Annotated in this window: 170 protein-coding genes and 3 pseudogenes; 73 read left to right on the top strand and 100 right to left on the bottom strand. The window is 56.7% G+C overall.

The annotated features are described in order from the left end of the window. Positions 1 to 163 precede the first annotated feature (163 nt). From QQJ86_RS17150 to QQJ86_RS17065, 18 genes are all read right to left on the bottom strand, one after another. A complete protein-coding gene (locus tag QQJ86_RS17150) occupies positions 164 to 880 on the bottom strand; it encodes a class I SAM-dependent methyltransferase (RefSeq protein ID WP_284322189.1) in 717 nt (238 codons plus the stop codon). After that, positions 877 to 1,296, bottom strand: coding sequence for an acyl-CoA thioesterase (locus tag QQJ86_RS17145; RefSeq protein WP_425604597.1), 420 nt, complete (start codon positions 1,294 to 1,296; stop codon positions 877 to 879). Before QQJ86_RS17145 ends, QQJ86_RS17150 begins: the two co-directional genes overlap by 4 nt. A 25-nt stretch (positions 1,297 to 1,321) precedes the next feature. Continuing rightward, on the bottom strand, positions 1,322 to 2,302 hold the full coding sequence (locus tag QQJ86_RS17140) for a lysophospholipid acyltransferase family protein (RefSeq protein ID WP_284322188.1): 981 nt from the start codon (positions 2,300 to 2,302) through the stop codon (positions 1,322 to 1,324). Further along, positions 2,299 to 2,661: an ApeI family dehydratase gene (locus QQJ86_RS17135; protein WP_284322187.1), complete on the bottom strand. Its 363-nt coding sequence runs from the start codon at positions 2,659 to 2,661 to the stop codon at positions 2,299 to 2,301. Before QQJ86_RS17135 ends, QQJ86_RS17140 begins: the two co-directional genes overlap by 4 nt. Further along, complete coding sequence (locus tag QQJ86_RS17130; protein ID WP_284322186.1) at positions 2,658 to 3,203, bottom strand: COG4648 family protein; 546 nt, start codon at positions 3,201 to 3,203, stop codon at positions 2,658 to 2,660. The genes QQJ86_RS17135 and QQJ86_RS17130 overlap by 4 nt, the downstream gene beginning before the upstream one ends. Continuing rightward, positions 3,191 to 3,460, bottom strand: a complete 270-nt coding sequence (locus QQJ86_RS17125; protein WP_284322185.1) for a phosphopantetheine-binding protein — start codon at positions 3,458 to 3,460, stop codon at positions 3,191 to 3,193. The genes QQJ86_RS17130 and QQJ86_RS17125 overlap by 13 nt, the downstream gene beginning before the upstream one ends. After that, positions 3,457 to 4,248 (bottom strand): lysophospholipid acyltransferase family protein, encoded by a 792-nt coding sequence (locus tag QQJ86_RS17120; protein WP_284322184.1) that lies wholly within the window; start codon positions 4,246 to 4,248, stop codon positions 3,457 to 3,459. The genes QQJ86_RS17125 and QQJ86_RS17120 overlap by 4 nt, the downstream gene beginning before the upstream one ends. Next, complete coding sequence (locus QQJ86_RS17115; protein ID WP_284322183.1) at positions 4,224 to 4,970, bottom strand: beta-ketoacyl synthase chain length factor; 747 nt, start codon at positions 4,968 to 4,970, stop codon at positions 4,224 to 4,226. Before QQJ86_RS17115 ends, QQJ86_RS17120 begins: the two co-directional genes overlap by 25 nt. A gap of 154 nt (positions 4,971 to 5,124) precedes the next feature. Next, positions 5,125 to 6,348: a beta-ketoacyl-ACP synthase gene (locus tag QQJ86_RS17110; RefSeq protein WP_284322182.1), complete on the bottom strand. Its 1,224-nt coding sequence runs from the start codon at positions 6,346 to 6,348 to the stop codon at positions 5,125 to 5,127. Between the two features lie 28 nt (positions 6,349 to 6,376). Continuing rightward, positions 6,377 to 8,740 carry an MMPL family transporter gene (locus tag QQJ86_RS17105; RefSeq protein ID WP_284322181.1) on the bottom strand — a complete coding sequence of 788 codons (2,364 nt, stop codon included), beginning with the start codon at positions 8,738 to 8,740 and terminating at the stop codon, positions 6,377 to 6,379. Then, positions 8,737 to 9,348 (bottom strand): LolA family protein, encoded by a 612-nt coding sequence (locus QQJ86_RS17100; protein ID WP_284322180.1) that lies wholly within the window; start codon positions 9,346 to 9,348, stop codon positions 8,737 to 8,739. The genes QQJ86_RS17105 and QQJ86_RS17100 overlap by 4 nt, the downstream gene beginning before the upstream one ends. A gap of 161 nt (positions 9,349 to 9,509) precedes the next feature. Next, positions 9,510 to 10,292, bottom strand: a complete 783-nt coding sequence (locus QQJ86_RS17095; RefSeq protein ID WP_284322179.1) for a glycosyltransferase family 2 protein — start codon at positions 10,290 to 10,292, stop codon at positions 9,510 to 9,512. Between the two features lie 19 nt (positions 10,293 to 10,311). Continuing rightward, a complete protein-coding gene (locus QQJ86_RS17090; protein ID WP_284322178.1) occupies positions 10,312 to 10,569 on the bottom strand; it encodes an acyl carrier protein in 258 nt (85 codons plus the stop codon). Between the two features lie 285 nt (positions 10,570 to 10,854). After that, entirely contained in the window at positions 10,855 to 12,273 is a 1,419-nt protein-coding gene (locus QQJ86_RS17085; protein ID WP_284322177.1) for a carbohydrate porin, read from the bottom strand. Positions 12,274 to 12,464: 191 nt separating this feature from the next. Then, positions 12,465 to 14,108 carry an NRAMP family divalent metal transporter gene (locus QQJ86_RS17080; protein WP_284322176.1) on the bottom strand — a complete coding sequence of 548 codons (1,644 nt, stop codon included), beginning with the start codon at positions 14,106 to 14,108 and terminating at the stop codon, positions 12,465 to 12,467. A gap of 69 nt (positions 14,109 to 14,177) precedes the next feature. Beyond that, a complete protein-coding gene (locus QQJ86_RS17075) occupies positions 14,178 to 14,612 on the bottom strand; it encodes an S-adenosylmethionine decarboxylase (RefSeq protein WP_284322175.1) in 435 nt (144 codons plus the stop codon). 94 nt (positions 14,613 to 14,706) lie between these two features. Continuing rightward, entirely contained in the window at positions 14,707 to 14,877 is a 171-nt protein-coding gene (locus QQJ86_RS17070) for a hypothetical protein (RefSeq protein ID WP_284322174.1), read from the bottom strand. A gap of 146 nt (positions 14,878 to 15,023) precedes the next feature. Next, positions 15,024 to 15,338, bottom strand: a complete 315-nt coding sequence (locus QQJ86_RS17065; protein ID WP_284322173.1) for a hypothetical protein — start codon at positions 15,336 to 15,338, stop codon at positions 15,024 to 15,026. A 347-nt stretch (positions 15,339 to 15,685) separates the two neighbouring features. On the opposite strand from QQJ86_RS17065, the gene QQJ86_RS17060 reads away from it, so the two are divergent. Beyond that, a complete protein-coding gene (locus QQJ86_RS17060; RefSeq protein ID WP_284322172.1) occupies positions 15,686 to 15,979 on the top strand; it encodes a metal/formaldehyde-sensitive transcriptional repressor in 294 nt (97 codons plus the stop codon). A 157-nt stretch (positions 15,980 to 16,136) separates the two neighbouring features. On the opposite strand, the gene QQJ86_RS17055 is transcribed toward QQJ86_RS17060, so the two are convergent. From QQJ86_RS17055 to QQJ86_RS17045, 3 genes are all read right to left on the bottom strand, one after another. After that, positions 16,137 to 17,240 carry a Glu/Leu/Phe/Val dehydrogenase dimerization domain-containing protein gene (locus QQJ86_RS17055; protein ID WP_284322171.1) on the bottom strand — a complete coding sequence of 368 codons (1,104 nt, stop codon included), beginning with the start codon at positions 17,238 to 17,240 and terminating at the stop codon, positions 16,137 to 16,139. Positions 17,241 to 17,474: 234 nt separating this feature from the next. Beyond that, a complete protein-coding gene (locus QQJ86_RS17050; protein ID WP_284322170.1) occupies positions 17,475 to 17,849 on the bottom strand; it encodes a YXWGXW repeat-containing protein in 375 nt (124 codons plus the stop codon). A gap of 136 nt (positions 17,850 to 17,985) precedes the next feature. Continuing rightward, entirely contained in the window at positions 17,986 to 18,315 is a 330-nt protein-coding gene (locus QQJ86_RS17045) for a hypothetical protein (RefSeq protein WP_284322169.1), read from the bottom strand. Positions 18,316 to 18,562: 247 nt separating this feature from the next. Between QQJ86_RS17045 and QQJ86_RS17040 the strand changes: the two genes are divergently transcribed. Further along, positions 18,563 to 19,168: a TetR/AcrR family transcriptional regulator gene (locus QQJ86_RS17040; RefSeq protein WP_284322168.1), complete on the top strand. Its 606-nt coding sequence runs from the start codon at positions 18,563 to 18,565 to the stop codon at positions 19,166 to 19,168. 16 nt (positions 19,169 to 19,184) lie between these two features. Next, positions 19,185 to 20,108 carry an alpha/beta hydrolase gene (locus tag QQJ86_RS17035; protein ID WP_284322167.1) on the top strand — a complete coding sequence of 308 codons (924 nt, stop codon included), beginning with the start codon at positions 19,185 to 19,187 and terminating at the stop codon, positions 20,106 to 20,108. Positions 20,109 to 20,312: 204 nt separating this feature from the next. Here the strand turns inward: QQJ86_RS17035 and QQJ86_RS17030 are convergent, their stop codons facing one another. Then, a complete protein-coding gene (locus QQJ86_RS17030) occupies positions 20,313 to 21,560 on the bottom strand; it encodes a dicarboxylate/amino acid:cation symporter (protein ID WP_284322166.1) in 1,248 nt (415 codons plus the stop codon). 294 nt (positions 21,561 to 21,854) lie between these two features. Between QQJ86_RS17030 and QQJ86_RS17025 the strand changes: the two genes are divergently transcribed. From QQJ86_RS17025 to QQJ86_RS17000, 6 genes are all read left to right on the top strand, one after another. Continuing rightward, positions 21,855 to 25,421 carry a methylmalonyl-CoA mutase family protein gene (locus tag QQJ86_RS17025; protein ID WP_284322165.1) on the top strand — a complete coding sequence of 1,189 codons (3,567 nt, stop codon included), beginning with the start codon at positions 21,855 to 21,857 and terminating at the stop codon, positions 25,419 to 25,421. 596 nt (positions 25,422 to 26,017) lie between these two features. Then, complete coding sequence (locus QQJ86_RS17020) at positions 26,018 to 26,344, top strand: hypothetical protein (protein WP_284322164.1); 327 nt, start codon at positions 26,018 to 26,020, stop codon at positions 26,342 to 26,344. A 124-nt stretch (positions 26,345 to 26,468) separates the two neighbouring features. Further along, on the top strand, positions 26,469 to 26,882 hold the full coding sequence (locus QQJ86_RS17015) for a hypothetical protein (protein WP_284322163.1): 414 nt from the start codon (positions 26,469 to 26,471) through the stop codon (positions 26,880 to 26,882). A gap of 112 nt (positions 26,883 to 26,994) precedes the next feature. Next, on the top strand, positions 26,995 to 28,584 hold the full coding sequence (locus tag QQJ86_RS17010; RefSeq protein ID WP_284322162.1) for an RNA-directed DNA polymerase: 1,590 nt from the start codon (positions 26,995 to 26,997) through the stop codon (positions 28,582 to 28,584). Then, a complete protein-coding gene (locus QQJ86_RS17005) occupies positions 28,581 to 29,306 on the top strand; it encodes a hypothetical protein (protein WP_284322161.1) in 726 nt (241 codons plus the stop codon). The genes QQJ86_RS17010 and QQJ86_RS17005 overlap by 4 nt, the downstream gene beginning before the upstream one ends. A gap of 251 nt (positions 29,307 to 29,557) precedes the next feature. Beyond that, positions 29,558 to 30,763 (top strand): IS4 family transposase, encoded by a 1,206-nt coding sequence (locus QQJ86_RS17000; RefSeq protein WP_284322160.1) that lies wholly within the window; start codon positions 29,558 to 29,560, stop codon positions 30,761 to 30,763. Positions 30,764 to 30,954: 191 nt separating this feature from the next. On the opposite strand, the gene QQJ86_RS16995 is transcribed toward QQJ86_RS17000, so the two are convergent. Further along, the gene (locus QQJ86_RS16995; RefSeq protein ID WP_284322159.1) at positions 30,955 to 31,569 is read right to left on the bottom strand and encodes a YopT-type cysteine protease domain-containing protein; all 615 of its coding nucleotides are present in this window, start codon (positions 31,567 to 31,569) and stop codon (positions 30,955 to 30,957) included. A gap of 311 nt (positions 31,570 to 31,880) precedes the next feature. Here QQJ86_RS16995 and QQJ86_RS16990 point away from each other — a divergent pair, with 311 nt between their 5' ends. From QQJ86_RS16990 to QQJ86_RS16980, 3 genes are all read left to right on the top strand, one after another. Then, entirely contained in the window at positions 31,881 to 32,636 is a 756-nt protein-coding gene (locus QQJ86_RS16990) for an AHH domain-containing protein (protein ID WP_284322158.1), read from the top strand. After that, positions 32,633 to 33,190, top strand: a complete 558-nt coding sequence (locus QQJ86_RS16985; RefSeq protein WP_284322157.1) for a hypothetical protein — start codon at positions 32,633 to 32,635, stop codon at positions 33,188 to 33,190. Before QQJ86_RS16990 ends, QQJ86_RS16985 begins: the two co-directional genes overlap by 4 nt. Before the next feature lie 88 nt (positions 33,191 to 33,278). Continuing rightward, positions 33,279 to 33,614 carry a MarC family protein gene (locus QQJ86_RS16980; protein WP_284322156.1) on the top strand — a complete coding sequence of 112 codons (336 nt, stop codon included), beginning with the start codon at positions 33,279 to 33,281 and terminating at the stop codon, positions 33,612 to 33,614. A gap of 91 nt (positions 33,615 to 33,705) precedes the next feature. Here the strand turns inward: QQJ86_RS16980 and QQJ86_RS16975 are convergent, their stop codons facing one another. Both QQJ86_RS16975 and QQJ86_RS16970 read right to left on the bottom strand, forming a co-directional pair. Further along, complete coding sequence (locus tag QQJ86_RS16975) at positions 33,706 to 34,149, bottom strand: DUF2141 domain-containing protein (protein WP_284322155.1); 444 nt, start codon at positions 34,147 to 34,149, stop codon at positions 33,706 to 33,708. 313 nt (positions 34,150 to 34,462) lie between these two features. After that, on the bottom strand, positions 34,463 to 34,858 hold the full coding sequence (locus QQJ86_RS16970) for a carboxypeptidase-like regulatory domain-containing protein (protein WP_284322154.1): 396 nt from the start codon (positions 34,856 to 34,858) through the stop codon (positions 34,463 to 34,465). A gap of 688 nt (positions 34,859 to 35,546) precedes the next feature. Between QQJ86_RS16970 and QQJ86_RS16965 the strand changes: the two genes are divergently transcribed. Next, positions 35,547 to 36,323 carry an energy transducer TonB gene (locus QQJ86_RS16965; RefSeq protein ID WP_284322153.1) on the top strand — a complete coding sequence of 259 codons (777 nt, stop codon included), beginning with the start codon at positions 35,547 to 35,549 and terminating at the stop codon, positions 36,321 to 36,323. A gap of 182 nt (positions 36,324 to 36,505) precedes the next feature. Beyond that, complete coding sequence (locus QQJ86_RS16960) at positions 36,506 to 36,859, top strand: hypothetical protein (RefSeq protein WP_284322152.1); 354 nt, start codon at positions 36,506 to 36,508, stop codon at positions 36,857 to 36,859. A 1,066-nt stretch (positions 36,860 to 37,925) separates the two neighbouring features. Here the strand turns inward: QQJ86_RS16960 and QQJ86_RS16955 are convergent. The 4 genes from QQJ86_RS16955 to QQJ86_RS16940 all read right to left on the bottom strand — a co-directional run bounded on the left by QQJ86_RS16955 (position 37,926) and on the right by QQJ86_RS16940 (position 44,070). Next, positions 37,926 to 41,795: an NACHT domain-containing protein gene (locus QQJ86_RS16955; protein WP_284322151.1), complete on the bottom strand. Its 3,870-nt coding sequence runs from the start codon at positions 41,793 to 41,795 to the stop codon at positions 37,926 to 37,928. A 327-nt stretch (positions 41,796 to 42,122) separates the two neighbouring features. Continuing rightward, positions 42,123 to 42,920 (bottom strand): hypothetical protein, encoded by a 798-nt coding sequence (locus tag QQJ86_RS16950; RefSeq protein ID WP_284322150.1) that lies wholly within the window; start codon positions 42,918 to 42,920, stop codon positions 42,123 to 42,125. A gap of 14 nt (positions 42,921 to 42,934) precedes the next feature. After that, complete coding sequence (locus QQJ86_RS16945) at positions 42,935 to 43,528, bottom strand: hypothetical protein (protein WP_284322149.1); 594 nt, start codon at positions 43,526 to 43,528, stop codon at positions 42,935 to 42,937. A 245-nt stretch (positions 43,529 to 43,773) separates the two neighbouring features. Beyond that, positions 43,774 to 44,070 (bottom strand): helix-turn-helix domain-containing protein, encoded by a 297-nt coding sequence (locus QQJ86_RS16940; protein WP_284322484.1) that lies wholly within the window; start codon positions 44,068 to 44,070, stop codon positions 43,774 to 43,776. Between the two features lie 172 nt (positions 44,071 to 44,242). On the opposite strand from QQJ86_RS16940, the gene QQJ86_RS16935 reads away from it, so the two are divergent. Continuing rightward, the gene (locus QQJ86_RS16935) at positions 44,243 to 45,037 is read left to right on the top strand and encodes a hypothetical protein (protein WP_284322148.1); all 795 of its coding nucleotides are present in this window, start codon (positions 44,243 to 44,245) and stop codon (positions 45,035 to 45,037) included. Positions 45,038 to 45,112: 75 nt separating this feature from the next. After that, positions 45,113 to 45,862 (top strand): SseB family protein, encoded by a 750-nt coding sequence (locus QQJ86_RS16930; RefSeq protein ID WP_284322147.1) that lies wholly within the window; start codon positions 45,113 to 45,115, stop codon positions 45,860 to 45,862. 154 nt (positions 45,863 to 46,016) lie between these two features. Here QQJ86_RS16930 and QQJ86_RS16925 read toward each other — a convergent pair whose 3' ends face one another. From QQJ86_RS16925 to QQJ86_RS16905, 5 genes are all read right to left on the bottom strand, one after another. Further along, positions 46,017 to 47,006, bottom strand: coding sequence for an alpha/beta hydrolase (locus tag QQJ86_RS16925; protein ID WP_284322146.1), 990 nt, complete (start codon positions 47,004 to 47,006; stop codon positions 46,017 to 46,019). 86 nt (positions 47,007 to 47,092) lie between these two features. Continuing rightward, positions 47,093 to 47,608 (bottom strand): RNA polymerase sigma factor, encoded by a 516-nt coding sequence (locus QQJ86_RS16920; protein WP_284322145.1) that lies wholly within the window; start codon positions 47,606 to 47,608, stop codon positions 47,093 to 47,095. A 2-nt stretch (positions 47,609 to 47,610) separates the two neighbouring features. Further along, positions 47,611 to 47,835, bottom strand: coding sequence for a YgaP family membrane protein (locus QQJ86_RS16915; RefSeq protein WP_284322144.1), 225 nt, complete (start codon positions 47,833 to 47,835; stop codon positions 47,611 to 47,613). Positions 47,836 to 48,144: 309 nt separating this feature from the next. Further along, the gene (locus QQJ86_RS16910) at positions 48,145 to 49,161 is read right to left on the bottom strand and encodes an alpha/beta hydrolase (protein WP_284322143.1); all 1,017 of its coding nucleotides are present in this window, start codon (positions 49,159 to 49,161) and stop codon (positions 48,145 to 48,147) included. Between the two features lie 27 nt (positions 49,162 to 49,188). Further along, positions 49,189 to 49,614, bottom strand: a complete 426-nt coding sequence (locus QQJ86_RS16905) for an organic hydroperoxide resistance protein (RefSeq protein ID WP_284322142.1) — start codon at positions 49,612 to 49,614, stop codon at positions 49,189 to 49,191. A gap of 114 nt (positions 49,615 to 49,728) precedes the next feature. On the opposite strand from QQJ86_RS16905, the gene QQJ86_RS16900 reads away from it, so the two are divergent. Then, positions 49,729 to 50,574 (top strand): AraC family transcriptional regulator, encoded by an 846-nt coding sequence (locus QQJ86_RS16900; RefSeq protein WP_284322141.1) that lies wholly within the window; start codon positions 49,729 to 49,731, stop codon positions 50,572 to 50,574. A 214-nt stretch (positions 50,575 to 50,788) separates the two neighbouring features. On the opposite strand, the gene QQJ86_RS16895 is transcribed toward QQJ86_RS16900, so the two are convergent. Next, positions 50,789 to 51,502 (bottom strand): hypothetical protein, encoded by a 714-nt coding sequence (locus tag QQJ86_RS16895; protein ID WP_284322140.1) that lies wholly within the window; start codon positions 51,500 to 51,502, stop codon positions 50,789 to 50,791. Between the two features lie 824 nt (positions 51,503 to 52,326). Between QQJ86_RS16895 and istA the strand changes: the two genes are divergently transcribed. The 3 genes from istA to QQJ86_RS16880 all read left to right on the top strand — a co-directional run bounded on the left by istA (position 52,327) and on the right by QQJ86_RS16880 (position 55,462). Further along, entirely contained in the window at positions 52,327 to 53,847 is a 1,521-nt protein-coding gene (gene istA / locus QQJ86_RS16890; protein ID WP_284322139.1) for an IS21 family transposase, read from the top strand. Further along, entirely contained in the window at positions 53,844 to 54,575 is a 732-nt protein-coding gene (gene istB, locus QQJ86_RS16885) for an IS21-like element helper ATPase IstB (protein ID WP_284322138.1), read from the top strand. Before istA ends, istB begins: the two co-directional genes overlap by 4 nt. A gap of 458 nt (positions 54,576 to 55,033) precedes the next feature. Continuing rightward, positions 55,034 to 55,462 carry a hypothetical protein gene (locus QQJ86_RS16880; protein WP_284322137.1) on the top strand — a complete coding sequence of 143 codons (429 nt, stop codon included), beginning with the start codon at positions 55,034 to 55,036 and terminating at the stop codon, positions 55,460 to 55,462. 102 nt (positions 55,463 to 55,564) lie between these two features. On the opposite strand, the gene QQJ86_RS16875 is transcribed toward QQJ86_RS16880, so the two are convergent. Together QQJ86_RS16875 and QQJ86_RS16870 are read right to left on the bottom strand one after the other, a co-directional pair. Further along, positions 55,565 to 56,410 (bottom strand): MBL fold metallo-hydrolase, encoded by an 846-nt coding sequence (locus QQJ86_RS16875; protein WP_284322136.1) that lies wholly within the window; start codon positions 56,408 to 56,410, stop codon positions 55,565 to 55,567. Between the two features lie 211 nt (positions 56,411 to 56,621). After that, entirely contained in the window at positions 56,622 to 57,854 is a 1,233-nt protein-coding gene (locus tag QQJ86_RS16870; RefSeq protein WP_345782824.1) for a tetratricopeptide repeat protein, read from the bottom strand. Positions 57,855 to 57,950: 96 nt separating this feature from the next. Here QQJ86_RS16870 and QQJ86_RS16865 point away from each other — a divergent pair, with 96 nt between their 5' ends. Then, positions 57,951 to 58,181 (top strand): hypothetical protein, encoded by a 231-nt coding sequence (locus QQJ86_RS16865; protein WP_284322500.1) that lies wholly within the window; start codon positions 57,951 to 57,953, stop codon positions 58,179 to 58,181. A gap of 148 nt (positions 58,182 to 58,329) precedes the next feature. Here the strand turns inward: QQJ86_RS16865 and QQJ86_RS16860 are convergent, their stop codons facing one another. The 4 genes from QQJ86_RS16860 to QQJ86_RS16845 form a co-directional block, all read right to left on the bottom strand. Next, positions 58,330 to 59,172, bottom strand: coding sequence for a hypothetical protein (locus tag QQJ86_RS16860; protein ID WP_284322135.1), 843 nt, complete (start codon positions 59,170 to 59,172; stop codon positions 58,330 to 58,332). A 233-nt stretch (positions 59,173 to 59,405) separates the two neighbouring features. After that, positions 59,406 to 59,954 (bottom strand): hypothetical protein, encoded by a 549-nt coding sequence (locus QQJ86_RS16855; RefSeq protein ID WP_284322134.1) that lies wholly within the window; start codon positions 59,952 to 59,954, stop codon positions 59,406 to 59,408. Positions 59,955 to 60,195: 241 nt separating this feature from the next. Beyond that, positions 60,196 to 60,636, bottom strand: coding sequence for a DUF1761 domain-containing protein (locus QQJ86_RS16850; RefSeq protein ID WP_284322133.1), 441 nt, complete (start codon positions 60,634 to 60,636; stop codon positions 60,196 to 60,198). A gap of 33 nt (positions 60,637 to 60,669) precedes the next feature. After that, entirely contained in the window at positions 60,670 to 61,029 is a 360-nt protein-coding gene (locus QQJ86_RS16845; RefSeq protein ID WP_284322132.1) for a YciI family protein, read from the bottom strand. 297 nt (positions 61,030 to 61,326) lie between these two features. Between QQJ86_RS16845 and QQJ86_RS16840 the strand changes: the two genes are divergently transcribed. Beyond that, on the top strand, positions 61,327 to 61,908 hold the full coding sequence (locus QQJ86_RS16840) for a hypothetical protein (protein WP_284322131.1): 582 nt from the start codon (positions 61,327 to 61,329) through the stop codon (positions 61,906 to 61,908). A 166-nt stretch (positions 61,909 to 62,074) separates the two neighbouring features. On the opposite strand, the gene QQJ86_RS16835 is transcribed toward QQJ86_RS16840, so the two are convergent. The 3 genes from QQJ86_RS16835 to QQJ86_RS16825 all read right to left on the bottom strand — a co-directional run bounded on the left by QQJ86_RS16835 (position 62,075) and on the right by QQJ86_RS16825 (position 68,871). Beyond that, positions 62,075 to 64,345: a PA3715 family protein gene (locus QQJ86_RS16835; protein ID WP_284322130.1), complete on the bottom strand. Its 2,271-nt coding sequence runs from the start codon at positions 64,343 to 64,345 to the stop codon at positions 62,075 to 62,077. 465 nt (positions 64,346 to 64,810) lie between these two features. Then, positions 64,811 to 66,856, bottom strand: a complete 2,046-nt coding sequence (locus QQJ86_RS16830) for a hypothetical protein (RefSeq protein ID WP_284322129.1) — start codon at positions 66,854 to 66,856, stop codon at positions 64,811 to 64,813. Positions 66,857 to 67,896: 1,040 nt separating this feature from the next. Beyond that, a complete protein-coding gene (locus tag QQJ86_RS16825) occupies positions 67,897 to 68,871 on the bottom strand; it encodes a hypothetical protein (RefSeq protein ID WP_284322128.1) in 975 nt (324 codons plus the stop codon). Between the two features lie 488 nt (positions 68,872 to 69,359). Here QQJ86_RS16825 and QQJ86_RS16820 point away from each other — a divergent pair, with 488 nt between their 5' ends. Next, positions 69,360 to 69,893: a TlpA family protein disulfide reductase gene (locus QQJ86_RS16820; RefSeq protein ID WP_284322127.1), complete on the top strand. Its 534-nt coding sequence runs from the start codon at positions 69,360 to 69,362 to the stop codon at positions 69,891 to 69,893. A 59-nt stretch (positions 69,894 to 69,952) separates the two neighbouring features. Continuing rightward, a complete protein-coding gene (locus QQJ86_RS16815) occupies positions 69,953 to 70,906 on the top strand; it encodes a leucine-rich repeat domain-containing protein (RefSeq protein ID WP_284322126.1) in 954 nt (317 codons plus the stop codon). Positions 70,907 to 71,085: 179 nt separating this feature from the next. Here the strand turns inward: QQJ86_RS16815 and QQJ86_RS16810 are convergent, their stop codons facing one another. Next, on the bottom strand, positions 71,086 to 73,122 hold the full coding sequence (locus QQJ86_RS16810) for a M13 family metallopeptidase (protein ID WP_284322125.1): 2,037 nt from the start codon (positions 73,120 to 73,122) through the stop codon (positions 71,086 to 71,088). A 167-nt stretch (positions 73,123 to 73,289) separates the two neighbouring features. Beyond that, a complete protein-coding gene (locus QQJ86_RS16805; protein ID WP_284322124.1) occupies positions 73,290 to 73,502 on the bottom strand; it encodes a DUF3820 family protein in 213 nt (70 codons plus the stop codon). A 230-nt stretch (positions 73,503 to 73,732) separates the two neighbouring features. Between QQJ86_RS16805 and QQJ86_RS16800 the strand changes: the two genes are divergently transcribed. From QQJ86_RS16800 to thpR, 3 genes are all read left to right on the top strand, one after another. Continuing rightward, positions 73,733 to 74,014 carry a type II toxin-antitoxin system RelE/ParE family toxin gene (locus QQJ86_RS16800; RefSeq protein WP_284322123.1) on the top strand — a complete coding sequence of 94 codons (282 nt, stop codon included), beginning with the start codon at positions 73,733 to 73,735 and terminating at the stop codon, positions 74,012 to 74,014. 15 nt (positions 74,015 to 74,029) lie between these two features. Then, on the top strand, positions 74,030 to 74,320 hold the full coding sequence (locus QQJ86_RS16795) for a HigA family addiction module antitoxin (protein WP_284322122.1): 291 nt from the start codon (positions 74,030 to 74,032) through the stop codon (positions 74,318 to 74,320). A 121-nt stretch (positions 74,321 to 74,441) separates the two neighbouring features. Beyond that, positions 74,442 to 75,017 (top strand): RNA 2',3'-cyclic phosphodiesterase, encoded by a 576-nt coding sequence (gene thpR / locus QQJ86_RS16790; RefSeq protein ID WP_284322121.1) that lies wholly within the window; start codon positions 74,442 to 74,444, stop codon positions 75,015 to 75,017. 147 nt (positions 75,018 to 75,164) lie between these two features. On the opposite strand, the gene QQJ86_RS16785 is transcribed toward thpR, so the two are convergent. The 7 genes and pseudogenes from QQJ86_RS16785 to QQJ86_RS16755 all read right to left on the bottom strand — a co-directional run bounded on the left by QQJ86_RS16785 (position 75,165) and on the right by QQJ86_RS16755 (position 79,306). Next, positions 75,165 to 75,431, bottom strand: a complete 267-nt coding sequence (locus tag QQJ86_RS16785; RefSeq protein WP_284322120.1) for a hypothetical protein — start codon at positions 75,429 to 75,431, stop codon at positions 75,165 to 75,167. Positions 75,432 to 75,433: 2 nt separating this feature from the next. Continuing rightward, positions 75,434 to 75,781 (bottom strand): RebB family R body protein, encoded by a 348-nt coding sequence (locus tag QQJ86_RS16780; RefSeq protein WP_284322119.1) that lies wholly within the window; start codon positions 75,779 to 75,781, stop codon positions 75,434 to 75,436. A 4-nt stretch (positions 75,782 to 75,785) separates the two neighbouring features. After that, a complete protein-coding gene (locus QQJ86_RS16775) occupies positions 75,786 to 76,028 on the bottom strand; it encodes a RebB family R body protein (protein ID WP_284322118.1) in 243 nt (80 codons plus the stop codon). A 33-nt stretch (positions 76,029 to 76,061) separates the two neighbouring features. Next, positions 76,062 to 76,274: pseudogene (locus QQJ86_RS16770) on the bottom strand (RebB family R body protein); the annotation flags it as partial. A gap of 402 nt (positions 76,275 to 76,676) precedes the next feature. Further along, the gene (locus tag QQJ86_RS16765; RefSeq protein ID WP_284322116.1) at positions 76,677 to 77,933 is read right to left on the bottom strand and encodes a hypothetical protein; all 1,257 of its coding nucleotides are present in this window, start codon (positions 77,931 to 77,933) and stop codon (positions 76,677 to 76,679) included. A 405-nt stretch (positions 77,934 to 78,338) separates the two neighbouring features. Next, positions 78,339 to 78,842 (bottom strand): hypothetical protein, encoded by a 504-nt coding sequence (locus QQJ86_RS16760; RefSeq protein WP_284322115.1) that lies wholly within the window; start codon positions 78,840 to 78,842, stop codon positions 78,339 to 78,341. After that, a complete protein-coding gene (locus QQJ86_RS16755; RefSeq protein WP_284322114.1) occupies positions 78,842 to 79,306 on the bottom strand; it encodes a Tse2 family ADP-ribosyltransferase toxin in 465 nt (154 codons plus the stop codon). The genes QQJ86_RS16760 and QQJ86_RS16755 overlap by 1 nt, the downstream gene beginning before the upstream one ends. A 211-nt stretch (positions 79,307 to 79,517) precedes the next feature. On the opposite strand from QQJ86_RS16755, the gene QQJ86_RS16750 reads away from it, so the two are divergent. Next, positions 79,518 to 80,045, top strand: coding sequence for a DUF3828 domain-containing protein (locus QQJ86_RS16750; protein ID WP_284322113.1), 528 nt, complete (start codon positions 79,518 to 79,520; stop codon positions 80,043 to 80,045). A 37-nt stretch (positions 80,046 to 80,082) separates the two neighbouring features. On the opposite strand, the gene QQJ86_RS16745 is transcribed toward QQJ86_RS16750, so the two are convergent. Further along, positions 80,083 to 80,586: a nuclear transport factor 2 family protein gene (locus tag QQJ86_RS16745; protein WP_284322112.1), complete on the bottom strand. Its 504-nt coding sequence runs from the start codon at positions 80,584 to 80,586 to the stop codon at positions 80,083 to 80,085. A gap of 55 nt (positions 80,587 to 80,641) precedes the next feature. Here QQJ86_RS16745 and QQJ86_RS16740 point away from each other — a divergent pair, with 55 nt between their 5' ends. Further along, positions 80,642 to 81,112 (top strand): Lrp/AsnC family transcriptional regulator, encoded by a 471-nt coding sequence (locus QQJ86_RS16740; protein ID WP_284322111.1) that lies wholly within the window; start codon positions 80,642 to 80,644, stop codon positions 81,110 to 81,112. Positions 81,113 to 81,142: 30 nt separating this feature from the next. On the opposite strand, the gene QQJ86_RS16735 is transcribed toward QQJ86_RS16740, so the two are convergent. Further along, positions 81,143 to 81,796, bottom strand: a complete 654-nt coding sequence (locus QQJ86_RS16735) for a TetR/AcrR family transcriptional regulator (protein ID WP_284322110.1) — start codon at positions 81,794 to 81,796, stop codon at positions 81,143 to 81,145. 77 nt (positions 81,797 to 81,873) lie between these two features. On the opposite strand from QQJ86_RS16735, the gene QQJ86_RS16730 reads away from it, so the two are divergent. Both QQJ86_RS16730 and QQJ86_RS16725 read left to right on the top strand, forming a co-directional pair. Continuing rightward, positions 81,874 to 82,626: a nitroreductase family protein gene (locus QQJ86_RS16730; protein ID WP_284322109.1), complete on the top strand. Its 753-nt coding sequence runs from the start codon at positions 81,874 to 81,876 to the stop codon at positions 82,624 to 82,626. A 648-nt stretch (positions 82,627 to 83,274) separates the two neighbouring features. Then, positions 83,275 to 83,544: a hypothetical protein gene (locus QQJ86_RS16725; protein WP_284322108.1), complete on the top strand. Its 270-nt coding sequence runs from the start codon at positions 83,275 to 83,277 to the stop codon at positions 83,542 to 83,544. Positions 83,545 to 83,606: 62 nt separating this feature from the next. On the opposite strand, the gene QQJ86_RS16720 is transcribed toward QQJ86_RS16725, so the two are convergent. Beyond that, on the bottom strand, positions 83,607 to 84,308 hold the full coding sequence (locus QQJ86_RS16720; protein WP_284322107.1) for an endonuclease/exonuclease/phosphatase family protein: 702 nt from the start codon (positions 84,306 to 84,308) through the stop codon (positions 83,607 to 83,609). Positions 84,309 to 84,536: 228 nt separating this feature from the next. Here QQJ86_RS16720 and QQJ86_RS16715 point away from each other — a divergent pair, with 228 nt between their 5' ends. Then, positions 84,537 to 85,115, top strand: coding sequence for a hypothetical protein (locus tag QQJ86_RS16715; protein WP_284322106.1), 579 nt, complete (start codon positions 84,537 to 84,539; stop codon positions 85,113 to 85,115). A 134-nt stretch (positions 85,116 to 85,249) separates the two neighbouring features. Here QQJ86_RS16715 and QQJ86_RS16710 read toward each other — a convergent pair whose 3' ends face one another. The 4 genes from QQJ86_RS16710 to QQJ86_RS16695 are packed head-to-tail and all read right to left on the bottom strand — an operon-like array spanning position 85,250 to position 87,897. After that, positions 85,250 to 85,984, bottom strand: coding sequence for an SDR family NAD(P)-dependent oxidoreductase (locus QQJ86_RS16710; RefSeq protein ID WP_284322105.1), 735 nt, complete (start codon positions 85,982 to 85,984; stop codon positions 85,250 to 85,252). A gap of 46 nt (positions 85,985 to 86,030) precedes the next feature. Further along, a complete protein-coding gene (locus QQJ86_RS16705; RefSeq protein ID WP_284322104.1) occupies positions 86,031 to 86,753 on the bottom strand; it encodes a RibD family protein in 723 nt (240 codons plus the stop codon). A 15-nt stretch (positions 86,754 to 86,768) separates the two neighbouring features. Next, complete coding sequence (locus tag QQJ86_RS16700; protein WP_284322103.1) at positions 86,769 to 87,425, bottom strand: GTP cyclohydrolase II; 657 nt, start codon at positions 87,423 to 87,425, stop codon at positions 86,769 to 86,771. A gap of 49 nt (positions 87,426 to 87,474) precedes the next feature. Continuing rightward, positions 87,475 to 87,897 (bottom strand): DoxX family protein, encoded by a 423-nt coding sequence (locus QQJ86_RS16695; protein ID WP_284322102.1) that lies wholly within the window; start codon positions 87,895 to 87,897, stop codon positions 87,475 to 87,477. A 142-nt stretch (positions 87,898 to 88,039) separates the two neighbouring features. On the opposite strand from QQJ86_RS16695, the gene QQJ86_RS16690 reads away from it, so the two are divergent. Next, positions 88,040 to 88,759: a TetR/AcrR family transcriptional regulator gene (locus QQJ86_RS16690; protein ID WP_284322101.1), complete on the top strand. Its 720-nt coding sequence runs from the start codon at positions 88,040 to 88,042 to the stop codon at positions 88,757 to 88,759. Positions 88,760 to 89,075: 316 nt separating this feature from the next. Here QQJ86_RS16690 and QQJ86_RS16685 read toward each other — a convergent pair whose 3' ends face one another. The 4 genes from QQJ86_RS16685 to QQJ86_RS16670 all read right to left on the bottom strand — a co-directional run bounded on the left by QQJ86_RS16685 (position 89,076) and on the right by QQJ86_RS16670 (position 94,836). Further along, a complete protein-coding gene (locus tag QQJ86_RS16685) occupies positions 89,076 to 90,104 on the bottom strand; it encodes an IS110 family RNA-guided transposase (protein WP_284322100.1) in 1,029 nt (342 codons plus the stop codon). Positions 90,105 to 90,324: 220 nt separating this feature from the next. Next, positions 90,325 to 92,103, bottom strand: a complete 1,779-nt coding sequence (locus QQJ86_RS16680) for a CHASE3 domain-containing protein (RefSeq protein ID WP_284322099.1) — start codon at positions 92,101 to 92,103, stop codon at positions 90,325 to 90,327. Positions 92,104 to 92,578: 475 nt separating this feature from the next. After that, positions 92,579 to 93,697, bottom strand: coding sequence for a hypothetical protein (locus QQJ86_RS16675; protein ID WP_284322098.1), 1,119 nt, complete (start codon positions 93,695 to 93,697; stop codon positions 92,579 to 92,581). A gap of 113 nt (positions 93,698 to 93,810) precedes the next feature. Further along, complete coding sequence (locus QQJ86_RS16670; protein WP_284322097.1) at positions 93,811 to 94,836, bottom strand: zinc-dependent alcohol dehydrogenase family protein; 1,026 nt, start codon at positions 94,834 to 94,836, stop codon at positions 93,811 to 93,813. A 398-nt stretch (positions 94,837 to 95,234) separates the two neighbouring features. On the opposite strand from QQJ86_RS16670, the gene QQJ86_RS16665 reads away from it, so the two are divergent. After that, a complete protein-coding gene (locus QQJ86_RS16665; RefSeq protein WP_284322096.1) occupies positions 95,235 to 96,242 on the top strand; it encodes an FkbM family methyltransferase in 1,008 nt (335 codons plus the stop codon). Between the two features lie 111 nt (positions 96,243 to 96,353). On the opposite strand, the gene QQJ86_RS16660 is transcribed toward QQJ86_RS16665, so the two are convergent. Further along, positions 96,354 to 97,268 carry a LysR family transcriptional regulator gene (locus tag QQJ86_RS16660; RefSeq protein WP_284322095.1) on the bottom strand — a complete coding sequence of 305 codons (915 nt, stop codon included), beginning with the start codon at positions 97,266 to 97,268 and terminating at the stop codon, positions 96,354 to 96,356. A gap of 303 nt (positions 97,269 to 97,571) precedes the next feature. Between QQJ86_RS16660 and QQJ86_RS16655 the strand changes: the two genes are divergently transcribed. The 4 genes from QQJ86_RS16655 to QQJ86_RS16640 all read left to right on the top strand — a co-directional run bounded on the left by QQJ86_RS16655 (position 97,572) and on the right by QQJ86_RS16640 (position 100,387). Next, entirely contained in the window at positions 97,572 to 97,928 is a 357-nt protein-coding gene (locus tag QQJ86_RS16655) for a hypothetical protein (RefSeq protein WP_284322094.1), read from the top strand. Positions 97,929 to 98,429: 501 nt separating this feature from the next. Then, entirely contained in the window at positions 98,430 to 99,188 is a 759-nt protein-coding gene (locus QQJ86_RS16650) for an NAD(P)-binding domain-containing protein (RefSeq protein ID WP_284322093.1), read from the top strand. Between the two features lie 82 nt (positions 99,189 to 99,270). After that, positions 99,271 to 99,651 (top strand): VOC family protein, encoded by a 381-nt coding sequence (locus QQJ86_RS16645; protein WP_284322092.1) that lies wholly within the window; start codon positions 99,271 to 99,273, stop codon positions 99,649 to 99,651. 1 nt (position 99,652) lies between these two features. Next, on the top strand, positions 99,653 to 100,387 hold the full coding sequence (locus tag QQJ86_RS16640) for a B3/B4 domain-containing protein (RefSeq protein ID WP_284322091.1): 735 nt from the start codon (positions 99,653 to 99,655) through the stop codon (positions 100,385 to 100,387). A 45-nt stretch (positions 100,388 to 100,432) separates the two neighbouring features. Here QQJ86_RS16640 and QQJ86_RS16635 read toward each other — a convergent pair whose 3' ends face one another. Next, entirely contained in the window at positions 100,433 to 101,404 is a 972-nt protein-coding gene (locus QQJ86_RS16635; protein WP_284322090.1) for a LysR family transcriptional regulator, read from the bottom strand. A 132-nt stretch (positions 101,405 to 101,536) separates the two neighbouring features. Here QQJ86_RS16635 and QQJ86_RS16630 point away from each other — a divergent pair, with 132 nt between their 5' ends. The 4 genes from QQJ86_RS16630 to QQJ86_RS16615 all read left to right on the top strand — a co-directional run bounded on the left by QQJ86_RS16630 (position 101,537) and on the right by QQJ86_RS16615 (position 103,944). Continuing rightward, positions 101,537 to 102,370, top strand: coding sequence for a class I SAM-dependent methyltransferase (locus QQJ86_RS16630; RefSeq protein ID WP_284322089.1), 834 nt, complete (start codon positions 101,537 to 101,539; stop codon positions 102,368 to 102,370). Between the two features lie 8 nt (positions 102,371 to 102,378). After that, positions 102,379 to 102,906: a hypothetical protein gene (locus QQJ86_RS16625; RefSeq protein ID WP_284322088.1), complete on the top strand. Its 528-nt coding sequence runs from the start codon at positions 102,379 to 102,381 to the stop codon at positions 102,904 to 102,906. 185 nt (positions 102,907 to 103,091) lie between these two features. Beyond that, complete coding sequence (locus QQJ86_RS16620; RefSeq protein WP_345782823.1) at positions 103,092 to 103,436, top strand: ArsR/SmtB family transcription factor; 345 nt, start codon at positions 103,092 to 103,094, stop codon at positions 103,434 to 103,436. Continuing rightward, positions 103,426 to 103,944 carry an SRPBCC family protein gene (locus QQJ86_RS16615; protein WP_284322087.1) on the top strand — a complete coding sequence of 173 codons (519 nt, stop codon included), beginning with the start codon at positions 103,426 to 103,428 and terminating at the stop codon, positions 103,942 to 103,944. Before QQJ86_RS16620 ends, QQJ86_RS16615 begins: the two co-directional genes overlap by 11 nt. 240 nt (positions 103,945 to 104,184) lie before the next feature. On the opposite strand, the gene QQJ86_RS16610 is transcribed toward QQJ86_RS16615, so the two are convergent. After that, positions 104,185 to 104,937, bottom strand: coding sequence for an NIPSNAP family protein (locus QQJ86_RS16610; RefSeq protein ID WP_284322085.1), 753 nt, complete (start codon positions 104,935 to 104,937; stop codon positions 104,185 to 104,187). 102 nt (positions 104,938 to 105,039) lie between these two features. Here QQJ86_RS16610 and QQJ86_RS16605 point away from each other — a divergent pair, with 102 nt between their 5' ends. Beyond that, complete coding sequence (locus tag QQJ86_RS16605; RefSeq protein WP_284322084.1) at positions 105,040 to 106,011, top strand: helix-turn-helix transcriptional regulator; 972 nt, start codon at positions 105,040 to 105,042, stop codon at positions 106,009 to 106,011. Positions 106,012 to 106,321: 310 nt separating this feature from the next. Here QQJ86_RS16605 and QQJ86_RS16600 read toward each other — a convergent pair whose 3' ends face one another. The 3 genes from QQJ86_RS16600 to QQJ86_RS16590 all read right to left on the bottom strand — a co-directional run bounded on the left by QQJ86_RS16600 (position 106,322) and on the right by QQJ86_RS16590 (position 108,987). Then, positions 106,322 to 107,884 carry a DMT family transporter gene (locus QQJ86_RS16600; protein WP_284322083.1) on the bottom strand — a complete coding sequence of 521 codons (1,563 nt, stop codon included), beginning with the start codon at positions 107,882 to 107,884 and terminating at the stop codon, positions 106,322 to 106,324. Beyond that, positions 107,881 to 108,237 (bottom strand): EamA family transporter, encoded by a 357-nt coding sequence (locus tag QQJ86_RS16595; protein ID WP_284322082.1) that lies wholly within the window; start codon positions 108,235 to 108,237, stop codon positions 107,881 to 107,883. Before QQJ86_RS16595 ends, QQJ86_RS16600 begins: the two co-directional genes overlap by 4 nt. Before the next feature lie 288 nt (positions 108,238 to 108,525). Continuing rightward, entirely contained in the window at positions 108,526 to 108,987 is a 462-nt protein-coding gene (locus QQJ86_RS16590) for a hypothetical protein (RefSeq protein ID WP_284322081.1), read from the bottom strand. Positions 108,988 to 109,259: 272 nt separating this feature from the next. Here QQJ86_RS16590 and QQJ86_RS16585 point away from each other — a divergent pair, with 272 nt between their 5' ends. Next, complete coding sequence (locus tag QQJ86_RS16585; RefSeq protein WP_284322080.1) at positions 109,260 to 110,165, top strand: patatin-like phospholipase family protein; 906 nt, start codon at positions 109,260 to 109,262, stop codon at positions 110,163 to 110,165. Positions 110,166 to 110,248: 83 nt separating this feature from the next. On the opposite strand, the gene QQJ86_RS16580 is transcribed toward QQJ86_RS16585, so the two are convergent. Then, positions 110,249 to 110,704, bottom strand: coding sequence for a nuclear transport factor 2 family protein (locus QQJ86_RS16580; protein WP_284322079.1), 456 nt, complete (start codon positions 110,702 to 110,704; stop codon positions 110,249 to 110,251). Between the two features lie 121 nt (positions 110,705 to 110,825). Here QQJ86_RS16580 and QQJ86_RS16575 point away from each other — a divergent pair, with 121 nt between their 5' ends. Further along, positions 110,826 to 111,737, top strand: a complete 912-nt coding sequence (locus QQJ86_RS16575; protein WP_284322078.1) for a LysR family transcriptional regulator — start codon at positions 110,826 to 110,828, stop codon at positions 111,735 to 111,737. A gap of 67 nt (positions 111,738 to 111,804) precedes the next feature. Here QQJ86_RS16575 and QQJ86_RS16570 read toward each other — a convergent pair whose 3' ends face one another. Further along, positions 111,805 to 113,331, bottom strand: coding sequence for a glycosyltransferase family 39 protein (locus tag QQJ86_RS16570; RefSeq protein ID WP_284322077.1), 1,527 nt, complete (start codon positions 113,329 to 113,331; stop codon positions 111,805 to 111,807). A 325-nt stretch (positions 113,332 to 113,656) separates the two neighbouring features. Here QQJ86_RS16570 and QQJ86_RS16565 point away from each other — a divergent pair, with 325 nt between their 5' ends. Next, on the top strand, positions 113,657 to 114,025 hold the full coding sequence (locus QQJ86_RS16565) for a VOC family protein (protein WP_284322076.1): 369 nt from the start codon (positions 113,657 to 113,659) through the stop codon (positions 114,023 to 114,025). Positions 114,026 to 114,159: 134 nt separating this feature from the next. Here QQJ86_RS16565 and QQJ86_RS16560 read toward each other — a convergent pair whose 3' ends face one another. After that, a complete protein-coding gene (locus tag QQJ86_RS16560) occupies positions 114,160 to 116,148 on the bottom strand; it encodes an MGH1-like glycoside hydrolase domain-containing protein (protein WP_284322075.1) in 1,989 nt (662 codons plus the stop codon). Between the two features lie 203 nt (positions 116,149 to 116,351). On the opposite strand from QQJ86_RS16560, the gene QQJ86_RS16555 reads away from it, so the two are divergent. After that, entirely contained in the window at positions 116,352 to 117,290 is a 939-nt protein-coding gene (locus QQJ86_RS16555; RefSeq protein ID WP_284322074.1) for an alpha/beta fold hydrolase, read from the top strand. A gap of 409 nt (positions 117,291 to 117,699) precedes the next feature. Continuing rightward, on the top strand, positions 117,700 to 118,941 hold the full coding sequence (locus QQJ86_RS16550) for an outer membrane beta-barrel protein (protein WP_284322073.1): 1,242 nt from the start codon (positions 117,700 to 117,702) through the stop codon (positions 118,939 to 118,941). A 53-nt stretch (positions 118,942 to 118,994) separates the two neighbouring features. Here the strand turns inward: QQJ86_RS16550 and QQJ86_RS16545 are convergent, their stop codons facing one another. From QQJ86_RS16545 to QQJ86_RS16525, 5 genes are all read right to left on the bottom strand, one after another. Further along, complete coding sequence (locus QQJ86_RS16545; protein WP_284322072.1) at positions 118,995 to 119,789, bottom strand: helix-turn-helix domain-containing protein; 795 nt, start codon at positions 119,787 to 119,789, stop codon at positions 118,995 to 118,997. Between the two features lie 168 nt (positions 119,790 to 119,957). Next, positions 119,958 to 120,515, bottom strand: coding sequence for a carboxymuconolactone decarboxylase family protein (locus QQJ86_RS16540; protein ID WP_284322070.1), 558 nt, complete (start codon positions 120,513 to 120,515; stop codon positions 119,958 to 119,960). A 142-nt stretch (positions 120,516 to 120,657) separates the two neighbouring features. Further along, the gene (locus tag QQJ86_RS16535) at positions 120,658 to 122,331 is read right to left on the bottom strand and encodes a diguanylate cyclase (RefSeq protein WP_284322069.1); all 1,674 of its coding nucleotides are present in this window, start codon (positions 122,329 to 122,331) and stop codon (positions 120,658 to 120,660) included. Between the two features lie 9 nt (positions 122,332 to 122,340). Continuing rightward, positions 122,341 to 122,733 (bottom strand): response regulator, encoded by a 393-nt coding sequence (locus QQJ86_RS16530; protein ID WP_284322068.1) that lies wholly within the window; start codon positions 122,731 to 122,733, stop codon positions 122,341 to 122,343. Between the two features lie 15 nt (positions 122,734 to 122,748). Then, positions 122,749 to 125,379 (bottom strand): response regulator, encoded by a 2,631-nt coding sequence (locus tag QQJ86_RS16525; protein ID WP_284322067.1) that lies wholly within the window; start codon positions 125,377 to 125,379, stop codon positions 122,749 to 122,751. Between the two features lie 548 nt (positions 125,380 to 125,927). On the opposite strand from QQJ86_RS16525, the gene QQJ86_RS16520 reads away from it, so the two are divergent. Next, a complete protein-coding gene (locus QQJ86_RS16520; protein ID WP_284322066.1) occupies positions 125,928 to 126,443 on the top strand; it encodes a hypothetical protein in 516 nt (171 codons plus the stop codon). A 59-nt stretch (positions 126,444 to 126,502) separates the two neighbouring features. On the opposite strand, the gene QQJ86_RS16515 is transcribed toward QQJ86_RS16520, so the two are convergent. Together QQJ86_RS16515 and QQJ86_RS16510 are read right to left on the bottom strand one after the other, a co-directional pair. Beyond that, positions 126,503 to 130,885 (bottom strand): hypothetical protein, encoded by a 4,383-nt coding sequence (locus QQJ86_RS16515; RefSeq protein ID WP_284322065.1) that lies wholly within the window; start codon positions 130,883 to 130,885, stop codon positions 126,503 to 126,505. A gap of 196 nt (positions 130,886 to 131,081) precedes the next feature. Further along, positions 131,082 to 131,417 carry a high-potential iron-sulfur protein gene (locus QQJ86_RS16510; RefSeq protein WP_284322064.1) on the bottom strand — a complete coding sequence of 112 codons (336 nt, stop codon included), beginning with the start codon at positions 131,415 to 131,417 and terminating at the stop codon, positions 131,082 to 131,084. A 428-nt stretch (positions 131,418 to 131,845) separates the two neighbouring features. Between QQJ86_RS16510 and QQJ86_RS16505 the strand changes: the two genes are divergently transcribed. Further along, a complete protein-coding gene (locus QQJ86_RS16505; protein WP_284322063.1) occupies positions 131,846 to 133,018 on the top strand; it encodes a cytochrome C in 1,173 nt (390 codons plus the stop codon). A gap of 102 nt (positions 133,019 to 133,120) precedes the next feature. Here the strand turns inward: QQJ86_RS16505 and QQJ86_RS16500 are convergent, their stop codons facing one another. The 3 genes from QQJ86_RS16500 to QQJ86_RS16490 form a co-directional block, all read right to left on the bottom strand. After that, positions 133,121 to 133,891 carry an NPP1 family protein gene (locus QQJ86_RS16500; protein ID WP_284322062.1) on the bottom strand — a complete coding sequence of 257 codons (771 nt, stop codon included), beginning with the start codon at positions 133,889 to 133,891 and terminating at the stop codon, positions 133,121 to 133,123. Between the two features lie 244 nt (positions 133,892 to 134,135). Next, the gene (locus QQJ86_RS16495) at positions 134,136 to 134,504 is read right to left on the bottom strand and encodes a VOC family protein (RefSeq protein WP_284322061.1); all 369 of its coding nucleotides are present in this window, start codon (positions 134,502 to 134,504) and stop codon (positions 134,136 to 134,138) included. A 6-nt stretch (positions 134,505 to 134,510) separates the two neighbouring features. Continuing rightward, a complete protein-coding gene (locus tag QQJ86_RS16490) occupies positions 134,511 to 135,182 on the bottom strand; it encodes a zinc-binding dehydrogenase (RefSeq protein WP_284322060.1) in 672 nt (223 codons plus the stop codon). A gap of 60 nt (positions 135,183 to 135,242) precedes the next feature. Here QQJ86_RS16490 and QQJ86_RS16485 point away from each other — a divergent pair. Both QQJ86_RS16485 and QQJ86_RS16480 read left to right on the top strand, forming a co-directional pair. Beyond that, positions 135,243 to 135,380: pseudogene (locus QQJ86_RS16485) on the top strand (helix-turn-helix domain-containing protein); the annotation flags it as partial. Positions 135,381 to 135,577: 197 nt separating this feature from the next. Continuing rightward, on the top strand, positions 135,578 to 137,230 hold the full coding sequence (locus tag QQJ86_RS16480) for a hypothetical protein (protein ID WP_284322059.1): 1,653 nt from the start codon (positions 135,578 to 135,580) through the stop codon (positions 137,228 to 137,230). A 1-nt stretch (position 137,231) separates the two neighbouring features. On the opposite strand, the gene QQJ86_RS16475 is transcribed toward QQJ86_RS16480, so the two are convergent. Continuing rightward, a complete protein-coding gene (locus QQJ86_RS16475) occupies positions 137,232 to 137,693 on the bottom strand; it encodes a hypothetical protein (protein WP_284322058.1) in 462 nt (153 codons plus the stop codon). 557 nt (positions 137,694 to 138,250) lie between these two features. Between QQJ86_RS16475 and QQJ86_RS16470 the strand changes: the two genes are divergently transcribed. After that, a complete protein-coding gene (locus tag QQJ86_RS16470; RefSeq protein WP_284322057.1) occupies positions 138,251 to 139,228 on the top strand; it encodes an alpha/beta hydrolase family protein in 978 nt (325 codons plus the stop codon). Positions 139,229 to 139,411: 183 nt separating this feature from the next. Here the strand turns inward: QQJ86_RS16470 and QQJ86_RS16465 are convergent, their stop codons facing one another. Then, positions 139,412 to 140,176, bottom strand: a complete 765-nt coding sequence (locus QQJ86_RS16465; RefSeq protein WP_284322056.1) for a glutathione S-transferase family protein — start codon at positions 140,174 to 140,176, stop codon at positions 139,412 to 139,414. 113 nt (positions 140,177 to 140,289) lie between these two features. On the opposite strand from QQJ86_RS16465, the gene pdxR reads away from it, so the two are divergent. Then, positions 140,290 to 141,792 (top strand): MocR-like pyridoxine biosynthesis transcription factor PdxR, encoded by a 1,503-nt coding sequence (gene pdxR, locus QQJ86_RS16460; RefSeq protein ID WP_284322055.1) that lies wholly within the window; start codon positions 140,290 to 140,292, stop codon positions 141,790 to 141,792. Between the two features lie 66 nt (positions 141,793 to 141,858). On the opposite strand, the gene QQJ86_RS16455 is transcribed toward pdxR, so the two are convergent. Beyond that, on the bottom strand, positions 141,859 to 142,407 hold the full coding sequence (locus tag QQJ86_RS16455) for a hypothetical protein (RefSeq protein ID WP_284322054.1): 549 nt from the start codon (positions 142,405 to 142,407) through the stop codon (positions 141,859 to 141,861). 54 nt (positions 142,408 to 142,461) lie between these two features. On the opposite strand from QQJ86_RS16455, the gene QQJ86_RS16450 reads away from it, so the two are divergent. Next, the gene (locus QQJ86_RS16450; protein WP_284322053.1) at positions 142,462 to 143,190 is read left to right on the top strand and encodes a hypothetical protein; all 729 of its coding nucleotides are present in this window, start codon (positions 142,462 to 142,464) and stop codon (positions 143,188 to 143,190) included. Positions 143,191 to 143,235: 45 nt separating this feature from the next. Here the strand turns inward: QQJ86_RS16450 and QQJ86_RS16445 are convergent. The 5 genes and pseudogenes from QQJ86_RS16445 to QQJ86_RS16425 form a co-directional block, all read right to left on the bottom strand. Further along, a pseudogene (locus QQJ86_RS16445) lies at positions 143,236 to 149,508 on the bottom strand (autotransporter-associated beta strand repeat-containing protein); the annotation flags it as partial. A gap of 275 nt (positions 149,509 to 149,783) precedes the next feature. Continuing rightward, positions 149,784 to 150,596 (bottom strand): sulfotransferase family protein, encoded by an 813-nt coding sequence (locus QQJ86_RS16440; protein WP_284322051.1) that lies wholly within the window; start codon positions 150,594 to 150,596, stop codon positions 149,784 to 149,786. A gap of 67 nt (positions 150,597 to 150,663) precedes the next feature. After that, a complete protein-coding gene (locus QQJ86_RS16435) occupies positions 150,664 to 151,194 on the bottom strand; it encodes a VOC family protein (RefSeq protein WP_284322050.1) in 531 nt (176 codons plus the stop codon). A 74-nt stretch (positions 151,195 to 151,268) separates the two neighbouring features. Then, positions 151,269 to 152,381 (bottom strand): ABC transporter substrate-binding protein, encoded by a 1,113-nt coding sequence (locus QQJ86_RS16430; RefSeq protein WP_284322049.1) that lies wholly within the window; start codon positions 152,379 to 152,381, stop codon positions 151,269 to 151,271. A gap of 48 nt (positions 152,382 to 152,429) precedes the next feature. Next, the gene (locus QQJ86_RS16425) at positions 152,430 to 153,794 is read right to left on the bottom strand and encodes a hypothetical protein (protein ID WP_284322048.1); all 1,365 of its coding nucleotides are present in this window, start codon (positions 153,792 to 153,794) and stop codon (positions 152,430 to 152,432) included. A 1,480-nt stretch (positions 153,795 to 155,274) separates the two neighbouring features. On the opposite strand from QQJ86_RS16425, the gene QQJ86_RS16420 reads away from it, so the two are divergent. Next, positions 155,275 to 155,814, top strand: a complete 540-nt coding sequence (locus QQJ86_RS16420; RefSeq protein WP_284322047.1) for a 2'-5' RNA ligase family protein — start codon at positions 155,275 to 155,277, stop codon at positions 155,812 to 155,814. Positions 155,815 to 156,057: 243 nt separating this feature from the next. After that, a complete protein-coding gene (locus tag QQJ86_RS16415) occupies positions 156,058 to 156,270 on the top strand; it encodes a cold-shock protein (RefSeq protein ID WP_284322046.1) in 213 nt (70 codons plus the stop codon). Between the two features lie 1,715 nt (positions 156,271 to 157,985). On the opposite strand, the gene QQJ86_RS16410 is transcribed toward QQJ86_RS16415, so the two are convergent. Continuing rightward, the gene (locus tag QQJ86_RS16410) at positions 157,986 to 158,483 is read right to left on the bottom strand and encodes a nuclear transport factor 2 family protein (protein ID WP_284322045.1); all 498 of its coding nucleotides are present in this window, start codon (positions 158,481 to 158,483) and stop codon (positions 157,986 to 157,988) included. Between the two features lie 535 nt (positions 158,484 to 159,018). On the opposite strand from QQJ86_RS16410, the gene QQJ86_RS16405 reads away from it, so the two are divergent. From QQJ86_RS16405 to QQJ86_RS16370, 8 genes are all read left to right on the top strand, one after another. Next, complete coding sequence (locus QQJ86_RS16405) at positions 159,019 to 159,600, top strand: TetR/AcrR family transcriptional regulator (protein ID WP_284322044.1); 582 nt, start codon at positions 159,019 to 159,021, stop codon at positions 159,598 to 159,600. After that, positions 159,584 to 161,041: a nitrilase-related carbon-nitrogen hydrolase gene (locus tag QQJ86_RS16400; protein WP_284322043.1), complete on the top strand. Its 1,458-nt coding sequence runs from the start codon at positions 159,584 to 159,586 to the stop codon at positions 161,039 to 161,041. The genes QQJ86_RS16405 and QQJ86_RS16400 overlap by 17 nt, the downstream gene beginning before the upstream one ends. A gap of 760 nt (positions 161,042 to 161,801) precedes the next feature. After that, positions 161,802 to 162,731 (top strand): hypothetical protein, encoded by a 930-nt coding sequence (locus QQJ86_RS16395; protein ID WP_284322042.1) that lies wholly within the window; start codon positions 161,802 to 161,804, stop codon positions 162,729 to 162,731. A gap of 112 nt (positions 162,732 to 162,843) precedes the next feature. Continuing rightward, positions 162,844 to 163,500 (top strand): hypothetical protein, encoded by a 657-nt coding sequence (locus QQJ86_RS16390; protein ID WP_284322041.1) that lies wholly within the window; start codon positions 162,844 to 162,846, stop codon positions 163,498 to 163,500. Positions 163,501 to 163,524: 24 nt separating this feature from the next. Then, positions 163,525 to 164,757 (top strand): RES family NAD+ phosphorylase, encoded by a 1,233-nt coding sequence (locus QQJ86_RS16385; RefSeq protein WP_284322040.1) that lies wholly within the window; start codon positions 163,525 to 163,527, stop codon positions 164,755 to 164,757. 299 nt (positions 164,758 to 165,056) lie between these two features. Further along, complete coding sequence (locus tag QQJ86_RS16380) at positions 165,057 to 165,425, top strand: PadR family transcriptional regulator (RefSeq protein WP_284322039.1); 369 nt, start codon at positions 165,057 to 165,059, stop codon at positions 165,423 to 165,425. Beyond that, positions 165,422 to 166,363, top strand: a complete 942-nt coding sequence (locus QQJ86_RS16375; RefSeq protein WP_284322038.1) for a sensor domain-containing protein — start codon at positions 165,422 to 165,424, stop codon at positions 166,361 to 166,363. Before QQJ86_RS16380 ends, QQJ86_RS16375 begins: the two co-directional genes overlap by 4 nt. A gap of 6 nt (positions 166,364 to 166,369) precedes the next feature. Further along, entirely contained in the window at positions 166,370 to 166,825 is a 456-nt protein-coding gene (locus QQJ86_RS16370) for a DUF1579 family protein (protein WP_284322037.1), read from the top strand. Positions 166,826 to 166,982: 157 nt separating this feature from the next. On the opposite strand, the gene QQJ86_RS16365 is transcribed toward QQJ86_RS16370, so the two are convergent. The 4 genes from QQJ86_RS16365 to QQJ86_RS16350 form a co-directional block, all read right to left on the bottom strand. Next, entirely contained in the window at positions 166,983 to 168,092 is a 1,110-nt protein-coding gene (locus QQJ86_RS16365; RefSeq protein WP_284322036.1) for a terpene synthase family protein, read from the bottom strand. Between the two features lie 268 nt (positions 168,093 to 168,360). Further along, positions 168,361 to 169,890: a DUF1800 domain-containing protein gene (locus QQJ86_RS16360; RefSeq protein ID WP_284322035.1), complete on the bottom strand. Its 1,530-nt coding sequence runs from the start codon at positions 169,888 to 169,890 to the stop codon at positions 168,361 to 168,363. A gap of 182 nt (positions 169,891 to 170,072) precedes the next feature. Continuing rightward, positions 170,073 to 171,272 carry a DUF1501 domain-containing protein gene (locus QQJ86_RS16355; RefSeq protein WP_284322034.1) on the bottom strand — a complete coding sequence of 400 codons (1,200 nt, stop codon included), beginning with the start codon at positions 171,270 to 171,272 and terminating at the stop codon, positions 170,073 to 170,075. Between the two features lie 10 nt (positions 171,273 to 171,282). Beyond that, positions 171,283 to 172,842, bottom strand: a complete 1,560-nt coding sequence (locus QQJ86_RS16350) for a DUF1800 domain-containing protein (RefSeq protein WP_284322033.1) — start codon at positions 172,840 to 172,842, stop codon at positions 171,283 to 171,285. 157 nt (positions 172,843 to 172,999) lie between these two features. Here QQJ86_RS16350 and QQJ86_RS16345 point away from each other — a divergent pair, with 157 nt between their 5' ends. After that, positions 173,000 to 173,608 (top strand): class I SAM-dependent DNA methyltransferase, encoded by a 609-nt coding sequence (locus tag QQJ86_RS16345; RefSeq protein ID WP_284322032.1) that lies wholly within the window; start codon positions 173,000 to 173,002, stop codon positions 173,606 to 173,608. Between the two features lie 141 nt (positions 173,609 to 173,749). Here the strand turns inward: QQJ86_RS16345 and agaR are convergent, their stop codons facing one another. The 3 genes from agaR to QQJ86_RS16330 form a co-directional block, all read right to left on the bottom strand. Beyond that, a complete protein-coding gene (agaR, locus tag QQJ86_RS16340; protein WP_284322031.1) occupies positions 173,750 to 174,556 on the bottom strand; it encodes a transcriptional repressor AgaR in 807 nt (268 codons plus the stop codon). Further along, on the bottom strand, positions 174,553 to 175,806 hold the full coding sequence (locus tag QQJ86_RS16335; protein WP_284322030.1) for an amidohydrolase family protein: 1,254 nt from the start codon (positions 175,804 to 175,806) through the stop codon (positions 174,553 to 174,555). Before QQJ86_RS16335 ends, agaR begins: the two co-directional genes overlap by 4 nt. A gap of 294 nt (positions 175,807 to 176,100) precedes the next feature. Then, the gene (locus QQJ86_RS16330; protein ID WP_284322029.1) at positions 176,101 to 176,925 is read right to left on the bottom strand and encodes a class I fructose-bisphosphate aldolase; all 825 of its coding nucleotides are present in this window, start codon (positions 176,923 to 176,925) and stop codon (positions 176,101 to 176,103) included. A 185-nt stretch (positions 176,926 to 177,110) separates the two neighbouring features. On the opposite strand from QQJ86_RS16330, the gene QQJ86_RS16325 reads away from it, so the two are divergent. The 7 genes from QQJ86_RS16325 to QQJ86_RS16295 all read left to right on the top strand — a co-directional run bounded on the left by QQJ86_RS16325 (position 177,111) and on the right by QQJ86_RS16295 (position 190,891). Continuing rightward, positions 177,111 to 178,277: an SIS domain-containing protein gene (locus tag QQJ86_RS16325; RefSeq protein ID WP_284322028.1), complete on the top strand. Its 1,167-nt coding sequence runs from the start codon at positions 177,111 to 177,113 to the stop codon at positions 178,275 to 178,277. Continuing rightward, entirely contained in the window at positions 178,274 to 179,215 is a 942-nt protein-coding gene (locus QQJ86_RS16320) for a carbohydrate kinase family protein (protein ID WP_284322027.1), read from the top strand. Before QQJ86_RS16325 ends, QQJ86_RS16320 begins: the two co-directional genes overlap by 4 nt. Continuing rightward, positions 179,212 to 180,174 carry a 1-phosphofructokinase family hexose kinase gene (locus QQJ86_RS16315; protein WP_284322026.1) on the top strand — a complete coding sequence of 321 codons (963 nt, stop codon included), beginning with the start codon at positions 179,212 to 179,214 and terminating at the stop codon, positions 180,172 to 180,174. Before QQJ86_RS16320 ends, QQJ86_RS16315 begins: the two co-directional genes overlap by 4 nt. 213 nt (positions 180,175 to 180,387) lie before the next feature. Then, entirely contained in the window at positions 180,388 to 183,369 is a 2,982-nt protein-coding gene (locus QQJ86_RS16310) for a TonB-dependent receptor (RefSeq protein ID WP_284322025.1), read from the top strand. Positions 183,370 to 183,530: 161 nt separating this feature from the next. Continuing rightward, positions 183,531 to 186,617, top strand: coding sequence for a TonB-dependent receptor domain-containing protein (locus tag QQJ86_RS16305; RefSeq protein WP_284322024.1), 3,087 nt, complete (start codon positions 183,531 to 183,533; stop codon positions 186,615 to 186,617). Between the two features lie 148 nt (positions 186,618 to 186,765). Then, positions 186,766 to 188,772 (top strand): alpha-galactosidase, encoded by a 2,007-nt coding sequence (locus QQJ86_RS16300; protein WP_284322023.1) that lies wholly within the window; start codon positions 186,766 to 186,768, stop codon positions 188,770 to 188,772. A gap of 241 nt (positions 188,773 to 189,013) precedes the next feature. Continuing rightward, positions 189,014 to 190,891: a beta-galactosidase gene (locus QQJ86_RS16295; RefSeq protein WP_284322022.1), complete on the top strand. Its 1,878-nt coding sequence runs from the start codon at positions 189,014 to 189,016 to the stop codon at positions 190,889 to 190,891. Between the two features lie 135 nt (positions 190,892 to 191,026). On the opposite strand, the gene QQJ86_RS16290 is transcribed toward QQJ86_RS16295, so the two are convergent. Further along, positions 191,027 to 192,367 (bottom strand): carbohydrate porin, encoded by a 1,341-nt coding sequence (locus QQJ86_RS16290; protein ID WP_284322021.1) that lies wholly within the window; start codon positions 192,365 to 192,367, stop codon positions 191,027 to 191,029. Positions 192,368 to 192,603 lie beyond the last annotated feature (236 nt).

Below are 192,603 nucleotides of genomic sequence, written 5' to 3'. Positions count from 1 at the left end.
GAGGGTTGGGGTGAGGGGGCAAGGCTTGCTTGAAAGTGTGACTGTGCTTGCAGTTTTGCTTTTGGCTCCTGCGCACTAGCAGTTATCGGGCGAGGTTGGCCCCTCACCCCAGCCCTCTCCCCGAAGGGGAGAGGGAGCAACATTTCGCATGAGTCGAGCGATTTCATACCCACGGCTTCCTCGCCGCCACATTCACCAACGTTTCCTCACGCTGCCCCGGCGGAGGCGCCGCCTTCAACCCCCAACGCTCCAACAGCCCGAAATCCTTCGAGCGACTCCACCACAAATAAGGAAACGATACGTTCCGCGCGTCGAACTCAAAGCCCTGCCAGCGCAACATCTCCAGGTATTCCTCCGCACTCTTCTGCACGTCCATCGGATGCCGGAAGAACCAGCGAATCACCCAGGTATCGATATACGCCTTGGTGGATTCTGCGAACAGCAACAGACCGCCCGGCTTCAGTACGCGCCAGAATTCGGCGAGTGCGCGCTCCTGTTCCACCAGGTGATGAAAAGTCTGGTGGCAGAACACGATGTCGATGCTGCTGTCCGGCAACGGTATCTGCGCGCAATCGGCGCTGTGCAGTTCGACTGGAATGCCTTCGCGATCGGCCTCTGACTGGGCAAGTGCGAGGCTATGTGGGTCCGCATCCAGGCCAAGCACGCGCGTAGGTTGAAATGCATCGCGCAACAGGCGGAACGATTTGCCTTGGCCGCAACCTGCATCCAGCAGCGTGCCGCCTTGCGGCTCCGGCTCGCCGATCAGGTGTTTCAAATCGTTGATCGCCACGCGCAGCACATGGTGTTGCCAGGTATAGCTGCGCAGAAAATGAAAGCCGATGCGGGTTTCTTCGACGTAGGTAGGGCTGGCGTAATTCATGAGGTAACCGTAGAAGCATGTGGGGCGCCGCGCAGGCGCTGCTCGACTGCATCGATGAAAACCTTGGGTGATTCAAGTTGCATCTCGCCGCTGGCGAGATCGACTGCCACCTGCACGCTGCTGGCACGCGTAACACGCTGGCCGGTTTCGGCATCCCGAATCAGATAGTGGATCAGCAAACGGTTCTGCCATTCGATCAGATCGGCGCGCACCACAAGCCGCTGGCCGAAGCGCGCCGCCTGCACGTAGCGCAGTTGCAGATCGATCACCGGCCACGCATAACCGGACATCTTCATCTGCTCGTAGTTGTGGCCGATGTCGTCGAGCAGGGCGCAGCGAGCCACTTCGAGGTACTTCACATAGTGGCCGTGCCAAACCACGTTCATCGAATCGACGTCGAAGAACGGCACGAGCATCTCTACGTTCCGGTGCAAAACGCCGCTAGTTCGCATCGGCGGCCTCCTTGTGCGTTGGCCGTTCAGGCGGTTGCCAATAAGCGTAGAAGTTGAACCATTGTTGAGGCGCTATCATGCATTGCCCCGCCAGATGATCGGCGTAGCGCTGCACCCAGCCGCGAATGGCCTCGTCGCGCTGGCCACGCTGCCATTGCGCGTTGTCGAGGAACGCATCCAGGTAGATGCGATAGCGACCATCCACCTTCAAGCAGCACAGCAAATTCACCGGGCAACGCAGCAAGCCAGCCATCAGCCATGGTCCTTGTGGAAAGGGCGCCGCATGACCGAGAAAATCCACCACCACGCGGCGGCCATCGTTGAGCGGTACGCGATCACCGGCAATCGCCAGCCACTCGCCGCGTTCCAGGCGTTGCGACAGGTCCATCATCATCGCCGTATCCAGTTCGCTCACCTGGATCAGCCGCATGCTGCGATCGCCTGCTTCGCCTAGCAGACGGTTGAATTGCGCGACGTGATGGTTGTGCACCAGCACGTTGAGCGGCACTTGCTCGCTGAGTTCCGCCATCGCGCGGCACACATCGGGATTGCCAAGATGGGTGACCACCAACATCTCGCCGCGCCCGCCATGCTGGCTGCGCAGCAATCGTGAGCGCACACCCGAGGGATCGATCAACTGCACCTGCTCGAAACGCAGGCGGCCACGCCACACGTCAAGCCGATCGAGCAGATTGTCGGCGAAGGCGATGAACTGGCCGAACACGCTTTTCAGCGTGGGGCGCAACGAAGCGTTGCCGCTCCACTGGGCCAGATAGATTTGATACTGCCGGATGTTGCGGCGCGCGCTACGTGCGGACGCAAAGAAATACAGCACGATCAGGTAAAGCACCGGTGCCAGCAATCGGCGCCCGAACATGCGCACACTTAGGGCTGTCAGCCACATCAAGATGAAGCTGCCGCGCTCCTTATGTGCGGACCAGTGACGTTCCTGTACGAGCTGCTCGCTCATGGCTCGGCGCTCCATGCCAATCGACCGGAAGAGTAGATGGTGTCGCTGTAGCGATACGCGAAGTGCAATTTATGCCGCGAGATGTCGTAGCGAAGAGTCAGCTCCACGCGGTCACCCGGACGCAACAGTCGTTGGAATTTCAACGCTTCCATCACTTTGCAGCGCGCAGGTGTGCCGAAGCGTTGCGAGGCAAACGCGAGCGCCCAGGCAATCTGCACCGCACCCGGCAACACCGGTGCCTGCGGAAAGTGGCCAGGAAAATAGGCCAAATCAGCTGGTACGTGCAGAACCAGCGTCCAAGTGCCGTCGTGCTCGTGTTCGCTGAGCAGCACCGGATCGAGGATTTGAGTCGCACTCACGCCGCACCTCGCAGACGACGGCGCAGCAGCCATTCGCCGGCAAACAACGTGCCCATGATGAAGTACACCAGTAGGCCGTTATAAAGCGTCCACCACGCCAGCGGTGCCCACAAGGTAAGTGCGGCCGACACCACGCCGTTGAACACAAAGAAACCCACCCACACCCAGGTGACTTTGCGCGTATATGGAATCGCTTCCGGCGGCAAATCCGGTTCGCGCACGCGGGCGATACGCTCCACGATCGGCGGCCCGAATTTCAAGCTGAGGCCGAACGCGCATAGCAGTAACGCACTGATCAATGTGGGATACCAGCGCAGCAGTGTCGCTTCGCCGCTCAAGGCAAGCAGGGCGCAATAAACCAGCGCCGCGGTCAGCATCCAGCGCCCGCCCGGTTCTTTCAACAAGCTTGGCGCGCGGATCAGCCAGATTGCGCCCAGCACCAGCGCGAACATGGGCGGCGGCACGCGATCCATGCCGAAATACACCACGAAGGGATAAAGCACCCCTGCGAGTGGCAAGAGGATGGAGGTCAGCTTGCGCATGCGTCCTTCTGCGCCTGCACGAAGGCAGCGAGCGTGGCGACCGTGGTGAAGTGTTGGCGTGCATCCTTCGAATCGGAAGCGATACGAATGTCGTAGTGCTTCTGCAGCGCCAACGCCAGTTCCAGCGCGTCCACCGAATCCAGGCCCAAGCCTTCGCCGAATAGCGGCAGATCCGGCGGAATGTCATCAACGGTAACATCCTCCAGATTCAAGGTATCGATGATCAGCTGTGCAATGTCCTGTTGCAGGGCGTTCATGGCGAAAGCTCCTTCATGAAAAGAGAGTGCAGATGCGCGTTCAAGCGTCGCGAGGCTATCGGCAGCGGCGCGTCTGCATTGAAAGTCTCCGGCGAAATATCCTGGCCCGCGCGCAGGGTGACCCGCACGCGCCGTTCGGGAATGCGATACCACGGCTCGGCTTTGGTGAGGGTGGTGGGTTCGACGGTGATGAAGACCGGCGTGACGACACGCGCGCCACGCAATGCGATGGCTGCAGCACCGCGATGGAATACTGGCGCCTGGTTCGGCGCGGTGCGTGTGCCTTCAGGGAAGACGATCAAGGTCTGGCCTTCGCGCAACGCGTCGGCTGCCTGGTCGAGCATGTCCGGACTGCCGTTGTTGCTGATGTACTGTGCACGGTATACCGGCCCGCGCGTGCAGGGATTTCGCCACAGGCTTTGCTTGACGATGCAGTTGGCGTCGCGGATGTGCGCGATCAGAAACACCACGTCGATCAGCGAGGGGTGATTGGCGATGATCATCTGCCCCGGACGACCCAGGCGATCGGCGCCTTCGAATTCGTATTCCAGCACCGCGCTGCGATACATGAATTGCACGTGCAAGTAGAACGCCTTGCTGATGGCCATGCGCGCGCGGCTTCGGCGCGTTACCGCATCACCCGGCAGCAAGCCGAGCAGCGGTAGCACGATAAGCCGCAAGACCAATCCGCCCAAGCCGAACAGGATGAAGCTGGCGCCGGTGGCCAGCAGCCGCCAGAGATAGTTGCCAAAGCTGGAACGCGTTACGGGCTGCGCTGCCAAATCCATCGACGTGTCTTCCATGTATGTTCAAGCGTGCTTTCACTGGTATGCATAGCACGCACGAAGTCGAGGACATGCGGCCAAGCGCCTGAGGTAGACGTGCCTGCGTTCAGTTCCAGACGCAGCAGCCAGCGTTCGCCGCTCGACACCTTCTCCGCCGATTCGATCCCCCCCACCTTCAGCGCGACAGCATACGAAAACGGTACATCATCGATCCAGTCGTCGTAGGCGGCTGGCGGGCGTTCCTCCGCCATCACCACCAGCACATGCTTGGCGCCATCGCTGAGCAACGTCGCCGCTTCCACCATGGCGTGCTCGAACGTATCCGCCTCGCCGGCAATCGCCACTGATTCACCATGTTGACCGCGCAGGATTGACCATTGACCGGCAATCGCATTGTGCACCGACAGCCCGAATTGCGTGGGTGACAAAGGTTGTTCATCAGCCACATCACCAAGCAGCGCGAACGTGCGTGGCGTTTCCCCATGGCGTGAAGCGAACACGAACGGCAGTTGTTCTTCTTCACCGCATAGCGGCCATGCGGCGTGCATGGTCATGCGTGCCAGGCGGCTCAGGCGGCGGCGTTGCATGGTAGGCAGGAAATCGCAGCTTGGTTGCTCGTTGTTGTCGGGCCGGCGAGTGGGGTGATGGGCCCATGCCTGCCAGGCTTCGTTAGTGTCGAGGCCGGGGGCCCAGGCGTGGAGGTGGTGGATGTGGAATTCCATCATGAGTTAACTCTTGCAACGGCGCCTAATTTTTCCTCGCCGTCATTCCCGCGAAAGCGGGAATCCATCTTTGCCTCTTGCATCGAAGAAAAATGGATTCCCGTTTTCGCGGGAATGACGGCCGGAAAAGCAGGCGTTGAATAAGAAGACACGCTCATCACCCCAACGCCCTAAACACCAACGACGTATTGATCCCACCAAACGCAAAATTGTTATTCATCACATACTCCGCCCCCAACGCGCGCCCTGCACCCACGATGTAATCCAGCTCCGCACACGCCGCATCGGGCTCGCTAAGGTTCACAGTCGGCGCAAACCAGCCATCGCGCATCATTTGCACTGCCCACCATGACTCCAGCGCGCCGCAGGCACCCAGCGTATGGCCCACGTAGCTTTTCATCGAGCTGATTGGCACGCGCTTGCCAAGCACCTGTGCCGTGGCATGGGTTTCGGCCACGTCGCCACGATCGGTCGCGGTGCCATGTGCACTCACGTAGCCGATGGCGTCAGGGGAAAGCTGTGCATCCTGCAAGGCGAGATGCATGGCTGTAGCCATGGTTTCGCTGGTGGGCTGGGTGATGTGGTTGCCGTCGGAGTTGCAGCCGAAGCCCACGATTTCCGCATAGATGCGTGCGCCACGTGCACGAGCATGTTCGTATTCCTCCAACACCAGCGTGGCGGCGCCTTCGCCTACCACCAGGCCATCACGCGCGCGATCGAAAGGGCGTGGCGTGAGCGACGCTTCGTCGTTGCGCGTGCTGGTGGCGAACAATGTATCGAACACCGCAACGCCGGGGCCAGACAATTCCTCCGCGCCGCCGCACAGCATGATTTTCTGCTTACCTTGCTGGATGGTCTCATACCCATAGCCGATCGCCTGGCTGCCGGACGTGCATGCACTGGACGTTGGCAGAATGCGGCCTTTCAAACCGAAGAACACGCCAACGTTCACCGCCGTGGTATGCGCCATCATCTGCACATAGCTGGTGGCGGTCACACCTTGCATGGAGCCGGTCTCCAGCATGCGGCCCATCACACGCACCGGCTCCACGCTGCCGCCGGAAGAACCGTACGCCACACCCATGCGTCCATCGCTGATGGTTACATCGTCGCGCAGCCCGGCATCGCACAAGGCGCGTTCGCTTGCTGCAACCGCCAGTTGCGCTACGCGTCCCATCGAACGCAGATGCTTGCGTGGCCAGTCCGGTATCTGGAAGTCGTCGACAGGACAACCGAGCCGGCTGTTCAGGGATTCAAAAAAATCCCACTCCGGCATGCGGCGCACCGCGTTGCGGCCTGCGCGCAAGCGCGGTTCGATCTGCGACCAGTCATGTCCCAATGGCGTAATACCACCCATCCCGGTGATGACGACACGCTTCATCGACGAGTGCTCCGTGCAAAAAAGAGATTCATGAAGAAGGATTCCGCGCAGGCACGCTGGCAGGCACCAGCAACGCAGTGAAGCCGATGCCAAGCAGCAAGGTAAGGCCGAAATCGCGCAGTGCGGGCATCGAACTCCACGCCAGCAGTCCGAACGACAACAGTGCGGTGATGGCGGAGAGCAGCACGCTCGCGTACATGGCGCCGGGTCGATGCGCCACGTAGGGTTCGCCTTCGCGCAGAAATACCGCGTAATTCGCGCCGACGCCGAGTACCAGCATCAAGGCCATCCAATGGAACAGCGTAAGTGGATGATGCAGATAACCCAGCGCTGCCAGCGTGAAGCCAATACCCAGCACCGGCGGCGCGAGCACGCGCGGCATGCTGCGCCAGCCGTACCGCCAGCCGAACACCGGCACGATCAACAGGATCGCCGCCAGTAACCAGATGCTGGCATAGCGGCGATAGCGACCGAACAGATCGGATACCCCGGCTGCTTTGTCCACCAGCGTAACGCCTGGCAAGTCCTTCGCCGCCTGCTTCAGTAGATCACCCGATGCATCGCCTTGCGGTAATACCAGCGAGGCCGCGCCATGTTGTCCGTTGTCGCCCATCCACAAATAGCGAAACGGTGTGGCAACGGCAGTTTTCAACCAGTCACGCAAAACCAAAGGCGTGCCGGGCCAAGCCTGGATAAAGCGATCGATATCGGCATCGCGAAAGCCTGCACCATGTAACCATTGGCGCATGCGATCCGGCTGCGCAAACAGCGGTGCCAACAGCGCCTGATTGGCTTGTTGACGCTGCAACGACGGCACCATGCCGGCCAGTCCCAGCCAGCCTTGCAGGTGCTGTGCATCCGTCATCGCTTGCAGACGCTTTTCCAGCGCTTCTTCGCGTTGCAATACTTGGTCTTCGTTGTCACCTTGCACCAGGTAGAACTGCGTGCCATTGCCGACGCCGGTGATATCGCGAATCTGCTTTTCCTGCGCAACGAGTTGGGCGGGCGGCGAAATCAGCAAGTGCACGTCGTCGTCGTGGTGCAATTGCCACCAGCCCGGTACGGCCAGCAACAAGGTCAACAATGCAAGCACCTTGCCATGCCAACCGGATACGAAAGACGTTATTGCCCGCTGCAGAAATAATGCAAGGCGTACGGATGCGGCAGACAACGGTTTTGCCGGGCGCGGTAATAGCGCAGGCAGCAGAAAGAACACGCTAAGACATGCTGCCACCATGCCTACCATGGCGAAGCACGCCATTTGGCGCAGCGCCGGGAATGGCACCAACCCGAGCAGGGCATAGCCGAGCAGAGAAGTACCCAGCGCGAGCAGCAGGGCAGGGCGAACCTGCCGCAAACCGCCGCGTGGCTCCCACGCCTCACCGGCATTGGCACGCGCGGTGAGGTATTGAATCGAATAATCCACCGCCTCGCCAAGCAACGCCGCGCCAAACACCAGCGTTAGCAGATAGATCTGTCCGAACACCAGCACGCTTACCGTAGTGGCAGCGACGATGCCGATGGCAGTGGAAAGAAACGCTAGCAGCAGCGGCCACGGCGATCGGAAAACGGCAAGCAACAGCAAGGCAATGCCGAGCGTGGAAATCAGACCCACGCGATGCACGTCGCGCTCGGCATCGCTGCGCGCAGAGGCCGCATAGAACAGCGCACCCGTACGCAGCATGTGTGTGCCGGGATGATCGTGTTCGATCGCAGTCTCGGCCTGGTTCAACGCACTCAACGCGCGACGCTGTATGGCGTCGTCATACGACGAACCGTTGAGCGTGGCGGTGACCAGCACGTAGCTGCCGTCATCACGATGCGCAGTCAGCAGATTGTCTTCGGGCAGCAGTGGCGAGCGGCTCCAGGGCTGCTGTTCCAGCCAGTGTTGCAACCAGCCGAATGGATCATCTTGCAGATGTGTGCCAACGCCGGTAACGAATGGTTCGTTGATGCGTTGGGCCAGCGCTTGCTGCGGGTCATAACCCGGTTGTTCAAGCGTTTGGCGATCTGCATCAGTCAGCAGCGCGAAGCGATGCGCCAGATACGGCGTAACCAATTGCTGCAGATCGAATGGCGGCAGTTCAGCGGTAACGGAGGCGAATACGCCATCCTTCGCGAGCACCTGTCCCAATTCGCGTGCTGCTGCCTTGGCGTGATCGTCATCCGCATTGGCTACCAGCAGCATCACGCGATCGCCATTGGCGTGGGCAAGCCGTTGTGCAGCGACTTCGGCCAGCGGATTGCGCTCGGTTGCCGGCAACATGGCCAGCAGATCGGTTTGAATGGGCGAACGCTCACGCCCAAGCAGCAGCCATGCGCAGAGCAAGGCGATCAGCAGCGCTATCGCCACGAACCATCCAGCACGTAACCGCAAGCTCCGTTGCGTCATGGCAGCCCGAGCGCGTGCTTTTCCAGCGCGCTCAGCGGGCCGGCGTCGTGGGTATCAGTCATCTGGATATCGGTTTGCGTGCCGTCTTGCATATCGATACGAATGCGCTGCAGGTACACACCGCCATCGAGCTGGATGCTCTTCAGCACCTGCGCCACGCGCGCTTGTTTCGGGGTGAATTGCAGATTCCATTGCGCGGCGCTGCCGTTTGCGCGCACGTCGAACTGGCGTGTCACGTCATCGAGCTGCCCCGTCAGCATGCCTTGCAGCATTTGCGAAATCTGGCTGACGCCACGCTCGCTGCGCATCGGTTGCATGTGGCCGTCGGCATCGATGCGCAGGGTGCGCGTGCCGGTCAGTGCCAATGTCTGTTGGTAAGGCTGCTGCACCTGCCAGAGCATGCCGTGGCCGTTGACGAACAGCAGTTGGCCGCTACTGGTTTGCGGTTGGGTGAGGGCGGGGCTTTGGCGTTGTTGGGTAAAGGTGGCGCGGACGGCGATGTGTTGGCTTAGCTGATTGACGATGATGTGCAGCAGGTCAGAGCTTTGTGCGTGCGCGCTGAAGCAAACGAGCAGCAATGCGATGAGTTGGACACATCTTGCGAACATGTTTGAACGGTCGTCATTCCCGCGAAAGCGGGAATCCATCTTGCTCTGATGCCGGCGTGAAAATGGATTCCCACTTTCGTGGGAATGACGGCCATGGGGGATCGCGCAAGACTGCCCCCTCACCCCAGCCCTCTCCCCGGAGGGGAGAGGGAGTGTTTGCGTCACGCTGTACATGCTGCACTCCTTTCCTTCTTGCGCTTACGCCACAAAAGCACCGGCGCTCTCGGCAACATCCCCAGCAGCAACCGTGTATGCATCGCAGAAATACGCAAATTGTCGTGCAGCATATGGAAATGGGACAGGCCGTTTTCCGGATACGTTACCCGGGTCGGCAGATTGCGTACTGGTACGCCGCGCCAGATCAGGCGTACCGCCACCTCGGTATCGAAATCCATGCGCGCGGGCAGGGGCGCGCGATCGATCTCGGCACACGTCGCTTCCAGCGGGTACAGACGGTAGCCGCACATCGAATCACGCAGCATGAACGACAATGTTTCCAGCCACACGCACACGTGCGTGACGTACCGGCCATACAAGCGGGCGCGCGGCACGCTGTCGTCGTAGATCGGTTGGCCGCAAATCAGCGCTTGCGGGTATGCGCGGCCTTCAGCGAGAAAACGCGGCACGTCCGCCACCTCGTGCTGGCCATCCGCATCGATCTGCAAGGCATGGGTGAAGCCGGCATCGCGTGCGGCAATCATGCCCGCGGTAATGGCGCTGCCTTTGCCGCTGTTGCGCGCCAATCGAATCAGCTGCACCCCCGGCGCAACCAGGCCGTCGAGCACGACACGGGTGGCTTCGTCGCTGCCATCGTCCACGATCACCACCGGCAAATCATGCGCGCGCAAAGCGTGCACCGTAGCCGCGATGGTGTCCTTGTGGTTATAGATGGGAATCAGCGCGCAGGGCTGAAAAGCTCCCGCGGGGGCTTGCGCATCAGGCATGCAGGCACTCCGCGTGCGCTCAGCGCGTCAGCAGCGCGCGTACGGTGGCGACCACGTCGCCTACCGTTCGCACGTTCTTGAAATCCTCGGGCTTGATGCGCATGCCGGTCATGTCCTGCACCTGGATGGCGAGGTCGACGGCATCGATGCTGTCCAGTTCCAAGTCGGTGAACAGGTGCGTATCGGGAGTGACCCTGGCGGGATCGATCTCGAAGGTTTCCTCGAGCACGTCCTTGAGCCTGAGCAGGATGTCCTCATCACTGATCCCGGTTTCCATGATTGCGTTCATAACATCCAGCCCGCCGTGCAGCCCTGCATATCTTCCCCAAGCCTATATCGGCAGGCACCCAGTGCGCTGCAGCCGAAGGCTTGGATGGAAGCTTTGATTGTTTCTAACCCGCGGAGCGGGTTCCCCTTTTGAGCTTTGCCAAGCTAGGCAATGCCTTATCGCACATTTTCTTGCGGTAAAAAGTCTAGCAGACTGCTGGGGAGGGTGCTTAAGGACAAGCGCCGGAGCACTCCGGCGCTTTCCGAACTGGTTGGTGCAGTTTTTTGAGGCGCTTTAGATCTCCAGATGTATGCGCATGCCGTAAATAAATACGGGGCCGCGCCGATCCGCGTTGTAGCCAGGATTGAGAATGACCTGGAAATCGGGGCTGAGCTGGATGCCTTTGTACAGGTGATAGTTGTAGTAGGTCTCCAGCACATCTTCCCTGCCGTAACGAGTGAGTTGGCCGTCACCCAGGAAGCCGCCCATGCCGCCGTCGGCAAGATACAGGCGATGCTGGCGGTTCAAGCCTGCGGTGGAGAAGGCGACACCGAACACATCGTCTGGCCGATTCCAGCGTGTGCCGTTAACGGAAATACCGCCCGACAGATCGTTGTCGATTTCGGTAAACGCATATTCCTCGGTGCGATCGTTGGCACTGCTGGCACGTAGAAATACGCCGACGTCCTTGCTAAGCCGTTGTTCGAAGCTGATGCCATAGCCCACTTTGGATGAGGCTTTGCGTACGCTGGTCACATCGGGCGGATTGCCGGTGCCCTCAGCGGCGGCGATGGCATCCAGATAGTTGCCGGCCCAGCTGTGATTGCGAAACACCAGCACGCGCACCAAGCCGGGCAGATCGCCGAATGTATGGTCGTGTTCCACTTCCAGGTTGTCGCCGTGATACGTCCATATCCGATGATTGAGCGTGGTGCCGTTGGCCTCTTTGGGTTCCATGAAGCGGCCCACGCGCACCACCCAGTTGTCCCAGTAGAACTCGCCCGCGCCACCGATGGTGTAGGCACGCGCATCGGCGGCATAGTCCCACGCACCGTGGGTGATCATCGACCAATTCAGGAATTGCGTGCGTGGGTCATTGGCGTAGGTGTTCTTTTCGAAGATATCCGTCAAGGTGATCTTGCCGAGCGTGACCACGAAGCGACGCGAATCGTAGTTGCTGGCGAGTTGGTTGGGGCCATCCTCGACGTGCACGGCGTCGCCGCCCAGATTGAAGGTTTGTCGCAAAAACCAGCGTGCCAGGTAACCGCGTGGATGCGTGCCGCCGTTCTTCTGGATTTCGCCGTTATTGATGCTGGCCAAGCCAAAAAGATGCGAGAACGGTTTTCCTATGACGACTTCCGGATCGACATAGATCTCGCCGCCTTTCCAGAAGCGCGCACCCAAATACGCCGTGAAGGTCGAGGTGTAACTGTATTCGGGCGACGTGGACAGACTTTGAGGACCGGTATAAGGCGCGCTGAAGCCATCCTTGTGCTGATACACGTAGGTGGTTTGCGCGTGGAGATTCCAGCGTTCCTCGGTAGTGTCTTTGGCGTTCTTGGTTTCAACGGGGGGCGGCGGCGAACCGCGGCTGGCATCGGTGGAGGCGAGGCGAATGTCCTGCGCCTGGGTTACTGCTGTGCAAGCCATCGTGCCGAGCACGAACAGCAGCGTAGGGGAATGTTTTCGGGCGATCTGAGTTTGAATTTGCATGGAAGAACTCGGCTTGAAAATCTTTGGCACAGCGCTGCCCGCAGCAAGCGCAAAGCGCTTGCCGGTCGAAGCAGTGCAGAGAGAAAATGGATGGAGCGCCGGCGCTAGCGGCCGGCTTGCCTCAGCACGATGGAGGCTGGCTGCGCCGGAACCATGCGGTGGGCCATGAACGACTCATGCGCGCGACACCTTCAGGATTTGGCGAGCACAAGCTGCACCACCTTCACGATGGCAAGGATCAGCGCCGCAGCCAGATAGGCACGTAGCACACCGAGCCATATGCGCCGGCGTAGGCTCAACTGCGCGGGAGGCAGCTTGCTCAGCGGCGGCATGCGCCAAAGGGTTTTGTCGACGGTGAGGCTTTCCGGCACCGTGGCGGTCGGGCGGCGCCAATGCATCACCCCGAACGTGATGGCAATCGCCAGTGCCAGTACACCACCGCCTATGAGCACGCTGATGATTTGTGCGCTGGTGATCGAGGGATAAAGCACCGAGGCCGTCAGGATGATCGACAGCAATACCAACACGCCTACCACCGCGGTAGTGAACAGGTTGGTGATCGGCTTGTTCACCCATGGCCCCAGCACGGCCTTGTCGTTGCACAACAGCAGCAGAAACACTGACGCGCCAGGCAACAAAATGCCAGCCAAGGTTTGTACCGCATTGGTGATGATGCCCAGCGGTGCATTCGGAATCAGCACCAATCCTGCAGAGACTGCGACCAGCAACGCATACACCGCATAGAAGAGCTTCGCTTCCGTAGGCTTGCGATGCAGCGAATGGTTCACGGCCAGCACATCGCCCACGGCATAAGCGGTCGACAGCGACACCGCCGCAGCGCCAATGATGCTGGCATCGATCAGTGCGATCGAAAACAGTACCGAGGGCGTGGCACCCACGTATTTGGCGATACCTTCCGCCACCGCGCCGGCATCCGCGAACTGTCCCATTTCAGGTCGTCCCGCAAACGTGGCAGCCGTAAAGGCAATCATGGCCACCGCGCCGATGATCACAAGTGCAATGCCGATCCACAGATCCGCCTTCTCGTAGTTCATAAAGCGCGGCGTGATGCGCTTGTCGATCACATAGCTCTGCTGGAAAAACAACTGCCACGGCGCCACCGTGGTGCCGACGATGGCGATGATCAGCAACATCACATCGCTCAATGGCGCACCCTTGGGCATGCTCGGCACTAGCATGTGGTGCGCGATCTGCCCAACGGGCGGATGCACCATCAGCAGCACCGGTACCAGCAGCAGGCTGCCTACTACCAGCAGCAGCGCAAACCGTTCGAAACGCCGGAAGTTGCCAGTGGACGCGGTGATGATGATCAGCGCAGCCGCAATCATCACCCCCCAATTACGCGAAAGGCCCAGATGATCCAGGCCTAGGCTGATGCCGATGAATTCGGTGACGATGGTCAGTGCGTTGAGAATGAAAAGATCGATCACGCTGAACGCACCCCAGAATTTGCCGAAGCGTTCAAGGATCAAGCGAGCGTGACCCACGCCGGTGACGGCGCCGAGCCGCAGCACCATTTCCTGGTTCACATACAAAACGGGAATCAGCAGCGATAGCGTCCACAGCAGCACCGTGCCGTAATTCTGGCCGGCCTGGGTGTACGTACTGAAGGCACCGGCGTCGTTGTCGCCGACCATCACGATCAGGCCGGGGCCAAGAATGGCAAGCAGGGTGCGCAAGCGCGCCCTCCAGTTATCGCGCCGTGCGTGGTCGTTGTGGGCAATGGTGCCGAGTGCGCCGCGGATATCGCCCACATGGGCGCTATCGAGCACGGCGGTATCGTCGGATTCTTTTAATTGGATGACCGTATTCATGGTGAAGCCTTGTTGTGAGGCGGTAGACGGAGTGGCTATGTGAGCTATGCGGAGATATTGAACAGGCTCTTAAATGACTCTCCGTACCGGTTTTGTCAGAAAGACTTCCGTGGGCTTGCGAGGTGTGCGTCCTTGCACCGGCAGCGACTGGCCGTCGCGCTGCACGCGATGCAGCAGCGCGCGCAGCGGACGGAATTCGTCACGCAAGCCGTTGAACACCTGCATGGCGGCGGCGATGTCTGCCGGTTCGCTGTCCGCAACGAACAGATCCGCAATGACCGCGTCGCGACGCGGAAACGTGCGCACCACCAGATGGATACCGTTGCCGGTGATCGCCCCGATCACGCCGTCCAACGCCGTGGAGGTGAAATGCTCGTAACGGATCGGCAGATGACGACGGGTAACGTGCGCCATGCAATGTGTCTGGATGGCTTGTGCGTCGGTGAGCAGCGTCTTGGGCGCACAGCAGTCGAACCATTCACCTACGAAATGGATGTTTTTCATGGGAGTGTCTTCGCTTTCTTGGCCGGCAGCCGCGCTGCCAGCACGCATGGGAAAGCCTCGGCATACGTGCGTAGCCGAGGTGCGGATTCAGGCGTTATGAGCGAGTAGATCGCCCAAGGCCGCGATACCAGCGCGACGATGCGCGCAGCAGCGTCATGAACAAGCCAGGCGAAGACGGTCTGGCTGTGCGGCAAGCGAAATAAACGTTGAGCAGCCGATCCGGCGTGTGCAGCGGTCGGCGTGCGTGCAGAAGAGAGAGTTGCATGGCTCGATCCTCGTGAATCGCCGCATAGGCGACACGAACGCGAGCCGGCTCAGGTCGTGACGATGTGAGCAGGGCGCATCGCGTGCGCGTTCAAGCGGCAGGGCAATGGAGGTGGGTTGTCGCTGGCTGGAGGAGGTCGCATGGGATTAACCGTTAGCGCACAGGCGCGAAGGAGGGCGCATGCCGGCACCGCGAGGGCGCCATTGCATGCGGAACTTGGAAGTAAAGCGCGCGCTGCTCAGGCGCGGACGTGGTTGGGCGGGTGCATCAGCGACCCAGTGGCATTCCAAAACGCCGGTTGCGGCGTTCCGGCGCCATTGCGCATGCAGGGGAGCAGCGTAATGCAGCGGGGCAACGGCCGCGGCAGAACGCACGCGGTGCAAGGTGCCGCCCCAGGTTTTATGAAGATGGATGGCGCCAGCCGCGCGACGGCGGACTGCACGCAAATACAGCTTGTTCATGACTCACCTCGTCAAGCGCCCTCAGCGGCGCGAGAGGCGAACCGGACTTTCCTAGTCGTGGAAAGCGCCGGCTGACCGAGCGCGGTCGCCGATAGGGCTTACGTTGTTCAACTGGCACGCCAACGCCGGATAGGTGCATCCGAAGCTGGCGCATCGACTAGGAGGGTTACTGTCCATTTCTCTTGGTTGAGTTATCTGGAAAATGCCGCAGGAAAGGCTTCCTGAAGGCTCGCGCAAGATACCCATGGGGGTATACGTGTGTCAACCAGGTGACAGAAAATTTTACGCAAAAAAGCGCAGAAAGAGATTCGTCATTACAGCGTCAGCTTGCACGAGTGCCTTGCGTCGTGAACACTCGCGTCATGCCACATACCGTTCGAGAAAAAACCAAGCTCCTCAATCGGGCCAAACGGCTCCGCGGCCAGATCGAAGCCCTGGAGCGCTCCCTCAGCGAAGAAGACGACTGTTCGATGATCCTGCATCAGATCGTCGCGGCGCGCGGCGCCATCAATGGACTGCTGGCACAGGTGATCGAGGGCGTCATACGCGAACATCTGCTGGACGATGTCGGCCATTCGCTAGCGGCCAAGCAGCATGATGCGGAAGAGCTGATTGCGGCGTTGAAGACCTATATAAAGTAGCGCTTGCAGCATGAGGCTGCTTACTTGCTGAGATGCCCATCTATTCCTCGGCGTCATTCCCGCTTTCGCGGGAATGACGGCCGACAAAGACTGACGCCTTTGAAACAAAAAAAGCCGCCGGGTTCCCGGCGGCTTCTTAGTGAAGGCTAACGATCGCTTACTGCCCGCGCATGCGGCCAGCAAAGCGCGGCGCGCCGTTACCCATATGCGGCAGCTTGATCTTGCCAATGGACTCGATGCGCTCTTCAGCCAGACGGTCCGCTGCCCTGTAGGTGGGTACGCTCTGCGTCTTGCTGATTTCGAAGATGCGGCCCAGGTTGTAGTAGATGGTGCGCATCATGCGCATGGCGCGTTCGCGGTTGTAGCCGTCGATTTCCAGCGACACGTTCATCACGCCGCCGGCGTTCACGGCGTAGTCCGGTGCATACAGCACGCCGCGGCGCTGCAGTTCGTCGCCGATCGCGTCGGTGGCCAGCTGGTTGTTGGCTGCGCCGCAGATGATCTTGGCCTTGATGCGATCGATCGTTTGCTCATTCACTGTGCCGCCCAGTGCGCAGGGCGAGTACACGTCGGCGTTCACGTCGTAGATTTCGTCCAGGCCCACGGCTTCGCAGCCCAGCTCGTCCACGCAACGCTGCACGGCTTCCTTGTTGATGTCGGTGACGAACACCTTCGCGCCCTGCTCACGCAGCAGCTTGATGAATTCGCTGCCGACGTGGCCGCAGCCCTGCACGGCGTAGCTGTACTTGCCCACGTCTTCATTGCCGTACTTGAAGTTCAGCGCGGCCATCAAACCCTGCAGCGTGCCGTAAGCGGTGAACGGTGAGGGATCGCCCGAACCGCCATGCACCTGGTGCACGCCGGTGACGTATTCGGTTTCGCGGAACACGTATTCCATGTCGTTCACGTCGATACCCACGTCCTCAGCCGTGATGTAGCGACCGTTGAGCGAGTTGACGAAACGGCCGAAGGCGCGGAACAGCGCTTCGGATTTATCTTTCGACGGATCGCCGATGATCACAGCCTTGCCGCCGCCCAGGTTCAGGCCGGCTACGGCGTTCTTGTAGGTCATGCCGCGCGACAGGCGCAGCACGTCGTTCACTGCATCTTGCTCGGTCTTGTACGGCCACATGCGCAGGCCGCCCAGTGCCGGGCCCAGCACCGTGTTATGGATCGCAATGATGGCTTTCAGGCCTGCGTCTTTGTTATGGCAGAAGACGACTTCTTCGTGGCCTGTCTTAGCGATGGTTTCGAAAATCATTGGAACTTGAACTCCACATAGGACGGTGCTGGGGAAGGCACTGAGTTGGGGAAGCGTTGGCCCCGCCAAGGACCTGGCGCCTGAAACTCAAAACCCCAGCAAGAGGCTGGGGTGTTCGAGTAATCCCAATAATTTTAGTACGACCCGCGCAGACAGCGCTTTCGCACCGCAGCAAACCACCTAACGAAAACGCCCCGCATAAGCGGGGCGTTTCGATATACGTGAAGACGATGTTTACCCTTGAACCCACACACCCACATGGAAGTGCCAACCATCCGGATGCTGTTCCCAATGCGGGTGCACGTAGTGATAGCCAGGACGCACCGGTTCCCAGTGGCCGTGTACTGCGACATAGCGCCCGCCATCCCAATGCCAGTGACCGCGTGCCCAAATGTAGCCAGGGCGCGGCGGCGGCAATTCTTCGATCACGGTCACCGGCGGCGGCTGCGGGGCGACGACTTCAACCACCTGCGGCGGGGGCGGCGGTGGAGCGGGTTGTTGTTCGACATAGACAACGCGACGTGGCGGATGCGGTTGTTCGACTACGCAACCGGCCATAGCCACTGTGACGCCAGCGAGGGCAAGCAAGGATGCAAAACGCAATGACATGAAAAATTCCCCAGATGGTGTTGAATCGAATGCTGTCGATCCGGTCAGTGCAGTGAGCAAGTTTAGTGGGCATCCTGCCGTTGAAGCATTGCGCTTCGTCGTGGGACGAAGCGCAGGTTGTTACGTTACGAGGCGATCAGGGGCCCCAGCGGCCGTCGCGCCAATACCAGTTCGGACCACGGCGCTCCCACGCACCCGGATACCAGCGATATCCCGGCCGCGCACTCACCCACGCACCCGGTACCCATACGTGACGACGGTAGCCAGGATTCCAGCGCCAATAACCCGGTACCCATACGAAACCGCGACGGGGTGGCGGCACGCGTTCGAAACGCGGTGGCGGCGGTGCCACGTTGATGCCGACGCCCACGCTTACTTGTGCAGCAGCAGGCGGCGTGTAGCTCACGCTGGCCAACGCAAGGCCGATGCCTGCAACAAGAGCGAGTTTGCGGGTGATGCTGATCATGTGTTCTCTCCTTGAAGTACGCAGCCGCAGTTAGCGGTTGCTGGGGAGGGGAACGCGAGCATATCGCGCGATGTTGACGTGATTGCTTTCGGTGGTTCAGGAAACAGCCGAATTCATTTGCGATGGGCGCGATCCAACTCCCTCCCCCTACGTGTAGTGGGGAGGGGGCAGATCTCTGGCGACTTAACGAAAAAGGCACAACTTTTCCCCTAGAAATAAAACGAACGGTCGTGCTATTTTGCCCGCCATGAACGCTACCACCTCCCCCAGCAAAGGCGCCGCCACCCGCGAGCTCATCCTCGACCACGCCTACGAACTGGCCCGCCAGGACGGGCTGGAAGGCCTCTCCATCGGCGCCCTGGCGCTCGGCGTAGGCATGTCCAAAAGCGGTGTGTTCGCCCATTTCGGCTCCCGCGAAGAGTTGCAACTGGCGTTGCTGGATACCGCCACCAAACGCTTCCTGGATTTCGTGATCCGACCTGCCGTGCAACAGCCGCGCGGCATCAAGCGCCTGCGGGCCGTCCTGGACCGCTGGTCCGAATGGATCCGTATTCACTACAACGGCTGCGTGCTGATCAGCGCCGTCGTGGAATACGACGGACGCGAAGAAGGCCCGCTGCGCACGCGCGTGAAAGAACAGCAAACCGGCTGGCGCAACGAAGTGATGCGCGCGATTCGTCAAACCGTCGAAGTGGGCGACCTGCGTGCGGATACCGATGCCGATCAGCTCGCCTTTGAACTCTACTCATTGATGCTCGGCCTGCATCATGACGCCAGCTTGTTCGGCTTCGACGAATCCCATCGACATACCTGGGCAGCGCTCGATCGCCTGCTCGCCAGTTATCAGCCCTGAAACACAGGAGCTCGCCATGACCGCCACCACGCGTCGCCACTCTTCGCATCACTCGTTCAAGCTCGGCGCTGTGCGCCTGAGCTTTGCCGTTGGTAGTCGACTCGCACCCAAGCAGACGCTCGATCGCGCGGCACGCTTGTTTGGCACACCCTTCGCCAGCAGCCGCACACGTTCGCGCGCCGCGCAGCCGGATAGCGACATGCAGCGCAGTGAGCTCCATATCAACGGTCAATCCATCGCTACGTATGTGTGGGGAGATCCATCCACGCAGCCGTACGCGTTGCTAGTGCATGGTTGGTCCAGCTTTGGCCTGCGTTATCTGCCATGGGTAGCGAAACTGCGTGAACTGGGCTTTGCCGTGGTCACGTTCGATCAACCCGGCCACGGTGCAAGCAGCGGCGATTTCTGCACGCTGATGGATTTCATCAACACCGTGCGCGCGGTCGGGAAACACTTCGGCAACGCTGCGCTGGCGATTGGCCATTCCATGGGCGGTGCAGCGGTGGCGTTGGCGCAAGACGAAAACTGGCACGCACAACGCCTGGTGTTGATCGCGCCCGCCGCAGATATCGAAGCCGCCGCCAACCGCTTCATCCGCTTTGTGCGTCTCGGCGAGCATCTGCGCGAGCCATTCCTTTCCTGGTACCAAAACCGCACTGGCATCCATGCGCGAGAATTGCACGTGCATCATCATGTCCCATCGCTCGGCCAGCCTGGTTTGATCGTGCACGACCTGGACGATCGCGAAGTGCCATGGGAAGAGGGCGAGCGTTATGCGCGTTTTTGGCCCGGTGCGCGCTTGCTTACCACGCAAGGCTTGGGACATCACCGCATTCTGGATGCGGTAGAGGTGATCAATGCAACGTTGGCGTTTTTGCGTGGTGAATGTGTCGGTGATCGCGTAGTGGCTTCGCCGAATTTGCCGTTTGGGTTGGCGTAAGAACGCAAATTCTAATCTAGCCTCACCGCTTCGTATTACCTCACCGTCATCCCGGCGAAGGCCGGGATCCAGTATGAATACGTCGTGCGAAGCACACATAACGTTCTTTATGCTGTGTGCTTCGCACAGCATATTTGCACTGGATCCCGGCCTTCGCCGGGATGACGGTGAGGCGAGAATGAGTATTGTGGTACGGCGTGACACTTAAGCCTGCGCATACCGCTCCAAATCCAAAACCCCTTCCGACTTCGCCACCACCACCGCCGTCACCGAATCCCCCGTCACATTCGCCGACGTACAACACATATCCAGCAACCGATCCACCGCCGCGATCACCGCAATCACCTCCAGCGGCAAGCCAACCGACGACAGCACCAATCCCATCACCACCAAGGCTGCGCCGGGAATGCCGGCCGCGCCGATGGAAGCGAGCGTGGTCGTCAACATCACCGTCAATAACTGACCGAACGAAAGCTCGATGCCATACGCATTGCTGGCGAAAATGGTGACTGTGCCGAGATAGCACGCCAGTCCCGCCATGTTCACGGTGGAACCTAGCGGCAGCACAAAACTCGCCACGCGCGGGTCCACACCCAACCGCTCCTGGGTATTCTCAAGATTCAACGGCAGCGTCGCCGCGCTGCTTGCCGACGAATACGCAAACAACTGCACCGACAGCATCTTGCGCAAGAACGGCAGCGGGTTGATTCGCCACAGCATCAACAGCACGCCGCAAACCACGATCATGAAAAACAACATGACGGCATAGTTCACCACCACCAGCGAGCCAAGATGCCCCAGCACGGAGAAACCGTGGTCCGCGGTGACAAACGCCATCAGGCCGAACACGCCAATGGGCGCGAACTTCAACACCATGTGGATCAACTTGAACACCACGGCAGAAAGGCTGTTGAAGAAATTGCGCACCGGCGTCGCCGCCTCGCCCGCCAAGTTGATCGCCAAAGCAAAGAAGACCGCGAACACGATCGTCGGCAGCAGCGCGCCTTCGGCAAATGCCTTGAACGGATTGGAGGGAATCGCGTTGATCAACGCCTCCTTAATACTAGGCGGCGTTTCCGCAGGCGCATGACCACTTACCGTAAGACCGAAGCCGGCACCGATGTTGAACAACATCGCCACGCCCATGGAAACGGCGGCCATGATCGCCATCGTTACCGCATAAATTGCGATCGACTTCCACGCAATGCGCCGCATCGCCGCCATATCCGAAAGCGAAGCGATGCCGCACACCAGTGATACGAACACCACCGGTATCACGCACATGCGAATCAGCGACATGAAAATGTCACCCAATGGCGCCAGCATCTTGGCGGGCTCGCCAACGAAGTGCCCGACAGCCAGGCCAAGCACCATCGCGATAAGAATCTGGTGCCACATTTGCAACCGCGGAAAACGGTGTGAAGCGGTCGATGAAATAACGGTCGATTGCATAAAGATTCCTCCTGAAAGTGCATCCAGTAACGCCGATTTCGAAACGCTGCTTAGTAAATTTGGATGGAACTTGAAATTCGCAGGTCGCCATGAAAGTTGCCTTCCCTCACGGGCGTGACGGGCATGAACGGCAACGTGCCATCCATGGCAACTCAAGTAGTTTGAACAATCCACGCTCACCGTTGCGAGAAGCCCACGCCATCTTTCGACACGGCCCCACGTACGCAAGCACCCGTTTAACAGGTAAGGCCATTAGAATGGTTGCGTTTGGAACATACCGTTCTCGGAGTCCCCATGAGTTCCCCCGCCAAGCACGTTCCTGCCACTTCCGCGCAGGCTGAAACCAGTCCGCTGCGCTTCGTCACGGCCGCCAGCCTGTTCGACGGCCACGATGCCGCCATCAATATCATGCGCCGCATCATTCAATCGCAGGGCGCGGAAGTGATTCACCTGGGCCACAACCGCTCGGTGGAAGACGTGGTTCGTGCTGCGCTGCAAGAAGACGCCGACGCCATCGCGCTGTCCTCCTACCAGGGCGGTCACGTCGAGTACTTCAAGTACATGGTGGACATGCTCAAGGAGAGGGGCGCCGCCCACGTCCGCGTGTTCGGCGGCGGCGGCGGCACCATCACCCCGGAGGAAATCCGCGAACTGCAAGCCTACGGCGTGGAGCGCATCTACCACCCCAACGACGGCATGAAGCTCGGCCTGGTGGAAATGATCGAAGACGTCATGCACCGCGCCGGCAACGCTGCCGCCAAGCGTGAGCAGAACGAAGCCATCGTTCCGGCCACCATCAACATCGACGACGAAATCAGCATCGGCCACACGCTCTCCGCCATCGAAGAAGGCAAGTTGAGCGAAGCCGAACTCGCGCGCCTACGCAAGGAATGGTCGCTGGCCGGCAAGCACACGCCCGTGCTCGGCATGACCGGCACCGGCGGCGCGGGTAAATCGTCCGTGGTGGATGAACTCCTGCTGCGCTTCCTGCACGCCTTCCCGCAGATGCGCATCGCCGTGCTCGCCGTCGATCCCACGCGCCGCCGCAGCGGTGGTGCACTGCTGGGTGACCGCATCCGCATGAATGCGCTGCGCAGCCATCGCGTATACATGCGCTCCATGGCCACGCGCCGCCAGAACGCTGCCACCAACGAAGTGCTGCACGACTGCATCAACTTCTTGAAGAGCCAGCCGTACGATCTAGTGATCGTGGAAACCGCCGGCATCGGCCAGAGCGATTCGGAAATCGTCGACCTCGTCGATTTCCCCGTCTACGTGATGACCAGCGACTACGGCGCCGCCAGCCAGCTCGAAAAAATCGACATGATCGATTTCGCCGAACTCGTCGTGCTCAACAAATTCGACAAGCGCGGCGCCGAAGACGCACTGCGCGACGTGCGCAAGCAGTGGAAGCGCAACCGCAACGCCTTCACCCTGAAAGACGAAGACGTGCCGGTGTATCCCACCATCGCCAGCCAGTTCAACGATCCAGGCGTCACCTGGATGTTCACCAACCTGTGCCGCCTGTTGCGCAACAAGCTCACTGCCAAGGGCAGCGAGCACGCCATCGAAACCACGCACTGCGATTTCAAGCCGAACCTGGACGTGACGCTGAAAGAACCGCGCGCCACCGTGCTGATTCCCGGCGCACGCGTGCGTTACCTCGCCGAAATCGCCGAGCAGGGCAGGGGCATCAACGCCGAGATCGAACGCGAAGCCGAATTCGCCAGCAAGGCACAGCACTACTACGAATCGCTGAAAGAAATCGGCGACCCAAAACTCCCGCGCCAGCTGGAGCGTTACGAGCACGACGATCTTCATGTCGTCATCCCGGCGCAGGCCGGGATCCAGTCAAATACGCCGCGCGAAGCGCACGACTTAAAAGCAGAAACACAGCAGGGGTCGGTAGATCGTTCACTTCTAGTTCTGCGCCAACGCTACAACGCCGCCCTGCGCGAACTCAGCCACGAAGCCCTGCACCTGCTGCGCGACTGGCCCAAGCTCTATAAATCCGTCACCGACGACGTGAACGAATACAAGGTGCGCGACAAAGTGATCCGCGTGGAGAACTACCGCGAATCGCTCAGCCACCAAAAGATTCCCAAAGTGTCGCCGCCCAAAACCAAAGACTGGGGCGATCAACTGCGCTTCCTCATGCGCGAAAACCTACCGGGCCACTATCCGTACACCGGCGGCGTGTATCCGTATCGCCGCACCGGTGAAGATCCCACCCGCATGTTCGCGGGCGAAGGCACGCCCGAGCGCACCAACCGCCGCTTCCATTACCTGAGCCAAGGCGGCGCCGCCACGCGCCTCTCCACCGCGTTCGACTCCGTCACCCTGTACGGCGAAGATCCCGCACCGCGCCCGGACATCTACGGCAAAATCGGCAACTCCGGCGTCAACATCGCCACGCTCGACGACATGAAGAAGCTGTACTCCGGCTTCGACCTCAGCGCGCCGACCAGTTCTGTATCGATGACCATCAACGGCCCCGCGCCAATCATCCTCGCGATGTTCATGAACACCGCGATCGACCAGAACGTGGAGAAATACCTCAAGGAAGATTCCGCGCGCTGGTCCGCTGCGCAAAAGCGCATGGACGAACTCTTCGCTGGCAAAAAGCGCCCCGCGTACTCCGGTGATCTGCCCAAGGGCAACGAAGGCCTAGGCTTGAACCTGCTCGGCGTCACCGGCGATCAACTCGTCGACGCTGCCACTTACGCACGCATCAAGGAAGAAACCCTGCAAACCGTGCGCGGCACCGTGCAGGCCGATATCTTGAAAGAAGACCAGGCGCAAAACACCTGCATCTTCAGCACCGAATTCGCGCTGCGCATGATGGGCGACATCCAGCAGTACTTCGTCGACCACAAGGTGCGCAACTTCTATTCGGTCTCCATTTCCGGCTATCACATCGCCGAAGCCGGCGCCAACCCGATCAGCCAGCTCGCCTTCACCCTCAGCAACGGCTTCACCATTGTTGAGTACTACCTCGCGCGCGGCATGCACATCGACGACTTCGCGCCGAACCTCAGCTTCTTCTTCTCCAACGGCATGGACCCGGAATACACCGTCATCGGCCGCGTCGCCCGCCGCATCTGGGCCCGCGCCATGCGCGAACGCTACGGCGCCAGCGCCCGCAGCCAGATGATGAAGTACCACATCCAAACCTCCGGCCGCTCCCTGCACGCGCAGGAAATCCAGTTCAACGACATCCGCACCACCCTGCAAGCGTTGTACGCACTGTTCGACAACTGCAACAGCCTGCACACCAACGCCTACGACGAAGCCATCACCACGCCCACCGAAGAAAGCGTGCGCCGCGCCGTAGCCATCCAGATGATCATCAACAAAGAACTCGGCCTCAACTTCAACGAAAACCCCTGGCAAGGCAGCTACATCGTCGACACCCTCACCGACCTCGTCGAAGAAGCCGTCTACAAGGAATTCGAAGCCATCAGCGAACGCGGCGGCGTGCTCGGCGCCATGGACACCATGTACCAGCGCGGCAAGATTCAAGAAGAATCGATGTATTACGAGCACAAGAAGCACGATGGCAGCCTGCCGCTGATCGGCGTCAACACCTTCCTGCCGAAGGATCATGGTGGCGAAATTGCGACCGAGATCGAGTTGATTCGTTCGACGGAAGAAGAAAAAGGCCAGCAGATCGAAAACGTGCAAGCCTTCGGTAAAGCTCGTAATTCGCTGGCGCCGGAAAGCTTGAAGACACTGCAGAACACTGCGAGGGAACGCAAGAATGTATTTGAGCAGTTGATGGAGGCGGTGAAGTACAACTCCTTGGGGCAGATTAGTCACGCGCTGTACGAAGTCGGCGGTGAATACCGCCGCAATATGTAAAACAGCGCGACACCTCAAACCATCCACATCCTCTCCCCTCCGGGGAGAGGGTCGGGGTGAGGGGCCATGCGAAGCATAAAACCCAATCTAGCCAAGACTCTGGTTAATGCCTGAAATGGCCGTCATTCCCGCAAAAGCGGGAATCTATTTTGCTCTCACCCTCTTATCACTTGCAGCGCAATTCATCGCCCGTCAGCCAGCAAAGATCCTCCTTCTAGGCAGGGCAAGCCATGTTTTGCTAGTCAGCAATTTGCGTGCTCGTTAGCTATGTCCGTTCACTTACTTACTCGGACTCCTTTCGTCACGCCGCCTTTACAACTTCCGTGTCGCAGCCTTGTTAGCATCTACATCGGGAATCTGGTTCTAGGGGAAAGGGGCAGGGGAACAATGAAAGGGTTAATCGTCGTGGCGGCAATCGCCACGCTGCTCATTGGCTGTATGCGGATTTCGACAAAACCTCTCACTTCCGGCGAGAGTTTGCGGAGCAAAGAAGCTAGTTGGGAATGATGGGATCAGAGTGCCTTTTATCTAAAAAGCACTCTGATCCCATTTCCCATCTTTGAACCTAAATGAGCTCGAATACATGGAGAGGCGTTATGAGTTCAATCGATAGTGATGGTGGCGATGAAGATTGGGATGGCCCGCTAATTACTTCCACACCTGTACGCCGCAGGAAGGCCGCCGCGAAGCGAGTTGGGAAGAAAAAGGCTGCTGCCAAGAAAATTCCACGAAGGGTAGCGAAGAAGGCCGCGCGAAAGGTCTCGGCGAAGAAGGCGGCTCGCAAAGCTAGTGCAAAGAAAGCAGCCAGAAAGGCAACTGCAAAGAAGTCAGCGCGTAAGGTGGCCGCAAAGAAGACTATGCGCAAAGCCGTGGCAAAAAAAATGGCACGGAAAGCCGCTGCGAAAAAGGCTGCTCGTAGGTAATAAATGAGAACGATGGCGGCGCTGACTTTTAAGTTGGACTGCCCGCTCTAGAGGAAGTTGCAAATATTTCGTTCTGAGGAAGGCAGTGAGATATCTAGGTTGGTCTTCACAGAGAGTTGATCTCATGGCGACTTTAAAGGAAGCAAGTCAGCGACTCGATTTGCTCAGCACTCAAATTTCAACGCAGGTGCGGACTGTTGCGCTTGGCGTGCTCGCTGTTGCGTGGCTATTTATTTCGGGAAGCAAGGATTCCCCAACGCTGCTCGCAAAGATTTCGGAGTGGGAGTTGGTGACGATTGCCTTTCTTTCGTTACTCGCGCTCGCATTTGATCTTTTACAATACTTCGTTGGCTACTTTGTCGACTATCGAGCGTACAAAAAGGCACGTGCGCTGAAAAACGCGGACAACCCTTCGCCCACGGTTAAATTTCCTAAAAACCCTTTGCGGCACTTTTTCTTTTACACAAAACAGATGCTTGCAATTGTCGCAGCGGGCTGGCTCGCTGTTGCTTGCATCTTGGCGATATTTGTCAAGTAAATGCGGAATGGGAAAGAGAAACTTCAGGGACGGAAGCGGTTAAGCCAAGTTAACTACCTCAGGTACGGATTCCGGGCTTTTTATTCGAGAATGACACTAAGTGGGGGATAGGGTGGAAAATAGCTTTCGTTTGGCTGTAAAAAATGTTGCGCGCTTCGGTGACACCGATGTTTTTCCATTTCCCATTGAAAACAGAATATTTGAAGATCGGCCTGACTTAATTCAAGAGCAATTAAAGGCAGTGCATCATTCATTTGACGAACATTTGAGTCGATATGCACCGGTGAACCAAAGCGCTCTTGCGCCGGTTGGATATACAGGCTTCAGATGGGCTACTCAAATTGATCCGCTCTGGAATGCGTATCTTCTATCCATGGTTATCGAGCTTGGGCCTTCTATCGAGGCGGCGAGATTACATGTCAACCGCGGCATAGTTCATTCCTATCGATTTGCGCCAGATGCTCAGTCTGGCGCACTTTTTGACCCGGCACATGGTTGGCGGAGCTTTCAGGCCCAATCGATAGAGCATGCAAAGCAGTTTCAATGGGTGTTGGTATGTGATGTTGCAGATTTCTACTCTCGTATTTATCACCATCGGCTCGACAATGCTCTTCTTCAGCTCAATTCTGGTGGTGGAATTCACCAGCGAATAATGACTTTACTCCAGAAATTTTCGAACAATGCTTCGTATGGTCTTCCTGTGGGAGGGCCCGCGTCGAGGCTGTTGTCAGAATTGGTTTTGAACCGAACAGATAGGTTGCTAGTTTCTGATGGATTGTGCTTTTGCCGTTTTGCAGACGACTATCACATTTTTGCAAAGACTGAAGAGGATGCCTATCGAGCGCTTGTCTACATATCAGAAAAGCTGTTGGTCAACGAGGGTCTGTCGCTTCAGAAGATGAAAACTCGAATCATGTCATCGAGAGAGTTCTTGGCGTCTTCTGAGTTGGAAGATGAAGATGCTGAGCAAGCCGATTCCGCTTCACTTCTTCGACTATCTCTTCAATTTGATCCTTATTCGCCCAATGCTGTAGAAGACTATGAGATTCTCCGGAGCGAAATTGCAAGGTTTGACATCAATGGCCTCTTGACTAAAGAGCTTCGTAAGAGCCGGGTTCATGGGCCAACAACAAGGAAGATAATTCAGGCAATCAAATTTCTCCCATCGCTTCAGAAGCGTGATGCTGTGCTGTCTATGCTTCGTAGCCTAGACTCGCTCGCTCCAGTGTTTGGAGCCGTCATGCTTGCTATTCGAGAGGCATTTAGTGATCTTGATGATCAGACAAAGGAAGAAGTTGGTCTAGTTCTTGGCGGATTGATTAAATCAGATTCGCATTTGTCAAAAATCGATCTTAATATCGCGTATGCGCTGCGCGTCATCGCTTTGCGACGTAGTGACGAACTTGAGGCAATTCTTGCCCAGCTTTATCGTTCGTCAACAAGTGAAGTAATACGGCGAGATATTTTGCTGATAATGGCAAAGTGGCTTGCAAGCTACTGGATATCCGATCGAAAGAGTTACTTCCATTCTATGGGAGTATGGGAGCGTCGAGCTTTCATTGTTTCCCATTACTTGCTAGGAGATGAGGGAAGGCATTGGCGCAATCACGTAAAGGATGAATTGACGCCGTTCGAGTTGGTTGTTCGGGACTGGGCATCCCAGAATGTTGCGGGCAGATCTATCGCGGAGCTCCCTCTATGATGTCTGAACGCACGTTTGCCAGACGCTTTTCGTCGTATTGGCGGAATTTACTGCCGATGGCAGACCAGTTTATAAGACGTGTTAACTTGAATCCGATGCGCTACGACTATGCAATTGCTAGCAACTCGGCACCCGATCGAAGGGCGTTGATTAACGAGGCGGCATTCATAACTGCCCGTATGGCGGCACAGAATTCTGCGCTTGATATAGGGGTTGAGAGGTATTCTTACTTGGATTTGGTTAAGGAGGCTGAAATTTCGGCAATTGCGAAAATTGCACCTCTCGAAAAGCGTGCTGTGAAAGATATTTCGAGTATTGCTGGTTACGAGATCGATGAGGTAGTGGATCTTTCTAAGTCGATTCTTCGTTTTATTGTCTCTGAAAGAGGGCAGGGGGATTTTCTATTTTCACCGCTTTTTCCAGGGTGTGGTATGGTTTCAGAAGGCGAGGGCGATCTGCTAGTAAGAGATGCATTGTGCGAATTGAAAGGGGGGGATCGTGGGTTTCGATCTCAAGATTTGAGGCAGGTATTTACGTATATATGTTTGAATTACTCTAGACATCGATTCAATATTGACAGATTGTGCGTCGTTAATCCGAGGCGTGGTGTAAAATTTGAAATTGGGGTAAATACACTATGCAACGCAATTGCTGGGCGATCTTTTTATGATGTTGCTAGTGACCTTGTGAAGTTTATGTCTGAAGTTGCCATATCACGTTAGGTGTCCTGAAAAAAGGACGGTGGTATCTAGAATCAAGTGCAACACCACCAATCGAGTTGCTGCATGGAGGTATAACGGTACCCAATAACGGTACCAGGTACCGTTATTTGCTCCCCGATAAGGGGCCGGAGGCTGAGGTTTCCCCACGTTTCTAGTGGATCAATCAACGACTTACGGCGGTACCGAGTGGCATAAGAGTGCGCGCATGGCGCATTCTTCAAGGCGACCAAGCACAATAAAGAGTGCCGCCCATGCGCGCGAGTCGAGTATTGCAGAAGTGTATGTCCAGGTCGTTAGGTGCAATGCATGCGTTGCGAAACCATGTATTAGTGCGTTCCGTTGAAGCGCTGCTACGAGGGCGGCGCCTGACATTGATGGATGTCGCACGCTCTTGGCCCGGTGCCGAACGCGTCAAAGCACCACTTAAAGCATTTGATCGACTGTTGAGTAACCGCCATCTCCACCAAGAACGATTTCAGATCTATGCCGATATGGCGCAATGGCTGTTGCGAGCGAAACACCCTCTCATCGTGATTGACTGGTCGGACTTGAAGGCTGATCGATCCTGGTGCCTGCTGCGAGCTGCAGTACCGGTGGGTGGACGCGCATTGCCGATTCTAGACATGGTTTTTCCGGGTAAAGAGCTCGGAGCACCTAAGGCCCATAAGCGCTTTCTGCATGCCTTGCGATCGTTGCTTCCGCCGCAGGTATGCCCGATTCTGGTGACCGATGCAGGTTTCCTTACCCCGTGGTTTCGAACGGTCTCATCCTTAGGCTGGCACTGGGTTGGTCGACTACGGCATCGCACTTTGGTCAAACCCGTCGGGGTCATCGATAAAGATAGTCAGTGGGTAGCTTGTCGTGACCTCTACGCACTGGCGACCACGACGCCCCGTGACATGGGCTTGATGGAAACCGTACGGGCGACGCGATGGGTCTGCCGGTTGGCTGTCTATGGCAAGGCACCACGTGGTCGCAAGGATTGCAATCGGTTGGGGCTTATTTCACGCCAGAAGAACAGTCGCCAGGCGGCGGCCCGCGAACGTGAGCCATGGCTGATTGTCGCTTCGCCGGAACTGAATCTTCATGCCAGGCAGTTGGTGAATATCTATGCCAAGCGTATGCAGATTGAAATGTCCTTTCGCGATCTGAAGTCCCATCGCTATGGACAAGGCTTTGAAGATAGCCTTACCCGCAGCAGCGCACGCATCGAGATACTGCTGCTGGTCCATGCCATGGCGTCATTCGCCAGCTGGCTTGTGGGTCTGGCTTGCGATGCCTCGGGGATCACCCATTGGTTGTCGCCTACACGCTCAATGCGAAGACTCTATTCCATTATTCGGGTAGGCCGCGAAGCGATTGTTAGGGACTGGCCCATCAACCCTGGGTGGCTATGTCTCGCACGGCTACGATCGCTCGCCTACGAGACCTTGCAACCAAGCCTTGCTGCCACATGAAAACGTGGGGAAACCTCAGGGCCGGAGGTAGTTAAGCTCATATAACACCTCAGTCTTATCCGCTTTGGTCAAGTTGTTCTGGTACCTCGGCAAGCCGGGTACTTCGTGCAACCCCAAAGGCAACCGGGACGGAGGTAGTTAAATAGAGCTGACTACCTCTGTCCCGGATTCAGCGCATCGTTTTGTATCCGTCAAGCGAAGCTCACCTGGGCCACATTGACAAACAGGTACATGTTGCCAGTGAGCGCGCTCGCCAACGATAGATCACCGAAAAACGCTTCGAGGTCGCCATCGCCGATGACGAACTCGCCGAAATTGGGATCGAACAGACGAATAGAATCGGCGTTCTGCGCACAAATCGCGTGCCCGCCACTCAACGTGGATATGTTGATCATCGCGTAGGGCATGTTGCCGTTCCGCATCGCAGGCAAGGCGTCGGCAAGCTGGGTGAATTCCGCGCCGCCGTCGACGAATTCGATGCTCATGCCGAATTTACCGATCTGGATCAGTCGATTCATGACCTGGAAATGGACGGCTGCGGTGAAGTCGTCGGTTCTGGCCTTTACATCCCGTTGAGCCGACTCGTAAAGACGCTGCCGGCCGCCGATCAGCTTTGCTTGCGAAGACACGTAGGCCATCCGATGGTCCGGGCTCTCATGGGGAACCTGTCGGAGTCGCTTGAGCCATTCGACACAGCTGCCGTAGCAGACCCCACCCTTTAGATCCAGGGCGTGGGGAAAGGCGGCATCGATAATCTGGGTGGTCTGATTCCAGCTCTTGACCCGGCAATCCGTTAGCGTGCTCATGGCGCGAAGATCCAGGCGAAAGGTATTGAAAAATGTAGTACAGAAAACCGCGTACGGAAAAGGGTGGCGCTTCGGCCATTAGGGGCTGGCGGTAGTTAAGTCCTCCCGTTTACCGCAAGGGTGTTTGTCATACTTCTTGCGTCCCGTCATGCGAATGCAAAATCCCATGTGCTTCATAACCGTGACGGAGGTAGTTACCTCCATTTGTGCATTTTCAGTATGCTTGCCCGACTTCTCATGTATCGGTTCAACGCGACCCGGCTCGTGCCGCTGCCTTATGCGGAAACATTGGCCGTCCAACGGAGGGAGATATGGCAAGTGCACTTGGTTCGACAGAACGAGTCAATCCGTTCAAGCAGCAATATGCAGGTCTGACGGATTTGTACGTCGTTGCAACGATGTACCACGGTGGCGGAGCTGGGCAAGAGCGCGTAAATCCCTATGCACTTGTCCACACGATTTGGCTTACCAAAGTCAAAATGGTGGTTTGCCAAAAGAACGGCATGGTGCTGCCATCATCGGCTCAAACAACATTCCAGGCAGACCAGATCGCGCACCCGAGGTTCTACGCAGCGGTCGAGGAATTGGAACCCGTCGAGAAGGTTCAATACGACGATAAAGGCAAGACCTTGCCTGTATCGAAGAAAAGTTTGGAAGCCGATGCAAAACGCAAGAATTTCAGCCATTCTGATGTTCTCGGCAAAAATATGATTGCGGCGGGACAAGTCAAACCGCGAGGCCAGGTCGACGCGCATCACATTGTGTCTGCACGTGCCAAGGGCGCCGCCCCATCCCGTATACGCCTTTATGGATGGGGCATTGGTATCGACGATGTCGATAACGGCGTTTTCCTTCCCCGCAACAAAAAGGTGGCAGTCATCGATCGCCGCCTTAAAAGCGCCACCAGGCATTCAGTCGTGCATACCGCTGTGTATCACCTTGCCGTTTTCAATGAGCTCCGTCAGGCATCTCCCAGCGATAGCGATGCCGGGCGCGGGAAGCTTCGCGACATCAAGCAAGACCTCGTTTTTGGAACCTTCCCTTATCGTAAGGACGATAGGCCGTGACCGTTTGGCTAATCACTAATGACCTTATCAACAAGGTTGAAACCATAGTGTTGCCTCCCGAAGCGGAGGGCGACGCCGACCTGTTAATGCAGCTCGGTGGAGAGGGCAAACCCGTCGTCTGGAATGAACCAATGCGCCTGGTTCGGGACAAAGGTGACTCAAGACGCAAGACACCCAAGCCGCGAACCGACCTGACCCCGTTCTTGTTCGGTGTCTTGGTGCTTAATCAAAAAGCCCGGGACGCTTTAGGGGGCTTTCTGTCGCGATTTGGGCAACTGCTTGAAATCGACGTTGAAGGGGAAACGGAGTATTACTACAACGTCACCAATGTGGTGTCCTGTATTGATCCTAAGCGAAGCAAGAGACGCGCGTCAGGCGCTATCCAGGATGAGGTCTTCAATACGTCGGCCGTTCCTTCCGAACCTGCCGTGTTCAAAGACCCTTTGACCGTGACCGGCCGTATTTACGTCAATGACGGCGGCAAGGCTCTGCTCGAACAACAGATCAAAGAGCATGGCATCACGGGCATGGACTTCGCCCGCGCAGGCCTATGATTGTCGTCAGGCTACTCCAGCATGATCCTTGGCATCATGAGCGCAAGCCGTACAGGCAGATCATTCCTCTAAATAAGGTTTGGTGGGCATGGCATCCGAACTTCACCAGTTTATCCATCTGCTCTTTATCGGCGTGGTGGCACTGTTTCCGGTGGTGAATCCCATAGGTACAGCCTTCGTGGTAATGCCTTACTTTGCGCACCTGGATAGAGTCGGAAAAAAGCGAGCGGTAGGCCAGATCACGCTGTACGCATTTTGTGTCTGCACCGTAACCCTGATAGTCGGCGCATGGATTTTGAAATTGTTCGGGCTGTCGATTCCCGTGGTGCAGTTGGCGGGTGGCATCATGATCTGCAGGATGGGTTGGGAATTCCTTTCGTCCGACAAAGACGAAACTTGGGTCAGAGTGCACTTTCAAATTTGAGTGAAAGAAAGTCCATCCTGACCCCAGTTTTGATTTTTTATTTTTCCCAATGACGTCATCCGGTGGCGACATCATCGGACCACATATCCCTTCATATGCCATGTTTGAGATGTATCAGGACAGTCGTGTTTTGCTCTGCCACGGTGAACTGCACTTCCTGGAAAGTCGGCATGCGCATCACGGAGGGATTGTTGCTGAAGCCGTAGCCCTCCTTGGGAATCCCAAACAGGTTGGTGCGCAGCTTGCCGCTGTTGTTCTCGTCCTGGTATACGCCGAGCCCGTAAGTACCGGGTTGAACGTTGCTGAAGGTGTAGCTCACCGCGCCAACCGACGCTTTGACATTGCCCATGGCGGTAGCTTTGGCCTTGTTGTTCCAAGCGGCTTCCGAACCGTCCAGTTCAAGCCGTACCGTACCGTTGGCATTGCGTAGACCATCCACGGTGACAGTCAGATCTGCAGCACGGGCAGAAAACGACAGCATGCACACAGCGATGCTTGCCAGCACGGCGGGCCGATAAATGGATTCAACGGACATATGCACCAACCTCCTTGCACTGTTTGAGGGACGTGCGGATGAGATGCATCGGGATCAAATAGGGTTGCACGAGCTGTGTGGCGGGCTCGAAAAAGCGGTTCTAGGATGACTTATCGATCTGATCGAAACCGTGGCTCGGAGTCATATTGCAAAGTGAGCCCGGAATCGTTCTTCGTCGGGTTAGATCTCGCACGCACTGCATGACGTGGGTAGCGAGTATCGGCGCAACATGTAACACCGCTCCTCACTCTCCCAAAACAAGAAGGCCCGTCTGTCGATGGGCCTTCTTGTTCCAACGTTGCCATTTGCGCAATCAGCGAGCGAGTGACGCCGTGCACTGATCGTTGTCGCAAGCAAAATCCACTTCGGACGCAACGCCCACGAAGAGCGGAACGCCAGGCAAGCTGGCAAGCGTCTTGCCGTCCTTTTCCAGCGACACTACATACGTCCCCGGCCGCAGCGAGGAGAGGGTGTAGCGACCTTTGCCGTTGGCGGTGCCGTGACGGGTAATGCCGGTATCGCTGTGCACGGTGACGGTGCCATCGGTGGGAGCCTTGCCGAAGATTTTGGAGTTGGTGTCCTGCGCATGAGCAGCGCTGAATGTCATGGCGCCAAATGCACCGATGGCAAAGGTCGACATGAGCACGGATGCGAAGCGAAATCCGTGCTTCTGCTGGCGATCGACTTTGGAGTCTTGGATGATTTTCATGCTTGTGCTCGTGATTTTTTGGGGAATTCAGGCGAGCAAAACCGCTCATCCGCTTACGCGGTGGTGGGTTTGCTTATCGATGTCAAAGCAGCACGGTTGGGGTGGGGGGGGCTGCCGGTGTACTTGCTTTCCTTATTGATTGCGGCGTCTCTTCCAGTAACGCTTGAGTTCGCTACTCCCATTCCAAATCGGGTACTACGATCGTTGGATGGTCGACGGCGACGATAGGTTTAAATTAGCAGAGAGGTGTTACACGATTCATGTGAAAGTCGTAACGCTTTTGCCCGGCACGAGCACTATCAGCGCCTTTTCTTTTCCCTCTCTGTAACGTTGCCGATAGATTCCGGCAAATGATCCGGCACCAGGTCTTTGCTGATCCAAACGGCATATAGGCCATAAGTAATCGGGAATCCGGGATTCCGTCGGATAACTCTTCTAAACGGAAGCAACTTACTTCACTTGCTGAGTAAGCATGGTCATAAAGCGCGTATCGATTTGGCGGACGCCAAAAGGCTACGAGAGGCCGCTTTAGCGGGAAATTATCGGAAATAACCGCTGGAAATCTGTCGGGGCCGATTGATTCGGTGCGTTGGCGAATATCTACTTGGGGCATGCGAAAGAACTTGGCTGAAGATTCGTCTCTCTGGCAAGCTTGGTACGGGACTCAAGAGTCTAAAAGGAGGGGTGTATGGATAGATCGGTACGAACTGCCGCTTCGGCCGACGCGTTGCTGGCATGTGTGACGCGACGCGGTAGAGGGATTGTGCGTAAAACATGGATGCTTTTGGCTCTTATGACTGGCCTCGCGGGATGTGCTTCGCAACTACCGCAGCACCGGATTATGTTGGATGGAGAGCCATGGCCATTGGATGCGAATGGCCACATCGTCACTGGAACGACGGCGGTGTTTACGTTGATCGACTATCGAGGCGTGGTGGTGGAAGCCTGTATTGAACAGAGCAGCGGAAATGATGCTCTGGATAAGTCAGCAATAAGGCGTATGGCCGCTGCTTCGTATCATCCGGAGATAAAGAGCGGGTTTCCTGCCTCGTCGTATGTACTGACTCCCATAACTTTTGGACCGACAGGGACCAAGTCGGCACCTTTGCCGAACATCCCGGAGGGAGAGCGTTGCGAGACACAGCCCCTGCCTGGAATCTCTGCCGCAGAAGTGGCGGCAGCAGAGGGCAAGAGAGTCACTATTTTTCCAACACCCGCGGGAGTGGTGCCGGATGTCGGCCAGCCGTGGCCTACGGATATGAACGGCGTGCCGATTAATGTTGATGTCTATACGACCGTCTTGGTGGACAAAACTGGACACATTATCTCGGTTGGAAGTACCAAGCCGAATAACTATGCGGCATTCAATGCAATGGCGTCGCAAGCGATAGCTAAAATGACTTTTGCGTCGAGCGATGTGGAACATTGGACGGTAGTGGGGTTCCACTTCCGCGCAAACAAATAAGGAATCGGAACACGCCCTGTTTTCTTGGGGCGATCAGGGAGAGCAGTTCCAGGTTAACTTATCGATCTGATCGAAACCTTGGCGCGGAGTCATATTGCAAATTGAACCTGCAACCGTTCTTCGTTGGGGAAGATCTCGCACGCACTGTATGACATGGGTAGCGAGCATCGGCGCAACATGTAATGCCGATACTCACTCTCCCAAAAAAGAAGGTCCGTCTGCCGACGGTTGTTCTTGTTCCGGTGTCGCTCTTTGCGCAATCAGCGGCTGAACATGCCGGTATCGCTATGCGCTGTGATGGTGCCATCTGTGGGAACCTTGCCGACGATTCTCGAGTTGGTCTCCTTCGCATGAGCAACGCGGAATGTCATGGCGCCAAATGTACTCATGGCAACGGTCAACATGAGTATCGACGCGAAGCGAATTTCGCGTTTCTGCTGGCGAAAGAATCAGCCAGTGCGGTTAGCGGGTTTGACGCTTGGCAACAATCCGTGGGTGGGCATTCCTTGCTTGCTTTTGCCTGCCGTGTTTCTTAGTTAGAGCGTTGGATTTTGCATAGAGCGCGCGGGGCGCCACGCATGACAAGCTCTGCAGGGGTGAATGCCATCGTGCAGCGAAAACTTCGACTTTTTGTTGGTCGTAAATCGAGACTGAGGCCACGACCATTGCTGTCATGACTTATGACGTGGATACCGTTTGGATCGGCGAAAACCTCGTATCGAATCATTAACTGGAATCTATCGACAATGTTACTGAGAGGAAGAATGAAAGGCCTTGATCGTGCTTGCAGAGGGCAAAAGCGTTACCACTTGCACATGAATCGTGCAACGACTCTTTGCTAATTTAAACCTACCGTAGTCGTCGACCATCCAACTGTCGTAGTACCTAATTTGGAATGGGAGTGGCAAACTCAAGCGTTTCTGGAAGAGACGCTGCAAGCAATAAGGGAGGCAAGTACATCGGCAGCCATCCCCGCCCCAGCCGTGCTGCTTTGACATCGATAAGCGAACCTATCGCCGCGCGAGCGGATGTGTGGTTTTGCCTGCCTGAATCCCCTCAAAACTTCTGAGCACAAGCATGAAGATCATTCAAAAAATCTGAAGTCTTCCTGGCGATATTCCTCGATGCGCAGCGCGCCACGCAGCTAGCCGCACGCGCAGCCGACATCTCGCCAGCCACCGTTCAATAAGTAGGGCAGCAACAAGCTGCCTCCATGTTGGCTACATCGTCGACACCCTCATCAGATATCTCGACGAACGACGTACAAGCTCGATGGTGGTACTGGGGTAGTTTGTCGTCACCGCTGTTTAACACTGTCGCGTGTGCTGATTTGGGCTGTCTCTAATTCTGCTCCTGTTTCTGCCGCTGTCGCTGCTGTTCAACTTTCTGTGCGCGAAAATGATCGACGGCTTTATCCCAGATCAGCATTCCCTATCGCCGACGGACACCCTTGCGCCATAGTCACCCTTCGGAAACGACAAAGACTGGGGGCGCCGTATCGAACGCATCACGCGACCGATCGCCGATGATCAGCCGTATGTCGACGCCTATCAGTGGAAGTCGACCCAAAGCAGGCATCGCGCGACACATCACGCAGTCGTGCTAGACCACTTTCGAGTCCTTAGCAGACCAAACCGAAAATGAGCGGTGGATATGGCCATGAGCTTGGTAGATCCGTTGCCTGACAGGCTCGCGGATCACGGCGTGACCTTCCATCTTCTTCAGCCAGTTTCGTTCACCCCAGTTGCACCAGACCAGAACTTGGCGCGTGTCTGCCAGGTAACGCCGAAGGAGATCAGCACGAACATACAAGAGGCGGTGCCGATCTCCCTTCCACCCGTCTCCCGCCTCTCGATAGAGCGTCCCGGGGTTGCCCATTGAATCGTAGAAATCGATCTCACGATTCTTGCTCGCTAAGCCAAGCCGTTGAATCAAACTGGGCGCTGGGAGAGTGAAACCTAAGAAATCGTTGTGCGCCGAATGGTAAGACTCCCAACCAAAGTGAATGAACGGAAGTTCAAGGCGGATGCCCGGGACATGACGCGTTTTCGGGATCGGGCCGAGTAGTTCTCGAAACGAAATGCCTGTCTCCTTTGCTTCACCAGATATCGGATTGATTTTGATGACGGCACGCGAAGTCTTCTCCTGTGGATACACGCGCTCGTGTCGATCGAACGCCTCCACGATTTGTCGACGATAACGGCCGTTCCTCTGGCATAGTTGCCGCGCATAGTTCTGACAACGTCCAGCCTCCCCTCCATAGAGATAGTAGTCCGTAGCTCCATCCGGGATCTTGTCGTTCCCGGGGTACTCAAGTGCAAGGAACTTCTCCCTGAAACTGCTTACCTCTTTGCGTGGGATAAACACTCCACGCAAAAAGGCAAAGAGCTCGCGATCGTGACTCTCGTCGGTCCCGCGAATGAATCCCTCCACGAGCACCCACTCACCTGGATGCCCATTGATTTCAGGGACCACGAGCAACGAACTCCAGTTCGGTGTGAAGCCACCCTCGACCCAGGCTTCGGTGACGACGTCTGATTCACCAAACAGGTCAGGAATTGGTGGCGTCCAGTCAGGTGGGTGTTTCGGAAAACTTGGATCAACACCGCAATCTGATGTTCTCTCACCGAAACGCCAGTCCGGCAACTTTCTCCCGGCCTCGCGCTCCCCCCACATCTCGAAGTAGGCAATCCATGAGTACTTTTTTCCATACCGATCCACCTTCTGCTGGTCCTGTGCATTCCAAGATGAATTGCCGATCTCCCTATCGACCTCTTTGAACAGCTTTGCTCGGTACCCCAGGTCGAACATGCGTCGTTCGATCTTCGCGCGGACTCTTACGTAGTCTGGGTTATTTTCGTCGTAGTTCGCCCGGTCAGGGATCAAGCGTCCTAACGTGTAGTTGCCGAAATCCATTTGAATGGCATGACCGATAGCTTCTTTCACGCCTGGATCAGGTGTGCCGTCACTGGTAAAGGTCGAAGATGTGTTCGGAAATGGCAGTGCAAGATCTCGGATCGCGGCTTTGGGTAGCGCAACACAATTCGCGCGCTGCGCAATTTGGATGATGCCGAGTGCGTAGTCTCGCATCAGAATCTGGCGTGTTGCGTAACGTGCGCCGGAGGCGAACATCTTTCGATACAGGGTTTTCGCGAGGCGCCCAAGTTGAGGTCGAAACGTCGATGCCGACTCCGAGTCCACTTGGGACAAAGTCGTCCCGTACGCAGCCGCCAACATGCGTTCCGGCACATAAGGATCATTGAATCTAAGGCTCGTTACGACATGGGTGAATAGCACATCGGGAAACCTTTCGCCGATCAACACAAGCGCCTTTGTTGCTAGATCGCGATCGCTGCGAACGACCGTTGTAAGGACCAGAGAGAGAAGTACAACGAGTTCAGTCGCAGAGGGCTGTGTCATATTCGCTGCGTTGAGCTTATCCGCCCAAGTTAGCAGTCTATGAATGGTGGGCGATGCGTACCGTCGCCGAAGATATTCGGACCACTGAAGATCGCGCTCCGGCATCGGATAATGCGCCAGGAAATCGTACAGGCGCTTGGCATGGTACGGATGGTTAGGCTTGGTGGAGACGGCGGCCAATGCGTCAACCATTCGCTCCCATGCCCGCGACCCAGTGTTCAGATATTGATTAATGACGGCCCGCGTTCCTTCAGTGAACGCTGCAGGGTCGCGCCAAAACATCCCTTCGATGAATGGCGCGAAGTAGGCATTCAAGTTTTGGGCTCGCTTGGGCAAAACAAAAAACAGCTCGCGCTTCTTGTGTGGTAGTCGCTTCCCCACACGCTCTGGAAATTCCGTAATTAACGCCTGTGCCCAACCCGGCTCCGCGTACTCGTGGTGGTAGCGTCGGGGCATACGGAAGATGCGCGCAAGGGGTGATTTGGCTGCAAAGCTTCGCTTGATTGTTACAGCCGAAGAGACATCGAGATATGTCTTAAGCAAATGTCGTGCGATCAAGTGGTCGCTGAATCGTTGATAGGGAAGTCGGAAGACGACCCGGGATTTGAATCCAGATTTAGTCGAGTACCAGACGGCATCCTCTTCGATGAGGCCGTTTGTTCGCAGCACATCAAGGAGCTGGCGGCGCTGCGTCGGTCTCAACGCTGAGCAGCTAGCGGCGATGATGCGATCGGCCTCCGATCGACGAACATAGCCGCGCAGATTTGCCGCCATGCACGGTGCGAACCCGGCGACCCGCCTGTCTGCAATTTGATCACTTCCCTTCAACAGTCTCCAACATCCCTTGGCCGCCAGACCGAATTCGCGCTCAATTGGTTCGCCAACGCGATTAACGAACGATTCGAGGACATAAGTCATTCCCCTTTGCCCCGATGCAATACCTGCAAAACCCTTCGCCAGCTTCTTGCCTGTAAGGTTCTGGAGTGATTGACAGATGAGCTTCAGCGTGAGCGGGCGCGCGAATTCCCTGTCCAACAGCGGCACTTCCGGTAGCGGAAGGTTGTAGTACTGGAAGAAGGCTGCCTGAGCATCGAATTCCTGATCGTCGAACCCGAGGTGCACGACCTTATGAAATTTTTCTAGGTCTTTCTGCCTTATGGCGATGGGCTCAAACGGAGTCCGGCACGAAACGATCAACCCAATGTTCGGGCGGTCTGCAACGAGTGCTTGAAGAGTGGTGACAGTTTCTCGCCATTCACGACGACGACCTTCGTTTACGCCATCAAGGATAATGACTGCGCGCTCTGCGGTTCCCTCAACCAATTCTTCGAGTCGATCGAATACCTCAGCCGGAGTGCACCCTGGCGCAATCCGCGCACAGATTTCTGAAACGACGCCGCCTTGGAAGTTCTTGGCCAGAACAAGGACAGTCGCTTGGTTGCGACCGATTCGATCTTGAGTGACATCGCACAGCAGATGTGTCTTTCCCGTGCCCCACTCACCGCTCACCAGAAGTTGCGGATCAAACAGGACTTTGAATGCCGCGCTCTGGATGTACTCCTTCTCATCACGCACAATGACCAAACACCGATCGATGGCGTTCATGTTGCCTCGAATAGTGTTGCGTACAGGGGAGTAGCCGCTTTCGGCGTCGGCCGGCTGCAACTTGGCTTCCTCCGCACGCCAGTGCGCCAGATCCGCCGATAGTTCGCCTTCAATGCCGGAAAGCCGATCCAACCACTCATTTCCTGCCTCTGCGTCGCGTGCACGAAGACGCGTTAATATCGCTGACAAGGATGTACGGGCATCGTTTACTCGCGCCTCAATTTCGGCGCGGTGCTGGCTGCAGTGCTCGGCACGGTCCCAAGCCTGAGAAAACGCATCAAGGATCGACTGAAATCTTGCTAAAGCATCCGCCCCGCAGGCGACGTTCTCGATCGCGGTGAAGAGCGATTTGATCCTCAGATTCGGCGCTCGAGGATCCAGCCCGGGCGTGTATCTTTGCCCAGCTTGCCGAATCTGGTCTTTGCTCAGACCAGTTAGTGCTGCCAAGAACGATTCGTGAGCGGAAGACATGGCCAAACTATAAGACAGAGCAGGTCTGCGCGGCCGCTGTGGTCTGATTCGATAGATGGGCCGCAATCCCGTGTTCAATAGCTGCCCCTGGCCAACTCCGGCCGATGGCCTTCCGCTAGTCAGGATGCTGGCGCGCTGATCATGAAAGATTGGTTCGGGTGATCAACTTTATCGGTGTGCGCACAAGACCCGGTATAGTGGGTTGAGTCGATCGGAAGAAGCCGCGAAGCGAGCCGGTAAACCCGATGATCAATACATGGCCGGTGGCCTATCCTGCTTCAATAACCACCGCCATCGAATGGGTCACGGAGTCAGCAACTGCGTCGCAAGGCTTTTAGTCAGGCTCCAAAACATTGCCGAGTCATGGTTATTCAGGGAAACCCCATGGGATCGCTCCTTTTCGGGGTGCACATAATTTCTGTAGTCGCGCAGCACAGCAGCTACATCTTTGCCGGAACGAGATATCCAGCCAAGTTCGTGACCCACTTCGATATAAGGACGCAATGTCCATTCTGAAAGGCTCAATGGTTTCTGTGTTTTGTTGTCCTTCGGTGTGGACTTTTGAGTAAAAAGTGGGCGTTTATCTGTTAAACGATTCGCTTTGGCGACGAACAGTGCTTCAAGAAGACCTCCCATCATTATGGTCGCCGCAAGATGGGCCTCTGCGCTTATGCATTTCTGACATTCATCCCATCTTCGATTGAGAATATCTTGCATTTGCGTATCGCTCGCCAGAGCCGCGAAATTTGGTGGAGGATCATAAGAAGAAATAGGATTTGCCGTTAGCAAATCAGATCGCAATCGATTGACTGCAGCTTTGGCATCTTTAAGGCATGTCTTGTATGTTGTTCTACTTGATGCCTTCGACGTAGCCTCTAGAATGCGCTGCAAGTGGCCATCCACGGCCGAGAGACTGGTAGCCGGCAATACATTTTCCAGACTGGGCCGATGGCTGCGAAACCAAGAGTAAGCCGTGGCCTTCAGATATTGAAGAGTATCTAGTTGAGTAACCTGCACTGACGTTCCGCCAGAGATTTTCCTTCTGGCTTTCTCGATCTCATCTAGGGTTAGTTCAATTTTATCTAATGGCGAGTCAGTCACGCTCGTATCCTGCTTTAGCGTTTCCGTTTTACTGAGTCCTTCCTCTTTCCTGTCGGTGCCCGCTTCTTCGCTGCGCGTTTTGAGACAGCAGCGTTTTCGCCAGTGTTTGGAAGTGTCATAGCCACTAAATTTTCGCCAACACTGTTAATGCGATAAGCTCCACGACTTACCTGATCGATGTACCCCTGGTTCTTCGCGTTATTCAACGTCATGAGCGGTTGCACGAACCGTTGCCGGCCTACCAATCTGGCTGCATCCTGCAGGACTTCGGCCGAAATGGAATCTTTTCTTTGATCCGGCGAGGATTCAAAACGGTAGTAATAGGCGGTAGCCGTTGCAAACTGTACGTCGCTTCTTGGCTTTTTATTCTCCATGAACGTTTTGATATCTGGGGCGCTCTTTGGCAACCCAAAAGTTTCCCCGACGCCTGGTCCGGTTGGTGCGTTTGCAGTGGCCGCGTTGGGAGTTGCCGGAGTGGGGGACTGAAAGCTGATTTCTAAACTCTCAGCAACCCATCGTAGAATTCGATTTTGGCGATCTTTATCTTTTTCTTTCAGTAGATCTGAGATCGCCTTGGCTGTATCAAAGTCACTGTGGATGTCGCTCATACATTTTCCTATGAGAGAGTCTGGCGTACTGGCTAATTGATATGGGCTAATGGTACTTACTTTTCTGCTCGTGCGACGCCGATGCGACGGCATGCCTGTTCGCAATCGACTTTGGTGTTAAGCCGGATACAGTACTCATCCAGGCCTCTGCGTAATTCTGACGCCCCAAGTATCTTGTCGCGATGTCCGAGTACCAAAAGAAAGCAAATGTCGTTCCGCGTGGTCCCAACTGCCAAGTATCGGGGCTAGCGATTAGGACGCCTTAACAAAGCTATGAGTCTCCGCTTTCGAGTTGGAGACAGTCGATGGTACGTTGCGATGAGATCGGCCAAATCGTCCTCATTGGCGAAGAAATAAGCAATGGGCAAATCCAAGACCTCGCCCAGTTTGGCTAACGTGCTCGTGTCTGGGGTGTGTTTGCCACGTTCGTACTGATTAATGCGTGGGGACGCCACTGAGGGATCTAGGCCTGCACGTATCCCAAGTTCGCGCTGAGACAATCCGGTGGCCGTCCTGGCCTCTCGCAGGCGCGTGGCGACCACCGCCTCTTTTTTGCCTCCTCGTGCCACCAGTTCTCGCGCCCTCGCTATGGTGCGAGAAGCTTCGATGGCATGGATTTGCCTGCATACTAAGACTTCCTTAGTATAGGAGTGCTGCCTTGCAGCTCGCCCACGTCCCAATGGGCCATCCAATTCAATAACTTAAAGGTACGACGTGAACCCGACTGACCTGACCGCCAGCCTATTTTTCTCGGCGGCCGTACGAGTGGGAGCGGACATTTCGCTGACACGCCTATTGCCCCTGGACGCCCTTAACAAGCCGCTTGCGCCCCACGAAAGCTATTCTCAGCGCATCCTGCTCTCGCTACATGCACTGGGAATCATCGAGCCCGAAGTGTCGCAGTCGCACGCCGAAGATTGGCTGCTTGCACGAGACTGGATGCGCCATGGGTTCGACAGTATCGCCTGGCGTATTCGTTGGGCTCCACGTGATTGCCGGCGCCAGCACGAGGAAATGAAGGCGCTGCTTCGGGATATCGAACTGTCCGAGGATACATTCCAAGCCTTGTTGGCTCTTTGGGAAGATCTCGCCTTAGCAGAGGTAGCCCAATATGCGAGCTGGACGCTGGCTAAGTCCGGGTACAACCCGGAATGGACCGACCAAGCGATCGATGCTCTACGTAGAGCGCTGAAAGATTTCAGCGCGAGCCAAGTGATGTATCTCATTTATCTCGCCATGCGAACGCTCGCCATGACGCATCAGCAAGGTGGCATGGATGCCACCCGATTGAGTCAGGTCTTTGCCGATGCGATTGCCAGTTTTGCGCGTCGGGCACACGTCGAGAATTGGGCTATCCGGGGGATGACGCGTCCCGCAGACCTGCCCATGAGCATTCTGGCAACGATCTTTGCACACGAAGTCACACGACTGGATGACGAATATCTCACCGTCCGTCCTTCGCTTGATGCATTGATGATTGCCATGGCACGTCATCGCACCATCCATTAGCGCCCCTCCTTGGAGCTGTTTTTGACAGCGCGAAAAACGAACCCCTTCGAATGGGTGGATGAGTAGGAACCAACGATGGCACACACAGAAGAAGAGCGATTGGAGTCACTGTGGCTTCATGCCAATCGTAATGCTCATGCAGAAGCGGCCTTCTTGCGAGAGCTGAGCCATCAACGGGTGGTCGTAATCTTGCGGCAAGCCCCGGGACCAGGTGAAGCCACACCGGAGCGCAATCTGGTGCAATGGCGGCGAGAGACTGATGGCACGGCGTTCGTGCCCATCTTTACGCGCGCAATGCGCCTGCCATTCGCGCCGCCTACGCCAGCCCAACTCGCACGTGTTCCCATGCGCGTGCTATTAGCAGCCCTTGGCGATCAAACGTACATCGTTAACCCGCTTTCGGAGGCATCGTTCGAGCTGCAGGCCGCAGAGCGAATCTTGCTGCGTCGCTACATCGCAGAGGCACATTACGATGCAGAATGGCCATCTCGTCACGCGCCTTGGATCTTTCGGTTACCCGACGATGCACTTTTCCCGGTCGCCGTCAAATTGGCGGAATGGTTCAACGCGACGGGTCGTGTTAATCAGGCGTTTCTCTATGAGCTTACGCGTGGTAAGGAATCTCGCACGGAGATAGTATTGGGACTAAATGAGCCTCCCGATAAAGTGTTAGCTGACACGTTGACGGAGATAGCGATCCAATCCGGGGTCAAAGCCACATTCTTCATCGTTCGCTTTCTGCCCGACGAGCCGTCACATCGAGAAGGTATCTTGCAGGCAGGCTTCACTCCTTTTTATCAACGGCCGATGTCGTTACGTCATTAGAAAATTTAGCCGCTGCATACGATAGCATCCGCCACAGTCGGTTCAGCGCGCCACTTTGGCTTGAAGTGTGCTACTTGTTCTGCAGCACACTCCGCCGACCTTGCATTGAAGGTATCCGGTCGTGATTTGATCCAATCAGCGCTGCATCACTGACTCAGTTCTCAGTCGCATCGCTTGCGGTGCCGTTGATGGCGGCGACTTGTTGAGAAGGCGCGTGTTTGCTCAGCCAGGCGATGACGTCAGCGGTGACATGCGCACGTTGTGGGTCGTGCAGAATGTCGTGATAGGCGCCGTCATACGCCTTCAATGCCTTATCTCGACTGCTCACCGCGGAGTAGAGCGTTTGGCTTCCTTCGGGCGGATTAACTTTATCGCCGGTGCCATAGAGGACCAATATCGGCATCGTGATCTGCCCCATCTTTTTTTGCACGTCCGCCATGCCGTTGATGGTGGCGACGGCGCTGGCGGCAGGTAACTTCTGATGGCTGATCAATGGATCGTCTGCGAGAGACGCCATGACGTCCTTGTCTCGCGAGAACTCACTATCATCGACTGCAACGACGTTGGCACCAGGGGCAATCGAAGCAATGATTCGGGCGAGGCCAACCTGAATTCCACTCACGCTATGCGGCCTTTGCAAGGCAGCTCCGCTGAGAATGACACCGTCCAGCTTGTTCGCATGTGCGAGCGCGTACTCCGTAGTAATTAGGCCGCCCAAGCTATGTCCATACACGAACGCTGGCACGCCCGGATATTCCTTCTTCGCTTCGTTCACGGCAAGGTCGACATCGCTCACCATCTGCGCCATGGAATTGAAGCGTTGGCGCCGGCCGCCCGAGTGAGCATGTCCGCGTAGATCCTGTGCGAAGACGGCGAAGCCGTGCTCGGAAAGCTCTCGCGAGAAATCGTCGTAACGAAGAGAGTGGTCTCGGAGACCGTGAACGATCACGACAACACCCCGTGGTGGACTCTGCGTGGCCTTCCAAGAAAACAGCTGAAGGCATACGCCGTCATTGGCCTGCATAGCCATCGTTTGATAGGCCGCCATCGCACCCGGCTTCGGGCCCTGGCATGCATTAGAGTTAGAGGCATACGTGAAGGTCGACGCGGTGATGAGGGCGCCGGCCATCAGCGCTTTGAACAAGCGGTGAGGCATGGTTTTCATTTCAATTTCCTCAAAGTTCGAAGTTGGTCGCAGCGCAAGGGGCGCATAGGCGACTGTTTGATGGGTCAGCCAAGAAGATATTCGCGGGTCAATTGGCGAGCGCGATGAAGGCGACTCTTTGTTGCTGCGCGCGATTCACCAAGTTGTGCAGCGATCTCATTGATGGTCAATTCTTCAATGTCACGCAGCATCAAGATCTCCCTGTAGTGCGGCGGCAGCGATTCGAGTGCCGCCGCCAGGTCGTGTCGCAATTCCTCGGAGGAATGGACAGAGAGATATGTTTCGGCTCGTTCGTCATCCCACGGATCGACACGTAGGGCCTTGCGCGCCATGCGATGACACTCATGCCGTACAACCCGGAACAGCCAGCTAGACAGAGCGGCCACAGCGCGAAGCGAACTAATGCGTCGGGAGAGAATGATCAGGCTCTCCTGTATGGCATCGTCCACATCGGAAATCATGCAGGTGCGCTGAGCATAGCGGCGGATGTCCGGTTGGCACAGAGCCAACACCTGGTTGATCGCATCGGCATCGCCGGCGCGAGCATCCTTCAAAAGGACTTCATGGCGCGCGAGGTCCATCGTTATGAGTCCTTGGCCAATCGACGACCAGCCAGTGCGCACGCAGGGCAGAAACCGAAAATACCCGACAGTGCGAAACCAGCACCACTAGCGACGACGAGCCAGTTCCACGGCTGGTTTAGTAGAACGAGGCCGACGGCGATGATGGCTGCGGATACGATAATCCGGACCACGCGTTCCCAGGTAGGAACATTCTTGACGTAGAGAGCAGCACGGATGGTGGACATGATGGATTCCTCAGGGAGGCAAGAGGGACATTCCTCAATCCCTAAGAGGACGCTGGAAGCAAAAAGGATTCGCGGTCCAACTAATTTTTGTTCGGGTACCCCACAGGGGGCCTTCGCCAGGCCACTATGGGCCGTCCGCCTTTACGGAACACTATGTAAAATCAAATAGTTGGGCGATCTTTGCCGGGGTTGGATGAACGACCGATATGGCCAGCCCGCCCGTCGTATCCAGGAACGTCTTACCGCGAGTCCCTGCAAAACCATTGCCGCGCGACCAACGGTGCGCGGCAATGGCAATACACCTTCGACTTACTTCTGAAGACGCATCTTCAACTCTTCGCTTGCCTGATGGAGTGCCGCACGGGTGGCCGGAATATCGGACAACACGTTGAGCAAACCGAAATCGTGAATCATGCCGTTGTAGCGAACGGATACGACATCCACGCCAGCGGCATCGAGCTTCCGCGCATAGGCTTCGCCTTCGTCACGGAGCACATCGTTGGCAGCGGTCTGGATCAGTGTTGGTGGTAAACCCTTGAGCTGAGCAGAAGTCGCTTGCAACGGCGACGCATAGATTTCCTGGCGTTGCTTAGTGTCCGTCGTGTAGGCATCCCAGAACCACTTCATCATGTTCTTGGTTAGGAAGTAGCCATTCGCATACTGGTTGTAGGACGGGTCATCGAAGCTAGCGTTCGTCACCGGCCAGAACAGCACCTGGGCACGCAGCGTGGGACCATTATTGGCTTTCGCCATCAGCGCAACGACTGCAGCCATGTTGCCGCCCACACTGTTTCCGGCAACGGCAAGGCGCTTGCCGTCCACTTGAATATCCGCACCATGCTCGGCAACCCACTTCGTGGCCGCATACGCCTGGTTGATCGCCACGGGGTAATGGGCTTCCGGCGACGGGTCATAGTTGACGAATACCGCGACAGCGCCGGAATCGGCCACCAAGTCACGGACAAAGCGCTCGTGCGTTGGGAAATCGCCCAGCACCCAGCCGCCACCGTGGAAGAACATGAAGGCAGGCAGGACGCTCTTCACGCCATGAGGGCGCACGATGGTGAGCTTGATCGGCTTGCCATCGGACACGATGGTTTTTTCGCTTACATCGGCCGGCGCAAGGTGAGCGCCCTTCTGGGCATTCACCAATACCTGGCGTGCATCAGCGGGAGAGAGCGTTTCGAGCGGCTTGCCGCCTGCTTTTGCAAGTGTGTCGAGGAAGGCCTGAGTGCCGTGTTCGACGTAAGTATCCTCTGCAGCCATCGCACCGCTTGCGGCGAGCAAAGCGATCGAAGCGGCAAGAAATGTGGATTTGAGTTTCATGATGGTTCCTTCGGAAAGCGCGTTTGATCAGGAGAGGCTCAAGCGCACATCGATGTTGTTGCGCGTGGCGTTCGAGTACGGACAAACAATGTGAGCCTTCTCAATCAGCGCTTGTGCGATATCTTCGGGCAGTCCCGGCAAGCCGATGACCAGCTCGACTTCGATACCGAAACCGGTAGGAATGACGCCGATACCGACGGTGCCCGTGACACTGGCGGCATTCGGTAGCGTGATCTTTTCGATGGCCGCCACAAATTTCAGCGCGCCGAGAAAGCAGGCTGAATAGCCAGCCGCAAACAGCTGCTCCGGGTTCGTGCCCGTGCCGCCGGCACCGCCCAGCTCCCGAGGTGTGGACAACTGAACCTTCAAGACGCCGTCCGAAGACATGGCGCTTCCTTCACGGCCACCCGTGGCGGTGGCCTGAGCGCGATACAGAATTTTCTCGATCGACATGATGCTTGCCCTTAAATCTGGAAGTGATTGCCCTTGTTTGGCACGGGCAATGTAGGGCTGGATTCAGGACTATGGATCACATAAAGTCCGAGAAATTTAACTAGGAGTGCTTTTTTGGCTAACCTCTGCACCGATCGTCTTGATGCGCTGCTGAATCACTTCCCGGTTCGGGCGCGGATGTTTCAGTCCGGTGCCTTATGCGGCATCACGGACTTTTCTGCGCCACCCGAAAGCGGACAAATGCACCTGATCCGGCGTGGCGGGATGGAGGTTCTTCATCCAGGACGTCCATCGCTGCAGGTGGAAGCACCGGCCCTGCTGTTCTATCCGCGTCCGATCTCTCGCCGCTTTGTGCCGGACGCACAGTGCGGCATCGATTTGGTATGCGCAGAGCTTCGTTTTGAAGGTGGCGCTGCAAATCCAATCGTAAGCGCCTTGCCGGATTTCGTTTACCTGCCACTCACCAGCGTCGATGGAGCGCAGCCGGTATTGGCATTGCTTTTCGAGGAAGCGTTTGGTGACAACTGCGGCCGACACCCATTGGTCGATCGGTTGTTTGAGGTGGTGCTGATCCAGGTTCTGCGTCATCTCATGGAGAACGGCCAGATTGCTGGTGGCATGTTGGCAGGTTTGTCGCACCCCAAGCTGCGTAACGCATTGGTGGCGATGCATGAGAAACCCGAACAGGACTGGTCGCTGGAGTCTCTCGCTCGCAGGGCAGGCATGTCGCGCAGCATCTTTGCCAGCACGTTTCGTTTGTCCGTGGGGTGCACGCCTGGTGCGTATTTGCAGAGTTGGCGGATAGGGCTAGCGCAGCAAGCGCTCCGTCAAGGCCGGCCGTTGAAAATGATTGCTGTAGAAGTGGGCTACGGCAGCGAGGCCGCGCTATCGAGGGCGTTCAAGCATCAATGTGGCATGACGCCCAGGGCATGGAAGCAGACCTTTGCGGTGGATAAGTAGCGTGCCAGCCAAGCCAGAATTACGAGACCGCAAGGCTAGCGCGCTGAGATTGAAATCAAGTGATCGGCGCGAGTTCGCTGAGACCTAATATTGGCTCCTGCGGTTGGCAGTTACGCACAAGTGAAGAAGGTTGCACTCAAAACGGAGTGCCCCCGGTTCAACAAGCCAGTGTGATCGAAGCTGCCACATATAGTGGCGTAATTCACAAGCTCGATTATTTCGAATGTTTTCTCCCGCCTGTTATCGGAAGATGGGGGTCCTTGTTGTTTCGTAGGACCGTGATCATTGCGATCTGCATGTTTTTTATGTTGAGGTCATTCGAGTACGTAAAACCTCCATATTCCCTGGACCAGAACGACTCCTTCAGGCAATCAAAAAGATCGAGCCAACAGGCGCGCAACCAGCTATTCGCAATAAGTACCCATGGCAATATTTCGAATGCACATAACATGGGAAGGACATGACCTGGAAAATGGCCGATAACCTGTGCCTCTCGGCATAGGGCAAGAAGAGCAACCAAGGCATCCAGTGATCGCTCGTCACGAATTTCGAGGACCTCATCGCGTTTAAGTGGATACCGCGACCACGTTTGTGGATCACGCGCGTCCATCTGAACAAATAGTCTTGCCCGTAAGATGGGTGGGAGCTCCGTCATGATCTGCCGGACACGCTCTAAAGGTATCAGCGGTTCCGTAAGCAATTCCCAAAGCGCGTGATCACGAAAAAATTGCAAAAGCGTCTTTGTCCCAACCACCTTCTCGATCTTTTGAATGGTTTGATCAGTCATGACGGAAGGCGCATCCGTGGCTGATAGAACTTCATATCTCCGATACTTTCGCGTCAGGATGTTCTCTTGCGAAGCCGTGCGTCTTTTTTTATCGATGATGACCTCCAATTGATTGTTAGAGACGGTTCCGAACAGTTCCATTAGACCCTGACGTGTTGCAGCCGCTTTACAACGTGCCAGTCGAAGTAGTTGGGCCGAAGGATCACTGGGGGAGAGATTTGGGATCATCGGGAAGCGCTACTTTATCGTTGTGGGGCTCGGTGGGGGTACTGAAGTCATCAACTCTGTCCCCCCTTATCGAGTTCAAGTTCGGTTCGATAGCATTCGGCAATCACCGTCTCACGCCAAGCTACCATGCAAAACAAAGTGTCACGCCAGGTCACACTCTCTCGCATTAATGAGCTTGAGGAGCAACTGCTCCGGCTGTATGGGCCGCTCATTACAGGCGCCAATTTAGTGAAGTGTCTGGCCTATCCCTCTGCATCGGCCTTGCGACAAGCGGCTTGCCGCGGCGCACTTCCGGTGCCAGTGGTCACCATTGAAGGTCGCCGGGGACGTTTCGCGTGTGCGAAGCACGTGGCGGCCTGGCTAGCCTCGACAGAACTGTCTGCCAGCTATGGCGAAGCCACTGCGGGTATCGCTGCTGGAAACCCTTCTTAAAAGCGAAAACGCTTCTTTACGCGCCTTCAACTACATCGTTCGGGCGTAGGTTGCAGGCGTCCTGGCGCTCCTTTGTCCACTTAGTTATCACGCCTGGAAGGAGGATCTATGGCTTAACACCCTTCATCACTTGCTTTTCCTCGGGTCATCAACGCAAAAACCCGACGAACAGAGTTCGCCGGGCTTGAGATGCAAAGTCGTGATGGGCTTGCGTCTCCGATTTTTGCGCTCTTTTGGCCCTCTGTCAACAGTGCTCACCAAGCGCTGCGGATTTGGTGTGCCTTGAACAAAGAGATGGGAGATATATGGCTGAAGATCTCAGGCTGCTCGTGCAGACAGCCCTCAATACGTCCACTTCGCCGACAGATGCTGCCGAATTTGTTGGCTGCTCGCCGGTCACTATTCGCCGATATCGACGAATCGCGAAAGAAAAGTCGCTTAACTGGAGCATGCTTCATGGTCTCGACGACGCATCATTAGATGCCACCTTCAACAAAGATGTTGGTCGAGCTATTACCAAACGCATGCCCGATTACGCAGCATTGATACAGGAACTCAAGAAGCCTGGCGTGACGAAGATGTTGCTCTGGGAAGAGTATCGCGAGAGCGATCCGTACACCGCGTACAAGTACGCACAGTTCACTCATCACTGGCGGGATTATGAAGAACGCAACGACTTGACCATGCGGATGTGGCACCCACCTGGGCGAAGCGTGTACGTCGACTATTCAGGGAAAGGACTGCAGTTTTTTTGCAGGGAGCGCAATCGTCCCATTTCGGTCCAGATATTTGTTGGCGTGCTGGGGCACTCAATGAGGATCTTTGCGCATGCGACAGAAACTCAGCAATCGAGTGACTTCTTGCTGTCTCACGCAGAAATGTTTCTGTACTTTGGGGGTGTTCCCGAATTTGTTGTCAGCGACAATCTAAAGGCAGCCGTCATCGGTGCGGGAGCGCGACGAATCAACCCCCAATACACGGCTTTCGCCGACCAGTACGACGTACTAATCGATCCAGCCCGTCCGCTTCGGCCCCAGGACAAATCCATGGTAGAGAATGCGGTCCGCATTGTTCAGCTTTGGGTTCTTGCCAAGCTGCGAAACATGCAGTTTTTCTCTCTGGAAGAGATCAATCGATCGATACGGATCTACCTAGATCTACTCAATGCCAAGCAACGCCGCCGAACAGGCGAAAGCCGTGACGCAGTTTTTGAGCGAGAAGAGAAGCATCTTTTGCGTACGCTTCCTAGCATTCCCTATTCACCCGGCACGTGGACAGGAAAGATACGCGTTGACAAGACCTATCACGTCGCGGTGGACGGCAGTTGGTATTCCGTTCCGTACGACTTAGTTGCCAAAACCGTCCGTGCGCATGTGAGTGAAAAAGTGGTGGAGATTTTCCTGGAGCGAAAACGTGTTGCCACACACCGTCGTTCTATCGTCACGGGGGAAACTGTCACCGAGCCCATGCACTGTCCCTCAAACCATCGTATTTATCACCTTCATTCGGAGAGCGAACTCAATGCCTGGGCGAGCACTGTCGGCAAGGCGGCGGCAAACGTTATGCATGAGCAGTTTCGGCGCAGCCGCCCTCAGCTTGGCATCCCCAACGGATCAAAACTGATGGCACTTTGCGAGCAATACGGCAAGGAGGCATTCGAGTTGGCGTGTGCTCGAGCCGTGGAGATCCAGGCGCTTTCCTTCAGTACGGTGAAATCGCTTTTGCAGTCAGGCCGGTATCGTGAGCCTGAGGATCCTATCGTGAACGACGTTCCTGCACACAGCAACATTAGGGGCGCGGACTACTACAGGGAGAAGACTCCATGATCATTCAAGCAACCGAAGACAAGATCCGCGGCCTCCGATTGCCCGGCATGGCCCAAGCACTGCGCAGACAACGTGAGTCTCCCTCGATCCAGGAGTTATCGTTCGAAGATCGTCTAGCGATGCTAGTGGACGCAGAATACGTCGAGCGTGATACCCGTAAGCTCAATCGCCTGATCAAAGCAGCAAAACTCAAATACCCCAACGCAAGCATTGAGGCGATCGACTTTCGTGCGAGTCGGCAGCTCGACAGGTCGAAACTTGACTCGTTGGCGCTCTGTGATTGGGTGACCACGAGCCAAAACCTTATCCTGACCGGTCCCTCTGGCACAGGAAAGACCTGGTTAGCGTGTGCCTTTGGCGTGCAGGCCATGCGGTCAGGATTGACTGTGCAATATCACCGGGTCTCCAATTTATTGGATGAGCTCGACTTGTCGCGTTCCGACGGACGGCTGCTTCGCCTTCGATCGCAACTCAAGCGTATCGACGTCCTCGTCCTTGATGATTGGGGTTTGGTTCCGATTCGAGCCGGATCGCGGCAGGAGCTTCTTCAATTGATCGAAGATCGCTGCGACACACGTTCGACCATCATCACCGCGCAACTCCCCACCGACAAGTGGCACAGCTACATTGGCGAACCGACAATCGCGGATGCCATCCTGGACCGTCTTCTGCATGCTTCGCACCGTATGGAACTCAAGGGTGACTCGTTGCGCAAGAAGGCAGTCTAGACTCAGACGAAGCGAAGGCTGGGACATCCAGCCTTCGCTCTCACTTCACAGACACGTCTAGAACTGACCTTCGTCGTCCATTAGCTACAGTTTGCCCCCTGTTCGCGCGTTGCACGTTGCTAGGGTAACGAGGCGCTCTGACCAAGCTGCGTGATGCCAAACAGCATGGCGATAACGACCAGCAGTTGCGATCATATCCAGCGGAGGTGTTATCCAACAGCGGGCATGATGCTGACCAGCAGCGAAGGACACATAGTCAGCGACGTAGAACAACTACACCAGCATCGCCACTCGACGAATGACGCACATAAGAGTCCACCATTCGGAAGCGAGATGAAGATCGTCACTAGCGTTTAGCGAACTTCGTCCGTTTTTGTTTCGCCTTTCGTCTCGTTTTGTTTCTCCGGACCATCCCCACCATTCGCTAACGGACATCGGCGCCCGTTTTGGAGTCCTCTATGAAACGCCTGCTCATTGCCATGACCACCGCGCTCGGTCTTGCCTGCGTCGGCAGCACCAGCGTCGCCCAAAACCAGACCCACGCCACCAATTTGCCAAATTTCACCGTTACCGCACCAGCGGGCCAATACGAGACCTACTTCGTCAACTTGCCCACGGGTTACGGATTGGAGGCCTTGGTCGGCAACACGCACAGCCAGTACGTACAAGCGGAGCGAGCGGCCGAGAGGTCGGAAGCCCTACGGATGCAGGGTACGGCCTCGCAGCCGTTCGTCGCTGTGGCTATCGACAACTCAGCCGGGCCAGGCGTGGCGAAACGGTTCCTGCTGAACGACTCTGTCCAAAACACGGTTGCCATCGTTGACGTGTATTGCAAGCGGGCCGCACCGGAAGGCAAACGGTGTCGGTTGGTTTCCCGATCGGTTTAGGCCAACGTCTAGCCAGCGTCTGGTCTCGATGCACAAGCAGCAAAGGGGTCAGCAAATGACCCCTTTGCTCACAAGGTCCACAGGTTCAGGAGTGTGGCTCGTTTACACCGCAAGCCGGAACGCTGCACCATCGCGAACGACGCGGCCGGCAGTGGGAGCGGCGAAGTGGGTGCCGATGACAAGAGTGGGCCGATCGGCCCACTCGGCGAAGAGACGCCAGCGGGTGAGCACGGCGGCGTCCGGATCGCTGTCGCCGAACATCCAATCAGGGTGCGCTAGCTGGCACGGATGATGGGTCATGTCGCCGGTGATCACCGCGCGCTCACCCTCGGACTCGATCATCACGCTGACATGGCCCGGCGTGTGGCCGATGGAAGGCGTGAGCCGGATCTCCGGCGAGATCACATGGTCCAGCTCCACCAGTTGGACGAGGCCCGCGTCGAAGACCGGCTTGATGCTATCGCCGAGCATCGTCTGCTGCTCCTCGTCATCATAGGTGCGCCAGAACTCGTACTCCTGCCGACCGATGAGGTAGCGTGCCTTCGGAAAAGTCGGTACCCACTTGCCGTTCTCGAGCATCGTGTTCCAGCCGACGTGGTCGACGTGCAGATGCGTGCATACCACGGCGTCGACGCCATCGCGCGACCAGCCGGCCTCGTCAAGATGTTGCAGAAACGGCGTCGCCAACGGCTCGCCACCAGTGATCTCGCGCGGGCGGTCGTTGCCTACGCAGGTATCGACAACTAGCCTCAGCCCCGGCGCTTCGACCAGCAGCGCGTGCACGCTGAGCTTCAGAATGCTGTCATCCTCGCTGACGAAGTGCGGATAGAGCCACGCCAGCTTGCGCAGCTCCGCCGCCGTGGCCTGCCGCACACACTCGACCGGCACCGGCAAATCCATCTCAACAATGCGAGTGATCTTCACCCGGCCCACTTGCCAGCTCAGCATCGCGCTCGCCTCTTCGCAAGGTTCGACCTGACGGAAGTTTAGGAGCCCGCGGCTCGGGTTTAAAGCAGATAAGGCGGTTCCAGGTTGACTCCTTATCGATCTGATCGAAATCGTGGATCGGAGTCATATTGCAAAATGAGCCTGGAACCGTTCTTCGGAAAATCCCACTCAATACGTGCGAAACCGTCTGCTTGCAACCTGGCGTCGCTACCTATCCTTGCCCCGTTTTCTCCGGGTGCTTGGCCAGATAGGCTCGCATCTCCGCCACCTGCGACTTGAATTCGTCCCGATCGCCAAAGTGATCGATAAAGTAGTGAATGGTCTCGTAGCGCCCCGGCAAATCGTGGTCCATCAAATAACAGGATCGCACGATATAGCCGTCCGGATTTTCGGGGTGGCTGCTGATTAATCGATCTGCCAGCGCTTTGGCTTTTTCTGGTTGATGACCAGCATGGTTATACAGATCACCCAACCAGGCCATGGCCTTCTGGTGGTCGGGATCACGCTGCAGAATGGCCTCGTATGTATCTTCGGACTCTTTCACGTGGCCCGTTTGGTTGTAGATATTCGCCAATGCCAGCGCAACATCATTGTTGCAAGGGAAATGCTGCGCCACCTGCAGAATGCTCTCCAGCGCACCCTTGGGATCACCAAGCTTCATCATGAGCTGCGCTCTCCATCGCAGCACATCGGGGTCGGTGGGATGAAAGCGCAACGATTCGGAATAGAGCTCAATGGTTAGGCGAGGATCTTCGTTATACGTCACTTTGGTCAAATCATTGATACTTAGGTAACTGACGTTGTCATCCACAGCGTCCGGAACCTTTTGCACGTATTCGAAAGTCGCACCGCCACAATTACACGTGGCGGAATAAACTGCAGGCAGAGAAGTCACCATGCGCAACAGCGGATTGCGGGCCACCAGTTCTTCGGCTTCTCGCTTCTGCTCTCGCTCGCCGCCGAACATATGGCCCCATTTCGGCTGCGCCTGGTTCATCATCTGACTGCGAATGGCGTAGTTCGCCGGATCAACTTTCAATCCTGCTTTGGCGGCTTGATACATGTTGCCGCGATCGCCAGTGAGCGCAGAGGCATACATCATCGAACGATAAGCTGGCGTTGCAGTTGGCAGGAGCGATATAGCTCGACTCAGCTCGTTGCGAGCCTGTGCCAACTGCTCCTCCATGCCTTCTCTCTGGCTGTCGGTCAGGTCGTCGTCCCAACCGAATCCTCTTGCCTGCTGGGCCGCGTCGAGATACTGCATGCCGCTGGCGATCAAAGCAAAAGCGCTATCCGGTGCCTGCTGCTTCCATTGATCGACAAGCTTACGAGTGCTCGCGTCGTAATGATCAAAACCTGCTGCATAGAACGCAGCATCGAAGACACCTGGTTGCGAAGGATCATGCAACTGCGCATCCAGATAGCCCTGAAACGCCTTGTCCACGTCGCCAGCTTTGCCCTGCGCCAAGAGTGCGGTGATGTCGGCGTGGGAAAGGCTATGCAGGTTGCGTAGCTGACAGTAAGCACGCGTGGTGTCATCGTGCCAATGGGCCCCCGGCAGACTGGGGTAATCCAGGCAACGCTGCAACGGATCGGCAATATCTTCAGCCTGGTGAACTGCCGCCATGAAAGACCCGTAATCCGCATCGGCTTGCTGGACCTGATGGCTATGGCGCCAATTAACCCACGCACGAAGCACCAAGAGAATCGCCAGCACAATCAGAATCAGCGCAACGGCCAAAAGTCGCCGATCGCGCGGCTGTTCGACTAGGCCAGTCCGGCCTACACCTTCACGATTGCCTTCCATACATTCCCCTGTCCTTAAAACTATCCGTAATCTAATACGCGGCTTGACTGTGGCGAGGCTACCCCAGTTTTAGGGCGGCCGCAGCCGCCCTTATGCAAGCATGTAATTTTTATCAAACGGCGGTTGCTTCAGCCGTTCCCGCTACGATGTCATCGCTGCACACGTCACGCCATAAGTGATACATCACCCCGAACATCGTCGTGAATACCGCGAGAAGCAAAGCAATATAGAGCGGAATAATCAGCACAAACACTACCCATGGGCCCACGAGCTTGCCAATCAGGGCGAGCAGAAGGGCAAATATCCCAAAGCAGAGGGCGACAGCGATCCAAATAAGGACAGAGCCCACTGCGAGCATGAGCAGCGGCAGCAGGTTCTTCAGTGCGCCGATCACGCCATCGCCAACTGCGCCGAACACGCTGCGGTTGCCAAGTGTCACCTGGCCAAGACCGATCGAATAGAAACCCATCACGAAAATACCGAGCACCATGATGAGTAATACGGCGATCCAGAAACCGTCGGGTAATGTTGCCGGTGGGGGTTGATGATTGGCCTGTGCGGTAAGCACCTCCATGTACCAGTGGGCGATGCCGCCGCCGGTCGCCACGATGACGATGGCCAACATCGCCAGGTAAATCGCCATCATCGCGACCCCGTAGCCGACAATGCGCAGTGCTTTACCGTCTCGATAGGGCTTGAAGACATCGCCTACGCGGGCGGGAAGCCCACGCTCTGCTGCATCGGCCAGCTGCAGGTAGCCGGCGTAGAGCGGCAAGATAAGCAGACCGAACAGCATGGATATCGCCATGATCCAACCGAAAATGGTCGGCGGTAATGGCGTGCCCGAATGCAGCGAATGAAATTGCATGGGCAGTGTAATGAACGACGGAATCAGCGCCGCCAGCATCACAAGAACTGCGCCACCGAACAGTGGCTTGGGATGGCGGAAACCCATACGAATGCCACGATTCAGCCAGCCAAAGCCGGCTGAAGGCCCTCTGGAACGTGTTGCCATGATGTCACTTCCCTGACGAGCGGCGCCCCCGCGCCGTGTGGGCCAAGCATAGCAGGCTCGCTGGATCAGCGGCCGTGGAAAGAAAAACGGGGTGGAGGTGGAAAACGAGACAGAGGTAGTTGAGCGAAATTAACTACCCCAATCTCATTTTCTAGGTTGATGATGAGACGTTTCTAATGAGTAACGATGCTGCGATTTCCAAGCTGCTTTAGATCAGGGGCCTGATCTTGCTGGCTGACGCTTGCCGAGGCCGCGACTTTGGGAGCATCGACGAGATATCCGTTGATCACCACATTAAATGCCAAGAATGTCGGCGTGTAGCCTGCGAACGCTGGCCCTACCATCAACGTATCCGCATAGATGGTTGTCGGATAGGACGCATAAAACTGTGTTGGATCAACAGCGGAAGGGTTGGGTCCAAAGTAGCTGTAGTTGAAGCTGCCAGCGCCAAGCTTTGAGGCAGCAACGACGATGGGCTGCACATAAGCCCCGGCCGTTTGTGCGGCACCTGAGAGATTCACACTTTGGACAATTAGTCGTTTTCCAGTCGGAATGTTGATGGGAGTGAAGACAAAATTGTTGATGTTGATTTGCACGGTGACTTCAAATGCATCTTTTGTAATATCTGCATTGGTCTGTGCGTGCACATTCGAGGGTTGGAATGTTGCAAGTGTGCCGAGTAGTACAAAGATGCCGGCGAGAACGCTGCGACTGATTTTCATATAAACCTCCTAGGTTTAATGAGCGGTGTGACGATTCATTTCGAACGAAATCACCTACATTGACGCAACAAACGGGCGCAATGGTCCCGCCAATATCGCATGGCGTCAACGTGTAACACTCTTGATACAGGTTGCCTCCCACAGTGCGAAACACCGCGCCAACACGGGCGGTAAAGCGGGGTAGGGTGCCTTTCAGGAAATGATCCCGCTGCTGCCTTCTCGCGAGTTTTGTGCCTTCAGATCAGGTCTGTTTCGATGCAAGAGTTAGGCGACGTGTCGCTGTGATGATTATGGGCATCACCAGCATTTTGATGAACCAGTCACCTGCATGTATGAAGCTCAGAGCCCAGGGCTTGTCATCCCATAAACTCGCACCAACAAGCATCACGACGGGAAATCCAAGCCATACCAAGAAGCCGAGAGCCGCAGCGCTGGTAAGGCGATTGATTTTGAGTTGAGCGGTGAGATAGGTAAGCACGTAGGCGACGACGATTTCACGCACGATATCCACCAGAGGTTTCCACGGAGCGATATATGCGTTGGGTTGGACATGCAGCCATTCGCTGCGCAGTGCAATCCATGGACGGCCAAATAGCATGGGGCTATACCAGATGCTGCTTATCAACATCGCAGCCACCAGTGCGGCAGCCATAGGCAAAATCGTGCTCTTGACCACGTTCATAGCGTTCAAACTTTCTTAGCCATGGATCTAAAGTCAGCCAGCGCTCTGTTCTAGGAAAGGCCGCACTTCAATCGGAAGCCCGGTCGCTTTGACCAGTTTCCGAGCCCATTCCAGTGCCACATCCAGATCGGGAACTTGGACGATCGTAAGGCCAGCGATATATTCCTTCGATTCCGCAAACGGCCCATCAATCATGTGCGTGTCCCTGCCGTGAGGCCGTAACAGAGTGGCCGTGCTTGGCGAATCCAGGCCACCCGAGAAGATCCAAGCCCCAGAGGCTTTCATGTCCTCGCGGATGTTCCGTACTTCCTGCATGATCTTGTCCAGCTCGTCGCGCGGTGGCATTTCGCCATCTGCGCCAGGCTGATAGATGGCGAGCAGATATTTCTTCATGGTGGTCTTCTCCCTATCGTGGACGACAATTCGGGCTACTCACTTATCTCGACGAATGACACGGGTCAAAACCGACAATCGGGTTGGGGGAGGCGCAAGGTCACTGGCCGGACGATGTTCGTGCCATCAGTGTGTTTGCCGTAATAATTTGCGCGCCTATGTCACGCCATCTCATTCTGGCAAGCTTGTCCTCTCACTAAAAAGAACTTGACTGTTCTTTGATGCACAAATAAAGAAGTTTGGTGTCTTTTCCTGTTCCGTAGCGATGGCACTTTCAAGGCTTGGAGAGAGTCAGTTATGACCATGCGTACACGCGCTCTGTTGGCAACGGTGATGCTGTTGGCCGGATGTGCCACCGCCCCATCCATCACGGTAAAACATCGCATTCCCCACGGAGGCACTGTTGCCGTGGTGATGTTCGAGGACTGCAGTATCGCTAATCAGACGGATTGTGACGGTTCCGGGGCGAATGCGGGTTCCATCTTTGTCCGCGTACTTTCGCAAAAGCCTGATCTGCACGCCGTCTCGCTGCCAAGGCCCGTTGGAGCCAAGGCACAGCTCGCTGACGATGCGGCGATCGCGTATGCCAAGGCCAAAGGCTACCGATATGTCATAAACGGCGAGGTCCAGGATTACCACCGCGCGGGGCTCGTGGCGTTTCACTCAAGCCGCGCAAGTATCGCGTTGCGTGTTCTAAGCACATCCAACGGGCAAGCGATAGCGAGTTATGCCTATCAAGAGGATTCGACGACTCATCTCACGACGCCCGACGAAATGTTGGAAGACATGGCGAAGCAGCTCGGCATCGCCATCTTCAATGAGCCAAAAAAACAGCGGCAGGGTAATTTTCTAATTTACAAGGGAAATGGCGGCGGCTGAATTAGATGGATCGTTGGAATAGAAGAGAAGTAGGCTGAGGTGCCTCCGCGTTTTTAGTCTTTCAGGCGAAAGGTCGATATTTACGGCGATTTTGTTTCAGAGCGTATCGTCATCCCGACCTTCGCCGGGATGACGGCACGATACTTTATCGCGTCTCACCAGCTCATTACGTGTCCTCTTTCACCCAAGGGTAGCGAACACCATCAAAGTGGATCGTGCTGGTTTTAGACGAAGTGGATGAACATTTCTTCGGTTGACCGTCTTCGCTGTTGGCATCGACGGATGTGCTTGTGGATAGCACAATGTCAGCCAATCCGTGACTTGTGCCTTTGCCGATGGAGACTTTCGTTTTCGAACTACTTACCGCATTTGGGCATGCATCGGTGTCCGCGGAGCGCTGCACATCTGCATTGATGCTCAGGATTTCTTTGAGCTGCTGACCATCGACCAGATAGAGCGTGAGTTCGGTAAAACTATATGCGCACTGATAGCAGTGTGCGCCGTGGTCGATCCGAATGCCGAATGCACGCTGGCCAGGCGCAAGAATGTATCGGGCCGTGTCGATAGTTAGCGAGTCGAACATCACCGCATCGCTTGGGATGGCTTGGGACTGATGCGTGTGCGCTAGGATGGTATTCGTAGCGAGGTCGATGCTGACGATATCAAGGTCGTAATCACCGTCGGTATTCTCTTGTGCCTTACCTGTCGTTTCTTCACCCGCACGATAGGTAAGTGCAACGATGGCTTGACTGGTGTTCGAAGGGTCTTTCCGGCAATTGCTATGCGTTCCTTCCCAGAAATCTTCCTGGGTCGTAAAGTGCAGCGCTTTGGCGGCGGCAACGATCGTGCTTCGATCGCAAGCGAGGGGATCAACCTTTGGCATGTGTGCTGCCACTTCGGCAGCCTTTGCCTTGATTTGCGCCAGCTTGGCTGCGTCGCGTGAGGCGATGCCCGCGCAAAGTTCGAAAGGGTCGGCGGCAGTGTTCTTTTTTGCGTGACACGCATCGGCTACTAGATCAAGGGCGTGATCGCGTACTTCACCTTGGGTCATCAGTGCGGCTGCAGCTGGTTTTAATGGCTGCATGAGACGGGCGCGCTCTGCGTCCGTAGCCTGAACCAATTGAGCTAGATCCAGGCTGGGAGACCGACCGCAATCACCGTGATTCAGCACTATGTTTTCAACGACAAAGGCCTTCCAGAAATCTGGCGTGCCTTCGCTGAAGCTGTCGCTACCGATTTCACAACCGTGTCGCATCGCATAGGCGACGCCCGCTTTGGCCATCGCGTCGGCTACGCGCTCCTGCTGCATCGGTGTGATCCATTGCCATGGATTGGCGAAATAGCGATTCTCGGTCAGGTGACTAGCGCTCATGTATTCCAAGCGGTGCAGTTCCAAAGCCAAAGCCACGGCCTGGACCACCGTCTTGTCCAGTTCGCCGGCCGGCCATGCCTCAGGATGTTTCAGCAGTACGGGGAGTTTCATCGTTAGGAAAAACGTGCGGTGCAATATTTCCTCGCGCGCGGGAAGCACTTCCTCGCGCGTCAACCTGCCCGTGGAGGGCGTGGGTCTCGACGGCATGGAGATAGGTGTATCCAGCGCATAGGACGGCTCCATGTGCTTGATGACATCGGGAAGCTTTGAACTGTTCGGGTCGAGCCCATAGAGCGCCTGCAAAAGTACCACGCAGCTATCCGCGCCTGACCGCGTGCAGCCGTCTTGAAGCACTTCATCGGAAAGCTTCTGGATGAGAATTTTTCCCGCTTGCGCAATGACTGACTTGGGCGGGAGATCGCTTGAGAACATGCCGGCCTCAGGCAGGCAGCGACTCATTCCATCCCAGCCGATGCTATTGGACCATTGCCACGCTGCATTTTTGACCGAGGTCAACACAAGAGGATCGCCCTGCGCATTCCACACGATCGTGGGAAAGCAGTCGACAACCTCGGCCATCGCTACAGATGTGGGAGACCAGGTCGCGTCGAGGTCGATGCGTGTCGGACTTAAGTATTTGGGGGGAAGGTTTGCGGAGGGCAACAGGCGCCGCCAAAGTTCGACTGCGTCGGACGGTCGTGTGAAGGTGAGCAGATCCCAAGTGGCGGCTTGATCAATCAGCACGTCGCGGGCTCTTTCGGGAATACTGCCGAAGTCCGGCATGGTCAGCATCGCGAACATCTTCTCCCGATTAAGCGCTTTCCATGCTGCCGGTAGCGGTATGTCCGCACCAGTACGTGGCGCGCTGACTACGGCATTGGCTTCTGCCACGATAGCGTCGAACTCGGCCTTGGACAGCGCGTCCGCGCGTAATGGCGTATTGGCGTTGATTTGCAGCGGCGGCGTGGCGGCGAGCAAAGGCCCGCACATGCCTACAAGCCACATCGCTGAAATGCATGCAAACCAGGCGCAGATTGCGCCAGACGCGGTAAAGCGCTTTCCCATATTGCCCCCTTTTCGCCGCACATCATCGCGACGATCCGCCGATATCTTACGATGACCCAGCCATTCATAGGGGGCTTGTCGCCGGGCATTACGTGGCGAAATAGGGGCACGTAACTCGGCCGCTGTGGTTATCGAGCAACTGGGGAGAGGGCTGTTAAAAACTGGGGATATGTCAGGGACGGAAGCAGCTAACGGTAATTAGCTACCTCCATCCCCCTGACACTATGGCTGCATGTGCAGTGAAATGCTCTAAACAAAGCGATTAGTAGTAGAGCGTCACCGTCGCTGGTGACAGCGCTGCTCCATAACCGCATTGCGGGGTCAACCCCGAGGACAGGTTGGTAAAGGTCCAACCCGGGTTGGAGTACTCCACAAAGCTGTCGTTGTGGAGACGAAGGCAATTAAATTACTTTTGTTGCCTCCGTCCCATTTTTTTGGGTTTTCAGACGGCTTTTGATGCCTGTATTACTGGACGTCAGCGTATATGACCGCCAGAGTATTTGCAGACGTCAAAGGCTTGCCTCCCGTTACGTCCTGCACATAAAACGTTGTCCCCTTCGACACCCACGTTCCTGTGACCGCACTTCCGGCAGCCCCACCGCCAGAGAACAGGGTGCCATTTGGCGAATTCATGTGGATTTCAACAGTAATCACCGAAGGCATCTCCGTCGCGTCCCAATAAACGGTAGTGACCGCGAGACCTGACGAGTTGCCAGTCATTGGATTGGGGTACGCATAGGCCACTACATTTTTGCCGCTCGTGAAATTAGAAATACCTTCGCCGTACCAATATCCCTTGGCGGTGGGGGCAGTATATGAAATCGTGCCCCATGTCGCAGGAAAATTGTCGGTGGACGAGCTGTATGTTGTCGGATCCGCGTAGTTGATAGAAGTGCTTGGGTAGTGCCACGAAAAACCGGAAGGCAACGTCCCAGGAAATGTTTTTGTTCCGTATGCAGTAAAAGAAGTTTCAAACAAATCGTAACCCGAGTCTCCTAGCGCTGGTGGCGTGCCGTCTGACAACGTGTCACTTTCGAACCATTGCACACCCGCTAGCCCACGCTTTGCGATCAACTGCTGCATGTACTGGTAATACTGGTTGGTATAAGGATTCGACAGCTCATCCGTATTTGCCTCACCTATGAAGACTTTCTGCGGAGAGATGGTGTAGTCGTTGGGATAGTCAGTGGTATCCGCGTGAACCACTGCATCAACCATCACATTCATATCAGCTCCAGCATTCTGCAGCGGGTAACCAGCGCCGCCGTAACCCTCGATGCCAATCAAATCAGGCATCGAATAGCCGCTTCCCGGGGCAAACCAGGACTTGAAGTCCTTGATAATTGGGACCATGGCGGCTGCACCAGGGCTGTTCGGAGAGCCAATTAAATACAGACCAGCAAACGCCGTGTTTGATCCATTCCAGTGAACCAAGTTGTAAAACCAGTTCCAGTACTTATCAAAAAAAGCTTTGTGCGTTTCTATGCCTTCGCTTGACACAACTTCAGGGTTAAGTTCTGGCGCCAAAATGAAGCCAAGCACGCGAGGATCCTTGTAGTAGGACCCAATCGGACCGTCAGTTAGGCCGATGGTGGAAAGCTCCGTAGTCATCACGCCGCCATACATTGACGCTGGGTCAATCAGGCTGTGAATGTAATTCAGCGCCCCATCCGTGGTCGGGGTCACATCATACTGATCAGCCAAGCCATTCCACGCTGATCGACCGTCTGTACTTTCACGATAGAGAGACGGAATGATGACAAATATCACCTTTAGATTATTTGCTGCCGCGATACGCAGAACAATTTCCTGTCCAACTGCAAACTGCGGTGATGGATGATTGACGGGGTCGTAGGAGAAGCCGCCCCCGTGCTGGCTCTCCCAGCCATCGTTGTCCGGCAAAGGTACTGTAATGGTGTCGATGCCCGAAGCCCTTATCATCTGCATTTCATTATTAAGCGACCAAACCATCTGTTGGCGCGGGCTGGGGCTGCCAGTGTCGTCTGCAAGTGCCGCCCAGAACGAACCAAGGGATATGTGAAAATAGACCGAGTGAAATGCCGCGGGCTGACTGGGTAAAGACGGAGATCCCCGAACAACGGTTAGTGGTCCTGCAAACTGATAGCCAGCAGTCGGACTAACGACGTAAAACCGAAGTCCTTGTGTCGTCAACAAGCCCTGCAATGTCGGATCGTTGATTCTGAATGACAGTGCTCCATTCACTGAGCCGGGTAAATAGGTGATGTTCGGCGGTTGCACGGACGCCAGGATATTGGAGCCTGTGGTGGAACGTATGTCCACGTAAGTATTTGCGTCGTAGTTTGCACCGTACAACAAGATGCCGTAATTGTCGTAGTCAACAGTCTGCCCCGACACAAGAGTGGGAGCTGGGGCTGTTGTCGATGACGTTTGATGCGTTGTATTCAACGCACGTGAGCTCTGCGCCGTATTCGTGGCACATACCGCTAAAGGTAACAACAAAGCTATTGCTGCCAATAGAAAATTACGCATGTTCATCTCCTTGTGTAAAACACTGACAAAGCAGGACAGCCGGCGGCGGAGGTAATTAACCCTGTTAACTACCTTTGCCCATCTTTCTGGGGAAACAATTTAGACGCCGGCATTAACCTCGGAGAGGCTCCAATGGGCCGCACTCAATGCCGATTAGCGTCGTCGAAGCTATGAAAGGGTCAATGATCACTCTTCCGGCATCATTGATATAGATACGTACTTTCACTGTCGAAGGGTCTTTGAAAGCAGCAACCTCCTTGGGCGACTGGGACTTGTTGAACGATTCCATCTTGATGTCCCCGAGTCGCATCTTTTAGGAATGTTCGATGTCTGCACATGGCACAACGTTCGTCACGTTGTAGAAATAGCGGATCTCACCAGTTCCCTCGCAATCAAGTTCCTGCAGCTGCCCGAACTTTGATAGGAAAGATTCGGGCGCCTCTTTGGCCCTTTCATTGATTACCAGAACTTCGGGGACCATCGCCTAACGTCAGCAGGTGGGCACTTATTCTTGCGTCGTTTGCTATCGACGAATCCCACTAGAGGGCGGTCCATCCAATTTTTAGGGGTGCCATCAATCCTGAACTGGCCTACTAGTGACTCATAGTCATCTAAGGAGATAACCATGGCGTAGTCGTTGATCGATGCGTATCGCACTTCCCAAACCGGCAGGAGCGTCGATGCGACGCTCTTTGGCTGTGCTGACATGATTCGTCCCTGTTGGCGGTTTGTCGGGCCGCCGTTCGATCTAGTGTGCCACACATGGTTGGCGGGTCTAGCAGTTCCTTTGCGTTCGCGGGGCTTGGCGCTCACTTCGCCCCATGGGATGGGGCGATTGTCATATGGCCTTCATGTAGCCCGTCAAAGAACACGGGCGGGTATATACGGAATCAGGCTCGCCTTTTGCGACATGCTCGCTCATAAATGAACCTGACCAGAAGTGGCCGTGGCGGCGAGACGGAGGTAGCTACCGGTATTTAGCTACCTCCATCCCCTGACACTATGACTACATGCGCAGTGAAATGCTCTGATGAAAGTAATCAGTAGTAGAGCGTCACCGTCGCTGGTGACAGCGTTGCCCCGTAACCGCATTGCGGGGTCAATCCAGAGGACAGGTTGGTAAAGGTCCAACCCGGGTTGGAGTACTCGACAAAGCTGTCGTTGTAGAGCTCCAAATCATAGAAGGCGAATGAGCCACCCGCGGGGAAGTTGCTGCACTGATAGACGTTGTAAACCTCCAAGGCGCCGGCAAAGGCCCAGTTGAAGGTCTGCCCCTGGCTCGATGTGCCCATCAGTTCCGAGTAGTTTCCCGTGGTCAGATCCTCGGTGAGCACATCCCATGAAGTGCACGAGAGTGTTCCCGAAGCACAGTTATCCCACATGTAGCCGGCGATCTTGTCTCCGACATTGACTCGGGTCGGTGTGGCCTCAAACACAGTGCCGCTCACGCAGCAATTCCAACTGGCGATACCCCACGCGGAAGCATAGTCGGAGTTCCAACCCAGCACCGGCTGAAGGATCGTCACAACATCGTTGTAATCCTCCAGGCCAGGGAAGAGATAAATCGTCTGGCCGTTATTGACGCTTGGCGCTGATGGGACGTTCCAGTCGGCTCCTAGCTCACCGTAGGAGGAGCTTGTGGCGGTGCTTGCATATTCAATCCAGGCATGGCCGATCGTAGGTGGCCTTACACCCCGCATACCTCGCTCATCGCCCACCACCTTTTCTCCGTTGGGCTTGAAATGCGCATACTGGCAAACAGGAATGCTATCGACGCGTGCATTCGCATGCTGGATGGTTTTTTCATCCCTCCGTAGAACATCTCCCTTTGCCAAATGCACAACGCAGCTTGGATGGAAGTAGCCTGCAGGCGTGATGACATAGTTTGCTGGAACGTTCGCTGGACGGTTGGGTCCAGCCGGCTGCAGGGCCTGAGCTGAGGTGAGGCCTGCAAAGAAAAGCACAATGATGCCGATGAGATGAAGCAGTCGAATGTTGCATGATGCGCGGAACATGACATTCTCCTTGAAGTTTAGGGTTTGGCACGTGGTGCTTTCCAAGGGAGCCGTAGTCGAAGTCGTCTTGCCCGCCCGGTTTCATGAGCGGAGGGTGGTTTGTGTCACGCATTCGTTTTCCGATACTTCGACAGCAAACTGGCTCTCCCACGCCTCGCTTTTGCGACGTGAGAATGTGCAGCTATGGATTGCCCCTTTGCTTGTTCCGGCACGCAGGTTTGTGCCGGCCTTACACGTTCCCCTTGGAAGGGCGGGATTTTGAACTTGATTGCGTAAAGAAATCACCGATGTTCGGTGAAGTGTGAAAAACGGGGACGGGTTCACTTATTAAAATCACCCATACGCTCTACAAGGTAGGCGGCAAATAGGTCCACCCATTGCAACGACATGTCAGCACATGCGAGAACCTGGCCCCGATTGTCATGGTTATGACAAATTGAAACGTCTTACGATGCTCATAATCTGGTGCGAATTCAGGGGGGGAAAGCATGCCGGCCTTTCTTAAGCGCTGTCTGTTTGTCATACCGTTATTGTTGTCTGCGGCCGTGGCACAAGCCGGCGTAGCCGTCGGTGATACGCCGCCAGATCTTTTGGGTAAAACCCGTGCGGGCGATGTCATCCATGTAGGCGATATGCACGGCAAAGTCGTGGTGATCGCGTTCTGGGCGTCATGGTGCAAGTACTGTCAGCAGGAGTTGCCTGTCCTATCGGGCATCCAAAAACTTGTCAGCCCACAGCAATTGCAGATTGTTGCTGTGAACGTGGACGATCACGATACCTTTCTCAAGCTCAGCCGCGCGCTGGGGAAGGTAACGCCGAACCTGATTTATACCTTCGACAAAGGGCCTGTTTCGAAGGCGTACGGTGCAGACACTATCCCGCGCACTTGGCTGATCGATCGCGATGGCAAGGTGGCCTATGTACATGTCGGCTACGACGACGACACGCTTCATGACCTGGCGGACGAGATAAACGGTTTATTGGCAAAACCCGCACAGCCGGTCGCGTCGCCGTCGTCATGACAACAATAAAAACGGGGCAGAATACCTAACCCTTCAGACGGTTCGCGTACGGTGAGGCGATGGATGACAACCGTAAGGCAGCAGAGAAAACCGAGCGTAATCGTTCCTTCGGTCACGGCCGGGATTCGTTTGAGCCCCTAGATCCTGAATGCACGTGGGTTGCGGTCAGGTTGCCGATGGCGCCCGCGGATATGGAAAAGCTAGCCAGCCTGATCGAAGGACGTCGTGACGTTACGCTTCACTTCCACACCTCGCCGTGGAAGGACCTTGAGTTCCTCAAGTATTTCCCCTTCGTGGCACGCCTGAGCGTGGATTTGTGGAGCCTCGAAGACATCAGCGGATTCTCGTATCTGCCAGGCAATCTTGAGCGCCTCAGTTTCGGCCGCACCCAAAAGCGGTTCTCGTTAACGTTCTTGCAAGACATGCCTGCGCTTGAGGCACTTTCTCTGGAAGGCCACACGAAAGACATCGCCAGCGTTAGTCGCCTCACACGATTGACTTCGCTCGGGCTGAGAGGCATCACACTACCGGATCTTTCTATGCTGGCTCCGCTACGTGAGCTGACCAGCTTAGGTCTCTTGCTCGGAGGTACGCGGGATCTTGCTCATCTCGCGGAACTGCCCAAGCTGGAGGCGCTCGACTTGCTGCGGATCAACAAGCTTGACGATCTGTCCATCCTTGCGAAGCTCACTTCTCTGAAGAAACTCGGTCTCGATTCGATGCGCAACGTAACATCCTTGCCTAGCCTGGATGCCCTGACGCGTCTCGAAGAAGTGACTCTCGAGACCATGAAGGGCCTCACCGAGCTAACCGCGGTAGCTGCGGCGCCCAGTTTGCGTCGGCTCACTATCGCGGGCATGCCGCAGCTGGACGTCGACGCCTTCCGTTGCCTGGTCGGTCATCCGAGCCTGCAAGAACTTCGTCTGTGGAGCAGTCTTGGGGGAGCGGTAGGCCTCAAGAAGTCGGTGCGTGAGGCCGTCAGGCAGCTGTTGCCGAACGTCACTAAGGCCTGACACCAGCGCTCCGAACGGCAGCTACATTCGTTTGCCGGCGTTCGGCGTGGCCTGGTAGATGATCACGCTGGTCGATTGATTCAAAACGGGGCCAGATTCACTGAATGAGGAGACGAGTTCTCGCTCAAATGATCTGGCCCCGCTTGTCGAACTTGATAGCCGTTGACCTTCGTCGCTCTCTACCAGATCACACAACGATCCGGCTTGATCATCGGACTTGGCGGAACGATACCGAACACCTGCTGGAATTCCGGCAGGTTCGCCAGCACACCGTTAGTGCGATAGATCTCTGGCGGATGCGGGTCGGTAGTGACGCGGGTCTTTGCCGTTTCCGGACGGGTGGCCATGGCCCAGGAGTGTCCGTAGGCAATAAAGAATTGCTGGTCGGGTGTGAAGCCGTCGATGGTATTGGCGTGCGCGAATGCGGGTTGAGCGTGGAATGCGCGTAGAGCTAGAAGTAGGCCACCTTGGTCGGCGATGGCTTCGCCAGTTACCAGTTTGCCTTGGACATGCACGCCGCCGTCGACAGTGTATTGCGAATATTGGTCGGCAATGCAGTTCACAGCGGTCTGGAATTTTTTCAGGTCCGACGGTGCCCACCAATTTTTCAAATTGCCGTGCCCGTCGAACTGAGCGCCTTGATCATCGAAGCCGTGTGTCATTTCATGACCGATCGTCGCGCCGGTGTTGCCGTAGTTCACCGAATCCGGCCAGGAAGGATCGTACAGCGGCGGCTGCAGCACACCGGCGGGAATATTGAGGTTATTCATCGATGGGTCGTAGTAGGCGTTGACCGTCTGCGGTGTCATGTCCCAATCGCTACGATCGACGGGCTTGCCGATCTTGGCCAGTTCGCGCTGTTGTTCGAATGTGGTGGCGCGCATCACGTTGAGCACATAGGGGCCGCGATCGACCTGCAGCGCGGAGTAGTCGCGCCACTTATCCGGATAACCAACACGCAGCTCCATCATGTCGAGTTTCTTTATCGCCGCCTCGCGTGTGGCTGGCGTCATCCATGCGAGTGTCTTAAGGTCTTCGCGCATCGCATCGCGGATCTGGTTGACCATCTGCGTTGCCGCCTGTTTGTAGGACGGCGGGAACTTCTGCTCCACATACATCTTGCCAATGGCGAAGCCGAGGGCCGAGTCCTCGGCCCTCAAGACGCGTTGCCAGCGTGGCTTCTGTTGCTTTTCGCCAGTCAGCACGGAAGACATGCGGAAGTTTTCATCGACGAACGGTTTCGACAGGTATGGCGCGTAGGTCTGCACCAGCTGCCAGCGCAAGTAGGTCTTCCAGTCGTTGAGTGAGGTATGCGTTAGCTCTTTATTTACCGTCTTGAAGAAATCCGGAGTGGCCACGTTGAGGCCTCGGATTTCAGGATGGCCGATTCCGGCCATCAAATCTTGCCAATGCAGACGCGGCGTCAGCGTGTTGACGCTCGCCACATCCATCGGATGGTAGATCGCTTTGGGGTCACGCATCGCGACATCGGTCATGGAGCCTTTGGCAAGGCTGGTCTCCAAGGTCATGACGGACTTTGCTTCGGTTTCTGCAAGCGCTGGGCTATCGCCAAGAAGCTGGAAGGTGCGCGCAATATGTTGGACATATTCCGCGCGGATTTTCTCGCTGCCATCGCCACTTTGCACGTAAAAATCGCGGTCGGGTAGGCCGAGTCCGGCCTGCATGGCTATCGCGATGACTTTGCTGCTGTCCTTGTAATCCTGCATTTGCATCAGTGCCAGCGGAGCGGAAACGCCGATCATCTGCAAATGTGCAAACTCATTCGGCAACTGCTCGACCGCGCTGATGTTTGCGATGCGATCCAGTTCCGGCTGCAGCGGCTTGATGCCTGCGCTATTGATAGCCGTTTCATCCATGCCGCTGGCGTAGAAATCTCCCACCTTTTGCTGAGCACTGCCTGGCACCGCCTTTGTGTCCTGGCTGGCTTTCTCGACCATGTCATGGATAAAACGCTGGTTCTGCAGATCAACCGCGACATACGCGCCCCATTCGGAGCGGTCAGGCGGAATCGGATTGGCCTTGAGCCAGCCGCCGTTGGCGAAGTGAAAGAAGTCGACATCGGGCTTTACGCTGCGGTCGAGCCAATCCAGATATTGTCCATCGGTACTGTTGAAGTTAGGAGGCTGATCGGCAGCCAGAACGCCCAGCGGGCACAGGCACAAGGCAGCAAGAATGGCCTTTCGAATGGACAACATCGCTTCCTCTCTCTCATTTGTGGAGCATCGTGCTCGAAGGGGTTGATGCTAGCGGGTGTCCTGGGTGCTTCCAATGGTACTGACGTCACGTCAACTGCGCCGCCTGTTGGGGAGCGCCATCCAGCGGTATCGATGGAGTCGTTGCTGCTTCTGATCGAGCGGTGCGGCTAACGCTTCCTCAGCGGATCAAGTAGCGACTTCAGTCCGTTGTGATCAAGCTCAAGCATCAATGCCAGCAAGTTACCCAGTTCACCGGGCGGAAAACCTTTGCGTGCAAACCATGCTAGGTAAGCGCCGGGCAGGTCAGCGATCAGGCGACCTTGGTATTTGCCGTACGGCATGGTGATGGTTACCAGTTTCTGCAAATCTTCTGGTTTCATATTGCTGTGTTCAAGTTAACGGGCGCTACAGTTTACGCGGGGCCGGACGGTCATTCTCTCATGCTAATAGCGGAACCATTTCGTCGAGCTGCAAACCACTCCCTCCCCTGCAAAGGCAGGGGAGGGCCGGGGTGGGGTGAGCCCAGGCTTGCCAAGAATTCAACGCTTTCTTCGGTCATGCGTATCTATAACGCCTTGCGTTATATAACGTATGGCGTTATGGTGTGCCCATGATCCATAACTTTACCGACAAGGAAGCGGAAAGGATCTGGGCAGGCACTCCCTCCCGGAGACTACCGGCGAATATCCAGGCGGTCGCCCGTCGCAAGTTGCGTATGCTCAACAATGCGCAGACGCTGGATGATTTGCGGATACCTCCCGCTAACCGATTGGAGGCCTTAAGAGGCAATCGTAAAGGCCAGCACAGTATTCGCATCAATGATCAGTGGCGCATCTGTTTCATCTGGAAATCTGGTGACGCCTACGACGTGGAAATCGTCGATTACCACTGACATATGGAGTCAACCATGAAAACATTGCCCAACATTCATCCAGGCGAGGTCCTGCTGGATGAATTCCTGAATCCCCTTGGCATCAGCCAAAACGCCCTCGCTCGTGCAGCTGGTGTTCCGCCACGCCGCATCAACGAGATCGTACTCGGCAAACGCAGCATCACCGCCGACACAGCCGTGCGTCTCGCAGCAGCACTAGGCACTAGTGAACGCTTCTGGCTCGGTCTGCAAGCAGACTACGACCTCGAAGAAGCCCATCATGCACTCGGCAGAGACATAAAGCGCATCGAGCGCATTGCCGCCTAACTCTCAATCTCTGCCATAACTCAAACTCTCTCTGCTTTTAGAGAGGGCTGGGTTGAAGAATCCCAAGCTTGCTGTTAAAGCACTAAAACCCAGATCACCCTGCAAAAGGAAGCGCCACTCCATGTCTCAGGGATCTCTGCCAGGTTTCGACCTCGCCATCCCTACTGATCGTCTGTATCTAGCCATTTTCCCTGATCCCACATACGCCACCCGTTTCGAAACTTTCGCCGCCAAACACCTCGCCGCACGCCGCATGGAAGGCAAACCGGTGGAAGCCAGCCGCCTGCATCTCACGCTGTTCCATCTTGGTGACTACACCGAACTTCCGCCTGGCTTGATCACTCAGGCTACCGAAGCACTCTCTCATCTCGAAGCGGAACCCTTCGCTATCCAGTTTGATCAGATCGGCAGCTTCAATAGTCGCAGTAGCTATGGCGATTTTGTCCTTACCACCAGTCAGGGCAACGAGGCTTTGCACGCACTTCATCAACAACTCGCCGTGCACTTGAATGCTGCTGCGTTGAATCCATACACCAAAGGCTCATTCACGCCGCACATGACCTTGGCCTATAACAAGCCTGCAGTGCCGTTCCAGCACATTGAGCCGGTGGTATGGCCGGCGCATGAAGTGGTGCTGATCCATAGCCTGTTGGGCAAAACCCAGCATATCCGGATGGCTGACAAGCCATTGCATTGAAAGCGGAGGGGAGGGCTCCGCTTTAGCGATGCTCTGATTAGACGTGCTCCCGCGCATACCGCATTGGGGCAGTTTGAATTCCGAGTGAAATCCTTGGAAACCGGACGGAGGTAGCTAGCGCTTCTAACTACCGCCGCCCCCTAACACTTAATCGTCCGGCTTCTTGGTTGCTTGCTGCGCCATACCGACAGCTTTCGTTGCCCCGTGCACCGCTATCGTTACTGCTTCTTCGGCGATGCGCATGGCTTCTTCAACTTCCTGATAGCTCGTCGTGAGGGCGGCTACTATCTGGTCATGCGTGCGCTGAATTTGGGTGGCTAAATCGTCGGTGGTTGGGGCGGCTTGGGAAGCTGTCGGCGCAGCGGTGACACCTTCCTGTGAAGCGGGCTGTGCTTCCTTTTCGTCGCTGGTCATCGTCATTCCCCAGGTTTGGTGTCGCCGGCGGGTTTGTCTTTCAACAAGGCACTGAGGCGTTCGATGGTCTGGGCGAGGTCGTCACCTTTTAGCGCCTCGTCGGCAAAGCGCAGGGCCTGCTCAGGGTTTGCGTCCAGAATGGCGCGGACTGCGGCAGTGGTGGCGGCGTTGCGCAGCATGTAAACGTGTTGCTGCTGTGCCACCGCGTTTTGTATGGCTATCGCTACGGCATGGGCCATGATCTGGTTGGCCATGGCGCGTGCCAAGGCTTCGGATGAGCCGTCAATCGAAGCGTTGACCTGCGTTACCGCATCAGTGATCTGGTCGTTGACGCTGGTCTCCTCAGCCATAACGTTACCCCTGCACTTGGGAATTGGTGCCGAGTAGGGTCTCGGCGCAGCGTGTCACGACTGCCAGTGCCAAGCTGTTCGCGTTTTGCTGCTGAACGACCAGATTCTCCGCCGCGATGCCGGCAGCGTGCGCAAGGGATTGATACAGCGAGCTCAGCGCCACTGAGGGCGCCTCACCGATCACTTTCACGTTTGACTGGGTGACCGAATCGGTAATCTGGTCATTGACGGCAGTCGGAAAGGCCATGGGTTCTTCTCCTTATTTGCCAGCTGAGCCGACAAGGGATTGCACACACGCAGAAAGCAGCGCTTGCGACAAGCTGTTCGCATTCTGCTGTTGCGTGACCAGATTCTCTCCAGCGATACCGGCGGCGTGTGCAAGGGTTTGATACAACGAGCCCATTGCCATGGCGGGTGCCTCGCCAATCACTTTCACGTTAGATTGGGTTACGGCGTCAGTAATTTGCGAATTCAACGCGGTAGGAAATGCCATCTCTCAAACTCCCTGTGTGCTGAGTAGTGGGATTCAATTTCACGGTAAGAACATTGCTGTTACGTCGACGCTACTTCGATTTGCCCTGTAAGGCGCTAGGGGCTTAAGCATGAAGCGAGCCATGTGGAACCAAGCTTTGGAAGTTCCTTATTTCACAGCGAATTGATAGCGCGCAATGATCGCGACGTGATTGCAGGTCGCGGAGTATTTCGTCAGTTGTCGACCCGATACGTCAGCAACTGTGTGAAGGCTTTGTGTAGAGATGGTGTGTGCTGCGCTTTGCCTACACGGCTCATTGCCTGCCGATTTCTTTGCGTCTGTAAGGTCGAGTCAGATTCACTCGTTGCGACGGTGAATTCGCGTGCAAGTGAATCTGGCTACGACCGTTACGTTCGCACCGAATCAGCTGCTGGCCAAATAGCCGCTCGCTTTAAGGAATTGGCCAAAATCCTTGATGTTTAGGATGTCGCTCACCGCCTGCTTCTTGTCCTTAGCCTTGTTGTAGTACGCCTGGCAGATGCGGTAACCCATAAAGTAGCCAAGGTCTGCCGGGCGGCCATTGACCATTGCATCTCGTCCGAACCAGCGCTTCTGGTCATTGGCTTTCATATCCTGCGCGAACTCTTGTTTCAGCACAGATTCGTGCGCGTAGCCGTAGGCATAGATGTGGTCGTTGAAGTTCCCACGCGAGACAAGCGACGCGAGGAAGTCCGCCGCTCCTTCTTTGACCGAGTGCCCGAGCAGGTCATCCCCGTCATAGTTTTGCTGAAAGTGCATCAGCTCGTGGGTGATGATGTTGGGCAAATAGTTCATGGTCTTGGTGCCGGCGCTCGCCCACGTATCGAGTTCATCTGTGGGAACGGTCGCATCCCGGCTGAACATCTCGGTGCCGAGCATCAAGCCGTCGTCCGACGAGGTGCCGCCGGAGCTCAACGCACCGATGACGAAATAGACGTCGGGAAACTCCGCATTCGGGTACAGCATTTTGAATTTGCGCATCGACTCGCGGACTTCCGGATCGAGCTGCGCCACTTTCAGCGTATTGGGGCGAATAGCCGCGTAGTACTTCGGGTGCTTTTGGATGACGTCGAGTAGATGGGCTCCGCTGCGAATACGATCGTGGATAAAGTCTTGCAGGCCCACGGTGCCGTGTCCAAGGTATTCATGGTCAAGCAGTGCGGAAGGATCGCCGGCGTCGGGAAGCTTGTCGTAAACCGACCAAAACAGTTTGATGTCGCTTGTGACGAACATGAATTTTTCAGGGTCGTTGTGGTTTACGTGATAAGCCTGTGCGTTCTCAGTCATTTTCGCGGTGACACGGGACCAATCGGGCAACGTGTGCAAGCCGAGTAGATCAGTATCGGTTTGCATCTGTTGCGGATGGCGGTAGCCGGCCGTCGCGCTTTTTTCCAATGCCGCAAGTGCGGCGTCTGCCTTGCCGTCTCGTGCCAGTGCACAGGCAAGTTCATAATTACCCTCAGCGCTCGGGTAACCTGCCGCGATAGCGTGTTGGAAAGCATCTGCCGCCGCAGCAAAGTCATGTTTGTTGAAAGCGACGCCACCCTTATCTATCCAGTCGCGGGCCGATTGGATATCTGCGGCATGGGTATTGATGGCGAACAGCGAGGCGAGCAGGACCGCTATCGTAAATCGATGCATGATGACCCCCGTTAGATATTGGAATTTTCCGTGAAGCGGAGCGGACACTACACATCCGGTGTCTGCACGACCAGTAACGAAAGGCATGTAATGGCCGGTCTTGTCGAGATGGAGGGCAAAGCGTCTGCGCCCCATTGCGGGGATAGACCGATTTGATTTGCCCTTTATCCGATTTTCTTAAGGCAATAAAGTGTCGGAATACGCTTTATGCTCAGCAATAGAGCGGTAGCGAAATCATCCCAATCGAAGCCGCTAGCCGCGTCGGTATCGGAATCGGGTTGATCGTATAGCTGAGCTGGTTGGTCATATAGATGACAGGCGACCACCTATAGACATAAGAGGTCGCATACGTGGCGCTGCAATTCACCGCCAAGATCCCGTCCCGGTTGTACCGGTTACTAAGCGCTACCTCAAATGCAAAATCTTCTCTAGCGGAACGCCAACTTTCGATTCGATCTTTTTGTATTCAACCTTGACGTATTCAAGGAGTTCTGTGAGATGAGCCAAATATTCCTTCTCTTCGCGAAGGTTTTCCTGCGATGTTTCATCTCGAAGAAGACTTTCCCTATAGAGGATGGCATCGCGTACTGAGGAAACCATAAGCAGGGCGTAAGGATCGGAAATTTCTATGGCTACCTCCGCGGCATGTGGTTTGTCATTACCTTTTCCGCGACACGCCAAGACGGGAACGTCGGACTCAAAAAAGTCACTGAGGAGAAGGCCGAGGCTTGCCTCAAGCTTCTTATATCGATGCGTGATCTCATCGAGAAACACGGACAAATCCACGGCGTACTCTTCATAATCAGAGCGATTTCTTAGTGTCTCGCTCTGCAGTAGCCGCTCGTGGTAAAGAACGGCGTCACGAACGGCGCATAGTGCCAACGGAGCAAAGTTATTGCCGATTTTCATCAGACAGCCTCTTTGATCACGTTTTCCGCCAACTTGTTCAGCAGAAACTTGAAGTGTGAAAGTGGCATATCGCGAGCGGGTGCAATGGTGTGGTGGGTGGCACCAGCCTTTCGGTTGTAATGGTCGCGCACAATAGCTAGACCCTCCGGAAGAATAGTGCCAGCAGGAATACGGTAATAGCTCCAGTCTTTTCCAGCGGGTATCCCTGGGGCGTCCCAGGTGCTCAAGCCGCGTGGGGCTTCAGATACGGTAACCCATTGGACGTTGTTGCGAGAGACGATAGTGATGTCGGGTGGCCGATGACGCCCGTTTGACATTTCAAAGGGCTCTTCAATCAGCTCAAACAAAGCCATGCCGCTTCGTTGATTCAAGGCACGCCAGAGCGACGTGGGCACTTGGCCTTCGTAATAGCGATCAATTTCACCTTGCTCAAGTAGAACGTCCTTCAGCACTTTCGTTTCCATGTTCCCTCCTTGCGGTAACGATCCAATGTAGGGCTTTAGGCAAAACACGGGCTTTACGAATCTTCAGACTGCCACGCGTCAGTTACATGGACAAGTCCGTCCAGTGGGCTGACTACCGGTCCAAAGGGGGGGGCAGTAAACCGGAAGCCTTGACCGCGTCGGAATTGAATCTGAAGATGCCGGCATCGCATAGACCGAATCGGGGGCGGTCATGAATAGGACGGGTGCGTTAATAGGCAATGCGGTACGCATCTTTACTGCGGCCATAGGTGTCTGGGCTACGTCCTTTGCGGCATTCGGCGAACCACCTCCCAGCGGCGCAGTGGCTACGGTCACCCAGCTCTATCACGATTACGCGTGGCAGGTGGTGATTGAAGAGCCAACTAACGTCGGCATCGATCTATTCGATCAGCCTGCAGAGGTCCTGAGTCGCTATTTTGACCAACATATGGTCGAACTCATCGTGCGCGATCGTCAGTGCAGGGATCGTACTCACGAAGTTTGCCGACTCGACTATGCGCCTATCTGGGACTCGCAAGACCCCGGAGCCCGAGACATGAAAATTCGCGCGACTCCCGATCCTTCAAAGGTAGCCGTCGACTTTATCTACCAAGGTGACAGTAGCCGTATGCACATCACGTATGTGCTGTCCAAGACTCGGGAAGGGTGGCGAATTGCGGATATCCAAGGCAGTACGGGATCGTTGAGTAAGGTGCTTGAGTCAGCACTTCATCCTTAGCCACGTAGCGTAGGTTGGGGTTTGCACCCTAACCTACTCACTGACGTAGCACAGGCGTCGCCTGATAAAACACATTCAACCATTTGCCATCCCGTTTCATCCATAACGATGAGGCATAGCTATCAAGCTTGAATGCTTTTCCATGATCAAGCCCGGCTGCCCTTACGTGATAGGTGACAAGCGCGGCATTCTCCGCAACAAAGCGAACATCGAATCCTGAAAGCTCGCATTGATCGAAGCGCACATTCGCGTCCATGGCGGATGTTTCGCTATGCGTTCTGTCTACCACGCCAGTGCCGGTGACCGTAAAGAAGTCCGGTGCATGGAAGGCGGTGTATGAAGCAGCATTCCCCTTGATGGCTAAATCCCAGCTTGCCCGCTCTTCGGCAATCAAACGTTGCCCGATCGTGTTGTTTATTGCGGTGGGTGCGGTGGTGGGGGAGGCGGCGGCGTCACATACGGTTGGCAGCGCGGTGGCGGCAATCCATGGCAGCAGGGTGGCCAGAACGATACGTAGGTGTAATATTCGTTTATTTGTCATGTAATTAGAATGATATTAGGATCGCAAGACCGTCAATCGAATAGATTTCGGATTTATGGCCGACGAGCCCACCCTCGACCGAATAGATTTCGCTATCCTTCGCCTTTTGATGAAGGATGCATGGCTTTCCAATAAGCAGATCGCTGCGACGGTTGGCCTTGCACCATCAACCTGCCATGAGCGCATCAAATCGCTTAGGGCGCGTGGTGTTTTGCGGGGTGCTCATGCCGAGGTGGATCTAAAGGCGATCGGTTTCGCACTGGAGGCCGTGCTGTTCGTGCAGCTCGGCAAGTTGGAAACCGAGGTTGTCGATAACTTCGTGCGTTCAACCGCCACGGTTCCGGAAGTTCGCGGCGTGTTTCTCGTGTCTGGCCGTGCAGATTTGATTGTGCATGTAGTTGTGCGCGATATGGAGCATCTAAAGGCGATCATTTCGGAGCACTTCAATCGCCATGCTGTCGTGCTGCGCGTGGAAACGTCCGTGGTGTTCAATCGCCAGCAACAGCATGTCATGCCGCTTCCGTAGGGTGCGGCCGATTTTCTTTAAGGGACCTCTTTACACAACCTTTGGCGTCCGCGTTTTCTTGGCAACACGCGGAGCGGGCCGTTGTAGATAACGCGTCATAAGCAGCACGAATTCCTCGATCAGCGCGGGGTTCTTCAATAGCTCCGGACGCTCATAAACCGCCTCATGCACGATCGCGTGCCCGGCTGCCCGCAGCACGAACATGGCCAGGTCCAGATCCGGAACGTTGCGTGCAAGCGGGCGGATCAATTCCTTGAGCAGAGCATGCACCTGAGCATCACGCGCCAAGTCCACACGACGAGCGGAGCGGGGCAACTCTTCCGCAAATACGCGGTGCAGTGCTGGCGCGGCTTGGTGTTCCTCCACGCTGGCGCGAGCCAAGGTCGTTAGCACCGCGTGCAGATCGCCTTTGGCTTGCAGTGCGATGAGGGTGTCAGGATCGCCGGGGCGTGCTTTCTCGATGTGTCGGCGCTGCAGCTCGACGACGATCGATTCCTTGTTGGGGAAGTATTGGTAGAGCGAAGCAATATTCACGCCTGCCCGTTCGGCAACCCTGTTGGTGGTGAAGCCCTCCCATCCATGCTTCTCCAGAATGTAAGCAGCGGCTTGCAGGATGGCGTCCACCGTAACGGTGGAGCGCGCTTGCCGCGGGCGTTTGCGGGGCGTGGTCTTAGGTTTTGGCATAGGTTTGCAATGCAAGTTGGCAAAGCAAGCTTTAGCTTACATTATTTTCAGCGTGTCCAATTAGCGCTATGGCAGCCATGAATACCTCACTTGCATTTGCATCCTTCTCGGAGCCTACGGTTGAAACGTGGGCTGCATTCCAAGCTATCAATGCGCAGCGTCGGGCGGTGCGGCATTTCGATGGCGGTTTAGTGGACGACGAAGATATTCGGGCTGTTCTTGCCGAGGCGCAGCTGGCGCCATCCAGCAACAACCTTCAACCGTATCGGCTCCATTGGATCAAAGACCCGCAGCTGCGCGGGGCAGTGGCCGCTGCTTGTCAGAATCAACGCGCTGCGAGCAGCGCGTCGGCATTGATCGTCCTGGTCGCGAGCACGGATTATTGTGCGCAGACACTTGATGGGCTGAGCGAGCATATCGAGCACTACACCGAACTCAGTGAAACATCGAGGGCTTATCACCGAAAACAGATCAAAACTTGCCGTCGCTTCGGTTATATCGGCCGGCTTTGGTTATGGGCGCCATTGATGGCGCTGGCGTCCTGGATCGCTCCGGTGCTTACGCTGTTGCCGCTGGGGGCTGCGCGCACGCATCAATGGGCGGCCCGAGGTAGCCTCTTCGCCGCGCAAACCTTGCTTCTCGCTGCAACAGCGCGAGGCCTGGATAGTTGCCCCATGGAGGGCTTCAACGCCCTCAAGGTAGCGCGGCTTTTGAAGCTGCCACGTGGCGCAATCATTCCGCTTGTCATCGCACTAGGCCGGCGTGCACCTGATGCACGTATCGAGCCGCGCTGGCGCGTTCGGTTTGATCAGGCAGTCGTTGAGCATTAGGTGATGCGCAATGGCGGCCTGGTTTCATCACGCAGTTGGGGGCAGCAGCGTCGTCATCCCAGGGAAAGCTGGGGTCCAGTGTCTTTGCTGCATTGAAGTCACTGGGTCCCAGCTTTCGCTGGGATGACGAGCAAAAAAAGCCTTCGCATCCTATCTATCCGTTCCCTTTGTTTAATCCGCTCCGGCACCCCCCATTCGGCGGCGAGGGCCGGTGTGCCCTCGTTGGTGGTGCCGTTCGCGGGAGACCCGTTCTTCTGGGTCGAACGTCTGCGCTAGGCTGGTGTGGCGGCATACGCCGTCCTCGACAAACACCTGCATACGGTAAAGCTGGGACAAGCCATGGCATTCGCAAGCAGTGAAGAAGTTCGCGTACGCGCACGTGCACTCGGGGAGAAAATGCGTGAACAAAATGGACTTACCGCAACCGTTGCCCTGCTCGAGAAGATAGCGTGCAGTTGATGTGGATGGTCTTCGCAATGGTTACGCCACGCTGACGAACATTCTTGCGGAAAGCCGTGCTGATGATGAACACACGGCTGATCCTGTGCAGGCATGTGTACCGATCAAGGATTTTTTATCCCGCTTTGAGTGTCTGTTCCCCCAGGCATTCAAAGATTGCCGGCATATTGATGTAGAGAGGATGTCCCCATGTCCCCGATCGAATTGCACATGTCCAACACCGAATTCCGCCCATCATCTCTGGAAACTTTTCTGGCTTGCGCGCATCAAATGTTGGATCCAGCTACACCAGAGTCGGTGTGCAGACGCGTAGAGCCCATGCTGGTGGCGCAGTTGCCAGTGCTGCGCGCACTGGGCGTGTTCGAACTATTCGAAGTACGCGATCCTGCGATGCGCGCCTGGCTCGATGATGAGCTTTTGAAGCTTATGGGCTTCGAGTCGGACATGGCATCAGCGTGATGCTGATTGAAGAGAGGTAGTTGAAGCGATTCAACTACCTCTCTTTATTGCTTTGCGGTCAGTTACCAGTTGAAAACTTGCGGATAGTGATCTGACGCACCGACAAGCTGGGTTTGTTGCTGATAAGTAAACCCGACTGCATTGGTAATGGCGTAATCCAGAATCCCGCCACCTTGTTGTGTAGCTTGATTGCCGCGAACGATGGCGCCAGCAGGCGGACCAATAAAGCCGATGGCCGTGGGATCGGCATTGAAGTCCCCTACGCAAGCCCAGTTTCCACCCGCCGCAGCGTTATTGATCTGGTTGATCTGTGCATTGTTCCAGGTGCAGGTATGAGCCAACGTAACGCCACCACCGACCGGCGGACTATGAATCGACAGAACAGTGATGACGTTTCCCGTCGTCGGGTTCGTCACGGTAATCCAGGGAAGATCACGGGAGTTTGCCGGAACAAAACCGAACAAATCCACGTGCGGGAGAATGCCATAGCCGTTGATGCCGATATTGCTGAGTACTGCCAGGCTTCCCTGGATCCAATGGTTTTCCCAGTAAACACATTCCATGAACCCATGGCCAAGACGCAGGTTGCCTGTATAGCCGAGGGTTCCGCCATTGGGGCCGATAATGGGCGCCCTGCCATGCAAGTGTTCGGCAAGGGCCCCGCACTCTTGCAGGCAAAGCACGTTGGCCCCGGTCTGTTGAACCACTTGATTGATGTACAACGTGTTGGCGCCGCCCTGCATGTTCCATGTAGCAACGATCATATCTGCTCTCCTTTGAGTGAAACGGAAGCGCAGGCAGAAGCCGGCAGCTCCGTCCCGCTCAGACATGGACGAGCGACGGGTGTCTTTGTGAATGTGAGGCAAGAAGCGCTGTAGGTTGGCCCTATATGAAAGTGGTTATGTGAGCCGCTGCAAAGTGGCTATTTTCCCAAACCACTCATCGGCCTAGTTTCTACCTAGAGCGCTTCCGCGCAACGTCGGGAGAAACGTGTGGCCCTGGTCAATAAGTTCAGGTTGGTTTGTGTGCTTGTTGCATTGATGGTCGCGGCTTGGGCTGGAACGGTGAGAGCGCAACCGGCAGACGTTGGCCACAACGACGGGCGCGAGTTCGATTTCGAGTTTGGCACCTGGAAAACCCATGTGTCGCTGTTGAAGCAGCCTTTGACGGGTTCGAAGACCTGGGCCGAATACGACGGTATTACCGTTGTGCACAAGGTATGGGATGGTCAGGCGAATGTGCTGGAGCTGGATATGAAGAATGCTTCCAGCCATTTGAAGCTTGCGTCATTCCGCCTTTACAACCCGGCGACACGCCAGTGGAGCCTATACGTAGCTAACAGCCGAAGCGGCACGCTTGGTGTGCCAGGCATAGGCGGATTCGCAAATGGGCGCGGTATGTTCTACGACAAGGAAACGTGGGACGGGAAGCCCATCATGGTGCGCTTCGTCATTACGCTGCGCAGCGCCGATGCTATTCATTTCGAGCAGGCGTTTTCTGCGGATGATGGCAAGACGTGGGAGACGAATTGGATTGCGGATGATACGCGGGTCAAAGGTAGCCAGATTTGAGTGGCGTGAGCTTCAGTTGTTCCTTGTAGCTACGCTCCCCTCGAAGCCGTCATTCCCGCTTTCGCGGGAATGACGGCCTTGAGAAGGTGATGCGCTTTCGTGATTCAAGTGCATTCCGTTTACTGTGGCTGGCTTCAGCTGTGATACCACCCACCATTAATATTGATCGTCTGCCCCGTGATGTACCCATTCCGCACAAGGGCAGCAACGATATCCGCCACATCGCCGGCTTGGCCGAAGCGCCTCACCGGTAAAAGATCCGGTGTGATGTGGGGATTGTTCTTGATCATGTCCGTTTCAATCAGCGCTGGTGCAATGGCGTTGGCGGTGATGCCTTCCTTGGCCAGCAGACTTGCGTAGCTGTGCATAAGGCCTAGCATGCCGGCCTTGCTGGCCGCATAGTGCGGGCCGATTACGCCGCCCAACTGAGCCGCGATGGAGGACATCATGATGATGCGACCAAAGCGAGCTTCAAGCATGCTTGGCAGCACGCGCTGGGTCATCAGGAATGCCGAGGTGAGATTGGTTGCCAGTGTTTCATCCCACATTGCTTGGGTAATGGAATCCAGCGTGGCGGTAGGATTGATGCCGGCATTGTTGACGAGGATGGTGATGCCGCCGAGCTGACGTTCCACGATGGAGACCATGTTATGGACGTCAGCCGCTTTCGATGCGTCACCGCCAATAGCTAATGCGCGAATGCCGTAGGCGGCCTCGATCGATGCAGCGATGCCTTCGGCCTCTTCCCTCCGGTTGCGATAACCAAGGGCCACGTGAATGCCTTCTTTCGCCAGCGCCTGGGCAATTTCGAGGCCAAGCCCGCGGGACCCTCCGGTGACCAGTGCAACGCGTCCGCTGATGCTGTTCATGGCGCTCTCCGTAGTTGCGAGATCTGGCCGACTTAGCTGTTCTTATTCAATTCGCCGACAGGGTGGACACCTTCTGCCATCGAACCCCGCGGGCGAGATCGTAATCGATCACCGTCGTATCGCCCAGCAATCGGACCTGCCGGACCACCAACCTGTCATGGCTGGCAAGATGGGGAAGCAGCCGTAGTCGCGGGGCTCCCGCGTCACCCACAAAGAAAGGTGCGATGGCCAGCCGAAAGTGATCGTAAATGCGCTCGGAGAGAAACATGGAAAGCACTCTGCCGCCGCCTTCCACGAATAGATTGCGTATGCCCTTACGTTGAAGCGTGTGCGCAATGGCACGTGCTGAGATCGGGCCTTCCATGCCTATCACCGTCGCCGATCTGGCATAGCGCGATCGAAGGGCGCCTGCGATGGGTGCCGGGCAAAGCACGATGTTTTCCTGCCCGTTCGACTGAAAGAAGTGGGCCTCAGGGTCCAGATCTCCGCTAGCCGTGACGGTCACTTTCACAGGCTGCGGTGATAGCCCATTGCGGATGCGTTCCTCGACTAGCTGTGGCTCTCGCACCGAAAGGCGAGGGTTGTCTGCGCGCACGGTGCCGGCACCGACGAGAATCGCGTCGCACTGCGCGCGTTCGCGCTGGATATCCAGGAGATCTTCAGCGCTGGACAACACCAGCCGCCGTTGCGACGTATCGTCCATATAGCCATCGATGGAACACGCGGCCGAAAGGTGAATGCGCATCCGCGCGACGGCTGGCGTGGACATGGCGGGTTCTGTCCGTCAGCTGTCTTTCACCGCAGTCGGCAACGTAAGGGTGTGGTGCGTATGACGAACCTTGGCTTCCAGGTAACGCACATTGTGGCGACCGAAGAACACGCCCGTCGGCCGAACGGCGACGACTTCGATGCCATGCGCTTCCAGTTGGGCACGCTTATCGGGATTGTTGGTGATGAGCGTGATGCGCGTGACGCCCAGCGCCTTCAGCATCTCCGCGGCGGCGGTGTAGTCGCGCTCATCATCGCCATGGCCCAGGGCGCGGTTGGCTGCGTAGGTGTCGTGCCCCGATTCCTGCAGACGGTAAGCATCCAATTTGGCATAGAGCCCGATACCGCGACCCTCCTGGCGCATATAAAGGAGGTAGCCGCCTTCCTCATGCAGACGCAGGAGCGATTCCTGCAATTGCGGACCGCAATCGCAACGTGCCGAGCCGAGCACATCGCCCGTCATGCATTCGGAGTGCAGCCGGACGAGTGGCGCGTCGACATCGTCGTTGCCGAAGCGGAGCGCGAAATGCTCCTTGCCGTCGGCAAGGCCGCAGAAGCTGTAGATGGTGCTGGATGCTTCGCGGCCGTCAGCCAGATGAATCGGCAATTGTGCAGCCGTGCGAACACTGGGTTCTGTATTGGGAACAGCGTGCAAGCAGGGGGAGGAAGCCATTGGATTGATCTCGTTAACTTGGCGAACAGCTGACTCTATTCAGTAGTGCTCAACGTGGCCGTACAGGTTGTACGCGGCGCCCCCACAGAGTGAAGACGGAAAGCGCCAGGAAAATGACATTAACCGGTATCGCCGCGATCTCGCCACGCGATATGTGGAAAGTCATGGCGCATATCTGCAAAGCCACGCAACCGATTGCCGCCAACACCGTCAAGCCAGGTTTGATACGCGTAAGCGCAGGGAGGAATATGCCGACGCCGCCCGCAATATCAATGATGCCAAGCCCACGCACCACCGCTGCCGGCAGTTGGCCTGTCCACGCCCACATCGCGGCAAGCTCGGGGATGGGCTTGAAAAGCTTCATCCAGCCGATGATCACGAAGCCCACGAAGACAAGGGTTTGCGCCACCCAGAGCACGGCGTTCAACAGTTTGCTTGACCTAGACGGTGCGGCATTGGCCAGGGACGACATCGATTTTCTCCTCGATACTCGGCAACATTCGGCCGGAGGGCGAACTCGTGAGTGCGCCCTTGGCGGTTATCGGTTGTGGATGTGGAGCGAAAGGCGTCGCCAAACGCAGCCTTCAAGTGGGAAGACTGGGAAGAGGGCGTCCGTGCGGGAACTGCGGCGGCAGCGAACCCATCGTCAGTGTTACAATACGATAACCTATATTATCGTTTCGAATTCGCGAGTCAAGAGATCTATGAGGCAGTGGTCGGACAACCATCCAAAGGTGAAGCTTCTGACGCGCAAGCGTGCGGCCATTCTGGATGCGGCGCAGGAGGCGTTCCTGCAGCTTGGTTACGAAGGCGCAAGCATGGAAGGCATCGCCAATGCTGCAGGCGTTTCGATCATGACGCTCTACCGTCATGCCAAGTGCAAGGAGACTTTGTTTGCCGCGATCATCGCCAATGTCTGTGATCATTCCAGCGAGGAGAAGCAAGCCGAGCTGGACGAGATGATGAGAGGGCCGCTCAAGGACGTGCTCGTCCGAGCGGGTGTCGTGTTTCAGGAAAAACTGGCAGGCCCGCAGATCATGTCTTTACTGCGCGTGGTCATCACCGAGATAAGGCGGTTTCCGAATCTCGCCGAAGCGGTTTATGACGCGTACTTTGTCGCCTGGTCGACGAATCTCGATGGCTTTCTTGCGCAAAAGGACGAGTTCAAAGGTGTTGCTCCGAAGACGCGCAAGAAGCTGTGTGAGGCGTTTTTTAGTCGCCTCGTTGGCACGGATGCGATTCGCGTGCTGTTGGGGATGAAAGGGGCGTCTGCGGCTGAGCGCCTTGAGCGTGCGCGTGTTGCGGCTGAGGAGTTGCTTGCGGAGGTTGGGTAGGTTGGGGTGCAAACCCTAACCTACGAACTAAAATGTGCGTCATCCCATATATGGACTCCTCCCTATCTGCAAGCATGCGGCTTTGGCTGAAGGGGCGACTGCACACGTATATTCGGTCTGTGCGATAAGCCTCTGGGCTTGGCGCCGACCATGATGGGTTGTTCGCGCACCTGCTCCTCAACGGCGAAACGTGTTCTGAACCACGGTGGGATGATCAGGTTTTGCAGGTGCCGGTCCGACCAATCAGCTATCAGCCTTCATGCACGCAAATCACGGTTGGGGGTAGAGGTAGATAAACGCCTGAACGATACGTCGCTCAGGCGGCCGCGGCCTTGCTGGCCTGATAGTCCTCCTGATAGCGCAAGATGGCCCAGGCAACTCGCGCATTCTTGTTGGCCAGAGCGACTGCCGCCACGTTGGGATGGCGGCGTGCGGCCAGGGCCTGCAGCCAACGACTACGCGGATCATCCTTGTGTTGGATGGTTTTGAGGACGGCCCGCGCGCCCTGAATGAGCAAGGACCGCAAATAGCGGTCACCGTGCTTGCTGATCCCCAGTAACCGTTCCTTTCCGCCGGTACTGTGTTGCCCCGGCACGATGCCGAGCCAGGCAGACAGGTCACGGCCTCGGTGGAACAGGGTTGGGTCGGGGATCCGAGCCAACAAGGCGGTGGCCGTAATCGGGCCAATGCCGGGAATCTGATCCAGGCGGCGAGCCTGCACATGGGTGATGGCCATGGTTTTGAGTTGGCGGTTCAACTGCTCAATGCATGCGTCCAACTGCACGAGTTCCTCGCGTCGTTGATCGAGCAATGCGCGCACGGTGTCAGTCAGTTCATTGCCGGCATCTTCCAATAACCGAGGCAAACCACGGCGCAAGGTTTGGATCTGGCGTGGCAGTACGAGGCCGAATTCGGCTAGCAAGCCACGGATCTGATTCACTTTGGCGGTCCGCTGTGCCACCTGCTCGCGTCGCACTTGATGCACCAGACACAACGTTTGCTGCTCAACGCTTTTGACCGGGACAAAGTGCATGGTGGGGCGGCTCAATGCTTCGCAAATAGCTTCAGCATCGCGGGCATCATTCTTGTTGTGCTTGACGTACGGCTTGACGAACTGCGGAGGAATCAAGCGAACGGTATGGCCCAGCTTTTGCAATTGACGCCCCCAATAATGGGCTCCGCCACACGCCTCCATGCCGACCAAACAGGACGGGCAATGACGGAAAAAAGCCAGCACTTCGTCCCGCTTGAGCGTACGGCGTACCACGACATGTTCGTGACTATCAACGGCATGCACCTGGAAGGTGTTTTTTGCCAAATCCAAACCAATGCGCGTAATGTTCATGACGGACTCCTCCTGCGACGAGCTGAAAAGTGATTCTCTTCAGCCTGGCACTGTGATGCCGAAAGGCAGGAGGAGTCCATCCCATTGGCGAAAGCTGGGATCCAGTGCCTTTGGCGCTTTGCAAGTCGCTGGATCCCAGCTTTTGCTGGGATGACGGTGAGGTGCAATGGGGTTGCTTCGCGAGTTGTGAAGGTGTCTTGTGGGTAGACGCATGAACGACCTATTCCTCATTCAACGCATCACGCAACGCCTCCGCCAACTGCTGAATCGTAAACGGCTTCGCCAACAACCGAATGTTGTTGTGACCAGGCGCAGCCCGCTCAACGATATCGCGTGCGTACCCGCTCATCAGCAAAACCCGAAGGCCTGGATGACGCTTGGTCATCACATCGGCCAGTTGCACACCGCTTGGTCCGGGCATCACGACGTCTGTGAGCAGAATCGACACTTCTGGATGTGTCGTCAGGGCGTTCTCTGCTGCTTCGGCGTTTTCTGCTTGAAGGGCGGTATAGCCCAGTTCTTCTACGGCGGAAGTCACGAAGGTGCGTACTTCCGGATTGTCCTCGACCACCAATACGGCGTGGGGCAGGGCGGCGACCAAACCGTTGCGGGGCATAAGCGGTGCGGGCTGTGTGGATTCCGATCGAGGCAGGTAGAGTCTGACGACTGTGCCCACGCTCACTTCACTGTGAATCTTGATGTGCCCTTTGGACTGCGTGAGAAATCCGTGGATCTGAGCCAAGCCCAGGCCGGTTCCATGCCCTACGGATTTCGTGGTGAAAAAGGGCTCGAACACTTTGTTCAAGACGGCCTGGCTCATGCCTTGGCCAGTGTCCGAAACCGACACCATCACGTATTCACCCGATGACACTTCGCCATTCAATCGGGCATAACCTTCGTCGAGATAGGCGTTGGCGGTTTCAATGATGAGTTCGCCATGCCCCTCCATGGCGTCACGGCTGTTTACCGCCAGGTTGAGAATGGCGCTTTCCAGCTGAGGGCGATCCACATAGGCGTGCCACAAACGATCGGCCAGCATGAGTTTGATGGTGACGTTCTCGCCCAGCGTCCGGCTGAGAATGTTGGACATCTCCTGCACGCACGCGTTGACGTCGATCGAGGCGGGATGCAGCGCTTGCCGTCTTGAAAATGCTAGCAGCCGCTTAGTCAGATCGCTGGCCTTATCTGCGCCCATCAGAGCGTTCTTGATGAATTTGTCGGCGCCATCAAGGCCTTTTTCCAACCGTCGCAAAGCCATTTCGAGATTGCCGACCACTACGGCCAGCATGTTGTTGAAGTCATGCGCAATGCCGCCGGTCAGCTGCCCGAGCGCTTCCATCTTTTGTGCCTGGCGAAGCTGCGCTTCGGTCGTCAGATGCTGCTGCATCTGTTCTTTGAGTGCCGCGTTCTTGAATTCCACCTCATAACGCTGCCGCGCCTCCTCGCGCACTACCAGAACAGCGAGGAGAAACGCGAGCAAGGTGGTGGCCGTGATCGTCCATAAGAGCTGCTGCTCTTGATGCCGCGCTCCCCGCAGGCTTGCCACCTCTCGCTTCGTTTCGTTTACATCCAATTCCGCTATGAGGTAGCGGATTTGCTGCATCAAATGGATGTCTTGGCTGGTCTTCACTACAGCCAACGCGCCAGCTGGATCGTTGGCATTGTGCAATTCGATGGTATGAGCCAGCGCGGCCATTTTCTTGGCGATTACACCATCGAGCTGGTCCAGCAACTTGCGCTGCACAGGATCATCAGCGATGAGCGATCGAAGTTCCGATTGCGTCTCGGCGAGTTGGCCGCGTGCGGTGGAGTAGGGCTGCAAATACGCAGCGTCACCCGTCAATAAGTAACCGCGTTGCCCCAGTTCCGCATCCCGCATTTCGCCGAGCAACTGCCCGACGGCATTCTGGATGCGCATGGTCTGGTTGACCAGGTCGTAGGCGCGCCGGCTGTTGATGGAGGCCACCACGGCCAGGCCGCATGCGAGCAGTAGAAGCATGAAGCCTGCCAAGACTTCCAGACGAACGACCCTTTTCATACGGTTGGACAGCATAAGACAACGGTCCCGTTTGGAGTCGCAAGTGAGGAGTGCACCTCGCCGGCGCGTTGCTCAGCATGCATCAGGGCTTGTGAAGTTATCGATTCTAAGGAGGGTGACCTGAGTGGAAGCCTGCTATTTATGAGGGCGTAGTCCTAGTCATTCCGATGCAAGCGCAGTGCCGTCCGGAGATGTGCGGCACCACGTCATCGCACTGAAATGATGTGCAATATGAGCTCCCTCCTTACGCGAGCGTTGCTCGCGCACCCCAGCCTCATCCACCCCTGCAAGCAGGGGAGGGAACTGCATCTCGCGTAACTGAATCTGTGCGCTATTACAGCGGCTCAGTGCGCAGTGCGTAGGTTGGGCTGCAAACCCCAACACCGCGATGCACGTGTGCATGGCAATGCTGGGGTTATCACCCCAGCCTACGTAGCTATGGCTTAGGGCAGGCGGACAATCGCGCCGCCAGGCTCGCTTCGGTAAAGAGCCCGTGCGCAATCAATGTTGCGCGTTCATCGGTCGAAAGCTGCCCGCAGGTGTACGCCGTAGCCAGCAGCAATTGTGTCTTGGGATGTGAAGGATCTTTCAGCAGCCCAAAATTGGACTCTGCCGCGTTCTTGCCAGGTTCGTCGTAGAGTTCGTAGAACTCGGCACCTTCGATGTTGGCTTCCTTCTGATTCAGAAGGTATTCCATGTGCGTTTTAAGGCTGGTGACCGCTTTGGCGTCGTCGTAGGGTTGGCCATGCAGTGGGGCATAAATCTCGGCGGCGTTGAGCTCGTTGACGATGACAGGTTTACCGATTTTCTTCATTTCGGCAAAAACGTCGATGGTTCCGCCGAGCACGCTGATGCGATAAGGACTGGTTTCGGCCTTGTAGTAGTAGTGATAGGCCACCTTGTCGATCTGCACGCCTTGCGCTTCCAGGAACGGTATCAGGCCGAAATCCGCAGAGGTCGTGTCGACCACTGCGCGCAACGGCTTGCCGGTTCGAGTGCGGACATCATGGATAGCGCGCGACATGCCGCGTAACACTGCAGCCCACTGATGTGCCTGCGGGGTTGCGTAATCGCCGGCCGAAAGGCCCGTTCCGCTCTTGAATCCTTTGCGGAGACTCAGTTCGTTCTGTAATTCCCAATCGCGGATGTCGTTGGCGAATTGCAACACGATGGGATAGGTATGGTCGTAGCCCTGGGCTTCGAGCCCGGCGTCCGTATTGGGATACCGGCCATGGTCCGTCGCATCGCCCCAGGTGAAGGGTGCGTACAAAATGGGATGCAGCGTAATGTGATGGGCGTGCGACAGCGCGACCAAGGTTTGAAGCCGTTGCGCGGCACTCGTGCCGTCCCCCGTAAGATAAATATCAAAACGGTAACTCTTAAGGCCGCGTTGATCCATGGTGGAGAAGTGAGTTGTGTAGTCGCTCCAAAGTGCGTTGCCCGGGTTCGGGTGCCCGCAGACGCCCCAGACAAAAGCAGGCGCAGCCGCAGCGCTGCCGGTTAGCAACGCAGCAGCGATCACACTGAGTGCATTACGGATCAAGCGTGTTTTCATCGACGATGGCTCTTCGGTTCTGGGGTGGGCGACTGCTTGTTTGCGATCTGAAGCCAGCATCTTATAGGTCCGGCCGCCCATCCGTTGACTACGATGATGGGCGGCTGTTCCTGTTAGCGGGACGCGTCGTCAGCGACGTTGATCACGACTTTGCCGAAGGGTCCGCGAGCCAGATGTTCGTAGGCTTGGATCGCTTCCTGGAAACCGTACACATGTTCGATGACAGGACGAATCTTGTGTTCGTTTAGAAAGGCGTTCATGCGCTCGAACGAGGTGCGATGGCCGACGGCGACGCCGCGGATCGTGGTCTGACGGAAGATCACCGGCATCAACTCCAGAGCGGTGGTCTGTCCCGCCAGGAAACCGATCTGGACGATGACGCCGCCTACTTTCGTCGCAAGGACAGACTGGTTGAGGCCATTACCCCCGGCAACGTCCAGAAGGATGTCGACGCCCTTGCCGCCTGTGAGTTCGAGAACCTTCTTCTCCCACTGTGGATGGGTGGTGTAGTTGATGCCTTCCGAGGCACCGAGTGCTTTGGCCTTGGCGAGGTTCTTCTCGTTGCTGGACGTCACGATCACGCGCGCGCCGGCAGCGCTTGCGATCTGGATGGCGAAAATGGATACGCCGCCGGTGCCCTGCACCAGAACGGTCTGGCCGGCCTTGAAGTGGCCCACGTCCATGAGCGAATACCATGCGGTCAATGCAGCAATCGGCAACGTTGATGCCTCCACGTCGGACAGGTTGCCTGGTGCACGCACCGCGCTCTCTTCGTGGATGATCATGTATTCGGCCAGGCCGCCAGGCAGCGGTGCGCCAAAGGAATAGGCCGACTCATTCGCGTCAGGCGCGCCGTCGATCCATCGTGAATAGAAATGCGCATTGACGCGATCACCGACCTTGAAGCGGGTGACGCCATCGCCTACGGCTATGACAACACCTGCCGCATCGCTGACCGGGATAACGGGTTTGGGAATCGTCTCGGGCGCGTAAATGCCATCCACGATAGCTTTGTCGCGGAAGTTGAGCGACACCGCACCCACTTTGATCAACAACTCGCCGGGCTTGGGCGTCGGTGTCGGTACCTCGCCAAATACGAGGTTGTGAAGGCCGAAATCTTTGAGTAGCCACGCTTTCATGTGTCGATTCCTGGGTGCTTGATGGCTCGCGGTGTTGCGAGTGACACCATTGTCTGGACCGGAAGCGTGTCGATAAATGTGCACAGGCGATCAGCACTGTTGCGTGCGCGGAAAACAATGGAAGGTGGTCATGTTCGTCGAACGCTACTTGGCGGATTGCGCGTAGATCAGCCGTTGCGCGTCTTAAGTTGCTGAACATTGGCTAGTTTTCTTTTTCTTCACTAACAAAAAATAGAATGTTGTTGGCTTGCTGGATGCTGCGCTTAGGTGGCGCCTCGAGGAACGTGAGGAATGTTTAAGAGGATGCGGCATCAGCCCCGAGTGGAGCTAAATGAGCCACCCAAGGGCTGCTCACTTTTCGATGGCAAACCGGGCTTGGTTTTCGGAGGGGGTCGATCATGATGCAGGCGAATACAACAGGTTTTGTGCTAACAAATAAAGAAGAGCTTATTTTCAGGAAAAAACACAGCCGACTTGCATTTTTAAGGGAGTGCTATCGTTGGCTTATGGTCCAACTGCTTCGAAAGCAGTCAGGTAAGCATATTGCCGATAATCGAAAGCAGCTTGTGGTTTTTTCTTTCGACTTTATTGCGCATAACATAAATCTAAATGGCGTGTATGAGAAGGATGACTTGGATACATTTTTCGAGTGGTCCGAGTCGTATGGCATAGACTTCAAAGAAGCTACGGTGCTTGATGTCGGGGCTAACATCGGAAACCACAGTCTTTATTTTTCAGATTATTTTAAGCGAGTTGTCAGCTTCGAGCCGCATCCGCGCATATTTAAAGTTCTGTCTTTGAACGCCGATCTGGTCACCAACATGTCTTGCCACAATGTTGGCTTGTCTGACCAGGATGGAAGCGCGATCTTGTCTGGTCCTGCTACAAATTTTGGTCGCTCGACCATAAGCGAGTCGAGAGATTCAAAGTCGGTAGATATAAAATTGGTGAAACTTGACGAATTTTGCGAATTCGAAAACATAAAATTGTTGAAAATAGATGTCGAAGGTCACGAGTACAAGGCGCTATTGGGCGCAAGGAAAATAATACAAGCCCACAAGCCCATCATTTTATTTGAGCAGCACATTGACGACTTCATTAATGGCGAATCGAAGGTTTTGTCGTTGTTGAAGGAGTTTGGTTACAAAAATTTTGCTACGGTTAGGAGATATCCTCTCCCGTTGCCATCGTTTCTCAAGTTCGTACTCACCCCCTTGCTCCGCATAGTGTTGGGCGAACAAACAAAGATCGTCTTAACGAGCACCGTCAAGCCAGATTTTTACAGCTTCATCATCGCGCTTCCCGGCTGGGTTCTAAAGGTTTCTGATTATGAGGAAGAAGCCGGCAGCGCGAATGCGAAGGCTGAATCTGTCAAAGATAAAGAGGCCGAGCTCGAACTTCGATGATGGCCCGATAAGATCCTGCTCGACGGCGACGGTACGGAGCAATTCGCTTTTGCGCGGAGCGAGTATTCGAGGCGTGATGGCCTATTCAACTTGCCGCCGATACACGCATAGCTAGCTTTCCAACCACTTGCCATGCAGCTTCGGAAGCACCTCGGCGATCCAATCCGCAAAGACGCGCACCTGCTGCGCCAGATGGATACGGCTCGGATAAAGCACCGAAATCGGGCGGGCGCTTGGGCGGTACTGGGCTAGCACTTCGACCAGATCGCCGCTGGCCAGATGCTGCTCGACGCTTGCACCCGGTGCCTGGATGATGCCGAAACCCGCCAAGCCTGCTTCAATGAACGCATTGGATTCGTTGACGAGAATGCCCGAATTCACATTGCATACGGTGTCCTTGCCATTCACCTTAAATCGCCAATCCAGGGCTTTTCGCGAGCTCTCCGAGAAATAGTTGACGGCACGATGCTGGGTAAGGTCTTCCAGGCTTTGGGGTGTGCCGCATTCGCTTAGATAGCGTGGCGATGCGCAGGTGACCATGACAACAGACCCGATGCGTCGGCCGACCATGCTGGAGCTGGGAAGCTCGCCGATCCTCACCGCACAGTCGACACCTTCGGCAATAAGATCAAGCCGGCGGTCCGTCACGCCAAGAATCAGGCTTATTCCGGGAAAAGTCCGTTGAAAATCATGCAGGCTGGCCATGAATGACGGCTGGACCAGCGCGACAGGAATGTCGATACGAAGACGCCCGCGGACATTTTCCCGATTGGTCGAAAAGAGTGACGTAGCTTCGGACACGCTGTTGAGGATGTCGCAGACGCGTTGGTAGAAAGCCTCGCCCTCGGCCGTCAGGCTGACCCTGCGCGTTGTTCTGTGGAACAGGCGGACACCCAGCGAGGCTTCAAGCTCCTGAATCACATGAGTCACCTGGGGCCGCCCCATATGCATGATGTCGGCCGTCTTGGTGAAACTTCCAAGCTCGGCGAGCTTGGCGAACACCTGCATTGTTTGAAAGAGTTCCATGCGAATTCCGGGAGCTACTTCGGCGGAGGCAGCTTACTGCGGGGACGAGATGCGTAGGGCCGTTTCCATGCTAGACATCTTAGAATGCTGATGTCGTTCTCCATGGCGATGGTATTGGCGCGGAGCGACGCGGAGGTCCCGCGAACGCGACGGTCGCTGGCTCGGCTACCGAGGGGCAATCGGGATCTTCAGGATCACCTCACCGTCATCCCAGCTTTCGCCGCTGGGATGACGAGCAAGGGTTTAGGCCTCGTCACGTTTTCAACGTCGATTCACCGTTCTTTTCACAAGAAGTGTTTGCCGATGACAAAGCTAAAAATTCCCGTGGCATTGGTTTTCCTTCTTATCGCGTGCCCTGCCATGGCGACGGACTGCCCGGCGCTGGACAAGAAAGGAAACGACGAGGGCATTCGCATCCCGGGAAGCAATGCCGTCATGGTGACAATCGGAACGGGCCGCGTGCAGTTCTACAGCGCGCCAAGCGATCGTTGCGAGATGAAAGGTATTTTCGTCCTTCCCCGCGAACAGTTGACTGGTTATGGTACGTATGGAGATTTCACCTCCGTCATGTACATGAATCCAAAAAGCGGAGTAGACGTGGAGGGATGGGTGAAGAGTTCGCGCGTGAAGTACACAGGGTACGGGATAGGGCCGAACTAAGATGGAGTTCCGGGCTTAAGTGAGCGAAAACTTTCCTGGATCGAAAGTGTAAAAGTGCTTGAGCTTGACCCGAACACATTGCAGTGAGCTGCATGATGGAATTATTCAAGAAGGAGGGGTTGTGCGATTACTGATAGCGTTTGGATCGTCATTCCTGAGCGCACTGGCAGGGTGTCTTTCGATCATGTTGGTGTTTGGTCTCTTTGAGTCGCACTCTGTCAAGCCCTGGGTGGCAGTCGGCATAGCCGCCGGCGCAGCGATCGCTAATGCGATTCGAGCCTGGCGGAAAGTTTCCCCCAACGCGTTTTCGTGGCTGATTGTCGGTCTTGTAAGTGCCGGCTCGATAATCGGGACATGGTTTTCAGGGGGCGGCTAGATCTTGGTCTTATTGGAGCCAAGGAACTAACGTTGGCGTCGAAGCTGCTTTCTATAGGTGAAAGTCATGCATGACGACACAGGCAGAAATCGAGCAACCAACTAGTCTCACGAGGAATCAACGCGATGCTTGGTGTCATTGGGGTAGGTGCGATCGGTGCCGCTATCGTTTCCGGTTTGAGTGAAAGTGACGAGCCCCCGGAAATTCTGCTTTCGCCTCGTAACGCAGCGGTGGCGGCTAAGCTTGCTGCCTCCTATCCGAACGTTCGCGTGGCGGATAGCAATCAGGCCGTAGTCGAACAATCTATCGTCGTGCTTCTGTGCGTGCGGCCATCCGATGCACAACAGGTCATGTCGGAGCTCACATTTCAAGATCAGAGCCTGATAAGCGTGATGGCAGGCGTTCCCCTCAAGGTGCTTCGTGAACTCGCTGCACCGGCCAGGAATATCGTGCGTGCCATTCCGTTGCCGTCCGTTGCAGTTCGGCGTGGGATCACTCCTTTGTATCCCGCGACTGAGCCTGCACGCAGCCTATTTGATCGTCTGGGCCATGTTATCGAGGTGGACGACGAGACAGCTTTCGATCTCTTCTCAGCATCGACCGCGACGATTGCCGCGCATTTTGCCTATCTGAATCGGATAAGTGGCTGGCTTACTGCTCACGGAATCCCGCAATCGTCGGCTCAACACTATGTTGCGGCGATGTTTGGCGAGCTCGCTGGATCTCTGCAGGCAAGTGATCCTGATTTCAAAGAAATGATGCGCGAACATGCCACGCCGGGTGGGATCAACGAGCTTTTCTGCCAAGTCATTGGCGATGAGGGCGTTTGGAAAGCCGTGGATGCCGGCCTCGATCGCGTCCGGCAAAGGCTTGTGGATCGGTAAGGTTGTTTGTAATAAATGGGGAGGACGCGCAAGAATGTTTCCAATCCCTTATCTCACATAACCCAGTTCGGATGAGGACGTTATGCATTATTCCCGTCTTTGTGCATTGCTCATCGATTGCAACACATCTGATATCGATAAGGCCGCCAGCTTTTGGGCTGAGGCATTAGGGAGGCCGGTAGATGCTGATCATCCAGGCACGCGCGGCAACTACCGCATGCTTGAAACGCCGGAAGACGAACCAATCGTTGAAATTCAGCGCGTCGCGCATGAGAGTCGCGTGCATATAGACATAGAGACCGACAATATTCCCGCCGAAGTGGCTCGCTTGGAGGCGTTGGGGGCTCACGTGGTGGATCGCCTTGAGCGCTGGGTGGTGATGCAAGCGCCCACAGGGCAGCGATTCTGTGTGGTCCGGATACAGCGCCCTGGATTTCCTAAGAACGCCAATCGCTGGGAATAATATGTCTTTCGAACCCTTGATCGCACCCGAAATCTTCACGTTGCGCCCTGATTTCGCGGTGCTGAGCATCTACGCCGAACATGCGCGGAACAGTCCCTGCGACGAGCACAGTAGCGAGCTGCTGCGCAGCGCCTGTCATGAGTTGGATTCGGCGCCGTGGGCGGAGGCTCATCTCACTTCATGGCGTGATGCCTATCGCGCTTTCGGTGCCAAACCGCAGCGCACGCCGTGTTCGGTCGAGGCGCTGCGCAAGCGGGCGCAGCGCGACCAGATGCTGCCAGCGGTCAATGCCGTCGTCGATCTCTACAACGCGCTCAGCGTCCGCTACGCGTTGCCGATTGGTGGTGAGGATGCGGCGCAGTACGAGGGTTCCCCACACCTGGTGCAGGCATCGGGTGGTGAGCCATTCGAGACTGTCTCTGAGGGTGTACCAAAGATCGACGCCGCAGAACCGGGCGAGGTGGTGTGGCGCGATGCGCGCGGCGTCACGTGTCGACGCTGGAATTGGCGCCAAGGAATCCGGACACGCATCACCGAACACAGCACGGAGATGTGGTTTGTGCTGGAGCGTCTGGATCCCATGCCAACCGAAGCGCTTCTGGAAGCAGGGGCGCAACTGATCGAAGGGCTGCGTCGACTGAGCCCAGGCATTCGCACGAGTCAGATGTATCTCGATGCGTCGACAAGTGCAGCCAATCGTACCCAACGCGTATCGCCGCTAACACCTATATCGTGACACGGGCTAAATCGCTCCATTTTGCCAACGCATTACGCTGAAACGTCAGCTCCTTTTGCGCGGCTTACTACGCTTGGCAGTTGTTCGAACTTGAGCCTTGTTGTTCGCATTCGAACGGGCCTTTACATGATCGATGAACGCGCGAAGTTTCGGCATGATGTTTCTGCGGCTGGGGTAGTACAGAAACATACCCGGCGCCATCGGTGCGAAGGATTCCAGCACCTGTATCAACTTGCCGGCTTTCATCGGCGCAGCGGCGATCGGCTCCGGCACTTGGGCAAGGCCCATGCCTTCGATGGCTGCACCGAGCATGCTGGGAAAATCATTGGCGATCAGTGGGCCGGAGACAGCAACTTCGATGGCGCGGTCATTGTCGTTGAACGACCATAGCGCGAGCGCGCCGTTGGATCGGCGCATTCTCAAGCACGCGTGCTGGCCTAAATCTTCCGGACGCTTGGGTCGACCTCGACGTGCGAGATAATCAGGGCTGCCGACGGTGACGAAACGAAACGGCGGCGTCAGTCTCACGGCGACCATGTCTGGTGCAATGAACTGACCCATCCGGATACCAGCATCGAATCCTTCCGCCGCAAGATCAATCAGCTTCTCGTTTGCGGCAATCTCCACCTCCACCTCTGGATAGGCCTGGCAAAAAGACGCGATCAACGAATCCAGCAGGATCGGCACCACGGAGCGCGGAACCGATAGGCGCAGTAGTCCGGCGGGCCGCTGGCCAAGGCCGCGCGCGACTTCGCTGGCTGCGACAAGCTCCTCGAAGGCAGGTTTTGCGCGCGAGAAAAATCGCTCACCGGCTTCGGTCAGGCCGACGCTACGCGTCGTGCGCATGAACAGCGCTGCGCCAATGCGCGTTTCAAGTACGCGAATGGCTTGGCTGATGGCCGACGGGCTCACGCCGAGTTCCACCGCTGCCCTGCGAAAGCTGCGGTGATGGGCAACACTCAGGAACACCTCGACGCCGTCGAGCGCGCCTTGCCGGACTGTGAAGTTCTGCTTCATACCCCGTCAACATTGTTGCGAATAGTCATACGCACGAAGCGATGTTACATCTGATTCGCCCCGATGAAGCCATACCCATATCGATGCCCCGGGGGTCGCGACAACCAAAGCAAACCTGAGAGGAATCCTGCGATGACCGATGTACTTGAGGGCGTGCGCACCCACTATCGCGCGATTGGCCTGACCGAGCGGCTGAAGACAGTGCTCGCAGTCTTTGGGCCTGAGGGTCAGCGACTCACGTCCCAGCAGCTGAGCGCACTGGATCAGTTTCATACACGCGGACTTGCCGCGACCGCCGAGCTCGCCAAGTTGGCGGGCATCACGGCCGATACGTCCGTTTTGGATGTCGGTTCGGGTATTGGTGGCCCGGCACGCTATCTGGCTGAGACCTTTGGCTGCCGGGTTGCTGGCATCGATTTGAGTGAGCCGTTCGTGGATGCCGCACGTTATTTGACGGAGCGAACAGGGCAGGCCGGGCAGGTGTCGTTTCAGACCGCCAGTGCGTTGGCGCTTCCTTTTGACGATGCCCGTTTCGATGTCGTACTGCTGCAGCACGTGGCCATGAACATCGCCGACCGGGCGCAGCTGTATCGAGAAATTCGGCGTGTGCTGAAATCGGGCGGCAAGCTTGCGACGTTCGACGTCGTGTTGAACGGCGGTGATCCGCACTATCCCGTTCCTTGGGCGCGTACGCCGGAAACGAGTTTTCTCCTGACCGCTGACGCTACGTGTGAGGCGATCGAGCAGGCCGGCTTCCACACATTGACGGCGCACGACGATACGGAGGCCGCCAAGAATTGGGCTGCTCAACTGCGCGCATCAGGTCCGCCGCCCTCGCCAAATCTGGGCGTGGTCATGGGGCCGGACTTTGCACAGTTGGCCGCAAACCTGGGGCGCAATCTCATGGAAGGTCGTCTCGGCATCCTGATGGCGGTGTTCGAAGCCGTGTCGAAAAGCGCTCGATAGGAGGCAATATGTCAACGCAGTTAATCTTTCAGTCGCATCTCATTTTGGGTTACGTCGCGTGGCTGCTCTGCTTTAGCGTGTACGTTTGGCCAAGGCTCAAATCGATGGACCGGTTCGAAGCGCAACGTGTCATCGCCACGGTGCACAGCTTCCGCTTCTTCGGGCTCGCGTTTATCTTGCCGGGTGTTGTGGGTTCCAATCTGCCAGCCAGCTTCGCTACGTTTGCCGCGTATGGCGACTTTGCGACAGGCGTGCTAGCGCTCCTGGCATTACTCGCGGTGAGGATACGTCCGCTCTTTTGGCTGTTTGTCGTCGCCTTCAATGTCGTAGGTATAGCCGATCTCCTCATCGACTATTACCACGCCGTGCGTGTGGACCTTCCTGCGCATGCGGAGGAGTTGGGCGCTCTATACGCGATCCCGATCATCTACGTGCCGGTGCTTATGATCACGCACTGCGTCGCCTTCTATTTGCTGGTGCGTCCTCAGCTAAAGGCGACTCGCTCCTTACAAAAACCTGAAATGTCAGCGGGCTAACAGGCGCGTCAAAGCGATTGGGATCTGATTCGCGACTAACCCATCACGGCTAAGGCATCTAGTAAATCGTTTGGGTGAGCACCCACTTGCTTGGTCTTCTTTCTGTAATTGCGCGTACAGGGGAACGATAGCAAATCAAGGATAGTCCCTTGCGGGCATAGACTGCCGAATATATAGTTAGCCGTATGGCTAACAATGCAATGGCGTTGGACTCGATCTTTCACGCGCTCGCCGACCCAACGCGTAGGGCCGTTATTCAACGGCTCAGCAGAGGGCCGGCAACAGTGGGTGAACTGGCAGAGCCGTTCAATATGGCGCTTCCGTCCTTCATGAAACACGTGGGGGTACTGGAGAGCACCGGGCTGATTCGATCCAGAAAGCGTGGCCGTATCCGGACATGCACGCTCGAACGAAAGAAGTTGGCAGCCGCCGAGCGCTGGTTCGCAGACCAGCGCGCGATCTGGGCAAGTAGATACCAGAATCTAGATAGTCTTTTAGAAACACTGACTGGAGAAGACCGTGAAAGCTGAACTTCAATTCGATTTCCTCGTTGATAAAGAAAAGAACAGCATCACCGTGAAAAGGGAATTCGCTGCGGAGCGCCAACTTGTATGGGATTGCCATACGAAGCGCGAATTGCTCGATCGATGGTTCGCGCCGAAGCCCCTCACTACCAAGACAAAGCACATGGAGTTCAAAGAAGGAGGTTATTGGCACTACGCCATGATCACACCCGACGGGCAAGCTTTTTGGAATCGTCTGGACTATCAGTCGATAAGCCCGATCGATGGCTACGTGGCCCTAGATGGCTTTTGCGATGAAACCGGAGTTGTGAATCCCGATATGCCTAGGGCACGTTGGGACGTTGCCTTCACCGATGCGAAGGCGCGGACACTCGTGACGACTGTTGTGCTGTATAGCTCGGCTGATGATGTGCAAAAGGCCATCGACATGGGATTGAAGGACGGCCTGGCCTCCACCCTCGAACGACTCGATGAGCTGTTGCATACCATGGGCGCAACCGCAGAGCAGGTCTAAGAGACAAGCTAAAAAGGGCTGCTCTTCACGTCTGAAGTTGTTTCAACAGGCGAAAGAGCAGCCGAGTTTCGAGAACGCATCATGAATTTGCGCGCGATCCGTGGAGAACACCAGTTGCTCGCCCACCCCAGCGGTTCGCACTGCTGATGAATCGATCGCAGCATGCGAGAGGCCGAGCCGGTCACCATCGTGATCGTTATTGAGCTGCTCAAGCGGTGTTGGCGAAAGCAGCAAAGGTCATCAGGCGTGTAGGGCTGACCGCTCCGTAGGCTGAAGCTTCAGCAACTGTGACGGTTGGGCCAACCAGTGCGCGAGAGTCGTCGCCATCGACTTCTGCCGGACACCTGAAGCTAAAAAGTTCGCCAACGGATCCTTGTGATCGAATACCACCACACCCACCAAGACGTGCTCGCCTTCGCGAACGGGAAGCCGAGGGAAGGTGTTTTCGCTGGTGTCCGTGACGTACCACGCAACCTCCCGGGCTCCGGCTTCGTAAAGAGACTGCGTCATCGAGTTCCTGACGAACGCCAACAGATCCATGTCAGCGGGCTCTTTCAGGTTGAACACCGCGATGTCGACAAGGCCCATGGCCGGTGTACTCGTCCCGACGGGCGGCCGGGAGTTGGGCGTCGACTTCAGGGTGGAGCCGCTCCATGCCGGCTTGAGCAAAAGCACATTATCGGAATCGACCATCGTCGCGTTTGCTATGTCCCGATGCTTCCCCCAGACCGGTCCGAAATAGAAGGCCTCGAGTCCTTTTCGCCTGCTCTCCATGTCGGCAAAGCCGCGTAGCCACACGAAGCGATTGGGATCGTCGAGATCCCGGAACTGGCCGATAACACACATGCCGACGGCCTCCTGGGATTCCAGGAATTCCCGGTCAAAGAGCTCGATAAGAACCTCGCGCTGATCGGGATGCAGCGTGTACTGCCGGAGTTCGACGATCTCGCAGTCTTCGGTAGCGGGCGCGGATTCGAGAGAGGCTTGATTCATAGGGGACGTAAAGCAGCTTGAGGCAACGTGTGCGGAAGTCGGAAGCATGCGCCAGAATATGTGTCATCTAATGTCATATATATCGTCCTCACACGGTGTGTCATGCGAGCGAGCCGCCTTCTCTCTATTCAAATGCTGCTGGAAACCCAGGGGCATATGAGTGGCCGTGAGCTGGCCGATGCCGTCGGCGTGTCACTGCGCACCTTGCATCGCGACGTGGATCAGTTGACGGCCGCCGGCGTGCCCATCTATGCAGAACGCGGTCGAACGGGTGGATTCAAGCTGCTGCCGGGGTGGAAGACGCGTTTGACTGGGCTCACATCGTCGGAGGCGCAGGCGGTTTTCCTAAGTGGCGCCGTAGGACCTGCCCATGCGCTCGGCATGGGCGAATCTGTGCAGAGTGCACAGCTGAAGCTGCTTTCAGCCATGCCAGAAACCTGGCGTAGCGAGGCGCGTAAAGTGCAAGGCAGGTTTCATCTCGATCCCGTCGAATGGTACCGGGAAAGCGAGCCGGTACCGTTTCTGTTGACGGTTGCAGAAGCCGCGTGGGGCGAGCACAAACTGAGCATTCGCTACGAAAGCTGGCAGCGCCAAGTAGAAAGGGTCGTCAGCCCCCTGGGTCTCGTTCTCAAGGCCGGAGCGTGGTACCTCGTGGCTGCGACCAAAGGTGAGCCAAGGACGTATCGCGTATCCAATATCCTGATGGCGCAGCCATTGGAGGAAGCCTGCGAGCGGCCGAAGGCCTTCGATCTCGCCAGTTACTGGCAAGAGGCCGTTCGCCGTTTCGAGCGAGAGCTCTACGTCGGTGAAGCCGAAGTTCTCGCAACCGACATCGGCTTAAATAGACTCAAACACCAGAACGCTGCCGTGGCGCAGGCTATACATCGACGCAAACCATCCACGGCAAGTGATGGCCGTCATCTGCTACGCATCCCGGTCGAATCTATTGAGCAGGCGGCAGGCCATCTGCTGCGCCTGTCCCCGGAAGTCGAAGTTGTGGGGCCAAAGGCCTTGCGCAGGGCTATTGTGGCTCAGCTTGAACGGGCGAGCAGTCAGTATCGGGTACTAGGTTAAGTAACAGTAGTGGTGGATAGCTACTGTCTGTTTTCGACCCGTAGCGTGCCTTGGAGACCCTAGTTTTACAGGCTTTTCAAGTCTCCCTCTCAACTGGGCCAAAGGAGGTAGTGATGCCTCAAACCTTTGGCGCTTTTTCATCGAACACCTCCGTGCGAGGACTGTCCTTGCCTTTAGGCGTCCGTTAAATCAAGGGTGGCTCACTCTGACGCTCTTTTCTTCACCTTCATCGCTTCTCCGTTGACCCTTCCGAGACCGGCGAAGCGACCTTATCTCCATTCTTAACTTGCGTCGAAAAACCGTACCAACGTCAGGCGCTGCAACTAACCTTTTCATCTGGATGTGCCTGAAGATAAAGCGCCAAGTCTTCATTCAGAGTATCCCAGCTGATATTTCTCGCCACTATGGAATAGATCCAATGAACGATGGGATTCTTATGCGAGACATAGTTGTATAGGGGGACCAGTTTGTGCCCGAGCTTAAGCTTGGCCGTATATCCAGTTTGTCCGCTTTGAATGCTCTCTCCCCCAAGCGAAGCGACAAATTGGACAGCGGCGTCCCACAGTCGGTAGTACAGGAACCATTCCTTTGGTTGCGAATAGTCAATTCCGATAAATTTGTTGATGGCATGTTTTCCCATGTGAAAACACAGCATGAAAGCGACGATCTTGTTGGTGTTGCGATCTCTCAGGACAACAAAATAGGATTGATGATGACTTGCCATCAGATCGAAAAATCTGCGATTGAGCTTCTCGAATTTTGTCTTCCCCTTTTCATAAGTCTTCCAAAATAATTCGAAAATCTCATCCATGATCGGCCCGTTAGGGCGTTGAAGAATATCGGCTTCGAGGCAGATGGCCGTAGAGTTTTTCAATTTTTTCTTAAGGCCATGGCGATATCTGCTTTTTAGCGAAGTCAGATAAGCTTCTCGGTTAGCATTTGGGAGTGAAACCAAGGTGCCCGGATAGCTGATCATTGGAAACATGTTTCCCGGTACGCTGCTCAGCTCTGTGGCATAGCTCTGTGGAAAGTCTTTCCATACCCGCATGGGTACCTTAAGCAGGTCGGCCTTATGTTGAACGGCTGAATTCACGTAATTAAGCACTTCTTGTCGGTTCGCGTGCTCAACCACTCCAACGCGACCCTCATCACTACATGGCGATCCTACGAAAAACGTGCGCTGGTAAAGGACAGACGGAACAATGCGTCCAATCAAGTTGACAATTGGGATCAGGAAAGGTGGAAGTACTAGCCGTATCGGCACATCCATCAAGAAAGCGGGCATGAGTGCCACTGGTCCAGAAGGATCGCTTATCAAAGCATAGAAGAAGGTAAATTGATCGCTGATGCCGCATTGCTCAAGTGCTTGATACCACCAGCGCCCTTCAAAGGGTTCGGGGAAAAGTCGATCCCACAACTCGGGTGGAATATCCGCTTCGGAATTAACCCACGTTATTTGAAAGCTTCGCGCATTAGCCGATATGGCGTTTGCCGTCGATGACGCGGATTCTCCTAGACTCAGGAACACGATTCCTAGCACTATACAGATTGATCCTGATATCTGTGCACCTGTCAAATGCTCCCCAAAAATCATGGCGGACACAATAAGAATGGGCACGATCGCGAAATGAGATGCTGCAAATGCCGCACCAACAGGCGCATGTTTCAGCAGTGTCATCCAGATCACAAACGACCCTAGATAGCCGGCGAGCGCAGCGTAGAACCATGGTGTATGGAACGCAGCCATCAGCCATGCCGAATGGGTAGAAAATTCACCCATGGCGTTTGACGTAAGCTTTATGGAAATGAGCGTCAACGTATCAAATAGAACAAGCAGGCCAAAACCCACCGCGTAAAAGCTTCTTCTCTTCATAGACCGGTACTCCCCAAAGCCACGCCTATCACAATGCAAACGATGCCAGCCAACCGTATTGGACTGATGGTTTCTCGATAAACCCACTTGGCTGCGAGCACTACTGACGCGATATTGAAAGCGGCAAGTAGGGCTGCCAGAGACAGTGGTACGAGTGATACCAGTGCCAGCCACAGGAAAAGCTCCAAAACGAAGCAGAAGATGCCGATCCAGATGGGCGGAGACGAGAGCATGGCCTTCCAGCGATGCCACTCGTCATCGGATTCGATTGTTGCAGCACGCTTAAATGCGATATGCCCACTGGTATCGGCCAAAACATTCGACAACCAAATGAAAACGGCGGTCTTCGACAAGATTCTGCTTCCTCTGGCTATGGGAGCTCGGATATTCGCTGCGTATCAGCGTCGTCCATGCGATGCTTAGTTCAAACGCTGGTATATCGGACTCGATGCAGCGTGATTCAGTGATCTCCCCTTCTTTAGCGCTCACAAAAAGAGAGCAACCTGGACTTCTCCCAGAGCAGCAGGGATTGTTAGCCGATAGTGGTTGCAGTTGATATCGAGCACACCAGGAAACACTCCAAACCACCGGTGACCACGGTGCTGCCGGCAGTCAGATGATGCGAGGCCCAGGCGATCCGCTCAGCTTTTCTGAAGCCCTTCACGACGTCCATGCGTATCATTATCGGATGGCCTAGCGGCGAGCACTGTACTGTCACCGCTAACGGAGTTTTGCCTAGCATCACGGCCTGCATTTGCTTTTGCTTGAGCAACCAGACTGTGTTGTAAGACACCCTCCGTTGGCGATGCACAGCCATCGCCAAAATGCTGTTCTTGTGCGGCGTCAACAAGTAGATGGCCAAGAACCAAGTACATGGCGACAGTTTGCTCAGCAGTAGCTGTGATTTGGTAAAACCCGATCACAAGAAAGGGATACGTGTTTTCTGTCAGCATCGCGCAAGCTTGTGCACTACAGCGAAAGCTTGATGCTTCGCTGCTCCGTGTCGGAAGTTCATGAATCTGATCCCGAGACTCGACTGGATTAGACCAGCCGCACACCGCCACCCAAAGAGCGGTCGCCGCCATCCACGGACGAACCTGCATCCAGTGCTCCTGTCCCTTTGCAAGCTTTAAAGCGTAACTTGTTGCCGTGTGTATTTTATGTGAATGCACTTCCGATACTGCCCAATAGCATCGAAACATTTGCGTCACTCAACGAGTTGCACCGATCGACTAATCGCGTTCTAAAGTTTTGTAGAGTTTTTGCTGTCTTCCTTTACAGCGATCCTGCTCTGTAGGAACGTCTAAGGATCCTGTCCGCTTTCGACTGCGGAAGCGGACCTTTTTGAAACTGCAAATAGGATTAGAGAGGGGTAATGGATAGAACGTTTGGCCGTGATCGAGCTTTGGTCCTCCATGGTGGTGGATCGGCCGGCAATGCGTGGGAGATCGGCGTTGTCGCCGGTCTGTTCGATGTCGGGTTGGATGTGACCGAGGCCGATCTGATCATCGGGACGTCGGCGGGATCGACGGCCGCGGCGCAGATCACCAGCGCGACACCGACTGAACTGCTTGCCGCCATCCTTTCCACTGCATCCCCGCAACGGAGTGGCTTGAGCGGACCTGAGGGTGGACGCGTTCCCATTGGGCCGGTGGCGAACCATATGGAGATAACGAGCCGAATCATCGCCGCCGCGGAGGATGCGGCTGACATGCGTCGCAGAATGGGGGCGGCGGCGCTCGAGATGGACGCGGCGTCGGATGGCTCCGGGCAAACGCGGTGGCGCGCTGTCGTCGCTGCTCGGCTGCCCAGTCAGCGCTGGCCAGAACGAGCGTTGCTGATCACGGCGGTCGATGCCCATACCGGTGAACCGGTTGTGTTCGACCGCCACAGCGGAGTCGACCTCGTGGACGCCGTCGCAGCCAGCACATCCAACGGCTTTGGTGTCCCTCCCTACAGCATCGGCGACAACCGGTACATCAACGGCGGCTACCGACGCAACGAGAATGCCGATCTGGCAGCCGGATACGCACGGGTGCTGGTGCTGTCGCCCTTTGGTGGCAGATCACGACATCCGCTGGAGTGGGGCATGCACCTTGCAGCGCAGGTCGACGAACTCCGCGCGGGCGGCAGCAGAGTCGAGACGATCTTCCCGGATGGTGACTCGCTCAACGCGTTCGGTGTCGACGTGATGGACCTGTCGACGCGTCGGCCCGCTGCTCAAGCCGGTTACAACCAAGGCAGAGCCCTTGCCGAGCAGCTCACCGAATTCTGGCGCTGACATCTACGAAACCAGTCGATTCGGTAGGCGTGACGAGACCTGCTCATGCCTCGGATGAGTGCTTTGCAATGTTGTTCGTTCTTCTATTCCGGATTCTTGCCCCAAACGACGCTCATGATTACCCAGCGTCCGTTCCACCGCACCAACTGAAGATAATCAACACCGTACCAGGCAATGATCTTTGCCGTGGCGGCGTTATTGAATACGTCGAGCACGGTGACATCGTGACGTTGCCGTTCGGCAGGCACTTTTCCTTTGCCGCTCCTTGTTAGTTCAATCAGCTCCGAGGCATTGATGTTCTGCGTTAGCACACTTGCGTGAGTGCGCTCGTCAACGCCAACGTGGCGCATGAGGAATTGAGGGTGCAGGGCGAGCGCCATGCGATCGGCATCAGCCGTATACCAACCCTCTTCGAAATTCAGCGCAGTTTGGGTGATGGCTTCGCGATCTGCTGCCGATGGCTCCTCCTCTCCGTTCGCGGTCGCTGTGACTCCTGACGTGAGCATCAATGTAGCGGCCAAAAAAGCACTGCGTATCATCAATGTCTCCTACGGACGAGGCGGGGCGTGCTTTTAAGCTAGTTTTCGACCATTCATTTGTCCAATCGAATATTTTTCATAAAATGATTCGGTTCTCTTATGGTTCGTGGGTAGAAGCGGTATGGATCTTAAGCATCTGCGTCTGATTCGAGCTGTGGCGGAACGCGGCGGGCTCACTGCGGCGGGAAGAGAGCTCTATCTCTCTCAGCCAGCGCTTAGTCAGCAACTGGCGAACATCGAGGCCGATCTGGGTGTTCAGCTGTTTCACCGCATCGGTAAGCGAATGGTTCCAACGGCAGCTGGCAAATTGGCAGTCGAGATGGGGGAAGGGTTGTTGGCCGGGATGCAGCACCTGGAGGAACGCCTTCGACAGAATGCGCGTGGCGTGTCCTGCGAGTTGCGCCTCGGTATCCAGTGCTATACGGCGTTGCACTGGTTACCGAGCGTGATGGCGGGGTTTCATCGCGCTCACCGTCATGTGGAGCTAAAGATCATCAGCGATGCAACGCACGAGCCAGAGCGTGCGTTACTGGAAGGGAGAATCGACGTCGGTGTACTAAATGGACAGGTGCGCGATCCGAGGCTGGTGATCAAAAAACTCTTTGACGACGAATTGGTGGTTATCTGTGCTGCGTCGCACCGATTCGCCAAAAGGCAATGCGTGACGCCCGAAGATCTCATCGGCGAGCAAGTGTTTGTCTACAGCACTCCGCGAGATCACGCAGGAAGCCTGGATTCGCTGTTATCGCCGGTGCGCGGACGGCTCGGCCGATTGACTGAAATTCAATGGACGGATCCCATCATTGCCTTTGCTTCAGAAGGGATGGGTGTAGGCATTGTGCCCAACTGGGTAGTCAGCACGACGGCTTTGCGCAAGAAGATCAGATACACGCGATTTATGCCCGAAGGGTTACGGAGAACCTGGAGCGCGGCTACGCTGGCAACCGCTTCTGTACCCGAGCCTGCTGCGCACTTCGTGCAAGCGTTGGTCAACGCGACGCAGCGAATGCACAAGTCTTCACGTCGTCGATGATGACTAAAGCCGTCACCATAGCCGGTCAACGCAATCAGCTCGCATCCTTTCAGGCGCCTGCGGCAACTTATCCAAAGTCTGGCCCGTGCTTCCAAAGCTCACTGGGTGGCTTACGCGTGGGGCCGCACACAAAGATATCGGGGTGATCCCGGCTTTCCTCATTGACTACGCCCAAAGCGTTGGTTGAATGACCAGCGAGGCGGCAATCGATGAAGAGCTTGTCGACGCGCTCCTGCGAATTTCCCAGCACGATAAATGTGGTGAGTGGCGTCTGCGGGTAGCCGCGTAGCCATCCGGAGTTGACGGTGGTGATCGGCATGGGCAAGTGATACTGCGGGCCGAGCAGGGCGATAGCGCCATACTCGCCATAGTTCCCCACGGCAATGCCCAGGCTGGCTTGCTGTTCGGCAGGCAGGGCATCACGAATGGCAACCACGTGCGTGACGAGTTCGTTCCAGCCGATTTCTTCGCGGAGGTCACCATTGTTCCGTAGCGCAAAGTCTCGCAGCGGACCGCTTGATGCGATGGGTACGATGTTAAGCGCCGCATAGATGCCTGTGGCGAAGACACCCATAAACATCAGTGTGATAATCCCAGCACGCCATGCGGGGCGCATGGTGCTTAACCATCGCTCTCCCATGACGGCCCCCATGGCCAGAAGCATCGGGTAGGTACCACAGATGTAATAGAAGCGTCCCTGCGCAAACAGGAACAGCAGCAGCGGTACCCCATACATCCAGGCAAGCATGCGATAGCGGCGGTCCTTGCAGTAGGCGAACAAACCTGCCAGCCATACTGGCGCGGCGAACAGGTTTGCATTCAACAGGAACTGATCGCGCAGAAAGCCATCCGCACGTCCCTGATGTACATCGCGTGCGTGGATCGCTTGCAGAAAGTGGTAGGAAACGAAGTCGTGCCTGACGAGCCAAACGAGGTTGGGGGCAAACAGGAGTAGCGCGATGGCGCCGCCAGCCCAGAACCAGCCAGTCGTGACATATCGCCGTGCGTCGGTGAGCAGCACCCCCACCAGTACGCCAGCGAGTTCGAATGCCATCGAATACTTGGTTTGCAGGCCAAGGCCGGCGAGTAAGCCAATCGCCACCCACCAGCGTGGCTCATCGTCACGCATCAAACGAATCACACACCAGGCGATCAGCACCCACCACAGCAGATCAAATGAGGAGTACTGGAATTCCGTCGCCTCGAACATCGGCAATGGCGACAGCGCGACCGCGATGGCCGTAAAGGTCTGCGCCAGTCGACCGCCCCCCAGATCGCGTGCCATAAGGCCGCTCGCGAAAATCACCAGAACTTGCGCGAGCACCGAAAACAGTCGCAATCCCACGAGCGACAGACCAAACATCTTGAGGCCCAGATGTTCCAGTGCAGCGGTCAGCGGTGGGTAAGGCACAAAGCCCCAATCCAGATGCTGCGCATCGCTTAGGAACTGCCATTCGTCCCGATGAAACCCGTACTGCCCGTTGGTCAACATGTGGACTGCACCGAAGAGCAGGGCAATGACGAGCACTGGCATGGTGCTCAGTTGCGAGCGAGAAGCGGCCATTGGAGTCTTGAGCAGATCGCGGCTATGCACGATGAAGTTCCCCAGGATTGTTGAACCAAAATAGTCCCTTATCAGGGGGTACTGAGCTAGGTGAATTGGGATGGATTGACATGGCTCAGGGACGAATGGGGGCTGATAGGGACTGGCGGTGGCTTATCCAAAGTTATCTCGGACGGTATGTCAGATTCGTCGAAGAACATGCATAGCCCCTGGTATGTCCATTTTTGAGGGAAGCAGACGTCGTTGTAACGATTCTGGGTCGTAGCTACCCTCACATAGAAAGAGCTCGTTGGCGCCCCGGCGACGAAAGGAGCGCGTCCGTCGATGCGTAGCCACCACACTTTCAGGAGGCCTCATGTTTGACCACGTCGTATTCGGAGTTAGCGATTATGCAGCGAGCAAAGCGTTCTTCCTCAAGGCACTGGAACCGCTCGGTATAGCGGTCGTCCAAGAGGGGCGGCACGGTATCGAGCTTAGCTCAGACGGTAAGGTTTCATTGTGCATGTTCCAAACCGACGAGAAACCGGCCCATCTTCACTTGGCGTTCGTGGCCAAGAATCGCCAGCAAGTCGAAGCTTTCTATAACGCGGCGCTGGATGCGGGTGGCGACGACAATGGTGCGCCTGGTCTGCGCCCGAACTATAGCGGGAAATACTACGCAGCTTTCGTCATTGGTCCGGACGGGCACAACATCGAAGTGGTTTGCCACGAATCCGAGGCCTAACCCTTCCATCAACGCGATGTTCACAAGCGGGCTTCGCCCGCTTTCGACTGCGACTTCAACTGCTCAACGCAAAACATTGGTGAAATCGTTCGGCATTAACAAGCCGAGTGACAAGAGCGAACGCAAACGTTGGTTCACTCTCGATGTTGGAGTAGCAACACGTAACTGGCTGCGGCCCAGCTGAAGTTGGCTGACTGGTAGCCCTGGCCGGTCAACGGGTCATAGTTTTCATACATTGGCGCTTGCCCAGTCAGGCCTTTAGCGTTCAACACCAGGCGGCGCGCCATGGCGTTGGCCTGCGTGGCATAACCGTAGTGGCGAAGTGCTTCCACACCAAAATAAGCCTGATCCAGCCACACAGGCCCACGCCAGTATCCCGTAACAGGCGAGAAGTGCGGATCGTCCTTTGCCAACGTTGGAAAAGGCATGTAGGTCGCAAACTTGTGTGGATCGAGCATGATCCCGACCACGCGTGCGGCCTGTTCCGGATTGGCGATGTTTGCCCATAGCGGTGCCCAGCCTTCCGAGCCATAGACGGTTACACGATCGTCGCTACCCAATCTGACATCGAAAAAGTAGCCATGTTGACGGTCATACATCCGCGCCTGGATGGCCTCGTGCATCGACGCGGCTTCTTTCAGCCACTGACGAGCATCGGCGCTCTTGCCGAGTACCTTGGCGATCGTCGCGAGATCGATCTTTTCCTTGTAAAGATAAGCGTTGAGATCGACCGACTCCTGACCCATCGACCATGCACCCTCGCCATTCTTGAGCATGGTCACCGTGTCAAAGCGGACCGCATTGTCCATGCCGCTTTCCCACTTGGCTGCAATAGCAGTGCCATCCGTGGATCCATACTCGGCCAGTCCGTTATGGTCGTGGTCGCGTGCACCGAACCACCAGCGGTGATAGCGCACCAGCTTGTCGTACATCTCAGTGAGAAACGCTTTGTCGCCCGTGGCACGATAGATGGCCAACGTGGCCCAGGTCGCCAAAGGCGGTTTGGTGTCGCGCCAATTGTTGTTCGCCTTGTCCAAGTAGACACAGTCAGGGACCATGCCATCGGCAGCCTGATAGTCGAACATTGCACGCATCTGATCGCGCGCCAAGTCAGGCGCGAATAACGCCAGCGCAACCGCATGCTTCCACGAATCCCAAGCCCAGAAGCCGTTGAAGTCGGGATTGGAGTAGGACGGGATGACCCCGTCGTGATGCAAATCACCACGCGCGGCGCGCCAATTGCCGAGTAACGTGACGATCGCCTTGGCCGCCACGCGCTGCGCCACCTCATCAGGCAATCCAGCCAGATGGCTCCGTGCGATCGATGCGAGGTAACCAGCCCAGCGTTGGCGATTGCGCATCCAAGCCGCCTCATCACCCATCGCCTGTGGCGTATCGGTTTGCGGATCGTATGTGAGCACCTGGTCGACGTAGAGCACGGTCGTTTGATGAGGCGCCAGATGCAATGGCTGGTTCACGCCAATCCAGTATGCCGCCCCAGTCACTGTACTGTGCTGGGCAAGAACGCCGTCTCCCTGCAAGGTCGTAGTCAGAATCGACGGCGAATGCTCGAACGTCTGCACCACGGCGCCGCCACGAATGGCAAGGCCGTGCGCCTCATTGGGCATGACCTGGCCGGCCAAGGTCACGTTGACGTCCAGTGCTCGCGTCGCCCTGAGCTCGATGCGCGCCACGGCATGCGATGAATTGGCGAAGAAAAGAGTCTGGTCTACGCTGACAAGAGGGGACGAAAAGCGGCGAACCAGATAACCCGGACCGGCGTGGCTTTCAGTCGGCACAACCATGATGTTTTGATGATTTCCCGCCTCCTGCAGTACCACGCGTGCGAATCGCTGCCCTACCCACCGACCATCGCCGAGGCTATGCACGAAGGGCCCGACAAAACCCGTGTCGTCGTCGCCCATAGGAGGCAGGCTGTAGCCATGCCATGCGCCAGCGTCGAAAAAAATATTGAAGCTTCGATCCGTTGGCGAGGCGGGCATCCCATGCATGTCGAGCACGTCGAGGAAACGCGCATCCGGCACGCCGGCACGCGCTAACGAGCTCGTCCCGAAGGCCAGGAGTCCTACCACAAGGATCAGATGTTTGAGGCTTGAGCGCATGCCGTTATGGTCGGCGATGTCTATGCATGTTGCTAGCGCGACGATCGGCATATCTAGGCAGTCGGCACAGTGAGCGCGGTCAACATCGGCTCGATGTTCCGCAACGGATGGTTATGGCGATGACGACTAAATGAAAGAGCTGCTTTGGGTTGCGGACATGTGGCACCTTACAGCGCATCGGTTGATGCCGTCGGAGAATGCAGATGAAGAAAAGTCTATCCTTCTTGGTTGCGAGTATGGTGCTGGGAGCCTCGGCGCATGCAGCCTCTCTCACTTCGACCTCCGCCACGACCACCTACCACCGCGCAACGGTCGACGGCGTTGGCATCTTTTATCGTGAGGCTGGCCCGAAGGACGCGCCGACCATCGTGCTGTTGCATGGCTTTCCATCATCGTCGCGGCAATTCGACGCCCTTATTCCGCTGCTTGCCACGCGCTTTCATTTAATTGCGCCGGATTATCCGAGCTTCGGCCAAAGCGACACGCCCACTCCGGCCACGTACGCCTACACGTTCGATCATCTGGCGAAAACGACCAACGACCTGCTCGAGCAGCTCGGTGTGAATCGATACACGCTGTATATGCACGATTACGGTGGTCCGGTCGGTTTTCGGATCATGCTTGCGCATCCCCAACGGGTACAGGCCTTGATCATCTCCAACGCCAACGCGTATCAGGAAGGCCTCGGCAAGAAGTGGAGCGTGATCGCGCACTATTGGGAGGACCCCAAGGCACATCCGGAGGTCTTGGACGCCTTTATCTCGTTCGAAGCGACCGAGAAGCGCCACACACTCGGAACGACTCGCCCGGAACGCTACAACCCGGACACCTGGACGGACGAATACGCGCATCTGTCAAGCCCCGGGCAACGCGAGATCCAAGGCGATCTGCTTTACGACTATCGCACCAATGTTGCTGCTTATCCGGCGTGGCAAGCGTGGCTTCGCCAACACAAGCCGCCAACACTGGTGGTCTGGGGCAAAAATGATCCATCGTTTATCGCTGCAGGCGGTGAAGCGTATAAACATGACCTGCCGGATGCCGAGATCCATTTGCTCAACGCAGGCCATTTTCCGTGGGACGAAAAAGTTGACGAAATCGCAGCGCTTGTTTTGGATTTCCTGAGTAGGCAGCGGCTATAGGTTTCCGCAAAGGCTGTGTGAAAACGCAAAATAGGTTTTTACGCTGCGTTGGCGATTTGAAAAACGTCTGGCGGCGCGTCCCGAATTTGTCGTCGCGCTATGGCATCATCGCGACGAGCGTCGAGGATATATATCTGGGACGGGAGCGGCGATGCGTTGGGCGATGCTGATCATGGCAATGATGGGCCTTGGGGCTGTGTCGGGCGCTTATGCAGCGGCGCCCGGTGCTTCAACAGGATCGTCAGGCGGGGCATTTGAATGGGGCGGTGCCCTCGACACCGGACAGGCAACGCCCGCTTCTGCGAAAAGCAGCGATTGCGCACAAAACTTTTTCAAACGCCTCGGCGCAGCCTATCGTGAAGACGCGCAACCATCCGATTCGAATAGCCCCGCGCCAGTGCGAAGGGGTATGAGCACTCCCTTGGATTCGCCCGCCTTCCCATCGGCCGAATGGCAGCTTGGCGGTGTCAGCTTTCCCATCGGCGCACCCGATGAAAATTCGCAGTATCCGCTTGAAAAGGCGCTTGGGTGCACGATGCTTGGTCAATGGATGCAGAAGCAGCGCATTGAGATGTTCGGCTGGCTGAACGTGTCGGGAAACATCAGTAGCTCGAATTTCACCAACTATCCGCTTTCGTATCAGGTACGTCCCAATCGCGTCGAATTCGACCAAGCTGTCTTAAACATCCAGCGGATTGTAGACACGGTGCAGACCGATCATCTTGACTGGGGTTTCGACGTATCCGTGCTGTACGGCTACGACTACCATTTCACAACGATGAAAGGGATATTTAGCAATCAGCTACTGAACAATTCGTCGCCATATACGCAACTTCCAGGCCACGTCTATGGTGTTGATCCCATGCTGTTCTACGCGGATATCTACGTGCCATGGGTTGCTGAAGGCATGGTGGTCAGGGTCGGCCGCTGGTTGTCGCTGCCGGACATCGAAGCGCAGTTCTCGCCGAACAACTACCTGGTAACCCATTCGATTCTCTATACGGCTGATCCGTACACGCAGATGGGCGTGCTGACGACGACGCGCCTCAGTGCGCAGTGGACCTTGCAGGTCGGTATCCATGGCAGCGACGACACCGCCGTCTGGAATCACAGTGCACGACCCACGTTTCAAGCGTGCGTACGCTGGGTATCGGCCAGCAACGATGACATGCTCTACCCATGCATCAACAGCGTGAACGGCAGCAACTACAACTACGATAACCTCCAGATGTATGCCATGACATGGGGCCACCGTTTCAGTCAGCGCTTCCACATCCTTACGGAGGCCTATGAGATGTTTGCCCGCGGCATTCCTGGCTACGGCCCGGGTGGCACACCGGGTGTGGCGGGGTCGTCACCTCTACCGGGCAAGGCTGGTGAGTTTGGTGTCGTCAACTATATGAACTTTGAGCTGGACACCCGCAACATGGTGTCGTTTCGCAATGAGTTCTACAACGACGAAAAGGGGCAGCGCACGGGTTACGCTACTCGCTACAGCGAACACACGCTGGGACTCACGCACTGGGTATCCCAGGACCTCGAAATCAGGCCGGAGCTGCGCTACGACCATTCGTATGACGAAGCTGCCTACGACAAAGGTAAACGCGATTATCAGGTCGTAGGTTTGATCGATGTCATCTTGCATTTCTGATTAGCCATAACCGTTGACGACGGGCACGGCATTTTCAATGCATGCAGATACGTTCAGGCCAATCTCTGGCCACCAGACATCCATGTTTCATGAAGCGCCTCTGTCTCTTCATCCGCAGGAAACATGCATTCGATGCGAAGCTCCTGAGCGGCAACACTTTGTGGCGCCCCCACACTGGTCACCATGGAAAAATAGCTCAGGATCTTGCCGTGCTTTTTAAAGCTCATCGGGATCATCGGTAGATTCGGTGCAGATCCGACTGATCCTCGTAATCGCCACGACGCATCAACGCCGGGGTAAGCAAATAGTTCATCGAGCAAGCTGCTGCTTCGTTCGTCCAGGACACGCCCTATCGTTTCGCGATAGACACGCTGGATAAGGCTTCGAGCAACCGTTTCCCAATCCACGACGAATGGCCGCATACCATCGGGATCGAAAAGGAGATGCAGCATATTCCGTGGTTCCTTACGCGCCGCGATGTCGATAAACGACCCAAAAAAGCGGGGAGACGATGCGTTGGTGGTCAACACATTCCAATAGCGATCCATCACGATGGCGGGAAATGGATTGTGCTGGCGAAGCATGCGATCAAGGGCTCGCGTAATGCTCTGCATCTCTTTGGCATTCCAAGGAACCTCCGAGTAGACCGGTGCGTAGCCTGCTGCCAGGAAGACTGCGTTTCGTTCGCGCAAGGGAACATCCAGCGACTGGACGATGCTCGTCAATGCCTGGCGACTTGGCACACTGCGACCGCTTTCGATAAAGCTCAGGTGTCGCTGTGAAATGCCGGCTTCGAGCGCCAGCCCCAACTGGCTGGCGCCACGTACTTCTCGCCAATGTCGCAGCAATACGCCCAAATCATTGGACGGATGTGTGTGATCCGAAGGAACGGTACCCATTTGACTCTCCTGAGCAGGTCCAGTGCGCCATATTCGCTATGGTTGCCCCACCCGTGACATGTACCCACCATTCTGCGGCTTGGCGGCTTCAAGAGGTTATTTGTCAGGGCATAACGATCAAGCTCCTGGTGCATGCCAACGGTATGCCTGGAATGCTGCCTCCAGCGGGGGATGGGTGACATTGCCTGTGTAGTTGGTGATGGTAGATGCCGCGACGATGGCGACCACTTCCAGAAGATGATGCTCATCGAAACCGGCATTGAGGAATGCCAATGCATCGTGATCGTCGAGATGCCCGCGGTTCTCGATAAGTGTCCGTGCCAATGTGGAGAGGGCGCAGTTCTTCGCCCCTTGAGGAGTTCGGTACTCGCGAATGGCATCGACATCTGCCACGTCAACGCCTTCTTTCACGGCTAAGAAGGAATGGAATGCCACAGCCCAGGGGCACGCATTGGTTACGGCATTGGTAAGCAGGACGATTTGAATCTGCTCTTCGGAAAAGCTGCCGCCATGAACGTTGCCAAAAAGTCCAACCAGGCTGTTGATCAGGACGGGAGAGGTTGCCATGGCACCCGCAATATTTGGGATGATGCCAAACGCGTTCTGTAGTGCTTCAAGAGAGGCTTTGGACTGGGCCGGTGCGGATTCGATCGTACGGATAGGGAAGGCTTGCATGGAGGTTCCTCGCTAAATACGCGCATCGAAATCGATGGCGGTAGAGGCACCTTATAGGCGTGCGTGCAACGAGCCAATTACCTGAAAGGTAATCAACCTGCTCCCTGGGAAGGCCATAAGTCTAAGAGAATCCATGCGCGCTTCATAACGCGTGGAATGCTCCGCTTCCGTCGCCTTTCCGCTCGTCGGAGTTCGCCAATATCACCCTGTTGCGACCAGCCTGCTTGGCTTGATAGAGCGCTTGATCCGCGAGCAGGTGAGTATCGTTCGCGTTGGCACCTAGCTGGTACTCCGCGATACCACAGCTGAAGGTTGTGGTGAAAGTGAGATCACGGCTGGCGCGCTGGCGCACCAAGGAGAACGCCTCGCGTAACTCGTTCAGCAATTGAATGGCTTGTTTTGCGTCGGTATCCGGCAGGATCACCACAAACTCTTCGCCGCCGATGCGGCCAACGATATCGGTTCGCCGCAGGCGTCGCTTGAGCAGCTCAGCAAGATTTTTCAATACGCTGTCGCCGATCAAATGACCATAGGTGTCGTTGACGTTTTTGAAGTGATCCAGATCGAGCACGGCTAAACAGAAGACACCCTGCTGTCGTGCGGCTCTCGCCGTTTCCGTGGTCAGGCGGTCTTTGGTTGCGGCGTGGTTGAGAAGGCCGGTAAGGCTGTCCTGTTCGATATGGGAACGCAGTACGCGGTAGCGCCGCAGGCGAGTAGAGACGGCGGAAATCAGATGTTCCGGTGTGATGGGTTTGGTGAGAAAGTCGTCCGCCCCCAGCTGCATGGCGATCAATCGGCGGTCGGTATCGGTCTCCGTCGACAGGTACACAATCGGTACCAGCACGTAGTTTTCCAATTGACGGATCACGGCGGCGAGTTCCGCGCCGGTGCATCCGGGCATATACATATCCATCAGCACAAGGTCCGGTTTGAAATCATCCAAGTGCGCGAGGATGGTCATGGGGTCCGTCACGATGTCGGTGCTGATGCCAACCGACTGCAGCGTGACAGCGTTGTGACTGGCCAGCGGACTGTTGTCGTCGACAATCAATACGCGATAAGGCTCCGGCGGCAAGTCCGTGACTAGACTGTCGAGCCTGGATATCAGTTCGCCAACATCTACCGGTTTCACCAGATAGGCTGCGCCTCCCGCGCGAGCAGCGGCGAGTCTTGCTGTGAGATCGTTGCGAGAGGAGAAGAAGATAACGGGCGTACGGAGTTGCTTGGCTACCGCAAGCTGGATGATGGCCTCGGGTCCGGCGAGATCGCCTTGCGGAAACACAATATCCATCAGCACAGCGGCCAATGTTGGATCGACTGGTGTTTCTAGCAGTTGTTTTGGCGTCTCGAAGCTTTTGACGATGTAGCCGAAATGGCCAAGCTGCAGCATGAGGTCGGTCGCCAGTGATGCGTCATCCTCCACCAGATAGATGAGCTTTCTTTCCGTTTCCGGCAGGTTGCTCGCAGGCAGCGCAGGAGCGGGAGCAGGCACGATAGGGTTGTGTGCTTCCCGGCCCAGCGTTTTGATTAATCGTGCAGCGGTATCGCTTTCCTTGGGAGTGAGTGGCCGCCCATCACACAGCGCGCTATCCACAAGCGTTTCGAGCTGTCGCGCAGCAACGGAGAGGGCAGGGTAGCCAAACGTGGCTCCGGATCCGGCCAGGCTATGCGCGAGGTGACGTAGATTCGGCAGCTCGACCATGTTGTCGCACTGACGAAATGCGTCTTCCATCTGGGCGAGTTTGGCAGGTAGCTGTTGCGCGTAATTCTCCCGAAGCAGACGCAGTTGTTCCGCAATATCCGGGGAGTCTTTCATGGCGATGTCTCAACCATGATGTCTGTTCCAGATATCACGCACCGTGCTGGACAGCGTCATGGGATCGAAAGGCTTGGCAATCACGTCAATCGCCCCCTGTTGACGGTAGCGCGCCACTTCGTTTGCCTGCACCTTTGCAGTCATGAACACGATCGGGGTTTCTTGCAGGTCGGGTAATTCGCGCAACGCGCTGAGCGTGGACGGGCCGTCCATACCAGGCATCATCACATCCAGCAAAATCAGGTCGGGGTTGAAAACCTGCACGGCGTCGAGTGCCGCCTTCCCCGAGTCACAGATGCAAACGTTGAAACCTCCCACAGCCTCAAGTGCAAGGCGAGCCACGGCCCGGATGTCGGGCTCATCCTCTACGTATAGGATACGTTCCAGGGATTTGACGACCACGTCTTGTCTCCCTCTCTAGATCTTGTGGGTAAGGGACTGGATGGCATCCAGCAATTCGGGATTCGTTACATGCGATTTCACCATGGCCGCGGCGACACGACCGGATTCGGCAACGGACAACTCACTCGCAGAGAAAACCAATACGGGCGGTCGGGGCACCAGTTGCTCAATGAAGGGAATCAAATCCCAACCTGAGCGGTCGGGCAGTGTGAGGTCTAGCACCACCAGATCGTACTGAGCGGTCGACAGCAGCACGGTCGCTTCCTGGAAGGTGGCTGCGCTGTTGAAATCGGCGATATCGGCGCACAGCGAAGCGACAATCTGGCGCAAGTCTGGATCGTCTTCGACATGCAGCACGCGGCTCTTTCCATCCGCGTTGCTGGCGATGCCGCTGCGAACCGCATTGAGCAAGCGCCCCTGGTCGATCGGCTTGGAAATCCAATCGATGACGCCAAGGCCATCACCTTCGTTGACGCGGGGGAAGTTGCGCAGGTGTCCGGAAACAACCACGACACAAAGATCCTTGAGCGTTGGGCTATCCCGCATCTCGTGCAGAAAAGCCCTGCCGTCGAGGCCGGGCATCTGCACATCCAGCGTCATTGCAGAAAAACTTTCTTCAGCCAGCAATCGACGAACCATGGCGCCGTCATAGGCGGGTACCACCTCATAACCGGCTTGCTCAAGCATCATGCAGAGCAAGGTGGAGACGTCGCGATCGTCTTCGCAGACGAGAATTCGTTGACGGTGTGGCGCCGCCTTCAAAACTTCGGGAGCGGCGGTTGGATGGGTCTCGGTCCACTCGGGCAAATCAAAGTGGAACGTAGTGCCGTCTCCCTCCTTGGTATCGAACCCGATACTGCCGCCCATGGCTTCCATGATGGCCTTGGAAATAGACAAGCCGAGACCTGTTCCACCCTTCGGGCGTGTATCCGAGGAATCCGCCTGAGAGAACTTCTCGAATACCTTGTGCCGGAACGATTCAGGGATGCCTGGCCCCTTGTCGCTCACTGATACGCGAATCAGATCTCCGCGGCGAGTGATCTCAAGGTCCACGCTGGCGCCTTGCGGAGAGAACTTGGCAGCATTGCCCATCAGGTTGGTCATGACCTGCATCAGGCGATCCGCATCGACGCGTACCCACACACCAGGCAGGGATGCAGTCAGCTTGAACGTTACGCCAAGCTGCACTGCATACGCACGATTGACAGCGATGGCCTGCTCGATCAGCGGCTGCAGCTCATGCGGCCTCAAGTCGAATTGCATATGTCCCGCTTCGATCTTCTCAATGTCGAGAATGTCGTTGATCAATCGCACCAACCGCTCGCTATTCTTGCTCGCCAGATCGACCAATGCTCTGGTTTGATCGGAAAGTGCGCCGCCTACACCTCCTGCGAGCAGGCCGAGCGATCCCATGATGGATGTGAGCGGTGTTCGCAGCTCATGGCTTACGGTGGAAATAAATTCGTTCTTCATGCGTTCGACTTGCTTGCGTTCGCTGATGTCCTCGAGCGTGCCGACGTAGCCGAGCAGCTGTTCACCGTTGCGCATGGCGGCGGCTTTGCAGCTTATCCATGTGGTCGAACCGTCATGGCGAAGGAGGTGGCAATCGACGGTAAAGTTGCTGTTCTTCTTCACCATGTCGTTCCACGCGTCGAGCACACGTGCCTGATCGCCCGGATGAATCCCGAAATTCCACGACTTGCCGCGCATATCCTCATCGGAATAGCCGGTGATCTCCTGATACATTTGATTGACGCGCAGGCATAACCCATTTGGGTCGGTCACAAAGGTGCCCAACGGAGAAGCTTCGTTCATGGCCGAAAAGCGCGCTGTACTCTCGATCAGATTGGCTTCGACGCGCCGTCGTTCGTTGATCTCTTCGGCAAGCCCGCGGGCATGGCGGCGCTGCTTGCCGAGCACCAGACCGATGGCGGCGAGCCCGGAAAGCGCAACAAACGATAGCGACCCGAATGCTTGCTGCAGCGACTGTCGGGAAGCCGTGGCCAGCGCAGAGACCGGGCGAATGACTTCGAGTACGCCACGCACGTCGCCCACCTTCCAATCTTTCTTTGGGCTGTCTGGACGGGAGTTGTGGCAGTCGATGCATTGCGGCAGCATGCGATCCGCCACGGCGTACCGAAACACGTATTGACCCTGATACGTCTCAAAGCGGCCGAGTGGTTGATCTGGGTTCTTCTGCAGTGAGGCGAGTGCCTCACGTTCGAAGTCGTCGTGAGGGCCACCATCCTTGCGCCAAGGAAAGGGGTAAGCGCTGTAGAGGCGCACTTTCAAACCCGAGCCGCTGGCACCGAGTTGCTGACCGAGCTCGATGGTGAATGTCGCCGGCAAGGGAATGGCGGCGTCTTTCTTGCGATAGTCGGGGGTTACTTCGATGCCGTGCGTTCGCACTCGCTCCACGACGTTTGACGTGTAGAGCGCGCGCATTTCCGACATCGTCCTGCTCTGAAGCTGCGCCCCTTGCTGGGCGAGGGTTGCAACCAGCCGATCCTGAAGATGGCTCATGTACCAGAAGGCCACCCCGGTTGCGGTGACCACAAGCACCATGAGTACCAGCACGATGTGCTCAAATATGAATCGCGTGATGGCACTGCTTTTAGCGGACAGATAGCGCGTTACTGCGTCCAATTTACCCCCCTCGTTGGAAGGAAAACCGTCAGCCCCACATGCTGGTCTGCAATGAATTATTTCGACTGGGAAAAACCAAGAACTAAAGCATCGCCGGCGAACGTGTCGCCGCCTCGTGCAATGTTGACCCCTTCGCGATAGCGCCCCCTGAGCGCCCCCTTTCAATGCGTTTTTTTCACATAAGTTCAGTGTAGTTCGTGTGAAGAATGTTCACGCGGCGCGGTAGTGGATTCGATTATCTCATTGGAAAATAGGTGGATATATGGCGGTTATTGTCACGGCAGGTAATGCGTGTCGGTATTTTTTCTCGTCATCCCGTTGGCGAAGGCCGGGATCCAGTGTCTTTGCTGTATCGAAGTCGCTGGATCCCGGCCTTCGCCGGGATGACGAGCAAAAGAGGCGTCGCTGTATATGGCTGGCTTGAGAAGTCGAAGAAATTTCTGTGTACATGGAAGCGCATCAACATGATCTGTTGATCTTCATCGCGATACATCACGCGCATTCGCACTTATACTGATTGCTGATTATTCCAAGCGAGGGTCAAGGGCGTGACTAAGCAGGTATTGGTCGTATTGGATAGTCCACCCAAGAAGCATGACATCTGGGCGGAAGATGTTTTTCGTCAGGCGCAGTTTGTGCCAGTCAACAATCAAGCCATATCGGATGTCATGGCGGAGGACGAAGCATCGCGCAAAGCCTTGCTTGAGCATTCCAATCATCCCGTGCGGAACGCGGAGGCGCTGGCGCCGTATTATCGCCGCGCACTGGAAAAGCTCTACGGCGATGTCCCACGCCTGGGCCTGTATGGCTCCGCATGGTTGGTTTACGCGCCTTCCATCGACGCCTGTGTAATTGACTGGTCGGAAGTGGAGAGATTGGCTGTAGAGCCCGATGTGCCTCAGGCCGATGGCGAATACTTTCGCGAACAAAGCCGGCAATTCATCCATCAGCGCACCCAGCAATACCTCAAGCCCGAACGCTTGCACGAACTGGATGCCGCCACGCGATCAAGTGACCGCGCGCAGAGTGCGCTGGATTTTCTGCGTGGCTTGGGGTTGGCCTGATGTGATGGTGTTGCATACAAGCCGCTGAGACGGCTTGTATGCAATGGTACGGATGCAAATCAGGCTGGCATGCCAGTAAATTGCTGGCCGAAGTTGCTCGTGTTCTGGATGAACTGCACCGTCTGATCCACCGCCTTGCCTACACCGATCAACGTGCGCAAAGGTTCGGTAACGCCATCCAGCGCGGGTATCAGATCCGCTGCGTTGACCACCAGGTTCGCCGTATCCAGGCCAATGGTCAGCCCGCCCTTGTGATTGCTGATGTCGCTGATCAGGGCTGTTCCGGATTGATAGATGCCGTACGCCGGCCCTACTACCGGAATGGAATCCAGGCCTGCATTTGCTACAGCACTGGCTGCTTTCTGTTCCATGAAGTTCTTCACGGAAGGCGGCAGGGCATCCTCGAATTGCGAGATGAGTGCGCCCACGGCATCTACGCCTTGCTGACCAAAGGGCAAGTCGTAGGGGCCGATGGTTTGGGTGTAGAAGCCCAGATCGATGTGCCACGGCCCCAATTGATAATGCTTTCCTTCGGTAATCAATTTACCGATGGCACTGCCAAGGTCGTCCAGCGCATCGCCGATATGGCCTCCGGCCATCTTTTCCAGCGCATCAAAAACTTCACCCATCGATCCGGACTGCACCAGATCCTGATTGAGATCGTGATTGTCGAAGAATTTGCCTACTGAGCCGGGCAGCTTGGTCAGCACGTTATCCATGAAGTCGACCGCAAGGCCTGGTGCCTCATTGCAAACCTTTTCGCCGACATTGGCCACGGCCTGGATGAAAGTCAGCGGATTGCCACTGCCAAACGCCTTGATGGCATCCCCCAGCGCTTTCGCAATGTCGGGATTGGCGATGGCTTCCAAGCTGCCGCTGATCAGGTCGCTGAGTTCGGGGCTGAGTTTGAATTTGTCGACAATGTTGCTGATGATTTTGTCCCGCGCATCGGACGGCAATGCTTGGGCTAATTTGCCAAAGGCCTGGATGGTTGCACCAATGTCGGTGCCCTTCGCAATGTCGTCAGCGAGATCAACGGCGTCGGCCAGCGCGGGGCCAAGCTGCGCAATGTCGTCAGCCGTGGTAACGCCCAAGGGTTTCAGCCGATTCATTACGGCTGGATCTTTGGCCAATACGGCGGCTACCTGCGACATCACTGGCTGGTTGTTGGCAATGCCTTGGATGCCATCCTTGAAATCGCCATTGAGCAGCTGGCCGAGTGAATGTTGCAGATCCGGATTGCTTACCAGCGTCGTCACCAGTGACTTGTCGGTAAGCATGGTTTTCAGCAGTTGCGTATCGGGATTGTCCGGCAACTTGCTTGCGGCGTAGTTGACCGCTTTGGCGACGAGGTCTGGGGCGCTCTGTGTGGCGGCGCCAAGCGATTTCAGGGCGGCCATGTAGTCGCCGTGGCTGGCGTTGGTCACCGCATCGATAAAGTCTGGTAATGCAGTTCCCGCTTCTTGCAAATCTGTTTGGGTCAAGCCGATCGAACCGAGCTCCTTGACCATCGCCGGTGGCATATGCGCGACAAGCTGGTCGCCCACTTTTTTCACCAGATCAGGTGCAGCGCCGGCGGCATCGCCGAAATCCTTGATCGCGTCTGACCAGTTGTTGTTGGAAAGCGCCACTGCAGCATCGAGCAGATGTGGTGCCGCATCGCCGGCCTGTACCAAATCGTCGGGCTTCAAGCCCAATTTGCTCAACGCGTTGGAAACGGTGGGATCTTGACTGACGTCCTTCAACACGGCATCGCGTATACCGTCGTCGTGCAGCAGCACGCTTGCACCCTGCAACGTGTTGCCATCGATGAGATTGTCGATGCCCTGGTGCAGCGTTTGATCACTGGCCAACTGCGAAGCGACCTGTGGATCAGTCAACAGTGTCTTGAGCAGTGACAACTTGGTCGGCAGTTGATTGCCCAGTGCCTGGATCGCCGTCTGCGCCAGCTCGGGTGCGGTTTCGCCAGCTGTCATGAGCGAATCGATGGCACCGTGCCAATTGCCGCTTGCAATTGCCGTGGCGGCGTCGACCAGATCGGGCAATGCTTGCGCGAACTGGCCCACCTGATCCTTGCTGATATGGAGCTTGCTCAACTGGTTTTGGATCGACGTCGGCAGCTTGGCGTAGATTGCCGTGGCGACTTTGTTCAACACAGCGGGCGCTGCGTCACCAGCGGCCTTGAGTTCGTTGAGCGCGGTCTTGTAGTCCCCGCCGGAAGCCAAGGCGACCATCGCATTGAGCATGTGCGGTGCGGCGGTTCCGGCTTGTTGCAGATCGCCCGGCGAAAGGCCGACTTTACTCAGCGCACTGATGACTTGCTGGTTTTTGCTCGCTACGGCCAATGCAGCGTCGCGTGCACCACCGTCGTTGAGGATGCTGCTCAGGCTATCGAGCGCCTTGTTTGGATCGTTGAGCATCTGCGCGACGGCCGACTGCAAGGTCTTGTCGGTGGCGAGTTGCTTGGAGAAGGTTGAGTCGGTCAGCAAGTCCTGCGCCAGACCGGCTGGCAACTGCTTGCCCAACGCGTTGATCGTCTTTTGCGCAAGGTCCGGTGCTTGGGCTGCCGCATCACCGAGTTGAGTAACCGCATCGCCGTATTTACCCGCGGCGAGCGACTGGGCTGCATTGATCAGATCCGGCAATGCGGCGCCAGCGTTCTTTAGATCATCCGTGGTGATGCTGAGTTTGCTCAGCTTGCTGAGCATGTCCGACGGTATGTACTGGACTAGCTTGGCACTGATTTTTTTCGATATGTCGGGTGCGACGCTGGCAGCCTGACTGAAATCGTCGATCGCGTCTTTCCAGTTGTTGTTGGAAAGCGCGACCGCTGCATCAAGCAGATGCGGTGCTGCGGCGCCGGCTTGCACCAAGTCGTCAGGGTTCAGCCCCAATTTGCTCAGTGCGTTGGAGATGGTGGGGTCCTGGCTGACGTCCTTCAGCACGGCATCGCGGATGCCGTCGTCGTGTAACAGCACGCTCGCGCCATTCAACGTGTCGCCATTGATCAGATCGTCGATACCCTGCTGCAGGGTTTTGTCACTGGCAAGCTGCGAAGCGACATTTGGATCGCTTAGCAGCGTCTTGAGCAGCGCCGGCTTGGCCGGCATCTCTTTGCCTAGTGCCACGATTGCACTCTGCGTTAGCCCGGGTGCGGCTTGACCGGCCGCCATGAGCGAATCGATCGCATCGTGCCAATTGCCATTGGCCATGGCCGAGGCGGCGTCGACCAGATCAGGTAGCGCCTGGGCGAACTGGTCCATCTGATCGGCATTGATGTTGAGCTCGCCCAGCTGCTTTTGAATGGACTGCGGCAGTTTCGCGTAAATCGCTTTGGAGACCTGCGCCAACACATCGGGTGCTACGCCGCCGGCGGCCTTGAGTTCGTTCAACGCGGTCTGGTAACCGGCACCATTGGGCGCCAACGCGGTTATGGCGTTGAGAAGATGCGGTGCAGCGGCGCCGGCTTGTTGCAGATCTTTCGGCGAAAGGCCGACCTTATTCAGCGCACTGATGACCTGTTGGTTTTTGCTGGCTACGGCCAATGCAGCGTCGCGCGCGCCATTGTCGCTGAGCATGCTGCTCAAGCTGTCAAGCGCCTTGTCCGGGTTCGTCAGCAGTTGTGCGACGGCCGACTGCAAAGTTTTGTCGCTGACGAGTTGTTTGGAGAAGTTTGCATCGGTCAGCAAATCGTGCGCCAAGCCGGTCGGCAATTGTTTGCCTATGGCGTTGACTATCTTCTGCGCCAGTTCGGGTGACTTGCTAGTGAGCGATTGGACAGCGCCGGAAAAATCGCCATTGCTCAACTTGTTCAGCGCGTCACTTCCGCTGCTTTGCAGTTGAGCGACGACGTCCGGATCGGAAAGAATCGCCTTGATGGGAGCGGGTAATTGGCTGTCCTGTGATACCAAATGCGCGTAGGCGTTTGTTACAAGCTCGCCGCTTGCTTTGGTTCCAGCGCTTTGCAGATCGCCTAGGGCCTTGTCGTATTGGTTCGCCGCTGCAGCCTGAGCAGCGTCGAGCAGTATGGGTCTTGTTGCATCAGAAGCTCTCGCTACTTGGTCCGAAGTGAGACCCAGCTTGGCAAGGCCGCTCTTCAGCGTGGGATTGCCGTCAATTTGCGCGATCTCATACTCGGACTGCAATGCAGGCGTGCCGTGGCTGTGGATGGCATTCTTGATTTCATCCTGGTCGAACGCCGGCTCAAGGGTGAGCAACTGCGTGATCGGCAGTTTTGTCACCAGCTGATTGGCCACATTCCGTCGATCCGTTGCCGACATCGTGCTGACGTCGCTCTTGAACGTCTGTACATCCTGCGGCGTCATGTTCTGCACTGCCGCCGTCGCCTGCGCCGGTGTTTCCTGCGTCAGCTGTGTCGGTGTTGGCACAGGCTGGGGTGGAGCGCTGCGTACCGGGCTACCACCATCGGGGCCGATTAACATGGCAATTCCCTTTCGACGACGCCTTTCGGCATATCGCGAATCTTCGCCACCTTGCTGCCTGTCGGCTAGCTGGGAGTGTCCCTAGGATGGTCGAGGCGGCTTAGCGCCTCGACCAAGTGGCTTGCATGGCCGTTTGAAACTCTTGCGTTGAGTTGTCTTTGCGTTTGTGCAGCCATTTTACGATTGAGGAATGAGGCTAACTATTTTTTGCCGTGTACGAGGTGCACCAGCCCTTCGAGCTGACTGCTTTGCCTGGATACAGTTGGCAAGGTCCATAACCGGTCGCGGCACCTGCATAAAACTGACAATTCGCGCAGGCATTGCCGCTTTTGTGCATGGCATTGCTGCTTTGGCTGGCATCTTCCACATAGTTCATCGCCTTCGCCGTCGGATCGCTAAGCGTGACGTACGGCAAGCTAAAGGCTTCAGCAAATCGCGGCACGCTGCTTATAACAAATGCCGCTGCGGTTGTGCTTGCGGCGGCTTTAAGAAAGTGACGACGTGAAAAATTCTTGTGATCTGCATCAAGCATGGAGTTTCTCCGTCTCGTTGGGATGATTGCATCGAAATTTTTTCACACGGTTCACACGATTGAGAACCACATAATCGGCTTTTATGTTTCACACACACGCCGGGAAGGGGTTCTCGCATGCCCGGCGTCAAAACGATGCATAGGCTTCTGGATGTCGCATGCGCGACATCTTGTGTTTGTTTGCGCGTCCTACAAACTCATTGGGGGGAAGTATGCTCGGCTATTGCAATGTGTTTTTTAAACAAGTTCGAAGTCATCACGCGGTCACAATTGCATTTATTCTTTGTGCAATCGTTTTCGTCATTTTGTTTCCGATTAAGGCATCCGCTGTACCAGCTTTTGCGCGACAAACGCACCAGGCATGTGCGGCCTGCCACATTGGCGGTTTTGGTCCGCAACTGACGCCATATGGTCGCCAATTCAAGTTGATGGGCTACACGCTCAAGGCGGGAAGCGATACCAAAGTTCCACTTGCGTTGATGGTGATTGAGTCATACACGCATACGGCGAAAGCACAAACGTCGCCGCCTGCAAACGGTTTCGATACCAACAACAACACGCAGTTGCAACAAGCCTCGGTGTTTCTTGCGGGGCGTATCACGGATCATCTGGGGGTGCTCGCGCAAGCCACTTACCAGGAAAGCAGCGGTTTGTTTGGGTGGGACAATAGCGATCTTCGTTATGCACGCACCTTGACTACGAGTAGTCATTCGGCAATCTGGGGTGTGTCGCTGAACAACAATCCCAGCCTTTCCGATGTCTTCAATACGAGTCCGGCGTGGCAATTTCCCTATACGTCGTCGAACATCACGCCGGCTGCGCCCGCGGTGCCCATCTTGATGGGCGCGCTTGCCCAGCAGGCTGTAGGCCTGGACGCGTACACGCAAATCGATGGCGCGCTTTATGTGGAAGGGGGCGTTTATCGAACCCTGTCGCCGGCATTCCTGCACGACGTCAACGCAAGTTATGGAGGGCGTGTGGCAGGCGTAGCGCCCTATGCGCGCATTGCATACACGTGGAATCTCGAAAACGGCAATATCGAACTAGGTGGCTTGAGTTTCGATGCGCGGCGTGGATTGACCGGAACCAATGTGGCCGGCCAGACCGTTGCGGTAGCGGGTCCAACGGATAGCTTTCACGACCTTGGGGTCGATGCCAGCTATCAGCTTCTCAACGGCAGCGATCACATCATCACGGCAAGCGCGTTGTATCTGCATGAGCGCGAACGACTCGACGCGACCTATGCATCGGGTGGATCGTCCAACCTCCATGACACCCTTCACGCGGTGAATATCGACGCCAGCTATTGGTACAAGAACACTTGGGGCGCCACATTGGGGGTGTCTTCCAGCGACGGCAGTAACGACGTCATTCGCTACGGCAACAATGGCAGTCCCAATACCGATAGCAGAATGGTCGAACTGGATTGGAACCCCTTCGGCAAGGCCGATTCGTGGGAAGCACCTTTTGCCAATCTGCGACTTGGCTTGCAGTACACCTGGTATACGAAGTTTGCGGGGCTCGTGCACAACATCGATGGGGCAGGGCGTAACGCTGCCGACAACGATACCCTTTACTTATATATGTGGGTGGCCATATAGGTCATTTACGCTAAGCACGTAGCCTGAAATATCCCAGAAGGAAGAAAGCCGCGAACTCGATGAGTTCGCGGCCCCAGGTTTCCCACCATCAGATGGCGATGATCAAGGGTTATGGATTTCGGTAGAGGCGTGCCCGACCTGCAGGTTATGCCAGAACGTTCCGCCATCCTTCAACGGCGGAGTCGCAGCGCCGAAGTCGAAGTTGTTGATGGCATCCTTGGCTGGGCTCGTGTGGTCGGCACGCTGTGGCAGATAGTCCCACCCGACCAGCGGCTGGGTACCGCCTTGGCGCCATGTCGGATCGGGATGGTGATCCAGCAGCTTGTTGGGAGCGTGGTAGTACACCAGCGGATGCACGCCCCAGCTGAGGTAACCGTAGCTGCCCGTCCAGGTTGGCGGCGCGTCATTGACAGACCAGCTTCCGTGCACGGAGTAGTTGATGCGCTTGATGCGCGCGCCGACATTGCAGCTCTCAAGCCATACGATGATCCCCTCCCACTCATAGCGATGGCCGCCAATCCCTGAGGGCGGCATATCCTTGGGCATGAACCATGAATACATGATCGCGCACTCGCCGTAATAGCTGGCGTAGCGGGAATAGATCTGACCAACGCTGCTAGTGCAGCTGCCATTTGACGATCCGCGCGGGTACAGGCCGCCGCTGACATTGCCGTTTGCGTCGACTGCCGGATAAGGGTCGCAACCCATGTCGCCAATGGCCAGCCTTGGCTGATAGTACTTCTCGAGAGCCGAGGCACCGGTGTAGATCGGTTGCACTTGATCGTGGTTGATCACGTTGTATGCCAGCGCTGCGCTGCTTGCGAACAGGCTCCCCATGGCAACCAGGGACAAAAAGATCTTGTTCGAATCCATTTCTGACTCACTCCGCCACGGCTTGTCTCATCGCAAAAAAAATAGCCGCCAATGGTGGCAAGAAAATGATGGCTGTATGACGGCTGGTCTGGCCTGTCACGACAGGATCAGTTACGGGCGATGTAAGTCCGAGTTCAAAACATCATCATTTTGGTGAGAATCCGCCTATCGTTTCGGGCCACGCATTGTTACTGCGATGCTGGCGTTGATCAGCCTCGCGTATTGCACATAGGGATGTCGATCGTCAGGCAATTGCCGCCGGTTCGTAGTACTCGGCTACAAGACCGTCGGCATGACGGACGGTTGCATGCCGACCACCCGCCGCTTGTTGGGGTTCGTGTAGAACCGTGGCCCCTTGCGTACGAATCCAATCGAGTGTTGTGTCCAAGGAGTCGACGATGAGCACGGCCCAGATGGAACGAAATGGCGCCAGCGCTTCGTGCGTTCCGGCAAGAAGCATGAAGGCACCCACCACCGCTACTTCTATACCGAGATCGGCGAACGTAATACGCCTCTCGCACTTCATTTCTTGCAACCTCTCGTAGAAAGCCACGCTCGATTCGAGCAGGGACGGATCCACATAGATGCGGAAAGCGTGATGCTTAAGGCTCATGGGCTTTCATCCTTGGTGATTCATGACGACGCATTCGAGGCTGCCGATACGGCTTGCTTCAGCCATGGCCTTTGGCAGATCCGGCAGCGCATAAGTGCGCGGGTGGATAGCGGTTAGGTCCAGCAATCCGCTGCGGCACAGATCGAAGAGGCGTCGATACGCATCCTTCGGATACATAAAACATCCAAGGATCTCCCAGTTATTCAACATCACGTCGAGATAGGGCAGGGGAAGCGGTGCGGCCATGCTTTCCATCGGTACGAGTCGGCCGCCGTTGACGAGACTGCGCAGCGCGGAAAGGGTCATGTTTGGATCGGTAGCGCCACCCATCATGTTGAATGCCACATCCGCACCGCCGTCGGTCATTTCACGAATGTGCGCGGCGTCTGCTGCAACATCGTCGGTCACGACAAGGGGCGTCACGCGAGAGTTTGTGGCTGCGACGAGAGAACGGAGTTTCGTAGCATCCCTTCCCAAGGCAACCACTTGGCGTGCATCCATGGCCAGGGCGACCATCACCACCGCGCTGCCATAAGCCGCTGTGGCTCCTGAGACGACGAGGGTTTCACCTGCCGTCAGACGGCCAGGTATCAATCCGCCATATGGAACGAGATGGCGCATGGTGACCGCGAGCTGGGATGCGGAAAAACTATCTAGACCATCCACCGGTGTGACCAAACTCGCGGGTACCATCGCGTATTCGGCGAGCGTGCCATCTGACCAGTTGCGCGTACAGCGTTACGACACAGTGACGAACCTTTGGCGCAAATCGCCGAGCGGATTGGATACCTTTCCGATACCGCTTTCAGCATTGCGTTCAAGCGTTCGCATGGCCAGAGTCCGGGGCGCTTTCGTAGTGTGGTTCGGGCGACTTAATTGCCTCAGTCTCTAAGATCAACGTCAAAACGAACGCGTTGACAATCAAAGGGTATGCTGATTGCGGCAATCTTTGAATTCCCTGGTACACAACGAATTCACATCTGGGATTCAATGATGAAGGGTCGTTGGCCGATATACTTGGCCGACTCGGAAACAACAAAGCATCACCACATCTCGGTCGAGGGGCACGGAGCATGGGGAAGGGGCAGTGGGGGAGCGGGTGGCTAACGCATATTGGAGTTTGTGTCAGCTACGCATTGGCATTCGTTGGAATTCACTCGATAACGTCGGCTCCAGCGCACTGGCACCTCTACGCGGGTCTTCAGGTCATCAGCCTGCTCATGGTCCCGTATCGGTATTGGGGCGCTCTGCTCGTTGGTGAAGCCATTCCCAATGCCTACGAGGCATGGCAGTGCCTTAGCGACTTCGGGCCGACCTGGGTTGCGATCCGTATGATTCCGGAGATCATCTTCACGATGCCCATCGTGTGGTGGTGCCGGAGCAAGCTCAACATCTTCCCGACGAAGCATCTGGTCAATATCAAGACCCTTCTGGTGTGCATCCTCTTCGTGTCCGTTGCTCTTAGTGCCTATAGCTACGCGCTGATTTCGACGCTTCACATTACGAGCGGTCCGTTCCGTCTGGGGTCAAAGCTGGCGGGTATTTATCTGGTGGGTAATTACGGGGGCTTGCTCACGCTCGTACCATGGGCTCTGATCATTCGTCTGGACTACCGGAAGGGAAACTTCCAGGAACGCCTGAAGCACATCTTGTCTAACAAGCTGCTTGCCGATGCGCTGGGGATCGCATTGCCGGTCATTGCTTTCATGGCTTGGTTCGCTGCGAAGTCTGACCTGACGCAAGCGACGTTGATCGAGATGGCGATGTTCATTCCGGCTGCATGGCTAACCGTCAAGCATGGCTGGCGTGCAGCAGCGCTGGCCGGCACGATGGTCATTGTCTGCAACGGTCTTCTGCAACCGGATCTTCCCACGACGTCCAACGTAGTCGAGATCACCGCTGCGTTGTGCCTTGCTGTGAGTGGCCTATATGCCCTTGGAGCCAAGGTCACTGCATGGAATCTACGTGACGAGCGAGAGCGCATCGCGGCTGAAGAGATTCAACAAATGGCGAGGCAGCATCTGATGCTCAGCGAGCGTCGGATGAGGCGAGCAGCGGAGCGACTGGAATTTGTCGCGGGCTCATTGCACATCACCAACGGTCAGGTTCTCGAACATATGCGGCGAATTCTGCCCAATATCGAGAGCCATAGCTTCTACAAGCGCGCCGTCCTAGCGCACGAACAGGTCTATAAGTTGGCCGAGAGCCTGCACCCTTCTGCGTGGCGTGATCGTGGTCTTCCCGCGGCATTGAACGAGACGCTTGCCCGCGCATTGGACGAGGCTGGTGTGGCTTATAGCTGCGAGATCGGTGGGCGCGGTTTCATGTTCTTGGAGTCGGGCGTACATAGCGCCATCTACCGGACTGCGTGCGAGGCCATTGTCCACGTTACGTCCAATCTCTCGTGTTCGCGCGTCAAACTGACAGTGCGCGCCGGGGAAACGAATCGACGTCGTTGGGTCGTAATCCGCGTTGAGGGCTATCTCGATGCCAACGAAGTCGCTAACGCGGTCTACTTCGCCGAGTCTCGACGCGACCTCGCTGCGAAGCTAGGCGGTAACCTCATCAGCATTGACGAGATGCGAATTCACGCCCAAGCGTTCGGCGGGGAGCTTCATATGCGGTCGACGCTTGAGCGGACCATGGTGACGGCTCTGTTGCACAGCCATGCTGAAGAAGTGCGGAAGGACAAGGCTTCCGCACCCCTGAGATTGTGGGTGAACTGAGTCAGTTGCCGGTAGAACTCTGTGTCGCCGCCGCAGAGCAACTCACCGGATTGGTGCACGTATTCGTAACAGCAAACTGTGTCGTTCCGTTGGTCTGTGGCGTTACCGTAACCGTCGTCGTGGCGTCGCGGTAGACCGTCTGCGTGGTCGAGGACGTACTCGATGTCTCGGTTTGTACGTTCTGGGCATCAATACCCATTGGCAACACAATGGACGTTCCGGTAGCCGTCGCAACCGCGGCATGCACGGTGCCGTTCAAATCGTTGACCTGGATGTATTTGATGCCATGGAGCATGAATACGTAGACGTGCCAGTCGGGGTTTGCGCTGAGGTCTGCCGCATTCGGCCAAGCCTTACCCAATCCTGTAGTCGGCGTTGGAGTGTGCGCAAAGGCCGAGGACGTCAAGCCGATAGCGACAAAACCAGCGAGCAAAGCCTTGCGAACTCCTTGAATGCGTGACATTGGGCTTCCCCTTGTATTGACCGGCAGACCGCCTGCCGGGTGCTTAGAATTTAGCAGGGCAAATGTATACGCAGATATGAAGGAAGTCCCGTCATTCCTTCAGTTTATTGTGGACGAAGTCGATGAAGTAATTCTTCACGTTTACTGAACATTTGCCGGGCTTCGCGAACGCTCCCATCGCCCTATTCGAACGGGTATTCATGACGTAAGCCACTTAATCGTTGCGCTCGTACCAAGAGGACATCAGCAGATATGTCGCAGGTAAGTTTATGCAGCAGCGAGAAGCCAAAAGCCTCCGTGGGTCGTCGAACAAAGAAGTGGTTGGTGGAAAATTGGCTTTCGCTTGCATCCCTAATCGTGAGCTTTCTGGCCCTTCATATCAGCACGAATGCTGACTGCGTATAGGCTGGGATGCGAATCCTAGCTTTTTAAGGATTTCACTAGTGCCGCAGCTTCGATGAGTGGAATGTTCTAGCGTTTTGCTTGTGGTTGAGAAGTTTTTCATAGGCATGTTTCCATGCAACACTTTGAGCAACTCGGGTTCGAGGGGAAGACTCATGCCGAAATGTCGCTTTGCCTACGCCGCAGCATTCGTGTCGCTTATCTCTTTCATTCTCGCTGCTGCCGCCAATGCAGCCGACACCGTCGCTTCTCAACTGACGTGCTCGGCAACGGGCACGCCGCCCATGGAGACCGTTGAGCCTGTTACGGAGCGGCCAACTTGCAAAGATGGTCAGGTGCTGTCGTTCGATCAAAACGGTGTGATCCGCTACGCCTGCTTCAACCCCCCGCTGCATGCCACGTCCAGCAAATCGAAATGGCCATTGATCGTATATCTGCATGGCTCGATGACCACGCCTGACAGCCTGTATCGAGATGGCCGCTCGCTGTTCGAGTTGAGCCGCGATTACTCGTTGTCGAAGCATGCCGGCACCAAGGGATTCATCCTGCTGGCGCCGGAAGGTCGGCGCGCCAAGGCATGGGCGTCGGATGGCCCGCATACGGGAACGGGTTTTCACTGGGATGAGTGGCAGCGTGACCCGACGAAGAATCTGGATGTGCAAGCAATCGACCACTTCATCGATCAGGTGGTTGCGACGGGCCTTGTCGATGCGAAGCAGATATACGTATTCGGCTGGAGCAACGGCGCGGATATGGCAGTGCTGTACGGAGCATGGCGTTCAGACCGTATCGCGGCGGTGGGTCAGTATGCCGGTACTGATCCATGGCAGCGGACACCGTGCCCAGTGAACATGCCGCAGGGCAGGCAGGTACCGCTCACGTTGCTGCGAAACATGTGCGATGCGCTCGCTACGTGCAGTGAGACCACGAGTTGGAGCAGCACGTTAGAGCAACAGAACTGGCCACTGCGACGCGTCAATCTGACGTTGGACGGCAAGGAGGACGGGCCGAATGCGCAATGCGCGCAAGTTTGCGAGAAACCACGAGGCTTGTACGAGCATATTCGTTGGCCGCAGAAAGCAGTGCTGGCTGATGAGATGCTTGAGTTCTTTAAGCAGCATCCGTTGCCTTGATCGTATTTTTGATGTGTTGGGAATGCCCTAATTTATTTCGGAATCGTCGTCCCGGCGAAGGCCGGGATCCAGTGTCTTTTAGGTACTTAGAAAGTCGCTAGGCCCCGGCCTGCGCCGGGGCGACGATTTATTCGGGGCATGGGCTGGGATGCTAATCCGAGCCTACGTGCTGCCACGTGTTGCTCAATCTGCCGCAGCGAAATGCGTCATTTGATCTGCGCGTGCCTTCACGAAAGACGGGCGGGCCGTGGCGCGCGCGACATAGTCACGACACGCAGGATGTGTGGCCAATCCATCGAACCGATCAACAAGGCGCAGCACATCCGCCATGGCGATGTCGGCGACAGAGAAGGGTCCAGCCAGCCATTGGCGCTCTGCCAGGATCGGCTCCATGTGCCCGAGCCGGGCTTTGAGGAATGCATTCAAATGCTCACGCCCCGGCGTTTCAGTGGTGTCGCCAGAGAACACAAATAGGGACCAGGGCAGGCTCGCCATCTCCACGGAATTGAGCGCTGCAAATAACCATTCCATCACCTCGCTGCGACCGCGCGGATCGGTAGGCATCAGCGCGTTACTGCGACTCCCCAAATGAAGCAGGATCGCGCCACTCTCGAAGATCGAGATGTCTCCATCGGTCAGCCACGGCACTTGGCCGAAGGGTTGGTGCGCGAAATGCTCGGCATCCCGGGTGCGAAATGGCACGCTGTTGACCCGATAGGGCAACCCGGCTTCTTCCAGTGCCCAGCGCACACGAATGTCACGTACATAGCCACGCGGCATCTCGGGAACCCAATCGAAGGTGGTGAGGATCAGATCGGTCATTCCGGATCTCCATTCGTCGTTGCCGACTATGGCAGCTTTCGGGCATGGCAAAAAGAGGGCTAAATGGTTCACGCTGGTCGCTTGTTGCTGGGTAAAACTCCCGGCGACGTGCTTGCGCTGGCGCACTGGGGCAACCAGCACATGCCACGTGCCATAGTCTTGCATCAAAGTACGGTGTAAGCGTCACGCAGACACGATTTCATGGCTCCGCACTATCGAGCCACCCGGAGGAAAAAGTTGTGGTAAGTGATGTGGAGAATACGAGTAGCCTGTTCGAAATTGCTTTTGATCCTCCACCTAGAGGAAGCCGCCGATCTGCGGAATCCGTCTACGCACAGTTGCGTGCTGCAATCCTTGATGGTCGCTTGGTTCCCGGGTCCAAACTCCCGGTGGAACGTCAGTCAGCGGTCTTTTTCGGTGTTTCGAGAAACACCGTTGCTCGGGCCTATGCGAAGCTGGCGATTGAGGGGCTGGTACAGTCTCGGCGTGGGTCGGGAACATATGTGGCGCCAAAGCAAAAGCGTTCCGCGCGCAAGCGCTTGCCGACGCAGCGAACGCCGGACCCACGTTTAAATGCGTTGTGGCAGCGGCCCGAACTTGCCCAGGCACTTAACTTCTGGCACGACAATCCGCGTGCAACGGCGCCAAAGGCATCCGCATTCTTGGATTTCAGGCCCGCGTTGGTGGATCCGCGTTTATTTCCATTCGAGATATTTCGTCGGGTTAGTGCCAAGCAGCAGCGGCGGATGGAATTGAAGCCTCCCGCATTCAAGAGTCCGCAGGGCAACCAGGGGCATTTTCCTCTGAGGGCGGCCGTTGCGACGCACATCGGCATCTCTCGCGCGGTTGTGTGCGAGCCTGACGACGTGCTGGTTACCGCCGGCGCACAGCAGGCATTCGATATGCTTGCCCGTGTATTGGTGACCCCGGGAGTTACGACGGTGGCCATTGAAGATCCAGGCTACCCACCGATGCGCGCTGCATTTCTCGCTGCCGGGGCCAAGATCCTGCCAATACCGGTGGACGAGCAAGGGCTGGTGGTCGATGCACTACCGGTCTCCGTGCAGATCGTCTGCGTATGCCCATCACACCAATTTCCGTTCGGTGTATCCATGTCAGCGCAGCGAAGGGCGGCACTGCTCAACTTTGCGCGCAAGCATGGGTCGGTCATCATCGAGGATGACTACGATGGAGAATTTCGCTACGACGGCACGCCGCTGCAGGCGTTGCGATCTACAGCAACCGCGGATGACGTGTTCTATGTCGGCACTTTCTCCAAATGCATGCTCCCCGCACTGCGCCTGGGATTTGTCGTGGCGCCCCAGTGGGCTATGGCGGCGCTGATTAGGGCGAAGAACTGCCTCGATTGGCATTGCCCGACTTTGACGCAAATGGCGGTTGCGCGTTTCATCGCGGATGGGCATCTGGCACAACATGTGCGCAAGCTTCGTGACGTCTATAGAAAGCGACGAGATCTCATAGAGGAAATACTGCAGTCGGATTTCTCAGGGGAACTGTCGCCAATGCAGTCGCACTACGGCATGCACGTGGCGGCGTTCTCAACGCTGTCCAAGCGCCTGGACCGCGTTACTGCGAGATTGTTGGAGTTGAACGTGCATCTGCATTCGTTCGAGCGCTATTTTTTCGGCGCACCAACGTCGGAAGGCCTTGTCTTCGGTTACGGGGCCGTTGATCTCAAGGGTATAGAGCAAGGCCTGAAGGCGTTACGTCGCGCGCTCTAGTCGCTATGCGCACCCGATGGTGCTCCCGTCGATGACTATGACGGGAGCACCGCCGGCTTGTCCAAATTAGCGGGTGAACGTCATGATCCAATTCGTCTCCCACGTTTTGCCTCCGTCAGCGGAGAACGCTTGTTCGAAGCGGGACGAGTTTGGCGTAATGTTGGAAAAGCCGTTTCGCACCAAGATACTTTGTCCATTGAAAGTATCCGTGCCATAGAAATCCCCGTGTCCGTCCTTGAACTCACCGATCATCCCACCATCCAGCATGCCGACGCTGCTATTTGCCCAGTTCAAATTCCACTGATGGGATTGCGGGTTGTACAGGCGAAGTCCGACGCCTTCGATATGGCCGGAAGGCCCTTCCACTTCGAGTTCAAAGATACTTGCGCGACCGTTCCAAACTTTGCGGACGACGGACATTCCGTCGTACTCGGTCCAGGTGGTTGAGCCGGTCAGTGGATGCACAAGCCGCGACACGTGGGTTTTCCAGGTGCCGAAATTGAAGTCGAAGTCGTGCTGGCCATCCCGTTCCGTTGCCCTCATCTGCCCAGTTGCCGCGAGGAGGATCACTGCTGATAAGACCGAAGCTGTCCACGTTCTTGCACGTTTAGTCATTGGGGCACCTAAGCGTTGAATAAATCGGGCTGCATGGTCATGAATGGATTGACCATGGAATCCATTATTTCAATTACGCCCGGTGTTATCGGCGCCACCTTTCGGGGAAACATGCGGGCCACTTTGACGGGGAATGGCGAAGTGGCCCAAGTCAAATTTCTTCAATTGGCCCATCTTCGGGTCCATGCTTTCCCTAAAGTCTCGCTCTGGGTTGGTTATTCGGAGAGTGCAATGATGTGGAAACTGCTGTTACGTGGAGTCATGGTTGTTGGTGTTCTTGCATGCGCGTCTTTGAATGCAAGCGCACAGCAGCCTCGGGATGGCTCTCATGATTTCGACTTCTGCCGAGGTGCTTGGCATACACATGCAACGCAAGTGCTGGACCCGTTCGATGGCGGGACCCACACGGTAACTATGGACGGTACGAAGACGACGCGACCGGTTTGGAATGGACGCGCTTGGCTTGAGGAAATCGAGGCCGACGGTCCCAATGGACATTGGGAGGGTGCGACGCTCTTCGTTTATAACGCGAAGGCAGGGCAGTGGAGCCAAATGTACGTCGATGGCGATTCGGGAGGGATGGAGGCGCCGACCATCGGCAGCTTCAAGGATGGTCGCGGCGAACTATTCGGCACGACGGTTTATAAAGGCCGCACAGTTCTGGTACGCGGTGTTTGGTCTGACATCACCGCCAACTCCCATCGTTATGAAATTGCCTATTCCCAGGACGGCGGTAAAACATGGGCCACCGCGTTCAAGGCTTATTTGACACGGCTTAAGTGATGGTTTGAGAGCTGAACAGAGTAAGGAGAGCGATTCACCAAGCGCTTAAAAGCGCTTGGTGAATCCGAAGCTCAGCGCATTGTCGTGCAGCCGGCTGCCGAAGAATCCCTGATAGTCCGCGTACAGGCTCCACGAAGCGCCGGCTTGAGCTGTAATGCGCGCACCGGCCGTGCCCATGCCGCGTCCTTGTGCCGTACCGGGCAGGTCGAACACGGTGCCGTCCTGGGCGGTGACCTGTACGATCGGTGTCGCCGTGTTGTGTGTGTTGTAGCGGTAACCCAAGCTGACTTCGGGCACATAGGTCACGCCATGCGCTACGAAACTGTGTTCGATGGCCATGGCTGCATAGGGCTGCAGGGCGTTATATCGGCTGCGCTTGCCGTCGACCGGAAAGCTTGATGCGTCGGGATTGGTGCTGTTCAACGCCTCACTGAAACCGTCCAGCGTTTGCCGCTGATACAGCGCACCTATCTTCGGTGTGAGCTGCCATTGTGCGAGCTGCAACGGCCATGCCGCTTGCACGGCCGCAGACAGCATATTGCCGCCCGGCATTGAAGTTGCAGTGCCTATGCCGGTGGTGCGATTGAAGTGGTAATCGTTGTGCATCGTGTCGATGACTGCCGACACCACCATCGGGCCCGCATTGGCATAGGCGTAGATTCCGCCGTGCACATCGTCGACGCGGCCGTTGCCACCCAGCTTGTCGTGGCCGTTCACTTGGCCCACGCCTGCCTGCAAACCGACATGAACGATATCGCCAACAGCATAGTCCGCACCGCCCAGTAGACCGAAAGTGCTGCTGTTCGATCCGTTGGAACCGTCGAGCGAAATAGTGGAACCGGTGTACTGCGCCCATGCGCCGTTACCACATGAGGTAGTGACATTTTGCATAGAGGGAGCATGGTCAGCACTGCATTGCGTGTCGCGGGACATCAAAGCAACGTCAAGCACCGAGCCCATATCCTGCTGACTGGTGATGTTGACGCTGCGCATCAGGTTGCCGAACAAGCTGCTATCAAGCGGCATCACCGCGCGTGTCGTCAACACCAGATCCGCTTCGGTCGAGCTGTAACTGATCTGCGAGTTGACCGGCCCTGGCACGGTGCCATTGACCGTGCCGAATGTACCGGTTAGTGATCCGGCCTGCACTAGCGAGAACTTGCTGGTGTGGTAAGTGCCCGGTGCGAAGATCAAATCGAGTGTGCCGGCGAGGCTCGCGTTGCCGCTGACTTTCAGCATTGAGGATTGCGCCGGCGTTACGTCGAGTTGCAGCGTGCCGTCGGCGTTCTGTGTGTAGTTGCCCTGGATGGTGAGCGTACCCATCGAGCCGCCGGGCCACACGATGCCGTCGCTAGTGACATCGCCCACGACGGTGCCGTGACCACGCAACGTGCCGCCGCCTTGCACATTCACCGCGCTTTGGATGGATGCATTGGTTGTATTGCTGTCGCCAATTTCCAACGTGCCGGCGCTGACCGTGGTGCCGCCGGTGTATGTGTTGGCGCCATCGAGTACCAAGATGCCCGCGCCGGTCTTGGTCAGATTGCCGCTGCCGCTGATCACGTTGCTGAAAGTGGCATCACTGGCCTGATTGAAAATAAGCGCCGCGTTGTTGGCGATATTGCCTTGCAAACTGTGGGTGTCGCCTTGCAGCGTACCCGCGCTGATCGTGGTGCCGCCGGTATAAGCGTTTGCGCCGGTGAGCGACAACATGCCGGTTCCGGTTTTGATCAAGCTGCCGCTGCCGGTGATCACTCCGTTGTAGGTGCCGTCGGTGGTCTGATTGAATGCCAGCGCCGCGTTGTTGGTGATGTTGCCTTGCAGGCTGTTGGTATCACCTTGCAGCGTGCCGGCGCTGATCGTGGTGCCGCCGGTATACGTATTGGTGCCGCTCAATATCAGCGTGCCGTTGCCGTTCTTGATCAACTGGCCACCGCCGGAAATGGTGCCGCTGAAGTTGCCATTGCTCGTTTGCGCGAACACCAGCGTGGCGTTGTTGGTGATGTTGCCTTGCAGGCTGGTCGTATTGCCTTGCAATGTGCCTGCATTGATCGTGGTGCCATCTGTGTACGCATTCGCACCGGTGAGTGACAACGTACCCGAGCCGATCTTGGTCACGTTACCGCTTCCGCTGACCGCGCCGCTATAAGTGCCGTCGCTCGTTTGGTTGAACACCAGTGCCGCGTTGTCAGTGATATTGCCCTGCAGGCTGGTGGTGTCACCTTGCAACGTGCCAGCGGTGATCATGGTGCCGCCGGTGTAGACGTTCACGCCGGTAAGTGTCAGCGTGCCTGCGCCGGCCTTAGTCACGCTGCCGCTGCCATTGATCACGCTGCTATAGGTGCCATCGCTAGCCTGATTGAACACGAGCGCTGCGTTGTCGGTGATAGTGCCCTGAAGACTGGTCGTGTCGCCTTGCAGCGTACCGGCGTTGATCGTGGTACCGCCGCGGTAGACGTTCGCTCCAGTGAGTGTCAATGTGCCCGAGCCGATCTTGGTCAGACTACCGCTACCGCTGATCACGCCACTGTAGGTGCCATCGCTGGTCTGATTGAATACAAGTGCTGCGTTGTCAGTGATAGCGCCTTGCAGGCTGTTGGTATCACCTTGCAGCGTGCCGGCGTTGATGGTGGTGCCGCCGGTATAACTATTGGTGTTGCTCAATATCAACGTGCCGCTGCCGCTTTTGATCAGCTGGCCGCTACCGGACATCGCACCGCTGAAACTGCCGTTGCTCGTTTGCGCGAACACCAGCGTGGCGTTGTTGGTGATATTGCCCTGCAGACTACTCGTGTCGCCCTGCAAGATGCCGGCGTCAATGATCGTGCCGCCGCGGTACGTGTTGGCGCCGGCAAGCACCAGCGTGCCCGCGCCGCTCTTCAACAAGCCGCCGCTGCCGGTAAGCGACTGCGCCACGGTGAACGTATTGGCCGCATCGTCGATATCGAAGCCGCCACCTGTGTTGCCCCAGATAATCGTGCGCGTTGTCTGATTGAACGTGGTGCCGGTGATTTCCAACGTACCGCCTTCGAAATCCAGCGGATTGCTAATCGCGCCCAGGTTCGCATCCGACGACACCGACAAATAGCCGCCGCTTAGCGTGGTCGTGCCGGTATAAAGATTGGTGCCGGTAAGCACCAGCGTGCCGCCGTCGGTCTTGTTCAAGCCATGGGTGCCGTTCAGCACATTGTCGATGATGGCGGTGTCGATGCTGCTGACGCGAATGACCGGCGCGACGCCGCTTTGTCCAACCAGATCGATGGCATTGCCCACCAGGCGGTAGCTGTCGCTGACGAATTGCATGCCAGTGACACTGACTTGGCCGTTGGTGTCATCCACCGTGACGGTTCCTGTCGTACCACCGAAGATCGCAAAACCGGGCTGAGGCGCCATCGGTCCGACGTACTGGCCGTTGGTATCGGACCAGGTGTTGGACGACACGCTCCACGTACCGCTGCCGCCGCCCATCTGGCCCGGCCCGGCGAGACCGTTCGCGTCCCATTCGTCGAGCGTGAGGTTTTGGGTGTCGATCAGATTGATTTGCTTGTCGACAGTGAGAATCTGCAGCGACATGCCGCTGGGCGGCGCAAAACCGCCACCGGTGATGGAGAGCGTGCTGCCCCAGGTGAACAGGTTGTACAAACCCGGCCCCATGCTGCCGAGGTTGTTGACGTTGAGTGTGGAACTGCCGATCGACAGATTGCCGTTCACCACCACGTGATCGCTCTGCCCAGGCGTGGCGAAGTTTGGACCGGGCGCGCCGAAGTCGAAATTCAATTGCGAACCATTGCCGACAGTAAGATCGCCATCAATGGTCAGTGTGCCGATGGTAAGCGTATTGCCCGGCGTGAGTGCGCCGCTGTTGGAAAGGATGGCGCTGCCCTGTATGGTGCCGAAGCCGCCGAGCGTGCCGCCATTGACGCTGACGTCGCCGCCAACTGTCGCCGTGGTATGCGAGCTGTCGCCAACGATCAGTGTGGCGCCGGATGCTACGGTAGTGAGGCCGCTCGATGTGTTGACGCCATCGAGGGTCAGCGTACCTGTGCCGTTCGCGGTCAGCGTGCCGTTACCGGAGATCACGCCGCTGTAGGTGCCGTTGCTGGTTTGATCGAACACCAGCGCAGCGTTGTTGAGTATGTTGCCTTGCAGACTGGTGGTGTCGCCTTGCAGCGTGCCTGCGCTGATCGTCGTGCCACCGGTATAGTTGTTGACGCCACTGAGCGTCAGCGTACCCACACCTGTCTTGGTCAGCATGCCGTTGCCGGTAATGTTGCCTGATATCGTCAGGTTGGCATTCGTTTGCAACGTTCCGCCGGTGCTGTTGATCAGGGCGAAGTTGCGTGCGGTGGTGAAAGTGGCAGTGGTTTCCAGCGTACCGCCACCGAGTGCGACCGCGCCGCTACTGTTGCCGAGGTTGGCGTCGGACGAAACCAAGAGCGTGCCGCCGTTGATGGTTGTGCCGCCGAGATAGGTATTGCTGCCGGAGAACGTCTGCGTACCGCCATTGAGCGTAACGCCGCCGTTGCCGCCGATAACGCCGCTGAAGTTGTCGTTGGCGGCGTTGTTGATCACCAACGTATGCGAGCCCAACGTGACCGCGCCGCTGCCGGAAATGCCTGCGATAGTCGCCGTACTGCCACTGGTACCGCTGATATCGAGCGTGCCGCCATCGGAAATTTCGGCACTTTGCAGATTGCCGTTGTTGCTCAGCGCCACTGTGCCCTGGTTAATGGTGAATCGCCCACTGAACGTGGATAGATCACCGGTAAGCGTGAGCGAGCCGGCACCATCCTTGATCAGCGCGCCCGCTCCGCTGATCGAACCGCCGAAGCTGCCGGTGGTGGCCTGATTGAAATCCACCGACGGCGTTCCAAGGCCGTTGCTTACGAACGTCAGATTGCCATCGAAGGCGCTGCTGCTGCCGGTCAGCTCACCTTGCTGGACGGTCCAGTCGATAGCTGCGTTGCCAGTACCCGTCAGCGTCCAATTGCTATTGCCAATCTTCGTATTGCTGACGAAGCCAACGATCAATCCCGCATTGATGGAGCCGTTGACGGCACCGGCCAGCGTCAGTATGTCGCCGCCGTTGGTGCTGCCGCTGATGCTTTGGATGTTCCCGGTGAAGATGGCGCCCGACAAAATCACCAGCTGGTTACCGCCGCCAGAAAACAGCACCGAGTCCGCCTGCACGGTCCCGTTGCTGCCGCCGGCAATCGTGCCGTCGGTGACGACGGTAATGCCACCCCATCCGCGCACACCGACACCTGGCGTGCCATCTTGCGCACTGGGGATGGGAGAGATCGTGCTGGCGTTGCCGCCAATGATCGTGCCTGCGTTCTCGAGCGACGAACCCGCACCGACGAGATTGACACCGGCGCCACCGCCGCCGTAGCCGCCCGGCAAGTTCCCGCCGTCCTGATAGATGCCGGGATTGCCGCCAAGGCCACCAATGATCGAGCCAGTCGAATTGTTGGTGACAGCTGCTCCGGCGCCAAGCACGAGCAAGCCATCGCCGCCGCCCCCACCGCTGCCGGCATAGCCGCCGTTGCCACCTGCGCCTCCGGCACCACCCAGCATCCTGCCGTTGTTGATAAGGGAGACGCCGCCTGCGCCGGACGCGATGATCGCACCTGCACCGCCACCGCCACCGCCGCCGGGATCGCCGTTGGTGGCATTGCCATTGGAACCCGTGGCGGTTGCATCACCGCCTCTGCCGCCCGCACCGCCAGCAAGCGTGGTTGTAGTTCCCACGATCGGCGACGAATTGCCATCGTTGATATAAACGCCTGCACCGCCGCCGCCACCGCCGCCGCCAACAACACTTGATCCAGACTCAGCTTGACCCGCGCCGCCAGTGCTCCCGGTAACGGAGCTAACGACACCCGCCGATCCGGTTGCACCCACGAGGCCGCCCGCGCCGCCGCTAGAAGTGATGTTGACCGAGCCGACGTTGAAGACACCGTTCGCGCCATTGCCGCCGGTGCCTGCGGTAGCGGTGCTGCCGGGGCTTTCGCTGGTGTTGGGGTTCCAGACGATTGCATCGCCGCCTGTGCCGTTGCCTGAGCCGCCGGTCGGGCTGCGGCCGGGACGTCCGCCAACACCGCCCGCCGCGCCACATCCCGACGGATCGGTGGGCGTGCAGGTCTGGCTCCATGCGGGCGCGCTTGCACATGCCAATGCCAAGGTGGCGATCGCCAACGCGAGCGGATGGCGTCGCGGAGTGCGTGTTGCAGACGTACCGGAAGAGGAACCTCGCGCACGTGCAAGTTCGGAAGTTACTTGCACTGCGGCCAACGACCGATTCCACACGAGTCGATAGACACGGTTCATGCGATTTTTCCCCTGTCATGCGCCGTGTCGCAGGAGCGGGATACGATCGCGGCGTCAAGCGGGCGGCTAAATACCGCCGGTGAAAACCCCTATGCGCGATGTCCTTGCGTGTAAACCTTCATCAGCCTATGCGCACCGCTTGTCATCGTGGGCCATACGCTGACGCTATCCTGACGGATGTCGCGCAGCGCATCAATAACTTCTCGCGCAAAACGCGCTGAATGCGACGTTGACGCGGCCTTTACAGGCTGGGATAGCTCGACTCAAACCACTCTCACGCCGTGGATATTTGCTTGTGCGTTCAACCAGAACGCATCGTTCTCGAAGCGCCGGAAGACATCCGGAGGTAGCACCGTTGCACGCTCAGGCGCGGCCACTTTCTTGCGAATCGTGTGCAAGCCCGGCGTGCCGGCACGTATATCGAACGCGTCCGCGTCGAAATCCACGTGATCGAAATCATGCTGAAACAGTGGCTGCCCGATGAATTCGTAGACGGCCGCCATCGCCTTCGCGGGATCGCTCACCAGCGTTTCGTATTGCAGCAACATCAAGTGTTGTGCGTGCGCGCCGTAGAACGCCTCCTTCAAGGCGTTGTAGGCATACCCAACCATGCCTTCGCCGTTCGCAAGGCCTTCGGCACGGCTGTAGACCGTTCCGCCGGTTTGAAAACTGAAGATGGAAGAGGGGCGCAATGCATTGTCCCGGATGACGCGCTCCAGACTGTCGATGACCCACGACATGTGGCGCACGCACGCAATCATTTTTACGTTGGGGAAAAGCTCGCACAACATCGGCAGCTTCGCACACCACGTACGGCTGGTATCGAAAATTACTTCGGCCTTGAATTCATTACCGTAGTAATTTTCAAACAAGCCGAGCAGTACGCGCCGACGCTGTTCGTTGGTGATGAATAGCGAAAACTCGTTGCGTTCGCTCATTTCGCCAAGCATGGCATTCGCCATGCCTGCCAGCGGGCCGCTCATGTTCGCGTGAAAGCGGGGATTCTGGCGCAGCAGTGCCGCTAGCAGCGTGGAACCCGATCGCGGCAAGCCCGAAATGAAATGAATGGAACGCACGCGCTATCCCCTGTGTTTGGATCTGGGCGACAACTTTATTTTGAAAGCACCCAGTGGAGCTGTCGAATTATGCAGGCTGCCACAATTCGATGGGATTTCCCTCAGGATCATGCAAGCGAGCGAAGCGCCCGTTGGGATAAGACTGCGGGTCAACCTTGACCTCAATGCCTGCTGTTCGTAGTTGGGCTGCCATTTTGTCGAGGTTATGCACTCGAAAGTTCACCATCCAGACCTTGTGCGGATCCCCGAAATAGCCACTCTTTTCGGGGAAGGGGCTGAAGACAGTCTGTCCGGCCTCTTGCTGCCAAACAGGTGAGTTTTCGCTTGTTGGTGTGAGCGCGATTCCCAAGTGTTGCAGGTACCAACGCCCCAATGCGTCGGGATCATGGGCTCGGAAGAACAATCCTCCGATTCCGGCGACTTTTTCCATGTCTGCCCCGGCCGGCTCATGTTTGGCAACTGCCTTCGCAGGCGGAGCCGTGTTTGTTGGTTGCGTGGGGTTTTGTGCTGCCACGGCTGATTTATTCTTGGACAGAATGAAGCTGGCCCCGAAAGCGTATGACAAGGTTTGAAGTAATCGGCGCCGTTGAAAGCTCATACCATCCTCCTCCCGAGAGTTTGTGCGAGCTTATCTACGATACTCGCGCGGATAAAGTTGTGAACGGGGGCTTTTCAGCCGATGTGAAGAATCCGAAAGCGATCGGGTTCATTCGGATCGCGGTCAACGACTTGAACTGGCGGCCAAGCCCATTGCCACACGTTGATGCCTGGCGTGCGTGTGAACTGGATCTTCCCGCGAGTACCTTCGACGGCAACACGCGACCAGGACTCGGCACTGCGTGTCCGATCCACGCCGTTGGACCGCAGCACATCGGCGAGGACCGTGAGTGTGTCGTAGCCCTCGAAGGCGACGAAGGAGGGTGCTTCGGCCAGTCGCTCGCGAAGGCTCGCTTCGACTCGTACACCGAGTGAGTTGAGTTGCTCGGGCATGTAGCGCAAGAACGGGATTGAGATGCCGTCGTCCCCCAGCAACGTCGCCCACTCGGCAAACTCCGGTTGTCCCGCCGGAGCACCAATCAATATCTCGGCGAGACGCGGATCGCGGCGGACAGACTTGACGATCGACACCGCCGGCTCCGGGTGACCGACAAGAAGAAGGAGAGCTGTCGCGCGATGCTTGACCACTTCGTCGCACACGGCCGTGGGCGCAAGCGCGCGCATGTCGAGTTCGAGGATGGTGCCGCCGCGTGGAGTGAGGTAGTCCCGCAGAATGCGTGTGCCGGATGCCCAATAGACACTCGGCTGAGTTGCGACAGCGATTCGACGATGGCCCGCGCCGAGGAGGAAGTCTGCGTAGATCTGCCAACCGTGGGACTGTGCCGGCGCGAGGCGCGCGACCCAATCCGTGGGCTGTTCGGTGAGTGTGTCGAGAACCGCTGACGAACAAAGGAAGGGCAGGCCGAGCGCGTCAGCCCGGGCAGCTGCCGCGCGTGCGACGACGCTGTGATACTCCCCCACCAACGCGACCACACCCAGGCCAGCCAATTCATCCACGGCCGCTATGGCCTTCTGTGGATCAGCCGCGGTGTCTCGAACCATCAGTTCGAGTGGTCTTCCCAAGATTCCGCCGGTGTCGTTCACTTCGCGAACAGCTAGATCGAGGCCGGCAAGCAAGTGTTGGCCCGCCTCGACCCAGCCTGGACGACTAAGCGGAACGAGAGCTCCGATCCGGACGGATGGTCCGTCGATCCGTTTTGCTTCCGATGGCGACGGTGACGTAATCACCTGTTGCACAACGATGGTGGGAGAGCCCTCGCCAATACCGTCATCCGTTTAGTTTCCAAGTACGAAGGTGGTTATCGAATAAGGCGGCACGCTATACGTAAACGTCCCGTTCGTAATCGCAACGTTGGTTGCGATATGGGTAGGCAATGCATTTCCCGTGGTCTGCCACACGTTCATGGTGCCTGAATCATAGCCGGTCAGGCTAACGGTCCCCATCTGTGTAGTGTTCGGATCTTTGTTAATCACCACGATGTTTTTCGGGTTATTCGATGCGAATACTTCCAGGGTACTGTTCTTTACAACATTGGAGCCCTGTACGTTGCTGGTGGTATCTCCAGTCACGCTCGTCAGTACCATGTTCGTTCCAAAATGCTGGAAAAGGTCGCCCCCCGTAAACATGTAGTAGGCGTAATACAGCGGCATCGGCGTATCGTTCTGGCTGACAACGCCCATAAGGCTGCCAGAACTATCACCGTATTCCATGGAAATACCGCCAGCTTTGACGATATTGCCAATCACACTGGCGCCCCAGATCGCATTGAACGGCTGGCCCTGGGCTGGATCGGACCCCCAGCTGAGGTTCCATTCACCGACTTCTATGGGCAACCCGGTGTCTGCGTGCAGCTTGGCTACTTCTGCCTGATACGACACGGTGCCGTATTCCTGCACGTCACCACCCGTGCCTCCGCCATTCAGTTCTTGCTGCAACTGAGTCGGCGTCATATGGGTGTTTCCGCCGTTGCCGTATTGATGGTAGTCGAGGAAGTCGGGACCTCCGGCAGTCCCTTTTGTGTGGTTGTGGTATGTCGTCATGGTGCCTTCGTCATACCAACCCCATGCGGGGCCGCCTATATAAATGGTCTGGCCATTCGCCGCACTGCGCATTCCGGAAGCAAAGGCTATGAAATTGGAGCCGCTGGAATCGTTGGCGTTGGTCTCATTGCCGATAACGTAATACTGGACGGGTTTTGAAAGGCCGTACGACGCATAGTTCGCGGTATAGCGGCTTACCATAGCCTGTGCATCAGCTGCACTGCCTCCGCTATCAGCACCGTTATCGTTTTCACCCATGGTATGCAGCCTGATGATCGGCTTCGCGCCCATCTTGTCGATGGCTTGCACCCACGGATCGCCGAGGCCACTTGTATTCCCGGCGCCTAATTGGGGGGCGACGCCGTTGCCGTTCTGTAAATCAATGCGCATCGCATCTAAATGCAACGCAGCGATCAAGTTATATACCGTTTGATCATGCACGATGTCGTGCGGCGAACCATATTCGGTCGAGTCCATGCTAAACGCCCTGGAATTGACCGTCCCTGTGTTCTTAGTGAAATCTACATTTATGGTTCCCGCATAAGTGTTGCCTGCGAGTAATGAAATAAAAATGACGCACGATAAGAAAGGCGGCTTCATGCACGTCTCCAATTAAAGTGAATGTATGTGAGTCGGGGTGGCTGATTCATTTTCCATGACGCAAGCCGGCCTTTTGTGACATGGTCATTGCTTTCGAAATATTGTTATTACAGTCGATTGCTCTTAGAAAGTGCTGTCATACAACCGCATGTTCGCACTTGGACTGAAACCTCACGGTCATAGTGCTTTTCCAAAAAATTACTGCTACAACTCATTGCCTTCGCTTGCCACCGTTTGCAGCGTTCCTCGCTAGCGGGCTGTGCTGCTTTCCAGGTAGCCATCGGAGGCTCCAACCAGCGCGCGCGGAGGTATTGGCGGATCAGCGAGGGATTCCACAGCGAATTGCCATTTAACGGATATGGGCGCATGATCAACTGGTGCCGGGTGCGTATCGAACCCGCCATCTCACCTGCGAATAGTCTCTCGCCTCTGAGTCGTTGCCTTGCTCGCGCCCAGCAAGGATCCGCTCCATCACCATCGCGTAGCGTTTCTTTCGCTACCTAGAGGCCGATCAACTATGCCGCACCATGTTGAGCCGCTGTCGGTGGCACAGATCCATAGCGTTTACTCCTCCAGCGTGGAGCCCCGGAATAAGGCGAGTGAAATCGAGGTGATTCGCTATTCGAAAACCTCTTTCTCGGGACGCGATCCGGATCATCCAGGGCATCCACCGCCGATTCCACCATCGACAAGTAAGAAAAAGAGAAGCTGATCTATTTAGCCTAAAGACGGTGCGCCTCTCCTTCATGCGCATGCACCGTGCACAGGCGGTTGCGATGTTGGATGCACCTCGAAGCATCGCATTTTGCTCACGCGATCGTATGCGTATGCAAACTCACAAAGCTCAGCCGATTCTTTGTCTGTGAAGCTGACATCTCGTCAACTCGTTCCTGGATACAGTCATGAAAACCAAAGACTCCAATGATGGGCGCACGCGCGGCGGCTCTGCGGAAATCGTTCGGCTTGTCCCGAGATTGCACCTTGTGCCTCCCTTGCGTAGTGAAGCGGTCCTTGTTGAACCGTCTCGGGCGCCCGGCGACGTGCCACCCATCCTGACGATTGTTAAGACTCCCGAACAAGGTGCGTAGGGCAAGAGCAGGACATGGCTATAGATGGCTCAGATCTAACGTCTATGGAGCGTCGCGTTGTGCGTTCGCTCATGAGACACGCACTCACCAGTTGGGATCGCGAAAACATGACGGTAGCCCGAATGTTCGGGTTACAACAGAAAGGCATTGTTGTGCGCGAGAGCGGGCGATGGAAACTCACGACGTTGGGTGTCAAGTTTGCGTCGGCGACGCTTTAGCGCATTTCTTCGAAGTCTGCTGCGATGGCTTGGATCCTCGGGCATCGGTGAATTGAAGCTGCGGGATGATGATTCATCCATCGCGACTTCATTGACTCAAGCCATACTCACATGCCCACGGCACGGAATACGTGGAGCAGACACCTGCCAGTCGGATCTCCACCGGAAGCCATCATGCATAGTCTTCCTGCCGCTCGTAATTTACTGGCGCTTCGTCTTCCAGAAGTCGACTTGCTGTTCGGTGACTTAAGCAATCGCTACAAGGCGTCGTCAGGGCACTCGTTCGGAGCGCATATTGCTATTGGCTCCAACTGGCCTCCACCTGGCGCAGGGGCTGAAGAAAATCTGCAATTTCTCGCCTCGGTCTGCACGTTCACGGCACCTTTTGAAATCGCACTGGCGCGTGTTGGCTATTTTCACAGCATGGTCTATTTGGCGCCGGAGCCGACGGGCCCCATCTCCAGGTTGGAAACACGGGTATCGAAACTCTTTCCACCTGATCGTTCAGAGGCGCGGCCATTCGCGCCTCAGGTGTCCATAGCGAAAGGGTTGCTACCCCATCAAGCAGCAGCGCTAGGCGCGACTTTAGAACAACGGATTAAGCAGCGCGGTGTATTAACTACCGTGTGTAGTGAGTTGTCACTCATGGCATTCGAAGATGGTCAGTGGATGACAGCTGAAAGATTTGTGTTGGGTTATGTATCTCGCCACTGATCGGTCCGCGGGGCTTTTTTTCGATAAAAGTAGTCGGCGCCGTGTGCCAATCTGAACAGAAAGCAGATTTCATTTGCTTTTTTGAACAATGACCTTTACTGTGGGCGAGCTGAGTTCCAAGGGTCACCGTGAATTGTGGCCCGATGCTGTAGATAGAAGTTTCACTACACCGTTGCACCCGCTTCCTCCTTGTAACCAGCTTTTTGCCGCGACGCGGCTTCATCTGCTCCAAGGAGAAATACAATGTCCCAAGCTGAAACCGGTACTGTGAAGTGGTTCAACGATGCCAAAGGCTTTGGCTTCATCAGTCGTGATAAGGGTGGCGACGACGTGTTCGTTCACTTCCGCGCGATTCAATCCTCAGGCTTCAAGAGCCTCCAGGAAGGTCAAAAGGTGTCCTTCACCGTGACTCAAGGTCAAAAAGGCCTGCAGGCCGACCAAGTGCAAATAATCTGAGTTCATTCGGTGTATGGAAAAAGCCCGGCCTTGAGCCGGGCTTTTTCATTTCTGCTCGAAACGTTCTGACAGCCAGTCAGCCAGTCATCAAACTCATTGGCGAACGACTGGCGATCGAGCCCAGGGGGAGGGCATGGCGCGATCAGGCGATCTTTGACCGTCTTGTCGCGATACGTAACTACGCATTCGGCGAAGTCGGAACATCGCTGCAGCAAGAGATCAAGCAACGAGACCCGCTATGACTGCTGGATTAGTGGAGGTGGTGATACCAAAGAGCCTCTATGCCAGAGCGTGTTGCAAATACCCTGGTGCGCTTCACCGTGACGAAGTCATTTTCGACGAGGTGGCGGAGGTCGACAAAGCAGCTTATGGTGCTTAGTGACAACGGGCAGTTTCGTGCAATTTCTCTCAGCAGTGTCCACTGCCCACACGTCAAACCGCCGAGTTGATGAGTATGCATGACACTGATGCACCACGTGCATCCGTGCACGCTACTAGGGTGGGCAATGACTAAATACCACTGTCACCGTACTCCTTTGCTCGATATCAAATGTTATTTTTATGGTGTTACGCCAGAGATTTGCTTGCTATCTCAATTTGATAAAGCTGTACCTGCAACTTTCGCTGGATCGCCGGAAGACTAACGCTGAAATGGGGCTGTTTTTCGACGAACAGCTAGAGCCGTCATTCAGATCTAAGTGGGCTGTGTCCAGGTCGATTCGATGTCATCCTTAACGGCATCGTCAACCTCTGCTACAGACGCGCCCGTAAGCTCGTTGATTCGGCCATGCCGCATCCCATAGAAATGACCGCTGAGCCTATAGGTGGCTGTCCATGTGACGCGATCGGAGCTTGCGTGTCGGTAGTCGCCTTCATACGTAAATCCATTCTTTGTCTTGCCAGAGACGATTGCCATGGCTGTTGCCCTTGGGTAGTTGACCGCTCTGCATAGTCCTTTATTGAAACTAAAACGGTGCTACTCCGCCAGAAAGTATGTGGAAAGATCGATGCTTACCGTGACCAACATACTTAGGTCACCCATCTTGCATTGGTCCATAAAGCTTTGAACATCTACAGGGAATGAAAGTCCCATTGAACGGCCAGCCTTCAATACCTTTTCTTTTTGTTCAACAGATCAGGGCGTAGCGGCGAACGTCCTGAAGGCGCCGGTTCGCGCATATAGGCAGAAGTCTTCGAATATCGAACTGCTTCTGTATCAGCCACCCCATTCTTGGGTTTCACGTCGGATGCATAGACACTATGAATCTGCGCCGCTGAGAGCGGCTTAATATTACGGGGCATGATCGACCTATCTAAAAAAGACAGTCGCGAAAGTGCGCGACGGCACTGGAGAGGATCCCCGCATAGTAAGGAGCAGGGTAAGACTCATAGGCGATAGCGCGCGATCGCAGATGAGAGGTCGGGCTCGATATGCCCTAACTTCGATTCATCATGCGCCGCTCTAGCTTAAATAGCAATTTTTGAAAATTTCCACGGTTTCAACATCCTGGTATTTGCTGCTACGAAATGGGTGCGGCAGACGATCGCATTTCCAATGCAGCTTGTTCCCGTGCGCGATCGAAGCTCAAATGCCAAAAGGTGCTCCAAGCGGGACTTACGCGAGGCATTGGGGTCACGCGTTTCGATGAAACGCGATCGTAGCCTCGACCAGCATTGATGCGCCGCCTCCCCGCTGCCGGGGAGGGGCAAGCTCATCAGCCATGCAGACCCGTGTGCTGCGAGTACAGGGCGTGCCAATGTCCATCTTCGTAAACGAACACGTCCGCCGATGACATGCCTTTTTGTGGACCTAGCGTCGTGTCGTAGAAGGACACGACGGCGGTGTCGCCATGGATCGTCACGTTGCTGCCGGTGTGGTGTTCCTTTAGATAGTCGGCGATCTTGAGCTGGGCTTCGCTGACCGTGATGCTCTTGCGCTTGGCCATGCTGGTAAGCAGCGCCTGTTTGTCATGCGCGATGCCATCGTTGCTCACCGTGCGATAGTCGGGCATGAGCATGTTTGCCAGCCACGCGCTATCACCGGTCATTTCGGCGATGCTCCAGTGCTGGTCGACCGCCATGACAGCGGCTTCGGTGTGCTGGGTCTCGTCCACATCGGCGGCCCCGGCTTGCTGAGCATGAACAAGCATGCCCGAACAAGCTAGCAGAGCGGCGACGAAGGTGCTGAGCAGGGTGTATCGATTGGCGGTCATGGCGGAACTCGGTGGTGGAAAGCACAGAGCTTGTGTGATCGCCCTTGCTCGCGCGTACGTTTTGTGACCGGTGTCAGCTGGATGGGGTGAGCGGTCGAAAAACGGGGGCGAGCGGTATTGGAGGGGCGCTTTCTAAGCGGCGATACAGCTCGCACACTCCCGCTGACACCAATGTTTGTACAACTGTGGAAACCAAAGTGTGTGCAGGTACAACTCAAACAATGACTTAGGCGTACTCGATTTATGCACATACGAATCTTTTGGCAACCAAAGTATGTGCTGGAAGCCTTAAGAACCGTCCATCTTCGACCCAAAGCGCATCTTGGATGATGCTCAAAACATACCTTCACGCATCTACCGATTCGGTGCGCACCTGGCCTGGAGCGCCCGAGCGAACAAAAAACCACCTCTAGCGGCCAACAAGCTGCCTCCAAAGTCGCGGCCCGTTTTTCCTCGGCGGTCGCTTTGTGACACGACCCGACTAGCCCATTAGTAAGCATTGCCGCGTCGCGGTCATCATGTATACAGTGTATACATGACCCGCCTGACGACCCCCGAAAAGATTCTCAAGGCCGCGCGCGCGCTGTTTGAACGCGAAGGCGCCGAAGCGGTGACCATGCGCCGGGTCGCCGATGCGGTGGGCATTACGCCCATGGCGATCTATCGCCATTTTCCAAATCGGGACGCACTGCTGAAAAAGCTCTCCGACGACAGCTTCCAAAGCGTCGCGCACGAATGGAAATCACGCGCGCGAAGCCGGGACGTGCTAAAGCGGCTGACCGCGTTAATGGAACCCTATTTGGATTATGCGCTGACGCATCCGCATTTATTCGATCACGCCTTTTCGGTGCGTCGCGACGATGCGCGGCGTTATCCGGAAGATTTTCATGCGCGCCTTTCGCCCACCTTCAATGTCGCACTTGATGCCGTGATCGAAGGCATGGCCCAAGGCTTGTTGAAGCAAGACGATCCGCACGACGTCACGATGACGATCTGGGCGCATCAGCACGGCTTGATCGCGCTCTATCGCGCCGGACGCTTCAGCTATGACGAGGCGCAGTTTCGCGCCTTCTACTTGCAATCCTTGAGGAGGTTGCTCGATGGCATCAAAGCATGATTATTCCGCGCTGCAGACTTGGTTTGCAGCGACCGCTCTCTCCGCGCTGTGCTGGTGGTTCGGTAGCGGTATACATCCGCGGTGGTGGCTGACATGGCTCGCACCGTTGCCCGTGCTATGGCTCGCGCCACGGGTTCAAGCGCGCTCGGCCGCTTTGTCGGCTTTTGTCGCGTATACCGCAGGCTCGTTTAGTGTCTGGACTTATCTCCACACGTATATCGGCCTGCCTTGGCTTTTCGATATGTATGCGATTAGCGCATCGGGCGTCATGTTGATGCTGTGCGTGCCGCTGTATCGGCGATTGCTGCTGCGCGGTCATACGCTGGCCGCCGCACTGTCGGTGCCGACGATGTGGGTCGCCATCGAATACGTCACTAATCTGCTTTCGCCGCACGCCACGTTTTCCAATATCAGCTACACACAAATGGATGCGCTGGCCGTCATTCAAATTGCGGCGATAACTGGCATTTGGGGCATTGGTTTTCTGTTGCTGCTAGTGCCCACGGCCATCGCGTTGCAGGCGACGCCGCGCGCTTCCAAACGTAGTCGTGTTACGGTGGCCGTGCTTACAGCTATGTTGGTGACCGGCACTGTGGCGTATGGCGGCTGGCGACTTCAGGCTCCGGCGACAGGAACGATGCGCATTGGCCTGGTATCGCTGCAAAAGCCGACCGACGCTGCATTGAGCGAGCCGAAGGGGCAAGCGCTCGAAGCACGTTACATGGAAGCATTCGGTCGTCTCGCCAACGACGGCGCACATATCGTGCTGGCTCCAGAGGGGACATTCGCCACCGCAGATACGAGCATTCCCGCATTTTCTCGACTGGCGAAACAGCGCGATCTGATCGTAGGTTCCGGCGTTGACTTCCACGGCGATCCGCACGGACATCGCAACATACTGATGGTGTTTCAACCCGGCGCCACGTCGCCGGCCACCTACATCAAACACCATTTGCTCCCCGGCATGGATCCCTTTATACCGGGCGACAACTACACCATGCTTCAAGGCGACCCGCGCATCGGATTGGCGATCTGCAAGGACATGGATTTCCATGACATGGGCGACGCTTATGCCACGCGCCGCGCGCAACTGTTGCTGGTGCCTGCTTCGGATTTTACCGTGGACGGCTGGCTACACAGTCGCATTGCGATCATGCGCGGCGTGGAAAGCGGCTTCGCCGTCGCGCGCGCCGCGCATGCCGGCCGGCTCACGCTCAGCGACGACCGCGGTCGTGTCGTGGCGGAGGCTTCCAGCGAAGGCGCCGATGCCGAATTGGTGGGCGATCTTCCGCTGCACGAAACGCACACGCTCTACGCGCAATGGGGAGATTGGTTGGCATGGTTGGACTTGATCGCGCTGATGGCATGGCTGGTATTGGCTTTCGTTCCGCACAAAACACCGGTTGAAAGCCCCGGTCAAACGCATCCGGCTCGCGCTTGAACGAGTCAGAGTCGGCACTGACTCGGGATTCAAACGTTCAAGCAATTTTTGTGGAAGCGTTGCTCATAAGAAAGATCAGGATGCGCACAACGCGCATCCTGACCAGCCGTTCACTTCTTCTAGCCGGTATGGGGCCGCTTCCACACTGCAGATAAGCACGTCATGGCGTGCGCACCAGGTCATGGAACGCAAGGCGATGCTGCGGCGGCGTTAGAAGCTGTCGAGCCATCTCTTAAAGATGGTGTATCTCTAGAATGGCTACTTCGCCATGTGAGAGCCCTTTCGCTACATGCCTTGGGTGATCGGGAAAAAGCACTATATGAAGCTGACTTGACAATAAGATGTGCGCCTTCCGAAGCGAAGCGGCAAGACCTTTCAAAGTTATTCAATGAAAAGATGGGCTTTAAGATGGAGCATGGTTAGGGTGAGATGGTGCTTTGCACAGTTGTTGCCCTGCAAACACCATTGTTTGTACAGCCACTCTGACACCAATGTTTGTACAACCGGTACATACATTGGTGTTGTGCCCAAATGGGCATGACAGCAAAGTCTGTGCACTTTTGGAAACCAAAGTATGTGCCATAGGGCGGCCTAACGTACGTACTTTGCTCGTCGCTGGATGGCAAAGTATGTACACGTCTATATAAAACAGCCAGTTACGACGCGCTACTTTTCGCCTAAGTACACCCTTTGACAACCAAAGTGTGTACGTGAAAGATCATGTCAGCACAGCCGTCGTCACGGTCGCGAAGGAACAGTCATGATCAATATTTCAGCAGGCGACCAACAACGCATCGATGACTATGTTGCCCGTTTCGAACAAATGAACGACGCTGAAGCGCGGGCACGGCACGAGGAAATCATCGCAAAGACAGAGGCGGAATATGCTGAGTTTGTCCGCGCGTTTAACGAAGGTGACTGCTATTTGTGCCATCACCCTATCGCTTCATTCAGCACGCAACGACCGTGCTTGCACTGGCTGCTGAAGCCCAAGGGCTTCAAGAAAAAGCACATTGTCGAAGTCGCCAACCACTATGACTTTTTTCAGCTTCAAAGCTACTTGCGTTGGGTGGCGAATCAACAAGCGTTTGCTACCAACATCAATGACCTATCTGAAGAAGGAACAGGCGGTAAGCTCGTTGAGCTGACGATCCGATATAAGAACCTCGAATGGTCCTTGTCCTGCGGGGAGACGGACTTTCGTGGGCACGAGCACTCTCAAAACGCGAATTTTCCCCACTATCACTTACAGATGCGTCTGGATGGTAGGCCCTTCATCGACTTCAACGATTATCACTTGCGCTTCTCCATCCAGGACATTGCTCGCTTCGAGGCAAAACGCCGCTTGCCGGACAAGATTCGTCATCAGTTTCCCTTTGGGTGGGGAATGAGTGACGTGATCAACGAGTCTACGCTGGAGGCGTTGATCAACGCCAAGAAGGAAAACGACGACGGCGGTGAAGCCATAAGTTTCGATACCCTGATCGTTGCGGATGAAGGGACGACCATCAGCGGAGAGCAGCTCTACGAACTTTTCGAAAAAGCAAAGCGAGAAAAGGTGACCATCGCCAGCCTTGCGAGTGAGATCCCGAACGCCTCCGTCCAAGTCGCCGTCGGAGCGGGGCCGGATGTGGTCGAGCAGGCGCCACGGACTGCCCAAAATCGGGGCAAAAAGAGCACTGATTCATAGACGGAACGATGTGCTTCGCTCAGGTCTGCTTTCGACTGCAGATTCAACCGTTCAATGCAACATCTCTAGATCGTGGTGCCACTCAAAACCGTAGGGACGTCGGAGGACATCAATGGCACAGGACGACAGCGTAAAGATGAGCTTTGACAAGGATGGTCTCATCGCCATCAAGAAAGCAGTCACGCGCGGAAAGCCTTATCACGAACGTATAAGTATCGCTTTAGCGATTCGCTTAGCAAATGCGTTTTCCGCAAATGTTGATGCCTTCTCAGTCTTGGATGAAATTGACTACCTGGAAGGCATCAAGCCGACGTCCAGAACAAAGGAAGAGGCCCAATTTAAAAGACCCCCTTTGCAGGGACTCTGGCATAAGCATTTTTTCTCGCCCAAGCACCTCGTAAAAAACATAGGTGTTCGCTGGAATCTTGATAATGGAGGCAACAAGGGCCTGTCAACGATGATTTCAGAGATCCAGAAAAAGCACGGCCAAGATCCAGACGTATGGCCAAGCGTGCTAGCGCATCGTCTCGTCATGGGAGGGTTTGAGGAGCGCGCGGCTCGTGGCCTAACTGGTGATTGGATAATCTATGCAAAGCACGAAAATAATAACTTCTATCTTGACCTTGCTACTCACGAAGAGGGGCTCGAGCCTGAGCAACTACTACAAAAACTACGAAATGGCTGCAATGCCGAATTTCCCTTCATATTTGACGACCTTCTCGTTATGCCTCATGCCTTTCCTGCAAGTCCTACGATAGGATGCGCGTAAGAAGCGATCAACCAAGGGGGCTTCGTGAATAAGCTAGTAAAGGATCTGGTCCGTAGCGTGCAACCCGACACTAAGCGGGTCTGCCTTAAATGTGTCCAAGATGCTGTCATCAGCGCGATATTCGCCAACGGGCCTGTCGAGGTTTGCTTCGCTTGCACAAAGGCTGAAAATCCAACAGTCGATGTGCAACAGCTAGCCAGTCTGGTACAAAAAGATGCGCCATTGCGCTATGAGGTCGATCCCGAACTTTACTCAGGCTACAGAGGAATGACACTGGAGCAAGTCATTAGCCAGATGCTGCTTAGCGATAATCCTGTCCTTATCGAAGAGATAGCGTCTTTACTTGTTATCGACGAAGAAGGCGATGATCCAGACAATCCGACTTTCTTCTGGAAGGGCAATACGTATCAACAGACCGGTCTGCCATTTGATTCCGAAAAGGATGAGAAAGACTATGTTCTGAGGCAATGGGAAAAACTGACATTGACCTTGATGCATAAGCACCGGTTCTTCAACAAAGAAGCTGAAAAGTTCTTCGGGCAGATCTTTCGAGAAGCGCTTCAGATCACCACGAATACGCTGATGGGTGAGCGTATCGCAGTGCTGAAAGAGATTCCGGTCGGTTTCCAAGTGTATCGCGCTAGGGTCGCTAGTGAGCAAAAGATCCAGGGGGACATACTCGAAAACCCTACGAAGCAAATGGGCGCTCCACCGAGCGCGACCGCCACAAACAATCGAATGAATCCAGCGGGAATTTCGCTCTTCTACGGAGCAACAAAACTGGATACGTGCATTGCGGAAGTGCGGCCATCGATCGGGGACAAAGTAGCAGTAGCAAGGTTTGTGACCATCAAGCCTCTAAAGCTCTTTGATTTTCATGGGCTTGACCACTACCTGCGATTCCCCCGTATCAGCCCCTTTGAGGACGATCCAGTAGAGCGTCGAATGCGTCAGCTTTTTCTCAAGTATCTGCATCAGGAAATAGCCAAGCCTACCCGCAACGAAGGTATGTCCTACATCGTAACTCAGGCCATGGCCGAGTTCTTTGCTAAGGAGCATGGGGACGAGTTCGATGGCTTCTTCTTCCAGTCGGTTCAAGAGCAAGGAGGGAGGAACATCGTTCTGTTTGGGAAATCAGACGCTGACCTTGAACCTCAACAGGAGCCGACTTTCCCTATGGCTCTCGACGGCGAGGTGACGTACTTCGACGTCACCTCGGTCAAATATCAGCACAAACCATCCAAGATCGCCGACTAAGCAACTCAGCGGTGCGTCACTTCGCTGTGAGCGCTACCGAGAGTCAGTCACCCCAGAAGGTATTCGCGCACTCCGCCGAAAGAGCCATGCTCTTGAATTCTGATTGGGGTCGATGCCGGTATCACTGCCAGCTCCAGTTCCTCAGGGTTTAGGCCGGGAAGGAATGGCGCAAAGAACACTACTCTGTTGAGCAGTAAATCCAAAAGGCCTATTCGGTGGCCCCATGACTTCATACCCATGTACTAGTGCGAACTTCGTACTACTGTTCCCTCCAACATAAGCGGCAGTGCGGGGCAGCGGTGGACGATAGTGCAGCCCATATCAAGAAGTTTCAGAAGGAACTGTCCACGGGCACGGTTTCGCTGGTGTTGCTGGCGGTTCTTGGGCAGTCGCGGCAGCCGTTGTATGGCTATCAGATTGCCAAGCGGTTGGAGGAGTTGGGGGACGAAGGGGCGCTGGCGGGCAAGCAGAGTGCGCTTTACCCGGTGCTGCGCAATCTGGAGGCAAGCGGTTTGTTGGCCAGCGAGGTGGAGCCCTCGGTAAGCGGGCCGCCGCGGCGTTATTACCGCATCACCAAATTCGGGCGTGAAGTGCTGCGTGAGTGGATTGCGGCGTGGGAGGCTACGCGCGAATCCGTCGATAAAGTTTTGCAAGGAGATTGGCGATGAATGCAGATGCACCAAAGATGCCAAGGACGATTGCTGAATATCTGGAGCAATTGCGGGCGGCGCTGCGCGGCGCAGATCCAGCGTTGATCCAGGATGCGTTGTACGACGCGGAAGAACATCTGCGTGCCGAACTGGCTGAGCAGCCTGGGCGTAGCGAAACCGAGATGCTGGCGAAAGTGGTCGGTACTTATGGCGCGCCGGAGGAAGTGGCGGATATCTATCGTGATCAGGAAATAAAGATTCAGCGTGCGCTGCGCCCACCAAAGCCACCGAAGCAGGCTTCATGGTTGGGTCGGTTTTTCGGCGTAGCGGCGGACCCGCATACTTACGGCGCGCTGTTCTACATGGTGTTGTCGTTGGCCACGGGCATCTTTTATTTCACGTGGGCGGTGACGGGTATCTCCATGTCATTCGGCCTGCTAGTGCTGATCATCGGCATTCCTTTTGCGTTGTTGTTCCTCGGTTCCGTTCGCATGTTGTCGCTGGTGGAAGGGCGCATTGTCGAAACCATGCTCGGTGTGCGCATGCCACGGCGGCCAGCGTTTTCCACGCGCGGGATGTCTTTCTGGCAGCGCATCGGTGCAGTGCTCAGTGATCCGCGTACCTGGGGTACGTTGGCCTACATGATCCTGATGCTGCCGCTGGGCATTGCATACTTCACGATTGCGGTAACCATGCTCGCTACCTCGCTGGCGTTGAGTTTGGCGCCTATCGCGAAAGTAGTGTTGGAGTCGCTAGGTATTCCTTACTCCAATTGCAATGGTCCATCGCAGTTGTGCGAATTCGTGTCCTGGTGGGGCGGCTGGCCGGGCACGATCTGTGCGTCTCTGATCGGTATCGCCATGTTGTTCGCCACACTGCATCTAGTGCGTGCGCTGGGTTATCTGCATGGACAGATTGCCAAGCATCTGCTGGTGGCAGGCACAACCAAGGAGTAAGTAGGCATGAACCTATTGGAAGGGAATGTGCTGGCGGCTTTGGCGGGTGAATGGTCGGGTGACGAGACGATTGCGACCACTCGCTGGGGGCAGGGCGGTTCGGCGATCGGGCGTGTGAATGCGCGCTTCGATCTCGGCGGCAAGGTTTTGCTGATGGATTATCGCGAGGAGCGCGACGGCAAGCTTGCGTTGCAAGCGCATGCGGTATTCGTCGCAGGGCAGGAGCCTGGGGAATACGCGCTGTACTGGTTCGACAGTTACGGCTTTACGCCATCGCAGCCGGCAACCGGTCATTGGGATGGTAAGCGACTGGTGTTTCTGCGTACGTCGCAGCGAGGGCAGACGCGGCATATCTATGAATGGGTGGCGGACGGTCTTTATCAGCTGGTGTTGGAAAGCTCCTTTGATGGTGGAGTGAATTGGGAGCGGGTGATGGAAGGGGAATATCGGCGTGTTGAGTGATGCGTAGATGGTTCCGTACGTGTCGCCACGCCGGAGCGTGAAGTTACCCGCACCGCTTACGAATGCGTTGAAGTTGAATAGTGTCAATGACTGGATCATGCGCGGCAGCGTCATCCATGATGCTGCCGCGATCAGTTTGTAGTTCAGCCGTATTGGTTCAGGTGTGTGGATTGCGGCTGAGGATGTTGGTAGTGCTCTTGGAGGCAGGCAGCATATCCCAGTAGTCGAGGCGGTCTGCCTCGACGGGTGCTTTGCTCATTGTTTCGGGTGAGTAACGGGGGTGGTAGAGATGGAAGTCGTGCACACCTAACCACAGGCTGTCCATCTCCGCGGACCAGCGCAGGCAGCCTTCCCGATCGGTGTTGGAGAGTGCCAAGGAGTCGAACAGACGAGGCAGTTCGGCCTGGGCGGCCAAGTAGCGGGCCAGGGATTGGTCGAGCAGGTGGCGGAGCTTGGCCATGGCTTGCTCACGAGGAATGTTGTGCAGCCGAGCTAGAACTAGGATCGCATTGTGTGGATCGTTGCGGATGATGTCCTTGGGCAGGGAGTAGACGTCGTTGTAGCCGGCGATGCAGAACGACAGTTCCCTGCGCATGGTGGCGCATTCCCACGAGTCGCTGACTACCTCAGACATTTCGTAGCCGATGGCCATCTCAACTAGGTCGATCAATGGGAGCACCCAAATGGTGAAGTTGCGGTGCGCCATGTATTCGTCCAGGCTCCACACGCGAGCGGCTATGCGCTGTGTCATCTCGGTAGAAACCGACGACATGAAACGGGCTTGATGTTCGAAGTAACGTTCGCACCAAGTCGGTGACATCCTGGCGTGGGTACGGGCCATAAGATCGCCGAGAGCCTTTTCGGCGGGGTGGTAGGTGTGTGGTGGAGATCCGGGTTCACCACGAAGGATGTCGATCATGTTTTCCATGACCTGGGCGATCAAATGCGGTTTGCCGCTAATAGGCCCGTCGAACTGGTCGTCGAAGGCAACGATCCAACTGGTCCAGTCGGCAGCCAGGTTCAAGTCTTCGCCCCGCAGTCCAGGCAAGCAAGATGCGAGGATCAGCCCGTAGGCCATCCATTCCAAGCCAGCGATCCCATGAGGAGTGGTGACCAAGCCAAAACGCTGACCCCATTCCAGGTTATGTCGGTCTGCAGCGTCGGCGTCCGGGCTTGTTCGCCGGGCGAAGGGTAGATCAAACAGGGATGGTCGGATGGGAGCGGCGCGCTCGAACGGTGTTGGACGAACAACGGAATGCGTAGCCATAGCAGGTACCTCCGTGTTGGGTGCGTGAATTTTGCAACCGCACCTTGTCAACAGAGTGTTGATATGGGGTTTTCCGGACAGCTCGATAGGGGCAGCGTCGTAGGTTGGGGTGAGACGCAGTCGAACCTCATCATTGTCTTCCATACGTGCGTGAAGATGTTGAGGTTCGCATGCGCTCACTTCAGCCTACAGCGCGCAGGCAGTCTTCACGCGAGGTTGGCACCTCACCCCAGCCCTCTCCCCCAGCGAGGAGAGGGGGAAAGAGCTGCTAGCGATAGTTGAGATCAGGCGATGACAGCAGGAACGTATTCCACTCCTGCTGCGATGTCGCCTTGGTCAGCGCATCGTGTGTTGCCTTCGACAGGTAAGGATCAATCGCGTCGTAATACAAGCGCGTGGTCAACATGGGAAAGCCCGCTGCGCGTGCGGTGCTGCCTGCAGGCGTGAAAAGCTGATTGTTGCCGGTGCCGATGGCATGGGCGATGTCGAAGCGTTTGGCCATCTGTCCGGAACTGGACCAGGCGTCGCCATCGAGCGGCCAGCCGTCTGGAGTGATGCGGCCGAACAAGGGCTGATCCAATTGATTGACCCAGCTCACGAGCGGTTGTGCGTTGACGATGGGGGCGTCCTCATAGGCGAGGCGCACGGATGAAACGATGAACTGGCTGGGATCTTTGAATTTCTTGCCGGTGCCGGTGATCAGTTCGCGCGATTCGAACATCACGCGCATCACTTGAGCGATGTCGCCATCGGTGCGTTGGAAGGTGTGCGCCATTTTGCTTACCAGCGCGGGTGGTGGATTGTCGGCCACGAAATATTCCGCCAGCTTGCGCGAGATGAATTGCGCACAGGCCGGCTGGCGCACAATCAGGTCGACGGCCTGTTTTACCTCATCGTAGCCACTGCCCTTGATGGTTTTGCCGAGCAGCACTTTGTCGCTGAAATCGTGCCGTTGCGGATTGAATTGAAACATGCCGTCCTGCACGACCAGCGGCGCCATCTTGGGATTGAAGTTCTGCGGCTTGCCATCCACCGGTGCAATGCCGACGCCAGTAAGAATCAGGGCAAGCTGTTGTACGTCTTGCTGGGTGTAGCCGGAGTTGACGCCCAGCGTATGCAACTCCATCAGCTCACGTGCGTAGTTCTCGTTGACATGGCCTTTGGCGTTCTGCGCATTGTCGAGAAATTCCAGCATGGCCGGGCTTTGCAGCGTGGCCATCACCAAGTCACGGAACTTGCCGAGCGCATGGGCGCGGATGACGTTTTGCTCGTAATCGGCCAGTTCCCAACGCACGCGCCCCTTGGGGGCGTAGACGCTGAAGTGATTGAGCCAGAACCACACCAACTGTTCTTTGAGTTGATTCGGGCCATAGATGGCGTGCAGCAGTGCTGCTTGCTGTGCTTCCAGCCCTACTTCATTGCCATGCGCCTGGATGGCTTTGTTGGCAGCCTGTTTTTCCGGGCCATCCGGCATGGCTCCGAGTTGTCGCTGTTCTTGCTGCAGCGAAATAAGCAGCTGATCGAGCGGGGTGTGGAAGGCTTCGTAACTATTGATTTGTGCGGCGATGGGCGCGGGTAGTGTGTCGCCGAGTTGATCGCTGAGTTGCTTGGTCAGCAGTTGCTTGCGGCCGAGTGAGCGGTATTGGGTGACGGTTGCGGTGTTGAGGCCAAAGCTATCGCGGCGGAGCCAGGCGATGTCGTCGGGGGTGAAGGGGGTGTTGGTGGCTGCTTGAGCGAATGTGGGAGCAATCAGCAGGCTTAGTGATAGCGAAAGGGTGGCTGTGGCGATGGGGCGCATGCGGAAGCTCTCGCGAAGGATGAATCAGCGTAAAGGGACAGTCTTGCGTGGACGTTGCAAATTGCGTTGCCCTTCATGGCCGTCATTCCCGCGAAAGCGGGAATCCATTTTCGAGCCACGCATCGGAGCAGGATGGATTCCCGCTTTCGCGGGAATGACGGCCGTGAGGTTATGACTACCTACTACACCAACTGCAAATCCCGTGGCTTTGCCTGCGGGAAAATCGCCTGCACCTGATTGCCCCGCAAGCCCCACACACGCGCCAACAAGCCGCTATACACATCGCGATAATTGTTGAGCACTTGGTAATCGCGATTCTGCAACAGATTCTGCTGTGTCACGGCCACTTGTTCACCAGCCATGCGCCCGCCATTGACCTTGCCGCCCAACACCCAGTGCACCGTGCCGTGACCATGATCGGTGCCGCGGTCGCCGTTTTCGCGGAAGGTGCGGCCGAATTCGGAGACGACCACCACGACGGTGTTATCCCATTCCTTGCCGAGCGCCGCGGCATAAGCGGCCAAGCCATCGCATAGGTTGCGCAAATTGTTCGCAAGGCCGCCGGTGACGTTGCCTTGGTTCACATGCGTATCCCAGCCACCGACGTCGACGAAGCCCAGGCGATATTGATCGCGCATCAACGCGGCAATGCGCTGCGTTTCTTGCGCGAAGCCGGTGGCGTTCGGTGCGCCGCGGCTGGCGGCAATCATTTCGTTCTGCAGATCCATCGACACGGTTGTGCGTAGGCTAAGCCCATCCGCAGCAGCGGAAGCGAGTGACGTGTTCTTGTACATGCCTGCCAGAATGGCCGACTGGCGCTCGTCAAAGTTGGCCTTGGTATTACCCTTGAGCGAGATATTGGGAATGTCCTTGCTCGCGCCCTGGAAGCTGAGCGGAAGGCTGTTGGTGAAAGCAATGGCAGGTATGCCGGTAAGCTGGCTGGAAAGCCGCGCGAGAAAACCCGAGCGGAAATTGCCGCCGGCGTTCAGCGGTTCGCCGCGCTCGATACTGTCCTGCGTTTCGAAATGGCTGCGCGAAAGATCGTCCGTGCCGGCAAACGGAATGAAGGCAATCTGCTTCTTCTGCCACAGCGGATAGATCGAATCGCGTACGACCGGATTCAAACCCCAGTTCGCATCGAGCGGAATCGTTGCATTGGGATTGTTGGCGCTGGGCTTCGCGATGGCGATGGTGGGGCGGGATTCGTAATAGAAGTCGCTGCTATACGGCACCAGGAAGTTGTTGCAGTCGTAGCCGCCGCGCAGGAATACGAACAGAAAACGCGGCGAGTTGGTGGGGGCAGCGAAGAGGCGGCCGGAGAAAGACAGCGCAGGAAGCGCAGCGGCGCTGGCGGCGGCAAGCAGGAATTCGCGACGGTTCATAGGAATTGCCTCAGCGATAGTTGAAGTCAGGCGAGGACAGCAGGAAGGTGTTCCATTCCACTTGCGAGGTGGACTTGGCCAGTGCATCGCGCGTGGCGTCGGAAAGTGTGGGTTCCAGCGTTTGCTGAAACAACGCGGAATTCAGCGTCGGTGGATCAACGTGTGTCACTTCGCCATCGGCATTCGCAAACAGCCGGTTGCGGCCGCTGCCGATAGCGCGCGCCACGTCAAAGCGTTTGGCCATCTGCCCTGAACTGGACCAGCTCGCGTTGTCGCTGGCGAAACCATCCGGTGTGATGTGGCCGTAGACCGGCTCAGCCATCTGGTTGAGCCAGTTCACCAGCGGGTCGGCGTTGGTGATCGGCTTGCCGTCATAACTCAGGCGCATTGCGGAGACCAGGAACTGCGTGGGGTCCTTGAATTTTTTGCCGTAGCCAGTGGTGATGGACTTGGACAGGAACATGGTGCGCAGCACGGCAGCGATATCGCCATCGGTGCGCTGGAAGGTTTCTGCCATGGCGTCCACCAGCGCCGGCGGCGGATCGTCGGATACGAAGTAAGCCGCGAGTTTGCGCGAGACGAATTGCGCGCACGCCGGTTGATGCACGATCAGGTCCACGGCTTGTTCGATTTCGCCAAAGCCGTTGCCTTTGATGGTATGTCCAAGGAATTGCTTTGTGGAGAAATCGTGCCTGCCAGGCAGAAATACGAACAGACCGTTGTGTACGACTCCTGGGCGCTGATTGAGAAAACTGCCGTCGATCCCATCGACGACATTGGGGCCGCGTTGGGGAATGATCCCGGCACCCGTCAAGATCAGTGAGAGCTGTTGGACATCCTGCTGGGTGTAACCGGAGTTCACACCCAACGTGTGCAGTTCCATCAATTCGCGCGCGTAATTCTCATTGGTCTTGCCGCGCACGTTGTGCGCGTTGTCCAGATACAGCTGCATGGCCGGGCTTTCCAGCGTGGCCATCACCAGATCCTTGAACTTGCCCAAGGCGTGCGGGCGGATGGTGTTTTCTTCGTAGTCGGTGGCGAACAGTCCCACACCGCCCTTGGCCGCATAAACATTGAAGTGGTTGAGCCAGAACCACACCATCTGTTCCTTGAGCTGGTTGTGGCCATAGATGGCGCGCAGCAGCTCCACTTCCGCACTTTGCTTGTAGAGATCGCGGCGATACATCTGGAAGTCTTTCTTCGCCATCTCCTTGGCGTTGGTGTCGGCGGCATCGACATCTTTTACTTTTTTCTGTTCGTCGCGGTATTCGGCGATCAGTTTTGCGGGCGAGGTGGTGTAGACCTCGTAGCTATTGATCAAGGGCGCAACGGCCGGAGGCAGGGGATCGTCACCGCCGGCCAGTTGTTCGTCGAGGAAGCGGGTGCGCCCCAGTTCGCGATAGCGCTCCACGGTCGCGCTATCCAGGCCGAAGCTGGCGCGGCGCAGCCACGCGATGTCGTCGGTGCTGAGCGCGTTGTTGTCGGAGGCCTGGGCAAGTGGTGCTATGGCAAGCAACAGCAGGCCCAGGTACTTCAGGCTTGTTCGAAGCGGAACGGTAGCGGTTGGCATGGTTGGTGTCCCCTGTGGCACTTAAGCCCTCAACGCCTGGCCGGCTACTGCGCTGACCGGGCCAAGGCGAAGCGTAAGGAATATTCGGCTTCGATTCACAAATTTGCGCTCCGTCCGTTAAAGCCCGGTTACCATGCCTGCTCCCAGGAGCTGAAGCATGCAAAAAGTCTACGACCAGGCTTATTTCGATAAGTGGTACCGCCATCCGAAGCACGCCGTGAAATCCGCCGCAGAGCTGAAGCGCAAGGTGGCGATGGTGGTGGCGGTGGCGGAACACTACCTGGGTCGGCCCATTCGAAATGTGCTGGATGTCGGCTGTGGCGAGGGTGTGTGGCGAGCGCCGCTGCGTGCCTTGCGTCCTGCCATTGAGTATCGCGGCCTGGATGCGAGCGAATACGCCGTGCAGCGCTATGGGCGCAGCCGAAACATTGGCCTGGCCCGTTTCGGACAGCTGGCGGAACTGCGTTTCGATACGCGTTTCGACGTGATCGTGTGCACGGACGTGCTGCATTACTTGAAACCTGCAGAGATACGCGCGGGCTTGATCGGCATCGGCGAGATGCTGGAAGGGGTTGCGTTTCTGGAAGTATTTACCAACCGCGATGATCTGGAAGGCGATCGCCATGATCTGCGCTTGAGGTCACCAGCGTGGTATTTGCGCGAGTTTCGCGAGGTGGGGTTGTTGCCGTGCGGGTCGCAGTGTTATGTGGGGCCGCGTTTGGAGCGGCCGGTAGCGGCGTTGGAGCGGGCGTGGTTGATGGATTAGGCGTAAGTCTTCATAGCCGTCATTCCCGCGAAAGCGGGAATCTATCTTCGCTTTTGCATCAGAGCAAAATGGATTCCCGCTTTCGCGGGAATGACGGCCATAATGCAAGAATGTGGATGTTCGTAGTGAACGTAAAACGCGCTATACCAACATCACCTGCACACCCGCACCCTGCAACGCCTCCACCATCTCATCCGGCGCACTGCTATCAGTAATCACCGCATTCAAGGTCGATACCGGCGTAATCACCGAAAGGCTGCGTTGCCCCAGTTTGCTCGCATCGAATACCGCGATGGTTTCGCGGGAGACGCGAATCATCAGTGCGTTGAGTGAAGCTTCCAATGGATCTGGTGTGGTGACGCCGACCAATGGATCGAGACCGTCGACACCCAGAAAAAGTTTGTCGGCCGAAATGCGCGACAACGCCTGTTCGGCATCCGGACCCACCAGTGAATACGAAGTAGGGCGCAACAAGCCGCCCAGCATCATCACGCGAATGTTCGGCAGGCCAGACAACTCCACCGCGATGTTCAGCGCATTGGTCACTACAGTGAGTGACTCGAATTTCATCTGCCGGATCTGACGCGCGATTTCCACCGTGGTGGAGCCGGAGTCGAGGATGATGGTTTCGCCATCTTTGATCAGTTTGGCAGCGGCTTGCCCGATACGCAGTTTTTGCGGATGCGAGCGCGTCTCTTTGATGTTCAGCGGCACATCGTTGGTGACGGTTTGCGTGGCCGGCAACGCACCACCGTGCGAGCGTGCAATGGCACCACTGCGATCCAGCGATTCCAGATCGTTGCGAATGGTGACGGTGGAGGTGCCGAAGCGTGCCGCAAGTTCTTCGACGGTGGCGCGGCCGTTGGTTTCGACGTACTCGACGATCAGGCGTCGGCGCTCTTCGACCAGCAGGCGTAGCGGTGGAGCCGAGGCGCGGGATTCATTCATGGTGAAAGGCTGAGCAGTCGGGCGGCGTTGTCATGGTATATCTTGCGCAGCACCGTGTCTGTCAGACCCACACCGTAGATCGACCAGCGGCCCTGCGGCGGTATTTCGGCCGGGGCGTAGTCGAAATACTCGTCCTCGGTTTCGAGGAAGCGGTAATAGATTTCGTAGAGCTCGTCGCCGAACAACTGTTGGGGTACGTCGTCGCCATAAGGGGAAGGCACAGCGTCGGTGCCGAATAAAATGCGGTCCTGGTAGCGGTCGAAGAAGCGCTGGGCGGTGCGCGGCTGGCGCCCGAGTTCGGCGATGCGCGCACTGATGTCCACCAGCGTGTTGGGAAAGCGATCGAGGCAATCGGCCACCGCTTCAAGATTCTCCGCCCAGTTGCCCACATGCATCAGCGCAAACGTGGTCTTGGGGTGGCGCGCAAGCACGCGATCGCGCGCAGCGAGCAGTTCATCGTTGCTGGGAAATTCCGGGCCGTAGAACGACCAGTCCGGATGGTTGCTCAATTCCTCATAGCGCTCGTTGTATTCATCCGTCGGCAGGAAAAAAGCTTCCGGATCGGAGACGTGCATGAACACCGGCATGTTGTGCGCCGCGCACGCTTCCCACATGGGGTCGAAACGTTTGTCGTCGATCGCGACCAGCGGACCGTTGTCGAGTTGTTCGCGCAGATAGAGGCCGAGCGTTTTCAGCAGCTTCAATCCGCGCGCGCCAACACGGTGGGCGTGCGCTATGGCATCGGCTTGAAGCTGCGAGTAATTCGCTGAGGGAAAATGTTCGTAAGACGGCTCCGTGAGCGTGATGAAACGCCCGGGTGCGGCTTTGTCGAACAGCGCAATGCTTTTTTCCAGGCCTTTGCCGACACCGCCGGTGAGATTGACCAGCGTGCGCACGCCTTTGCGATCCATCACCGGCAGCAGCTCTTCGGGCGTGGCGAACACGGTGATGTCTTCGCCGACTGACACCCCATTGCGCACTTTGCTGGACCAGGTGAGATGTGTGTGCGCGTCGATCACCGGAAAGCGCGGGCGTTCGATACGTGTCTTTGGCACGCGCAGCATGCTGCGCGGTTTGAAGTCCTTCAGGCGCAGATCGCTTTTGCTGTGATCAGGCGCGGTTTGCAGCGGGTTTTTGCCGCTGGCGCGAATGGTGCCGGCGCCGCTGGGTGGCGCGCAGCAGAAGCAGCCGGCGCGGGTTTGCGTGCGGAAGGACCAATTTCCCGTGGGTGATTTGCGTTGGCTATGCATAGGCGTTCGCGTAAGTATGCCCCTCTACCTTTGGGAGAGGGGTTGGGGTGAGGGTACGAGCGAAGCACGTTATTGGCATCTTGCGTGCGACTTTGGCAGCGCGCTCCGTTCTCGCCCTCATCCGCCCTTTGGGCACCTTCTCCCGGAGGGAGAAGGGAAAGTCTCAATCGCCTCACCTCCCTCCCCGGCAGGGTGAGGGAACACCAAAGGCATTCCCACCGGGGAGGAAGGGGCGCCGCGCACAGCTGCCGGGAGCCGGGAGAGGGGAGGTATCCCCGGCAGCGGCGCGGAAGCTCAGCGCGGATGCTTCGCCATGATCTGATGCACCTGCTGCACCAGCGCAATCGCCTGATCGAGCGGGCGCAGCCACATGTTGCGGCCGAACATCACGCCGGTAGCGCCGGAGGCCATGTAGAACTCCACCTTGCGCAACACGGCGGCATCGTCGTCGTTCTTCTCTCCGCCGGAGAACAGCACCATGGTGCGTCCGGCCGAGCGCACCACGCGCTGGGTGCGGGCCGATGCATCTTCCTGCAGCGTGTTGTATGGCTTGGGTACGTTGGCGGTGCTGTCATCGGGTTCGTGCAGTTTCACGATGTCCGCGCCCAGTTCCAGCGCGACGCGTGCGGCGTAATCCTGTGCATACAGGCTGCCCTTGCCGCCCTTGGCATCGATCGCTGCGCCGCGCGGATACGACCACAGCACCAGCGGCATGCCAAAGCGCTCGCAATCCTGTCGTACCTTTTCAAACTGGCGGAACTCGTCATGCTGGCGGGGTGAGCCTACATACATGGTGTAACCGACGGCATCCGCGCCGAGGCGCACCGCATCTTCCACCGAGGCGAACAGCGGTGACGTCGCGTCTGCATCGGAAGGGATATTGGTCTTACCGTTGAGCTTGAGGATCAGCGGAATCCGTCCGCACCACTCACCCATGTATTTTTCGGCCAGGCCCACGCCCAAGGCGATGGCCGAAAAGTTGCCCTCCACCGCAAGCCGGAACTGATACTCCGGATCGATGGCCGGCGGGTTGGGAAAGAAATCGGTGGGGCCGTGTTCCAAGCCCTGGTCCAGCGGCAACACCAGCAAACTGCCGTTGCGCGGGCCGTGCCCGTACATCAGGCGCCACAGGCGGGTTCGCTTGCCGTGGGAAAGGGAAAGGCGAGAAAACTTTTCGGAAGTTTTCGAAAGGTGTTGTAACTGATCTTTCATTTCGAATACTCTGGGAGCGTCATCGGATGGTTTCACATTCGAGCGAATTGGATCAAATGTCAAGTCTTCATAAGAAAACGAAAGAAAATGGCATGCTGGACGCACTCCGGGAAAAGCCCGCGGAGGCGCAGCAGGCAGCGGGCTACGCCGATACCTTGCGCGAGATCCTGCAGCAGCCGGCCACCTGGCAGGACACTTTCGATCTCCTGCACGGCACGGTAGCGCAACAGCGGTTGGCGAGAGCCATGGAGCCGCGGCCGGCCCACATCGTGCTGACCGGCTCCGGCAGCTCCATGTACATCGGCGAGTGTCTTGCGCCGCTGCTGCAAGCAGGCTTGGGCGTGCCAGTGCAGGCGATTGCTGCCGGCACTTTGCTCACGCATTGGCGCAGCGTGTTGCCGGCAGGGCCGGGCTTGCTGATCTCGCTGGCGCGCTCGGGTGATAGCCCGGAAAGCGCGGCCGTAGTGAACACCTTGTTGGCCGAAGCGCCGGCATGGCGCCACTTGGCCATTACCTGCAATGCCAATGGCAAGCTTGCCACCCACTACCGCAACGAGCCGCGCATGACGGCGCTGGTGCTGGATGAGCGCACCAACGATCGCAGCCTGGTCATGACCAGCAGCTTCACCAATCTGCTGCTGGGTGGACTGGGCCTGTTGCACGGCATGCGTGGTGAGCTTGCGGCGAGTACCGTCGAGACCGCAGCCGCGAATGCGCAGAACATTTTCGACACCCATGCCGATGCCATCGCGGCGTTGGCAGCGCGCGATATGCATTCAGCCGTCTATCTGGGCAGCGGCGCCGCATTCGGTGCGGCGCGTGAAGGTGCTCTGAAAATGTTGGAAATGACCGGCGGAAAGGTCATCACCATGGCGGAAACTTTCCTCGGCCTGCGCCACGGACCGATGTCCTTCGTGCATCCGCACACGTTGATCATTGCGATGCTCTCGGCTGATCCGTCGGTGCATGCGTATGAATGCGATCTATTGCGCGAGTTGTCGCGCAAGCAACTGGGCATGGCGAAGCTGGTCGTGGGACATGCCATTCCCCCGGATGTGCTGGCGTCGGGTGATGTGGCCATTCGCACATCGGCATCGGTGTCGAATCCTGATGTGCCCGCGGTGTTGGCGGGCGTCGTCGTTGCGCAGTTGCTGGCGTTCTTCCGTTGTCTGCAGCTTGGGGGCAAGCCTGATACGCCTTCCGAAGGCGTGCTGACACGCGTGGTTGAAGATTTCGCGTTGCATGGAGCCACACCATGACAGCGCGCGAGCATCGGACAAGCATCCTGGTTGTCGGCGAGATCAACGTCGACTTCGTGTTCAAGGGCTGTCATGCCCTGCCCACGCCAGGCAAGGAAGTGCTAGCCGATGACTTCGTGATGACGCCCGGCAGTTCGTCGATGATCTGCGCAATGGGTCTGGCGCGCCTGGGTAATCAAGTGGCTTTCCATGGCTGTCTCGGTGCGGACGCATCCGGCACGTTCTGTATGCAAGCCATGCGCGATGCAGGCATTGACGTATCGTCACTGCATCCCAGTCATGCATTGCGTACTGGCGTGACGGCTTCGCTATCCACACCGCAGGATCGCGCGCTGGTGACGTTTGCAGGCGCGATGTCGGAGTTGCGTGCCGAAGATATCGACGATGCACAGCTGGCAAGTGCTACGCATCTGCACGTTTCTTCCTATTACCTGCAAAAGGGCTTGCGTCCCGGTTGCCGTGAACTGTTTGCGCGAGCGAAGTCCGCAGGACTCACTACGTCGCTCGATCCGGGTTTCGATCCCGCGCAGCAATGGGGCGATGACTTGCTCGAAACCCTGGGCGAAGTCGATGTGTTTCTGCCCAACGAACAGGAACTGTTGGCGATCACCGCTTGCAACGATCTGCAGGCGGCACTGCGCTTTGTGCAAAACGGGCGCACGCGCACCGTAGTGAAACGCGGGCGTGAAGGCAGTGCCAGTTTGCACGAAGGGCAATGGCTGAACGTGCCGGCTTATCCCATCGAAGCGATCGACACGACCGGCGCGGGCGATTCCTTCGATGCAGGTTTTCTGCATGCTTGGCTACGCGGCCTGGAGTGGCTCGATTGCATGCGCTGGGGCAGCGCGTGCGGGAGCCTGTCCACACGCGGTGTCGGCGGCACCACTCGCCAGGCCACTGCAAGCGAAGCGGCAGCCTTGATCGCGGAGACGCCATGATTACCATCGCCGGCTTCAATACTGCGATCGATCGTTTCATCCAGATCGATGCCTTGACGCCCGGCGAAGTGCACCGCGTGCGCACGGAAAAGGTCTATGCCGGCGGCAAGGGTGTGCACGTGGCGCAAACCATTGCAGAGCTTGGCGAGCATGTGCGCCTGATCGGCCCGATCGATGCTGCACATCACTCGCTTATAGGCCGCCAGATGAGTGCGCGTGGCGTGTTGTTTCGCGGTGTGGAAATCGAAGGCGAACTGCGCCAATGCCTGGCTTTGCAGGAGGAAGGCGGCAGCATTACCGAGATCCTGGGGCAGGGGCCGCAGCTCAGCCAGATCGAGCAGGACGCGCTGCTGCGCGATTTTCGCCGCAGTGCGGACCAGAGCGAACTGGTTATTCTTTCCGGCAGTTTGCCGCGCGGCTTTGCCGACACCTTGTACGCAGAATTAGTTGAGTACGTGCACGGCTTAGGCAAGCGCTGCCTGGTCGATGCCAGCGGCGACGCACTGCGCAACGCGGTGGTCGCGAAACCTTTCTTGGTGAAACCGAATCGCGATGAGATCAGCCAGCTGGTCGGTCATCCGGTGATCAATATCGAGGCAGCGCAAGCAGCGGTTATCGCGCTGCGCGCGCGTGGCATAAGCATGCCGGTGGTGACGATGGGCGATATGGGCGCAGTCGCTGCAGACGACACCGGCGTATGGCATGCACAGCTCGCACCAACGCAGCTGCGCAACGCGGTCGGCTCTGGCGATTGCTTCCTGGCCGGCATGGCGGTGGCGATCAAACGGAACATGCCGCTCGAGCAGGCGCTGCGCCTTGCGGTGGCGTGCGGTGTCGCCAACGCGGAGTCGAATGAAACAGGTTTTGCGGAGCGAGGCAAGGTCGAGTCTTTGCTCGCAAATGTAAAAACAAGTCGATTGCAGGCCGCGCCGAACGCGCGCGGCGAAGCCATGCATTGACGGTTGACGTGGAGTAGTAGGTAGCAAAAACAGATACGGCACGTTAGGGGAGCTTTCGTCCGGATCCATACGTACGCACGCGGGAGCATGTCTCCACGCGATGCGACAAGACAGCATGGGAGGATGATTTCAATGTATGCGAACAAAATAAAGTGCCGCTCCAAAAGCGGCACAACGGGTTCTATTGCGTTTTTTTCGGGTGGGCGCGGGGGATTGCGGCAACAAAAGCTGGCCTGGATTATCGCCGGCTTGCTGATTTCGGCCGGCGCGCACGGCCAATCGACGACCGGCAACATTTACGGGCAGGTGCCGGCGGAAAAGGATTTGAGCGTCGTCGTTCGTAGCGACACCGGGCTTACCCGCGAAATCGCCATCGACGGCAACGGGCATTACAACGCCACGCAATTGCCGGTGGGCAATTACACAGTCAGCTTGATGCGCAGCGGCAAAGTGCTGGAGACGCACGACAACGTGGCGCTGCGCGTAGGCGTGGGCGTGAATGTCTCGTTCACCCAGCCAGTGGCGGCGAAGGAATTGTCGGGCGTGAACGTATCGGCGAATGGCGTGCCGCCCATCGATGTCAGCTCAGTGGATTCGCGCACCGTGATTACCGCCAAGCAGCTGGCCGCACTGCCTCTGCCGCGAACCGCGGAAGCCGCCGCGCTGTTGGCGCCGGGTGCGGTTATCGATAGCGGCGGTTTCGTCAGTACCACAGGTGTTCCGCTGGTCAGCTTTGGCGGCTCGTCGGTGGAAGAGAACGCGTATTACATCAACGGCTTCAACACCACCGATCCGTATCTCGGCCAAGGCGGCATCACGTTGCCATACGGTTCGATCGATCAGGAAGAGGTTTATACCGGCGGCTACAGCGCCCAGTACGGACGCTCCGATGGCGGCGTGCTCAACATGATCGGCAAGAGCGGCACCAACGAATGGCATTTCGGCGGTCAGTTGCTGTACGAACCGGAAGGGCTGCGCTCCGACCAGCGCAACACGTATTACAACAATGGCCTGCCGCCGTCGCCGGTAGCCGGAAACCTGTTCGATCCCAACAGCAAGAACACGCGCTGGACGTCTGTGTACGACGCCTATGTAGGCGGTCCGATCATCAAGGACAAGTTGTTCTTCTTCGTTTCGGCGGAAATGAGTGACGAGGGACAGCACAGCGTCAACAACGTTACCGCGGGCACGGCGGAAAACTCCATGACGCACTTGCCCAAGTGGTACGCCAAGGTCAACTGGAACATCACCGACACCAATCTGCTTGAGTTGACCGGAGCATCCAGCAAGGAAGAGCAATACGGTTCGCTCTACAACTACGACTACAACAATCTGAAGGAGTCCTCGTTCAGAGGATTCGCCAACAACACCAAGAGCGGCGGCGACATGCTGTCGGCCAAGTTCACCAGCTACATCACGGACGATCTCACCTTCACGGCCTTGTACGGCAAGATGAAGAGCTTCAACTACAGCATCCCGGTGGACTACAACCCGGATGCCACGTACATCGGCGGCGCAACGTTCCAGAATCCCGCCTATAACGGCGGCGTGCCGAACAACGGCAGCCAGACCATCAGCTCGATTTCCAACCCCTACTATCACACCCGCAATCTGCGTGTGAGCCTGAGCTACGTGCTGGGCAGACACACCATTACGGCGGGTATCGACAACTTGGTATCCGGCGCCTTCGAACAGGGCAACGACAGCTCCGGCCCTGGCTATACCTGGAACTACGGCTACACACCGAATCCGACCGTGCCTTTGATTCCGGCACTCGGCGTTGGCGCGCTTGCCAACTATCCGAATGGCGCGTCGGGTTACTACGTCAGCAAGAACATGTTCATCGGCGGCGCGAACCTGCTAACCAAACAGCGCGCCGAGTACATCGAAGATCAATGGCAGGTGAGCGATCGCTGGCTGGTGTCGTTGGGTTTGCGCAATGACGGCTTCCAGGATCTCAACGCCGCCGGCAAGGCGTACATGGCGCAAACCAAACCGCAGTGGGCGCCGCGCCTGGGCTTCAGTTGGGATGTCAATGGCGACGGCAGCTTCAAGGTTTATGGCAATGTCGGCCGCTACTACCTCGGTGCACCGCTGGCACCGGGCGGTCCTGCGAATGGCTACATCAGCACGCAGCAGTATTACACCTATGGCGGCATTGCCGCCGACGGAACGCCGACCGGACTCACTCAGGTATCACCACCGGTATCGGCGGACAACGCCTTTGGCCAGACGCCCGACCCGCGCACGATCACCGTGCAAAAACTCAAGGCCGAGAACCAGGACGAATTCATCCTGGGCTTTACCAAAACGCTGGGGCCATCGTGGATCTACGGTGCGAAGTTCACGCGGCGCATCCTGCGTCATGACATCGATGATTACTGCGACATCCAGACCGTCATCAACAAAGCGGCGTCGCTGGGCATCACCGATGTCAATAATGCCAGTTGCTACTACATCAATCCGGGGCAGGCCAATACGTTCGCCGTCGAAGATCCCAATGGTGTCTTCCACAACGTGACGTTGACCAACGCGGAGATGGGCTTTCCGTCCATGGTGCGCAAGTACTACGGCCTTGAGACGTTCCTGGAACATCCTTTCGACGGCCATTGGTACGGCAAGATCGATTACCTGTTCTCGCGCAGCTACGGCAATAACGAGGGCATGGGTCAAACCAATATCCAGGCGCTGGCGGAAACGCAGAACACGTACTGGGATTTTCCGCAGCTGATGCAATACGGCATTGGTCCGCAGGGCGAAGACCACACGCATCAGATCAAGATGTACGGCTATTACCAGATCACGCCGGAGTGGCAGGTCTCGGCCAATCTCGCGCTGGTGTCTGGCGGCCCGAAGTATTGCCTTGGTTTGTACGGCCCGAATCAGACCGACCCAGTGGGCTACGGCTCGCTCTATCAATGGTGCGGCGGCATGCCGTCGCCGCCGGGAGCCGCAGGCCGCTTGCCGTGGGCGAAGCAGCTCGACGTGGGTGTTCGCTATCGACCGGTTTTCGCTGCGAACAAACTCGCCTTCAGCCTGGACGTGATCAATCTGTTCAATGGCCAGGCGCCGCTCAACGAATACCCAGAATACAACACCGGCACCGTGCCAGCTGCGCCGAACCCGCAGTACGGAACGCCGATGGTGCTACAGCAGCCGCGCTATGTGCGTTTCGGCATCACGTATGACTACTGAAGTGCAAGCTGCTTCCGCTTCAACGTGTAGCGGGGGCAGGAAGGAGAACGGTTGACGACAAAGTCCGGTGCGCAAGGGGAGCTTTCGCCCGGACGCCAACACTCGCATCGCGCGGCCCACTCCGCGCGATGCGACATGACCATGAGGGAGGAGCGTTTCTAATGTTCACGAAGATCATGAGATGCCGCGAAGCGACGCGCGGCACAACGGCCCCGGTTTGCCGCAAGAAACGACTGTCGCTGCAGGTGGCGATGGTATTGGCGGGTCTCTCGCTTGCAGGCTATGCCGGTGCGCAGAGCACGTCAGGCTCGAACGACGCCACGCAAACCACCGATCAGGCATCGACACAAAACGCGGTGAACCTCAAGGCGGTCACGGTGACCGGCACGAATATCCGTGGCGTGGATATGGAAACGGCGCTGCCCACCGTTACGATCACGCAGCAGGAGATCCAGCGACAGGGCTTTGCTACGGTCGGTCAGTTGCTGCAGAACCTTCCATCCGCTGCCACGCCCGATCTTAGCCGCGGTGATGCCGCGTCGCTGGGGCCAAACCAGGGCGGTACCTTTATCGATTTACGCGGTCTCGGCGCGCAACGCACGCTGGTGTTGGTGGACGGCCAGCGCATCGGCGCAGTGCATGGCGGCTACACCGACATCAGTGTGATACCCGTTGCGATCGTCGATCACATCGACGTACTCGGTAGTGGCGCTTCGGCAATTTACGGCTCCGATGCGATTGCCGGCGTGATCAACATCGTCACCGTCAAGAACTTTCACGGCGTGCAGGTGGACACCTATGCCGGTGAATACATGCCGCACAGTGACGGCACGCAGGCCCAGTACAGCATCACGGCAGGCTCAACCACGCAGCGCAATTCGCTGATCGGGAACGTTTCCTATCAATATCAGGGCTCGGTGTGGGGCGGTGCGCGCCCGTGGTCTGCTTATCCGCAGACCGATCATTACCCGTATTTCGGACTCAGTAGCCTGCCCCCGAACAGCGGCCAGATCACCAATTCGCCGCTGCCCAATCCGAACATTCCCAACGACAATACGCTGGTGCTGAACCCGGGTGGCAATTCGACCAACCTGGCCGATTATTCGTTTCTACGGCCACGCATCTACAGTGCGAACGGTAATGTCACCAGCCTGGCCAATGCCGGCTCGTACATCTACAACTACAGCAACCTCAGCACCATTCTCAGTCCCAACCGGACCAAGAACCTGTACTTGGCCGATCGTTACAAGCTCACCAATCACATAACCGCGCATGTGGAGATTGGCTACAACCAGAGCTGGAACGGCGGTGCCGGTGGTCCGAGTTATTTGTATAGCGGGCAGTCCAGCAATCCGCCCAACCTGCCGCAATTCCCGATCGTGCTTTCCGCGCAGAGCTACTACAACCCTTATAACGCGCCAGGTCAGACACCACAGGATGTGCAGTTCGTACGGCAGTTTCCGCAGAACCTATACACCAACGAGAACACCTCGCGGAACTTTCGCTACAGCGCCGGGCTGGAAGGCGATTTCAGTGCTGGCGACCACGTTTTCAATTGGGATGCCTACTACTACGACAGCAAGATCCGCGACATCGACATTCGTCCCGGCCAGTACAACCTGATCAATGCGACGCAGGCGCTGGGGCCGTCCTTCATGGGCAGCGACGGCGTCGTCCATTGCGGTACGCCGGGCAACATCATTGCGGGATGCGTGCCGTTGAACCCGCTGGGTACGGTTACCCAGCAGATGCTCAACTACATTGCTATCAACAATGACGAGCACACCGGTTATGACGAGCGAGCGTTCGTGGCCGATATCAGCGGCAATGTCTACGAACTGCCTGGCGGCGATCTGACGGTTGCGGCTGGTGTGCAGCATCGTTACGAGTCCGGTTACGACGCAACCGATCCTTTCGCCACTGCCGGTTATTCCAGCGACTACTCGGTCGAACCCAACCACGGCAGTTTCAGCCTCAACGAAGGCTATCTGGAAGTGTATGCGCCTTTGCTGAAAGATCTTCCGGGCGTGAAGAGTTTGTCCATCGACGTGGCGCGTCGATGGTCGTACTACAGCAACTTCGGCGGCACACGTAATAACTCGTTCAAGCTGGCGTGGAAACCGATTGACGATGTCATGGTGCGTGCCAGCTACAGCACCAACTTCCGCGCGCCGACCATCAATGACTTGTTCCAGGGCCTTTATCTGGCGGGCGGCTTCACCGATCCCTGCGATGTGGTGTATGGCCCGGCGCAATACGGTTACAGCCCGGTCGTGGCGCAGCGTTGCCTCACTGGTATTGGCGGCCTACCTAGCGTGCCGGCCGGTTTCCGGCAAACCGATATCACCGGACTGCCGGTGCAGGGACCGAATGCAGCAGGTATCACCAACAGCTACAACGGTGGCAATCCCAATCTGAAACCGGAGACTGCGTACAACGGCGATATCGGCGTGGTTTACAGCCCGTCGTGGTCGCCGGGTTTCAACGCTACGGTTGATTGGTGGAGCTACAACATCCGCAATCTGATCACCGGTATCAGCAACGACCAAGTGCTGGCGGATTGCTACGAGTTCGGCATTACCTCCGCGTGCTCGCAGTTCCAGCGCAAGGGTGGCAGCGGTCCGTTGGCTGGTCAGATCATCAACCTGATGAATCTGGAAACCAACGCGGGCTGGCTGAAGGAGCGTGGTTGGGATTTCGGTGTGAACTATGCGTTGCCCGAGTTCAGCTTTGGCAAGTTCAAGGTTGCGCTGCAAAGCACTTATATCGCCAGCAACAACGTGCAGCCGACGGTAGGCGCCGCCGTGCAGTACACGGCAGGTACGGCCTTGGGTAATCTGGACGGTGCGGTATGGCGCGTGCGTGGCAACCTTACCTTGAGCTGGGACTGGCACGATTTTGGTGCGAACTGGACGGTGCGTTACTTTTCGCCGATCAAGGGACCTTGTGCTTATCCGCCGCCGAGCACCACCACGATCTTCCCGTGTACCTTACCGACCTATTACGCACCGGGCGTGGGTATTTCCCCGATGACGCAGGAAGCCTCGGCCACCTTCAACGATGCGCAAGTGCACTGGAAGGCGCCCTGGAACGGTACGTTCTCGCTGGGCGTCAACAACATCTTCAATCACGTGGGGCCATACATCTACGGCGGAGGCTTCAACTCCGGTACGGACAGCTACAACGACTACAACGCGTCGTATGACATTGGTCGCTTTGTGTATGTGCGTTATCAGCAGAAGTTTTGATGGAAGTTTGTTGCGGGTTGCTCCCTCTCCTGCCGTGCAGGGGAGGGCAATCTTACTGTTAAGTTTGTTGTCACCTATCCGTCATTCCGGCCTTCGCCCGAATGACGACTCGCTTTGAATCGAGATCAGCTTGGAAATGAGGCTTTTCATGTATCGAACACACTACAAAAAAGCGCTCGCTGTGAGCCTGCTATGCGCATGGATGGGCGTGACGCATGCCAATGACGCCACCATTCTCAACCCCGGCGCGCCTGCCTACGCCGCCACGGGAGGCCAGGCAAGCTTCGGCAATGCGGCCATTGATGCTCATTGGAATGTGGCTGATGGCAAGCTTTCCGGCATCACAATCACCGATCGCGATAGCGGACAGGTGCTGAAGGTAGACGATCTTTTCACCCTGGCATTGCCCAACAAGCAATCCATCAAGGCCAGCGATATGCGTCTGTTGTCGCAACCTTCAGAGCGCGCGCTGCCTGTCGATGCGAAAGCTTCCAAGCTTGCCGACCGTCTTCCCGGCAAAGCGATCGGCGCGACGTTCGGTGACGCCGATAACCGCTTCCACGTCGAATGGCAGCTCGTGCAGCGCGAGGGTTCGCCTTATCTGCGAGAGATCGTGACGATCACGGCGCTGAAACAGGATGAGCCGTTGACCAGCGTCTCGCTATTGCCGTCCAGCATCGACCACGCCGAAGTGAATGGTGTGGTGAAAGGTTCGCCGGTGATCGCTGGCAACGTGTACTTGGGTCTGGAAAATCCACTCTCCGATAGCGAAGTGCGCGGCAAGCATGTGCTCTTGTCGATGGCACGCACGCTACCGCTGCGCAAAGGTCAATCAATCACATATTCGGCGGTGGTCGGTGTCGTGCGCGATGGGCAGTTGCGCCGCGACGTCGCCACGTACGTGGAACGCGAGCGGGCGCACCCGTATCGGCCATTCCTGCACTACAACTCCTGGTACGACATCGGTTACTTCACGCCCTACACCGAAGCGGAAGCGTTGGACCGCATTCATGCGTTTGGCGAGGAGTTGAGCGTGAAGCGCGGTGTGAAGCTCGATTCCTTCCTGTTCGACGACGGCTGGGACGATCGCTCCGGCAGCTGGGATTTCAGCAAGGATTTTCCGCACGGCTTCGTGCCGCTGCGCGAGGCAGCGGCCAAATACGGCGCTGCGCCCGGTATGTGGCTGTCGCCGTGGGGCGGTTACAGCACGCCGAAAGATGAGCGGGTGAAGAACGGCCGAGCGGCCGGCTACGAGATCGTCAACGATGGCCTGGCGCTTTCGGGGCCGAAGTATTACCAGCGTTTCCATGATGTAGTGCTGGATCTGCTTAACAAGCACGGCATCAATCAGTTCAAGTTCGACGGTACCGGCAATGCGGATAGCGTGTTCCCAGGCAGCCGTTTCGATAGTGATTTCGCTGCCGCGATCGAACTCATCAAGGACATTCGCGCCGACAAGCCCGATACCTTCATCAACCTCACCACCGGCACCTGGGCATCGCCGTTCTGGTTGCGCTATGCGGATTCGATCTGGCGCGGCGGTGAAGACGATTGGCACACGGGAGTGGGCACCGAGCGCGAGCAGTGGATTACCTATCGCGACCAGCAGACCTACGAGAATGTCGTGATCCAGGGGCCGCTGTATCCGCTCAACTCGCTGATGCTCCACGGCATCATCTACGCGCAAATGAACAAGCGGCTCAACACGGATCCCGGGCACGATTTCGCCAATGAGGTGCGCTCCTACTTCGCTACCGGCACACAGTTGCAGGAGATGTACATCACGCCGTCGCTGCTTAGCAAAGAAGACTGGGATGTGCTGGCCGAGGCCGCGAAGTGGTCACGCGCAAATGCGGATGTGTTGCGCGATACGCATTGGATCGGCGGCGACCCGGGGCGGCTCGACGTGTATGGCTGGGCGGCTTGGTCGCAGGCCAAGGCGATCATCACCTTGCGCAATCCGGATGCGCGCCCGCAAACGGCGGTGATCGATCTGCAGCGGCAATTGGAATTGCCGAAAGATGCTGTGCGTCAGTTCAATGTTCGCGATGTGTGGAAGCGTGGCGGCGATGTGCCCAAGCACTTTGATGCTGATCATGTGAGCACGATCACGCTGGCGCCGTTTGAAGTATTGACCCTTGAATTGACGCCTTGAGGTAACCTCCGGCGCTCTTCACTTGCGCGATGTTTTATCCCCTCTCCCCTATGGGGAGAGGGTTAGGGTGAGGGGCCGCGCTTGCGGAGAAGCACGATAGTCCACTGGGTTTTTGCTTTTTTTCTTCTCACAAGCGAATGAAGATCAGGCGAGGTTGGCCCCTCACCCCAGCCCTCTCCCCGTAGGGGAGAGGGGGTTTATATCGCGTAAATTCAAGCAGGCCGTTTAGGATGAGGGATCCATGCAACGACGCGATTTTCTTCGATTCGCCTTGCTGACACCGTTGGCGGCAAGCATTACGGTTGCCGAAGCGGAAACCAGCAGCAAACCTTCCGTCGAACCTATTCCTGACGGAAAGCCCCGCCGCTTCGAACTCGGTCGTAAGCAATTCCTGCTCGACGGTGCACCATTTCAGATTCGCAGCGGCGAAATGCATCCGTCGCGTATTCCCGCCGAGTATTGGGAGCACCGCATCCACATGGCGAAGGCGATGGGCCTCAACACCATCGCGGTCTACCTGATGTGGAATTACTTCGAAAGCGAGCCGGGCGAATTCGATTTCACCACGGAGCGTCGCGATTTCGTGCGCTTCATCAAGTTATGCCAGCGGGAAGGGATGTGGGTCTATCTGCGCCCAGGCCCGTATGTTTGTGCGGAGTGGGATCTCGGCGGCCTGCCGGCTTATCTGTTGCGCGATCCTTCCATTCGCGTTCGCACCAAGGATGACGCGCGCTATATGCAAGCGGTGCAGCGTTACATGGACGCGGTGGCGCCGAAGATCGCGCCACTGATGGCGAATCGCGGCGGCCCGATTCTGATGATGCAGATCGAGAACGAATACGCGTCGTTCGGCAACGATCTGCAATATCTACTGCGCTTGCGTTCGATGTGGCAGGCACACGGTATTGAAGGGCCATTTTCGATTTCCGATGGGTTGTCGGAGATTCAAAAGACGCATACCTATGTGCCAGGCGCTGCGTTGGGTTTGGATGGCGATACCGATTTCGCAGCAGCGCAAATCATTGCGGGTGAAGCACCGGTGTGGGTGGGCGAAGGTTATCCAGGCTGGCTTACCCACTGGGGTGATTTGACGTTCCAAACCGGTAACTACCTGCCGACCTTGCGCAAACTGATGGCCGAAGGTCGTTCGTTCAACATGTATGTGGTGCACGGTGGCACTAACTTCGGTTTCACTGCCGGGGCCAACGCGCGCAACGATTACGCCAATTTCGAGCCGGTGATCACCAGCTACGACTACGGCGCACCCATCAACGAACGTGGCGAGCCTACGCCGAACTACCATGCGTTCCGTGCGTTGATCGCGCCTCATGTCGCGCAGCCTATGGCTGATCTACCGCCTCCCGTGCCGAAGGTACATTTTGCAGAGGTCATCGCGCGCCCGTTTACGTCGATTTGGGACAACCTGCCGTTGCCGTCGAGATTGGTGAACAAGCCCGATCCGAACGAGATCTTGTTCGCGCAGAATCAGGGCATGGTGGTGTATCGCAAGACGCTGCTGAGCGGCGGCATGCTCAATATGGAGGGCTTGCGCGACTACGGCACGGTGTTCGCCGACGGCAAGTATCTGGATTACGTTTCACGGGTCACCAAGCCGGGTTTGCACGTGAAGCACTACGTGGACATTCCGCCGCCAGCGAATGGTGCAGGTACGACGGTGGAAGTTCTCGTCGACAGTTTCGGCCACGTGGGTTATGGCCAGGCGATGTACGACTTCAAAGGCATCGTCGGTGCCGTGACATTGGATGGCGAAGAGCTGCATGGCTGGCAGGCACATAGCCTGCCGCTGGATGACGCTTACGTTTCGGGCCTTCCACCGATGCCCGCGGACTCACCGTCGAGGCTGCGTCCCGGCATGTTCTTCAAGGCGATCGTCACGCTCGATGGGGCAGGTGACTGTTACATCGACATGAGCGATTGGGACAAAGGGTATTTATGGGTCAACGGCAAATTGCTTGGACGCTATTGGCGCATCGGACCGCAGCAGCGGTTGTATTGTCCGGGGCCATGGTTGTCGCGTGGCCGCAATGAGTTGCTGGTGTTCGATATGCATCGGGTGATGCCGACGGCGATTCGGTGTAGTGATCGGTTGCAAGGTTGAATCCATTGCCGATGACTCCACCTTGCCGTCATTCCCGCGAAGGCGGGAATCCATTTTCGCACTTGCATCAGAGCAACATGGATTCCCGCTTTCGCGGGAATGACGGCTTTGTGGCTTATGAGTTGTCCGTGAGCATTAAAATTGGATATGCGCACGCAACCCCGCAAACCTCGCCGGCCCACGATCCCGGTTGTACCCAGGATTACGAATGAACTGCAGATCCGGGCTGATGGTGAGGTGATCGATCACCGCGATGTTGTAATACAGCTCGGCAATCTGCTCCGGTCCATAACGCAATGTGCCGTCGCCCAGCAGAAAGCCGTCGCCTCCCATCTGCAAATACTGCGCGTGCACGCGCGAAAGTCCGTCGAAGGCGACGCCGACGCCAAGCCGATCGTCGGAGCGGTGCCAATGTGCGCCGGATAGCTGAAAGCCACCGCTCAGCAGACGATCGACCTCGGTGAAAATGAAAGACTCGGTATGCCCGTCGTTCCAGCCGGCACGCATGAAGAAACCGGTGTCGCCGTTGTCCGCTACTGGCAGCTCGCCATTGATACCGAAACCGAACTTGTGCCGTCCGCGGGCATCGTCCGCGTGCACGTCCGGCGTCTGGCCGGTCAGCGACGCGATCTCGATCGCTTGCTGATAGATGCCAAGGCTGCCTTTGTTGTAGTAGCCAAGGAAGCGTAACGCCCAGCCATCGGGATGGGGTTGCAGCGTCAATTCAAGCTGCTGTCCGCTGGCAACGCCCAGCGATTTCACCAGCGCCTGTCCGTTTGCTTCGATCGGCATGCGATAGATGCCATAGCGCAAGGCCCAGCCCGGCATCATCCAGCCGATCATGATGCCATCGGTGTAGCCGCGTGTGTCCGAAGCAAAGTCCCATGCTGTGTTGTTCCATAGCGACCAGTTCATGAACTGCGTGCGCGTGGAATTGGCGTAGCGGTTCTTGTCGAAGTCGTCGTTGACGGCCATAAAGCCGATCTTTACTTCGATGTGCTTGATGGCTTCGTGTGCAGGCAATTGATCCTGGCCGCGTTCTAACTCCGCGGTTTCGTCGCCCAGCGGAAGTATCCAGCGAAGATAATTGCGCGCCACGTATGGACGCTTGCCCAAGCTGGCGACACCGGAACGAATGATGTCGCCGTTGGTGAGTCCGCCAATTCCGGTGGCATTGCTTACGCCTTCGCCTTTGAACATCTCCACATCCCAGTAGTACTGAAAGTGCCAGGGCAGGGCGATGCCGAAATAGGCGCCGAAGGTGTGTGAACGTGCAGTCGAGCCATCTGCTTTCAAGCTGAGCGAGCTGGAGTAGGGCGAGTGCACACGCGATTGGTTCTGATCGACGAAGGTGTATTGCGCGCCGAGCCATTGAGGGATGAATAGCGGAGCGTCGTCGGCGTGTGCGCACAGCGGTAGTGCTGCAAGGAGAATGCATGGCAGCAGCTTGCGATGACGTAGCAGCGGTTCGGTCATGAGCGATGGTGACAAGCAAGCGTCTGCTGGGCGGCGGTGATGCTGCAGGGTGGGTGATGAGGTGTCAACGCTGCGCTTTGCTTCTCGGTAACCACTCTCGTCGTGTCTCAGCTGGCATGTCGTGGGTGCTTCCATTGCCTGCGGCGCTTTCGGACCCTAAAGGGCCCGAGTCACTTTTCTTTGCTGGCCCAAAGAAAAGTAACGGCGGTCTCTAAACTCAAGTGCAACACCCTCTC

It is taken from the genome of Dyella acidisoli, from assembly GCF_030160295.1.
Lineage (GTDB): Bacteria > Pseudomonadota > Gammaproteobacteria > Xanthomonadales > Rhodanobacteraceae > Dyella_B > Dyella_B acidisoli.
Note: the sequence above shows the minus strand (reverse complement) of the source record. Positions and strands in the feature narration are given on the sequence as shown.

What these genes read in the sequence shown, in the direction of transcription:
- QQJ86_RS17150 (WP_284322189.1), bottom strand. Translation starts at nt 880, where the DNA reads ATGAATTACGCCAGCCCTACCTACGTCGAAGAAACCCGCATCGGCTTT.
- QQJ86_RS17145 (WP_425604597.1), bottom strand. Translation starts at nt 1,296, where the DNA reads ATGCTCGTGCCGTTCTTCGACGTCGATTCGATGAACGTGGTTTGGCAC.
- QQJ86_RS17140 (WP_284322188.1), bottom strand. Translation starts at nt 2,302, where the DNA reads ATGAGCGAGCAGCTCGTACAGGAACGTCACTGGTCCGCACATAAGGAG.
- QQJ86_RS17130 (WP_284322186.1), bottom strand. Translation starts at nt 3,203, where the DNA reads ATGCGCAAGCTGACCTCCATCCTCTTGCCACTCGCAGGGGTGCTTTAT.
- QQJ86_RS17125 (WP_284322185.1), bottom strand. Translation starts at nt 3,460, where the DNA reads ATGAACGCCCTGCAACAGGACATTGCACAGCTGATCATCGATACCTTG.
- QQJ86_RS17120 (WP_284322184.1), bottom strand. Translation starts at nt 4,248, where the DNA reads ATGGATTTGGCAGCGCAGCCCGTAACGCGTTCCAGCTTTGGCAACTAT.
- QQJ86_RS17115 (WP_284322183.1), bottom strand. Translation starts at nt 4,970, where the DNA reads ATGATGGAATTCCACATCCACCACCTCCACGCCTGGGCCCCCGGCCTC.
- QQJ86_RS17110 (WP_284322182.1), bottom strand. Translation starts at nt 6,348, where the DNA reads ATGAAGCGTGTCGTCATCACCGGGATGGGTGGTATTACGCCATTGGGA.
- QQJ86_RS17105 (WP_284322181.1), bottom strand. Translation starts at nt 8,740, where the DNA reads ATGACGCAACGGAGCTTGCGGTTACGTGCTGGATGGTTCGTGGCGATA.
- QQJ86_RS17100 (WP_284322180.1), bottom strand. Translation starts at nt 9,348, where the DNA reads ATGTTCGCAAGATGTGTCCAACTCATCGCATTGCTGCTCGTTTGCTTC.
- QQJ86_RS17095 (WP_284322179.1), bottom strand. Translation starts at nt 10,292, where the DNA reads ATGCCTGATGCGCAAGCCCCCGCGGGAGCTTTTCAGCCCTGCGCGCTG.
- QQJ86_RS17090 (WP_284322178.1), bottom strand. Translation starts at nt 10,569, where the DNA reads ATGGAAACCGGGATCAGTGATGAGGACATCCTGCTCAGGCTCAAGGAC.
- QQJ86_RS17085 (WP_284322177.1), bottom strand. Translation starts at nt 12,273, where the DNA reads ATGCAAATTCAAACTCAGATCGCCCGAAAACATTCCCCTACGCTGCTG.
- QQJ86_RS17080 (WP_284322176.1), bottom strand. Translation starts at nt 14,108, where the DNA reads ATGAATACGGTCATCCAATTAAAAGAATCCGACGATACCGCCGTGCTC.
- QQJ86_RS17075 (WP_284322175.1), bottom strand. Translation starts at nt 14,612, where the DNA reads ATGAAAAACATCCATTTCGTAGGTGAATGGTTCGACTGCTGTGCGCCC.
- QQJ86_RS17070 (WP_284322174.1), bottom strand. Translation starts at nt 14,877, where the DNA reads ATGCAACTCTCTCTTCTGCACGCACGCCGACCGCTGCACACGCCGGAT.
- QQJ86_RS17065 (WP_284322173.1), bottom strand. Translation starts at nt 15,338, where the DNA reads ATGAACAAGCTGTATTTGCGTGCAGTCCGCCGTCGCGCGGCTGGCGCC.
- QQJ86_RS17055 (WP_284322171.1), bottom strand. Translation starts at nt 17,240, where the DNA reads ATGATTTTCGAAACCATCGCTAAGACAGGCCACGAAGAAGTCGTCTTC.
- QQJ86_RS17050 (WP_284322170.1), bottom strand. Translation starts at nt 17,849, where the DNA reads ATGTCATTGCGTTTTGCATCCTTGCTTGCCCTCGCTGGCGTCACAGTG.
- QQJ86_RS17045 (WP_284322169.1), bottom strand. Translation starts at nt 18,315, where the DNA reads ATGATCAGCATCACCCGCAAACTCGCTCTTGTTGCAGGCATCGGCCTT.
- QQJ86_RS17040 (WP_284322168.1), top strand. Translation starts at nt 18,563, where the DNA reads ATGAACGCTACCACCTCCCCCAGCAAAGGCGCCGCCACCCGCGAGCTC.
- QQJ86_RS17035 (WP_284322167.1), top strand. Translation starts at nt 19,185, where the DNA reads ATGACCGCCACCACGCGTCGCCACTCTTCGCATCACTCGTTCAAGCTC.
- QQJ86_RS17030 (WP_284322166.1), bottom strand. Translation starts at nt 21,560, where the DNA reads ATGCAATCGACCGTTATTTCATCGACCGCTTCACACCGTTTTCCGCGG.
- QQJ86_RS17025 (WP_284322165.1), top strand. Translation starts at nt 21,855, where the DNA reads ATGAGTTCCCCCGCCAAGCACGTTCCTGCCACTTCCGCGCAGGCTGAA.
- QQJ86_RS17020 (WP_284322164.1), top strand. Translation starts at nt 26,018, where the DNA reads ATGAGTTCAATCGATAGTGATGGTGGCGATGAAGATTGGGATGGCCCG.
- QQJ86_RS17015 (WP_284322163.1), top strand. Translation starts at nt 26,469, where the DNA reads ATGGCGACTTTAAAGGAAGCAAGTCAGCGACTCGATTTGCTCAGCACT.
- QQJ86_RS17005 (WP_284322161.1), top strand. Translation starts at nt 28,581, where the DNA reads ATGATGTCTGAACGCACGTTTGCCAGACGCTTTTCGTCGTATTGGCGG.
- QQJ86_RS17000 (WP_284322160.1), top strand. Translation starts at nt 29,558, where the DNA reads ATGCGCGCGAGTCGAGTATTGCAGAAGTGTATGTCCAGGTCGTTAGGT.
- QQJ86_RS16995 (WP_284322159.1), bottom strand. Translation starts at nt 31,569, where the DNA reads ATGAGCACGCTAACGGATTGCCGGGTCAAGAGCTGGAATCAGACCACC.
- QQJ86_RS16990 (WP_284322158.1), top strand. Translation starts at nt 31,881, where the DNA reads ATGGCAAGTGCACTTGGTTCGACAGAACGAGTCAATCCGTTCAAGCAG.
- QQJ86_RS16980 (WP_284322156.1), top strand. Translation starts at nt 33,279, where the DNA reads ATGGCATCCGAACTTCACCAGTTTATCCATCTGCTCTTTATCGGCGTG.
- QQJ86_RS16975 (WP_284322155.1), bottom strand. Translation starts at nt 34,149, where the DNA reads ATGTCCGTTGAATCCATTTATCGGCCCGCCGTGCTGGCAAGCATCGCT.
- QQJ86_RS16970 (WP_284322154.1), bottom strand. Translation starts at nt 34,858, where the DNA reads ATGAAAATCATCCAAGACTCCAAAGTCGATCGCCAGCAGAAGCACGGA.
- QQJ86_RS16965 (WP_284322153.1), top strand. Translation starts at nt 35,547, where the DNA reads ATGGATAGATCGGTACGAACTGCCGCTTCGGCCGACGCGTTGCTGGCA.
- QQJ86_RS16960 (WP_284322152.1), top strand. Translation starts at nt 36,506, where the DNA reads ATGCCGATACTCACTCTCCCAAAAAAGAAGGTCCGTCTGCCGACGGTT.
- QQJ86_RS16945 (WP_284322149.1), bottom strand. Translation starts at nt 43,528, where the DNA reads ATGAGCGACATCCACAGTGACTTTGATACAGCCAAGGCGATCTCAGAT.
- QQJ86_RS16930 (WP_284322147.1), top strand. Translation starts at nt 45,113, where the DNA reads ATGGCACACACAGAAGAAGAGCGATTGGAGTCACTGTGGCTTCATGCC.
- QQJ86_RS16920 (WP_284322145.1), bottom strand. Translation starts at nt 47,608, where the DNA reads ATGGACCTCGCGCGCCATGAAGTCCTTTTGAAGGATGCTCGCGCCGGC.
- QQJ86_RS16915 (WP_284322144.1), bottom strand. Translation starts at nt 47,835, where the DNA reads ATGTCCACCATCCGTGCTGCTCTCTACGTCAAGAATGTTCCTACCTGG.
- QQJ86_RS16910 (WP_284322143.1), bottom strand. Translation starts at nt 49,161, where the DNA reads ATGAAACTCAAATCCACATTTCTTGCCGCTTCGATCGCTTTGCTCGCC.
- QQJ86_RS16905 (WP_284322142.1), bottom strand. Translation starts at nt 49,614, where the DNA reads ATGTCGATCGAGAAAATTCTGTATCGCGCTCAGGCCACCGCCACGGGT.
- QQJ86_RS16895 (WP_284322140.1), bottom strand. Translation starts at nt 51,502, where the DNA reads ATGGAACTGTTCGGAACCGTCTCTAACAATCAATTGGAGGTCATCATC.
- istA (WP_284322139.1), top strand. Translation starts at nt 52,327, where the DNA reads ATGGCTGAAGATCTCAGGCTGCTCGTGCAGACAGCCCTCAATACGTCC.
- istB (WP_284322138.1), top strand. Translation starts at nt 53,844, where the DNA reads ATGATCATTCAAGCAACCGAAGACAAGATCCGCGGCCTCCGATTGCCC.
- QQJ86_RS16880 (WP_284322137.1), top strand. Translation starts at nt 55,034, where the DNA reads ATGAAACGCCTGCTCATTGCCATGACCACCGCGCTCGGTCTTGCCTGC.
- QQJ86_RS16875 (WP_284322136.1), bottom strand. Translation starts at nt 56,410, where the DNA reads ATGCTGAGCTGGCAAGTGGGCCGGGTGAAGATCACTCGCATTGTTGAG.
- QQJ86_RS16860 (WP_284322135.1), bottom strand. Translation starts at nt 59,172, where the DNA reads ATGGGTTTCCGCCATCCCAAGCCACTGTTCGGTGGCGCAGTTCTTGTG.
- QQJ86_RS16855 (WP_284322134.1), bottom strand. Translation starts at nt 59,954, where the DNA reads ATGAAAATCAGTCGCAGCGTTCTCGCCGGCATCTTTGTACTACTCGGC.
- QQJ86_RS16850 (WP_284322133.1), bottom strand. Translation starts at nt 60,636, where the DNA reads ATGAACGTGGTCAAGAGCACGATTTTGCCTATGGCTGCCGCACTGGTG.
- QQJ86_RS16845 (WP_284322132.1), bottom strand. Translation starts at nt 61,029, where the DNA reads ATGAAGAAATATCTGCTCGCCATCTATCAGCCTGGCGCAGATGGCGAA.
- QQJ86_RS16840 (WP_284322131.1), top strand. Translation starts at nt 61,327, where the DNA reads ATGACCATGCGTACACGCGCTCTGTTGGCAACGGTGATGCTGTTGGCC.
- QQJ86_RS16835 (WP_284322130.1), bottom strand. Translation starts at nt 64,345, where the DNA reads ATGGGAAAGCGCTTTACCGCGTCTGGCGCAATCTGCGCCTGGTTTGCA.
- QQJ86_RS16830 (WP_284322129.1), bottom strand. Translation starts at nt 66,856, where the DNA reads ATGCGTAATTTTCTATTGGCAGCAATAGCTTTGTTGTTACCTTTAGCG.
- QQJ86_RS16825 (WP_284322128.1), bottom strand. Translation starts at nt 68,871, where the DNA reads ATGTTCCGCGCATCATGCAACATTCGACTGCTTCATCTCATCGGCATC.
- QQJ86_RS16820 (WP_284322127.1), top strand. Translation starts at nt 69,360, where the DNA reads ATGCCGGCCTTTCTTAAGCGCTGTCTGTTTGTCATACCGTTATTGTTG.
- QQJ86_RS16815 (WP_284322126.1), top strand. Translation starts at nt 69,953, where the DNA reads ATGGATGACAACCGTAAGGCAGCAGAGAAAACCGAGCGTAATCGTTCC.
- QQJ86_RS16810 (WP_284322125.1), bottom strand. Translation starts at nt 73,122, where the DNA reads ATGTTGTCCATTCGAAAGGCCATTCTTGCTGCCTTGTGCCTGTGCCCG.
- QQJ86_RS16805 (WP_284322124.1), bottom strand. Translation starts at nt 73,502, where the DNA reads ATGAAACCAGAAGATTTGCAGAAACTGGTAACCATCACCATGCCGTAC.
- QQJ86_RS16800 (WP_284322123.1), top strand. Translation starts at nt 73,733, where the DNA reads ATGATCCATAACTTTACCGACAAGGAAGCGGAAAGGATCTGGGCAGGC.
- QQJ86_RS16795 (WP_284322122.1), top strand. Translation starts at nt 74,030, where the DNA reads ATGAAAACATTGCCCAACATTCATCCAGGCGAGGTCCTGCTGGATGAA.
- thpR (WP_284322121.1), top strand. Translation starts at nt 74,442, where the DNA reads ATGTCTCAGGGATCTCTGCCAGGTTTCGACCTCGCCATCCCTACTGAT.
- QQJ86_RS16785 (WP_284322120.1), bottom strand. Translation starts at nt 75,431, where the DNA reads ATGACCAGCGACGAAAAGGAAGCACAGCCCGCTTCACAGGAAGGTGTC.
- QQJ86_RS16780 (WP_284322119.1), bottom strand. Translation starts at nt 75,781, where the DNA reads ATGGCTGAGGAGACCAGCGTCAACGACCAGATCACTGATGCGGTAACG.
- QQJ86_RS16775 (WP_284322118.1), bottom strand. Translation starts at nt 76,028, where the DNA reads ATGGCCTTTCCGACTGCCGTCAATGACCAGATTACCGATTCGGTCACC.
- QQJ86_RS16765 (WP_284322116.1), bottom strand. Translation starts at nt 77,933, where the DNA reads ATGCATCGATTTACGATAGCGGTCCTGCTCGCCTCGCTGTTCGCCATC.
- QQJ86_RS16760 (WP_284322115.1), bottom strand. Translation starts at nt 78,842, where the DNA reads ATGAAAATCGGCAATAACTTTGCTCCGTTGGCACTATGCGCCGTTCGT.
- QQJ86_RS16755 (WP_284322114.1), bottom strand. Translation starts at nt 79,306, where the DNA reads ATGGAAACGAAAGTGCTGAAGGACGTTCTACTTGAGCAAGGTGAAATT.
- QQJ86_RS16750 (WP_284322113.1), top strand. Translation starts at nt 79,518, where the DNA reads ATGAATAGGACGGGTGCGTTAATAGGCAATGCGGTACGCATCTTTACT.
- QQJ86_RS16745 (WP_284322112.1), bottom strand. Translation starts at nt 80,586, where the DNA reads ATGACAAATAAACGAATATTACACCTACGTATCGTTCTGGCCACCCTG.
- QQJ86_RS16740 (WP_284322111.1), top strand. Translation starts at nt 80,642, where the DNA reads ATGGCCGACGAGCCCACCCTCGACCGAATAGATTTCGCTATCCTTCGC.
- QQJ86_RS16735 (WP_284322110.1), bottom strand. Translation starts at nt 81,796, where the DNA reads ATGCCAAAACCTAAGACCACGCCCCGCAAACGCCCGCGGCAAGCGCGC.
- QQJ86_RS16730 (WP_284322109.1), top strand. Translation starts at nt 81,874, where the DNA reads ATGAATACCTCACTTGCATTTGCATCCTTCTCGGAGCCTACGGTTGAA.
- QQJ86_RS16725 (WP_284322108.1), top strand. Translation starts at nt 83,275, where the DNA reads ATGTCCCCGATCGAATTGCACATGTCCAACACCGAATTCCGCCCATCA.
- QQJ86_RS16720 (WP_284322107.1), bottom strand. Translation starts at nt 84,308, where the DNA reads ATGATCGTTGCTACATGGAACATGCAGGGCGGCGCCAACACGTTGTAC.
- QQJ86_RS16710 (WP_284322105.1), bottom strand. Translation starts at nt 85,984, where the DNA reads ATGAACAGCATCAGCGGACGCGTTGCACTGGTCACCGGAGGGTCCCGC.
- QQJ86_RS16705 (WP_284322104.1), bottom strand. Translation starts at nt 86,753, where the DNA reads ATGTCCACGCCAGCCGTCGCGCGGATGCGCATTCACCTTTCGGCCGCG.
- QQJ86_RS16700 (WP_284322103.1), bottom strand. Translation starts at nt 87,425, where the DNA reads ATGGCTTCCTCCCCCTGCTTGCACGCTGTTCCCAATACAGAACCCAGT.
- QQJ86_RS16695 (WP_284322102.1), bottom strand. Translation starts at nt 87,897, where the DNA reads ATGTCGTCCCTGGCCAATGCCGCACCGTCTAGGTCAAGCAAACTGTTG.
- QQJ86_RS16685 (WP_284322100.1), bottom strand. Translation starts at nt 90,104, where the DNA reads ATGAACATTACGCGCATTGGTTTGGATTTGGCAAAAAACACCTTCCAG.
- QQJ86_RS16680 (WP_284322099.1), bottom strand. Translation starts at nt 92,103, where the DNA reads ATGCTTCTACTGCTCGCATGCGGCCTGGCCGTGGTGGCCTCCATCAAC.
- QQJ86_RS16675 (WP_284322098.1), bottom strand. Translation starts at nt 93,697, where the DNA reads ATGAAAACACGCTTGATCCGTAATGCACTCAGTGTGATCGCTGCTGCG.
- QQJ86_RS16670 (WP_284322097.1), bottom strand. Translation starts at nt 94,836, where the DNA reads ATGAAAGCGTGGCTACTCAAAGATTTCGGCCTTCACAACCTCGTATTT.
- QQJ86_RS16665 (WP_284322096.1), top strand. Translation starts at nt 95,235, where the DNA reads ATGATGCAGGCGAATACAACAGGTTTTGTGCTAACAAATAAAGAAGAG.
- QQJ86_RS16660 (WP_284322095.1), bottom strand. Translation starts at nt 97,268, where the DNA reads ATGGAACTCTTTCAAACAATGCAGGTGTTCGCCAAGCTCGCCGAGCTT.
- QQJ86_RS16655 (WP_284322094.1), top strand. Translation starts at nt 97,572, where the DNA reads ATGACAAAGCTAAAAATTCCCGTGGCATTGGTTTTCCTTCTTATCGCG.
- QQJ86_RS16650 (WP_284322093.1), top strand. Translation starts at nt 98,430, where the DNA reads ATGCTTGGTGTCATTGGGGTAGGTGCGATCGGTGCCGCTATCGTTTCC.
- QQJ86_RS16645 (WP_284322092.1), top strand. Translation starts at nt 99,271, where the DNA reads ATGCATTATTCCCGTCTTTGTGCATTGCTCATCGATTGCAACACATCT.
- QQJ86_RS16640 (WP_284322091.1), top strand. Translation starts at nt 99,653, where the DNA reads ATGTCTTTCGAACCCTTGATCGCACCCGAAATCTTCACGTTGCGCCCT.
- QQJ86_RS16635 (WP_284322090.1), bottom strand. Translation starts at nt 101,404, where the DNA reads ATGAAGCAGAACTTCACAGTCCGGCAAGGCGCGCTCGACGGCGTCGAG.
- QQJ86_RS16630 (WP_284322089.1), top strand. Translation starts at nt 101,537, where the DNA reads ATGACCGATGTACTTGAGGGCGTGCGCACCCACTATCGCGCGATTGGC.
- QQJ86_RS16625 (WP_284322088.1), top strand. Translation starts at nt 102,379, where the DNA reads ATGTCAACGCAGTTAATCTTTCAGTCGCATCTCATTTTGGGTTACGTC.
- QQJ86_RS16620 (WP_345782823.1), top strand. Translation starts at nt 103,092, where the DNA reads ATGGCTAACAATGCAATGGCGTTGGACTCGATCTTTCACGCGCTCGCC.
- QQJ86_RS16610 (WP_284322085.1), bottom strand. Translation starts at nt 104,937, where the DNA reads ATGAATCAAGCCTCTCTCGAATCCGCGCCCGCTACCGAAGACTGCGAG.
- QQJ86_RS16605 (WP_284322084.1), top strand. Translation starts at nt 105,040, where the DNA reads ATGCGAGCGAGCCGCCTTCTCTCTATTCAAATGCTGCTGGAAACCCAG.
- QQJ86_RS16600 (WP_284322083.1), bottom strand. Translation starts at nt 107,884, where the DNA reads ATGAAGAGAAGAAGCTTTTACGCGGTGGGTTTTGGCCTGCTTGTTCTA.
- QQJ86_RS16590 (WP_284322081.1), bottom strand. Translation starts at nt 108,987, where the DNA reads ATGCAGGTTCGTCCGTGGATGGCGGCGACCGCTCTTTGGGTGGCGGTG.
- QQJ86_RS16585 (WP_284322080.1), top strand. Translation starts at nt 109,260, where the DNA reads ATGGATAGAACGTTTGGCCGTGATCGAGCTTTGGTCCTCCATGGTGGT.
- QQJ86_RS16580 (WP_284322079.1), bottom strand. Translation starts at nt 110,704, where the DNA reads ATGATACGCAGTGCTTTTTTGGCCGCTACATTGATGCTCACGTCAGGA.
- QQJ86_RS16575 (WP_284322078.1), top strand. Translation starts at nt 110,826, where the DNA reads ATGGATCTTAAGCATCTGCGTCTGATTCGAGCTGTGGCGGAACGCGGC.
- QQJ86_RS16565 (WP_284322076.1), top strand. Translation starts at nt 113,657, where the DNA reads ATGTTTGACCACGTCGTATTCGGAGTTAGCGATTATGCAGCGAGCAAA.
- QQJ86_RS16560 (WP_284322075.1), bottom strand. Translation starts at nt 116,148, where the DNA reads ATGCGCTCAAGCCTCAAACATCTGATCCTTGTGGTAGGACTCCTGGCC.
- QQJ86_RS16555 (WP_284322074.1), top strand. Translation starts at nt 116,352, where the DNA reads ATGAAGAAAAGTCTATCCTTCTTGGTTGCGAGTATGGTGCTGGGAGCC.
- QQJ86_RS16550 (WP_284322073.1), top strand. Translation starts at nt 117,700, where the DNA reads ATGAGCACTCCCTTGGATTCGCCCGCCTTCCCATCGGCCGAATGGCAG.
- QQJ86_RS16540 (WP_284322070.1), bottom strand. Translation starts at nt 120,515, where the DNA reads ATGCAAGCCTTCCCTATCCGTACGATCGAATCCGCACCGGCCCAGTCC.
- QQJ86_RS16535 (WP_284322069.1), bottom strand. Translation starts at nt 122,331, where the DNA reads ATGAAAGACTCCCCGGATATTGCGGAACAACTGCGTCTGCTTCGGGAG.
- QQJ86_RS16515 (WP_284322065.1), bottom strand. Translation starts at nt 130,885, where the DNA reads ATGTTAATCGGCCCCGATGGTGGTAGCCCGGTACGCAGCGCTCCACCC.
- QQJ86_RS16510 (WP_284322064.1), bottom strand. Translation starts at nt 131,417, where the DNA reads ATGCTTGATGCAGATCACAAGAATTTTTCACGTCGTCACTTTCTTAAA.
- QQJ86_RS16505 (WP_284322063.1), top strand. Translation starts at nt 131,846, where the DNA reads ATGGGCTACACGCTCAAGGCGGGAAGCGATACCAAAGTTCCACTTGCG.
- QQJ86_RS16500 (WP_284322062.1), bottom strand. Translation starts at nt 133,891, where the DNA reads ATGGATTCGAACAAGATCTTTTTGTCCCTGGTTGCCATGGGGAGCCTG.
- QQJ86_RS16495 (WP_284322061.1), bottom strand. Translation starts at nt 134,504, where the DNA reads ATGAGCCTTAAGCATCACGCTTTCCGCATCTATGTGGATCCGTCCCTG.
- QQJ86_RS16480 (WP_284322059.1), top strand. Translation starts at nt 135,578, where the DNA reads ATGGGGAAGGGGCAGTGGGGGAGCGGGTGGCTAACGCATATTGGAGTT.
- QQJ86_RS16475 (WP_284322058.1), bottom strand. Translation starts at nt 137,693, where the DNA reads ATGTCACGCATTCAAGGAGTTCGCAAGGCTTTGCTCGCTGGTTTTGTC.
- QQJ86_RS16470 (WP_284322057.1), top strand. Translation starts at nt 138,251, where the DNA reads ATGCCGAAATGTCGCTTTGCCTACGCCGCAGCATTCGTGTCGCTTATC.
- QQJ86_RS16455 (WP_284322054.1), bottom strand. Translation starts at nt 142,407, where the DNA reads ATGACTAAACGTGCAAGAACGTGGACAGCTTCGGTCTTATCAGCAGTG.
- QQJ86_RS16450 (WP_284322053.1), top strand. Translation starts at nt 142,462, where the DNA reads ATGGAATCCATTATTTCAATTACGCCCGGTGTTATCGGCGCCACCTTT.
- QQJ86_RS16435 (WP_284322050.1), bottom strand. Translation starts at nt 151,194, where the DNA reads ATGAGCTTTCAACGGCGCCGATTACTTCAAACCTTGTCATACGCTTTC.
- QQJ86_RS16425 (WP_284322048.1), bottom strand. Translation starts at nt 153,794, where the DNA reads ATGAAGCCGCCTTTCTTATCGTGCGTCATTTTTATTTCATTACTCGCA.
- QQJ86_RS16420 (WP_284322047.1), top strand. Translation starts at nt 155,275, where the DNA reads ATGCATAGTCTTCCTGCCGCTCGTAATTTACTGGCGCTTCGTCTTCCA.
- QQJ86_RS16415 (WP_284322046.1), top strand. Translation starts at nt 156,058, where the DNA reads ATGTCCCAAGCTGAAACCGGTACTGTGAAGTGGTTCAACGATGCCAAA.
- QQJ86_RS16410 (WP_284322045.1), bottom strand. Translation starts at nt 158,483, where the DNA reads ATGACCGCCAATCGATACACCCTGCTCAGCACCTTCGTCGCCGCTCTG.
- QQJ86_RS16405 (WP_284322044.1), top strand. Translation starts at nt 159,019, where the DNA reads ATGACCCGCCTGACGACCCCCGAAAAGATTCTCAAGGCCGCGCGCGCG.
- QQJ86_RS16400 (WP_284322043.1), top strand. Translation starts at nt 159,584, where the DNA reads ATGGCATCAAAGCATGATTATTCCGCGCTGCAGACTTGGTTTGCAGCG.
- QQJ86_RS16395 (WP_284322042.1), top strand. Translation starts at nt 161,802, where the DNA reads ATGATCAATATTTCAGCAGGCGACCAACAACGCATCGATGACTATGTT.
- QQJ86_RS16390 (WP_284322041.1), top strand. Translation starts at nt 162,844, where the DNA reads ATGGCACAGGACGACAGCGTAAAGATGAGCTTTGACAAGGATGGTCTC.
- QQJ86_RS16375 (WP_284322038.1), top strand. Translation starts at nt 165,422, where the DNA reads ATGAATGCAGATGCACCAAAGATGCCAAGGACGATTGCTGAATATCTG.
- QQJ86_RS16370 (WP_284322037.1), top strand. Translation starts at nt 166,370, where the DNA reads ATGAACCTATTGGAAGGGAATGTGCTGGCGGCTTTGGCGGGTGAATGG.
- QQJ86_RS16365 (WP_284322036.1), bottom strand. Translation starts at nt 168,092, where the DNA reads ATGGCTACGCATTCCGTTGTTCGTCCAACACCGTTCGAGCGCGCCGCT.
- QQJ86_RS16360 (WP_284322035.1), bottom strand. Translation starts at nt 169,890, where the DNA reads ATGCGCCCCATCGCCACAGCCACCCTTTCGCTATCACTAAGCCTGCTG.
- QQJ86_RS16355 (WP_284322034.1), bottom strand. Translation starts at nt 171,272, where the DNA reads ATGAACCGTCGCGAATTCCTGCTTGCCGCCGCCAGCGCCGCTGCGCTT.
- QQJ86_RS16350 (WP_284322033.1), bottom strand. Translation starts at nt 172,842, where the DNA reads ATGCCAACCGCTACCGTTCCGCTTCGAACAAGCCTGAAGTACCTGGGC.
- QQJ86_RS16345 (WP_284322032.1), top strand. Translation starts at nt 173,000, where the DNA reads ATGCAAAAAGTCTACGACCAGGCTTATTTCGATAAGTGGTACCGCCAT.
- agaR (WP_284322031.1), bottom strand. Translation starts at nt 174,556, where the DNA reads ATGAATGAATCCCGCGCCTCGGCTCCACCGCTACGCCTGCTGGTCGAA.
- QQJ86_RS16335 (WP_284322030.1), bottom strand. Translation starts at nt 175,806, where the DNA reads ATGCATAGCCAACGCAAATCACCCACGGGAAATTGGTCCTTCCGCACG.
- QQJ86_RS16330 (WP_284322029.1), bottom strand. Translation starts at nt 176,925, where the DNA reads ATGTACGGGCACGGCCCGCGCAACGGCAGTTTGCTGGTGTTGCCGCTG.
- QQJ86_RS16325 (WP_284322028.1), top strand. Translation starts at nt 177,111, where the DNA reads ATGCTGGACGCACTCCGGGAAAAGCCCGCGGAGGCGCAGCAGGCAGCG.
- QQJ86_RS16320 (WP_284322027.1), top strand. Translation starts at nt 178,274, where the DNA reads ATGACAGCGCGCGAGCATCGGACAAGCATCCTGGTTGTCGGCGAGATC.
- QQJ86_RS16315 (WP_284322026.1), top strand. Translation starts at nt 179,212, where the DNA reads ATGATTACCATCGCCGGCTTCAATACTGCGATCGATCGTTTCATCCAG.
- QQJ86_RS16305 (WP_284322024.1), top strand. Translation starts at nt 183,531, where the DNA reads ATGTTCACGAAGATCATGAGATGCCGCGAAGCGACGCGCGGCACAACG.
- QQJ86_RS16300 (WP_284322023.1), top strand. Translation starts at nt 186,766, where the DNA reads ATGTATCGAACACACTACAAAAAAGCGCTCGCTGTGAGCCTGCTATGC.
- QQJ86_RS16295 (WP_284322022.1), top strand. Translation starts at nt 189,014, where the DNA reads ATGCAACGACGCGATTTTCTTCGATTCGCCTTGCTGACACCGTTGGCG.
- QQJ86_RS16290 (WP_284322021.1), bottom strand. Translation starts at nt 192,367, where the DNA reads ATGACCGAACCGCTGCTACGTCATCGCAAGCTGCTGCCATGCATTCTC.